Origin of the sequence: Mesorhizobium sp. CO1-1-11, from assembly GCF_020164995.1 — a bacterium.
Lineage (GTDB): Bacteria > Pseudomonadota > Alphaproteobacteria > Rhizobiales > Rhizobiaceae > Mesorhizobium > Mesorhizobium australicum.
On sequence record NZ_JAIUHE010000005.1, the window covers coordinates 110,844 to 278,112 of the forward strand.

The 167,269-nt window shown below is 64.4% G+C and carries 171 protein-coding genes and 5 pseudogenes (1 of these 176 running past the window's edge); 78 read left to right on the top strand and 98 right to left on the bottom strand.

Annotated features, from left to right (window positions below; translation table 11 throughout):
* On the top strand, positions 1 to 1,054 hold the 3' portion of the coding sequence (locus tag LB554_RS07225; RefSeq protein ID WP_224583826.1) for an ATP-binding protein. The gene continues 188 nt to the left of window position 1, outside the view; 1,054 of the gene's 1,242 nt are visible here — the last part of the coding sequence; its start codon lies off the left edge, out of view; it ends in the stop codon at positions 1,052 to 1,054.
* A gap of 75 nt (positions 1,055 to 1,129) precedes the next feature.
* On the opposite strand, the gene LB554_RS07230 is transcribed toward LB554_RS07225, so the two are convergent.
* Positions 1,130 to 2,590 carry a hypothetical protein gene (locus LB554_RS07230; protein WP_224583827.1) on the bottom strand — a complete coding sequence of 487 codons (1,461 nt, stop codon included), beginning with the start codon at positions 2,588 to 2,590 and terminating at the stop codon, positions 1,130 to 1,132.
* 271 nt (positions 2,591 to 2,861) lie between these two features.
* Here LB554_RS07230 and LB554_RS07235 point away from each other — a divergent pair, with 271 nt between their 5' ends.
* Positions 2,862 to 3,464 (top strand): sulfotransferase family protein, encoded by a 603-nt coding sequence (locus LB554_RS07235; RefSeq protein ID WP_015316924.1) that lies wholly within the window; start codon positions 2,862 to 2,864, stop codon positions 3,462 to 3,464.
* 84 nt (positions 3,465 to 3,548) lie between these two features.
* Here LB554_RS07235 and minE read toward each other — a convergent pair whose 3' ends face one another.
* From minE to LB554_RS07300, 13 genes are all read right to left on the bottom strand, one after another.
* Positions 3,549 to 3,821 (bottom strand): cell division topological specificity factor MinE, encoded by a 273-nt coding sequence (minE, locus tag LB554_RS07240; RefSeq protein ID WP_023774842.1) that lies wholly within the window; start codon positions 3,819 to 3,821, stop codon positions 3,549 to 3,551.
* On the bottom strand, positions 3,818 to 4,633 hold the full coding sequence (gene minD / locus LB554_RS07245; protein WP_015316922.1) for a septum site-determining protein MinD: 816 nt from the start codon (positions 4,631 to 4,633) through the stop codon (positions 3,818 to 3,820). Before minD ends, minE begins: the two co-directional genes overlap by 4 nt.
* 167 nt (positions 4,634 to 4,800) lie before the next feature.
* Positions 4,801 to 5,679, bottom strand: a complete 879-nt coding sequence (gene minC, locus LB554_RS07250; protein ID WP_224583828.1) for a septum site-determining protein MinC — start codon at positions 5,677 to 5,679, stop codon at positions 4,801 to 4,803.
* A gap of 158 nt (positions 5,680 to 5,837) precedes the next feature.
* Positions 5,838 to 7,895, bottom strand: coding sequence for a response regulator (locus LB554_RS07255; protein ID WP_224583830.1), 2,058 nt, complete (start codon positions 7,893 to 7,895; stop codon positions 5,838 to 5,840).
* 3 nt (positions 7,896 to 7,898) lie between these two features.
* Entirely contained in the window at positions 7,899 to 13,649 is a 5,751-nt protein-coding gene (locus LB554_RS07260) for a HAMP domain-containing protein (protein WP_411962612.1), read from the bottom strand.
* A 171-nt stretch (positions 13,650 to 13,820) separates the two neighbouring features.
* Positions 13,821 to 13,970: a hypothetical protein gene (locus tag LB554_RS07265; protein ID WP_127204769.1), complete on the bottom strand. Its 150-nt coding sequence runs from the start codon at positions 13,968 to 13,970 to the stop codon at positions 13,821 to 13,823.
* Between the two features lie 56 nt (positions 13,971 to 14,026).
* Positions 14,027 to 14,314, bottom strand: a complete 288-nt coding sequence (locus LB554_RS07270) for a hypothetical protein (protein WP_015316916.1) — start codon at positions 14,312 to 14,314, stop codon at positions 14,027 to 14,029.
* 194 nt (positions 14,315 to 14,508) lie between these two features.
* A complete protein-coding gene (locus tag LB554_RS07275) occupies positions 14,509 to 14,832 on the bottom strand; it encodes a DUF2934 domain-containing protein (RefSeq protein ID WP_140716357.1) in 324 nt (107 codons plus the stop codon).
* A gap of 120 nt (positions 14,833 to 14,952) precedes the next feature.
* Positions 14,953 to 15,552, bottom strand: coding sequence for a BA14K family protein (locus tag LB554_RS07280; RefSeq protein ID WP_224583834.1), 600 nt, complete (start codon positions 15,550 to 15,552; stop codon positions 14,953 to 14,955).
* 95 nt (positions 15,553 to 15,647) lie between these two features.
* Positions 15,648 to 16,181 carry a DoxX family protein gene (locus tag LB554_RS07285; protein ID WP_224583836.1) on the bottom strand — a complete coding sequence of 178 codons (534 nt, stop codon included), beginning with the start codon at positions 16,179 to 16,181 and terminating at the stop codon, positions 15,648 to 15,650.
* A 266-nt stretch (positions 16,182 to 16,447) separates the two neighbouring features.
* Positions 16,448 to 16,927 (bottom strand): tetratricopeptide repeat protein, encoded by a 480-nt coding sequence (locus tag LB554_RS07290; protein WP_224583838.1) that lies wholly within the window; start codon positions 16,925 to 16,927, stop codon positions 16,448 to 16,450.
* A gap of 31 nt (positions 16,928 to 16,958) precedes the next feature.
* Entirely contained in the window at positions 16,959 to 17,930 is a 972-nt protein-coding gene (locus LB554_RS07295) for an MBL fold metallo-hydrolase (protein ID WP_140663398.1), read from the bottom strand.
* Positions 17,931 to 18,060: 130 nt separating this feature from the next.
* A complete protein-coding gene (locus tag LB554_RS07300; protein WP_140663400.1) occupies positions 18,061 to 18,306 on the bottom strand; it encodes a DUF680 domain-containing protein in 246 nt (81 codons plus the stop codon).
* Between the two features lie 628 nt (positions 18,307 to 18,934).
* Between LB554_RS07300 and LB554_RS07305 the strand changes: the two genes are divergently transcribed.
* The 3 genes from LB554_RS07305 to LB554_RS07315 are packed head-to-tail and all read left to right on the top strand — an operon-like array spanning position 18,935 to position 24,201.
* Positions 18,935 to 23,053, top strand: coding sequence for a Pls/PosA family non-ribosomal peptide synthetase (locus tag LB554_RS07305; protein WP_224583849.1), 4,119 nt, complete (start codon positions 18,935 to 18,937; stop codon positions 23,051 to 23,053).
* Positions 23,054 to 23,083: 30 nt separating this feature from the next.
* Positions 23,084 to 23,560, top strand: a complete 477-nt coding sequence (locus LB554_RS07310; RefSeq protein WP_224583851.1) for a GNAT family N-acetyltransferase — start codon at positions 23,084 to 23,086, stop codon at positions 23,558 to 23,560.
* Positions 23,557 to 24,201 carry a 4'-phosphopantetheinyl transferase gene (locus LB554_RS07315; RefSeq protein ID WP_224583853.1) on the top strand — a complete coding sequence of 215 codons (645 nt, stop codon included), beginning with the start codon at positions 23,557 to 23,559 and terminating at the stop codon, positions 24,199 to 24,201. The genes LB554_RS07310 and LB554_RS07315 overlap by 4 nt, the downstream gene beginning before the upstream one ends.
* Positions 24,202 to 24,209: 8 nt before the next feature.
* Here LB554_RS07315 and LB554_RS07320 read toward each other — a convergent pair whose 3' ends face one another.
* From LB554_RS07320 to LB554_RS07330, 3 genes are all read right to left on the bottom strand, one after another.
* The gene (locus LB554_RS07320; protein ID WP_224583855.1) at positions 24,210 to 25,310 is read right to left on the bottom strand and encodes a KamA family radical SAM protein; all 1,101 of its coding nucleotides are present in this window, start codon (positions 25,308 to 25,310) and stop codon (positions 24,210 to 24,212) included.
* An 86-nt stretch (positions 25,311 to 25,396) separates the two neighbouring features.
* Positions 25,397 to 26,293 (bottom strand): NmrA family NAD(P)-binding protein, encoded by an 897-nt coding sequence (locus LB554_RS07325; protein WP_224583857.1) that lies wholly within the window; start codon positions 26,291 to 26,293, stop codon positions 25,397 to 25,399.
* Positions 26,290 to 26,487: a DUF1127 domain-containing protein gene (locus tag LB554_RS07330; RefSeq protein ID WP_140663408.1), complete on the bottom strand. Its 198-nt coding sequence runs from the start codon at positions 26,485 to 26,487 to the stop codon at positions 26,290 to 26,292. The genes LB554_RS07325 and LB554_RS07330 overlap by 4 nt, the downstream gene beginning before the upstream one ends.
* 216 nt (positions 26,488 to 26,703) lie before the next feature.
* Here LB554_RS07330 and LB554_RS07335 point away from each other — a divergent pair, with 216 nt between their 5' ends.
* Positions 26,704 to 27,615 carry a transcriptional regulator GcvA gene (locus LB554_RS07335; protein ID WP_015316903.1) on the top strand — a complete coding sequence of 304 codons (912 nt, stop codon included), beginning with the start codon at positions 26,704 to 26,706 and terminating at the stop codon, positions 27,613 to 27,615.
* A gap of 69 nt (positions 27,616 to 27,684) precedes the next feature.
* Here the strand turns inward: LB554_RS07335 and LB554_RS07340 are convergent, their stop codons facing one another.
* Complete coding sequence (locus LB554_RS07340; RefSeq protein ID WP_140663412.1) at positions 27,685 to 28,137, bottom strand: winged helix-turn-helix transcriptional regulator; 453 nt, start codon at positions 28,135 to 28,137, stop codon at positions 27,685 to 27,687.
* A 167-nt stretch (positions 28,138 to 28,304) separates the two neighbouring features.
* Between LB554_RS07340 and LB554_RS07345 the strand changes: the two genes are divergently transcribed.
* A complete protein-coding gene (locus LB554_RS07345; protein WP_224583859.1) occupies positions 28,305 to 28,547 on the top strand; it encodes a YciI family protein in 243 nt (80 codons plus the stop codon).
* 51 nt (positions 28,548 to 28,598) lie between these two features.
* Positions 28,599 to 29,414 (top strand): oxidoreductase, encoded by an 816-nt coding sequence (locus LB554_RS07350; RefSeq protein WP_140716380.1) that lies wholly within the window; start codon positions 28,599 to 28,601, stop codon positions 29,412 to 29,414.
* Positions 29,415 to 29,576: 162 nt separating this feature from the next.
* Here the strand turns inward: LB554_RS07350 and arsK are convergent, their stop codons facing one another.
* Genes arsK through LB554_RS07370 form a run of 4 tightly spaced genes read right to left on the bottom strand, consistent with a single transcriptional unit; the run spans position 29,577 to position 32,275 of the window.
* Positions 29,577 to 30,803: an arsenite efflux MFS transporter ArsK gene (arsK, locus tag LB554_RS07355; protein WP_224583861.1), complete on the bottom strand. Its 1,227-nt coding sequence runs from the start codon at positions 30,801 to 30,803 to the stop codon at positions 29,577 to 29,579.
* Positions 30,784 to 31,197 (bottom strand): arsenate reductase (glutaredoxin), encoded by a 414-nt coding sequence (arsC, locus tag LB554_RS07360; protein ID WP_224583878.1) that lies wholly within the window; start codon positions 31,195 to 31,197, stop codon positions 30,784 to 30,786. The genes arsK and arsC overlap by 20 nt, the downstream gene beginning before the upstream one ends.
* Positions 31,137 to 31,925: an aquaporin gene (locus LB554_RS07365; RefSeq protein WP_224583880.1), complete on the bottom strand. Its 789-nt coding sequence runs from the start codon at positions 31,923 to 31,925 to the stop codon at positions 31,137 to 31,139. The genes arsC and LB554_RS07365 overlap by 61 nt, the downstream gene beginning before the upstream one ends.
* Positions 31,922 to 32,275: an ArsR/SmtB family transcription factor gene (locus LB554_RS07370; RefSeq protein WP_140663420.1), complete on the bottom strand. Its 354-nt coding sequence runs from the start codon at positions 32,273 to 32,275 to the stop codon at positions 31,922 to 31,924. Before LB554_RS07370 ends, LB554_RS07365 begins: the two co-directional genes overlap by 4 nt.
* A gap of 42 nt (positions 32,276 to 32,317) precedes the next feature.
* On the opposite strand from LB554_RS07370, the gene LB554_RS07375 reads away from it, so the two are divergent.
* Positions 32,318 to 32,848, top strand: coding sequence for a DUF6428 family protein (locus LB554_RS07375; RefSeq protein WP_411962613.1), 531 nt, complete (start codon positions 32,318 to 32,320; stop codon positions 32,846 to 32,848).
* Between the two features lie 77 nt (positions 32,849 to 32,925).
* Here the strand turns inward: LB554_RS07375 and LB554_RS07380 are convergent, their stop codons facing one another.
* A complete protein-coding gene (locus LB554_RS07380; RefSeq protein ID WP_015316894.1) occupies positions 32,926 to 33,138 on the bottom strand; it encodes a tautomerase family protein in 213 nt (70 codons plus the stop codon).
* An 87-nt stretch (positions 33,139 to 33,225) separates the two neighbouring features.
* The gene (locus LB554_RS07385; RefSeq protein WP_224583882.1) at positions 33,226 to 33,981 is read right to left on the bottom strand and encodes an SDR family oxidoreductase; all 756 of its coding nucleotides are present in this window, start codon (positions 33,979 to 33,981) and stop codon (positions 33,226 to 33,228) included.
* Positions 33,982 to 34,084: 103 nt separating this feature from the next.
* On the opposite strand from LB554_RS07385, the gene LB554_RS07390 reads away from it, so the two are divergent.
* From LB554_RS07390 to LB554_RS07400, 3 genes and pseudogenes are all read left to right on the top strand, one after another.
* Positions 34,085 to 34,978, top strand: coding sequence for a LysR family transcriptional regulator (locus LB554_RS07390; RefSeq protein ID WP_224583885.1), 894 nt, complete (start codon positions 34,085 to 34,087; stop codon positions 34,976 to 34,978).
* A 155-nt stretch (positions 34,979 to 35,133) separates the two neighbouring features.
* Complete coding sequence (locus tag LB554_RS07395; protein ID WP_224583887.1) at positions 35,134 to 36,792, top strand: acyl-CoA synthetase; 1,659 nt, start codon at positions 35,134 to 35,136, stop codon at positions 36,790 to 36,792.
* A gap of 104 nt (positions 36,793 to 36,896) precedes the next feature.
* Positions 36,897 to 37,242, top strand: a pseudogene (locus LB554_RS07400) (DUF2200 domain-containing protein).
* Positions 37,243 to 37,308: 66 nt separating this feature from the next.
* Here LB554_RS07400 and LB554_RS07405 read toward each other — a convergent pair.
* Entirely contained in the window at positions 37,309 to 38,199 is an 891-nt protein-coding gene (locus LB554_RS07405) for a LysR family transcriptional regulator (RefSeq protein ID WP_140725165.1), read from the bottom strand.
* Positions 38,200 to 38,402: 203 nt separating this feature from the next.
* Between LB554_RS07405 and LB554_RS07410 the strand changes: the two genes are divergently transcribed.
* Positions 38,403 to 39,338, top strand: coding sequence for a DMT family transporter (locus LB554_RS07410; protein WP_224583888.1), 936 nt, complete (start codon positions 38,403 to 38,405; stop codon positions 39,336 to 39,338).
* A gap of 50 nt (positions 39,339 to 39,388) precedes the next feature.
* The gene (locus LB554_RS07415) at positions 39,389 to 40,111 is read left to right on the top strand and encodes a haloacid dehalogenase type II (RefSeq protein ID WP_224583890.1); all 723 of its coding nucleotides are present in this window, start codon (positions 39,389 to 39,391) and stop codon (positions 40,109 to 40,111) included.
* 46 nt (positions 40,112 to 40,157) lie between these two features.
* Here LB554_RS07415 and LB554_RS07420 read toward each other — a convergent pair whose 3' ends face one another.
* Positions 40,158 to 42,206 (bottom strand): ABC transporter ATP-binding protein/permease, encoded by a 2,049-nt coding sequence (locus LB554_RS07420; protein WP_224583892.1) that lies wholly within the window; start codon positions 42,204 to 42,206, stop codon positions 40,158 to 40,160.
* A 124-nt stretch (positions 42,207 to 42,330) separates the two neighbouring features.
* On the opposite strand from LB554_RS07420, the gene LB554_RS07425 reads away from it, so the two are divergent.
* The 6 genes from LB554_RS07425 to LB554_RS07450 all read left to right on the top strand — a co-directional run bounded on the left by LB554_RS07425 (position 42,331) and on the right by LB554_RS07450 (position 49,573).
* Positions 42,331 to 43,215: a hypothetical protein gene (locus LB554_RS07425; RefSeq protein ID WP_224583894.1), complete on the top strand. Its 885-nt coding sequence runs from the start codon at positions 42,331 to 42,333 to the stop codon at positions 43,213 to 43,215.
* Positions 43,216 to 43,447: 232 nt separating this feature from the next.
* Positions 43,448 to 45,340, top strand: a complete 1,893-nt coding sequence (htpG, locus tag LB554_RS07430; protein WP_224583896.1) for a molecular chaperone HtpG — start codon at positions 43,448 to 43,450, stop codon at positions 45,338 to 45,340.
* Between the two features lie 203 nt (positions 45,341 to 45,543).
* Entirely contained in the window at positions 45,544 to 46,422 is an 879-nt protein-coding gene (locus LB554_RS07435; RefSeq protein WP_411962614.1) for an ABC transporter permease, read from the top strand.
* Positions 46,423 to 46,435: 13 nt separating this feature from the next.
* Positions 46,436 to 47,278: an ABC transporter permease gene (locus tag LB554_RS07440; protein ID WP_224583899.1), complete on the top strand. Its 843-nt coding sequence runs from the start codon at positions 46,436 to 46,438 to the stop codon at positions 47,276 to 47,278.
* Positions 47,275 to 48,417: an ABC transporter substrate-binding protein gene (locus LB554_RS07445; RefSeq protein WP_140617953.1), complete on the top strand. Its 1,143-nt coding sequence runs from the start codon at positions 47,275 to 47,277 to the stop codon at positions 48,415 to 48,417. Before LB554_RS07440 ends, LB554_RS07445 begins: the two co-directional genes overlap by 4 nt.
* Positions 48,410 to 49,573: an ABC transporter ATP-binding protein gene (locus LB554_RS07450; protein WP_224583901.1), complete on the top strand. Its 1,164-nt coding sequence runs from the start codon at positions 48,410 to 48,412 to the stop codon at positions 49,571 to 49,573. The genes LB554_RS07445 and LB554_RS07450 overlap by 8 nt, the downstream gene beginning before the upstream one ends.
* 171 nt (positions 49,574 to 49,744) lie before the next feature.
* On the opposite strand, the gene LB554_RS07455 is transcribed toward LB554_RS07450, so the two are convergent.
* The 3 genes from LB554_RS07455 to LB554_RS07465 form a co-directional block, all read right to left on the bottom strand.
* Positions 49,745 to 50,902 (bottom strand): NAD(P)/FAD-dependent oxidoreductase, encoded by a 1,158-nt coding sequence (locus LB554_RS07455; protein WP_224583903.1) that lies wholly within the window; start codon positions 50,900 to 50,902, stop codon positions 49,745 to 49,747.
* Between the two features lie 86 nt (positions 50,903 to 50,988).
* Complete coding sequence (locus LB554_RS07460; protein ID WP_224583906.1) at positions 50,989 to 52,317, bottom strand: aspartate aminotransferase family protein; 1,329 nt, start codon at positions 52,315 to 52,317, stop codon at positions 50,989 to 50,991.
* A gap of 130 nt (positions 52,318 to 52,447) precedes the next feature.
* Entirely contained in the window at positions 52,448 to 53,422 is a 975-nt protein-coding gene (locus tag LB554_RS07465) for a GlxA family transcriptional regulator (RefSeq protein WP_224583908.1), read from the bottom strand.
* A gap of 614 nt (positions 53,423 to 54,036) precedes the next feature.
* On the opposite strand from LB554_RS07465, the gene LB554_RS07470 reads away from it, so the two are divergent.
* The gene (locus LB554_RS07470; RefSeq protein WP_224583909.1) at positions 54,037 to 54,747 is read left to right on the top strand and encodes a hypothetical protein; all 711 of its coding nucleotides are present in this window, start codon (positions 54,037 to 54,039) and stop codon (positions 54,745 to 54,747) included.
* A gap of 56 nt (positions 54,748 to 54,803) precedes the next feature.
* On the opposite strand, the gene LB554_RS07475 is transcribed toward LB554_RS07470, so the two are convergent.
* Positions 54,804 to 55,169 (bottom strand): hypothetical protein, encoded by a 366-nt coding sequence (locus tag LB554_RS07475; RefSeq protein ID WP_140876434.1) that lies wholly within the window; start codon positions 55,167 to 55,169, stop codon positions 54,804 to 54,806.
* Between the two features lie 224 nt (positions 55,170 to 55,393).
* On the opposite strand from LB554_RS07475, the gene LB554_RS07480 reads away from it, so the two are divergent.
* Positions 55,394 to 55,834, top strand: a complete 441-nt coding sequence (locus tag LB554_RS07480; protein WP_140663452.1) for a hypothetical protein — start codon at positions 55,394 to 55,396, stop codon at positions 55,832 to 55,834.
* A 68-nt stretch (positions 55,835 to 55,902) separates the two neighbouring features.
* On the opposite strand, the gene LB554_RS07485 is transcribed toward LB554_RS07480, so the two are convergent.
* Positions 55,903 to 57,525 carry an ABC-F family ATP-binding cassette domain-containing protein gene (locus LB554_RS07485; RefSeq protein WP_140663454.1) on the bottom strand — a complete coding sequence of 541 codons (1,623 nt, stop codon included), beginning with the start codon at positions 57,523 to 57,525 and terminating at the stop codon, positions 55,903 to 55,905.
* A 276-nt stretch (positions 57,526 to 57,801) separates the two neighbouring features.
* Here LB554_RS07485 and LB554_RS07490 point away from each other — a divergent pair, with 276 nt between their 5' ends.
* Positions 57,802 to 58,116, top strand: coding sequence for an EthD family reductase (locus tag LB554_RS07490; protein ID WP_140617946.1), 315 nt, complete (start codon positions 57,802 to 57,804; stop codon positions 58,114 to 58,116).
* 155 nt (positions 58,117 to 58,271) lie between these two features.
* Positions 58,272 to 58,559, top strand: coding sequence for a hypothetical protein (locus tag LB554_RS07495; protein WP_140617945.1), 288 nt, complete (start codon positions 58,272 to 58,274; stop codon positions 58,557 to 58,559).
* 217 nt (positions 58,560 to 58,776) lie between these two features.
* On the opposite strand, the gene LB554_RS07500 is transcribed toward LB554_RS07495, so the two are convergent.
* Positions 58,777 to 59,475, bottom strand: coding sequence for an SDR family NAD(P)-dependent oxidoreductase (locus LB554_RS07500; RefSeq protein ID WP_224583911.1), 699 nt, complete (start codon positions 59,473 to 59,475; stop codon positions 58,777 to 58,779).
* A 177-nt stretch (positions 59,476 to 59,652) separates the two neighbouring features.
* Here LB554_RS07500 and LB554_RS07505 point away from each other — a divergent pair, with 177 nt between their 5' ends.
* Positions 59,653 to 60,282 carry a glutathione S-transferase family protein gene (locus tag LB554_RS07505; RefSeq protein WP_224583913.1) on the top strand — a complete coding sequence of 210 codons (630 nt, stop codon included), beginning with the start codon at positions 59,653 to 59,655 and terminating at the stop codon, positions 60,280 to 60,282.
* Positions 60,283 to 60,398: 116 nt separating this feature from the next.
* A complete protein-coding gene (locus tag LB554_RS07510; protein WP_015316869.1) occupies positions 60,399 to 60,887 on the top strand; it encodes an RrF2 family transcriptional regulator in 489 nt (162 codons plus the stop codon).
* 82 nt (positions 60,888 to 60,969) lie between these two features.
* On the opposite strand, the pseudogene LB554_RS07515 reads toward LB554_RS07510, so the two are convergent.
* The 4 genes and pseudogenes from LB554_RS07515 to LB554_RS07530 form a co-directional block, all read right to left on the bottom strand.
* Positions 60,970 to 61,154, bottom strand: a pseudogene (locus LB554_RS07515) (hypothetical protein); the annotation flags it as partial.
* Between the two features lie 68 nt (positions 61,155 to 61,222).
* On the bottom strand, positions 61,223 to 61,651 hold the full coding sequence (locus LB554_RS07520; protein ID WP_140663463.1) for a cupin domain-containing protein: 429 nt from the start codon (positions 61,649 to 61,651) through the stop codon (positions 61,223 to 61,225).
* Positions 61,652 to 61,694: 43 nt separating this feature from the next.
* Positions 61,695 to 62,447, bottom strand: coding sequence for an SDR family oxidoreductase (locus LB554_RS07525; RefSeq protein WP_140663464.1), 753 nt, complete (start codon positions 62,445 to 62,447; stop codon positions 61,695 to 61,697).
* A gap of 55 nt (positions 62,448 to 62,502) precedes the next feature.
* Positions 62,503 to 62,982, bottom strand: a complete 480-nt coding sequence (locus LB554_RS07530) for a carboxymuconolactone decarboxylase family protein (RefSeq protein ID WP_015316865.1) — start codon at positions 62,980 to 62,982, stop codon at positions 62,503 to 62,505.
* A 125-nt stretch (positions 62,983 to 63,107) separates the two neighbouring features.
* Between LB554_RS07530 and LB554_RS07535 the strand changes: the two genes are divergently transcribed.
* A complete protein-coding gene (locus LB554_RS07535) occupies positions 63,108 to 64,085 on the top strand; it encodes a LysR family transcriptional regulator (RefSeq protein ID WP_140617940.1) in 978 nt (325 codons plus the stop codon).
* Here the strand turns inward: LB554_RS07535 and LB554_RS07540 are convergent.
* Entirely contained in the window at positions 64,064 to 64,663 is a 600-nt protein-coding gene (locus LB554_RS07540) for a YdeI/OmpD-associated family protein (RefSeq protein ID WP_140788446.1), read from the bottom strand. The two genes, LB554_RS07535 and LB554_RS07540, sit on opposite strands and share 22 nt — an antisense overlap.
* Positions 64,664 to 64,920: 257 nt before the next feature.
* On the opposite strand from LB554_RS07540, the gene LB554_RS07545 reads away from it, so the two are divergent.
* Positions 64,921 to 65,532, top strand: a complete 612-nt coding sequence (locus LB554_RS07545) for a hypothetical protein (protein WP_140716435.1) — start codon at positions 64,921 to 64,923, stop codon at positions 65,530 to 65,532.
* A 24-nt stretch (positions 65,533 to 65,556) separates the two neighbouring features.
* Here the strand turns inward: LB554_RS07545 and LB554_RS07550 are convergent, their stop codons facing one another.
* Complete coding sequence (locus LB554_RS07550; protein WP_224583915.1) at positions 65,557 to 66,030, bottom strand: cupin domain-containing protein; 474 nt, start codon at positions 66,028 to 66,030, stop codon at positions 65,557 to 65,559.
* A 65-nt stretch (positions 66,031 to 66,095) separates the two neighbouring features.
* Here LB554_RS07550 and LB554_RS07555 point away from each other — a divergent pair, with 65 nt between their 5' ends.
* Together LB554_RS07555 and LB554_RS07560 are read left to right on the top strand one after the other, a co-directional pair.
* On the top strand, positions 66,096 to 66,551 hold the full coding sequence (locus LB554_RS07555; RefSeq protein WP_015316860.1) for a MarR family winged helix-turn-helix transcriptional regulator: 456 nt from the start codon (positions 66,096 to 66,098) through the stop codon (positions 66,549 to 66,551).
* 154 nt (positions 66,552 to 66,705) lie between these two features.
* The gene (locus LB554_RS07560; protein ID WP_140663468.1) at positions 66,706 to 67,434 is read left to right on the top strand and encodes an SDR family oxidoreductase; all 729 of its coding nucleotides are present in this window, start codon (positions 66,706 to 66,708) and stop codon (positions 67,432 to 67,434) included.
* A gap of 24 nt (positions 67,435 to 67,458) precedes the next feature.
* Here the strand turns inward: LB554_RS07560 and LB554_RS07565 are convergent, their stop codons facing one another.
* Both LB554_RS07565 and LB554_RS07570 read right to left on the bottom strand, forming a co-directional pair.
* A complete protein-coding gene (locus tag LB554_RS07565) occupies positions 67,459 to 68,415 on the bottom strand; it encodes a LysR family transcriptional regulator (protein WP_140617935.1) in 957 nt (318 codons plus the stop codon).
* Positions 68,416 to 68,437: 22 nt separating this feature from the next.
* Positions 68,438 to 69,343, bottom strand: a complete 906-nt coding sequence (locus tag LB554_RS07570; RefSeq protein WP_023775064.1) for a S1C family serine protease — start codon at positions 69,341 to 69,343, stop codon at positions 68,438 to 68,440.
* Positions 69,344 to 69,589: 246 nt separating this feature from the next.
* Here LB554_RS07570 and yghU point away from each other — a divergent pair, with 246 nt between their 5' ends.
* Positions 69,590 to 70,456, top strand: a complete 867-nt coding sequence (gene yghU / locus LB554_RS07575) for a glutathione-dependent disulfide-bond oxidoreductase (RefSeq protein ID WP_015316856.1) — start codon at positions 69,590 to 69,592, stop codon at positions 70,454 to 70,456.
* Positions 70,457 to 70,541: 85 nt separating this feature from the next.
* Here the strand turns inward: yghU and LB554_RS07580 are convergent, their stop codons facing one another.
* Together LB554_RS07580 and LB554_RS07585 are read right to left on the bottom strand one after the other, a co-directional pair.
* On the bottom strand, positions 70,542 to 70,841 hold the full coding sequence (locus LB554_RS07580) for a DUF1236 domain-containing protein (RefSeq protein WP_015316855.1): 300 nt from the start codon (positions 70,839 to 70,841) through the stop codon (positions 70,542 to 70,544).
* Between the two features lie 477 nt (positions 70,842 to 71,318).
* Positions 71,319 to 71,564, bottom strand: coding sequence for a hypothetical protein (locus LB554_RS07585; protein ID WP_015316854.1), 246 nt, complete (start codon positions 71,562 to 71,564; stop codon positions 71,319 to 71,321).
* Between the two features lie 210 nt (positions 71,565 to 71,774).
* On the opposite strand from LB554_RS07585, the gene LB554_RS07590 reads away from it, so the two are divergent.
* On the top strand, positions 71,775 to 72,515 hold the full coding sequence (locus LB554_RS07590) for a sulfotransferase family protein (RefSeq protein WP_224583917.1): 741 nt from the start codon (positions 71,775 to 71,777) through the stop codon (positions 72,513 to 72,515).
* A 689-nt stretch (positions 72,516 to 73,204) separates the two neighbouring features.
* On the opposite strand, the gene LB554_RS29420 is transcribed toward LB554_RS07590, so the two are convergent.
* A complete protein-coding gene (locus tag LB554_RS29420; RefSeq protein WP_263485750.1) occupies positions 73,205 to 74,698 on the bottom strand; it encodes a WD40 repeat domain-containing protein in 1,494 nt (497 codons plus the stop codon).
* A gap of 245 nt (positions 74,699 to 74,943) precedes the next feature.
* Here LB554_RS29420 and LB554_RS07600 point away from each other — a divergent pair, with 245 nt between their 5' ends.
* Positions 74,944 to 75,036 (top strand): lasso RiPP family leader peptide-containing protein, encoded by a 93-nt coding sequence (locus tag LB554_RS07600; protein ID WP_140617931.1) that lies wholly within the window; start codon positions 74,944 to 74,946, stop codon positions 75,034 to 75,036.
* A 134-nt stretch (positions 75,037 to 75,170) separates the two neighbouring features.
* Here the strand turns inward: LB554_RS07600 and LB554_RS07605 are convergent, their stop codons facing one another.
* The 11 genes from LB554_RS07605 to LB554_RS07655 all read right to left on the bottom strand — a co-directional run bounded on the left by LB554_RS07605 (position 75,171) and on the right by LB554_RS07655 (position 87,347).
* Positions 75,171 to 75,941 carry an exodeoxyribonuclease III gene (locus LB554_RS07605; RefSeq protein WP_224583925.1) on the bottom strand — a complete coding sequence of 257 codons (771 nt, stop codon included), beginning with the start codon at positions 75,939 to 75,941 and terminating at the stop codon, positions 75,171 to 75,173.
* 5 nt (positions 75,942 to 75,946) lie between these two features.
* Entirely contained in the window at positions 75,947 to 76,591 is a 645-nt protein-coding gene (locus LB554_RS07610; RefSeq protein ID WP_224583926.1) for an alpha/beta family hydrolase, read from the bottom strand.
* 88 nt (positions 76,592 to 76,679) lie between these two features.
* Entirely contained in the window at positions 76,680 to 77,813 is a 1,134-nt protein-coding gene (locus LB554_RS07615) for a tetratricopeptide repeat protein (RefSeq protein WP_224583927.1), read from the bottom strand.
* Entirely contained in the window at positions 77,810 to 78,715 is a 906-nt protein-coding gene (locus LB554_RS07620) for a Ku protein (protein WP_015316846.1), read from the bottom strand. The genes LB554_RS07615 and LB554_RS07620 overlap by 4 nt, the downstream gene beginning before the upstream one ends.
* 312 nt (positions 78,716 to 79,027) lie before the next feature.
* Positions 79,028 to 79,315 carry a GIY-YIG nuclease family protein gene (locus tag LB554_RS07625; protein WP_224584045.1) on the bottom strand — a complete coding sequence of 96 codons (288 nt, stop codon included), beginning with the start codon at positions 79,313 to 79,315 and terminating at the stop codon, positions 79,028 to 79,030.
* Positions 79,316 to 79,455: 140 nt separating this feature from the next.
* Positions 79,456 to 81,963 (bottom strand): DNA ligase D, encoded by a 2,508-nt coding sequence (ligD, locus tag LB554_RS07630; protein WP_224583928.1) that lies wholly within the window; start codon positions 81,961 to 81,963, stop codon positions 79,456 to 79,458.
* Positions 81,964 to 82,057: 94 nt separating this feature from the next.
* The gene (locus LB554_RS07635; protein WP_015316844.1) at positions 82,058 to 82,282 is read right to left on the bottom strand and encodes a hypothetical protein; all 225 of its coding nucleotides are present in this window, start codon (positions 82,280 to 82,282) and stop codon (positions 82,058 to 82,060) included.
* 112 nt (positions 82,283 to 82,394) lie between these two features.
* Positions 82,395 to 83,618, bottom strand: coding sequence for a GNAT family N-acetyltransferase (locus LB554_RS07640; RefSeq protein WP_411962615.1), 1,224 nt, complete (start codon positions 83,616 to 83,618; stop codon positions 82,395 to 82,397).
* A 34-nt stretch (positions 83,619 to 83,652) separates the two neighbouring features.
* Positions 83,653 to 84,870, bottom strand: coding sequence for a GNAT family N-acetyltransferase (locus LB554_RS07645; protein WP_224583932.1), 1,218 nt, complete (start codon positions 84,868 to 84,870; stop codon positions 83,653 to 83,655).
* 9 nt (positions 84,871 to 84,879) lie between these two features.
* Positions 84,880 to 86,181, bottom strand: a complete 1,302-nt coding sequence (locus LB554_RS07650; RefSeq protein WP_015316841.1) for a hypothetical protein — start codon at positions 86,179 to 86,181, stop codon at positions 84,880 to 84,882.
* A complete protein-coding gene (locus LB554_RS07655) occupies positions 86,178 to 87,347 on the bottom strand; it encodes a glycosyltransferase family 4 protein (protein ID WP_083883006.1) in 1,170 nt (389 codons plus the stop codon). Before LB554_RS07655 ends, LB554_RS07650 begins: the two co-directional genes overlap by 4 nt.
* Positions 87,348 to 87,787: 440 nt before the next feature.
* Here LB554_RS07655 and LB554_RS07660 point away from each other — a divergent pair, with 440 nt between their 5' ends.
* Positions 87,788 to 88,957 (top strand): DUF1972 domain-containing protein, encoded by a 1,170-nt coding sequence (locus LB554_RS07660; RefSeq protein ID WP_224583934.1) that lies wholly within the window; start codon positions 87,788 to 87,790, stop codon positions 88,955 to 88,957.
* Positions 88,954 to 90,222, top strand: coding sequence for a glycoside hydrolase family 5 protein (locus LB554_RS07665; RefSeq protein ID WP_224583936.1), 1,269 nt, complete (start codon positions 88,954 to 88,956; stop codon positions 90,220 to 90,222). Before LB554_RS07660 ends, LB554_RS07665 begins: the two co-directional genes overlap by 4 nt.
* A 42-nt stretch (positions 90,223 to 90,264) precedes the next feature.
* Here LB554_RS07665 and LB554_RS07670 read toward each other — a convergent pair whose 3' ends face one another.
* Both LB554_RS07670 and LB554_RS07675 read right to left on the bottom strand, forming a co-directional pair.
* A complete protein-coding gene (locus tag LB554_RS07670; RefSeq protein ID WP_181171322.1) occupies positions 90,265 to 91,620 on the bottom strand; it encodes a VpsF family polysaccharide biosynthesis protein in 1,356 nt (451 codons plus the stop codon).
* 1 nt (position 91,621) lies between these two features.
* Positions 91,622 to 93,754, bottom strand: a complete 2,133-nt coding sequence (locus LB554_RS07675) for a GumC family protein (protein WP_224583938.1) — start codon at positions 93,752 to 93,754, stop codon at positions 91,622 to 91,624.
* A gap of 283 nt (positions 93,755 to 94,037) precedes the next feature.
* Between LB554_RS07675 and LB554_RS07680 the strand changes: the two genes are divergently transcribed.
* The 8 genes from LB554_RS07680 (at position 94,038) to LB554_RS07715 (ending at position 100,533) form a co-directional block, all read left to right on the top strand.
* Complete coding sequence (locus tag LB554_RS07680) at positions 94,038 to 95,561, top strand: formyl transferase (protein WP_224583940.1); 1,524 nt, start codon at positions 94,038 to 94,040, stop codon at positions 95,559 to 95,561.
* A 95-nt stretch (positions 95,562 to 95,656) separates the two neighbouring features.
* Positions 95,657 to 96,865 (top strand): FAD-dependent oxidoreductase, encoded by a 1,209-nt coding sequence (locus LB554_RS07685; protein ID WP_015316834.1) that lies wholly within the window; start codon positions 95,657 to 95,659, stop codon positions 96,863 to 96,865.
* Positions 96,866 to 97,062: 197 nt separating this feature from the next.
* Complete coding sequence (locus LB554_RS07690; protein WP_015316833.1) at positions 97,063 to 97,266, top strand: hypothetical protein; 204 nt, start codon at positions 97,063 to 97,065, stop codon at positions 97,264 to 97,266.
* 52 nt (positions 97,267 to 97,318) lie between these two features.
* Positions 97,319 to 97,525 (top strand): hypothetical protein, encoded by a 207-nt coding sequence (locus tag LB554_RS07695; RefSeq protein ID WP_041163398.1) that lies wholly within the window; start codon positions 97,319 to 97,321, stop codon positions 97,523 to 97,525.
* Positions 97,526 to 97,893: 368 nt separating this feature from the next.
* On the top strand, positions 97,894 to 98,925 hold the full coding sequence (locus LB554_RS07700; RefSeq protein ID WP_224527266.1) for a hydroxyacid dehydrogenase: 1,032 nt from the start codon (positions 97,894 to 97,896) through the stop codon (positions 98,923 to 98,925).
* Between the two features lie 113 nt (positions 98,926 to 99,038).
* Complete coding sequence (locus LB554_RS07705) at positions 99,039 to 99,422, top strand: hypothetical protein (protein WP_224583942.1); 384 nt, start codon at positions 99,039 to 99,041, stop codon at positions 99,420 to 99,422.
* 190 nt (positions 99,423 to 99,612) lie between these two features.
* The gene (locus tag LB554_RS07710) at positions 99,613 to 99,807 is read left to right on the top strand and encodes a hypothetical protein (protein ID WP_041163396.1); all 195 of its coding nucleotides are present in this window, start codon (positions 99,613 to 99,615) and stop codon (positions 99,805 to 99,807) included.
* A gap of 48 nt (positions 99,808 to 99,855) precedes the next feature.
* Positions 99,856 to 100,533, top strand: a complete 678-nt coding sequence (locus LB554_RS07715) for a GntR family transcriptional regulator (protein WP_015316829.1) — start codon at positions 99,856 to 99,858, stop codon at positions 100,531 to 100,533.
* Positions 100,534 to 100,586: 53 nt separating this feature from the next.
* Here the strand turns inward: LB554_RS07715 and LB554_RS07720 are convergent, their stop codons facing one another.
* Both LB554_RS07720 and LB554_RS07725 read right to left on the bottom strand, forming a co-directional pair.
* Positions 100,587 to 101,588 carry an NADP-dependent oxidoreductase gene (locus tag LB554_RS07720; RefSeq protein ID WP_224584048.1) on the bottom strand — a complete coding sequence of 334 codons (1,002 nt, stop codon included), beginning with the start codon at positions 101,586 to 101,588 and terminating at the stop codon, positions 100,587 to 100,589.
* Between the two features lie 27 nt (positions 101,589 to 101,615).
* Positions 101,616 to 102,414: pseudogene (locus tag LB554_RS07725) on the bottom strand (oxidoreductase).
* Positions 102,415 to 102,517: 103 nt separating this feature from the next.
* Here LB554_RS07725 and LB554_RS07730 point away from each other — a divergent pair.
* From LB554_RS07730 to LB554_RS07745, 4 genes are all read left to right on the top strand, one after another.
* A complete protein-coding gene (locus LB554_RS07730; protein ID WP_140663505.1) occupies positions 102,518 to 103,102 on the top strand; it encodes a TetR/AcrR family transcriptional regulator in 585 nt (194 codons plus the stop codon).
* A gap of 505 nt (positions 103,103 to 103,607) precedes the next feature.
* Entirely contained in the window at positions 103,608 to 103,910 is a 303-nt protein-coding gene (locus tag LB554_RS07735) for a hypothetical protein (protein WP_015316825.1), read from the top strand.
* Between the two features lie 268 nt (positions 103,911 to 104,178).
* Complete coding sequence (locus LB554_RS07740) at positions 104,179 to 106,206, top strand: acyltransferase family protein (protein WP_224583944.1); 2,028 nt, start codon at positions 104,179 to 104,181, stop codon at positions 106,204 to 106,206.
* 252 nt (positions 106,207 to 106,458) lie between these two features.
* Complete coding sequence (locus LB554_RS07745; protein ID WP_224583946.1) at positions 106,459 to 106,812, top strand: hypothetical protein; 354 nt, start codon at positions 106,459 to 106,461, stop codon at positions 106,810 to 106,812.
* A gap of 110 nt (positions 106,813 to 106,922) precedes the next feature.
* Here LB554_RS07745 and LB554_RS07750 read toward each other — a convergent pair whose 3' ends face one another.
* The 3 genes from LB554_RS07750 to LB554_RS07760 all read right to left on the bottom strand — a co-directional run bounded on the left by LB554_RS07750 (position 106,923) and on the right by LB554_RS07760 (position 108,580).
* Positions 106,923 to 107,516, bottom strand: a complete 594-nt coding sequence (locus LB554_RS07750; RefSeq protein WP_224583948.1) for a DUF6456 domain-containing protein — start codon at positions 107,514 to 107,516, stop codon at positions 106,923 to 106,925.
* Between the two features lie 157 nt (positions 107,517 to 107,673).
* Positions 107,674 to 108,045: a hypothetical protein gene (locus LB554_RS07755; protein WP_224583950.1), complete on the bottom strand. Its 372-nt coding sequence runs from the start codon at positions 108,043 to 108,045 to the stop codon at positions 107,674 to 107,676.
* On the bottom strand, positions 107,966 to 108,580 hold the full coding sequence (locus LB554_RS07760; protein ID WP_140716485.1) for a YdaU family protein: 615 nt from the start codon (positions 108,578 to 108,580) through the stop codon (positions 107,966 to 107,968). The genes LB554_RS07755 and LB554_RS07760 overlap by 80 nt, the downstream gene beginning before the upstream one ends.
* A gap of 92 nt (positions 108,581 to 108,672) precedes the next feature.
* Here LB554_RS07760 and LB554_RS07765 point away from each other — a divergent pair, with 92 nt between their 5' ends.
* Both LB554_RS07765 and LB554_RS07770 read left to right on the top strand, forming a co-directional pair.
* Positions 108,673 to 108,954 (top strand): DUF982 domain-containing protein, encoded by a 282-nt coding sequence (locus LB554_RS07765; RefSeq protein WP_140617911.1) that lies wholly within the window; start codon positions 108,673 to 108,675, stop codon positions 108,952 to 108,954.
* A gap of 93 nt (positions 108,955 to 109,047) precedes the next feature.
* Complete coding sequence (locus tag LB554_RS07770; protein ID WP_041163778.1) at positions 109,048 to 109,350, top strand: DUF982 domain-containing protein; 303 nt, start codon at positions 109,048 to 109,050, stop codon at positions 109,348 to 109,350.
* A 117-nt stretch (positions 109,351 to 109,467) separates the two neighbouring features.
* Here LB554_RS07770 and LB554_RS07775 read toward each other — a convergent pair.
* Positions 109,468 to 110,084: pseudogene (locus LB554_RS07775) on the bottom strand (GcrA family cell cycle regulator).
* A gap of 579 nt (positions 110,085 to 110,663) precedes the next feature.
* Here LB554_RS07775 and LB554_RS07780 point away from each other — a divergent pair.
* Complete coding sequence (locus LB554_RS07780; protein WP_181166485.1) at positions 110,664 to 111,359, top strand: XRE family transcriptional regulator; 696 nt, start codon at positions 110,664 to 110,666, stop codon at positions 111,357 to 111,359.
* A 157-nt stretch (positions 111,360 to 111,516) separates the two neighbouring features.
* Here LB554_RS07780 and LB554_RS07785 read toward each other — a convergent pair whose 3' ends face one another.
* Positions 111,517 to 111,819 (bottom strand): hypothetical protein, encoded by a 303-nt coding sequence (locus LB554_RS07785; RefSeq protein WP_015316815.1) that lies wholly within the window; start codon positions 111,817 to 111,819, stop codon positions 111,517 to 111,519.
* 182 nt (positions 111,820 to 112,001) lie between these two features.
* Between LB554_RS07785 and LB554_RS07790 the strand changes: the two genes are divergently transcribed.
* From LB554_RS07790 to LB554_RS07805, 4 genes are all read left to right on the top strand, one after another.
* On the top strand, positions 112,002 to 112,364 hold the full coding sequence (locus tag LB554_RS07790) for a hypothetical protein (protein ID WP_140663517.1): 363 nt from the start codon (positions 112,002 to 112,004) through the stop codon (positions 112,362 to 112,364).
* 102 nt (positions 112,365 to 112,466) lie between these two features.
* Complete coding sequence (locus LB554_RS07795) at positions 112,467 to 113,093, top strand: hypothetical protein (protein ID WP_140824353.1); 627 nt, start codon at positions 112,467 to 112,469, stop codon at positions 113,091 to 113,093.
* The gene (locus LB554_RS07800) at positions 113,090 to 113,710 is read left to right on the top strand and encodes a hypothetical protein (protein WP_140824352.1); all 621 of its coding nucleotides are present in this window, start codon (positions 113,090 to 113,092) and stop codon (positions 113,708 to 113,710) included. Before LB554_RS07795 ends, LB554_RS07800 begins: the two co-directional genes overlap by 4 nt.
* Entirely contained in the window at positions 113,707 to 114,264 is a 558-nt protein-coding gene (locus LB554_RS07805) for a hypothetical protein (protein WP_224583955.1), read from the top strand. Before LB554_RS07800 ends, LB554_RS07805 begins: the two co-directional genes overlap by 4 nt.
* 60 nt (positions 114,265 to 114,324) lie before the next feature.
* Here the strand turns inward: LB554_RS07805 and LB554_RS07810 are convergent, their stop codons facing one another.
* The 5 genes from LB554_RS07810 to LB554_RS07830 form a co-directional block, all read right to left on the bottom strand.
* Positions 114,325 to 115,662: a hypothetical protein gene (locus tag LB554_RS07810; RefSeq protein WP_140824350.1), complete on the bottom strand. Its 1,338-nt coding sequence runs from the start codon at positions 115,660 to 115,662 to the stop codon at positions 114,325 to 114,327.
* A gap of 148 nt (positions 115,663 to 115,810) precedes the next feature.
* Complete coding sequence (locus LB554_RS07815; RefSeq protein WP_015316810.1) at positions 115,811 to 116,827, bottom strand: ABC transporter permease; 1,017 nt, start codon at positions 116,825 to 116,827, stop codon at positions 115,811 to 115,813.
* Positions 116,824 to 118,410 (bottom strand): sugar ABC transporter ATP-binding protein, encoded by a 1,587-nt coding sequence (locus LB554_RS07820; protein ID WP_224583957.1) that lies wholly within the window; start codon positions 118,408 to 118,410, stop codon positions 116,824 to 116,826. Before LB554_RS07820 ends, LB554_RS07815 begins: the two co-directional genes overlap by 4 nt.
* A 112-nt stretch (positions 118,411 to 118,522) precedes the next feature.
* Entirely contained in the window at positions 118,523 to 119,470 is a 948-nt protein-coding gene (locus LB554_RS07825; RefSeq protein WP_140663528.1) for a substrate-binding domain-containing protein, read from the bottom strand.
* Positions 119,471 to 119,733: 263 nt separating this feature from the next.
* Positions 119,734 to 120,294, bottom strand: a complete 561-nt coding sequence (locus tag LB554_RS07830) for a dienelactone hydrolase family protein (RefSeq protein WP_224527301.1) — start codon at positions 120,292 to 120,294, stop codon at positions 119,734 to 119,736.
* 140 nt (positions 120,295 to 120,434) lie between these two features.
* Between LB554_RS07830 and LB554_RS07835 the strand changes: the two genes are divergently transcribed.
* Complete coding sequence (locus LB554_RS07835) at positions 120,435 to 121,133, top strand: RibD family protein (RefSeq protein ID WP_140725018.1); 699 nt, start codon at positions 120,435 to 120,437, stop codon at positions 121,131 to 121,133.
* Positions 121,134 to 121,151: 18 nt separating this feature from the next.
* Here LB554_RS07835 and LB554_RS07840 read toward each other — a convergent pair whose 3' ends face one another.
* Positions 121,152 to 122,036 (bottom strand): SDR family oxidoreductase, encoded by an 885-nt coding sequence (locus LB554_RS07840; RefSeq protein ID WP_224583959.1) that lies wholly within the window; start codon positions 122,034 to 122,036, stop codon positions 121,152 to 121,154.
* Between the two features lie 90 nt (positions 122,037 to 122,126).
* Here LB554_RS07840 and LB554_RS07845 point away from each other — a divergent pair, with 90 nt between their 5' ends.
* Positions 122,127 to 122,975 (top strand): helix-turn-helix transcriptional regulator, encoded by an 849-nt coding sequence (locus LB554_RS07845; RefSeq protein ID WP_224583961.1) that lies wholly within the window; start codon positions 122,127 to 122,129, stop codon positions 122,973 to 122,975.
* 136 nt (positions 122,976 to 123,111) lie between these two features.
* On the opposite strand, the gene LB554_RS07850 is transcribed toward LB554_RS07845, so the two are convergent.
* Entirely contained in the window at positions 123,112 to 123,408 is a 297-nt protein-coding gene (locus LB554_RS07850) for a DUF1236 domain-containing protein (RefSeq protein WP_015316803.1), read from the bottom strand.
* Between the two features lie 968 nt (positions 123,409 to 124,376).
* On the opposite strand from LB554_RS07850, the gene LB554_RS07855 reads away from it, so the two are divergent.
* Positions 124,377 to 124,604: a hypothetical protein gene (locus LB554_RS07855; RefSeq protein WP_015316800.1), complete on the top strand. Its 228-nt coding sequence runs from the start codon at positions 124,377 to 124,379 to the stop codon at positions 124,602 to 124,604.
* 61 nt (positions 124,605 to 124,665) lie between these two features.
* On the opposite strand, the gene LB554_RS07860 is transcribed toward LB554_RS07855, so the two are convergent.
* Complete coding sequence (locus tag LB554_RS07860; protein ID WP_015316799.1) at positions 124,666 to 124,905, bottom strand: hypothetical protein; 240 nt, start codon at positions 124,903 to 124,905, stop codon at positions 124,666 to 124,668.
* Positions 124,906 to 125,185: 280 nt separating this feature from the next.
* On the opposite strand from LB554_RS07860, the gene LB554_RS07865 reads away from it, so the two are divergent.
* Positions 125,186 to 125,407: a hypothetical protein gene (locus LB554_RS07865; RefSeq protein ID WP_015316798.1), complete on the top strand. Its 222-nt coding sequence runs from the start codon at positions 125,186 to 125,188 to the stop codon at positions 125,405 to 125,407.
* A gap of 99 nt (positions 125,408 to 125,506) precedes the next feature.
* On the opposite strand, the gene LB554_RS07870 is transcribed toward LB554_RS07865, so the two are convergent.
* Positions 125,507 to 127,423, bottom strand: a complete 1,917-nt coding sequence (locus LB554_RS07870; RefSeq protein WP_140788380.1) for a diguanylate cyclase — start codon at positions 127,421 to 127,423, stop codon at positions 125,507 to 125,509.
* A gap of 120 nt (positions 127,424 to 127,543) precedes the next feature.
* Entirely contained in the window at positions 127,544 to 128,446 is a 903-nt protein-coding gene (locus tag LB554_RS07875) for a LysR family transcriptional regulator (RefSeq protein ID WP_015316796.1), read from the bottom strand.
* Between the two features lie 95 nt (positions 128,447 to 128,541).
* On the opposite strand from LB554_RS07875, the gene LB554_RS07880 reads away from it, so the two are divergent.
* Both LB554_RS07880 and LB554_RS07885 read left to right on the top strand, forming a co-directional pair.
* Positions 128,542 to 129,426: an aldo/keto reductase family oxidoreductase gene (locus tag LB554_RS07880; protein ID WP_224583964.1), complete on the top strand. Its 885-nt coding sequence runs from the start codon at positions 128,542 to 128,544 to the stop codon at positions 129,424 to 129,426.
* Positions 129,427 to 129,547: 121 nt separating this feature from the next.
* Entirely contained in the window at positions 129,548 to 130,321 is a 774-nt protein-coding gene (locus LB554_RS07885; protein WP_224583966.1) for a pseudouridine synthase, read from the top strand.
* 16 nt (positions 130,322 to 130,337) lie between these two features.
* Here the strand turns inward: LB554_RS07885 and LB554_RS07890 are convergent, their stop codons facing one another.
* Both LB554_RS07890 and LB554_RS07895 read right to left on the bottom strand, forming a co-directional pair.
* Complete coding sequence (locus LB554_RS07890) at positions 130,338 to 130,841, bottom strand: hypothetical protein (RefSeq protein ID WP_224583969.1); 504 nt, start codon at positions 130,839 to 130,841, stop codon at positions 130,338 to 130,340.
* A complete protein-coding gene (locus LB554_RS07895; RefSeq protein ID WP_015316792.1) occupies positions 130,841 to 131,254 on the bottom strand; it encodes a hypothetical protein in 414 nt (137 codons plus the stop codon). Before LB554_RS07895 ends, LB554_RS07890 begins: the two co-directional genes overlap by 1 nt.
* 399 nt (positions 131,255 to 131,653) lie before the next feature.
* Here LB554_RS07895 and LB554_RS07900 point away from each other — a divergent pair, with 399 nt between their 5' ends.
* Positions 131,654 to 132,055, top strand: coding sequence for a VOC family protein (locus tag LB554_RS07900; protein ID WP_224583970.1), 402 nt, complete (start codon positions 131,654 to 131,656; stop codon positions 132,053 to 132,055).
* 269 nt (positions 132,056 to 132,324) lie between these two features.
* Here LB554_RS07900 and LB554_RS07905 read toward each other — a convergent pair whose 3' ends face one another.
* Entirely contained in the window at positions 132,325 to 132,906 is a 582-nt protein-coding gene (locus LB554_RS07905; RefSeq protein ID WP_224583972.1) for a histidine phosphatase family protein, read from the bottom strand.
* A gap of 171 nt (positions 132,907 to 133,077) precedes the next feature.
* On the opposite strand from LB554_RS07905, the gene LB554_RS07910 reads away from it, so the two are divergent.
* Positions 133,078 to 133,527 (top strand): universal stress protein, encoded by a 450-nt coding sequence (locus tag LB554_RS07910; RefSeq protein ID WP_141906939.1) that lies wholly within the window; start codon positions 133,078 to 133,080, stop codon positions 133,525 to 133,527.
* Positions 133,528 to 133,564: 37 nt separating this feature from the next.
* Here the strand turns inward: LB554_RS07910 and LB554_RS07915 are convergent, their stop codons facing one another.
* Positions 133,565 to 134,476 (bottom strand): AraC family transcriptional regulator, encoded by a 912-nt coding sequence (locus LB554_RS07915; protein ID WP_224583974.1) that lies wholly within the window; start codon positions 134,474 to 134,476, stop codon positions 133,565 to 133,567.
* A gap of 205 nt (positions 134,477 to 134,681) precedes the next feature.
* Between LB554_RS07915 and LB554_RS07920 the strand changes: the two genes are divergently transcribed.
* A complete protein-coding gene (locus LB554_RS07920) occupies positions 134,682 to 135,248 on the top strand; it encodes a DUF308 domain-containing protein (protein WP_140824340.1) in 567 nt (188 codons plus the stop codon).
* Positions 135,249 to 135,281: 33 nt separating this feature from the next.
* Here the strand turns inward: LB554_RS07920 and LB554_RS07925 are convergent, their stop codons facing one another.
* Together LB554_RS07925 and LB554_RS07930 are read right to left on the bottom strand one after the other, a co-directional pair.
* A complete protein-coding gene (locus tag LB554_RS07925; protein ID WP_140663555.1) occupies positions 135,282 to 135,980 on the bottom strand; it encodes an RES family NAD+ phosphorylase in 699 nt (232 codons plus the stop codon).
* Positions 135,974 to 136,384 carry an MbcA/ParS/Xre antitoxin family protein gene (locus LB554_RS07930; RefSeq protein WP_015316785.1) on the bottom strand — a complete coding sequence of 137 codons (411 nt, stop codon included), beginning with the start codon at positions 136,382 to 136,384 and terminating at the stop codon, positions 135,974 to 135,976. Before LB554_RS07930 ends, LB554_RS07925 begins: the two co-directional genes overlap by 7 nt.
* A gap of 273 nt (positions 136,385 to 136,657) precedes the next feature.
* Here LB554_RS07930 and LB554_RS07935 point away from each other — a divergent pair, with 273 nt between their 5' ends.
* Entirely contained in the window at positions 136,658 to 137,542 is an 885-nt protein-coding gene (locus LB554_RS07935; protein ID WP_224584050.1) for a GyrI-like domain-containing protein, read from the top strand.
* A 64-nt stretch (positions 137,543 to 137,606) separates the two neighbouring features.
* On the opposite strand, the gene LB554_RS07940 is transcribed toward LB554_RS07935, so the two are convergent.
* The 6 genes from LB554_RS07940 to LB554_RS07965 form a co-directional block, all read right to left on the bottom strand.
* Positions 137,607 to 139,040 (bottom strand): aldehyde dehydrogenase family protein, encoded by a 1,434-nt coding sequence (locus tag LB554_RS07940; protein ID WP_224583976.1) that lies wholly within the window; start codon positions 139,038 to 139,040, stop codon positions 137,607 to 137,609.
* 147 nt (positions 139,041 to 139,187) lie between these two features.
* Complete coding sequence (locus LB554_RS07945) at positions 139,188 to 139,571, bottom strand: ACT domain-containing protein (protein WP_140824338.1); 384 nt, start codon at positions 139,569 to 139,571, stop codon at positions 139,188 to 139,190.
* A gap of 16 nt (positions 139,572 to 139,587) precedes the next feature.
* Positions 139,588 to 140,052: a GNAT family N-acetyltransferase gene (locus LB554_RS07950; RefSeq protein WP_140617885.1), complete on the bottom strand. Its 465-nt coding sequence runs from the start codon at positions 140,050 to 140,052 to the stop codon at positions 139,588 to 139,590.
* A 269-nt stretch (positions 140,053 to 140,321) separates the two neighbouring features.
* Complete coding sequence (locus LB554_RS07955) at positions 140,322 to 141,311, bottom strand: aldo/keto reductase (protein WP_224583977.1); 990 nt, start codon at positions 141,309 to 141,311, stop codon at positions 140,322 to 140,324.
* Positions 141,312 to 141,313: 2 nt separating this feature from the next.
* Positions 141,314 to 141,655 (bottom strand): carboxymuconolactone decarboxylase family protein, encoded by a 342-nt coding sequence (locus LB554_RS07960; RefSeq protein WP_015316779.1) that lies wholly within the window; start codon positions 141,653 to 141,655, stop codon positions 141,314 to 141,316.
* A 43-nt stretch (positions 141,656 to 141,698) separates the two neighbouring features.
* Positions 141,699 to 142,094: a cupin domain-containing protein gene (locus LB554_RS07965; protein ID WP_140876516.1), complete on the bottom strand. Its 396-nt coding sequence runs from the start codon at positions 142,092 to 142,094 to the stop codon at positions 141,699 to 141,701.
* A 145-nt stretch (positions 142,095 to 142,239) separates the two neighbouring features.
* Here LB554_RS07965 and LB554_RS07970 point away from each other — a divergent pair, with 145 nt between their 5' ends.
* The 4 genes from LB554_RS07970 to LB554_RS07985 all read left to right on the top strand — a co-directional run bounded on the left by LB554_RS07970 (position 142,240) and on the right by LB554_RS07985 (position 146,339).
* Positions 142,240 to 143,133 (top strand): LysR family transcriptional regulator, encoded by an 894-nt coding sequence (locus LB554_RS07970; RefSeq protein ID WP_224583979.1) that lies wholly within the window; start codon positions 142,240 to 142,242, stop codon positions 143,131 to 143,133.
* Between the two features lie 63 nt (positions 143,134 to 143,196).
* Positions 143,197 to 144,636: a PAS domain S-box protein gene (locus LB554_RS07975; protein WP_224583980.1), complete on the top strand. Its 1,440-nt coding sequence runs from the start codon at positions 143,197 to 143,199 to the stop codon at positions 144,634 to 144,636.
* 111 nt (positions 144,637 to 144,747) lie between these two features.
* Positions 144,748 to 145,134, top strand: a complete 387-nt coding sequence (locus LB554_RS07980; RefSeq protein WP_224583982.1) for an ester cyclase — start codon at positions 144,748 to 144,750, stop codon at positions 145,132 to 145,134.
* 140 nt (positions 145,135 to 145,274) lie between these two features.
* Positions 145,275 to 146,339 carry a YeiH family protein gene (locus tag LB554_RS07985; protein WP_224583984.1) on the top strand — a complete coding sequence of 355 codons (1,065 nt, stop codon included), beginning with the start codon at positions 145,275 to 145,277 and terminating at the stop codon, positions 146,337 to 146,339.
* On the opposite strand, the gene LB554_RS07990 is transcribed toward LB554_RS07985, so the two are convergent.
* Positions 146,340 to 146,837 (bottom strand): GAF domain-containing protein, encoded by a 498-nt coding sequence (locus tag LB554_RS07990; protein ID WP_015316771.1) that lies wholly within the window; start codon positions 146,835 to 146,837, stop codon positions 146,340 to 146,342.
* 323 nt (positions 146,838 to 147,160) lie between these two features.
* Here LB554_RS07990 and LB554_RS07995 point away from each other — a divergent pair, with 323 nt between their 5' ends.
* The 6 genes from LB554_RS07995 to LB554_RS08020 all read left to right on the top strand — a co-directional run bounded on the left by LB554_RS07995 (position 147,161) and on the right by LB554_RS08020 (position 154,216).
* Positions 147,161 to 147,394, top strand: coding sequence for a hypothetical protein (locus tag LB554_RS07995; RefSeq protein ID WP_015316770.1), 234 nt, complete (start codon positions 147,161 to 147,163; stop codon positions 147,392 to 147,394).
* 383 nt (positions 147,395 to 147,777) lie between these two features.
* Positions 147,778 to 148,821 carry a LacI family DNA-binding transcriptional regulator gene (locus LB554_RS08000; RefSeq protein ID WP_224583986.1) on the top strand — a complete coding sequence of 348 codons (1,044 nt, stop codon included), beginning with the start codon at positions 147,778 to 147,780 and terminating at the stop codon, positions 148,819 to 148,821.
* A 74-nt stretch (positions 148,822 to 148,895) separates the two neighbouring features.
* The gene (locus LB554_RS08005) at positions 148,896 to 150,173 is read left to right on the top strand and encodes an ABC transporter substrate-binding protein (RefSeq protein WP_140663573.1); all 1,278 of its coding nucleotides are present in this window, start codon (positions 148,896 to 148,898) and stop codon (positions 150,171 to 150,173) included.
* Positions 150,174 to 150,345: 172 nt separating this feature from the next.
* Positions 150,346 to 151,272, top strand: a complete 927-nt coding sequence (locus tag LB554_RS08010) for a carbohydrate ABC transporter permease (RefSeq protein WP_140724950.1) — start codon at positions 150,346 to 150,348, stop codon at positions 151,270 to 151,272.
* A complete protein-coding gene (locus LB554_RS08015) occupies positions 151,272 to 152,129 on the top strand; it encodes a carbohydrate ABC transporter permease (RefSeq protein WP_224583988.1) in 858 nt (285 codons plus the stop codon). The genes LB554_RS08010 and LB554_RS08015 overlap by 1 nt, the downstream gene beginning before the upstream one ends.
* Before the next feature lie 86 nt (positions 152,130 to 152,215).
* Entirely contained in the window at positions 152,216 to 154,216 is a 2,001-nt protein-coding gene (locus tag LB554_RS08020; RefSeq protein WP_224583990.1) for a glycoside hydrolase family 127 protein, read from the top strand.
* Positions 154,217 to 154,245: 29 nt separating this feature from the next.
* Here LB554_RS08020 and LB554_RS08025 read toward each other — a convergent pair whose 3' ends face one another.
* The 9 genes and pseudogenes from LB554_RS08025 to LB554_RS08065 all read right to left on the bottom strand — a co-directional run bounded on the left by LB554_RS08025 (position 154,246) and on the right by LB554_RS08065 (position 159,935).
* Entirely contained in the window at positions 154,246 to 155,340 is a 1,095-nt protein-coding gene (locus LB554_RS08025) for an acyltransferase family protein (RefSeq protein WP_224583992.1), read from the bottom strand.
* Between the two features lie 357 nt (positions 155,341 to 155,697).
* Complete coding sequence (locus LB554_RS08030; RefSeq protein ID WP_140824325.1) at positions 155,698 to 156,090, bottom strand: DUF1801 domain-containing protein; 393 nt, start codon at positions 156,088 to 156,090, stop codon at positions 155,698 to 155,700.
* A gap of 32 nt (positions 156,091 to 156,122) precedes the next feature.
* Positions 156,123 to 156,568: pseudogene (locus LB554_RS08035) on the bottom strand (DUF1801 domain-containing protein).
* Positions 156,561 to 156,782 (bottom strand): hypothetical protein, encoded by a 222-nt coding sequence (locus LB554_RS08040; protein WP_015316761.1) that lies wholly within the window; start codon positions 156,780 to 156,782, stop codon positions 156,561 to 156,563. Before LB554_RS08040 ends, LB554_RS08035 begins: the two are co-directional and overlap by 8 nt.
* Positions 156,783 to 156,821: 39 nt before the next feature.
* Complete coding sequence (locus LB554_RS08045) at positions 156,822 to 157,214, bottom strand: VOC family protein (RefSeq protein ID WP_224583994.1); 393 nt, start codon at positions 157,212 to 157,214, stop codon at positions 156,822 to 156,824.
* An 87-nt stretch (positions 157,215 to 157,301) separates the two neighbouring features.
* Positions 157,302 to 157,733 carry an SRPBCC family protein gene (locus tag LB554_RS08050; protein WP_140788326.1) on the bottom strand — a complete coding sequence of 144 codons (432 nt, stop codon included), beginning with the start codon at positions 157,731 to 157,733 and terminating at the stop codon, positions 157,302 to 157,304.
* On the bottom strand, positions 157,730 to 158,053 hold the full coding sequence (locus LB554_RS08055; protein ID WP_015316758.1) for an ArsR/SmtB family transcription factor: 324 nt from the start codon (positions 158,051 to 158,053) through the stop codon (positions 157,730 to 157,732). Before LB554_RS08055 ends, LB554_RS08050 begins: the two co-directional genes overlap by 4 nt.
* 95 nt (positions 158,054 to 158,148) lie before the next feature.
* Positions 158,149 to 158,880 carry a gamma-glutamylcyclotransferase gene (locus tag LB554_RS08060; protein WP_224583996.1) on the bottom strand — a complete coding sequence of 244 codons (732 nt, stop codon included), beginning with the start codon at positions 158,878 to 158,880 and terminating at the stop codon, positions 158,149 to 158,151.
* A gap of 146 nt (positions 158,881 to 159,026) precedes the next feature.
* A complete protein-coding gene (locus tag LB554_RS08065; protein ID WP_141906920.1) occupies positions 159,027 to 159,935 on the bottom strand; it encodes a LysR family transcriptional regulator in 909 nt (302 codons plus the stop codon).
* A 98-nt stretch (positions 159,936 to 160,033) separates the two neighbouring features.
* Between LB554_RS08065 and LB554_RS08070 the strand changes: the two genes are divergently transcribed.
* From LB554_RS08070 to LB554_RS08080, 3 genes are all read left to right on the top strand, one after another.
* Positions 160,034 to 161,257, top strand: coding sequence for an MFS transporter (locus LB554_RS08070; protein ID WP_224583998.1), 1,224 nt, complete (start codon positions 160,034 to 160,036; stop codon positions 161,255 to 161,257).
* 52 nt (positions 161,258 to 161,309) lie between these two features.
* A complete protein-coding gene (locus LB554_RS08075; RefSeq protein ID WP_140617867.1) occupies positions 161,310 to 162,002 on the top strand; it encodes a DUF2270 domain-containing protein in 693 nt (230 codons plus the stop codon).
* A 243-nt stretch (positions 162,003 to 162,245) separates the two neighbouring features.
* Positions 162,246 to 164,456 carry a cation:proton antiporter gene (locus LB554_RS08080; RefSeq protein ID WP_411962617.1) on the top strand — a complete coding sequence of 737 codons (2,211 nt, stop codon included), beginning with the start codon at positions 162,246 to 162,248 and terminating at the stop codon, positions 164,454 to 164,456.
* A gap of 69 nt (positions 164,457 to 164,525) precedes the next feature.
* Here LB554_RS08080 and LB554_RS08085 read toward each other — a convergent pair whose 3' ends face one another.
* The 3 genes from LB554_RS08085 to LB554_RS08095 all read right to left on the bottom strand — a co-directional run bounded on the left by LB554_RS08085 (position 164,526) and on the right by LB554_RS08095 (position 166,202).
* Complete coding sequence (locus LB554_RS08085; RefSeq protein ID WP_181171316.1) at positions 164,526 to 164,669, bottom strand: hypothetical protein; 144 nt, start codon at positions 164,667 to 164,669, stop codon at positions 164,526 to 164,528.
* Between the two features lie 199 nt (positions 164,670 to 164,868).
* Entirely contained in the window at positions 164,869 to 165,702 is an 834-nt protein-coding gene (locus tag LB554_RS08090; RefSeq protein ID WP_224584027.1) for a methyltransferase domain-containing protein, read from the bottom strand.
* Between the two features lie 86 nt (positions 165,703 to 165,788).
* A complete protein-coding gene (locus tag LB554_RS08095) occupies positions 165,789 to 166,202 on the bottom strand; it encodes a DOPA 4,5-dioxygenase family protein (RefSeq protein ID WP_224584029.1) in 414 nt (137 codons plus the stop codon).
* A gap of 208 nt (positions 166,203 to 166,410) precedes the next feature.
* Here LB554_RS08095 and LB554_RS08100 point away from each other — a divergent pair.
* Positions 166,411 to 167,269: ornithine cyclodeaminase family protein (locus LB554_RS08100; RefSeq protein ID WP_224584031.1), on the top strand; the 859-nt coding region annotated here is incomplete at its 3' end.

The following is a 167,269-nucleotide window of genomic DNA, read 5'->3' on the forward strand; positions in this document are numbered from 1 at the left end:
GCGAGTGCAATTCAGCGACCGGCCGGCGGATGGCAAGGTGGACCGGCAGGAGACGGCGATGCTCAATGATCTGCTGCGCCGCCGCGGCTTCGACGTGCTGGCCATTGTCAGCGACAAACCGGGTGAACCCAGCCAACGTGCCTCGATGCGCCTGCCCGACAGCCGGTGGGCGATCCTCGAAATAGCACATATCGATCCGCCCAGGCGCGAATGGCTGGTTCTTGCCGGCTGGATCTCGCTGATCGTGGCCGGCGCCACCGCCGTCTCTGTCTATTTCACCTCGGTGCTGATCCGGCCGCTCGAAATGCTGGAGGCCACCGTCTCCAAGATCGGCAGCGACGGCGTGCTGGCGCCGGTGCCGGAGGTGGGCTCGGCCGAGGTCAAGGCCACGGCGCACGCACTGAACCAGCTCTCGTCCAGGCTGAAGACCGCCATGGAAAGCCGCATGCGGCTGGTGGCCGCCGCCGGCCACGACCTGCGCACGCCGATGACGCGCATGCGGCTGCGCGCCGAATTCCTCGACGAGGAGCGCGACAAGTGGCTGCACGACCTCGACGAGCTCGACCGCATCGCCGACAGCGCCATCCGCCTGGTGCGCGAGGAGGTGAACCAGGATGCCGTCGAGCCGCTCGACCTGGAAAAGATGGTGCGCGACATATCTGCCGAGATGGTCACGCTCGGCCATTCCGTCTCGATCGGGCATCTGGACAGGGTTGCGGTCCGCGCCGGCGCGCTCGGCCTGCGCCGCGCCCTGCGCAATCTGGTCGTCAACGCCGCCACCCACGGCAAGGCCTGCACGATCGCGCTCGACCTCGCCGACAGGCGCGCCGTGCTCTCCATATCGGACGTCGGCCCGGGCATTCCGCCCGACCTCATCCACAAGGCCTTCGAGCCCTTCTTCCGCGTCGACCCCGGCCGCCAGCAATCCATTCCAGGCGCCGGCCTCGGCCTCGCCATCGCCAAGGAGATCATCGAGCGCTACGGCGGCACCGTGACGCTGGAGAACCGCCAGGGCGGCGGGCTGGCGCAGACGGTGGTGTTCGCGGCGGTGTGATTGGGTCAGGCCCGTCCACATCGCGAAAGGCAGCCCAATGCGGGGACTGCCAAGCAACGAGGCCTGCGAAGCGCGCTACGACGTGGCGCGCAGATTCCTGCGGATGGGACGCCTGCCCGTTGCACGGGCTTTCTCAGCCACCACGGCAGCGATCTCCACCACCTCGCCCTCGCGCGATTTGCCGTTGGTCGCCTTGTGGAGCCGCTCGTAGGGCAGCAATTCCTTGATCCGGGCATTGAGCGACGCGATTTCGGCCCGCAGATCCTCGCATTCCTGCCGCTGGACGTCCCGTTGTATGTCCTCCGATGCCTGTTGCAGCGCAAGTTGCGAAAGATTGGCGTTCGCTTTCGAAAGACTCAGCTTGTCGGCTTCGTTCTCGTCGGTGAGCGCGGACAATCTTTCATCGGCGATTTTCTTTTCGGCCACTGCGTCGTCCAGATCGGTCTTGAGCCTGGCGATTTCGGCGGCGGCCGCACTGTTCTCGTTCGAGGCCCGTTCCAGCCGCGATTCCAGGTCTTGGATCTCGGACCGCAATCCGCGCATCTCCGTCTGGCCGCGAGCCCGTTCGGCTTCCCAGTCGCCTTCCATCAGGCTGGCCGTTTCGGTCTTTTCCGCCAGCTTCGCCTGTGTGGCCTCGAGCGCCTTCTGCAGCCGGATCTCCTCTTTCTCGCTCTTGCCGAGCGCCGCCATCAGTTCGGCAAGGCGCGCCGCTTCGCTGGCGTGGACTGCCGAAAGCTCGTCCAGCCTGTGGCGCGCCTGGCTCTCCCGCTTCAGCACCTTGTCGAGTTCGACCGACAGGCTGACATGTTTTTCCCGCAGCATCTTGCTCTCGCGCAAGCGCCTGTTGGCCTCGACCGTCCTGGCGGTCAGCCGGTTGGCGATGTCGCCGAATTCCGCGTCGCGTTTGGCGCTGGCATTGCCCATCTCGGCGAGCTCGAGCCTTGCCGCCGCGAGCGCTGTGCGAAGCGCATCCCGGTCCTGGACCAGGTCTGTCTCGCGCTGCTGCAGCACTTCGCACGTGCTGTCACGCTCGCGCAGCTTGGCCGCCGTGTCGTGCAGCTTTTCCGACAGCGCTCTTTGCTCGGCGATCAGGCCGGCGTTTGCGAGCTCCAGCTCGTTGGCGCGAAGAATGTCGGTGTGGAGGATGTTGAGGAATTCGCGCGTCAGATGGTGCGAGGTCGAGATTTCCGACAATTTGCCGTTGATCTCATCCAGATAATCCCTGGCGTCGTGGAACATTCCTTCGAAGGCGTTCAACGCCGCGAGCCGGGTCTGGGCATGGGGCGTCAGTCGTGGCGTGGTTTCGGCGGTGTCGGCGTTGCCCGCATCGTCGGGATTGTCCGCGCCCTCCGCTTGCGCCGCATCGGCCTGGGGTGGCGAGACGGTCGGCGCGTCATCGGGGACATCGTCGCCCTGCGGCGGTGCCTCGAATTCGCTGTCGAGGCTGGCATCCAGGGCGTCCGCCAGATCGTCCTGCAACTCCTGGAGTGCGTCGTCTACGTCTTCAGCACGCTTGATCAGGCTCTTGAAGTTCATACGGAACTCCCTCTTACGCAAAGAAAACCAGATATTTAACAAACTGCTAATATGTATCCTTACATCCGCTTATTCCGCAGGGGAAGCCCCCCTAGGGAAATGTAAATTTCAGACATTTGGGGATTTGCACCGCCGCGACAGCCAGTGCCGGGTCCCGGGCTGGCACAGACCGTAGCGTTCGCGGCGATGTCAACGCTTCTCGTGCATATTCGGTGTGCAGCCTGATATGCTGCCAGCAAACGGCTTGCAGGTCGAACGGGAGGGGATGGAGATGTCGATCAAGGTGATCGGAACCGGCTTTGGCCGAACGGGCACGGATTCGATGCGCGAGGCGCTGGCCATTCTCGGCTACGGCCCCTGTCACCACATGCATGAAGTGATCGGCAACGAGGAGCAGAAACGGATGTGGCGTGCGCTGGCCCAAGGTGCCGCGCCGGACTGGAACCAGCTGCTGTCGGGCTATGTCTCCTGCCTGGACTGGCCTTCGGCGTACTACTGGCGCGAACTGATCGAATTCTATCCGAATGCCAGGGTGATCCTGACCTACCGCTCGGCCGAAAGCTGGTGGGAAAGTTTTGAAAAAACGATCGCGGCGGGACTTGAGCAAAGCGTCGATCAAGAATCGCTGGGCCTCGCCCTGATCGCCAGGCAGGTGTTCGGCGGCCGGTCCGGCGATCGAGCGCATGCCATTGCCTGCTACGAGGCCAATGTCCGTGCGGTGTACGCCGAAGTGCCACCGGAGCGGCTGCTGGTCCACGCTCTTGGCGATGGCTGGGAACCGCTGTGCACTCATCTGGGCGTTGCGATACCGGATCAGGATTATCCCAATCGCAACAGCGCCGCGGGCTTCAGGTCGAGATTTTCGCTGAACTGATCTGGACGAAAACCGGCGGTGCCGGCCCGGCAATCCGGGTTCCTCGCCCCCTGTGGAGCGGGGCGAGGAAAAGGCGCACCGTTTTTACCCCGCCATGGCCAGCGGCACGGCGCTCTTGTTGGGGATCTGGATGTCGATTTCCAGCGTCGACATGGTCTCGCCCCGATCCATCGACACCTGGAGATAGTCCTGGTCGATCTGCACATGCTTGGCGATCACAGCCATGATTTCCTCGCGCAGAATGGAGACGAGGTCGGGCTGGCCACGGCTGCGGCGCTCATAGGCGAGCAGCACCTGCAGCCGCTCGCGCGCCACCGGCGCGCTGGTGCGCCGCTTGAAGAGGTCGAGGATGCTCATGCGGCCCTCCTTCCGAGCAGACGGTCGAGGAAACCCTTGCGTTCGAAGGGAACCACCACCGGTAAGTCTTCGCCTTCAAGCCGCCGTGCCGCTTCGAGATAGGCCTTGGCGGCGTTGTTGAGCGGTTCCGACAGCGTCACCGGCGAACCGAGGTTGGAGGCGCGCAGCACATCCTGGCTTTCCGGGATGATGCCGAGCAGCGGCACCGACAGGATTTCCAGCACGTCGTCGATCGAGAGCATTTCTCCCCGCGCGGCGCGCGCCGCGTCATAGCGCGTGACCAGCACATGCTTGGCGATCTGCTCGCCCTGTTCGGCGCGCATGGTGCGGGCGTCGAGCAGACCGATGATGCGGTCGGAATCGCGCACCGACGACACTTCCGGATTGGTGACGATGACGGCCTCGTCGGCAAAGCGCATGGCGAGCTGCGCGCCGCGCTCGATGCCGGCCGGGCTGTCGCAGAAGACATAGTCGAAGACCGAGCGCAGCTTGTCGATCACCTCGCCGACGCCGTCCTCGGTCAGCGCGTCCTTGTCCCGCGTCTGCGACGCCGGCAGCAGGAACAGCGTGTCGACGCGCTTGTCGCGGATCAGCGCCTGCGACAGCTTGGCCTGGCCCTGGATGACGTTGACGAGGTCGAACACGACGCGCCGCTCGGCGCCCATGATCAGGTCGAGATTGCGCAGGCCGACGTCGAAATCGACCAGCGCCACCTTCTTGCCGGTCTTGGCGACCGCGGCACCCAGCGCGGCCGTCGAGGTGGTCTTGCCGACGCCCCCCTTGCCCGATGTGACGACCACTACCTTGCCCATGGAAAAAGCCTCCGTTGCCTGTTGTCGTTTGTTGTGCCATGCGCCGCACGGCTGTTGTCAGAGCCTGCCATCATGCCATCCCAAACCGGTCCGAGGCTTGCGCGCGGCGATGCCTCAGCGCTTGTCCGGGCCGGAACCGTGAAGCCGGGCGTCAGCATCGCGCCGCCCTAGTTCAGCGGCACGACGGCGAGCATGTCGCCTTCGAGGAAGGCCTGCACGGCCTTGCCGCGCGAGACGCCTTCCATCTCTTCGGCGGTGGTGTACCAGCCGTCGATCGAAATCAGCTCCGCCTCGTTCTTGCGGCAGAAGATGCGTGCCGAGCGATTGCCCTGCGAGCCGGCGATGGCGCGGCCGCGTAAGGTGCCATAGACATGGATAGAGCCCGCCGCGATGATTTCGGAGCCGGACGCGACCGAGCCCAAAACGATGACATCGCCATGTGGATGGAAGATCGACTGACCCGAGCGGATCGGCGACTTGACCATAAGCGTGCCGGCCTGGACAGTTTCGATCGCGCCTGCTTCCGCGGCCTTGGCCGCCTTGCCCTTGCCCACCTCGGCCCTGGCTTCGCCGGCCTTGCCCTCGCCTGCCTTGACTTCGCCGGCCTTTACTTCGCCGGCCTTGCCGGCATCCTTGCCGCGATCCGAAAACACCGTTTCCAGCTGGCCGGCTTCATCAGCCGCCTCCGCCTTGCCCTTGCGGCCGGGCTGCGACAGCAGGCCATCCGTGGTGGCCTCCTTGGCGCCGCTAAGCAACGGCGGCAGGTCAAGCCCGAGCGAGGCGCCTTCAAGCTCTATCGCATAGACCCGGATGCCTCGCGCACCGAGCGAAGCAACCAGCAGCCCGATGTCGGCGATTTCGGGCTTCAGCACGTTCAGATCGAGCACCACCGGCCGTCCCGCAAAATACCCCGGCGAATTGCCGATCCAGTGATCCAGCCCCTCCAGCCAGGCGGAAATCGGCGCCTCCGGCGTGAGCGTAAAGGCCACGAAAGAACGGGCGCGAAAACGAATGGATTTTGTTTCGACGGGGGCGGCAAAGGTCACGGCCAGCGAATCCTTACTGAGAGGTAAACGCTAGGGGGTTAATGGTTAACGAATGGTTAACGGCAAGGGGCAACTCGGCAGCTGGTGCGAGAAATTGGGAGGTCGGCTAAGCGCCTGCGGAGACCGACGACAAGCGCGGCTCCCCCGAACCACGGCCTTCAGCGGCGGCGCGAAGCTGATCGAATGGCTGCTACCAAATGGGCATCTTCGAAGGGCTTGCTGATCAACGCCACGTCGTGAGGGCGGTCCGAGATCTTCTCGGCATCGGCGTAGCCCGTGACGATGAGTGCCGGCCAATCCGCGCGCAGGCTTCGGGCGAAGCGGATGACGTCGATGCCCGAAATGAGCGGCATGGCGAAGTCGGTTACGATGACGTCGAAACGGTCCGGTTCCTTTTCGATGGCGGCCAGTGCCTGGGCGCCGCCGGAAAACGCCGTCACGTCGAAACCCGATTGCCGCAGCGACATCGCCGTCAACTCCCGCAGGGATTGACTGTCGTCGACGAGCAGAACAGTCGGCAACTGATCCTCAACCGCCGTCGGGAGGTCCGTGCCGGCATTGTTGGCGGCACTGGCTTCGAAAACGAGCTCATCCCTGGCGGTAACGTCTTGCGCCTCGCGTGAACGGGGCAGCCAGAGCTCCATGGTGGTGCCGTGGCCAAGCTCGCTGTCAATCCTGAGCGTGCCACCCGACTGCTTGGCGAAACCATAGACAGTGCTGAGGCCCAGACCCGTGCCCTTCCCGATCGGCTTTGTCGTGAAGAACGGCTCGATCACCTTGCTGATGACATCCGCGGCGATACCTGTCCCGGTGTCCTCGACCGCAAGCCTGACATAGTCGCCCGCGGCAAGCCCCTGGCCGGAATGGCCGACGCTGCGATTGTGGGCCCTGACGCAGATTGTCCCGCCGGAAGGCATCGCGTCGCGGGCATTGAAGACCAGGTTCATCAAAGCAAGCTCAAGCTGCGCCGGGTCCGCATGCACCGGCCATATGTCGTCACCGACATGCCAGTCGAAGCGCACCAGGCCGCCCAGGATCGGCGCCACAAGGCCGGTCATCGTGTCTCCCAGGCTCGACATCCGCACGGCAACCGGTTTCAGATCCTGGCGCCTTGAAAAGGCGAGCATGCGCTGGATGAGGTCCTTGCCCTGGGAAGCGGAGCGGCGCGTCATGTCGAGAACCTGGGCCGCCTTGCCGTCGAGGCTCACTTGCCTTTCCAGCAGGCTCAGCCCGGAGAGGATCGCCGCAAGCAGATTGTTGAAATCGTGGGCAAGTCCGCCGGTCAGCTTGCCGATCGCATCGAGCCGCTGCGATTGCAGCAATTGGCTTTCCAGATGGCGCTGCTCGGTGATGTCCTGCATGGTGCCCAGCAGTTCGAGCCCGGCGCCATCCCTGGCGACCACTCCCTGGTCGAGGAATATCCGGTATTCCTCATTGGCGCATCGCCAGCGGAACTCGCACGCATAAGAGCCGGTCTCGTGGGCGGCCGAAAGCGATCTTGTCACCGCGTCCCGATCAGCCGGATGGACCCGGCTGATGCCGAAATCTGGATCCGACATGAACCGCTCCGGAGAAAATCCCGTCAACCGCTCGACCCCCTTGGAAACGTAGCTTGCGGCGAATGGCGCCTCGGCCGCGCGGGCGTGAAAACAGATCGGCAGCGAAGCCAGGATCGTCTCCTGCCGGGCCTCGGAATGCCGCAGCGCCCGCTCGGCGTCGAGCTTGTCGGAGGTCGCCTTCAGCGCTCGCTCAAGCAGCAACTGCTCCCTGGCCGCATTCCGTTCGATTTCCCTCGTCTTTTCATAGAGATCGACGAAGACCATGACCTTGGACCGCAGCATCGACGGGTCGAATGGCTTGAACAGATAATCCACCGCGCCGGCGTCATAGCCGCGCAACATATGTGCTTCTTCCTTGTTGATGGCGGTCAGAAAGATGATCGGCGTGGCGTTCGAACGTTCGCGCCTCCGGATCAGCGAAGCGGTTTCGTAGCCGTCGAGACCGGGCATCAGCACATCCAGCAGAATGACGGCGAAGTCGTCCTTGAGCAGAAAGCGCAGCGCCTCGTCGCCCGACTGGGCGCAAATCACCTGCCCGACCCCGTCAAGTGCCTCCTCAATGGCAAGGAGATTTCGCGCGTCGTCGTCGACAGCCAGAACGCGAACCGGCCCCAGCTTTTCGAACGGTTCGCTGCTTTCTGCTTCCATAGCGGCCATAGGCTAAATCCGCCGGGGCGCGATCAGATTGCGGTCGTCGCCGTCTGCCCGCGATGTCCCCGCTCGCGAGCGCGAGCCCCCGACCCAAACCCGCAGCAGGGCGAGGAGCAGGTCGAGGTCGACGGGCTTGGCGATGTAGTCGGACGCGCCGGCGTCCAGACATTTCTGGCGATCTCCTTTCATCGCCTTGGCCGTGACGGAAATCAGCGGAATGTGCGCGATTTCCGGCTGGGAGCGGATCCGGCGCATTGTCTCGTACCCGTCCATCTCGGGCATCATGATGTCGATCAGGGCGACATCGACGTCCGGTGCCTCTTCAAGCATGGCTATGCCGTCCCGCCCCCGCTCGGCATGCTGCACCTCGATACCGTAAGTCTCCAGCACGCTGGTCAGCGAATAGATGTTGCGAATGTCGTCGTCGACGATCAGAACCTTGGCCCCGGCCAGATCGGCGTTGTCGAGTTGTTCGGAAGCCAGGATCTCCTTGTCCGGCCTATCGCCTGGAAGGGCCGCGGACATCAACAAGCCAAGCTGGGCAAAGTTGTCGGCACGTGGAACATCGCTGAGCGGCGGATGCAAGGCGATCTGCTGTTGAAAGGCGTCCGGATGGGGCGTGAAGAAGAGCAGGCGCGGGACAAAATCGCCGAACTGGGACATGATCTCATCGAGCATCTGGGCGTTGTCCTTGGCCGAACGGCCAAAACCGAACACGACGGCGTCATATCCGGCAATACCACCCCCGTCAGCATTAGCCGCGACGCGGCCGATGGCGGTGACCGACGTGACGCCGTCGCGAATGGCTTCCACCAGCGCCAGGCGACGCTCGGGATCCGGATCCGCGACCAGCACATTGCGTTGTGTCCTGAGTGTCCTCGACTGAATGTCGTCGAAGACACGCGAAAGTTCGCCGGCGGACACCGGCTTGCTGGAAACGCTTGCGGCGCCTCGGCGTGTGAGAAGCTCGATGTCTTCGGCGCCCGAGATAACGTGGATGGGTATGTTCCTGGTCTTCGGATCGTGCCGTAAAAGGTCGAAAAGGACCCAGCCATCAATGTCCGAAAGGCCGAGATCCAGCGTGATCGCATCGGGCATGAGCTTGCGTGTAAGCGCCAGCGTTCCCGAGCCGGCGGTGGAGAGCACACCTTTCAACCCGGCCGATCGCGCAAGACCAAGCAGCAGCCCGCCAAAAGTGGGGTCGTCCTCCACGATCAGCACCACCCTGTCCGATGGATCGATCGCATCACGGTCGTCGGCGAGTTCCGGCGTTCCTGTCGTGCTGCTGGCCGCAACGGAAACGGCAGCCGGCGAAAGCTCGATCTGCGGTGCAAGACTGCTGCTGCGCGGGCCGTCGAAGGGAATGACAAGCGTGAAGGTCGATCCCGTTCCAGGCTGGCTTTCGACACGCAACTCGCCGCCGAGCAGGCGGGCGATTTCCCGGCTGATCGAGAGGCCGAGACCAGTGCCGCCATATTTGCGGCTGGTCGTGCCGTCGGCTTGTTGGAACGCCTCGAAGATCAGCTTTTGCTTGTCCTCCGGAATGCCGATGCCCGTGTCGGTGACGGCGATGGCCAGCGCTTGCGGCAGTGCCGCCGCGCCGTTTCCGCGGCCGGTCCGCTCCGCATGGATGCTGAGCGTCACGTCGCCTTGGGAGGTAAACTTGAAGGCGTTGGACAAAAGATTGAGGACGATCTGCTGCAGCCGTTTTTCGTCCGTACGGATCGTCTCGGGCAGGATCTGATCGATCTTGATCGTAAACCCAAGCCCCTTGTCGGCCGCAAGCTGCCGGAAGGTCCGCTCCATATGCTGGCGCAGATGTGCGAGCGGCATGTCGTTGAGCTCGATCGAAACCGTGCCGGATTCGATTTTCGAAAGATCCAGTATGTCGTTGATGAGACTGAGCAGGTCCGTGCCCGCCGAGTTGATCGTGCGAGCGAACTCGATCTGCTTGTCGTTCAGGTTGCCCTGCTGGTTGGTCGCGAGCAGGTTGGACAGGATCAGCAGCGAGTTCAGCGGCGTTCTCAGCTCGTGGCTCATATTGGCCAGGAATTCGGACTTGTACTTGGACGTCAGCGCCAGCTGTTCCGCTTTCTCCTCGAGTGCGCGTCTGGCCATTTCGATCTCGAGATTCTTGTTCTCGACCTGCTTTTTCTCGTTCTCGAGAAGCTGCGCCTTCTCCTGCAATTCCTCGTTGGTGGCGTGAAGCTCTTCCTGTTTTTTGGTGAGCTCGGTCTGGCGCGACTGCAGTTCGGACGTCAGAAGCTGGGACTGCTTGAGAAGCCCTTCCGTGCGCATGGTCGCGGCGATCGTGTTGAGCACGATGCCGACCGACTCCATCAATTGCTCGAGGAACAGGCGATGCGTGTCGCTGAAGCGGCTGAACGAAGCGAGTTCGATGACCGCCTTAACCTCTTCCTCGAACAATGCCGGCAGAACGATGGCGCTGGCCGGCGGCGCTTCACCGAGGCCCGAGCTGATGCGCAGGAAGCTCGAGGGAACCTCGTCGAGCATGATCGCCCGTTTGTCGGCCGCGCTTTGACCGATCAGGCCTTCCCGGAAGTCCACACGCTGGCGGATCTTGGCTTTGCCCTCGGCGGCGTAGGACGCGGCCAGTTCCAGATAAGATTCTTCCTCGTCGCGATTGGTCACGTAGAAAACACCATACTGCGCGTTCACCAGCGGCGCGAGTTCCGATATGATCATGCGCGACACCGTGGCCAGATCGCGCTCGCCCTGCAGCATGCGCGAGAACCGCGCGAGGTTGGTCTTCAGCCAATCCTGCTCGGCATTCTTGAGCGTCTGATCCTTCAGGTTGCGGATCATCTCGTTGATGTTGTCCTTGAGCGCCGCGACCTCCCCGGAAGCCTGGACGCTGATGGAACGCGTAAGATCGCCCTTGGTGACCGCGGTCGACACCTCGGCGATGGCCCGCACCTGGGTGGTCAGGTTCGCCGCCAGCTGATTGACGTTGTCGGTCAGGTCGCGCCACAGGCCGGCGGCGCCAGGCACCCTCGCCTGGCCGCCGAGCTTGCCCTCGATGCCGACCTCGCGGGCGACGTTGGTCACCTGATCGGCGAAGGTCGCCAGCGTTTCGATCATGCCGTTGATGGTGTCCGCCAGGGACGCGATCTCGCCCTTGGCATCGACGGCGAGTTTGCGCCTGAGATTGCCCTGCGCCACGGCGGTGACGACATCGGCGATGCCGCGCACCTGGTTGGTCAGGTTGGTCGCCATGAGGTTGACGTTGTCGGTCAGGTCCTTCCAGGTGCCCGCCACGCCCTCGACCTGTGCCTGGCCGCCGAGCTTGCCCTCGGTGCCGACTTCGCGCGCCACACGCGTCACCTCGCCCGCGAATGAGTTGAGCTGGTCTACCATGGTGTTGATGGTGGACTTCAGCTCCAGGATCTCGCCCTTGACGTCGACGGTGATCTTCTTCGACAGATCGCCTCGCGCCACCGCGGTCGTCACATCGGCGATGTTGCGCACCTGGCCGGTCAGATTCTCGGCCATCGAATTGACGTTGTCGGTCAGGTCCTTCCAGGTGCCGGCGACGCCGCGCACCTGTGCCTGGCCGCCAAGCTTCCCCTCGGTGCCGACTTCGCGCGCGACACGCGTCACTTCCGAGGCGAAAGAGTTGAGCTGATCCACCATCGTGTTGATGGTGTCCTTGAGCTCGAGAATTTCGCCGCGAACGTCGACAGTGATCTTTTTCGACAGGTCGCCCAGCGCAACGGCGGTCGTCACTTCCGCGATGTTGCGGACCTGGCCCGTCAGATTGGCGGCCATGGCGTTGACGTTATCCGTCAGGTCCTTCCACGTGCCGGCGACACCGCGGACCTGTGCCTGGCCGCCAAGCTTGCCGTCCGATCCCACTTCGCGGGCAACGCGCGTCACCTCGGATGCGAAGGAGTTCAGCTGGTCCACCATCGTGTTGATGACGTCCTTGATCTGCAGAATCTCTCCCAGCGCATCGACGGTGATTTTCTGGGTGAGATCGCCGGTCGCGATCGCGGTCGCGACCTTGGAGACATCGCGCAACTGCACGGTCAGGTTGCCGGCCATGGCGTTGACGTTGTCGGTCAGGTCCTTCCAGGTGCCGCCGACCCCCTCGACATGGGCCTGGCCGCCGAGTTTTCCCTCCGAGCCCACTTCGCGGGCAACGCGCGTGACTTCGGAGGCGAATGAGTTGAGCTGGTCCACCATCGTGTTGACGGTGTTCTTGAGCTCGAGGATTTCGCCCTTCACGTCGACCGTGATCTTCTTGGAGAGATCACCCCGCGCGACGGCCGTCGTCACATCGGCGATGTTGCGCACCTGGCCGGTGAGATTGGCGGCCATCAGATTGACGTTGTCGGTCAGGTCTTTCCAGGTGCCTCCGACGCCACGGACTTCCGCCTGACCGCCGAGCTTTCCCTCGGTGCCGACTTCGCGCGCGACGCGCGTCACTTCCGAGGCGAAGGAATTCAGCTGGTCCACCATCGTGTTGATGGTGTTCTTGAGCTCCAGGATCTCGCCCTTCACGTCGACCGTGATCTTCTTCGACAGATCGCCAAGAGCCACCGCGGTGGTCACTTCGGCGATGTTGCGCACCTGGCCGGTCAGGTTGGCCGCCATTGAATTGACGTTATCGGTCAAATCTTTCCAGGTTCCGGCGACACCCCGCACCTGCGCCTGCCCGCCGAGCTTTCCCTCCGTGCCGACCTCGCGTGCAACGCGCGTCACCTCGCCGGCAAATGAGTTGAGCTGGTCGACCATCGTATTGATGGTGGACTTCAGCTCCAAAATCTCTCCCTTCACGTCGACGGTGATCTTCTTCGACAGGTCGCCGAGCGCGACCGCGGTCGTCACATCGGCGATATTGCGGACCTGGCCGGTCAAATTGGCGGCCATCAGGTTCACGCTGTCCGTCAGGTCCTTCCAGGTGCCACCGACGCCCTCGACGCGGGCTTGGCCGCCGAGCTTTCCCTCGGTGCCGACTTCGCGCGCGACGCGCGTCACCTCGCCGGCAAACGAGTTGAGCTGGTCGACCATGGTGTTGATGGTCGACTTCAGCTCCAGGATCTCGCCCTTCACGTCGACGGTGATCTTCTTCGACAAATCGCCCGAAGCGACTGCGGTGGTCACCTCCGCGATGTTGCGCACCTGGCTCGTCAGGTTGGTCGCCATCGCGTTCACATTGTCGGTCAGATCCTTCCAGGTGCCCGCCACCCCCTTGACCCGGGCCTGACCGCCTAGCTTGCCCTCGGTGCCGACCTCGCGCGCCACGCGCGTCACCTCCGAAGTGAACGAGGCGAGTTGCTCGACCATTGTGTTGACGATCTTGCCGATCCGCAGGAATTCGCCGCGCAGCGGCCTGCCGTCGATCTCCACCATCATGGTCTGGGACAGATCGCCCTTGGCGACGGCGCCGATGACCCGGGCCACCTCGGCGGTCGGTTGCACCATGTCCTCGATCAGGTCGTTGACCGATCGGACGCTCGATTCCCAGCTACCTTTGGCGTTCCTGACATGGCCGCGCTCGCTGATGCGCCCGTCCTTGCCGACCACCCGGCTGAGCCGCGCGAATTCCCGCGTCACCTGGTCATTGAGTTCGACGATTTGATTGAACGTGTCTGCAATCTCGCCACTCAGCCCATCATAGACGTTTTCGATGCGGACGGAGAAATCGCCGTTTCGAAAAGCTTTGAGAGCGCTAAGGATTTGTCGAGAGTCCAGTTGTTCTTTTGGTAACCGAGATGCGCCCAAAAACCCCTCCACGCGAACCCCCGGCCGGATCAGGCCGAAGCCCTCAACGCGTGGCTGCGTATTTGGTTCCATATGGCTTGCAAGCGCGGCTGAAAGGTCCGCCGCGCTTTGCTGGCCCCCTAGGAGGCCGACAGGCCTACAGCGGCCTCGGTCTCTGTGTACCGCTATGCAACAGCGATCCCTTCAATGCCGCTTGAAATACTGCACTTCCCTTTCGTGCTTCTCCGCCGCTTCGCGGCTGTCGAACGTGCCCAGATTCCGCCGCTTGCCCGTCTTCTCGTCCTTTTTCCTTGAATAAAGCCGATATTTTCCGTCTTTCAGCTTCCTGATCATCGGTCTCTCCTCAGGAAAGGACGAAGGGCCCGACGATCGCCGAGCCCTTCCTATTGTCAGTCGCGGTGTTCGGGCATGGCTTTCAGCTGGTCCTTGGTCCAGCTGGTCACGGCGTGAACGTCGCCGTCCTCGTCGCGCATGAAATCGAGTTCGTTGGCGGCGACGGCGACCGGCTTGGCGCCGATGCCGAGGAAGCCGCCGACGTCGATGACGACCTGGCTGCTGCCATGCATATGGTCGACGGAGCCGATCTTCTCGTCGTTGGGGCCGTAGATGGTCGCGCCTTCAAGCGTATCCGGGGTCAGTTCGGCGCGGCTGAGCCTTACGTGATTGGCGTGGTCCATGAGTGCATCTCCTTTGCGGTGGGACAGGGTGAACCTCCGAGGCGGCCAAGGGTTCCGACATTGTCGGAGATGACCAGGGATAGCGCTCCAAGAGAGCGCCGGCTTCGGGGCGATCATGGTTTTGCGCTCGGTGGCTCGATGAATCATCTTGTCATCGAGTTGCACCAACGCGTTGTTTCGAAAGGCTCGCGCGTTCAGCGCCCGCGCTTTGGCTTGAGGCTGCGCGCGGCTTGCTCGATCGCGGCGCGGTCGGTGCCGAGACGGTCGATCAGCTCCTGCGCCTCCTCGCCCGATATGCCCGCGCGGATCGCCAGTTCCTCCACCGTCAGAACGTCGGAGCTCGCGATCTCGCCGGTTTGTGGCAGCGCGTCATCCGCCGTCAGCGGCAGGGCGGCTTCCCTGTCGATCTCCATCTCGGCCCGGCTCCAGTGCCGCTCATGGTCACCATCGCCGCCACCTTCGCGTTGCCAGATCTCGTAGGCGCGGTTCCTGATCTTGTCGTCGCGGTCGTCGCTCATGTCATTCCTCCACTCATGTGAGGCATGAACGCCGCGCCGGAGCGAACGATCCAAAAAATCTGCGTGACCGTCGGGATGACAAGATGCAACCCTTCAGCCAGACCTGCACGGCACCGGCGGCTACTCGCACTGGCGCCTGGGTCCGCCGGAATATGGCTGATAGCTGTTGTCCTCGGGCCGGTAGGAGCGGTATCGGCTGAAGCAGGAATCGACATGGTCGGCGGAAAGCGCCATCGTGGCGACCGCAGGGGCGACACTCCCCTCGACATAGCTGACGGCTGCCGATGGCTGCGCGCCCTGGTAGTCGCCGGCGTCGAGATAGGGCGAGACGCAGGGGCGCTGCTGCCCGCTATAAGACATGTAGCTGTTGTCGTCCGGATTGTAGGAGCGGTAGCGGTTCGCGCACCAACTGACATGGGACGCCGGCAGCGCGTCGGCTCCAGCCGCCGGCGCGATGGATCCGGTCGCGGCCGGATCGGGTGTCCGCGCCTTGACGGCGACGTCGGGCGGCGCGGGCTGGTCGGCCGGCAAGCGTTGCAGATTTTGCGCCGCCTTGTTCACCGGCCGCGCGTCCCTGGTCCACAGTTCCGCCACGCTGACAGTCGGCCTTGCCTCATGCGCGGGCTTGGCGGCGAGCAACCAGGCGGCAAAGCCCAGCCCGCTGCCGAAGACCGCAAGGGTCAAGACAAAGCCGCCGACCAATGCCAAAATCGCTTTCACGTCACGCTCCTTCAGCCCCTGCTTATAGAATGCGGAGCATCAAGGCTGGTTCCAGCAAAGTACGTGTCGCAGGCGCTTGAACGGGTCGCGCGGGCTCAGCTCCTCCTCAGACCGGCACGCCTCACCTCTGGGGAAAACGGGTTCTCGACCGCCAGCAGCGACGCCACCGTTTCCCGATCGCGCTGGCGCTGCTGCAGAGTGCAGGCCAGCAGCCAATCCAGCGAGATCCGGCCGGCGCCGGCTACGGCCAGAACGAACATGCCGCCGGCGATCGCCAGATCCTTTTCGAAATTCAGCAGCTCGCTCTGGCTGGCGAAGTTGGTGTGGAACAGTGTGGCCGTTGCCAGGCAGAAGAGGCCGAGGCCAATCGCCCCCAGCCGCGTCAGCACGCCCGTTGCCACCGAGAGCCCTGCCCCCAGTTGCAACGCGATGGTGGCGACAAACAGCGGCAGACCGACGCCTTGCGCGGCCATCGCCTTGGCGGCGCCGTCGAAATGGGTGGCCAGTGTCACCCCCTCATGCAGGAAGATGAAGGACATGAGCAGGCGCCCGACAAGCAGGGTCAGATCCCTGACATAGAGTTTGGTGGCGAGGGCGTGCAGCTTCGCGGCGCGTTCGTTCAGGGTCATGGTCAGCCTCCGATATTTTGACACCGTGCATGCGCCGCGCGAGGACAGCGCCTGCCGAATGTGACGCTTGAAAGGGCCGGAGCCGGCTCGAGGGAGAGGCGCCGGCTCCGGCAATGGGCGCCAGCCACGAGCGCCCGAACTTTGCGATCCATCGGGGTTGGCGCAAGCCCCCCTCATCCGGCCGCTTCGTGTCCACCCTCCCCTCGGGGAGAGGTCGGATGCCCTGAATTGCCCTTCGCAAGTGGGGGCAATCCGGGGGGGAGAACTTACTTCGTCACCTTGGTATCGATGGCTTTCCGCAGGTCGGAAAGCTCGTCGCAGCCGGTCGGGCACAGTTTCTGCAGCGAGGCCAGTTGCTCATCGGCCTTGGCCATGTCGCCGGTTTCGACATAGAGCTCGCCCAGATATTCGCGGGCGGCCTTGTGGTCGGGTTTCAGCTCCAGCGCCTTGTTGTAGTAGGTCAGCGCGGTGGTGAAGTCGCCGGTCTTGCGCAGCGTGAAGCCGAGCAAATTGTAGACGTCGGCCTGCTGGTTGTCCTGCGCGAGGTCGCGCAGGTCCGCCAGCGCGCCCTTGTAATCCTTTACGTCGATCTTGGCCTTGACGGCGGTGAGGTCGGGCGCGTCGGCGCCCTCGATGTCGTCGACCGCATAGGCCGGGATGATGGTTGCGACGGGAACCACGGTCAGCACGGCAATGGCGCCGAGCAGGCCGAACAGGGCGTGCTTGCCCAAAAAGGATTGTTTCATTGTCTGTCTCGCTTGGGTTGGGAGCTCGCGCTCAGATTTCGACAGGCGTGAAGCCGTAGGCATTGCCGTCCTTGACGAAGACGCCGGTGCCCGGGAACGGGAAGTGCGAACCGGAAATGCGGATGTTGTCCGCGATCACCCGGTCGATGATCTTGTGGCGCGTGGCGATCGCCGTCGGCCCGTCCTGGTCATAGGCGCCCTGCCATTCCGGATGCGGTGCGAGAAGCGCCGGCACATACATGGTGTCGGCCGAGATCATCAGTTGTTCCTTGCCGGAATTGGCGAGGTACACCGAATGGCCGGGCGTGTGGCCGGGGGCGGCGATGATCTGGATGCCGGGCGCGACCTCGGCGCCGTCCTCGACCAGCTTCCAGTTCTTCCATTTCGGGAAGTTTTCGGCGATGCGCTTGCCCGCCGGCTTGCGGCCCTCGGGCAGCTTCGCCAGCCTGCTCGGGTCGGTCCACCAATTGTATTCGGTGGCGTTGACGATGAGCTCGGCATTGGGGAACACCGGCGTGTTGGTGCCCTTCTCCATGAGGCCCCAGACATGGTCGGGGTGGAAATGCGAGATCATGATGGTGTCGATCGCCTTGTAGTCGATTCCGGCGGCGGCCATGTTGGCCGGCAGGTGCGTGGCGTTGGCCTGCCACTGGCCGACGCCCGAGCCGGCATCCATCATGATCAGCCTGCCGCCCATCTTGAGCACGGCTACGGTGAGCGGAATGGGCATGAAGTCGGTCGTCAGCCCCGCCTTGGCGAGCGCTGCCTTGGTATCGTCGACCGAAACATCCTTGATGAAGGCCGGGTCGTGCGGCTTCTTCCAGATGCCGTCATAGACGGCGGTCACCTCGATATCGCCGACCGTGTATTTGTAGAAACCGACGGTGGGTTCCACCGGCGTCTGCGCGAAAGCGGGACGGGTGAATTCCAGCTTGCCGGCAAGGCCGAAGGCGGCAGCGGCGGCGGCGGATTGAAGCACTGTGCGGCGTGACATGCTGAACATGGTGATCTCCTCTGTTGAGTGGTGGCTAAGGCGAAAGGTCGAAGGGAATGACGGAGCGCCAAGCCCTGGCCCTCCGTCGCTGGTCGCGGATCGGATTGGCGCCGCCGGGATCGGGTGTCGACCCGTGAACTCAGTTGCCCCAGATGCCCTGGCCGGGTTCGTCCGCATCGGATTTGGTCGCCGGCCGGCTCGGCTTGGTCGTCACCTTGGTGTCGACGCCGTGAGGACGTGCCGTGTAGGGGATCGAGGCGGTGGCATTGGTGTCGACGGCGACGCCCGGCTGGTTGGGGGCATTGGCGTTGAAATGGTCGCTGCCGGCAAAGGCAGAAGTCGAGGCAAGCAACATCGCAGCCACGCTGAGAGCGAGCTTGGTCATTTCGGTAAATCCTTGTTTCGTTTTCTATGGGTCGCGGACCGCAAGATTGCCCCGCTTGCAGAGAAGACCCGCAAGGGCCGCGCTTTATTCCCGGGCGCTATGAGATTTTTCTGGAAGGGCTGAAACCGCAGAAAGCGGCCCTACGGAAAGCTGCCCAGACACAATTCAGAAACAAGATTCAACAGTTCGGAAAAACTGGCGAAAAGATCGGATGGCATAAGCATCCCTCAATGGCCGGAAATCTGGCCGCCGCACAAGCGCACGGACACAGGCGCACCGAATTGGGTAAGGGCAAATGCAACGAGGTTCGAACGGATCGATGGGTGGCCTGCCCGGCATGTCGCTCGCCGCCGGCAGCGCCCAGGCAATGCGCGCTCTCGCCCCACGCCCATGCTCCCGAAACTGTGAAGACAGGACGGTCGATTCCGTGATAACCGCCCGGCCAAAGTGGGTGCGGCCGGCGATCGCCGGTCTGAATTCCGGAATCTTCCGTTCTGGAAGCTTCAGTCATTCCCCCTCCATGAACAACGATCAAATTGCAGCGACGGCACAGCCGGCAATGCCCGCCGGCGCGGCGGCGTGACCGAGATGTGCCTGTAACGGCTTGCCAGGACGAGAAAGTTTGGAAATGGACCACGGTATCGATATCGCCGAACTGGACAGGGAAGCGGCACGATTGGGCGCAGGGCCCGAGACCAGCTCCGACAGCGTCGATGCACTTGCGGGAATTGCCTCCGGAGCGCACGGCCAGGTCCTGGCGGGCGCCGATTTTGCCCGGGCAGGCCAACCGGACGAGCGGCTCGACAAAGTCTTCGAGCAACTCGCCGGAACATTCGCCACGCTGCCGGCGGTGATCTCCGAGGGCCGCGCCTGGACCTATCGGGAGCTGGACAAGCGCGCCAATCAGTTCGCCCGTCTGCTGGTCAAGCGCGGCGTACGGCCGGGTCACCGTGTCGGGCTCATCCTCGACCGGTCCGCGGAAACCTATGTGGCCCTGCTCGCCGTGGTGAAGGCGGGTGCCGCCTTCGTGCCGCTGGCCACCGCCTTTCCGCAAGAGCGCATGGCGCTCATCATCGAAGACGCCAGCGTCAGCCTGGTCGTCACCATCGCCACCTACGCTTCGCGGGCCGACCAGCTGCCGGTTCCGCACCTGTTGATCGACAGCGCCGCCGCCGAAATATCAGCCCAGTCCGACGCGCCGCTGAAGCCGCACAAGACGCCGGCCCCCACTGCGGCAGAAGACATCTGTTACATCCTCTATACGTCCGGCACGACCGGCAGGCCGAAGGGCGTGGCCATCCGCCACCAGAGCTTCGTCAACTTCATCCGCGTCGCCGCCGCATCCTACGGCTACCGGCCGGGCGATCGCGTCTATCAGGGCATGACCATCGCCTTCGACTTTTCCTCCGAGGAAATCTGGGTGCCGTTCGTCGCCGGCGCGACGGTCGTGCCGGCACCAGGCCAGATGCCTCTCGTGGGCGAAGAGCTCGCCGATTTCCTGCGCCATCACGACATCACCTGCATGGCCTGCAGCCCGACGCTTCTGTCGTCCATGACATCGGACGTGCCCAGCCTGCGCACGCTGCTGGTCGGCGGCGAGGCCTGCCCGCACAATCTGGTGGTGCGCTGGTCGAAGCCCGGCCGGCAGATCCTCAACACCTATGGCCCGACCGAGGCGACCGTCACGGCAACCATGGGTGCATTGACGCCGGACCGGCCGGTGACGATCGGCGCGCCGCTGCCCACCTACTCGATCGTCATTCTCGACCCTTCGCTGCCGCGGCTCGCCAAACCTGGCGAACTGGGCGAGATCGGCATTGCCGGCATCGGGCTGGCGGTCGGCTATCTCAACCGGCCGGACCTGACCGAACAGAAATTCATCGCCGATTTCCTCGGCCTGCCGAACAACCCGTCGAAGCGCATCTACCGCACCGGCGACGTTGGCCGGATCAGTGACGCCGGCGAGATCGAGTATGCTGGGCGCATCGATACCCAGGTGAAGATCCGCGGCTATCGCATTGAACTCGGCGAGATCGAGGCCGTGCTGCTCGACCAGCCCGAGATCGCGCAGGCCGCCGTCACCACCTGGGAGATCGAGCCCGGCCGCGTCGAACTCGTTGCCTATTACGCGCCCAAGGTCGGCCAGCCGGCGCTCTCGCGCGCCGACATTGCCCAGACGATGAAGCGGCGGCTGCCCGACTACATGGTGCCCTCCTATCTGGAGGAACTGCCGGCAATCCCGATGACGGTCTCCAACAAGGTCGACCTTCGCCAGTTGCCCAAACCAACCAGCGTCCGGCTCTCGGCCGATCGCGCCATGGTGCCGCCCGGCAATGACGGCGAGCGTTTCCTGGCCGACGCGCTATGCGCCGTGCTGAAGTTCGACGACGTGTCCGTCGAGGACAATTTCTTCGACGATCTCGGCGCCAACTCGTTGCTGATGGCGCATTTTTGCGCGCGTGTGCGCACCCGCAAGGAATGGGCGACGACGTCGATGCGCGACATCTATCTCTATCCGACGGTGGCGCGCCTGGCCAAGCACCTGAGCGTGGCGGAAGAGATGACGACGGCCACCAACGAGCCCGTTCTCACCCGCCAGGCGTCCAATTTCGTCTACTGGACCTGCGGCGCGGCGCAGTTGCTGTTTTACGCGCTCTACAGCTACGTGGCGCTGTGGGCGATCAATGACGGCCTCAACTGGGTCTATGACACGCTCGACGACCCGCTGCAGCTTTACGTCAGGTGCGTGGTGCTCTCTGCCGGCGTGTTCTTCGGCATGTCGGGCTTCGCCATTGCCGCCAAATGGCTGCTGGTGGGCCGCTGGAAGGCGGAAGCGTTCCCGATCTGGGGCCTGCGCTACTATCGCTTCTGGGTGGTCAAAACCTTGATCCGCACGGCACCCGTCGTGCTGTTCCGCGGAAGCCCGCTCTACAGCCTCTACCTGCAGCTTCTGGGAACCAGGATCGGCAAGAACGTGGTCATCGAATCCCGGGCGGTGCCGGTGTGCACGGACCTGATTTCGATCGGCGACCGAACGATCCTGCGCAAGGAATCGCTGATCCTCGGCTATCGCGCCCAGGCCGGCTATATCCACACCGGGCCGCTGACCATCGGCCGCGACGCCTTCGTCGGCGTCGGCTGCACGCTCGACATCGACACCGCGATCGGCGACGGCGGCCAGCTCGGTCATTCCTCCTCGCTGCAGCACGGGCAAAGCATCCCCGACGGCGAACACTGGCATGGATCGCCCGCGGTGCCGACCACGGCGGACTATTGCAAGGTGCGCAACGTCAATCCTCCCCGCATCCGGCGCTTCCTCTACGAGGCCGTGCAGCTGATAGGCCTGTTTGCCATCGTCACCCCGCTGCCGCTTTTGTTCCACAGCTATTGGGAGAATGTCGGCGACGACTATCAGGAGACGATCGGCATTGTGGCGATCGGCACCACGGTCACGCTGTTCGGCTACATCGCCGCGGCCTTTTTCGCCGCCACGGTGGTGCCGCGCCTGTTCAGCCTGATCCTGAAACCCGGCCGTACCTACACGCTTTATGGCTTCCGCTACTGGCTGCAGACGGTTGCCGAGTTCTCGAGCAACTCCCGCGTGCTCGGGCTGCTGTTCGGTGACAGCTCGGCCATCGTCCATTACATGAGCGCCATCGGCTGGAACCTCAACAAGGTGGTGCAGACGGGCTCCAATTTCGGCTCCAACCAGCAGCACGAAAACCCGCTCCTGTGCGAGATCGGCACCCAGACCATGGTGTCGGACGGGCTTTTCATGATCAACATGCACAAGTCCGCTTCCGCGTTCCGGCTCGAGCCGACCCGGATCGGCGAGCGCAACTATCTCGGCAACAACATCTACTATCCGCCGGATGGACGCACGGGCGACAACGTCCTGCTCGGCACCAAGGTGATGGTCCCCATCGACGGGCCATTGCGCGAGAATGTCGGCCTTCTGGGCTCGCCGCCCTTTGAAATCCCGCGCATGGTGAACCGCGACAAGGAACTCATCGCCGGCATCGACGAGCAAGACCGGCGCCAGCGCATCCCGCTCAAGAACCGTCACAATCTGGTGACGATCCTCCTGTTCATGGCGACGCAATGGATCATGCTGTTCGCCACGCTGGCGATCTGGGACCGGGCACTGAACTACTACACCGAATGGGCTGAGATCGCCCTCTTCGTGGCGGTGCTTTTGACCTCGGCGATCACGATTCCGTTCTACATCTTCGTCGAGCGGGCAAGCCTCGGTTTTCGCAAGCTGAAGCCGCAGATAACGACGATCTACGACGTCACCTTCTGGCGCCACGAGCGCCACTGGAAGCTGGCCGATTCGCCTGTTGTGCGCCTGTTCGCCGGCACGCCGTTCCGGCCGATGATCCTGCGCATGCTTGGGGTCAAGGTGGGCAAGCGCGTCTATGACGGCGGCGCCAACCTGACCGAGCGTTCCCTCGTGGTGATCGGCGACGACGTCACGCTCAATGAAGGCTGCGTCATCCAGGCCCACTCGCTGGAAGAAGGTGCGTTCAAGTCCGACTTCATCCGTATCGGCGATGGCTGCACGCTCGGACCGTCCGCCTTCGTCCATTACGGCGTGGTGATGGGCAAGGGATCGATGGTCGATGCCGATTCCTTCGTGATGAAGGGCGAGGAGTTGGAGCCCAACTCGATCTGGCGCGGCAACCCGGCCAAGCTGCACCGGTTCGTCGAGCCGGTCATGGAAGACGGCTCCAAGGCGTCGTCCTGACGCTCGATCCCGAAATCGTCGGAGGACCACATGGCAGAGCGATCCGGAAGCACCGTGGACATCCGGATCGGCCCGGTGACCCCAGCCAATCGCGCTTTGGTCACCGCATTGCAGCTGGCGCCGGAGCAGATCGATTTCGTCGCCAGCAACGCAGCCTCCCTGCGTGAGGCCAGATCCGATCGGGACGCGCGGCCACGCGCCGTCAAGGCAGGCGACCAGATCGTGGGATTCCTTATGTACGAGGCACCACGGGACGATGACGAGGCGCGCATCTACCGCTTCATGATCGACCGCGCCTGGCAAGACCGGGGCTACGGCAAGGCCGCGTTGCGTGAAGTGCTGGAGGAAATCGGCGGGCTCGGCCACATCAGGCACGTGTCGATCTGCTACGAACCGGAGAACGAGGCGGCGCGGCAGCTCTATCGCAGTGCCGGTTTCGTCGAACAGGGGCTCGACGAGGACGGCGAAATGATCGCGGATCTCATTCTGCCCACCGGCGACCGATGACGCCGCCCGCCGATCCGTCCGAGGAAATCGCCATGGCGCGCGCCATGGCCGCCATGGCTCCTGCCGGGGTCCGCACCGGTTGCCGGATCATCCGCGAAGGCGACGAGACCCATCTGTTGCCGGCGGAAGCACGCTCCATCCCCGCTCGCCAGCCGTCCATGCGGCGGGCCAGCGGCGCGGCGCGATTGCTCGCGCACCGACTGCTGACGGATGCCGGCTTCGACGGTTTCGCCCTCTTGCGCACGCCGTCCGGTGCACCCGCATGGCCGGACGGGATAACGGGCTCGCTCGCGCATGACGACGACATGGCCGTGGCGGCGGTCGCGCCTGTTGGCCGCATCGCCTCGCTCGGCATCGACGTCGAGCCGGCGCTGCCCCTGCCCGATGAGATTTTCTCGCTCGTGGCAATTCCCGAAGACCGGATCGACGCCGCCGACCGGCAGCTTGCCGGCCGCATCCTTTTCGCCGCCAAGGAAGCGGTCTACAAGGCCGCCTATCCGCTGGATCGCGAGGTGCTGGGCTATGAGGATATCGCCGTGGACCTCGAAACCGGCCACGCGACAACGAGGACCGGTCGCAAGGTCAGCCTCGCACACTGCATGGCCCCGCGCGTGGTCGTGCTGGCGTTTGTTGCCAGATAGGCGTTGGCCTATTCGCCAACCACCTCTCGATAGGCCCTCACCGCGCCATCCAGCCCACGTATGCGCCAGCTTTGCCCGTCCTGTTCCTCGACATGGCAAGGTCCGAGCGGCACTTTCCCTCCCCCGTCGGGCAGGTCGAGGACATAGACAGGGTTGCAGATGCCCGACAGGCGCGCGCGCAGCGCTTCCACCAGCGCCTGGCCTTGCGCGATCGTGGTGCGCCTGTGTGCCATGCCGCGTGCGAGATCGCCATGGTGGAGGTAGTAGGGTTTTATCCCCAGCCGGTACATCAGCTCGCGGCAGAGCTCTTCCAGCGCTTCGACCGTATCGTTGACGCCCTTCAGCAGAACGCTCTGGTTGAGCATCACGAAGCCGGCCTGTCGCAAGGCGCGGCAGGCCACTTCGGTGGCGTCGGTGATCTCGCGCGCGTGGTTGAAGTGGGTGACCACCGTCACCATAAGCCGGCCCTGCAGCGCCGCGACCAGCCCTGGCGTGATGCGCGACGGCAGTGCCACCGGCACGCGCGTGTGGAGGCGCAGCAATCGCACATGGGCGATGTCCTCGATGCGCGCTCGGATCTCGGCCAGTGCCTTGTCGGGCAGCGACAGCGGATCGCCGCCGGTCAGGATCACTTCGCGGATTTCGGGATGCTCCGATATATAGGCCAGCGCCGGCTCCAGCGCCTCGCGCGTATAACCACGACCGATCGACGTCAGCGATTCCTTGCGGAAGCAGAACCGGCAATAGACCGCGCATTGATAGGTCGGGAACAAAAGCACCCTATCGGCATGGCGATGCGTCAGCCGCGGCACCGGGCTGAATTCGTGATCGGCGATCGGGTCGCCAAGCTCACCCTCAGTCTTGTCCAATTCCCCAGGCGACGGGATCACCTGCGCCCGGATCGGATCGGCGGGATCGTTCCAGTCGATCAAGTCGAGATAGGCCTTTGGCGCCCGCACCTTGTGAAGCGCCGCGGCGGCGTGCGCGGCTTCGCGCTCGGCCGGCGAGAGCGGCAGGGAAGCGAGGTCACGCGCATGGCGCACGCCGGCGCGGACATCCTCCTGCCAGGCGCTGTCGGCGGCGCGGGTCGCATCTTTGAGATTGGGCATCGGCGTCTCGGCTGTTTGCGCGGACCTATCGGCCGGATGGACAGCGCGGTCAACCGCTGTCGCAACGCCAACCATGTCCGCCGCCTTCACAACCTATGTCCATCCGCGCCAGCCATCGCCACAAAAGCGCTTTCAATCGTCTCGAACCTCAACTCCGGATAAAGCGTCCCGGCTTCCGGGGTGGCCGTCTCGAGCGCGGTCTCGCCGCGGATCCAGAATGCGCGCAGCAATCCAAGGCCGGGAACCGCCGCGATCAGCGCCTCCAGCTCCTCGGCGCTCATCTGCTTGACGCGGGGCGAACGGCCGCTCACTTGCCGCCACAGCTCGATCATTTCACCTTGGGTGATCTTGTTTTGCGCGATCCGTATCTCGCTGCGAACAGCATTGGCATCCTCCAGTGCGCGCATGGTGACCGCAGCGATATCCTTCTCGCTGACGAAGGTCGCCGGAACGTTGCCCTCGCCATAGAGCGTCACCTCGGCGGGGGGCAGCGGCGACGAGCCGAAGCGCGTCAGGTCGCCCAGCGTCGCCACCCAGGTCGAGAAGAAGCCGTTGGTGTAGATCACCGTATAGGGCAGGTCGGCCTCCCGGACCGCGTCGAAGACGGCCCGCTTGATGTCGAGCGGTTCGATCGAGCCGGGTGCGGCGGCGGCAAAGTCGAGGCCGAAACCGGCGGACGGCACATAGCGGGAGATACCGGCATCCCTGATGGCGCGCACCAGCGTCATCTCGCTGGCCGACCCCACATGCACCGAGCTGATGACGCGGTCGACCTTGCCGACGGCGCGCACGAGGCTGTCATAGTCGTCGAGATCGCCGACATGCACCGTGGCGCCGAGATCCTTCAGCGGGCGCATCCGCGCTTCATTGGCCGACGTTGCCTGCCGGACCAGAACATGGAGGCTGTCGCCATTGCGCGCGCTGGCCTTGGCCATCTCGCTGCCGAGCAGTCCGGTCGCGCCGATGATCAGGGTGCTGGTCATATCGTCCTCCCATTGGCCAGAATTCCGTTAGCAAGGATGGAACCGTCCCAGTCGCGTTCGAGGCCGATGTCATGCAAACGGCGATCGGAAAGCCGGGAGATCCGGCGCAATGTGCGGCGGCGCTCGAACGCTGCCGCGCTTCGCATGGCAAGGCCGCTCATCGCGGCGCCGATGGGTCGAAGGGTCAAGGTCATAATCCGTCTCCTGTGTTTCACTGGGCGCAAGCCTGCCTATGTCGCCCGAGTGGGGCGAGCATGACGATTGCTCACATTTGTCTGGTCAATTCAGCGCATCGATGAACCGGGAAGCCGGTGTGGATGCTTGGTACGCCTGAATATTGGGCCATTAAGGGCTGGACGACAAACGACTCTTTGTGCAGGATTTGTGAGTAACACTCACAGGTCGATCCGATGCCGCGCAGACTGCCGCCCCTCACCGCTTTGCCCGCCTTCGACGCGGCGGCCAGGCATTTGAGTTTCTCCAAGGCCGCGGAGGAGCTCAACCTCACCCATGGCGCGGTCAGCCGCGCCATCCGCAACATCGAGGACAGGCTGGGCATCCAGCTCTTCGATCGCGGCACACGCTCCGTGCGCCTTACGGGCGTCGGCGCGGCCTATGCGGCGGAGGTCGGCAAGGCGCTCGACCAGATCGCCGCCGCCACCATCGCCGCCACACCCGACCGCTCGACGCGCATCCTCAATGTCAGCACGTCCGATGGTTTCGCCGGCCGCTGGCTGGTGCCGAGGCTGCATCGTTTCCATCGCGCCAATCCCGACATCGACGTGCGGCTGGCGACTTCGGGCGTGCTGGCCGATTTCGTCAGCGACGGCATCGACATATCCATCCGCTACGGCCGCGGCGGCTATAGCGGGGTGACGGCGGAATTCCTCGCCGACGAGGAGGTTTTCCCCGTCTGCAGCCCGGAACTGCTGCAAGGCGAGCATCCGCTGCATCTGCCAGCGGACCTCAGGCACCACAAACTGATCCACGACGCCTTTCGCATCGACTGGGCGACATGGCTTGAGCAGGCCGGTGTCGAAGGCATCGACCCCACACGCGGCGTGCGCTTCGATTCCGCCACCTTCGCCGTCGAGGCCGCCGTGCATGGCGAAGGCGTGCTGCTCGGCCGCAGCGCGCTGGTCTCGGCCGACCTCGCGGCAGGCCGGCTGGTCCGGCCCTTCGATCTCGCGCTAAAATCGGCGGCCAGCTACTACGTCGTCTATCCCGAAGGCGCGCTGCGCCAGAAAAAGATCAGGGCGTTCCGCGACTGGCTGTTCGCCGAAGTGGCCGCCGACTGGATTGGTGCGAAGAAGAGCGGCTGATCCGAGGAAGGCCCACCTGAATTCCCTCTCTTGCCGGCCAGATATCGCCGTTCGCTCCGGCGCATCCAGTCAGTCCGACGGGCCGTCAGACAGCTTGGGCGTCACGATCTGTATGGGACGACTGCCGATCGGCGCCCCGGTCCCGCGATCGATGCTGACTGGGTCGATTTCGGTTCCTGTCTCGGCGTCGAAGAACCGGGTGAAATTGCCACCGCCCCGGTGCTTGCTGCCCCAGGCGGCGAGCGAGAACAGCACCGGAAGCAAATCCCGACCGGCCTCGGTCAGCACATATTCATCCCGTGGCGGCCGCTCCGAATATCGCCGTTTCTCCAGCAGCCCTTCCTGCGTCAAGGTCGCCAACCGGCTGGTCAGCATCGTCGGAGCGATGCCGAGGTTCTTGCGGAATTCGTCGAAGCGGCTGAGCCCCGCATGGGCATCGCGCATGATCAGCATGCTCCACGTGTCGCCCACCGTGCCGAGGCTGCGGGCGATCAAACAGGGCTGGTTGGAAAGATTCTTCACGTCGATACCATTTTGATAGTGACTTACTATTAATTTGATAGTATCTGATCTCGCGAGGCCGTTCCACCGAAAAATGATGGTGACGGCCGGTCATCGCGCCGCTGGGAGTCCCAAATGAAATTCTATCTGTGCAAGTACATCCCGCCCCGTGCCGACTTCTTGCATCCATGACCGGCGACGAGCGGGAATGGATGAGGCAGCATGGCGCCTTCTTGGACGAGTTGCTCGACCGCGGACTGATCGTCGCCCACGGTCCGGTGATGGATCCAGGCGGCGGCTATGGCTTGTCACTATACCGGATCGCCGACGACCAGGACATCCAGGCGATAACCTCACAAGACCCCATCGTGAGAAATGGCGCCGGCCATTACGAACATCACCCCATGCTTCATCTGAGCGTACACGGCTGACAAGTCCGTCGGCACAAACCGTCATGATCATGCATCTCGAAGGATATTGAAATGAACAACAAAAATCGCGGCGTCGCCGTCGTCACCGGAGCAGCGGGCGGCATCGGGCTTGCGACAGCCAAAGCCCTTCAATCGGCCGGCTACCGCGTCTTCGGCACGAGCCGGAAAGCCGCGACCGGGTCACCGCCCGGGATCACGATGCTGAGCTGCGACGTGACCGACGCGGACTCCGTCGCAAGCATGGTGTCGCAAGTGATAAGCCAGGTCGGGCGCATCGACCTGCTGGTCAACAATGCTGGCAATGCACTGATCGCGGGTGCGGAAGAATCGTCCGTTGAACAGGCAAAGACCCTTTTCGACGTCAACGTCTTCGGTCTCATCCGCGTCACAAACGAGGTGCTGCCGATCATGCGACGTCAGGGCGGCGGCCGGATCGTCAACATCAGCTCGGTTGTCGGCTTTGTCCCCAGCCCGTTCAGCGCGCTCTACACATCCACGAAACATGCCGTCGAGGGCTACTCCGAGTCGCTGGACCATGAGGTCCGCCCCTTCGGTATTCGCGTCCTGCTGGTCGAACCGGCCTTCACCCGTACGGCTCTCGATCACAATGCGACGAAGCCGGACAGGATGATGAGTGTCTATGACCAGGCGCGGGCAACGGCAACCGCGGTCTGGAACAGGGCGATCGAAACCGGCGATGCTCCCGAGGTCGTCGGCCAGGCGGTCGTCACCGCGGCCACCGCGACATCGCCGAAGCTGCGCTATCCCGCCAGCAAGCAGGCGCGTCGCCTATACCTGCTGCGACGGTTTGTTCCCGCGCATGCTTTCGACAAAAGCCTCCGAAAGCAGATGAACCTGCCGTCGTGACAAAGGCGCGTAGCCACTGTTCGGCGAGCCGGTTTTGAAACGCCAGACATCCGCTGCTGCGGCCGGACGATTTGAGGCATCACAAGCCGATCCACGACGGTTCCGAGAGGGGTTGAGCCGGCGGAGTGGCGCCAAACCGCCTCTGGGCATTCCTGCCCGGTTTCAGATGGCGCTCGACACTTTCGCGATCGCCGCCAGCACCAGCAGAGCCAGACAGCCAACAAGTGCCATCAGGCCCAGCGACCAGGAAATGCCGATATGGGCCATCGCCAATGCCAGGGCGAACGGCGCGACCGCCGAGACGATCAGGCGGGCGGACATGGCGCGTCCCTGCAGCCGGCCATAGCCTTCGCTGCCGAACAGCATCAGCGGCAGTGCCCCGGTGACGATGCTGAACAGCCCGTTGCCCATTCCGAAGACGACGGCGAACGCCATCGCGCCGGCGATCGAAGGCGCGGTGCCAAGCAGGATGACCACGCCCGCCGTCATCAGCACGGCTGAGATGATGGCGAGCCGCAGCGGCGGCAGGTTGATCCCGAAGACCATATTGATGAAACGGCTGAGCACCTGCGACGGCCCGAACAGCGTTCCAACGATGGCGGCGGCGGCACCCAGACCGAGCCCGGACAGCAGCGGCACCATATGGACCAGCACGGCGGCGCTGACCAGGTTCTGGAGCGAGAAAGCGACAACCATCAAGGCAAAGCCGAGCGGCCGCGCGGGGGCCGGCAGCGATCCCGCGACGTGCCGTGGCGGCTCGATCGCCGCGCGCCTGCTCCTGGCCAGCCCCTGCGAGAGCCAGGCGTGCAGCGGCAGGCAGACCAGCAGGTTCAGCCCGGCAAAGACGAGGTAGATGTCTCGCCAAGGCAAATGCCCATGCAGCGCCGATGTGATCGGCCAGAAGACGGTCGATGCGAAACCGGCGATGAGGGTGAGATAGGTTATGCTGCGCTGCGCGGCACGCGGCCGGATCTGGACCAGCAGCGCGAAGGCCGCGCCGTATTGGACAAGGTTCGATGCTGCCTCCAGGGCAATCAGCGCGGCGACGAAGGCTGGACCGTTGGGCGCATAGGCACAGGCGGCAAGCGCAGCGGCAGCAACGGCCGAGCCGGCGGTCATGATCCGTCCCGCGCCAAAACGGTCGATCCAGCCGCCGAGCAAGGGTGCGGTCAGCCCGCCGGCCAGCAGCGCGGCCGATAGCGCGCCAAATATCCATTCGGTTGGCCAGCCCATATCCTTCGCCATGTCGCCGGCAAGGATGCTGAAACTGTAATAGAGCGTGCCGTAGCCGATAATCTGGGTGATCCCGAGCGCGGCGACAGCCGCTATCGGCGCACGCTCCGCGGTTTCGGCTTTTGCAAGGCTTCCATCATTGCCCACCGCGGTCATGGCTCACCACCTCGCCGTCTTCCTTGGTGAACCGGCTCACCGGGTGGTCGAGCAGATCCAGCACAAGCTCGGACGGACGGCACAGCCGTGTCCCTCTCGGCGTTTCGACGATCGGCCGGTTAATCAGGATCGGATGCTCGAGCATGGCATCGAGCAGTTGGCTGTCCGACCATTTTGGATCGGCCAGGCCCAGTTCGGTATAGGGGGTGCCCTTTTCACGCAGCAAGGCGCGCACGGGAATTTCCAGCGTCGCTATCAATTGCTCCAGCCGCGCACGTGGCGGCGGGTGTTTCAGATATTCGACGATGGTCGGCTCCTCGCCGCTCGCCCTGATCATGGCAAGCGTGTTGCGCGAGGTGCCGCAGTCCGGATTGTGGTAGATGGTGATCGGCATGGGCTGGCCTCGTTGGGGAACGGTTGAACGTGCGGCTGCAGCAGCCATGTCGTCAGCGCCAGGGCAATGCCCGCGCCGGCCAGTTCGGCGGCGATGAAGCCCGGCAGGCTTGCCGGACTGATTCCGGAAAAACTGTCCGTCAGTGACCGTGCGGCCGCGACCGCCGGGTTGGCGAACGATGTCGATGCGGTGAACCAGTAGGCGGCGGTGATATAGAGGCCGACCAGCCAGGGGATGGCCGAGCGCTCGAAACGCAGGCCGGCGAGAATGACCGCCAGCAACCCGAAGGTCGCGATCCCTTCCGAAAGCCAGAGCGCGGGTCCCGTTCGGTCATGCGTCGACAGGGCGAGCGGCGAAAGCCCGAACATCAGGTGCGCGCCGACCGTGCCGGCGACGCCGCCCGAGAATTGGGCGAGCACATACCAGGCGCAGTCGCTCGCCGGCAGCCGGCGCGACAGCGCCATTGAAACGGCCGGATTGAAATGGGCGCCCGAGACCGGCCCCAGTATCGTGATGAGCACCACGAGGATCGCGCCAGTCGGCAAGGTGTTGCCAAGCAGCGCCAGTGCGCGATCGGGCGTCAGCGACTGCGCCATGATGCCGGAGCCGACCACCGTGGCCACCAGCAAGCCGGTGCCGAGAGCTTCCGCCGTGAGCCGGCGCGGCAAATCAAAACCGGCCGTGTCCCTGATGGAGGACGCGCCAGACACAGGGTGGTCGCCAGTCATCGGGCAGGCTCCCGCGTGTCGGCCGCACAGCAGCCCGGCAACACCGCCGGCGCGCAGATTTCCGGCCGGCCGGAGCAACAATCCTCCATCAGGAAGCGGATAAGACCGCTCAGCATGTCATACTCGGCGCTGTAGACCATGGAGCGGGAATCGCGGCGCACGCTCACCAGCCCCGCGCGTTCAAGCTCCTTAAGGTGGAAGCTGACGTTGGACGCCGAAACTTCGACCTTTTCGGCGATCGCCCCGGCGGCGATGCCGTCGGGGCCGGCGATCACCAGATGGCGCAGCACGCGCAGCCGTGTTTCCTGCGACAGCGCCGCGAAGGCCGACAGGGCTTGACGTTCATTCATATTTCAACAATCCTATGAATATTGAAGCAAGGATTATCGCACATGCTCGCCTCTGACAATCGGGAATTTGATCCCGTGATCACGGCCGACCCGCGGGACATCACCATGGCCGGCTTGCTGGGCTTTCTGGCGGATCACAGGGAAAAGCCACTGGTGTTTTTCCATGAAGGCGGGCCAGTGTTGCCGGGCTACCATGTCACCGAGGTCAAGGCCGGCCGCTTCGACGCGCTCGACTGCGGCGGGAATCCGGAATCATGGTCGGAGATCTTCGTGCAGCTATGGGACGTCAATGAGGACCGCACCCATATGCCGGCTGGAAAATTCGCGGCGATCATCCGGAAAGTGACCGAGCATGTCGGTCTCGACCAGGCGGCCAAGCTGACCTTCGAGGTCAGCGACGGCGTGCGCCCGATGCAGCTCTACCGGGGCGCCCTGCCCCGGCTGGCCGACGGCGCCGTGCATGTCGCGCTTGCGCCACGGCCAGCGAGTTGCAAGCCGCGCGACCGCTGGCTGGAGGAGGAAAAGAAGGCCAAGGCCTGCTGTGGCCCCTCCGCCGGGCCATGCTGCGGCTAACGGAGGGTGCTTTTGAGCATGTGAGTACCGGAAGCGCGGGCGTGAGCCATGTGCAGGCCGGCCGGACATCGGCAACCTTAGTCCTTGGCGCGAAAAGCGTCCGGCACCACGAACACTTCGTCGGCGCGGCCATAGCCGCCATCGGCGACTTCCTCCACAAGCACCATCGTGTAGGGCCGCACGCCCTCGCCGAAAAAGTCGACGAACATGGCGGTCGTGCGATGGATGAGGTCTTCTTTCTGTGCCTTGGAGAGCGCCGCCTGCGGCATCTTGATGTTGGCGAATGGCATGGTGTTTTCCTTGTCTTCTCAATCATTTGGGCTAGGTTTCGAATGGAACGGGAGGCAGACCGCCACAGCAGCAGCGGCCAGCCTCCTTCAGATCACGCCGCCATTGGCGCGGATGATTTGCCCGTTGACCCAGCCACTGTCCGGCCCTGCCAGGAACGAGACCACGCCGGCAATGTCGTCGGGCTGGCCGAGCCTGCCGAGCGGGATCATCTTGGCCGTGGCCTCGATCTGCGCCGCGCTCTTGCCATCGGTGAACAGCGCCGTCTCGACCGGTCCGGGCGCCACCGCGTTGACGGTGATGCCGCGCGCGCCAAGCTCCTTGGCCAAGATGTGCGTCATCGCCTCGACCGCCGCCTTGGTGGCGGCATAGACGCCGTAACCCGGCTGGTAGAGGCCGACCACGCTGCTCGAAAAATTGACGATGCGGCCGCCATCGCGAATGCGTTTTGCGCCTTCGCGCATGCCACGGAACACGCCGCCGAAATTGATCGCGACCTGGGTGTCGAAGAAGGCATCATCGGCCTGTACGATCGGCGAAAGCTTCATGATGCCGGCATTGTTGACCAGTATATCGATGCCTCCGAGCGCCTTCTCGCCGGCGTCGAAGAGGCTGGCGATACCGGCCGGAACCGCGATATCGGCTTGCACGGCGATCGCCTTGCCGCCATCGGCTTCGATGGCGCGCACCAGCGCCTCGGCCTCGGCCTGTCCCCGCGCGTAATTGACGACGACGGCGATGCCGTCGCGGGCCAGCCTCCGCGCGATCGCCGCGCCGATGCCCTTGGAGGCGCCGGTCACGATCGCCGCTTTGGTTTGGCCCGTGCTCGTTTGGCCTGAAGTCATGGAAGTCTCTCCTTCTTGTTGGTGAGACGGATATAGGCGGAGCCAGCTTCCGGACAATCAGCCTTGTCTTGACATCACTATTCGGAAATTGCGAACAAAGAGCATGGATCGCCTGGACACGATGCGACTCTTCGTTCGCGTGCTGGAGCGGCGCAGCTTCACCGCTGCCGCCGCCGATCTCGGCCTGCCGCGCTCGACCGCGACGGAAGCGGTCCGGCGGCTGGAAGAACATCTCGGCGCAAGGCTGCTCGAGCGCACCACGCGCCAGGTGAACGCCACGCAGGATGGCGAGGCCTATTACCGGCGCTGCCTGTCCATCCTGGCCGAGATCGAGGATGCCGAGGCCGCCTTCCGCAATGCCGAACCCTTCGGCCTGCTGCGCATCGACGCCAGCTCGCTGCTCACACGCACCTTCCTGTTGCCGCGCCTGCCGGAATTCCTTGCCCGCTTTCCGCGCGTCGACCTGCAGATCGGCCAGGGCGACCGGCTGGTCGACTTGGTGCGCGAGGGTGTCGACTGCGTCATCCGCGTCGGTGAGCCGCCTGACAGCGGCATGATCATGCGCCGGCTTGGCGTGATCCGCGAGATGACCTGCGCCAGCCCCGCCTATCTCTCCCGCCACGGCACGCCGGCCTCCCCCGATGCGCTGGACGGCCATCAGGCGGTCGGCTTCGTCTCCTCCCGCACCGGCGAAGTGCTGCCCTTCGAATTCACCGTCGGCGGCAAGACGCGCGAGGTCAGGCTGCCCGGCCGCGTCGCCGCCAACAATTCCGACACCGCCGCCGACCTCGCCCGGCTTGGCCTCGGCCTCATCCAGGCGCCGCGCTATCGCTTCGAGAAGGATTTGGCAGAGGGAAAACTGGTCGAGGTGCTGGCCGGGTATCCGCCCTCGCCGACGCCGCTGTCGGCGCTCTACCCGCAGAACCGGCAGCTCTCGCCGCGTCTGCGCGTCTTTCTCGACTGGGCGGCACGCATCTTCGCCGAGGCGAACCTGTAAGAGCAATTCCGGGAAAAGTGTGTAGCGGTTTTCCGTCCGGAATTGCGTCAACACAGGGAACAGGCACTCGCCATTGCCCATCGGCGCCATCTGATGTCAATGTCAAGGGGCAGCGCGTGCCATGGGGAGATGGCGCACCGCCAGGGAGGGTTTTCATGACCAAGACGCAAGCCGGCTTGCCGCGCTATGACGATGCCGTTGCAAGCTTTCGTATCGAGGATGAGATTGCGAGACTGCAGGGCGACCCCGCGACCGGCATCAACGCCTATGTCGAATGCTGCGGCCGGCACACCGGCGGAAACCGCCTGGCCCTGCGCGCCATCTCTGCCGGGGGCGAACTCAGCGAATTCAGCTTCGAGGATCTCGCCGACATGTCGGGCCGCGTCGGCACTCTGCTGAAGGAGTTGGGCGTCGGCCCCGGCGATGTCGTGGCCGGCATGCTGCCGCGCATCCCCGAACTGGTGGCGCTGATCCTCGGCGCCTGGCGCATCGGCGCGGTCTACCAGCCGCTGTTCACGGCCTTCGGCCCGAAGGCGATCGAACACCGGCTCGGCTACAGCGGCGCCAGGCTGGTGGTGACCAATCCGGCCAATCGCGGCAAGCTCGACGAGGTCGCGAACCCTCCGCAAATCGCCACCATCCTCGGTGCTGGCGACGCCCTGTCCCCGGGCGACATCGATTTCCGTGCCGCGCTTGCCGCCGCCTCACCCAACTGCGACCCGGTGATGCGCAAGGGCGAAGACCTGTTCATGATGATGTCGACCTCGGGCACCACCGGCCTGCCGAAGGGCGTGCCGGTGCCGCTCAACGCGCTGCTCGCCTTCGGCGCCTATATGCGCGACGCGATCGGCCTGCGCCCAGACGACATCTTCTGGAACATCGCCGATCCGGGCTGGGCCTATGGCCTCTACTACGCCATCACGGGACCCCTGCTGCTCGGCATCGCCACGACCTTCAACGAAGGCGCCTTCACCGCCAAAAACACCTATGATGTCATCGAGCGGCTTGGCGTCACCAGCCTTGCCGGCTCGCCCACCGCCTTCCGCCTGCTGCTCGCCGAAGGTCCCGACGCCGCCGCGCGTGCAAAAGGCCGGCTGCGTGTGGTGAGCAGCGCCGGCGAGCCGCTCAACCCGGAAGTGATCCGCTGGTTCGACGCCCATCTCGCCGCGCCCATCCACGACCATTACGGCCAGACCGAGAACGGCATGATGGTCAACAACCATCACGGCCTGGCGCACCCTGTCCGCGCCGGCTCGGCGGGCTTTGCCATGCCGGGCTATCGCATGGTGGTGCTGGACGAGGCCGGCAACGAGCTCGGCCCCAACCAGCCCGGCATCCTCGCCGTCGACATCGCCAACTCGCCGTTGCGCTGGTTCGACGGCTACCACCAGGCCGAAACGCCGGCCATATCGGGCGGCTACTACCGCACCGGCGACACGGTGGAATACGAGCCGGACGGCTCGGTGTCCTTCATCGGTCGCGCCGACGACGTCATCACCTCGTCAGGCTACCGCATCGGCCCCTTCGACGTCGAAAGCGCGCTGATCGAACATCCCGCCGTCAACGAGGCGGCGGTGGTCGGCGTACCCGACCCGCAGCGCACCGAGATCGTCAAGGCCTTCGTCATCCTGGCGCCCGCCTACGAGGGCAGCCCGGAACTCGCCGAAGAATTGGCGCAGCATGTCCGCAAACGCCTCTCGGCCCATGCCTATCCGCGCGAGATCGACTTCGTCGGGGAATTGCCGAAGACCCCTAGCGGCAAGATCCAACGGTTCTTGTTGCGCAAGGCCGAGGTGGAGAAAAGGAACGGGTGAAGGGCGGCGGGAAGATTGGAGTCGGTCCTGCGCCAATTGCTGAGACCTGCGCATTGGAGGCAAAGTCGAGTGCGGGCGATAGGCGCCACCGGTAAGGGCACGTCATGACGGAGCATCGAATCTATTCCACAAGCTTTGCCAGCGTCTATCCGCACTATGTCGCCAAGGCGCAAAGGAAAGGACGCACCAGAGCAGAGGTCGATGAGATCATCTGCTGGCTGACGGGCTACACCGAGAATCGAGGCCGAACTGGAGAAGAAAACCAGCTTCGAGGATTTCTTTGGTCAGGCCTCCCGACTGAATCCTTTGCGGAATTTGATTACAGGGGTGGTCTGCGGCGTCCGCGTGGAAGATATTGAGGATCCACTGATGAAGGAAATTCGCTACCTCGATAAGCTGATCGACGAGCTTGCGAAGGGGAAAGCGATGGAGAAGATACTCCGGAAATGAGGCGAGAGGCTCGAGCGCGCGATATCATCGACCGGGCGCACGGGCGCCAACGCTAATCACGCCTCCTCACACCGCGATCTGCAGGGTCCCGTGGCGCTTCACCTCAGCCTCTATCTCCCGCACCAGCGTCTCCAGCGCGGGATTGCGGACGTTGCGGGCGCGGCGAATGACGTAGGCGAGGTCCGGAGGCTTGGGGAACGACTTGTCGACGATCTCCATGCCGGGCCGCAGATGCCGCTGGCTGAGCAGCGCGACGCCGAGGCCGGAGGTCACGCCGGCGATGATGCCGGCCGCGCTCGAACATTCGAACACGATCTCGAACACCGTTCCCTCGTCCTGACCGAGATCGAGGCCCCAACGGCGATAGAAGCAGTTCTCGTCGAAGGACAGGAACGGCACCGGGTCGCCTTTCCCAAGGGTCAGCTCGGGCGACTTCACCCAATGCAGGGTCTCGCGGAACAGCAGGACATCGGTGGGGCGGACGTCGTGCTGGAACACCTGGATGATGGCAGCGTCGAGCGCGCCCTCGCCCAACAGCTTCTGCAAGGCAAGGCTCATGCGCACCTGCGTGCGCACGCTCACCTCGGGGTACAGCCGGCGAAACCGGCCAAGGATGCGCGAAAGGTCCGTGCAGGTCGTATCCTCGGTCATCCCCAAAGCGATCTTGCCTTGCAGCGTGCTCTTCGACAGGCTCAGGATCGCCTCGTCATGGATGCCCAGGATCCGCCTGGCATAGCCCAGCAGATCCTGCCCTGAACTGGTGAACATCGGCGCATTCGCCTTGCGGCTGAGGATTTCGCAGTCGAGACTTGCTTCCAGCCGCCTGATCTTGTGGCTGACGGCCGATTGCGACAGGCCGAGCATCTCGGCAGCCCGGGTAACACCGCCATGTTTCTCGATCGCCACCATCGCCCGCAAGGCATCGACATCCAGGCGGCGGCTCATCACTCCAGCCATGACAATCTCGTTTGAAACGAAAGCAGCGCTCCAGGGTCTCGGCAGAGAACGGGCTTTGAGGCAATCAGATATGCCACATCTCGCGCCTATTTCATGAATACATCGAAATTTGTCATGTGCAAAGGCGCCTGCGCGCCGCCATAAATCCCGCATCCGAGATCGGCCGTAATCCGCTGGCGAACCCGCTTCGACGAAGAGACCGCATGACGCTCCCGAAACCTCCGTACCGTCGCCTGGCCTGGCCGCTTCTGGCGGCAGCCCTGGTCGTAAGCTGGAGCTCGGGCTTTGTCGGCATCCGTTACGCCAGCGAGAGCGCCGACGTCATGCTCGTGCTGTTCTGGCGAACCTTGATGTCAGGGCTGGTCCTTCTGCCCTTCGCGCTCATGGTCGGGCCGCGCATCGGCGTCCGGGCGCTGCTCCAGCAGATGGCGTTCGGCGTGGCGATGATGTTCCTCTATCTCGGCGGCTTCGCGCTTGCCATCGGCCAGCGCGTGCCGACCGGCCTTGTCGCGCTGATCTCGGACCTCGTCCCCCTCGCCATCGCGGCACTATCGCAGCCCGTTCTCGGCCACCGGCTGCCATCGAGGCAGTGGACCGGAACGGCTCTCGGCGTGCTCGGCGTGCTGATCGTTTCGCTGAACAGCCTCAGTCTCGGCACCGCGCCGGCCTGGGCGTACGTGGTCACGATCGCTTCCATGATGGTCTTCGCGCTGGCGACCGTGCTGCAGAAGCGGATGGGGACGATCAACATGCCCATCCACCAGAGCCTGTGCATCCAATGCCTGACGGCGGCGCTGTTTTTTGCCGCTTGCGCCGAATGGAAAGGCGGGCTGATGCCGCCCCTTGATGGCCGGTTCGAGTTCGGCATCGCCTGGCTGGTGCTGTTTTCGACCTTCTTCTGCTACGGCGTCTATTATGCGAGCCTGCGCCTCCACAGCGCCGCGCGGGTCAGCAGCGTGATCTATCTCAGCCCGCCGGTGACGATGCTTTGGGCCTGGCTGCTCTTCGGCGAGCCGCTTTCGGCGGCGATGGTCCTCGGCCTCGCGGTTACGCTGTTCGGCGTCTGGCTGACATCGTCGCGTGGCACCACATCGAAGGGCGAGGCAGGTTTGCGCCCAGCCGGGCAGCCGGCCGATTGATCGCGATCCACGCAAACGCTAGCCAATTATCCAACTCAAGGGAGTGAACCATGAAGCTGACTGATTTCAAGGCCTTGACCTTCGATTGCTACGGCACGCTAATCGATTGGGAATCCGGCATGATCGACGCCCTGAAGCCGCTGACCGGGCGGGTTGGCCGCGGCCTCGGTCGCGACGAGATCCTGCAGGCGCATGCCAGGCACGAATCCAGCCAGCAGGACTGGACGCCGCAAAAGCGCTACTGCGACCTTCTGGCTGTCGTCTACAAGCGGCTCGCCGAGGAATGGGGCGTCGTGACCACGCCGGAGGAATGCATCGCCTATGGCCAAAGCGTGAAGGACTGGCCGGCCTTTGCCGATACCGCCGCCGCCCTGCAATACCTCAAGCAGCACTACAAGCTCGTCATCCTCTCCAACGTCGACAATACGAGCTTCTCCTTCAGCAACAGGAAGCTCGGCGTCGATTTCGATGCGATCTACACGGCGGAGGACATCGGCTCCTACAAGCCGTCGCCCCGGAATTTCGACTATATGCTGGAAAAACTGGCGACGCTCGGGATCGGCGGCAAGCAAGTCCTGCACACGGCCGAAAGCCTGTTTCATGACCATGCCGTGACCAACCGCCTGGGCCTGAAATCGTGCTGGATCCACCGCCGGCATGCCGATCAGGGTTTCGGCGCCACGATGCATCCCGGCGAGATGCCGAAGGTGGACTTCCGCTTCGACAGCATGGCCGACCTCGCCAAGGCGCATCAGGAGGAATTGGGCGGCTGATAGAAGGCCATCCCTTGAGCTGAAACCAGAACTCGCCTGAGCGTCATCAACTCTTTTTACGGGCGGCGCCGCGCTTTTCGGCGGAAGTGCCGGAACCCCACAGGGCGCGGCCGAGCAAGCCCCTGCGTTTGCGCGGGGCGAGGTCGATATCGCTGACCAGCTTGGCGCCACCCTTGCGCCGCTCGAGCGTGATCTTGCGGCTGTGGAAGGCCTCCAGCTCGGCGCGGTGCGCCACGCTCAAGATGGTCACATTAGGCAATTCGTGGATGATGGTCTCCATCATCCTGTCCTGGCTCTTCTCGTCGAGTGCCGCCGTCGCCTCGTCCAGCACGATGATATCGGGCGCGTGCAGGAGCAGCCGCGCGAAGGCCAGGCGCTGCTTCTCGCCGCCCGACAGGGTCTGGTCCCACGGCGCGTCTTCCTCGATCCGGTCGCCAAGATGACCGAGCCCAACCTTGTCGAGGGCAGCCCTGATCTGCGGGATCGTCCAATCCTCGGCGGCGCCTGGATAGGCAGCGGCCCGGCGCAGCGTGCCCGAGGGGATGTAGGGGCGCTGCGGCAGCATGAACATGCGCTTGCCCGGGTGGAAATCGACGCTGCCGCCGCCCCACGGCCACAAGCCCGCTATCGCCCGCACGAGCGTGCTCTTGCCCGAACCGGATTCGCCGGCCACCAGCAGCCGCTCGCCCGGCTGGATCACCACCTCGGTTTCCTTGACCACGGCGGTGCCGTCATCGAGCGACACGGACAGATTGTTGAGGTTGAGCATCGTGTCGTCCTTGGTCTCGCCGCGATTGATGCGTCCGAGCGCGTCGCTCTCTTCCGCGCGCTCGAGCCCATCCAGCGACATCATCAGCGAGGCGATGCGCCGTGCCGAGGCGTTCCAGTCGGCCAGGCGCGGGTAATTGTCGACCAGCCATCCGAACGCGCCCTGCACGATGGCAAAGGCGGAGGCCGCCTGCATGACCTGCCCAAGCGACATCGAGCCGTCGAGGAATTTTGGCGCGCACAAAAGCACCGGCACCACCGGCGCGAACAGGCTCGATCCCTGCGAGACCAGCGCCGTGCGCATGTGCTGGCCAGCAAGCATCGCCCACTTCCCCAGCACGCCGGCGAAGGTCCTGTCGATGCCGCTGCGCTCCTCCTCCTCGCCGCCGAGCAGGGCGATGCTCTCGCCGTTTTCGCGCACGCGCATCAGCGTGTAGCGAAATTCCGCTTCCGCCTGGTTCTTCTGCTCGGAGAGTTCGACGAAATGCCGGCCGATGACCACCATCGAGGTGGAGGTGATGCCGGCATAGATGACCGCGGTGATGACGAGAAAGCCCGGAATGGTGACGGTCGAGGAGCCGATCGGCAGCGTCAGCGCGCCGCCGATGGTCCACAAGACGACGATGAAGGTCGAGGCCGCCAGGAACGCGTTGAGCACGCCGGAGACGAAATCAACAGGCGATTCGGTGGCGATCCGCAAATCGTCGGCGATGCGGGCTTCCGGGTTCTGGTGATCGCCGCTGACGAGATTGAGCTGGTAGTAGCGGCCGTTGGTGAGCCAGCGGCCGATGACGGATGTGGTGAGCCAGGAGCGCCAGCGGCGCTGGATCGTCATACGCAGATAGACCTGCGCAACGACGAGGCTGACGCTTCCAAGCACCAGCGGCACGAACACGGCGCTCAGGAAATACACGGTCGGTGCATTGCGCTGTTCGATGGCGTCGAAGATCGAGCGGTTCCAGACATTGATCCCGTACTGAAAGCCGACATTGACGCAGATCAGGATCAGGAGCGCGATCGTGCATGGCCAGGCGAGCTTGTCGCCCCGCCGGCTCCAATAGCCGCGCGCGCTGATCCAGAAGCGCTTCAGCAGGTATTTCTTGCGCGCCTGTTCGGCCTGTTCGGGGCTCAGCTGCGGATCGGGTTCCACCGCCGCTGGCGGCGGCGCCGCCTCGCCGACGACCTCGGATGCGGCCTCGACATCGGGTACCTTCTCCCGGCGGGGCTTCCTGGCACCGTTTGGCTTGGCGCCGCCGGCCGGCCTCTGTTTGGGTTTGATGTCTGCCACAACGGCCATAACGGCCTGGGTATCGGAAGGTTTCATCATGAGGGCTTGCGACCTTGCCAGGGCTGTCCTGGTGCCCCGATATCCGCCACGTCTCGCCATGACTTCACCGCCGCACAATCGCCACCAAGCCACGCGAAGAGCTTGTAAAACGGAGGTTTTCACGATGCGTCTGGTCTGGACTTTGGTGTTCGCGCTGGCGAGCGGTGCGGCGTATGCGGCTTCGCCGGAGGACGACTACATCGCCGCGCGCGACAAGGCGATCGCGGCCATCGCCGCGATGGAAAGCGCGAACGCTCCCGTGGAAACGCTCGATGCGGCCAATGAGAAGGCCCGCGCCGATCTCGAACAACGCCTTTCGACGCTTCTTGGACCTTTCACGGTCAAGGGTTTTCCGGCGGCCGGCAGGATCAATATCGAAAGCCTCAGTTCCTCCGATGTCGGCTTCGGCATGCTGGACGGGCTGCGTCACGGCACCGAGGACGGCCCCAGCATCGTCGCGTCGACACGCGGGCTGGTCGAGCGCTGGCTGCAATCGCGTGCGGCGGAGACGGACGCCGATCTCAAACTGCCCACCAGCTTCGACGCGGCGCTGAAGCTCGATGCGTTCTACACCCAGGCCATCGGCAGCGACGCCGCTTTCACAGGCACGCTCGACTTCACCCTGAAGACGCCCGACGGCGCCGACACGGCGATCGCCCGCCTTGGCGGCTGGGCACAGGATGTCGGACCTAACTACGACCAGGAAATCGTCGTCACGCTGGTCAAGGGCAACAGTGTCATGATCGCCGAGGCGCCCGCGACACCGCCCGTCCCAAGGATCGCGGCCTGCGACGCGGTGTGGACCGCGGCTGACGCCGCCGCCCAGAAACTGGTCAAGCAGGCCACCGACGACAGCGACGAAAATACATCCGATGCCGCCGACGCCGCCTGGGCAAAAGGCGACAGCGACTTCCGCGCCTGCATGGGCAAGAACCTGCGCGACAACCCGGCCTTCCCCACGCTGCTTGCCCAGGCGCAGGCGCTTGCCGACCAGATGGCGGGGAAGTAGGGCGCGCAGGACCGGCGCGGCGCCGACGCTGCCAATCTCCCCCTTCGCGGGGGGAGATTGGCTGTTTCGTCGTCAGCACCGTTTCCACCCCCTTGCGGCCCCAGCATCCCATCACGATATTGTCGGCGCGTTGGCCTTGCTGACGGCAGTTGCCAGCACAGTTGAAAATTGGTGAAAGGAAGTCCTGATCGCGCATGGCGCGGCGGGCGGAGGAAAGCGTGGGAAACCCGGAATGACGACAGACACGAAAGCGACGGAAACCAAGGCATTCGAGGCGGATGTTTCGCGGCTGCTGCACATGATGGTGCATTCGGTCTATTCCGATAAGGACGTCTTCCTGCGCGAACTGATTTCCAACGCCGCCGACGCCTGCGAGAAGCTGCGCTTCGAGGCCGTCAGTCGCCCCGAATTGCTGGCCGACGATCCGAAGCCCCGCATCTCGATTTCAGCCGATCCCGACGGCAAGCTGATCACCGTCGAGGACAACGGCATCGGCATGAGCCGCGACGACATGACGGAGGCGCTGGGCACGATCGCGCGCTCGGGCACGCGCGCTTTCATCGAGCGCGTCGGCGCCGGCAATTCGAGCGAGGACACGCAGCTCATCGGCCAGTTCGGCGTCGGCTTCTACTCCGCCTTCATGGTCGCGACCCGCGTCGACGTCATCAGCCGCCTGGCGGGAAGCGAAGAAGCCTGGCGCTGGTCGCCCGACGGCAAGGGTTCCTACGAGATCGCGCCCGCCCCGCTCGAAGCCGCCCCCAAGCGCGGCACCCGCGTCGTGCTGCATCTGATGGACGACGCCGCGTCCTACACCGGATCCTATCGGCTCGAGCAACTGGCCAAGTCGCAGTCGGGCCATGTGCCGGTGCCGATCACGCTCATCGAGAAGCCGGGTGCCGAGGCGCGCGACATTGCCGACGGCACGGCCCTTTGGGTCAGGCCGAAAAGCGAGATCAAGCCCGAGGAATACACCGACTTCTACCGCGGCGTCTCCGGCCAGTATGACGAGCCGGCCGCCACCGTCCATTTCCGCGCCGAGGGCCGGCAGGAATATAGCGTGCTGGCCTTCGTGCCCGGCTCGCGTCCCTTCGATCTGTTCGACCAGGACCGCAAGGGCCGCATGAAGCTCTATGTGCGCCGCGTCTTCATCACCGACGATGCCGATCTATTGCCGCGCTACCTGCGCTTCATGCGCGGGCTGGTCGATTCCGCCGACCTGCCGCTCAACGTCTCGCGCGAGATGATCCAGGAAAGCCCGCTGCTGGCCGCGATCCGCAAGGGCCTGACCAACCGCGTGCTTGGCGATCTCGCCAAGCTGGCGGAGAACGAGACCGAGGCCTATGCGAAAATCTGGGAAAACTTCGGCGTCGTCCTCAAGGAAGGACTCTACGAGGACCATGAGCGGCGCGAGCAGCTCTTGAAGCTCGCCCGCTTCCGCTCAACCGCCTCCGGCGAAGGCTGGCGCGGCCTTGCCGACTACGTCTCGGCGATGAAGGAAGGCCAGAAGGCGATCTTCTTCATGGCCGGCGACGACCGTGCACGGCTCGAAGCCTCGCCGCAGCTCGAAGGTTTCAAGGCACGCGGCATCGAGGTGCTGCTGCTCACCGACCCGGTCGACAGTTTCTGGACGTCGATGGCGCCCGAATTCGACGGCAAACCGTTCAGGTCGGTGACGCAGGGCGTGGCTGAACTTTCCGAGATCCCGCTGCTCGACGAGGCGAACAAGCCGGATGCGGCGGCGGCGCCCGAGGTCGATGGCTTCCTGGCCTTCGTCAAGGCGGCGCTTGGCGATGCCGTGTCGGACGTGAAGGCCTCCGACCGGCTGACGGAAAGCGCGGTCTGCCTGGTGGCGCCCGAACACGGTCCCGACCGGCAGTTCGAGCGGCTGCTCAACGCCGCCGGCCGCCTCGACAAGACGGCCAAACCGATCCTCGAGATCAACCCCCGCCACCAGCGCGTCCTGGCGCTCGCCAGCCTCGGCGACGACGAACAGGCCTTCAAGGACGACGCCGCCCACCTCCTCTACGACGAGGCGCGCGTGCTCGACGGCGACAAGCCGGCCGACGCCAGGGCGTTTTCGGAGCGCCTCGCCCGGCTGATCGCGCGCGGTATTTCGAAGGGCTGAGGAGACGCCGGCCAGCCGTTCCCGACGTGTGGTCGAACGGGGTTGCGTGGCGACCCCGTCTCCCGACAAATTTCGGCATCTCTCGCACCCGGCGACACTGAAGTCCGCTGGCTCAATCGCCGACTGTGGACATCGCGCCTCCAATCCCTCAATCTTGGCCCGGGAACAAAACAGGCGCTTCAAAGAGAGCGCACCGGGTGCTCATGGAACGACGATGGACATTGTATGATCCACGGCTGGCCTGGATGCTGGTCGCGCCGGTGCTCTTGCTGCTGACCTTTTTCCTGGTGCTGCCGATCGCCGTGATGGCCGGCTATACCTTCTTCACCTTTGTCACCGCCGGCGTGGAAACGAGCGCGCTGACGACCGCGAACTGGCACGAATTCCTCACCGACAGCTACTATCACGGCTTCCTCCTGAAGACGCTGAGGGTCGGAGCCATGACGGCGCTGCTGTGCGGCGTGCTCGGCTACTTCCCCGCCTATTTCATCTGGGCCACGACCTTCAAGCACAAATGGCTGTTGCTGCTTTTGCTAATCGTGCCGTTCTGGATCAGTTTCACCATCCGCACCTTCTCCTGGATCAACATCCTGGGGGAACAGGGCGTCATCAACGTCGCGCTGCTCAAAATGGGCATCATCCATGAGCCGCTGCAGATGCTCTACAATGAAGGCGCGGTCATTCTGGGCATGCTGCACTTCCTGCTGCCCTACATGATCCTCAACGTCTATGTCAGCCTGGAGAGCATTGACCGCACGTTGATTTCGGCGGCCCGATCGATGGGCTGCACGAGCGCGCAGGCGTTCCGCGAGGTCACGCTGCCGCTGTCGCTTCCCGGCCTGGCTGCGGGCCTGCTGCTCTGTTTCGTGCTGGCCGCCGGCAGCTATGTCACCCCGCAGCTTCTCGGCTCGGGCCGCGACGCGCTGTTCGGCAACCTGATCTACGACACCATCATGGGCGAGCTGAACTGGCCGATGGGGGCCACGCTTTCGATCGTGCTGTTCATCGTGCTCGGCTGCTTCGCCGCCGTCTACACGCGCTACATGGGCATGTCGCAGATCGTCAAAGGGCTTGGCGGATGACGGGGTTTGGAGGATGAGAGGAACACGGCGCAGGCAGGAAGGCAGATGGGCCTGGCGGCTGACCGGCTTCGTCACGGTCTGCGTCTACATCTTCATGTTCGCTCCGATCGTGGCGACAGTGGTCCTGTCGTTCAACGCCTCGATGTTCGGCGGCTTCCCGATGACCGGCTTCAGCCTGCAATGGTACGGCAAGCTGATGGCCAACGAGGCGGTGCTGGCTGCCTTTCGAACATCCTTGTGGATCGCATTGGTCACCGCCATCGTCACCACCGCCATCGGCGTCACCACGGCGTTTGCCTTGGTCCGCTTCGAATTTCGCGGCAAGCAGGCGCTGAGCACGCTGGTGATCCTGCCGGCGCTGGTGCCGGAAACCATCCTCGGCGTCGGCCTGCTGGTGCTGATCAAGGCCGTCGACCAGCCGAGGACAATGCTGCTCCTGGTGCTCGGCCATATCCTGCTCGCCGTGCCCTATGTGGTGCTGATCGCCCAGGCGCGCATGATCGGCATCCGGCGCGTCTACGAGGAGGCCGCACTGTCGCTTGGCGCCTCTCGCTTCTCGTCCTTCCGCGAGATCACGCTGCCGCTGCTCATCCCGGCCGTTGTCGGCGGCGCCCTGCTCGCCTTCACCATTTCGTTCGACAACACCTCGGCCAGCCTGTTCTGGCGGCCGGCCGGCGTCGAGACCATGCCGACCCAGATCCTTTCCATGCTCAAGATTTCGATCAGCCCGGAGATCAACGCGCTCGGCACCGTGATGATCCTGGTGACCGTCGGCATCCCGCTGATCGGCGGCCTGATCCTGCAAAGCCTGACAAAACTGAAAAGACGTGGCGAACCAAAGGAGGAAATACAATGAAACTCACCACCACCAAGCGGCTGGAACGGCTGCACGATCGATACGCCAATGGCGACCTGAGCCGCCGCACGTTCCTGACGCTGACCGCAGCCGCGGCAGCATCGGCGGGCCTTTCGATGCCTTGGATGGGCCGGGCGCTCGCCGCGGTCCAGGAGGTTCGCTTCGACGGCTGGGGCGGCACGGTGCAGGATGCGATCGACAAGTTCGCCTTCCAGCCCTACACGACCAAGACCAAGATCAAGGTGGTCCAGGGCACGTTCGGCGACGAGGACGAGATCATCACCAAGATCAAGACCGCCAAGCCCGGCGACTACCAGGTCATCCATTCCTCCGGCGTGAACTACTACATCAAATACGTGAACGCCGGCCTGACCTCGGAAATCAACGAGGCCAACATTCCCAACATGGCGAACGTGCTGCAGCCGATGATCGAGCCGTTCCGCAAGCTGACGCCAAAGCTATCGGCCGTGCCCTACGACTACGGCACCACCGGCATCGCCTACAACACCAAGGTGATCTCGCCGGAGGAAGCCAAGGAGAAGGGCGCCGGGCTCCTGCTCGACAAGAAATATGCCGGCAAGGTCGGCGGCTATTCCGACATGACGACGCGCGTCTGGTATGCGGCGCTCGCCACCGGGCAGGACCCCAACAACCTCAAGGACATGGACGCCATCTGGGCCAAGGTGCGCGAAACGCGCGACCTCGCCAAGAAGTTCTGGAGTTCCGGCGCGGAGCTGATGGACCTGCTTTCCAAGGGTGAGATCGTGGTGACCGATGCCTGGTCGGGCCGCGTCGCCGCGCTGCAGGACCAGGGCCATCCGATCGGCTATCTCGATCCGGCCGGCTCCTACGCCTGGATGGAGGACATGCTGATCCTCAAGGGCTCGCCCATGGCCGAGTGCGAGGAGCTCATCAACTTCATGCTCGACCCGGCGACCTCGATCGCGGTGGCCGAGGGCCAGAGCTATCCGCCGTCGCTCGATCCGAACAAGGTCAAGCTGACCGAGAAGATCGAGAAGCTGCCGGCATTCGACAAGACGGGCACGATGAAGTCGCTGACCTTCGCCGATCCGACCTATTGGGCGACCAACGAGGACGCCTGGACCAAGCAGTGGAACAGGATCTCGAAGGGTGCCTGACAGCCAGGACACGACACTCCATCCCCGGCCTGTCCAGGCCGGGGCGGCCGGCGCGAGCGCGGCCGCCGAGGCGAACAGCCCGGCGGTCGAGTTCCGCGACATCGACATCGCCTACGGCAAGTTCGTCGCGGTGCGCGATTTCTCGCTGTCGATCCGCAAGGGCAGCTTCGTCACCCTGCTCGGGCCCTCGGGTTGCGGCAAGACCACGATCCTGCGCTCCATCGCCGGCCTGGTCGATATTTCGGGCGGCCAGATCATGATCGACGGGCGGCGGGTCGACGACGTCCCGATCTACAAGCGCAACATCGGGCTGGTCTTCCAGAGCTACGCGCTCTTCCCGCACAAGAACGTATTCGACAACGTCGCCTTCGGCCTGAAGTACCGCAACGTGCCGAAGCCCGAGATCGTGCGCAAGGTCGGCAAGGCGCTCGAGATGGTACGGCTGCCGGGCAGCGAGAAGAAGCTGCCGTCGCAACTGTCGGGCGGGCAGCAGCAGCGCATCGCGCTCGCCCGCGCCATCGTCTTCGAGCCGCAGGTGCTGCTGCTGGATGAGCCGTTGTCGGCGCTGGACGCCAACATGCGCGAGGAGATGCGCGTCGAGATCAAGAAGATCCAGAAGGAAACCGGCATCACCGCCATCTTCGTCACGCACGACCAGGAAGAAGCCCTTTCCATGTCGGATCGTATCGTGGTGATGAACGCGGGCGCGGTGGAGCAGATCGGCACTCCGGAGGAGGTCTACGAGGCGCCGGCGACAGCCTTCGTCGCCGACTTCCTCGGCAAGGCCAACATGCTTGCAGGGACCGTGAGCCGGTCCGGCCAAGGAACGGTAACGGTGGTGCTTGGCACCAGCCAGACGGTCAGCGTGGCTTGTCCAAGGCCGCTTGCCGACGGCAGCAAGGTCACCGTCGTGGTGCGGCCGCAGAAATTTTCGGTCGGTGCTGGAACGAGCGCCAATCGGCTGTCCGGCCGCGTGATCTCGGCCTCCTATCTGGGCGGCAGCGCGATCTACGAGATCGACATCGGCGGCAAGACCAGCCTCCGCGCCAATACACCGATCACTGGCCGCGTGCTTCGCGAAGGCGAGACGATCGAGTTGGGTTTTGCCCCGGACGGCTGCGTGCTGCTGGACGGGGCCGGGAAGCGGATTTCCTGAAGGTCGCGGGCGCTTGGTGCGGTTCAGCCACCATTTGACGCGCCCGTGCCGTCTCGCGCAACAGCCCAGATCCCAGCCGCCTGAAGGCGTGGGGTCTGCAGATCCCCATCGGGGCTCTAAACGCTTGTTCCGCAATTCCGGCAGCGCCGGTCTGGTTTCAACTCGCACCGGTCAGTGATCGACTTTGCGGATGTTGCGCTCGGCCGTGGGTGCAAGGCTCCCGGCTCCGGGCACTGAAGCCGGCGCGCCTTGAAGAACCCAATCCGCCGCGATCTGCCCGATCACCGGCGCCAGCTGGATGCCATAGCCGCCGGCGCCGGCGGCGGTGACCAATGCCGGTTCCGAGGCATCGATCGGTCCGACGAGCGGCCGATGATCGGCCGTGACAGGATAAAGGCCGGCCCAGCCACGGCCAAGCCGCGCGCCCGGCAGATCGGGCAGCCGTTCCAGCAGCAGTTCGGCCAGGTGGACCTTCGATTGCTCCTCGCACTGGTCGTTGTAATTGTCCGGATCCTCGGGAGCGATGGACGTCACCTTGTGGATCTCGGCAATCAGCGCGCCTGGCTTGTCGTGGCGGAAATTAAGGCCGCTGCCCTCGCCGTCCACGAGGTCCATGACCATCGGCATCGTATAGTCGAGCGGCCTGTCCAGATGGATGACGACCGCCTCATGGCGCTCGGGCCATATGTGCAGGCGCTGGCCGAAGAGCTCGGCGACCCGCGGCGCCCAGGCGCCGCCTGCGTTGACCACGGCATCGCATTCGACCGGATCGCCATTGGTCTCCAGCCTGTAGCCGCCTGGCCGCCTTCCCACCCCGAGCACCTTGCGGTACTGGTGGATGTCGCCGGCCTTTTCGCGGACGATCCGCGCCAGGAAATTGCACATGTCATAGGGATCGAGAAAGCCGTTGTCGGGTCCGAACAAACCGCCTTCGAGCCCGTCGGGGCTGAGGTGGGGAACAAGGTCCCTGAGTTCGTTCGCACGGATCAGGCGCGACTTCAGGCCGGCCCCGCCCTGAATCTCGACTGATTTCGCGAACAGCTCCATCTGCGCGGGCGTGCGCGCGAGCCGAAGATAACCGATGTGGTTGAATTGAAGCCCCTGCCCCTCCCACTGGCGAAACCGGCGGAACGATTGAACGCGAAGCATGATCTCGAACGGATCGGTAAATTGCGACCCGACAACGCCGACCGACCTGCCGCTCGAGCCTGAAGCGATCGACTGCGCTTCCAGCACCGTCACGCGCGCGCCCTGTTCGAGGAGGGTGAGCGCCGTGCATAGGCCCAGCGTGCCCGCACCGATCACCACGACATGGAAGGAAGCTGTCATATAGGGTCACCTGCTTTCAGGCATGATCCCCGATGTTCCAGAGCTCATGCTTCGACAAAGAGATAGAGAGGCGAATCGACCAAACGTCATCCTGATCCACGCTGCGCGGCGATCTCGCCCAGGGTGTCGTCGATCGCATGCAGAATGCTGCGCGCGTCCGCCTGTGTCATGGGCGTCGAGAGCGCGAACAGGCCGTAGCTGGCAGACAGGACGCCGCGGCCGAGCAAGCCCTTGTGGAATGTATCGAACCTCCGGTGCTCGGCATGGCCCGGATAGACGGATCTATAGTCCGTAACCGGATGCGAGGTAAAATGAACCTTGAACAGCGAACCGAGGCCCACGCATTGGCCGGCAAGGCCATGCCTGTCGAACGAGGCGGACACCCCTTCGCGCAGGAATGCGCCCAGTGTATCGAGATGGGCAAAGCTCTCCTTCGTCAGCGCCCGCATCGAGGCGAGCCCGGCCCGCATGGTCACCGGATTGGCGGTGAACGTGCCGCCATGGGGAAGAGCGGGCTTGCCCCTGGTCGGATCGAACACCGCCATGACATCGGCGCGCCCGCCAACGGCGCCCACGGGGAAGCCGCCGCCGATGATCTTTCCGAGCGCGGTCAGGTCGGGCTCGATGCCCCACAACCCCTGCGCGCCCGACCAGCCAAGGCGAAACGAGATGACTTCGTCGAAGACAATCAGGGCCCCGGCCGCCCGGGCGATCTCGACCATTGCGTGCAGATAGTCCCGGCGTGCCGGGATGAGGCCGGCACGATTGGGTATAGGATCGATCAGCACGCCTGCTATGCTGTCGCCCTGGGCGGCGAAGACGGCGCGAAGCGCCTCGATATCGTTGAAGGGCACGGCAATCACATCGTCCAGCACCCCGCGCGGCGTTCCCTTTGCGTAAGGCGTCGAGCTTGGCATGTCGCCCCAATTGGACGGGGAACTGTCCAGGCTCACCTCGGCGAAATCATACGACCCATGGTAGGCGCCTTCGATCTTGACGATCTTCGGCCGCCCGGTGAAGGCGCGCGCGGCCTTGATGGCCATCATCACCCCCTCCGTGCCGGAGTTGGTGAAGCGAATCCGGTCGACGGAGGGCAGCCGGTCGACGAGAAGCTCGGCAAGCTCGATCTCGCTGAGCGTCGGGGCGCCGAAGGCCGTGCCGAACGGCAGTTGCTCGACCACGGCGGCAGCGACATCGGGATGCGTGTAGCCATGGATCATCGACGTGAAATTGTTGATGCAGTCATAGTAGACGTTGCCGTCGACATCCCAGACCCTGCACCCCTCGCCTCGCGCGGCATAGATCGGAAACGGATCGACAAAGACGGTGGTGCGCGTATTGCCGCCCGGCATCACCTTCTTGGCGCGCTCGAAGAGGCTCTTTGATCCAGGCATGGCGTCGGGATAATGCGGCATGGCTCTCGCTGGCGAATTTGACCGTCAATGCGGCGGCGGCACCGCCGCTCGTCGCAATGCTATGGCCAGCTTCTGCACCGACGCAATCGGCCAGGCGGAGTATGCGACACGACCAGGCCGTCACTGACCATTATCCTCCCGCCGCCACTGCCCGGTTCGGATGCCTGAGGTGGGTTGGCGTGATGCCGGTCTGCTGGCGGAACACACGGCTGAAATGGCCGGCATTGGTGAAGCCGCAGCGGTAGGCGATGTCGCCGATCTGCAAGTCGCTGCCTTCCAGCAGCGACTTCGCATGATGCACCCTGAGCGTCAGATATGCCGCCATCGGGCCTATGCCCAGTTCCAACCCGAAGAGCCGTTCGAGCTGGCGCCGCGAGCAGTTCAGGCGGCTTGCGATCTCGGCCACCGACAGCGTCTCCTGCAGGTTGCTCTCCATCAACAGCAAGGCCCGCTTCACCGCCCGGCTCGACGCCGCCGGAAACAGGTCGCCGACGGGCTGCACGTCGCGGCTGCTCCTGATCCGGTCGAGCACCAGGATCTTGGCGGCCTTCTCGGCCGCCTTCTGGCCGATGAACTGGGACACGAAATGGCCCGCGAGGTCGGCGGCACCCGTGCCGCCCGCGCATGTCGCGCGGCCCCGGTCGACGGTAAAAAGGCTGTCGGCATGGGCGTTGACCTCCGGGAACCGGCTGCGGAAATCCTTGATGTGGAACCAACTGACGGCGGCGCTGTAGCCATCGAGCAACCCGTAGCGCGCCAGCACGAAGCTTCCCGTGCAGAGCGCCGTCAGCGGCACTCCCTTGCCGGCGGCACGCAAAAGAAACGCCTCCTTCTCGGAACTCAGGCTGCGGTTTGTGTCGAGCAGGCCGCCGACCACGACCACGTTATCGAAATCCTCGGGGTTGCCGATCCCCCCGGTCGGCAGCAATTCGACGCCGCAACTTGCCCGGATCGGCAGGCCGCGTTCGCCGACGATCTCCCAGTCGAACTCTATCCTGCGGCTGCGGTCGCCCTCATCGCCCGCCAGCCGCAGCGTGTCGATGAACAACGATAGCGGCGACAGCGTGAAGTCGCGAACGAGGAGAAACGCAAAACGCCTGGCCATTGTTGTTCGGAACCGTCCTCGTGCCCTCTGATTGCACCCTGCTGCGCATCAATCGCCACCCCCTTATATAGCCCGTGTCGGAAAAGGCAGAGTTGGTTTGGCAAGCCCAACTCCTTTCGCCAGCGAATTCCTTTCGCCGGGAAAGTTCTGGTCTTCGGCTTCGTGCACGAGATCCCCGCGACGAACATCGGACGCTGCTCAAGCGCCCGTCGCGTCCGACATGAAGGCGATCGCAACCCTTCTCGCCGCGCGGGCAAGCGCGATCAGCGCCGAGATCAGGCGCGGCCTCGGAGTCGAGGACTTCGAGCAGTCGGATGAGCACGACCGTCCGCGCCGGCGGCGAGACACTTCGCGCGCGCTGGCTTATTGGCTGCGGTGGCGGCCCCAGGGCCACCGACGCTGATCCGGACCTGGAGGGAGTTGCCAAGGCCGCGGCGCGGTGGTTTGGCGAACCCGAATGAAGCGTGTCCATCGGGCGGCGAATCCAACTGCCCCGCCGATGAAGCCGAACACCCGCCGGGTCCCATGCTAGGGGAACTGATCGAGCCTGATTTCGGTTGTCTGTTGTGCGAACGATCGTTGCACGGTAGGCACCTGACGAGCGAAGATGAGAGATGAAATCTGCAGCCAAGCGGCGCGGTTCCCTGCGGAAGGTCCTAGGTGGCATCGCAGCGGCGATTGCGACCACCCCTGACCGGAGGGCCGAGCAAGGCGCGAGCACCGCGTCAATGGTTGCCGAATGGCCGCTGCCGCCGTCGGCGACGCTTGGCTCCTCCTTGCGCCTGAAAGGGATCGAACGCGAAGTACGGGCCAGGCTGCCCTGGACAGTGAGGAAATTTGCCAAGGCGGAGACCGGCCGCATCGTCTTGCGCATGCTGCAAGCCGACGCGGATGCGTTCCGGGCCGCCTCGGCGACCATCTCCAGGACGCTGGAGGGAATCGAAGCGCTGGCCGTGCTTCCGCGAGAAGCGGAGGACATTCTCACCATCTCGTCGCGCGAGCGGCACAAGTGGCTCAGGGACGGTCGCCTGAAAAGCATCGGCACGCGCACCGTGAAGATGCGCGGGCGATCCAAGGCCGTGACCTTCCATGTCTTCGATCCACGCCACATCGAGGACCTTCTTGATCGTGACCTGGCGACCGCCTGGCGGGAGGAGGACGCGCGGGAAACATCCGAAAACAGGAGGCGCGGAGCCGGCAAGGCCGCGCTGACGCGAGCAGGCAAGCGGACGGGCAACGCCCGCAAGACCAGGAATTCGGGAAAAGACGATGCGCCAAAGCTCGAAGGCTGGGACACGTTCGAGGCGGAAGGATTGCTGCGGTAGAGCAACCCCAGGAAAACGATTTTCCGGCGAGGATCGCGCTCGCGCCCCATTCCCGTCTAGGGATATTGCGCCTTACCGGGGCCGGAAGCGCCGAGATCGCCCTGCAATTCCTTGGGCAGGGGAAGGCTCGAACATTGCAGATGGACGTCGCGGGCGAGCAGCTTTCGCTGCTTCTGCTCGTGCTCCTTGGTGGCCGCTATGATCCCCAATCCATACGGGCCAAGTGCAACGAATTCCCAACCCGGATGCGTTTTTTCGCGGACCGCGTAGTCCGAAGCCGCCGCTCGAGCTTGCTGGCATTGCGGCGACGCCCATTTCTGGTCCTGCTGCGAAAGAGAGGCTCCGTAATCGACTGGAGAGGTCGCGCAGCCGGCCATCGTCGCGGCCAATGCGGACATTGCAAGCCCCACCGCAATTTTCATCCAGAAGCCCTTTGCCAACCACCGTGGAGAGTACATGGACGCCTTCATCTCACAAGGGAAGCGTTGCGACCAGAGAGCCCGGCCTCGTTCCTGGGGCCCCGCCCGTCGCCAGATTTGGACTGCGGCTTGGAACCAATGATGGGCGAGACTGTTCATTTGTAACTTGATACGACGCTGACATTCTTGCCGGCGGGCAAGGCGGCCATCTTCAGGAGTTCCCCATCATGACTATTTCGTCCGGATTTCGTTCAATCGCCATTGCCGCGATCGCCGCTGCGGGCGTCAGCCTGGCCAGCGCCGCGCATGCCGACAGCGGTAAAATCCGCTTCTCCGTCTACAAGGCGGCCTTCTTTGTCGGAGGCTCCGGTGGCGAGGGCACGCTGACTTTTCATGGCCGCAAATACCCGATCTCGATCGGCGGCGTCTCGGGCGGCCTCGCCTTCGGCGTCTCCAAGACTTATTTCCAGGGCACCGTGCGCCACATCAAGCGCGTCCGGGACGTGACTGGCGTGTACGGCGCCGCCGGCGGCGGCGGCACGCTCGGCAAAGGCGCCCAGGTGATCGTGATGACCAACGACAAGGGCGCCCAGCTTGAACTCACGGGCCGACAGGTTGGCCTGCAGGTCAACGCCGATCTGAGCGGGCTCGCCATCTCGCTGAGATAAGCCTCGTGGCGTGAAGCGCGTCGCCATGACCGTGCGACGCGCTCCGGCGCACATTTTGAAACTGGAAATCAGCTCCTCAACCCCGGCGCTTCCTGTCCAGTGCGCTCGACATATTCCGTATAGCCGCCACCATAGGTGTGGATGCCTTCCGGCGTCAGTTCGAGCACGCGGTTCGACAGCGCGGCCAGGAAATGCCGGTCGTGCGAGACGAACAGCATCGTGCCTTCATACTGCGACAGCGCCTCGATCAGCATCTGCTTGGTGGTGATGTCCAGATGGTTGGTCGGTTCGTCCAGCACCAGGAGGTTGGGCGGGTCGAACAGCATCAGCGCCATCACCAGCCGCGCCTTCTCGCCGCCTGACAGCACCCGGCATTTCTTCTCGATCTCGTCGCCGGAAAAGCCGAAACAGCCGGCAAGTGCCCGAAGCGGCGCCTGGCCGGCCTGCGGAAAATTATCCTCCAGCGTCTGGAACACGGTGCGCTCGCCTTCGAGCAACTCCATGGCGTGCTGGGCGAAATAGCCCATTTTCACACTCGGTCCCCGCGCCACCGTGCCGGTATCGGGATCGGAAGCGCCGGCCACCAGCTTCAGCAGCGTCGATTTTCCCGCGCCATTGACGCCCATGATGCACCAACGCTCGCGGCGGCGGACCTGGAAGTCGAGCCCTTCATAGATGGTGCGGCTGCCATAGGCCTTGTGCACGTTCTTCAAGGTGACGACGTCCTCGCCGCAGCGCGGCGCCGGCTGGAACTCGAAATTCACCACCTGGCGGCGCTTTGGCGGCTCGACGCGGTCGATTTTGTCTAGCTTCTTCACCCGGCTCTGCACCTGCGCGGCATGCGAGGCACGCGCCTTGAAGCGCTCGATGAAGGCGATCTCCTTGGCCAGCATCGCCTGCTGACGTTCGAACTGAGCCTGCTGCTGCTTGTCGGCGATCGCCCGCTGCTGCTGGTAGAATTCGTAATTGCCGGAATAGGCGGTGAGCGATCCCGCATCGATCTCGACGATCTTGTTGACGATGCGGTTCATGAACTCGCGGTCGTGCGAGGTCATCAGCAGCGCGCCGTCATAGCCTTTCAGGAACTGCTCCAGCCAGATCAGGCTTTCCAGGTCGAGATGGTTCGACGGTTCGTCGAGCAGCATGGCGTCGGGCCGCATCAGCAGGATGCGGGCCAGCGCCACGCGCATCTTCCAGCCGCCCGAGAGTTTGCCGACGTCGCCGTCCATCATCTCCTGGCTGAAGCCCAGACCGTCCAGCACCTCGCGGGCACGCCCGTCCAGCGCATAACCGTCGAGTTCCTCGAAGCGATGCTGCGCCTCGCCATACTTTTCGATGATCTCATCCATCCGGTCGGCCTGGTCGGGGTCGGCCATCGCAGCCTCGAGTTCCGCCATTTCGGCCGCTACGTCGCTCACCGGCCCAGCGCCGTTCATCACTTCCGCGACCGCGCTGTGGCCCGCCATGTCGCCGACATCCTGGCTGAAATAGCCAATGGTGACGCCACGATCGACCTGCACCTGGCCCTCGTCAGGCTGCTCCTGGCCCGTGATCATGCGAAACAAGGTCGTCTTGCCGGCGCCGTTCGGCCCGACGAGGCCGATCTTCTCGCCCTTCTGCAGCGTGGCCGACGCCTCGATGAAGACAAGCTGACGGCCGTTCTGCTTGCCGATGTTTTCAAGTCTGATCATGGTGGTCCGGGGAGGCTCAAAGGAGATTGGAGGATTTGCCCGCGCCCTTACGCGAATGAAGATGCCAGGGGAAGAGGCAGAAGCGCCGCAGATGCCTGGCGGAGCACGAGGCGCCGATTTCCTCAGCCAGGGGAAATCGGCGGTTTGCATGGCTTCTCCTGCCTGCCGGCGTCCATGAAAAATCGGCGGGCGGTCGAAATCCGCCCTTGTCGAACGACTTTGGCGCGGTGGCCTGCACGGCCAGACCAGAAACGCCAACAGGACAGGACCATGGCAATGGCCAAGATGCTCGTGATCTACAAAACCCCGGCCGATCCGGCCGCCTTCGACCGCCACTATTTCGACGTTCACATACCGCTTGCCAAGAAGCTTCCCGGGCTGAGGCGCTATGATGTCAGCAGGCGGCCCATCGTCAAGCTCTCGGCGGGCGAGATGCCTTATCTGGTCGGAACATTGTATTTCGACAGCCTCGAAGACATCCGCGCCGCCTTCGCCTCCGAAGTCGGCGTCGCCTGCGCCGCCGACCGGCGGATACTGGCTCCGGGCAACGACGATCTGACGATGCTGTTGTTCGACGCCGACGAGGTGTGATCCCGACCGCCAGAAACACTCCAGAAACAAGATTCAACATCCGGGAAAAACTGAGGAAAACATCGTCGGGCATAACATGCTCGTGGCAACCGGACAGCGGTCGCCACCAATGCAAAGGGATGCTGCCTGCGATGCAACGACATTCGACCGGATGGATGAGTGCCCTCGCAGGCATTTCGCTGGCCATGCTCGCGGTCGCACAGTCGGGTGCGGAGGCGGCGGTCACCCGAAGCGAATATTGCAGCCGGCTCGGTCTTCAACTCGACGGCGCCATCCAGACCAAGCCCAGGCCCGGTGCCAGTGCGAGCCAGATCGCGCAGGCAACGGCACTGCAGGACAAGGCGAACCGGTTCTGTGCCGAAAGCAAGCAGGCGCAAGGCATCCGGACCTACGCCAACGCCCTGAAGCTCCTCGGTGTGACACCGGTCGACCTCAACCAGTGACGAGCAGTCATCACCCTTGAAGACCCGTCGCGAAAAGGGCGGCCTTTTCCTGCGGGCAATGCCGCGAGCGGTCCGCCCTCGCGCAGCATGTCTTGCCCTTGCTGGATGGCGGCAAAGTTCTGATGACGGATCTGGGTGGAATCCGGGTAGAACGCGGTCGAGGAATTCTGCACGCCATCACCACGGCAGTCCCGCCGTCACCACGGCAGTCCTGCCGTCACCACGGCAATCTCTCGCCATCGCGAAAAAAGCCGCCGGTCGGGCCGTCGTCCGGCAAGGTCGCGGCCCAGACGATGCCGGCCGCCCCTTGCGCGACCGGGCGTCCGCCCGGTCCTCCCATGTCGGTGGCGACCCAGCCAGGGCAGACGGCATTGACCAGCACGCCGGAGCCGCGCAGCTCCGCCGCCAGCACGCGCGTCAGCGCGTTGAGCGTCGCCTTCGAGGTCGAATAGGCCGGCGTCCCCGCCCCCATCGAGGCTAGCGAACCGCCTTCGGACGACACATTGACCAGTCGGCCATGGCCGCCCGCCCCGAGCAGCGGCGCGAAGGCGGCGGCCGCCCGCCAGGCGCCGAAGACGTTGGTCTCGAACGCCTCGCGGATGACGGTCCAGTCGGGCCGCGAGGCGCGCGAGCCGGTGTCGTAATGGAGGGCGGCATTGTTGATCAGCACGTCGAGCCGGCCGAACCGCCGCTGCACCTCTTCGGCTGCCGTCTGAGCCGCGTCAGGCGCGGCGACATCGAGCGCGATGACCTCGACATGGCCATCGAGCGCCTTGGCCGCCGCCTCGCCCTTGGCGATATCGCGCACGCCGAGCAGTACGGTGAAGCCGAGCTTGGCCAATTGCCGGCCGGTTTCCTGACCGATGCCGCGATTGGCACCTGTGACGAGGGCGACTTTGTCGGAATGGGTGTTCATCTGTCATGCCTTTGTGGCTGCCGATCATCGAAGCGAAGATGGCACGGAGGGAATTGATTTATTAGGCGGCGGAGATCGCAGTCATTGTGCGATCGATTGCATGGATTGGTTTGCGCAGGAATCGGGTGTCGGCCGGCGCTGCGCCATGCGATCGTTGATCCATCATGAGGACCGGTCATGCTCACGCTCCACGATTATCTGCCATCGCAGAACGGCTGGAAGGTCCGGGTCCTGCTCGGATTGCTTGAGATTCCCTACGACAGTCATCCCGTCTCGATTTTCGAGGGCGAGAGCCATACCGACGCCTTCCTGGCGCTCAACCCGGCAGGCGCTGTTCCCGTACTTCAACTCCGAGACGGCAGCGCCATTGCTGAATCCAATGCGATCCTCACCTACCTCGCCGAAGGCACGTCCTTCCTGCCGTCGGACCGCTATCGGCGTGCCAAGGTCATGCAATGGCTGTTCTTCGAACAGTACAATATCGAGCCCGTCATCGGCTCGCTGCGCTTCTGGACCTTGACCGGACGGCTCGAGCGCAACCAGGCCATGGTTGCCGGAAAACGCGAAGCCGCAGCCCGGACGCTCGCCGCCCTGGACCGCAGCCTTGGCGAGACGCCGTTCCTCGCCGGCAGCGACTTCACCGTCGCCGACATCGCCGTCTATGCCTACAGCCATCGCGCCGGGGATTGCGGCTTTTCGCTGCCTGAGTATCCGGCGTTTGCCGCATGGGCGGAGCGCGTGCGCGATGCCATCGGACCCGGCTACCCCGTCCATCCCTACGGCATCGATCCGCATTCCGGAGCCTGAGCGCATGCGCTGACGGATCTGGCTCCCGCCAGAATCCGTCTCTGTTTACACCACGGTGGAATAGGGATACTTTTTATCCTTAATAAGTCGGTCGGTACCGACCCGGGAACCCGTGGATGATCCTGAAAAGCCAAGTCGAATGGGCACTGCACTGCTGCGCCATTCTCGCCGGTCTGCCCGAGGGGCGGTATCTCTCCACAAAAGCGCTTGCCGAGTTCCACGGCCTTCCCAAGGAATATCTCTCCAAGGCACTGCAAAGCCTGTCGCAGGCGGGACTGGTGCACACGACGCTGGGGCCGTCGGGTGGATACCGGTTGGCGCGGACGCCGGCAGAGCTGACCTTCCTCGACATCGTGGAGGCGGTTGAGGGCAAGGCGCGGACGTTTGTCTGCAACAATATCCGCGAGAACAATCCGTGTCGTCCCCAGGGCTATTGCGAAAGCAATCCTTGCCCGGTGGCGCGCATCATGTGGGAGGCCGATGAGGCCTGGCGCGCAAAATTGCGCGCCGTCAGGCTTTCCGACCTCACCGAAGCGTTGGCGCTCGACATCCCCGCGGAGCTTTGGAAAAACAGCTTCGAATGGGTGCTAGAGCGCGCCGGATGAACGTGGCCGCATGACCGTCGCGGGCGGCCGGTCTCCCGTCGCCGGCATGCAGGCGGCTAGCCATGCCCGCATCGTTCCGGGCGCCCGTTATCGACAGCGCCACGCCGAGATAGATGGCGGCGACCACCAGGTCCTGGAGCAGGCGCGCTTCTCGCGGCCTCAGGCGTGCCATGGGACGCCCACGGCCCTGGAAATACCAGACACGATGCCGGCAAGCCCGAGAAGGTTGATCGAGACCAGGGCCAGGAAATGGTGATCGCCGAACATGGGCTCACCGACAGTATTTTGGCTGGCGGCAGGGCCGGACGCGAGGAAGGGCGACCGGCCTTGCGCCCCTATTTCTTGGCCGGATAGGTCAATTCCTTCTGGGCGCTATCGACCACGAACACCGCCAGCAGCTTCGCGGGCTTCGTCTCGCTGCCGTTTTCGCTAACGCTGTGGCGATCACCCGGCATCTCCGAAAAGCTCTCGCCGGCCTTGTAGACCTTGACCGGATCGTCGTTGACCTGGCTGCGGATGGAGCCTTCCAGAACGGTGGCATAGATGAAAGCGGAGCTTGGATGCGTATGCGCCTCCGAATAGCCGCCCGGGCCATATTCGACGAGGATGCCCTTGATGCTCTTGCCGGGGGCATTCGGCAGTTCATGCTCATAGACGAGGGTGACCTTGGCGGCCTTCTCGCCGGCGCGATGGGCCTCCTTGGCTCCAACCGGGCCGGCCAGTGCCGCCGTCAGGGCGAGCGCGATGGCGATTGACTTGATCATTCGAAAACTCCTTTGTGTGTTGAGCTACGGCGCATCCTGGCAGTCATTTCCGCGCCGCGGTGGCGAACCATTGCTCGAAGGTGATGCGGCCAAGGCGCGGATTGTTGTCGGAGACGAGCGAAGTGTCGTTCAGCCTCGCGCCGAAGTAGAGCGCCTCCGGATCAGCCACGACCTCGCGGGGATCGCCGACAGCCTTGAGGTAGCGGGCGACGAGTTCGCTCATGCGCGCACGCTCCGGACCGGAAATCTCGATCATGCCGTTGATCGGCGCGCCGAGCGCGATCCCGGCCATCGCATCGGCGACGTCGTCCGATGCGATAGGCTGCACATAGGCCGGCGACAGGTGCACGGCCTCGCCGACCGTGCCGGACTTGGCGATGCTGGCCACGAATTCCATGAACTGCGTCGAATGAACGATGGTGTAGGGGATGCCGGAGGCCTTGATCAGCTCTTCCTGGACGAGCTTGGCGCGAAAATAGCCGCAGTCCTGCAGGCGTTCGGTCCCGACAACCGAGAGCGCGATGTGGTGCCTGACCCCGGCAACTTTGCCCGCGGCGAGCAGGTTGCGGCCTGAAGTGGTGAAGAAATCCATGGCGGGCTGGTCCTCGAACGAAGGTGAATTGGCGAGGTCGATGACGACCTCGGCGCCAGCCAGCGCCGCCTCCAGGCCTTCGCCCGTGATGGTGTTGACGCCGGTATTCGGGGCGGCGGCAACCACCTCGCAGCCCTGCTTGCGCAGCCGTTCGACCGTCTTGGAGCCGATAAGCCCGGTGCCCCCGATGATGACGATTTTCATGATAGTCTCCGTTCGCGGCCGCGCCGCGTCGTTGCTGGTTTCGTTGAGGGAGAGGTCAGTTCAGGCCGGCCTTGTCGAGGCCATAGAGCTTGTCCGCGGAGCCGGGCACGGTCTTGAAGGCGACGCTGACACGGTTCCAGGCGTTGATGGCCATGATCGAGAAGGTGAGGTCGGAGATTTCCTTCTCCGAAAGCTGCCCGCGCACGCGTTCATAGAGCTCGTCCGGGATACCGCCTTCGGGGAGTTTGGTGACGGCTTCGGTCCAGGCAAGGGCGGCACGTTCTCGGGGAATGAATAGGATCGATTCGCGCCAGACGGCGAGATGGTACAGCCGCAGCTCGCTCTCGCCGTGGATCTTTGCTTCCTTGACGTGCATGTCGAGGCAGAAGGCGCAGCCATTGATCTGGGATGCCCTGACGTGGACCAGATCGCGGAGCTTCTCTTCGATCGCGCCATGTGTCTCGGCCATGCTGAAATCGAGGAGCTTCTTGAAGAGTTCAGGCGATTGCTGGGCGGCGTTCAGGCGCTGCGTCATGGCTTTTCCTTTTTTGGATATCTTGTGTCCTTAAGGATAATTAATATCCATAATGACTGGACAGTAAAGCGCCACCCGCCTACGATGCGAACATAAGGCTTATGTCGAAAAGTATGAGGGCGAGGATGGACGTCGTATCGGCGTTGCGAACGTTCCTGCGGGTGGCGCAGACAAAATCCTTCTCAGCGGCCGCCATCGACCTCAATCTGACGCAGCCGGCTGTATCCCGGCAGGTCTCCGCGCTGGAATCGCATCTCAAGACGCGCCTCCTGCATCGCACGACGAGCGCGCTCGCCTTGACGGCGGAGGGTGAACGGATGCTGCCGATGGCGCTGCGCGTCATCGAAGCGGTCGAAGCGCTCGGCGAAGCCAGCGGCGCCGAAGCGGCAGCCATATCCGGAAAGGTTAGGCTCAGCCTGCCGACGCCCCTCGGCTTCTTCCTCAGCGACCGCCTGGCAGGGCTGTTGGAGCGCCATCCGGCACTTCAGGTCGAACTGCTCCTTCGGGATGAACCGTCGGACGTGGTCGCGAATGCGATCGATCTCGAGGTACGCCTCGGGCCGGTCTGTGACAGCAGCCTGATCTGCCGCCGGATCGGCTGGACAACAGCCTTTCTCGTGGCCTCGCCAGCCTACATCGAGGGGCGCGACACACCGCGAACGCCGCAAGACATCAAGGATCACTCCTGCATTTGCTACAGCCGTGGCGGGGACGGCCGGTCGTGGTCGTTCTCCAGTGGAGCGGAGGAAGTGGTTCTGCGGATTGAGCCCCGCCTCGTCGCCAACAATTCGATGGCCGTCCATCGCGCGACCCTGGCGGGAGCCGGGCTTGCGGTGCTTTCCCACATCCTCGCCGGATCGGACATCGAAGCGGGCAGGCTGGTCAAGCTGATGCCGGATTTTCCGCCGACGCGCCTGCCGATCAATGTCGTCTACCCGTCCCGCCGGAATATCCCGCTGCGTGTGACAACGGTGCTCGACTTTCTTATCCAGGCCGTCCGCGGCGATGTCTTGATGGCGTCGTCGGCGCCCGTGCGGACAATTCCCGGACCCTTGACCCACACTACCGCGTCTGAAGGCTGCTATTTCTTTCCCTGTGGATAGATCGTCTCGCCGCGCTTCAGCATCGCCACGAAGGCTTCGATCTTCTTCTTGCGCCCGGCTTCGGTCTTCATGTTGTGGGTGCGGAAGGCGAGCGAGAAGCGGTTCTGCGCGCTGAGCTTTTCCAACGTCGCCTTGGCCGCCGGCTCGGCATCGATCGCCGCTTGCAAATCATCGGGGATTTTCATCTCCTTGCCGCTGCCGTAGGCACGTGCCCAGCGCCCGTCGGCCTTGGCCGCCTCGACCTGTTTCAGCCCGTGCTCGGTCATGCGGCCCTCCTCGATGAGCCGCGCGACATTGTCGATGTTGATCTTGCTCCAGATGCTTTTTTTGCCGCGCGGCGTGTAGCGCTGCAGGAAACTGTTCTCGTCCAGCCCCTTGCGCACGGCGTCGATCCAGCCGAAGCACAGCGCGACGTCGATGGCTTCCTTCGGTGTGATCGACTTCAGTCCCGAGCCTACCTTGTGAACCTTGATCCACACTTCGGTTTCCGTGGCGTGGTGCTGGCCGAGCCAGGTATGGAAACTGGCCGCGTCGGGAAATTCCCTGACCTTTTCGGGATCGACCTTGACCGGAGCCATCAGCGGGCCTGCCGGTTCAGAATTGTTGTGGCTGGGGCCCCTGTCATCTTGCCTCCGTCATCTTGCCTCCGTCATCCTGCGGCCCGGCATCATGGCATCACACCCAATTCCCGTCAGCAGTGGAGACGCTGTCATGAAGTTGGAAACACACCATGGATTGCCGCGTTGCGGCTGAAGCGCGCCCGACCAGATGGAGGAGCACGACGCTTCCCCACCGTGCTATAGGACCACAAATGCCACGCGGGGGATATGCCGCAATGAAATCTCTGCTCTTCGGCCTTGCCTTGTTGCTGCCGGGCGTGGCGCTGGCCGAACCGATCGAAACCCGCAAGATCATCACCGCGCTGACCGGCGACTTCAACGGCGACGGCGCTCCCGACCTTGCCATGGTGGTCGAGACCGGCCCGACCGACCCGATGGACATCCATTTCTTCCTCGGGGACAAGGAGCACAATTACCTCAAGCCTGTCGAGATCGTGCGCGAACAGATCGGTGGCGAGTGGAACGGCTACGACCGACCGGGCTACGAGAACTCCAACGCCGAGCCGGAGCTGACAATGCTGCCCAACGGGTCGATCAAATTCCATCTGCCGGCGCCGGAGATCGGCAGCGAGCGCACCAACCAGACTCTGACCGTCGCCTACCGCAACGGCGCCTTCATCGTTGCCGGCTTCGCCTACGATTCCGATGATTACCTGCAGGAGAATGCCGCCAGCGCCTGTGACTACAATGTGCTGACCGGCAAGGGCACCAGCTCGAAGCAGCAGCCGGACGGCAGCACGAAGCACAAGACCGTGTCGGCGGAAGGCAAGACCATCGCATTCCGGGACTGGAACTCGGGCGACGCCTTCGCTGCTTGCCAGGAATAATGGCTCGCTGGGCTTCGGCCGGCATCAGGCCGGTGGCGGCATTGCCGGCGTCAGGCCGTGACGGCGCATGATCTCCATCATCGCAGCTTTGTCGGGCGGCCCGCCGGCAGCGGCGTTAAGCAGACCGAATGCCTCGCGGAAATAGTCCGGGCCAATTGCCGCCGGCGTGATGACGCACAGCGTCTTGGCATCCCGGGTGCCGTTATTGTCGAAGCGGTGGACGGCGCCGCGTGGAATGCACAGCGCCTCCCCCGGCCCAACCTCGATCGGCTTGCCGTTCACGGTCCAGGTCAAAACCCCGTCAATGCCGTAGATCGTTTCCTCGTAATGGTCGTGGCTGTGCGCCGGCGCGGGCAAGCGCTGCGCGCTTGGCACCATCAGTTCGAAAGCGGCGACGCTGCCGTTCGAATTTTCGCCCGACACCAGGAAACGGACCGACAGCCCCTTGGTGCCGACGGTTTCATCGGCTGGGTTGACCCCAGGATTCATGGATGACATTGCGCAAACCCCTCCGGTAAATTACATTTACTAGCTATCAGTAAATTCAATTTACCGGATCGTCAATGGCCACCTCCACCGAAGTTCTGCAGACCAAGACCGAGGATCTTTTGATCGGCGCCCTGCTGCGCGTGCCAGCCCAGGCGATCCAGCGCCGGCTGATCAGGGAGCTCAATGCCGCCGGCTTCGACGAACTGCGTCTGCCGCATATGGCCGTGCTGCAGTTTCCCGGCCCGGACGGCGCGCGGCCCGGCACGATCGCCGAGCGTGCCGGCATGAGCAAGCAGGCCATCAACCAGCTGCTCACCAGTCTGGAAGGCTACGGTTATCTCGTCCGCTCCGACGGCGAAGGCAGCGCGCGCGTGGTGCGGTCCACCGAGCGCGGCCACGCCGCTTTCTGGAAAATGGTCGACATATTGCGCGACATCGAGGAGGACTGGCGCACCGAACTTGGGCCGAAGCGCTTCGCCGAACTTAAAGCGCTCTTGTTCGCAGTCTGGGATAGCCCGCTGGCCCGTTGAGCAAGCTCCGGCCATCGAGGCAATCGGGTTTCCAAACCGCACCGCGTCGGGACCAATCGGCATCTCCGATAGCACCATCGGTTTCTTCCGTTTCCCCTCACCGCATCGAGCTGCCAATTCCCTGCCCTTGTCCAACCAACGAAGGCAGAGCGGAATGAGCATTTCGAACCAGAGAATCCTGATCGTCGGCGGCGGATCCGGCATGGGCCTCGCGCTTGCAAGGCGCTGCCTGGCAGCCGGGGCCGAAGTCATCATCGCCGGGCGCGGCGAGAACAGGCTGCGGCAGGCGCGTGAGGCGCTGGGCAATCCCGCAGGGCTGGGGATGGCCACTGTCGACATTACGCGGGAAGACCAGGTCGGGGCGTTGTTCGCCGGGATCGGCGGCCTCGACCATATCGTCAGCACCGCCGCCGACATCGAAGGCGCCTACCGGCTGCTGCCGGAGCTCGGTCTCGAGGCGGCGCAACGCGTGGTCGACAGCAAGCTCTTCGGCCCGCTGCTGCTTGCCAAGCATGGTGCGCCACGGTTGGCAGTGGCTGGATCGATGACCTTCGTCTCCGGCATCGCCGCCTACCGGCCGGCCGCGCGCGGCTCGGTCGTCGCCGCCGTCAATGCCGCGCTCGAAGGGCTGGTGCGGGCGTTGGCCATAGAACTCGCGCCGCTCCGCGTCAACGCGGTGTCGCCCGGCTGGGTCGATACCGAAATTTGGGCGCAAGTGGCGGGCGACAGGAAGGCAGACACGCTTGCGGCGATGGCCGAGCGGCTGCCGGTCGGCAGGATCGGCCAGCCCGAGGACATCGCCGACGCGATCGCCTTCCTCATCGGCAATGGCTTTGCCACCGGCACGACGCTCCACGTCGAGGGCGGACATCGTCTCGTCTAAAACGGACGGCTCTGCGAAATGCTGTTAAAGCAGGGCCTTGGAGCGGCTTGAGGATTCAGCGTCTGAACTGGCTTTCGAGGATGCCGGCGCCTGCATGTCGCGCGCGGCGGCGAGCAGTCGGCGCAATGCCGGCGGCTGGACGCGCCGACGCCGCCAGATCATCGTCAGCGGCGCCGCCTGTTCCGGGCCAGGCCAAGGCAGTTCGATCAGCTCACGACGCTTGAGCGCGTCGCTGACCGCCAGACGTGGAATGAGGCCCAGCCCCGCGCCGGCCGCCACCAGCCGGGCAATGGCACCGATGCTGCCGACTTCGGCGGCAAGTTCGGGCGTACCAGTGCCCGCCTCGGCAAAGGCGGTGTCGAACATGTGCCGGTAGATGCATCCAGGCTCCGTTGCCACGAAGCGCAGCGCGGCAAGGGCGGCCAGGTCGCACGGAACCGGCTTCTGCCCCGGCGCGGTGACCAGCGCCAGCGGTTCGGCCAAAATCGTGCGCCTGGCGAAGCGCTGATCGGCGCCGCCGTTGGACATATCGCGGCGCTCGAAACAGAAGGCGACATCGATGTCGCCCTCCTCCAGCAGGCGCAGCAGCGCGCCGCTATCAGTCACTTTCATGCGCACGGCGATATCAGGATAACTGGCCTGGAACCCCGGCAGCCAGGGCGCCAGCCGGGCCGAGGCGATCGTCTCCAGCGCGCCGATGGTCAGCGCTCCGCTGGTCTGTCCCGCCACAGCGAGCACCGCCGCCCGCGCTTCGGCATCGAGCCGCAGCAATTCCTCGGCGACAGGCTTCAACACCAGTCCCGCCGGCGTCAGTTCCAGGCCCGACTTCGAGCGCGTGAACAAGACAGCGCCAAGCTCGGCCTCCAGCGACTGGACCTGGTCGCTCACACTCGACTGGGCGAGATGAACCGTCTCGGCGGCGCGCGTAACGGTACGGCAGCGCGCCACCGCGAGGAAGGTCTTGAGCAGTCTTGGATGCATCGACTGGCCGAAATCGCCCGGCCTACTGCAGCTGCGGCTTTTTCAGGAAACTGCCGCGGTCGGCGGATTTCACACGCAGCCACGTTTCGCGGCCGTCGCGCACCACCCGCATCGGGATCTCGGCACCGGCCGAACCGCTTTCCCACAGCTTGCGATAGAAATCGGCGAGCCCGTCGACCGCGCCGTCACGGACCTCGGAGATGACGTCCCCTTCGCGCAGGCCGGCCTTGGCGGCCGGGCCGCCCTCGGTCACGCTCATCACCACCACCTTGCCGTCGCTTTCGGCCGACAGCGCCCCGAGCCACGGGCGCGGCGGCTTAGCGACCTGGCCACGCGTCAGCAGGTCGTCGAGGATCGGCGGCAACAGGTCGATCGGCACCACCATGTTGATATCGGCCACCTCGCCGGCGCGGCTCATCTGCAGGCGCAGCGAACCGATGCCGAGCAGTGCGCCCTCGGCGCTGAACAAGGGCGCGCCGCCCCAGGACGGATGCGCCGGCGCGATGAAGATCGCCTCGTCCAGCAGATACTCCCAATAGCCGGCGAATTCCTGCTTGGTGACGATCTTGGCCTCGACTGCCCGGCCGATGCCGTCGGCAAGCACCACCGCGTCGCCGATCCTGGCCTTGCCGGCATCGCCCAGCGCCACGGCCGGCAGGCCGGTCGGTGCCAGCGCCTGGACGAGGCCAAAGCCTGATTCCTGGTCGTAGGCCAGCGCATGCGCGGGAATAACACGGCCGTCATGCGAGGTCAGCCAGACCTCTTCCGCCTCGGTGATGAGATAGCCGATGGTCAGCACCAGCCCGTCATCGCGGATGACGACGCCGCTGCCTTCCCTGAGCGTGCCGAGGGCCCCGGCCGTGAAGGCATCCTCCGGAACGGTCGCCCGCACGGCAACCACGGAGCGCGGATTGGGATTGATGGTCATGATTTTGTCCTGCGGTGCGAATGCCTGGCGGCTTGTTGTATAGGTATGCCACGCGGGAGAAGGCGCAAGGGGTGAGAACGGTGGGCATGGACCACGAAGCCAATCACTTGGCCTTTCGAGTTTCGAACGCCCGGCAGGGCAATGCGGCGGCCCAAGATTAACATAGTTCAACACAAGTTGAACTTCCCCCTCCACGGCCCTACCTATAAACGCCTATCCATCCTTCCCACGACAAGAGGCCGTGCAATGACTGAATACACCCCGCCGAAAGTATGGACCTGGAACAAGGCCAATGGCGGCACCTTTGCCAGCATCAACCGGCCGATCGCCGGTCCGACGCATGACAAGGACCTGCCCGTCGGCAAGCACCCGCTGCAGCTTTATTCGCTGGCGACGCCGAACGGCGTCAAGGTGACGGTGATGCTGGAGGAGCTTCTGGCGCTTGGCCACAAGGGCGCCGAATACGACGCCTGGCTGATCCGGATCAACGATGGCGACCAGTTCGGCAGCGGCTTTGTCGAGGTCAATCCCAATTCCAAGATCCCCGCCCTGATGGATCGAAGCGGCAAGACCCCGTTGCGCGTCTTCGAATCCGGCTCGATCCTGGTCTATCTCGCCGAAAAATTCGGTGAATTCCTGCCCACTGAACAGCCGGCCCGGGCGGAAGTGCTGTCCTGGCTGTTTTGGCAGATGGGTTCTGCGCCTTATCTCGGCGGCGGTTTTGGCCATTTCTACGCCTATGCGCCGGAGAAGTTCGAATACGCCATCGACCGCTTCTCGATGGAGGTGAAGCGGCAGATGGACGTACTCGACCGCCGGCTGGCCGAGGTCGAGTATCTCGGTGGCAAGGATTATTCGGTCGCCGACATGGCGGTCTGGCCCTGGTATGGCGGGCTGGCGCTCGGCCGGATGTACAATGATTCCGCCGAATTCCTGTCGGTTCAGGATTACAAGCACGTTCAGCGCTGGGCAAAGGCGATCGACGAACGGCCCGCTGTCCAGCGTGGCCGCATGGTCAACCGCGCCTTTGGCGAACCGTCCATGCAACTGCACGAACGCCATGACGCCAGCGACTTCGACACCAGGACGCAGGACAAGCTGGCCGCCGAGTAAATTCTGGAGAACTGGCGGGCGACAAACAAAAGCCCATCACCGGATCAAATCGGTGATGGGCTTTTTGCTTGATGCATGAGACGGATCAGTGAAGAACTTCCACGATCTGACGGGTGTCCGGGTCGACCAGCACGGTCTGATCGTTGATCACCGCGACGCGATACTTGACATTGGGGACTTCGCGCAGTTCGACTTTGTCCGGCACGGACGAGCCGAGCTTGAGCTCGACGCCCAGCAGGTTCACCGACGCCAGCGGCTCCTTCTTGATGTATTCGCGAACCACCGTCTCCTGTTCCGGCTGGACCACGATCGTGTCCGCCAGGGCCGCTCCGACGCCGCCCAGCAGGACGATGGCAGCCGCGGCGCTCGTAAGATAATGCTTCATAACAACCTCCATGATTGGGTATTTCGCTCCGCCTCAGGGGAAACTCTCACGCAACTGGGAGGTTCCATCCTTGTTTGTGAAATAAATGTGGCGCGCAACCAGAAACATGCCACATTTTATTATGCACACATGTGAAGATAAGCAATGGTATGCTTTGCTTTTCTGAAGAAACTTCTTCTAATTTGCGGAAATAGCAAAAGCATCGCGCGTTGCAGCGCAAGCAATGTCGCCTCTTTCTCGGATTACCCGCTCCTTAGGAACAACTAACGTATAGCGAAGAGTGTCGTTCCAAATGCTCTACCGGGCCTCCAAAAAAGGCCCGCCCTGCCGGGAGCAGAACGGGCCTTCAACGGACCGGTGGAGGTGGCGCCTCACCGATCGAGGCAGGAAAAACGCACGCATCACAGCTTCGTTCCACCGGCCGCCGCGATTTGGCGGAAGGTGCGCAACGCTCGATACCGGAGCGGGAGCTCTTCGTCAGAATCGGACGCCGTCCCGATGGAGCGGCGGCACCGGGTTGACTGCATCCGGGCTCATCGCGACGTTTTGCGCGCGCCTGTAGATCAGCCCCACGACGAGCACGAAATAGCCGACCTGCAGGACGACCAGGACCACCACTGTCCAGCCAAGCGCCACCCAGAACGAACCGGTAGCAATATAGGTCCACACTGCGACAACGATCGTGGTCGCCGACATCCCGACGAGAAAAGACCCAAAATACATCGACCATCAAGATCGCCGAACCGATTCCGGTCCGGCGACTCCCTGCCCATCTCCACACCCGCGCACAGGCTTTCATTATTTTAGCAACTACGCAAGTATGGCGTCCGCCTAGGCATCCATGTAGAAGTTTGTTGCGGGGCGGCCCCGGCAGGAGCAGTTTGATGCTCACGGACCGCGATATCAGGGAAAAAAGTCCGGTGGGGATTGGAAATGACGCTCAAGCTTATCGGCGCCGGTTTCGGCCGCACCGGCACATGGTCGACCTTTGCAGCGCTTAACAGGCTCGGCCTGCCCTGCTATCACATGCAGGAAGTGATCATGAACAAGGCCAATAAGGGCCATCTTGATTTCTGGCGCGCGGTGGCCAACAGCCCGCCCGGCACCCAGCACGACTGGAACCGCGTGTTCGCAAACTATACGGCCACCGTCGACAATCCAGGCTGCTGCGTCTGGAAGGAATTGATGGCTGCCTACCCCGACGCCAAGGTGCTCCTGACACTACACCCACGCGGCGCCGAGGCCTGGTATGAAAGCACCATCGACACGATCTACTTCACCGAGAACCTGTGGCAGTTCAAGATCCTGGAATGGCTCACACCGTTCGGCCGCAAGTTCGGCGACATGTCGCGCAAGCTCATCTGGGGCCGCACATTGGCCGGCGTCATGGGTGACCGCGACAAGGCGGTTGCCCGCTACGCCAGCTATGTCGACGAAGTGAAAGCAGCCGTGCCGCCGGAAAAGCTGCTGGTGTTCAACGTCAGCGAAGGCTGGGGGCCGCTCTGCCATTTCCTCGACGTCGCCCAGCCAAACGAAACTTTCCCCAATCTGAACGACCGCGAAACGATCAGGAAGATCATCCGCGACATCATCAAAGGCTCCTACATCATGCTGGGGCTGACGATGGCCGCCATCGCGGCGGTGATCGCGGCATTGTGGTGGTGGCTGGGGTAACGGCAAGCCCAGGCAGTTCGATCCCTTGCCTGCATGGAGCGGTCAAGTTTTTCGCTCCGAAACAAACGACCTCAAGAGCTACCCGCTTTCACGCGGGCAGGCTGGCTGGCAGCGGCTCTCGCCGGAATTTTGCGCTTGTCTTTGCCTGCCGGGCAGCCACCAGCCCATGCCTGTCCGAGCAGGCTACCGTTCTTGAACCTGGCGGCGAGGCCGGGTGATCATATCTCGATTGGATAAAATAGCGGAACGTCCAATGGACATTGCCGGAACCGAACGGGGCCTCTCGGACTTTCGGGCGCACGAAACAAGACCTTGGTCCTACAAGGAAAACCGATCAGTTCGATCCGCAGGCGCGCAGCCTATCGAGTCAGATAGCGACGCAACGTCCCCGGTCAATCCATGGACCAGCACTTTGCCATACTGCGTTGCCGCCTCGCCAAGCCGTCTGGCGGTTGGCCGATCATGCCGGCTAGAATGCCGGGTCTTGCAGCCCCTGCCTATTCCGCTTTCGCGGAAGTTTCCGACGTGTGGGCGATGTGCGATGGTGTTGTTGCGGCGGTACGAGCCGCCCTGGTTGGCGCGGGCGCCGAGCACACCCCAACAATGCGCCCCCCCCGTCCGCGTCGACCATGGCAAGCGCCCCGATTACTTGACCAGCGTCCATGCCCCGGCCCAGCCTCTCCAGGCACTCACCCCGGCGCCCCTGCAAACAGCACGACGCCGTCACCACCGGCCGCCGGCCAATCCCTGATGGTGCGGTCGGAGCCGCCGGTCAGCACCGTGCCATCGGCGGCGAAGGCGACTGCGTAGATCGGTCCGGTCTGGCTGTCGAACATGGCGATCTGGTTGCCGCTTGCCATGTCCCACAGCCTTGCAGTGCCGTCGAGCGATCCGGACAGCAGGTGTTTGCCGTCGGCCGATAGCACCAGCGCGTAAACCGTGCCCTCGTGGCCCTCGAAGCGCTTCACCTCGCGGCCGCTGTCGACGTCCCAGACCTTGATCGTCAGGTCGCCGCTACCGGTGATCAGATGATGCCCGTCGGCGGTGAAGACGGCGCCATAGGTGCCTTGCTCATGGCCGTGCCAGCTGCGCAACTGCTTGCCGCTGTCGATGTCCCAGAGTTTCAGCGTCCCGTCGATGCTGCCCGAGAGGGCCTGCTTGCCATCGGGCGAGACGGCGACCGCGCTGATCGACCAGTCGTGGCCGGTCAGCACATGCAGCACGGACCCGTTGACGAGGTCCCAGATAATGACGTTGCCGGTGTCGTGCCCGCTGACGGCGCGCCTGCCGTCCGGGCTGATCGCCAGCTTGTTGACGCCACCATTCTGGCCGGATTGGAAGACGTGCAGCACCGCCCCGTCGGCGAGTTTTCGCTGCACGATCTCACCGTCGTCGCCGGCCGTCAGCGCGCTGGTGCCGTCGGGCATGTAGAGCGCGGTGCGCGCCATGTCCTTGTGAACGCCGAGATTGCGCATCAGGTGCTTGCCGCCCATGTCCCAGAGCTTGATCGTGTGGTCGGTGCTGGCGCTCATGATCGAACGCCCATCCGGCGACGGCGGCAACGGCGCCACCGTCGGCGGCGGAATGACCGCGACCTCCGGCGGCATCGGGGCCGTAGACGCCGGCGGAACAGCAGGCTCGGCCACCGGCGGAGCTGGTTGTACCGGCAAAGCCGGCGGGTTTGCAGCGGCTGGCGGCGTGGCCGCCTGCTCGGACGGCAGGGCCGGCGGCAAGGGCGGTGTCCGAGCAACCGGCGACGGCGATTCCGGCTTTGGCACGGAACCCATGGGCGGCGCGCTGGCGACATGCTCGCCACCCTCATGCGGCCGCCACGAGCCGAACCCGTCGCCAAGCAGCGCCAGCAAGACAACCACTGGCAGCACCAGGAAAGTCCGGCGCAGGCGTGGGCGGCCCGCCGGCTCCAATTCGGCGTCCCTGCCGAACAGCAGCACCCCGGCCGCGTGCACGGGCCGGCCGGGCAATTGGCCCGCCAGGAACAGCAACGCACCGATGAAACAGGCAAGTGCCGCCGCCGAATATGCCGCCGGCCGCAGCATGGCAACGTCGAGCCCGGCAAGGCCACGCCCGGCCAGGATGTCGATCAGCGGATAGACCTGGGCCAGACAGGCAGCCGCGACCACGGCCAGGACAAGCGCCAGCACCTTGTCAGCCAACCTGTTCATCGCGCCCTCCGCCCGCCGATCTGGACAAGATTATCAGCGTCGGTGGATGCCGCAAAGCGCCGCTCTTGTTTCCTGCCCTGATGTATACCGATCGCAGGATTCGGATTTGCGCCAGGGCACCCGGCCTCCTGGAGCCCAGAGTCCGCGATGCTTCGGTGGGATAACCTCGACTATCGCCCTCACAACATTGACAGATGACCGTAATGTGTCACTATCGCGACGGGATATAGTGGAGAGCTTGCACTATGAAGAAGATTTATGAACGACCCGTCCTGGTCAAGAAGGGTAATCTGAAGTCGGTCACGGCCGGGCCCTCGGCGCCGATACTGCCGGGCTGATTTCAGTACCCGGAACATATCCGCCAATAATGTTGGGGGCACTGTCCGATCGGCAGGCAGGGATGCTCTGTCTTTCTTGAGGCCGTGACAGCGTTGCCGTCGCGTGGTTTACGCGACGACTGTCGCGACGGCCTTCACCCCAATTCCACCCAGACCGGCGCGTGGTCGCTGGCGCCATCTTGCCCGCGCACGTCACGATCGATGCCGGCGGCCCTGAGCTTGCGCACCAGCGTCTTCGACAACAGGATGTGGTCGAGCCGCAGGCCCGCGTTGCGTGGCCAGCGGTTCCGGCGGTAATCCCAGAAGGTGTAGAGCGTTTCCTTCGGGTATTTCTTGCGCAACGCATCGGTCCAGCCTTGTTCGAGCAGCGCGGCGAAGGCGGCGCGGCTTTCCGGCTGCACCAGCGCGTTGTCGTCATAGGAGTGTGTGGCGTAGATGTCGCGCGGCTCGGGCACGATGTTGTAGTCGCCGGCCAGCACCACGGGCAGGCCGGTGTCGATGAGTTGTTCGGCATGCGCTTCCAGCCTTGCGTGCCAGGCGAGCTTGTAGGTGAATTTCGGTCCCGGCCGCGGGTTGCCGTTCGGTGCATAAAGGCAGGCGATGACGATGCCGTTGACCGCAGCCTCGATGTAGCGGCTCTGCCGGTCGGCATCGTCGCCGGGCAACACATCGCGGGTCAGCACCGGCTCGGCACCGCGCGCGAGTATGGCGACGCCGTTCCAAGTCGGCTCGCCTTTCCACACCGCGCCATAGCCGGCATCGGCAAGCGCGGTACGCGGAAACTGCGTGTCGCGCGCCTTCAGTTCCTGCAGGCAGACCACATCGGGTTTTGCGGAGCCGAGCCACGACAGCAGGTTGTCCAGCCTGCTGTTGATGTTGTTGATGTTGAAGCTGGCGATCTTCATTGGGATCAGGGCGCGATCCTGCCCATCCAAGCCCTCACCGTCTCCGCCAGCGTCGTCAGATGATCCGCGGTAGAGAAACCCGAAATACTCTTGCGCGGCTTCAAATCATGGTCGCCGTCCTCCAGCCAGATCACTTCGATGGCATCGGAAAGGTTGTAGGTCGCGACCTCGTCCTTGGTGCCGAACTCGTCGCGTGTGCCTTGGAAGACCAGCGTCGGCGTCTTCAGCCCGGCGAGATGTTTTGTCCGCAATTGCTCGGGCTTGCCAGGCGGATGGAAGGGATAGCCGAGGCAGACCAGTCCTAATATTTCGCCCTTGGAAAACATCTCGTCGGCGATCATCGACGCGACCCGCCCGCCCATCGACTTGCCGCCGATGATGAGCTTGCCCGTCACGCCCTTCGCCCTGAGGTCGGCGATCGCCTTGATGTATTCCGGGTTCACCGTCTCGGCACGCGGTGGCGGCTTGCGCTGGCCGTAGCGGCGCGCGGCCATATAGTGGAACTCGAAGCGCGCGACCTGGAAGCCCGCGGCGGCGAGCGCCTTGGCGGTGGCGGTCATTGAGGGAGAGTCCATTGAAGCGCCGGCGCCATGGGCAAGCAGGATGGTGACGGGAGCGGTCTCGTGGCCGTCGAAGAGGAAGCTGGTCATGATGTGACACCCCGCGCGACGGCGAAGCTGCCAATCTCCCCCCAGGAAGGGGGCGATCGGGCGTCATCGCGGCCTTCGCCCACCATCGTCACCCCGCCGACTTCGCCAGCTGCATGTCCACGAACTGCACACCCCTCGCAGCCACCCCTGCCCATTCCGAGCCAGCGTCGAGCTCGAGGTACCGCATCCACAGCCGCCGCGCCTCAAGCAGATTGCCGGCGTCAAACTCCAGCCGCGCCAGATTGAACACCGGGTCGGCATAAGTCTTGTCGAGCGCGATCGCCTTCTGCAAATGCCTTCGCGCCGAAGCGTCGCGCCCTTGCTCGCTCATCAGCCCGGCCAGGTTGAACCAGGCTTCGACGAAGACCGGATCGAGCTTGATCGCCCTGGCATAATCATGCGCGGCTTCCGCCACGCGCCCGGACCCGCGCAAACAGTTGGCGCGGTTGAAGGCGGCGATGGCGTCGGTGGGATCGATGGCGAGGCAGCGCTGGTAGAGTGCGGCGGCCCCGTCATGGTCGCCGCCCTCCTCGGCGGCTTCCGCCTCGGCGAACAAATCTTCCAGCGTGTCGTCGCCTTGTGCCGCGGCGCCGAGATCGAACAGCAGCTGCCCGTCGAGCTCGCTCTGGCCGCCTTCGAGGTAGATCGCGTCGGGGCGGCCGTGCTGCGAGCCGACATTGAGCGACTTGGCGGTCAGCGAAGCCACCGGGCCGGAGCGGTGGACGGAGCGCGCGATCGCGCCCCATGTCGCGCCCCCGGCGATCAGCCCCGCATATTTGCGCGCCAGGATCAGGTCGCGGAAGGAAAAGGGCTCGCCATCATGCTCGAAGGCGTCGAACAGGCTGAGCCTGTCGAGATCGGCGCCGGACAGCTTTGACTGATCGATCAGCGATTGGCGCGACAGCGAAGAGGCCTCGGGCGCCTTCATCAGCCCGAGCAGCCGCAGGAAACCGTTCTCGCTCATGAGAATGCGCCCGGCCGCGCGCTCGGCGCCGAGGCGGCGTTCGATCTCGCTATCGCTATTTTTGGTGAGTCCGGCCTTGGTTAGTCCCGCCTTGACCAACAATGCGCGTCCGAACACGACATGCGTGGTGCGCCGGGTGACGCCGCGCCTGAGCTGGCCGTGCTGGCGCTCCACCTCGCGGGCGGCAAGCCTGAGCGGAAACGCCGCCAGTGCGCCGATCGTGCCGAAGACAGCGCCCGGAACGGCCGGAGCCGTCATTTCTTGCTCTTGCCGACCGCCTTGAGCAGGTTGGCCTTGAGCGGATTTTCAGGCGCACCACCCGCGGCCGCCTTCTTCGCGGCGGGCTTGGCGGGCTCGTCGGCCTTGCTCTTCGACTTGGCCGGCGGCTTCGACTGAGACAGGCTGGCCTTCAGCGCATCCATCAGGTTGATGACGTTGCCGCGCTCCGGTGCCGCCGCGATGATCGGCTTGTGGCCCTTCAGCTTCTCGCGGATCATCGTCATCAGCGCGACCTCGTAGCGGTCCTCGTAATTCTTCGGATCGAAGGTGGTTTCCTTCTGCTTGATCAGCGCTTCGGCAAGCTGCAGCATTTCCGGGTCAGGCTTGCCGGCTGGAATGTTGCCGAAATATTCAGCCGTGCCACGCACTTCGTTCGGGTTCCTCAACGTGCACACGAACATCCCGTTCTCGCGCGCGCCGATCGTCACCACGCGCTCGCGGCTGGACAGCACCAGCCTGGCGATGGCGAGCTTGCCGGATTTGCGCATCGCTTCGCGCAGCACGGCGAAAGTCTCTTCCGCCATCGCCCCGTCCGGCGCCATGTAATAGGGCGCGTCCTGGTAGATGACGTCGACCTCGTCCTCATCGACGAAGGCTTCGATGTTCATCGTGTGGTTGGATTCGATGCGCACCGCGTCGAGGTCGGCATCGTCGATGATGATGTACTGCTTGTCCTCGTACTCGTAGCCCTTGACCAGATCCGCCCGCTCGACGAGCCCCAGTTCAGGGTCGACCGGCTTCATGTTGATGCGGTTGTGGGTCTTCTTGTGCAGCTGGTTGAACGAGATGCGCTCGCTGGCGCTGGTGGCGGGGTATAGCCGCACCGGACAGCTGACGAGACTGAGTTTGAGGTAACCCTTCCAACTTGCCCTGGGCGCCATGATGAACTCCTACGCGGCCATGCACTGACTGTTGCTTCGCAGCGCTTCGTCCGAAGGACGAACAAGGCTGCGCAAATCCTACACCGACCCCGCACAATACCGACAAATCCCTGACGAAATCTTCCCGCCGGTTTTCGGGGTCGTTGGGGGAGAATAATTCAAATTGTCGGAAGCGTCGATGGCGTACGGGACGCCGGTGATTGGCCGACCCACTCATCCCTTCGTCATCCTAGGGCGAAGCAAGGAGCAAAGCGACGCGCGCAGACCCTAGGATCCATGCCGTGACATTGGTGTTGCGACGACGCAAAACCTTCACCACCCCGTTCCGCGAAAAAGTTCGAACCAGTCCGGATTGGTCTTCTCAATCAGGTCTATCTTCCACTGGCGCGACCATCGTTTCAGCGATTTCTCGCGCTGAATCGCGTCCGTGATGTCGAAATGTTCCTCGTACCAGACCAGACGTTGCACGCCGTAACGGCTGGTGAAGCCTGAACCTTGTCCAGACTTGTGCTCAGGCATTCGACGGCCAAGATCGTTGGTGACGCCGATATAGATGGTTCCGCCCTTTTGGCTTGCGGTCATGTACACATAGCCTGTCATGCAACGACGATAGCGGGCAGCGCTCTCGGCAGCCACTCTGTTCTGCTGCATTTTTCGATTGATGACACGGCATGGATCCTAGGGTCTGCGCCGCGTCGCTTCGCTCCTTGCTTCGCCCTAGGATGACGAAGCTCAATTGGCTAAGTCTTCGACCTCCCGGCCCCCAACACCGGCAGATCCCTGGCGAAGTCGTCGATCTCAGCCCACGGATCGCCCGACGTCTCCAGCAACCCCGGCAGCGACGCATAATTTAAATCCTGCGGTGCATCGATCGCCTCCAGATCGGCCCAGCTCACCGGTGTCGAGGCCGGCAGGTTGGTTCGGGCGCGCAGCGAATAGGGCGCGGCCGAGGTGTGGCCGCGCGCGTTGCGGTGATAGTCGATGAAGATGCGCCGCTTGCGGTTTTCCTTGCCCATTGTGGTGGTGAAGGTGTCGGGCGCGGTGGCCGCTAGATGCGTTGATATGGCGCTGGTTGCCTGATGCAGCTTCTTCCAGTTCTGCTTTTGCGTCACCGGCACGGTGATGTGGATACCGCTGCCGCCGGAGGTCTTTGCGAACGGCACCAGACCAAGCCCCTCCAGCTCGCCCTTGATGTGCACGGCGGCCTCCACCACCTCGCGCCAGGAAATCCCCTCGCCCGGGTCGAGGTCGAGGACGATCTGGTCGGGCTTGTCGAGGCTCGAGCGATGCGTGCCCCAGGTGTGGAACTCGACGACGCCGAACTGCGCCAGCGCCAGGTATCCTTTCGCGCCCTCGACCGAGAGATAGGACTTGGTCTCGCCCTCGGAATTGGTCGCCTGGAATGTCACCACCGAAGGCGGCATGCCGGTGAACGCATGACGCTGGAAGAAGCAGTCCTTGGGCAGGCCGGTCGGGCAGCGCACCAGCGACACCGGGCGGCCAAGGATGTGCGGCAGCATGAAGTCGCCGACCAGCGCGTAATAGACGGCGATGTCGAGCTTGGTCGGGCCGGTCTTGCCGAACAGCCGCCGCGTCGGGTTTGTCACCCAGATGGTGGCGAGATCGGCTTCGGCGATCAGGCGCTTGCGCGTCGAGGAGACCGGCGTCGACAGGCCGACATCCCTGAGGCCCCGGAACACACCGTGGCGCAACGAATTGTCCGCGGTTCGATTGGCGTAGTGGATGCGCGCCGAAAACAGCGGCTTGACCCAATGCATCTCGCGCATGATTTCACGCGGCACGCCTTCCGGCGGCGTGGCGCCGGATGTGAGCGGCCCAAGCCGGGCCAGCAGGTCGGCCGCGGTCCCGGCATCGAAGCCGGTGCCGACCTTGCCGCGATAGTGCAGTTCGCCGTCCACCCACTCGGCCATGCCGAGCGCGGCCAGCCCCTCGGCCGCGTCCGAAATGGTGTAGCCGGCGATGACGAAATCGTCCTTTTCGAGTGCCTTGGTCTTGGTCCAGCTCTTGGTGCGGCCGCTCTGATAGATCGCGGTGGCGCGCTTGGAGACCACGCCCTCCAGGCCGAGTTCCGTCACGTGGTCGTAAAGCGCTTGCCCAGAACCTTCGACATGGTCGGAGAACTGGATCGCGGAGTTGGCGCCAAGCCCGCCAAGCAGTTCGGCCAACAGCGCCTTGCGGCGGATGAGCGGCACTTTCATCAGGTCCCAGCCGTCGAGATGCAGCAGGTCGAAGGCGTAGAAATGCAGCTTGCTGCCGGCGCCCGCTGCCAGCGCGTCCTGCAACAGCGCAAAGCGGGAAATGCCCTTGGCATCGAGCACGACGATCTCACCGTCGATGATCGTCTCGCGGCACGGCAGCTTGGCGAACGCATCTGGCAAGTCGCCATAGCGTCTCGTCCAGTCGATGCCACCGCGCGTGATCAGCCGCACCTGCCCGTCGGAGATATGCGCCATGGTGCGGTAGCCGTCGAATTTGATCTCGTGCAGCCAGGGCTCGTTCGTATTCTCGGCAAGGCCTTCGCCGCCCGGCGGCTTCGGCACCTGGCTCGCCAATTGCGGCTCGATGCGGCTCAGCGCCGGCGCCTTGGCCGCGCCCGGCAGGTCGCCCGGCTTCAGCGAACCGGGCTTTGGCGCGGACTTCACGGCCGGCTTAGGCGGCGCCACCAGCTCCTCGATGCGCAAGCCGGATTTCACGCTTTCCGGCCGCGCTTCGAGGATATTCAGCCCCGTGTCGGCGGCGAGGTCGCGCTCCTTGAACAGCAGCCAGTTCTTCTTGTTCTCGTCTTCGCCGGGCTTTGGCTTCAGCCGGGTCAACATCCAGCCGCCATTGAGCTTTTCGCCGGCCAGCCGGAATTTGAAGGCGCCGGTGCGCAGGCTTTTGTCGACGTCGTCCATCGGCGCCCAGCTGCCGGTGTCCCAGACGATCATCGGCCCGCCGCCATATTCGCCTTCGGGAATGACGCCCTCGAAATCGATGTATTCGAGCGGATGGTCCTCGGTCTCCACCGCCAGCCTTTTGTCGGCTGGGTTGAGCGATGGCCCGCGCGGCACCGCCCAGCTTTTCAAGACATCGCCAACCTGCAGGCGCAGATCGTAGTGGTCCGCCGTGGCGTGATGCTTATGGATGACGAAGCGGTTGCCGCCCCCCGTCATCAGCCCGCCGGCCGGCTCCGGCGTCTTCGAGAATTCGCGCTTGGCGCGATAGGATCCGAGCTTGGCGGGCGGCATGTCAAAAGCCGAGCCTGGCGGAAACCAACAACCGCCTCGTTCCTTCGCGCCGTGGGGCGCTACCTTGGCACCGCTCGCGATTTATCACGTGGTCTCAGTCGTCCGTCGCCGGCGTCAGCTCCAGCTCGGCCGGCGACAAACCCTGCTGCAACTGGCTCAGCCGGAACTCATCCACCCAGTAGGCCTCGCCGTCGACCAGCACGCGCGCACTGTAGGTGCCGCCTGAGAAACGCTGCGCGGTGACGTAGACCTTGTGGCGGTCAAGTGCCTTGCGCACCGCGGCGCGCTTGGAGTTCTGGCCGTTCACGGCAGTGGACATGCGCTTCGCCCTCGGTCGCCTGACACGGAACTCGGCCGCTTTTGGCGGCCCGGCGACTGGCCCCAAGGATGGCGGAGACACGCGCGCCTGTCAATTTCGCGGGCGGCGTCCTTCAGGTCTTCAACCGCCGCAAACGGCGCATCACGCCCTGCACGGCCTTGTAAAGCCGCGGCTCGGAGCGCACAAACAGCTCGGCCTTGCAGCGCAGCCTGATATAGGTGGTCGAGCCCCTGCCCTTCAGCGTCATCGCCTCGCACAGTTCGGCCAGCACCGAGTTCGAGGCGCCGATATGCTGCTTGTATCCCTGTCCGCCGACCGAGAGGTCGAAATAGCCGAGCCCTTGCGCCCGTGCCCACACCATCAGCTTGCCGATCATCGTCAGGCCCGGCGCGACGTTGGCCACCGCGTCCTGGTCGATCCCGAGCAGCAGGGCGTGCAGGGTGCCCTTCATGACCAGCACGTACATGACAGCGAGATAGGCCTGGCCGACGCGCAGCCCGAACAGCCGCACCGAGCCGTCGGAAAGCCCCTGCAGCGCGGCGTTGCGGTAGAACTCCACGATCGGCGCCTGCGTCAAAAGGTCGAAGCGCCCGAGTTCGCGAAAGCGGTTGAGCCTGAGGTCGAGCAGCCTGCCGAACTGCTCCTCAATCATCTCAGGCGTCTCGGCTTCGACCAGTGCGAGGCCTCCGAGTTGTTCGAAGCGGCGGCAGTGCTTGTTGAAATTCTTGGTGAAGGAGGATTTGCAGATACGCTTGACCAGCGTCTCCGGCTCGCCATCCATGACCAGACCCGAGGCGATCTGAATGGAGTCGCGCGCCGCCGAAAGCAGCGCCAGCGGATTGGCCACGCCGTGGATTTCCCGCGGAATCCCCGCAATATGGATGCGGTCGGCCGGCGGCAGCACGGCGCGGACCGCGGCCCAGGCGGCGTCGGCGTTTTGCCTGGTCCAAGGCCTGGCATCGGCCAGCAGCGGCGCCGAATAATCGCACACGCCGCAGCTCAGCCATTCGATCACGGAGTGGCCGAGCGCCCGGCGCCGCATCAGCGGCAGCAGCATGACATGCGCGCCCGTGGCGGCATCATTGACCTCGACGACGAGCAGCTCGGCGCTTTTGGGCATCAGCCGCCCGGCGATCCCTTCCACCCAGGCAAGGCCCTGGTGACCGGTGCACAAACCGGTCTCCTCAAGACGCTGCCAGAGCTGCCTTACGGTGTCGAAGCTCGTGTGCAGCCGCGCCGTATAGCGCGCGGTGGAGCCCATGCCTGCTCTAACCGGAGAAATCGGTTGAACCGGTGCATCCGCTGTCGCGACCAACCGCACGGCCTGGCTTGCCACATGCCTCTCCCATTCGTTCTGGGGCGCATGGGCATTATCCACGCAAGCGCCGAAAACCCCGCATTGTTCCCTGGACCGCGTTGAGCAGCCTTGGGCTGGAGCGTACGAAAGCCTCGGCCCGCCTGCGGAACTCGATGGCGGTGGTCGCCACACTGCCCCGCATCGTGAACCCATGGCAGAGTTCGACCAATACCGAACCCTTGGCGCCCATATGTTCCTTGTAGCTCTGGTTGCCGACCGACAGGTCGAAATATCCAAAGCCTCGTTCGCGCGCCCAGCCGATCAACCTGCCCATGATTGCAAGCCCCGGCGAGACATTGGGCACGACGCCCTGGTCCATTGCTATCAGCAGAGCATGAACAGTCCCTTGATGCACGAGCAGATATTGAACCGCGATCAGAGCCTCGCCGACGAGCAGCCCGAAAAGCCGCACCGAACCGTCCAACAGGCCCTGAACAGCCGCGTTCCGGTAAAATTCGACGATGTTCTCCTGGGTCAGCAGATCGAAGCGACCAAGCTCGCGAAAGCGGTCGAGCCGCATCCGCACCAGTTCGCCGAAGATACGGTCAACCTCGGCCGGCGCCCCGGCCTCGACCAGTTCCACGCTGCCAAGCCGTTCGAGGCGGCGCCAGTCCTTGCCGAATTCCTTGACGAAGGATGGCCTGCAGAGACGCTTGAGCACTGTTTCGGGATCGCCGTCGATGGCGAGGCCGAAAGTGGTTTGGATGGAATCGCGTGTGGCCGACAGCAAGGCCAGCGGATTGGCGACGCCCTGAATCTGTCGGGGAATCCCCACGATGTGGACGCGGTCCGCCGGCGGCAGCGCCGAGCGCACCGCCGCCCACGCAGCCTGCGCGGATTGTCGCGTCCACGGGCTGGCATCGGCCAGCAGCGGTGCCGAATAGTCGCAGACGCCACAGCTCAACCATTCGACCACCCAATGCTGGAAGGCCCTGCGCCGCATCAGCGGCACCAGCATCCTGGGTTCGCCAGTCGTGGCGTCGCCCACCTCGACGATGAGGAGTTCGGCGCCTTCCGGCAGCAGCCGCGTGGCGATCCCTTCCGCCCAGGCGTAATTCTGGTGGCCGGTGCACACACCGCTTTCCTGGAGGCGCAGCCAGAGTGGCCTGACCGCCTCGAGGCTGGTGTGCAGTTTTGCCGTATAGGCGTCGTTCGCCGCGACGGAGGTGGGATGCGAGACCTGCCCGCCAGGCAAGTCGGTCGCGGCAATTTGCACTGCGTGGCCTGTCACATCCTTCTCCTATCGCTTGACCGCGGCGAACGAAACCGCCCGTCGCCAGGAGCCCAGGCGGCTGTCGCGCTGCTGGTCCGGGTGTTCGATGTTCCACATGCGGTGATGCACGAAATACCATGATGCCACGAGCACGAAGATCTCGGACACCGCCGAACCCAGCAGCGCCCATGGCGGGGAGGCGATCGACAGCAGGATGGCGATCAACGCCAGCCCGACGATGGCGCCGCCCAGGGTGATGAAGGCGACGATGCGGAAGTCACCCATTATCTCGAGCACGATGCGGGGCATGATGTAGAGCATGATCGGAACGAAATTCGCGATCACGAAAAACCCGATGAATCCCACCGACGCGTCCTGGAGAGCCTGGGACTTTATCATCGGCAGGACGAACAGGATGGCGCATCCATAGACAACCGCGCCAAGGCCCATGACAACGGCCCACAGCTTTGCCTGCGCCCAGACACGGCGCGTTTCGTTGTTGCGCATCAGCTTGGCGAGTTCGGGCTGCGTCATGTTCACGAAGGCAAGACTGCTGATGCGCAGCGGCGCGAACAGCACCAGCACCGCCGCCAGCGGCGCATAGGCGGCCGGCCCGGCAATGCCCGCGACCAGCAGCGCCAGGCATTGCCCCTGGATGTTGGTGGTGGTGGCGCTGAATGCCGACCAGCAGAGCTGGGACCACAGCCTCGCATAGCGCCGCCGTGTCGGCATGCGAAAGCTGATGCGCATCGTGCGGCGCGCCAGCCTGACCAGGACGAAGATGCCAAACACATTGGCCGCCGCAAGCGCATAGAACACGGTCTGCAGCGCGTCCTTGGCCAGCCAGATCGCCAAGCCGGCCATGACCGTGCCGGCGATCGTGAAGGCGGCATCGCTGACGGAAACGATCACCTGCTGGCGGCGCGCGAAGAAGGCCGTGCGCATGTGGCTGCGCAGCGACCATGCGCCGACGAAACAGCCCGCGGCAATTCCGCTGGGGTCGCCCAAGAGACGCATCACGATCGCCGTGCCGACGGCCATCAGCAAGGCAACAACCAGCGCCGCCGTCCCGAAGGCAACGTCATAGGCATCGACGCCGGCGCTGTTGGTGCTCTTGCCCATCCATATCGAGGCCGGAACGGCGGTGAGCGACCTGATGTAGGACAGGCCGACGCCGCCCATCACCATGCCGATGGCAAAGAGGCCGTAGCCTTGCGCCGAAAGCATATGCAGCAGCGCGATGTTGAGGGCGAAGTGGAAGCCGCTCTGCATCGCCTCGCCGCCGATCATCAGCACGAGACGCCGCACCAGATGGCCAGGAAGTTTCACGGCCGTGTCTCCGCCTGGCGGGTGGTTGCCGTCCGCCCCGGCCTGGCGATGGCTGTCTTCAGCTTGTCGGCGGCTATCGCCGCGATCGCCGCCGCCGCGACCGGTTCGCTGAAGACCGCCTCGTAGCGCGCCCGCCCGGCAGCGACAAAGGAGCGCCAGGCCTCGGGCCGCAGGATGATCTCCTCGAGTTTGGCTGCAAGGGCGGCGGCATCGCCGGGCGGAACATGCCAGCCGGTCTCACCGTCGCTCACCACCTCGACCAGCCCGCCGATCGCCGACACCAGCGGCGGCCGGCCGTAGGCCATCGCCTCGATGGCGACGCGGCCGAGCGATTCGGGACGCCGCGAGGGCACGGTGACGATATCGGCCCAGCGATAATGCTCGGAGGGATCGGGGATGAAGGGCAGCACGCTGACGCGTCCGCCGAGCCCCATGCTGCCGACCAGTTCGGCGAGCGCGCGTTCGCGCTCGGTACTTTCGAAGGCGCCGCCGACCAGCCGCACCTCGATCCTCGACTTGAGTTCCGCCGGCAACGAGGCGATCGCCTCCAAAAGCACTTCCTGGCCCTTGATCCTGTTGATGCGGCCAAGCAGCAGCACCTTGAGCGGCCGCTTGCCGTCATAGGTCGTCGCTTCGGCCGCGGCCGGGCCGGCAACGCCGTTATAGACCACATGGGAGCGCGCGTATCTGGGCTCGCCGAACGCGGCGCGTGTGGCGCGCGAGTTGAAGATGAGATCGGCATGGCTCCAGTGCATCAGGCCGACTAGGATCCTGCGCATGGCGCCTTCGGGAATTTCGTGGATGTGCAGCACGGCCTTGTGCGGCAGCAGGCGCGCGGCAAGCGCATAGTCGGCCACGATCGAGGTGTTGACATAGGTGAGATCGCAATCCCGGAGCCGCCGCCAGGCCCTCAGCACCGCGACCGGCAGCCGCGCCATCTCGATGGTGGCAAGGCGCGCAATCGCCTGGCGCCTCAGCACCCAGAGCGGCTCGAAGACGATCCGGGTCGCATGCGGTTCGAGGATCCGCACGATCGGTCCGCTGCGCGGCAGGACGACCTCGATATCGGCTGAAGGAAACGCGGCGCGCAACGCGGCGACGCTCTCCGCGAAACTGCGATCGGAACCATAGAGTTCATAGCCCTGATGGACGCATGCAATCCGCATATTCCCATGCATCTTTCTGCCAGGGGTAGTTTGACGATCCCGCCGCCTGACAGAACAGGCGACTGGAGACTTCAAGCCCAACACCCCTTCGGACTTCACTTGTTGCCGGCATGGTGACGAGCGGATGTAGAACCCGGATCACCATACCAAATGCTGCACGTCCTCCGCCGGTGTGGCGCACAAAAGTCCATGAGCAAGGATCATGCCTGCCCTGATTTCTCCGTCTGCAGGTCGCCCGGTCGCGGCATTGCCTTGTTTCGATACACATACGCTGGGATAGTTGACCGATAGTGAAACAACTCCGGCCGCTGGAAGAAATATTTTACACCCCGGTGCGATGATGGCTGGAACTGAGTCTGGCACGGATATTCGCTGGGCTGTGTTTCCAGAGGGACGGCCGCGCATTGCGGAATCGAGCGGACTTGAAAGCGCCAGCAGCCATGAAACCTGAAATGCCCACCATCCTGATCCTCGGGACGCGCGGCATTCCAGCGGCCCATGGTGGCTTTGAAACCTTCGCCGAGAGGCTGGCGCTGTTTCTTGCCGGGCGCGGCTGGAAGGTCGGCGTCTATTGCCAGGAGGAGGTCGAGCGGGTCGACCAAAGGGTGCGTGTCGACACCTGGAACGGCATCGATCTCATCCATGTCCAGGTCGCCTCGAAAGGTCCCCGCGCGACGCTGGAATTCGACTGGCAATGCGTGCTCGACGCCGCCCGGCGGCCCGGCATCTGCCTGGTGCTCGGCTATAATGGCGCGGTCTTCCTGACCTGGCTGAGGCTGATGCGGCGCAAGATCATCACCAACATGGACGGCATCGAGTGGCGCCGGCCCAAATGGGGTGTGGCTGCGCGCACATGGTTCTGGCTAAACGAATGGATCGGCGCCTGGGCCTCGCACCGCCTGGTCGCCGACCATCCGGTGATCGCGGATCACCTGGCGACGCGCCGGCCGCGCAGCGCCATCGCCACCATCACCTATGGCGCCGACCCGGTGACATCGGCCCCGGAGGCGCCGGTGCGCGCGCTCGGCCTTGAGCTTGGCAACTACCTGATCTCGATCGCGCGCATCGAGCCCGACAACAACATCCTGCCCATGGTCGAGGCCTTCTGCAGCCAGAAGCGCGACATGAAGCTGGTGGTGCTGGGCACGCTTTCCCCCGATATCCCTTACCATGTCGCCGTGCGCAAGGCGGCGAACGCCTCGGTGGTGCTGCCCGGCGCCATCTACGACCAGGCGGCGGTGAAGGCGCTGCGTTTTCACGCGCGCGCCTATCTGCATGGCCACACCGTCGGCGGCACCAACCCGTCGCTGGTCGAGGCCCTGGCCGCCGGCAACATGGTGATCGCCCACGACAACCCCTATAACAGATGGACCGCCGGCGCGGCCGCCATCTATTTCACCGACCGGCAGAGTTGCGCCGAGCGGATGCGGCAGGCGATGGAGGATGACGCGCTGGTCAGGACCTGCGGCGCGGCCGCGAGAGCCCGCGCCAACGAAGCTTTCCGCTGGGACGATGTCCTGCTTGCCTATGAAACCGAAGCCTACCGGCTTCTGGGCGTGAGCGCCGCCGCAGCCCAGCCGGTCGACCGTCCCTCGCCCGGCGCCGTATGACGGGCTGGTCGCGACGGCGGCTGCTGAGGACCGCGCTGTCGACGGCGCTGGTGCCCGCAACGGCAGCACTCTCGTCCGCATCGCCCGCGCTGGCCGCCACCGGCGAATGGCGTTTTCGCCGCGGCGTCAACGCCTGGCCCTGGTTCGCGCTGACGCGTGAGTTTCCCGCGCCGCGCACCGACTATGACTGGCCGCCCTTCCAGTCGCAGCGGCCGGTGCCGACACCGGACGACCTTCGCCGGCTGCGCCGGACCGGGCTCGACTTCGTCCGCCTGCCGGTCGATCCCGGCCCGTTCCTGGCCGCCGATGCCGCCACGCGCGCAAAATTGCTGGCGATGCTGGACGATGCCGTCGCGGCAGTCATCGATGCGGATCTCGGCATCATCGTCAACGTGCAGGCCAACGGCGCCACTCATTACTGGAATCCCGACCGCATGGTCTCCAGCACAGCCGCGCCCGAATTCGAAGCCTATCGCGCGCTGGTCGGCACGCTTGCCAACAGGCTGCAGCGGTTCCCGTCGGGCGTGGTGGCGCTGGAACCGGTCAACGAACCGCCGCAATCCTGCTCCTCCAACGTCTGGTCGAACGTCCAGGCGGCCCTCCTGACGGCGGCCAGGGCGTCATCCCAGACGTTGCCGTTGGTCGTCACCGGCGGCTGCGGCTCGATGGTGAGCGGGCTTGCCGCGCTCGATCCGGAACCGCTGGCGGCCTTCGAGCCGATCCTGTTCACCTTCCATTTCTACGAACCCTATCTGTTCAGCCATCAGGGCGCACCCTGGATGCGCGAGCCGGTCTACCGCGCGCTCAACAACGTGCCATGGCCAGCCTCCGCCGGTTCGCTCGAACGGACGCTGGCCTCGGTCAGGGCCCGCATGGCCGGGGACACCGAAACCTCGGAAGCGGACAAGCAGGCCGCCTATGCCGAAACCGAACGCGTGCTGAAGGTCTATTTCGACGCCAGGCCAGATCGCTGGTTCGTCGACAAATATATCGGCCAGGCGCGCGATTGGGCCGACAGCCACGGCATCGCCCCGACGCGCGTCATCATGGGCGAATTCGGCGCGCTGCGCACCGACGCCCGCTACGTCGCCGCCCCCAATCCCGACCGCGCCCGCTACATCGCCGATGTCAGGCAGAGCGCCGAGGCATCCGGCTTCCCCTGGGCCTTCTGGGACCTGTTCGACGGCATGGGCATGATGGACGACAAAACCCGCTCGCTCGACCCGGCGATGGTGGATGCACTCGGGTTGAGGATGCCGGAATAACCGCCTTCCAAATGCGGCCGAGTTCCTTGTCGCCGTAGAGCGCTACCTCGGCACCCCTTGTGCGCCCGGACGCCCCGCCGTCCGCGCTGGCCGCACCGGCCTGTAAAGCGCCAGCGCGATCACCACGAACTTGGTCATCAGCGTCGTCTTGGACGCCAGGCTTTCGGAGGTGTTGAGCAGGATCAGCCAGCCCAGCATCGGCAGCCAGATGCCGGGATGGCAGCGGCGTGCCACTTCGTGCATGAACAGCGCGAAGCCGAAAAACAACAGCAGGGTGAAGAAGGCGCCCTGATAGAGGAGCAGGCGGATGATCGGGTTCTCGATACCCTGTTCGAGGCCGTTGATGCGGCGCAGGCTTTCGATGAGATCGATGTCGGGCCCCACGATCAAGTCGCGCAGTTCGAAATGCTTGAACAACTCGAACATTTCGACGCGGGCATTGGCGCTGCCGCTGTCCGACACGAAGCGCTCCAGCAGCGCGTCGAAGAAGCCGTAGGAGAACAGCATGACCACCACGACCGGCAGCAGCGAGGCGAGCATGACGGCAAGGGCGGCACCCGGCAGGCTGATGCGTCCTCGCCGCAGATAAGCCACGCCACTGAAAAGCAGATAGATGCCGCCGAGCGCGATCGTCGTCACCATCGCCGAGCGCCCGCCAAATACCACCAGCGCCGCGCATTGCAGGCCGATCAGCCCGAGCCGCAGCGGCATGGACAGGGATTTCGAACCGGAGAGCAGCGCCAGCACATAGATCGAGGTGATCGTGGCGTTAGACAGAGGATGGCCCTGGAGCGCCGTCGAGCGCAGGTCGTTCATGAACACCTCGCCGTCGAGCCGGTAGGGAAAGACCAGCGTCTTGGTGGCGAACTCGAACAGCGCCAGCAGCGCGTTGACCGTCATCACCGCGTGCACCACGGTTTGCATGCGGGCGAACGTCTTTTCGTCGGCCTCGGCCAGCATCATCACCAGCAGCGCCGCCGCCACGAACGTGTCGATCATGCCGGCCATGCCGGGGCGCTGCCTGACGATGACGACGACCAGCAGCATGATCGACATGACGGCCAGCAGCGCGCTGGCAGGCCGCCTGTCGGCGATGGCCAGCGTATAGCCGACCGGGTTGCCGAACGTGCAGGCGCGCCAGGCAAACATCAGCACGAGCAGATAGGTGGAAGGATGGATCTTGGTCGCCGGATTGCCGGTCAGGCCGTCGTAATTGTAGCCCACCAGCCACAGCATGCCGCCCGAAATGCTGAACAGCAGCGCCACCACCGCGACGAGGCCGTAGCCGGTCACCCAGTCGACGGAATTGCCGGTGCGGGGCGCGGTCGGGGCTTGACCCTGGCCAGCCCAGCCGGCCGCCGGGGTGGCGGACCGGGCGGCGCCCCGGATGGCAGCCATGTCAGGCCGCCTCGTCGACCAGCAAGGCGCCGGTCGGCAACCGCCCCATGACCGAAATGGCTTGCGAGGCCGCCGTGACGTCGCGCATCGGCGTCGCGTTCAGCGTGGCGACGAGCACTATCTCGTCGACCATGGCGACCAGCGGTGAGGCGTTGAGATTGTCGGCCAGCGCGCCGCCATCGACGACGACGAGTTCGAAATTGCGGCTCGCCTGGGCCAGCATATGCTGTGTGAAATAGACGCCCTGCGCCTCGGAAAAAGCAGCCTTCGGCCGACCCTTGCCGAGAAGCGCGACGTTGCTGCCGGGCGCGTATTGGCTGAGCGCTTCGAAGGCGTATTCGCCGCGCAGCACGTCGAGGAGACCTGGCTGCGGCTCCTTCTGGCTGCCGCCGGCATTGTTGGTGTCGATGAACAGGACACGGCTGCCCCTGGCCGCCGCCGCGTTGGCCAGCAGGCGCGCCACCCGGCCCCGCTGCGCGGCGTCCTCTGGCGCCGACGTCACCAGGATCGACGGTACCAGTGGCCAGTTCGGCGGACGCCGGCTGGAGGAGAACAGGCGTCTCAACGCCAGGCCGGCGACGGCGTCCATCTTCTGTCCGGCCGGCGCGGCGGCGCCGCCGAAAGGCCACCAGCGGCGGCGCGCTGATTTTGCCGGCAGCACGCCCACCACGGGCGCGTCGATGGCCGATTGCATCTGCGCGCTGGAAAGCACCGTCGGCGATGAATATTCCGCGATCAGCGCCATGCCGGTGCCGAGCCCCAGCCCGCCGAAGAACGCGCCGAACACCAGCAGCAACAGCGGCGGCCAGCTCTTCTTCAGGGCCGGCATGGCGTCGGAGATGATGCGCGCATTGGTGCTGTCGACATTGACCTGCTCGCGCGTTTCCTGCGCCCGTTGCAGATAGGTGGCATAGACGGAGCGCACCGCCTCGAGATCGCGTTGCAGTTCGCGCAGCTTGACCGAGGCCTGGTCGGTGTCGAGCGACTTGCTCTTCATGCCCGCGACCTTCGCTTCCAGCGCCTGCTGGTTGGCCAGCGCGCGCTCGTAGTCGGTTTCGGCGGCGGCGGCGATACGACCGAGTTCGCGCGCGATGAGCGCGCGCGTGTCGCGCAATTGCTGCTGGGCCGCCATCATCGAAGGATGGCGCGGCCCGAGCTCCGTGCCGAGCTGCGAAACCTGGTCGACAAGTGTCGCCTCCTGCGCCCGCAGGCTCGAAATCACCGCCGAGCGCATCGCTTCCGAGGTCGCGTCCGGCGCGCCGCCGGACCGGCGCAACTGGTCGACCTGCGCCTTCAGCGTCGCGGTGCGGCTCTGCGCGGCGGCGAGCTGCGTGTTGATCTCGGTCAGTTCCTGGTCACTGACCAGATTGCCGGCGGCCATCACCATGTTGTTGGCCGACCTGTAGGCCTCGACCGCATTCTCGGCCCGCTGGACGCGCTTGCGCTGCTCGTCCAGCCGCGCCGTGATCGAGTCGGAAGCATCCGTGGCCATCTTCGCGCGCGCGCTCGCCTGATCCGCCAGGTAGGCCTGCGCGATGGCATTGGCGAGCTTCGCCGCCTTGTCGGCGCTCTTGGCAGTAACGATCACGTCGAGGACCAGCACCTTGTCGGCCCGCTTGACCGCAAGCCGCCGGCGCAGCGCATCGAGCGTCTTGCCCGCCTTGTCGGTTTCGGCCGAGCCCGAGCCCAGCACGCCGCCGAGCAGGCGGCTCAACAACCCGCCCTGCCCGTTGAATTCCGGGTCCTCGGTCAGGTTGGTCGCCGCGATTGCCCTGAGCAGCACGCCGCTCGACTGGACGACGGCAACCTGGCTTTCCACCATGGTGATGCCGCCATCAGGCGGAACGCGGCTCGGATTGACGTCGTTGGTGACCACCTGCAGATCCTGCGGATCGACGATGATCTCCGCCACCGAGCTGTAAAGCGCCGGCGTGAACAGTCCATAGAGCAGCGCCCCGAGGGTCAGCAGCGCGGCGGTGGCGAGGATCAGGAAACGGCGGCGCACCAGAATGCGCTTCAGGTCACCCAGCTCGACGGTCGAGGACGGATAGGACGCGGCCAGCGGTGGCTCCGGCGCATATTGCATCACCTCTGGAGCGTGTTGTTGCGGCAACGAGAGCAGGGATGATTGCAAAGGTCGCTCCGACAACACTCCATGTGCCCCAAAAGCTTAAATTGCGGCTTAAGCTTAGCTATTACTCCAACTGTTAAAACACTGTTAATTATGTTGGGAGCTCTTCTGATTTTTGGCACGGAGTTTGCGTAGCAGAGGCATGGGCCGTGTTGACAGGGCGCAAGCGAGTGGGAAACGAATGGAAATGGAGCAACATCTTCCTCCAGTCCGACCGTCGCCCACCGATCGTGCCTAAAAATCGAACACCGGCCAATACCGAACATCAGAATTCTAGGGGTGCGACATGCAGGTGAGCCTGCGCCTGGACAGCGACTGCCTCCGTGCCTTTCACCTGCTGCTGCTGCAGCGCCTGGCCGCGCTCGCCGAGGTCGCGGTCAGCGTCGACGCACGCCCAGCCGGGAGCGGCATTCCAGGCAGCGTCGCGGCACTGTTCCAGCTTGAAACGGTCATCCATGGCTTGCCCGCGGACGGACTGGCCAAGCGCCTGCCGTTGTCGGCGCTGGCACCCTACCACACGCAGCCCGCCGCCGCGCCCGACCTCGTGCTCGACCTCTGCGGCGATGTGCGAATGGAAGGAACACGCGTCTGGCATGTGACCTATGACGGCGCCGGCGGCGAAGCGGCCCTGCTGGCGTCGATCCTCGATGGCCGGACCCCGCGGGCCTGCATCGAGGAGAACGGCGCCGTCGTCGCCGAAGGACGCCTGGGCACCGAATATGGCGGCATCGCGCTCGCCTCGTTCCAAGACATGCTGGCGCGCACGGCAAGCCTGATCCTGGCGGCGGTGACGGGCGCGGCGCGGGGCGCCCTGCCCGCCCTGCCCGAGCCGGAGGACGGCAGGGGGCCGCCATCGCTGCCCTCGGCCGGCAAGCTCGGCGTCAGGGCGGGCAAGGCATTGGCGCGCCGCGTCGTCCAGAAGATCTACCATCTCTGCTACAACGCCCCGCACTGGAAGGTCGGCTGGCGCCAGACCGGCGGGCGGGATCTGTTCGACCTGCGCGCGCATCCGGCCTCTGGCTGGCGAGAATTGCCCGACGACGGCAGCCGCTTCTACGCCGATCCGTTCCCGATCCTTCATCAGGGACAGGTAACCCTGTTCGTCGAGGACTATATCCACCGCCTGGGCCGAGCCATCATTTCCGCCGTGCCCTTTGGTCCGTCGGGGCCAATCGGCAGTCCGGAGCCGGTGCTCGATCTGCCCTACCATCTCTCCTACCCCTTCGTCTTCGAGCGTGACGGCGAGGTTTGGATGGTTCCCGAAAGCTGCGCCAACCGGACGGTGGATCTCTACCGCGCCACGGCCTTCCCGGGCGGATGGGTCAAGGAAGCGACGCTGCTGTTCGACATCGTCGCCAGCGACGCCACCTTGGTCGAGCATGGCGGCTCGTGGTGGCTGTTCGCCACCGTCCGGGACGGTGAAGGCAGCGCCCGGGGCGGCGGCGGCGCCTTCTCGGACGCGCTGCATCTGTGGTCGGCGCCGGACTTTCGCGGCCCCTGGACGCCGCATCCCAGGAATCCGGTGCTGATCGACATCGCCTCGGCGCGGCCGGCCGGACGCATGGTCGAACGTGACGGCCAGTTGCTGCGTCCGGTACAGGACTGCCGCAGGAGCTACGGCGGCGCCCTTGGCATCGCACGCGTCACTCACCTTGATTTGAACGGCATGGAGCAGCGTGTCGAGACGATCTTAACCCCCGGCGCGCTATGGAGTGGGCGTAAGCTGCACACGCTCAACGAGGCGGGCGGCCTGGAGTTCATCGACGGCTCGGCGATCGCGCCGCGATGGAAAAGAGGTGGCCGTGGTTAACCTAAACGTTTGTTACTACCGGCCACCCGCGTTGGTTGCTTGAGGTTGATTATGGTCCGGAAGATATTTTCCACCACGGATTGTGGAGACAGAAGATGACCAGCATGAAGGGCAGCGATATCACCCCCGCCGACGCTGACCCCATCGAGGTCGACGTGGCGATCGTTGGCGCCGGAATGGCCGGCACCACGCTGGCAACCGTGTTGGCAAAAGCCGGCCGCAAGGTGGCACTGATCGATCCGCACCGCGTTCATCACGACGAGTTCCGGGCCGAAAAAATCGGTACCGATCAGATACGGCTGTTCGAGAAGCTCGGCCTCGACAAAACGATCATGCGGCTCGTCACGCCGTTTGACGACATTCATGTCTTCCGCCTTGGCCAGTTGTTCGCGCGTGAGCGCAGGCCCGAATACGCATTTTCCTATGGAGCGTTGATCAACGGGCTGCGCGATGCCCTTCCCCCGCAAGTGCCGATAACGGTCGGCAAGGTCGCCGAGGTCTCGACCGGACCGGACCGGCAGCGCCTTGTGCTGAACGACGGCAGGGTCATCACGGCTCGCCTGCTGGTGGTCGCCACCGGTCACAGCGAAGCGGTGCGGCGCGCCATCGGCGTCGAGCGGGTCGAGCAATCGAAAGCTCATTCGCTGTCGATGGGTTTCGACCTCGCCATTCCGCCGCGCGAATGCGGCTACCAGGCCGTCACCTGCTACGGCAGGCGGGCCAGCGACCGCGTCGCCTACATCACCGTCTTTCCTCTCGGCGACAAGATGCGGGCCAACATGTTCGTCTATCGCACCGTGGCCGAACAATGGACGAGGGACTTTCGGGCCAATCCGCAGAAAATGCTTTGCGAATTGATGCCTGAAATATCGGCGCAATGCGGCAACTTCGCTGTCTCAAGTCCCGTCGAGGTCCGGCAGATCAACCTGACCACGACGCAAGGCCATCGCCGCGACGGGGTCGTCTTCATCGGTGACGCGTTCTGGACGACATGCCCGACGCCGGGCGTCGGCATAGGGCGGGTCATGATCGACGTCGATCAGCTCCATTCCGTTCACATTCCACGCTGGCTGGAAACGCCAGGCATGGCGGCGGACAAGATTGCCGCTTTCTATGACGATCCGGTCAAGCTGGCCTCCGATGAGGCCGGCATGCGTGTGAGTGTCTACGCCAGGCGGATCACCACCGAAACCGGGCTGGAATGGCGCGCGCGGCGCCTGCGCAACAATACGGCACGCAGGCTGATGATCATCGGCCGCAAGGTGCGCCATTTGGGAATGCGGCGGGAGCCGGGCATGGCGTGAGGGGGCTTTCCACCCTTTATCGTCATCGTGGTTCTGTCCTGAGGGCCTTACCTCTAACCTGGCTCCACCCCTCCCGGAGAAGGAAACCGCTGGAGCGCTTCACCGGGACAGCGACATCGCGCTCAAAAAGCAGATCCAGTGCCGTTCGGTGGGAACAAGCGGCTTGCCGACAGGTTATTCCCGCAGGAGATCCTGTCATGGTCAAGAATATCGACCGCGCGTTGCAGGATGCTATTCTGGCAATGCGCATTCTTCGCAAATCCATCATTGATCATGGGCATATGGAAGCCATGGCCGAATTTGACGGCTTGATGAGCGTGACCATATCGGAGGCCGAGCGCCAACTCACCAGTTGGCAGGCCGGTCATCGCGCCGAGCGATCGGACCACGCAGAATCCTGACGCGATCTCAAAGCTCGGACCCAACGGAACCTTGCCGAACGGCGTTGGTTTCATGGAATGCGACACGCTGCCGGAGGACAAAGTGGCCCGATTGGTCGACAAGCATAAGCTTGAGAGAGCCGATCGCGAGTCGCGGCTCATCCTCGACGCCGAACGGCAGGCCCGCGACGCAAAGACCGAGCGCCTTCGCAAGCAGCGGCTGTCCGCCGAGCCAAGCGGCGAGCGACAGAAGCCCGCACCGCCGAAGCGGCGCGGGTGACGGCCTGCTCGTTCGCAAAGGCAAAAGGCGCGATCGGTCGATCGCGCCTTTGTTCGACCGGCGAATGCACTAGCCCATTCAAAGCGTGGTCGGTAACCCTGAAGGTCCAGCGAGAGCAGTGACGGCCGAAAGCCGTTCGCGCTTCTGCCAGGTTGGCTTCTCGTATTTCTTCACCAGCCATCTCCCCTTGTTGGAAACCGTAGAGAAGACCGGCTTCGCCGCCAATGTCAATCGTACCAGGACGGCCGTGGTGATTGTTCGAAACGCCCCGCGCCGGGCGAATCGGTCCACCGTACTTTCAAATCCGCCGGCACGGGATAGATTTAGGATCGAGAAAGCGCCACAAGGCGCGTGGGAGGACCTTGCCAATGTCAGACACCGCCTTGCCGCTGGTGATCAGCGCGCCCGAGCCGCGCACGCTCGAACTGATCTTCACGCCGCCGCAGCTGGCGCGCCTCAAGGCGCATTATCGCATCGTCGAGACGACGCCCGACGGCGTGGCGCGGCTGCCGGCCCAGGTGCTGGCCGAGGCCCGCTACATCGTCGGCCAGCCGCCGATCTCCCCGCGGACGCTTGAGGCGATGAAGGCGCTGCGCTGCGTCTTCAATGTCGAGAGCAACCTCCTCGACAACATGCCCTACGAAACACTGTTCGCACGGGGTATCCATGTCGTCACGACGGGCCTGGTCTTCGCCGAGCCGGTAGCCGAGCTCGGCCTGGCCATGGCGCTCAACCTTGCCCGCGGCATCGTCGATGCCGACCTTGCTTTCCGCAAAGGCGAGGAACTGTGGGGCGGCGACGGCAACCAGACGGCGCGGCTGCTTTCAGGAGCCGATGTCGGCATCATCGGCTTCGGCGATCTCGGCCGCGCCCTCAACCGCCTGCTGTCGGGCTTCCGCACCCACACGAAGGTGTTCGACCCCTGGCTGCCGCCGTCGATCCTGAGGGAAAACGGCGTCGAGCCGGCCTCGCTGGACGAGGTGCTGTCATCAAGCGACTTCGTCTTCGTCGTCGCCTCAGTAACCTCCGAGAACCAGGGGTTTCTGGGCGCCGATGCTTTTGGCAGGATGCGCAAGGGAGCCGCCTTCATCCTGCTCAGCCGTGCCGGCGTGGTCGATTTCCCCGCCTTGATGGCGGCTGTGAAGAGCGGCCACATCCTTGCCGCCAGCGATGTCTTTCCCGAGGAGCCGCTGGCAGTCGACCATCCCGTGCGCGCGCTGCCCGGCTTCCTGCGCTCCGCCCATCGCGCCGGCGCCCTCGACATCGCCTTCAAACGCATGGGCGACATGGTGCTGGAGGACATGGACCTGATCGACCGTGGCCTGCCGCCGCTGCGCTCCAAACGCGCCGAGCGCGAGACGGTGTCGAGGATGCGTTCGAAGCCGTCCGACAGGAATTGAGCAACCGCGCGGGTGTGCTCAACCGCATAGGCGGGTTTTGTACCAAACCGTACGCTGAATCCCCTTTGAGATGCACCTTCGGAGGCGTAAAAAACAACCTCAGGGAGGTAGCGATGGTTGGAAGCCATATAGACGTGGCGCGGGCAGCTATCGAAGCCAGCTTCCTGCTACGACATCGTTCCATTGCTGGAAACATCGCCTTTCGCCGCGAAATGGACCATTCCAGGCGCGCGATCGCGCAATCGCGCGAGCTTCTGAAACGCCTTCGCCAACGCCAGCGCGATGGCAACAGTCGAGCTTGGGAAGCTACAGACCCGGTTCCCTTTGCCGTCTCAGCGTTCGATGCCGACATTCTGCGCGATGTGTTTCGAGATCTGGTCTCCGAAGCGAACGTGCCCGAGTGTCAATGGCGCGATCTGGCCAAAAGCCTGGTTCACGAGTTTACCGGCTGCGAGCTGGTCGAGACCGGCTTGATAGAATGGCTCATCCACAAATAGTGACCCGCAAAGGTCCGTGAGCCCGTCTCCCAGAGACGCCCGCGCTTCCTGATGGAACGATCGCGCCGCCGGCTGGTTTTGCAAATGGCCGGGCGGTGGGAAGCCCGGCGTACTCGGAAGGCCCGTCACGAGTCGCGTCGGTGGCGGGCCTTTCCATGTCCAGCAGCGATATTGGCCGAAGGTCCCATTCGTGGCCGTGCAGTGGGCGCCCTTCTCCGAACCGGTCCTGGTCGGCCAGGCCTTCGTGCTGACCGGAGCGGGGCCGGCCTGCCTGCCGGTCATCATGCGCCAGCAAGTCGGCAGGATCAGCCTGCGCCACGCGATGCGGATGTGCGGCGACGTCAGCCTCGACCAGCTTGTGGCCAGCCTCGCGCGCGAACGCTAGAGTGGTCGGGGCCAATGACGATTTGGCCGGGCCAGCAAGAGGATCGCGATGCTCAACACGGTCGACTATGGCGGCAAGGAAGCCGATATCGTCCATGCGCTGGAGGAAGACATCATCTTTGGCCGGCTGGCGCCCGGCACGCGGCTGGTCGAGGACGTGCTGCTGGCCCGCTTCCCGGTCTCGCGCCACACCATCCGCCAGGCCCTCTACCAGCTGGAAAGGCTTGGCGTCGCCACGCGCGAGCGCAACAAGGGCGCCACGGTGCGCCGGCTCGCCCCCGAGGAAGTCCGCCAGATATATGAGGTGCGCGAGATGCTGCAGCGCCAGGCCGCGCTGATGATCCGGCTGCCGGCGAGCGAGGCGCTGATCGCCGAGCTGATCGAGATCCACCGCGTCTACAGCACCCATGTCGACGCCGGCTACCTCAGAGGCATCCATGAGGCCAACGACCGCTTCCACCTCACCATGTTCTCGGCCTGCGGCAACGCCTATCTCGTGTCCTCGATCGAGCACTATATGCGCCTCAGCCTGCCGGTACGGGCGAATTCGCTGGCCGACCGGGACAAGCTCGAAATCTCGCGCCAGCATCATCTGATGATGATCGAGGCGCTGAAACGCAGCGACAATTGGGTGCTGGCGCAGCTCTGCGTCGACCACCTGCAGCCGAGCAAGGCGTTTTATCTCAGGGAGGTCGAGATGGGACCGGTGGGCCGCGACGCCGGCTAAGGATGATGACGGACAGCGCCGGGGTACAGGTGACGCGCCGCTGCCGCGCCATTCTATCTGACCTTGATGACGACCTTGCCTTTTGCCCGTCCGGTCCCGACATAGGTCAATGCTTCGTTGGTCTGTTCGAATGGGAAGACCCGATCGACGACGGGGCGTACGGCGCCGGATTCGATGAGCGACGTGATTTTGCCCAGCTGGTCGCCCTGCGCCCACATGAACAGGAACGAATAGTCGACACCGGCGCGTTTTGCCTTGCGGCGTATGCCACGGCTCAGCAGGCCCACGATCAGCCTCAGGACGACGTTGAGGCCTTGTTTCCTGGCAAAGTCGGAATCCGGGGGGCCGGAGATGGAGATCAGCTTGCCGCCCGGCTTCAGAACGCGCAGCGATTTTTCGAGCGTCTTGGCGTCCTGGCTGTTCAGGACAACGTCGTAGCCCTGCAGGACGTTTTCGAAATCGTCCTTCTTGTAATCGACGACGATATCGGCGCCGAGACTTTTGACCAGATCGGTGCTCGCCGCGCTCGCTGTTGTCGCGACCGTCGCGCCGAGATGCTTCGCCAGCTGGATGGCGAAGGTCCCCACCCCGCCGGAACCGGCCTGGATGAAGACTTTCTGGCCCTTCCTCAGTTTGGCTTTCTCGACCAGCACCTGCCAGGCAGTCAGGCCGACGAGCGGGATCGAGGCGGCCTCTTCCATGCTGAGGTTTTTTGGCTTCAGGGCCACGTCGGCTTCGTTCATGGCTATGGATTGCGCGAATGTCCCGATCCGGCCATCGCGCGGCCGGGCATAGACTTCGTCGTTTGGCTTGAAGCCGCGGACTTTCGATCCGACCCGCACGACGATCCCTGCCACGTCGTGGCCCAGAATGAAGGGCGGGCGATAGGGCAGGATGGGTTTGAACTCTCCGTCCCGGACTTTGGCATCCAGGAGGTTCACGGCGGCGGCATGAATCTCGACCAGGACATCATCGTCCCGCGGATCCGGCTCTGGCATTTCGGCCAGCCGCAGGGCGCCCTTCTTCTGATATTTGTCGACGACAAAGGCTTTCATCATGGTCACTTTCTGAAAATCGTTTGCTCAGGCAGGCAAGCGGAACTGCTTGCGCAAGGTCTTGTCGAACATCCCGGCGGGCGCGAAGCGACGCAGCAGGCTGACCTGCCGGGCCGCCTTGCCCGCGGTGCGCGGCTGGCTGGCGGTCGCCGCTTTGACGACCACATCCGCCACCACTTCCGGCCGATCGGCTTTGGGCATCACATCGGCAAGCAACGCCTTGAAGCCGGCTCGCGCCCGATCGTATTCCTTCAGCACGGAATCCGGTTCTATTCCATTCTGGTCGAAGACGGTGCGCACGAATGCCGGCTCGATGACCGAGACGCGAATATTGAAGGCACGAATCTCATGATCGAGCGATTCCGAATAACCTTCGAGCGCGTGCTTGACCGCGGAGTAATGCGCCGAATATGGCGCGGGTACCAATCCCAGGATCGAGCCGATATTTATGATGCGTCCTACGCCCTGCCGCCGCATCGACGGCAACACCGCATTGGTCACGCGCATGACGCCGAACAGATTGACGTCGAACAGCGCCTCCACCTGCGAGATCGAGGATTCTTCGGCTCCTCCAAACATGCCGACGCCGGCATTGTTGACCAGCAGATCGATGCGGCCGGTCCGCGCGTGTATGGTTGAAACGAGTGCATCGATGGCCTTGTCGTCGGTCACATCGCAAACCAGCATGGTTACTCCGTTCGGGCTGTCGCCGAGCTTGCGGCGGCTTGTACCGAACACGGTAAATCCCGCTCGCGGCCCCCCCCCCCCGGCCGATGCCCGAGGAGGCTCCCGTGACGAGCGCGGTCTTTCCCGAATTCCTGTTCATTTGGTGCTCCAAAATCATGAGGGCTAGCTTTTTCGCCTCGTTAGAATTATGCTCGTAATATCATATTACACTCATAATGCAATAGAAGAAAGGAATCGCAGCCATGCGCTATGAAAAAGGCCGGAAGGACGCCTCGCGCAGCCGGATCATGGAGGTTGCCGCCAACCGTTTTCGCGGTGACGGTATCGCCGCGTCCGGGCTCGCAACCATCATGAAAGACGCCGGCCTGACCAACGGGGCCTTCTATCCGCACTTTCAATCCAAGGCGGCGCTTGTCCGTGAAACCGTGGCAGCGGCCTTGGAGGATCAGTCGGACCAGATCCGCGAAGCTTTGGCTGCCGGCGGCCTGGATATGGCCATCGACGCTTATCTGTCGACGGCACACCGAGACAATCCGGGACAGGGCTGCGCGTCCGCCGCATTGCTGCCGGAGATCGCACGCGAGCCTTCCGAAACACGTCAACTCTATACCGAGCGCTTGCTGACCCAGGTGCGCCAAGTGGCGGCGGAACTGCCGCCGCGGACCCGGAATCGGGAAAGCGTTGCGCTGGGCATCTTTGCGACCCTTATCGGCGCCCTTCAGATGGCCCGCGCCGTGGACGGAACGGAACTCTCGGAACGCATCCTCGCGGCAGGGGCAGACGCGGCGCGCACGCTGATCCAGCGGGATAGCGAGGCTTCCTCCTAGGTTCGAGCGAAGCTGTAGCTCAGACGAAGTCTGCAAGGTGCCGGCAAGCTGATCTCGGCTCTCGTAGCAGAGGCGCTTGGCGGTCGCTGGGCGCTGAAACTTTCCGCAAGCCGGCCTCGTTGCTGCGCAATCGCTTCCTGAGGCGATGACAAGTCCCTCCAATCAATGCCTCGCTGGCTGCGCCCGCGAGGCCTTTTTGTGCGGCGACAAGGCCGTCCTGCCGGAACCCGGAACCATCCGCGAGCCGCGAAGTTGTCCAGACGACCTGAAGCCTGGTCGTCCAGCGTCAGCGGAGCAGCAGCGGGGAAGATCGCTCAAAACCAAGCAGTCGCCTGGAGCCGTGGCTCGCGTTCCAAATATAGAAGATATTCAAAGGTTAGACAGAACACATTTTGGCGGAATTAGGGAATCTTGGTCTGATAAACCGGAACTTTCGGGCAAACTGTTTCGTTATAACCTTGATCGTTGCTTCGACGATCACAAAACAACAGGGAAGGATCCAGTCATGAACATCAAGATGATCTGTCTTGGCGCGATGGCGCTTTCGATGGCCACCGGTTCGGCTCTCGCGGGAGGCAGCACGGGAACATCCGCTCTCGACGATCCTGCCAAGATGAAGCCGTTCTACACGGACTCAGGCATGAAGAAGATGGTCGGCAATGATGACTTCGTCAAAGCCTGGAAGGCCCTCACGCCCGAGGACCAGACCGCCATGAAGACCGCCTGCGCCGACGAGGCCAAGAACGCCAACCCGACCAACACGCATCCGGAGTTCTGCAGCAGCGTGAAATTGAACGGCGGCAGTTGATAACGCGCCGCAGCCGTGAAAACAGCCCCGTTCGCGGGGCTGTTTTCGTGACCGCCGTGCTTTGCCCTGCCGCTACTCATTCGGCCCCCACTCCAAGTGCCTGACCCCACGAGTTTTTGCCTCGATCAACACATTTCCCGCTTTTTTCAAGAAGAGGAAAAAACAGCGTCCTTGCTCTGGCCATGTTGCACTGCGAAATATATGCTGCATTGCAATATCGGCTACCCGGCCGGACAGGTGACGGCTGGGCGCAAACGAAGGAGCTGTCGTGGCGGCATCGTTTCGGCCTGACATACAGGGCTTGCGCGCGCTGGCGGTTGGCGGCGTCGTCGCCTACCATTTCGGCCTCACGGCGCTGCCTGGCGGCTTTGCCGGGGTCGACATCTTCTTTGTCATTTCCGGCTGGCTGATCACCACGCATCTGATGCAGGAGATCACCGAGACCGGCCGGCTCGACCTCTGGCGCTTCTATGCCAGGCGCGCACGGCGCCTTCTGCCGGCCGCCATCTTCGTCATCCTGGTCACGCTCGCCGTCGGCACCTTCATCATGGCGCCGCAGGAACAGGCGCTCTATTCGCGCGGCGCCATGTATGCCGCGGCCTATACCATCAATCTGTGGCTGCTGCGCTGGTCGTTCGACTATTTCGCCGCCGATGCCTTGAGCAACCCCTTCATCCACTTCTGGTCGCTGTCGGTGGAGGAGCAGTTCTATCTCGTCTGGCCGGCACTGCTTGTCTTCGCCGCCTGGCTGCATCGGGGCCGGCGCATGACGGTGGTCGTGATCGGTACCGTCGGCCTCGCCTCCTTCGCGGCTTGTCTCTGGCTCACCAGTCTCTCGCCGGCCTGGGCTTTCTATTTCTCGCCGCTGCGGGCCTGGGAATTCGCCGCCGGCGGCATGGCGACCTTTGCCGCGCCAATCTTGTGGCGGCATCAGTCCTGGCTGCGGGCGGCACAGGAATGGCTGGGCTTGGCGCTGATCGCCGTCGCCTATCTCTGTTTGAGCGAAGACCTGCCCTTCCCCGGCTGGTACGCGCTGCTGCCGGTTGCCGGCTCCGTGCTGGTGCTGTTGAACGGCGCCGGCGAGCAGGGCGATGCCCCGGCCAGGACTCGCTGGCGAGCCTCGGCGCCCGCCGCCATGCTCTCGCTGCCGCCCTTGCAGTGGGTCGGCACGCTCTCCTATTCGCTCTATCTCTGGCATTGGCCCGTGATCGTCTATGCCACCATGCTGCAGCCCGACCTCGGCGTGGCGCAGCGCATCGGCTGCGCCGTGCTGGCGCTGGCGCTGTCGGCGGCCACCTACCGGCTGATCGAAAACCCCGCGCGGCGCGGCGACTGGCTGGCGGCGACAGCCAGAGCCTTTCGCTTCGACGCCAGCCCGGCCGCAGGACCGCTTCGGCTTTTCCCCGGGCTTGCCCTCGCCCCGGCCCTCGTGCTGACCGCCGCCGGCGTGGCTGCGGCCTACGCCAACGCGCATCTGGCCACGCGCAACATCGATCCCACCCAGCGCGGCATCGAAGAGGCCGCCGAACAGCCGTCCATCGCGCGCGCCGTCGACAAGGACTGCCTGCTCGATTTTCACACGGTGGAGCCGAAACCTTGCACCTTCGGGCCGGCCGACGCCGCCCACACCATCGTGCTGTTCGGCGATTCGCATGCCGACCACTGGTCGACGCCGCTGGTCGAGGCAGCAAAACGCAACGACACCAAAGTGGTCACCTACCTCAAATCCTCGTGCCGTGCTTCACGGCTGTCGACCTTCAACGCCGTGCTCAAGCGCGACTACATCGAATGCGACGCCTGGCGCGAACAGGCGATTTCAGACATTATCCGCAGCAAGCCGCGCCTGGTGGTGATCTCGGAATTCTCGATCGGCAATCTGACACGCGACATGTCCGCCGCCAGCCGCAAGGCCGAGATAGCTCGCTGGCAGGCTGGCCTGCGCTCCACCTTGGAGGCCTTCAGCCAGGCCGGCGTCGAGGCCGCCGTCATCCGCGACACGCCGATCGGCGACAGCTTCGCGAACGCCTGCGTCGCCCGCGCGCTGTGGTGGCGCGAGGCGCCGTCGCTGTGCGACACGCCGAGGGCCGAGGCCGCCAATGACGACGTGGCCGCCGCCGAGCGCGCGGTGGTGAAAAGCATCCCCGACACGCTCTATGTCGACCTCACCGACCGCTTCTGCGGCCCGACCGAATGCCACGTCTTCATCGACGGCAAACTCGCCTTCCGCGACAGGCATCATCTGGCGACGGCCTTTGCCGAGACACTGGCAGCACCGCTGGAAAAGGCGCTGTTCTAGAGGGTTTCCTTTCTCCTGCGGAAGAAAGAAGAGGCGCCCGCTTACTCGGCCCCCGTTGCATCCAGGGGAAATGGACAGCGGCGGCCAAGGTTCAAAACGCGCCCCACCATGTTGACAGGTATGGCCAGGGCGGCATCGCCGGACAGGTCCTTTCGCGTCCCGGCAAACAGCTCGAACGATCGATCCACCGATTTATGGGAACAGGGCCGCGGCTGCAGCGTTTATTAGGCACACCTTAAGAAGGAGGTTGTCATGAAAAAGCTCTTGCTTGCATCCGTGATCGCGGTCGCTTCGGCGATGGCGGTGGTCGCTCCGGCAAATTCCGCCAGTATCACGCTCGGCATCGGGAACGGCTATGATGACGACTACTACGTTCCCAGACATCGCGACTATTACCGTCACTACTCCGACGATAGCGACTATTACGGTGGCTACTCCGACGATGGAGCCTATTACCGCCGTCACCACTATCGTTATGGCGTGTACGACGACGGCTACCGGCCGCGCTATTACGGCATGTACCATCGCCGCTGCCACACCGAGCTGGTGAAGCATTGGCGCCACCACCACCGTGTAATCGAGAGAGTGCGGGTCTGCGGCTACTGACCTTGGGATTTGATCCGGCCGGCGTTAGCCGGCCGGATCAATATTGCCGTCCGGCTTGCGTAAAACACCAGCATCTGCCGGCGCGCCCGCATCGTCGGGGTTGAACAACCCTAACGTCCCATCATCATCCCATAGTGCACGGCCAGCAGGTCGAGCCCTACCTTCAACAGCCTTGTCACCACGTCGCGGCCTTCGCCATCCTGTTCGGCCACGGTCTTCACCGGCTGTTCCAGGCACACGACCTTATGCACGATTGCCGCCACATCCCAATGCCCGAGGGCCGGTGTCGCGGCGGCGTGCGTGCGGCCGGCGTTGAGCACGCTGTCGGCGATGCCGCCGCCGATGCGGCCGCCGTCGACGCGCTCCGTCCAGCGCATCGGCTTGATATCGGCCTGCTGGCTGCACCGGAAGTGCTCGCGGTAGCGCATGCCGGCCTCGCGCTGTTGGCGGGTCAGCGAGGTGATGCCCAGCAGCGGGTCGACATTGCGCACCCGCACGATGCCGCCGGTGGAAGTGTGGCCGTCATTCGACACCTCATAGACGCGCCGCGCCTCGGCCGTGCCCGGTGTCAGCCGCTTGCGGCCGAAGGCATCGTCCTTCAGCGCGAAATCATGGCCGACCTCGCGACGGATGCGCACCTGCTCGGCCTCGCCTCTCGGCAGTTTCGGCGCTTGCGGCCTGGCGGCCTTGGTTTTTTTGGGCATGGGTGGCTCCTTGGTTGTCTTCGAGTGATGGCCTTGCAGAAGCTGGGTTCCTCGCCCACGCAAAGCGTGGGGAGAGGTGGGCTGCGAAGCGGACGGAGGGGGCAGCGCCGACAGTCGAAAGTTGCTCTTCAGGGGGGCGCATTGCGATGCTCAATTCTCAGTCGGCTCTGGCGTGGCCGACGGCGTCCCCCTCTCCGTGCCGGCTTCGCCGGGCCGCCTCTCCCCCGCTTCGCACAGGCGAGGAAACCAGGCCGGCGCCCCTCCGCGCCAGCAACTCCCGCATCACCCGCCGCTCGCGCACTTCGATGCAGAGCTGCGCGCTCGAAGGACAGAACTGCGCGTTGCCGCTCCTCACCTCGCCGCGCACGAAGCGCTGGATGGCGGCCTGCAGGTCGCCCAGCTCGGCATCCCTGATCGCGCCGAGGTAGCCGCGCAGTTGCATCTCGACGTCAGTCAGGGCGGATTGCGGGAAGCAGGAGAACATTGCCGCCAGCGCCTTCGTTGCCTGCTGCAGTTCGGCCGTGGTCATATCCGCGGATCTCCTCGATGATGGCGTTGGCGGCGTCCCCGTGGGTTTTCGGCCTGGTCCAGCCCGGCGGCTTTTTGAGCCGGCCCGGTCTTTCGCGCCCTTCGCGCGCTGAAAAAGCCGAAGCTTTTTCCATCTGGTTTCTGGACTCTGGAGAATGCCGCGTCAAAACATCGGCATTTGCTTGGGTATGCGCCTTTGTTTTCAAGGCGGTGGCGGCTCCGCCGCGCGCGCCGGCGGCCGCTCTCGCCTCGCTCTTGAGCCGCGCCTTGCGCAGCTCCTTCGTCAGTCTCTTGTGTCCGATCTCGTCGCCCTCGCGCTCGAAGAAGGCGAGCAGCTCGGCGCTGATCGCCCGCCATCGCTTCAACGGCAGGCGCGCCACGCGCGCCAGCCTGGCGTCATCATCGGGCAGGCTTCCCCCGGCATTCCACATCGCCATCAGCAGCAGCATGTAGGCGCCGATCTGCTCGGTCGAGAGTTGCAGCGTGTCGCCGACGAAATCGGAGACGTAGAGCTGCATGAAGGGCCGTTCGCTCATGCCGTGCACCACCTCGTTCTTACAGCCGCGCTAATGGAACCCGCCGCCGGTCCGGACGTTGTGACGCGTCCATGCCCAAGGGAGGATTGCCCATGACGGCTTTCATGCCGGTGACCCTGCGTTTCTGCGACAACAAGACCATGCTGGTCGGCTCGGTGGCCGATGCGGCGACAGCGCTTCGTCACCAATGGCCCGACAAAACCGCGCCGGGCTATCTCGAGGCGGCACGGCTCGTCCGGCTCGCGGTCGAGGGTACTTGCTGTCCGCGGCCCGCCTTCGAGGCCTTCCGCGAGGCGGCCAGGCAACAAGGCATATTGGTGGCCAAGCCAAGAAGCCGCGCACATGAGTGGCTCGACGCGGCAGCGAGCCCCTGAGACGGCCGCGATGCAACCGGCGGCAGGCCTTGTGCGTTTATGAGCGTCGGCTCGAAAGCCGCGCCCGCACCGAAGGTGAATGCCGTGGGTACGATGAAGACCGGAGTGCCGCTCAAAGTCTGCCTGGACGGCCATGTCGAGGAGATCGAGACTGTCAGCGAGGCCGCCGATTTCCTGCAGCGCTGGCCGATCGAGCGGCGGGGCCACGTCTATCGCAGCGCCCTCAACGCCTGCAGCGCCGCCATCGCGGCGCAGATCTCGCAATCCGATGCGATGAAAGTGTTCACCGGCTTTGCCCGGGTTGCCGGCATTCTGGTTGCCGGCGGCGGCCCGGCGACGATGCTGGAGCGACGGGCGGTGCAGCCGCCCAAACAAGGGCGCCAGATGCCGAAATAGCGGTGCGGCGCGATAGGCGTTCACGGTAATTCTCCCGGTATTGGCGGCGATCGAAACTGGTGACGGCGGCGTGAGAAGCGCCTTTTCCTCCATTCAACGGGGAGAAGGGACCGAGCTTCACCCGGCTTCGCAAACAGGGCGGTGAAAGCGCGCCTGATGATAGCTGCAGTAGCTTTTCAACGCCGTGGTGCGCATGCCGCAGCACAGCATGTCCTGGCCGGGCCGTCCGCGGGGCTGACCATTTTTAGCATCTTCCTCCAGCGCCAGGTCGAGCGGTGCGCGGCAGCGGGTGAACAGGCAATCGATGAAGCGCATGGCCACGCCATGCGGCTGCCGGCCGATAGGACCGCGCGGCGACGCCGGCACCTTGAAGCGGTAGGTTTGCCCATCAGCGATCAGCACGCCCGCCTCGCGTTGGAAAAGCCGTGGCCGGACGGGCGAAGGGGCCTGCTTCGGCCGCACGGCCGGTGTGCTCCCCGGCTGCGGGATGGCGCCGGCACGGCTCGTTAGAGGTTCCGCCTTGGCGGCTCGGCTCGCCGCCTTGGCCATCGCCGTGCCGGCTGCGAAGCCGATCGCGCCCAGCATGGCATTGCGATGGACGATGCCGATAATGGCGTTGCGCGATACTGGGCTGCCGCGCTGTACGCTGACGCCGCCGCGATCCTAGAGGCCGAAAGCCCATCCCCGAGCCAGGCGGCAATCGCCTGCAATTCGCTGTCACTGTAGCTTGCCATGTCCGTCTCCATTGCGCGGCCAGCGGCCGCCGTGGACGGCGCCGTCAGGCAAGCGTCGGTTTGCCCGCGGCCGTCATGGGCGCTGTCGGGCCTGGTCGGCCTGTCGGCCGCTGGGATTGCTGTGGACGAGCCGGCTCTCAGCCTCGCCGGGCGACCTGCGGCGAGGCGCGCAAGCCGCGCCCGCGCCAGGTCTCTATCGGGGGGCCGAACCAGCCCTGCGCGTCATCGGCTCGTACAGGATCTACGGTGCCGTTCTGCGTGCGACAGGCAACACCCGCGGCCGGGTCGAATGGGGGGCCGGAGCCGCGGGGAGCGGCGGCTCCGGCCGTTCCGGCCGCCGGGAACGGGCGGACCGGACGCAAGGCCGATGCACCAAGGCAATCGGCTTCGCGCTTCGCCCCGGCCGGGGAGGAGGCGGCCGGGGCGGAAGGGAGAGCGCAGGCCGGCAAGGCCGGTCTGGAGGTGCTGTCGACTCTGAGAGGGTTGAGCTTTTGCATGAGTTGATATAAGCATAACTCAAAAAATGATGCAAGCCATTCTTTCATGGACGAAAGCGGGACTTGCCGGTCACATGAGGCCATGGTGAAAACGCAACTGTCGATCAGGGTCGGGGCCGCGATCCGCCAGGCACGCAAGCAGCGTGGCCTGGTCATGCGCCACATCGCCGAGCACAACGACACCGATGTCGCCGCCGTCGGCAACTGGGAAACCGGGCGCAACCTGCCCAAGACCGAAAACTTGCTGAAGACCGCCGCCTTCCTGCGCGTCGACCCCGTGGCGCTGGGCCAAGGGCAGGTCGTCTTCCTCGACGATGCCGGCCCGGTGGCGGACGCCGAGATCGTCACCGACGCCGGCCCGCTGCCGGCCGGAGCGATGGACATTCCGGTGCTGGGCGCCGCCGTCGGCGGCGACGACGGCGACTTCACCTTCAACGGCGAGCCGGCAGGATACGTGCAGCGTCCGCCAGGGGTCCGCAACCTGCCGAGAGTATTCGCGCTCCATGTCCTCTCGGATTCCATGGTGCCGCGCTACGAACCCGGCGACATGATCTATTGCGGCGGCCGCGACGCGGTGCCGGGCGACCATGTGGTGATCGAGACCTTTCCCGACGAGAACGAGAAGAACGGCAAGGCCTTCATCAAGAAACTGGTCCGGCGCACGGCGGGTGAGCTGGTGGTCGAGCAGTACAATCCGCCCAAGACGCTGACCTTCAATCGCTACGCCATCAAGCACGTCTGGCGGGTGATTCCGCTGAAGGAACTGCTGGGATACTAGGCCGGGCCTGCGTACCGCGGGCTATCGCCCGCGAGCCACGATAGCATTCAGCGTCAAGGACAACACCGTGACGGTCTTGCAAGCCTTTCACGCAGGGCGAGACGTTGCCCTCTTCGACGAAGACGACGTCTGCTGACGACTTGGCCAGCCGGCGCCCTCAAGCCCGCCTCGACCCCTCCAGCGGCACGTCGCGGCCGCTCAGCATGCGCGCTTCCGAGCGCACGCGCTGGCGCTCGTCGATGAAAGCGGCCTGGATCGAGATCGCCGTGCCAGGCAGCCCGTCGGCCCGGCAGGCCGAGCAGACAATGCGGCCCGACAGCGCGGCCAGCGGCGTGCTCCCATTCACACCGAAGCGCTTCAACTGATCGGGCCGCCACCACCTGTTGCGGCCGCAATCGGCGCACTCGACCGACAGCGAGGCGACCTGCGCGATCACTGCTTCCCTGCCTGGCAACGCCATCACTTCTCCGTCCTTTTGTTCGTGCTTTGTTCCTATCTTCCCGTGTTTCGAAGCAGGAGTCGAGTCGCAGTTTCCAAACTCCTCCAAAAGTCTCCCTTCTATGTACGTTTGAGTTATGCTTATATCACACTTGCAAATGTGAGTCGGCGCGGGATCACCTCGCGCCAGATCCGGGAGCAAGAATGGATGCCGCCGATTTCGCCCGCGCCTGCGGCTACACCGGCGACAGTCCCGCCTTGCTCGAAGCCTTCGAGGCGATCCGCCGCACCGGCATCGCGCAGGCCCGCCTGGATCATTTCAGGCGCAAGGCCGTCATCGACGAGTTGAAGCGCGCCGAGCCGCTGTTCCTGGCCGCGATCGACCCGGCGCTGTCGGCGCACGAAGCCGTCGAGGATGCAGCCCGTTTCATCGCCGGCTGGCGCAACATGCCGCGCTGGCGCCAGGAACGGCGCCTGGCCGATCTTGCCAGGGCGAAGCAGCAGCGGCTCGTGGCGCGCTTCTTCCGCCGTTTCGGCCATCGTCTTTGGGCACTTGAAGCAGCCTGAGGCCCGAGCACGGCTGGACCGAGCCATTTGCGGTTTCAATCCCTGATTTTTCTTTCTAGATTGCGCCTGGGGTGCCTGTTCGTTCGACGCACATAATTTGGAATGTTCAAGACTGCCCGCTCAAAAGTTCAGACCTGGATAACGGCCGGCGCGGGAACCATTGCCGCCTTGTTCGTCGCCGGCCTGATGGGGGCATTCGGCGCCCTGCCCGCCCATGATCCACCACAATTGCCGCCAGACGCCGTCATCGAGGCCGGCCGCTGGCGCCTGCAGCCGGTGCGCGCCTATGTCGGCCATGCCGGGGTCCACGGCGTGCCGCTGAAGCCGGGCCAGAAGGCACTGGTGCTGGAAGTCGACATGACCAACCGCACCGCGCAATCCGACAAGGGCTATTTCAACGTCTTCGCGCCGGACGGCGTGATCCTGTCCGATCCCGTGCCGATGATCGTGTTGACACGCGATTCCACGATGACGCCGGAACTGCATCCCGGCATGACCGAGCGCATGGCCTATGTCTGGCCGCTTGCCGGGGACGCCGCCGTGCCGGCAAGCCTCGCCTTCGGCGTCACCGCCGAGATCTTCAAGCCGCGCGACAATCTCTATGGCACACCAGGCTGGTACAACCCCTACCGGCTCGGCACCGTCACCTTGCCGGTCGCCGACCTGCCGGCGGCCGGGCAGTCGCAGAGTGGGCAGTCTCAGAGTGGGCAGCCGGAAAGCGGCCCATGAGGATACGCGTGCTTGGCAATCTCGCGATCCTTTGCGCCACCGTGGTGCTGAGCTACGGCATGCAGATGACGAAGCCGCATTATGCCGACCTCACCGCACCTATTCCCATCAATGGTTCGATGCATGACACGGTGCGCGCGCGCAGCTTCGCTGTCAGCTTGGACAAGGTGATCTTCGCGCGCCGGCTCAAGACCAATCAGTTCGGCCAGGAGAAGCTTTTGACGACCAGCGGCCTATGGGCGGTGGTAACAACAAACCTCACCGCGACCAGCACCTCCACCGCGGTCGCCGACGGCTTCTGGCAAGGCCCGACCGGGCTGCGTTATCACCAGACGGAGCGGCTGGGCTACCGCCCCGACATGCCGCCGCACGGGGTCGATCCGGGCCTGGACAAGCGTAGCCTGTTCGTTTTCGAGGTACCACCGGACCAGATCCGCGGCGCCAGGCTGCTGATATCGGCGCGCCAGTTCGGCCCGCTCGACGGGCAGGCCCGCATCAGCCTCGACGCGCTGCCGACCGGCGCTGACGGCCAGCCGGCCGACATCCTGCCGGAATTCGACCTCGACGCGGCGCCGGGCCTGACACCGCAGGACAAGACACCGCAGGGCAAGACATGAGCGCCGTTTCGACAGACACCCCGACCGTGGACCGGCAATCCGAGCGACGATGGCGCCGGCGCGGCTTGATGGCGCTCGCCATCCTGCTGCCGCTGACACTGGCCGAGACCAGCCATGACAGCGTCCGCGAATGGCTGCATGGCGAGGACCTTATCGCCAGGGATGTCGAGTTCGGCCAATCCGTGCCGTTCGGCGGCAGCGGCTGGAAACTGGCCGATTTGCGCGGCGGCAAGGCCGGCCGCCTGCCCAACCACGCCTTCGCCGTCATCGCTACCTTCACCGTGACCATTGGCGACCCAGACCTGCAGAAACAATGGCTGGGCTGCAAACTGATGCTGACCGATGCCGCCGGGCGCCGATGGCTGCCCGATTTCATCAGCGGCGTCAGCCTGCCCGACGGCGTGATGAATTGCGCTTCGGCCATCTTCTCCGGCGCCAAAAAAGGCGATGTCATCACCGTCGGCGACACCTTCATCGTGCCCGAGGACGCGGTGAAAACCATTCGCCCCGCCGTCGGGCTGGGCAGCGAACGGCCGTGGTATCTGCGTTTCTAGCGGCCGCCGAAGTGACAGCGCCCCAGGCTCGGCTCTGCAAGGCCGGCGCCAACAAATCCTCTACTTCCGCGCTTCGACAGTCTCGGTCACCCGCTTGGGCAGCGAGAACGCCGTCTCCAGCACGGCGGCGAGAAAACATATCCTGATCGGCTCGATCAAAATGCCGGTGGAGGAATCCTGGAACGGGCTGCCGAACAGCAGCGTCAGTCCATGGGAGAAAATCTGCCAGACATCGAGCTCGTGCGGGCCAATCAGCCGCGTCGCGCCAAGCCACAGCCAGGCCGCGCCCCAGTCGAGCAGGCGGTAGCCGACGATCAGCGTGCACAAAAGCACCAGGCTGGAACTCACCGTCAGCCGCACGCCATTGGCGATCGGCAGGTAGCGCGAACGGTAGCCGGCGATGAAATGCTCGACGAAATCGCGCAGGAATTTCGGCAGTCCGGCATAGCGCCGGCCGAACCGCTCGACGCGGCTGTCGACCCGCATCAACGCCGCGTCGTCGCGCACGTCATAGCCATAGATCAGCGCCGCCATCACCAGCCAGATCAGCGGCAAAAGCATGTAGAAAAACAGATTGACCGCTACCGTCGAGGGCGTGATCGAGGTGATCTCGACCGGCACCACAGATGCCGCGCTCGTCGCCGTTACAGATGCGGCGCTCGTCGCCGTCACCGGGCTCGCCAGCCCGTCGATGGACGCCTGCAGCACGGACCAGAGATTGCGGCTCATCAGCCATTGCAGCGCGCTGTCCTTCCAGCGGCTGATGACGTAGAGACCGACGAAGATCCAGTTGGTCTCGCAGATCACGACCACGATCTGCCAGAACGACGTTGCCGTCGTCTTCGTCTGCATGAACTTGGCCAACCGGCGGATCAGCCATGACACGGCGACCGAAATCAGCAGCCAGCGCGAATCGAGCACGTCGAGCACATTGCCGCTCTGGCCGAAATCGGCCTGTTCGAGCGAGGCGCGCGAATATTGGCGCACGATATCGCCGAGGAACCCCCAGGCGGCGTAATAGGCAAAGAACGGCAGCAGCGCGATGGTGATCATGCGCACCAGCCGCGAGCCGCGCCGGTCAGTACCTCTCGCCTCCTTGCCAGCGACTTCGCTCTCGGAGGCCGCGGCCTTGTCCGCGCCGCGCTGCGCGGCCAGCACATTGGGCAGGCCCGGCCGCAGCACATGGAACATCGCAACCGTCACCACCAGCTGCGCCAGCGCCACCAGCGTCAGCATGGCAAGCCCGGCGAAATGGTTGGCGAGCGCCACCCTGGCAGCCAGCTGCAGCAGGAGATCGCCGGCCAGCACCCCGGCCAGCACCAGCGCCACGAGCTGCGGCCAGAAGCGCCGCAGCAGCGAAAAACTCAAGCTGATCGGCCTGATGATGTCGGCAACCATGAGATTCTTTCACGCTGCCCCGCGCGAAGCCTTTCTAGCAAGGCGCGGATGATTTGCAAGAAATGGGGCAGCTTCCTGGCAAATGGCTAGGGTGAGGCGCCTCCCTCTGTTCTGCCGGCAGAGGCGGGTGAGCGCAGACCTCTCGCTCCTATCGCCTCACCCGCGACTTCAGCCAGCGGTCGAACGCCACCGCCAGGATCAGGATCAGCCCGATGACGATGCTTTGCGTGTAGGACGAGACGTTGTTGAACTGCAGGCCGTTCTGCAGCACCCCGATCAGGGCAGCCCCCACCACCGTGCCGCCGACCGAGCCGATGCCGCCGAACAGCGAGGTGCCGCCGATGACGACGGCGGAGATCACGGTCAATTCGTAGCCGATGCCGGCGACCGCTTCGGAAGAATTCAGCCTGGCCGACAGCACGAAGGCGGCGAGCCCGGCGAAGAAGCCGACGATGACATAGACCGAGACCAGGATACGGTCGACGCGCAGGCCCGACAGCCGCGCGGCCTCGGCATTGCCGCCGACGGCATAGACGGCGCGGCCATAGCGGGTGTAGCGCAGCACGATATGGCACAGGATGGCGGCGATGGCGAAGATGATCGCCGGCACCGGCACCGGACCGATCAGCCCCGTACCGAACCAGCGCATCGAGGCGTCGAAGCCGGAGATCGGGCCACCATTGGAAATGGTCAGCGTCAGCCCGCGGAACACCGTCAGCCCACCCAGCGTGACGACGAAGGGCGGCACTTTCAGCCTTGTGATGGCGAACCCCTGCACGCCGCCGGCGAGCGCACCGACCACGACAGCGGCCAGCAGGGCGGCGAACCAGCCAAAACCCTGCGTGCCTGACGTCGACAGCGACAGCGTGTTGGCGGTGCCGCCCTTGGCGACCACGGCCGCCACCATGCCACAGAAGGCGAGCAGCGAGCCGACCGAAAGATCGATGCCGGCGGTGAGGATGACGAAGGTCATGCCGAGCGCGATCAGCCCGGTGATCGAGATCTGCCTGGTGATGTTGAACAGGTTGATCGGGTCGATGAAGCTCGGCTTCAGCACGGTGAAGACGATGACCAGCGCCGCCAGGAACAGCAGCGGCCCAAAGCTCATCAAAAGCCGCGCGATCGTCACGCCGCCGCGCTGGCTCTGTTCCTCCGCGATGCTCATCGTGCCTGCCCCTCCGCATCCTGTGCCGGCGTATCCTGCCTGTCGAGCGCCATCAGTTCCATCAATCTTTCCTCGTTTGCCTCGACGCCCGGCATTTCGCCGGTGATGCGCCCCTTGCGCATGGTGACGATGCGGTCCGACACCGCCAGCACCTCGGGCAATTCGGACGAGATCATCATCACCGCGATGCCGCGCGCCGCCAGTTGCACAAGGATCTGGTGCACCTCCGCCTTGGCGCCGACATCGACGCCGCGCGTCGGCTCGTCGACGATCAGCACTTTCGGGTCGCGCGCCAGCCAGCGCGCCAGGATCACCTTCTGCTGGTTGCCGCCCGACAGGCCCTCGATCGCCTGCTCGGCCGAAGCCATGCGGATCGACAGCATCTTCCTGAACCCCGACAGCGCGTCGCGCTCGCGCCGCTCGGCCATGAAGCCGAAGCCGTTGCTGAAGCGCCCGAGGGACGCGACGGAGAAATTCGGCAGGATACCAAGTGCCGCGAAGATCGCCTGGTGCTTGCGGTCTTCCGGCACCAGCCCAATGCCGAGCGCGATGGCGTCGGCCGGCGATGCGGGCGCGATCTGCTTGCCGTCGAGCGTGATCGTTCCCGCCGCGATGCGGTCGGCGCCGAAAATGGCGCGCGCCAGCTCCGTGCGGCCAGAGCCGACGAGGCCGGCGACGCCGAGGATCTCTCCCGCCTTGAGGTCGATATCGACACCGTCGAGCACGATGGCGTGCGGCGCTTCGGGATCGCGCACGGTGCGCAAGCCCCGAACCGACAGCACCACATCGCCGGCCGCCGCGCGTTGCGCCGGACGGGCGTAAAGTTCGGAAGCGGCGCGGCCGACCATCTTTTCGATGATGGCGGGCAATTTGACCGGCCCACCCTGACGCTCGAGATGTCCCGCCAGCCTGCCGTCGCGCAGCACCGTCATGCGGTCGCAGATGGCGGATGCCTCTTCCAGCCGGTGGGTGACGAACATGATCGCGACATGGTCCTTGCGCAGGCGGTCCATGATTGACAGCAGCCTCTGCACCTCGGTCTCGGTGAGCGCCGAGGTCGGCTCGTCCATGATGATCAGCCGGCTTTTCAAGGACAACGCGCGGGCGATCTCGACCAGCTGCTGCTCGGCCACCGACAGTGCCGACACCGGCGTCATCGGATCGATGGTAAGGCCGACACGGGCAATGATGGCGCGGGAATCCTGTTCCATCTTGCGCCAGCTCACCAGCCCAAGCCGGCCGATCGGCGCGCGGCCGATGAAAATGTTCTCGGCCACGGTCAGCGTCGGGATCAGGCTGAGTTCCTGGTAGATGGTGACGATGCCCAGCCGCTTGGCCTCCTGCGGGCTCGCCGGCTGGTAGTCGGCGCCGTCGAAGGTGATGCGGCCGCCGGACGGTGGCATGACGCCCGACAGGATTTTCAGAAGCGTCGATTTCCCCGCGCCGTTTTCGCCAAGCAGGCCAAGGATTTCGCCGGCGCGGACATCGAGCGAGACATCGCTCAGCGCGGTGACGCCGGCAAAATGCTTGGTGACGCCCTCGACGGCAAGCAGGATCGGCGATGCGGCTTCAGACGGAGACAAGGGTGGCTCCTTGATGCGGTTCAGGCTGTGCTTGAACACCCCCCTCTGGCCGGCAGGACAGAGGGGGGTGCTGTCCTGCCCGCCTCGCCAATCGGCCGATGTCCACCCGCCCCTACTTCGTCTCGTTCAGCCTCTCCGCCTTGTCGAGATTGTCCTTGCCGATGACGATAGGCGTGAGCAGCACCAGCTTCTCCTTCGGCTCGGTCTTGTCCTTGGCGTAGGCGACCGCGATCTGCACGGCGGTGCGCGACTGCTTGCCTGGGAACTGTTCGACCGTGCCGGCGAGCTTGCCGTCACGCACGGCGACCAGCGCTTCCGGCAGCGCGTCGAAGCCGTAGATCTTGACGTCGCTGAAATTGCGCGCGGCACACGCTTCGAGCGCGCCCAGCGCCATGTCGTCATTGGCGCAGATGATGGCGTCCGGCTTGCCGTTGGCGGCAAGGCCGGCTTCCGTCACCGTCAGCGCCTCGGCGCGGGCGAAGTTGGCGGTCTGCTCGTAGACGATCTGGTACTTGTCCTTCAGCGGATCGAGCACATTGTGCACGCCCTTGTTGCGGTCGATCGCGGGACCCGCGCCCGGCTGGCCCTGCAGGTGGAACAGCTTGGCGCCATTGGGGAACGCCGCCACCACGGCCTGGGCTTCCGCCTCGCCGCCCTTGACATTATCGGCGCCGACATGGGCCAGAATGCCCTGGACACCGTCGACGCGGCGGTCGATCGTCACCACGGGAACGCCGGCCTTGACCGCTTCCTCGATGGCTGGCGCCAGCGCGTTCACGTCGAGCGGCGAGATGACGATGGCGTTGACCTTCTGCACCAGCGCCGCCTCGATGTCGGCGGTCTGCTTGGTGGCCGAGTTCTGGCCGTCGCTCTCGGTCAGGTTGACGCCTTGCGCCTGCGCTTCGGCCTTGATCTCGTTCAGCATGTGCACGAAGAACGGAAAGCCGAGACTGGGCACCGAGCCCAGTATGGTGAGTTTGTCCTCGGCGAAAGCCGAGCGTGCGGCGAGCATCATGGCGCCCGCGGCCACGGACGTCATCAGGAATTCGCGTCTGTTCATGGGTTCCTCCTCCACAGAAGCGCACGGCCCCTAAAAACCGGGACCGGTTTCAGGAAGGATCATGCGCCGGTTAAAGTGTTGGAGCATCCTCCTTGCGCCAAGAACGCATGCCGCTCCAGCTGACCGCCGCCTAAATTCCTCCGATCGGCGTCAACAAGAGGATGCTAACCCAGGGTCAACCATTTGTGCAACATCGATATAACAGCCAGGACAGCAACTTGTCGGAATTGTCTGAATTTTGGACTCTTCGGTCCGAAGGCCTTCTACGTCAGGAACGCCAAGGAGCGACTCCAGAGCTGCGCGGCCGCCGTTGCATTGTAATCGGACAGTGCCGGGTCGGAAACATAATGTCCCGCGTTTGGATAGCGGAAAACCTGCACATCCGCTCTCGCTGCCTCCGCGCTTTCCTGCCAGGCAGTGACGTCGGGCTCGGGGAACAGTGGATCGGTGTCCGCGACATGCAGTTGGATGGGCAAGCCGGGTCGTGTGTTGGCAGGCACGGTCGCCAAACCATGCAACAGCAGAACACCCGCTGCCAGCGGCCGCGACTCCCAGAATTCCGCCACCACGCCGGCTCCCATCGAGATACCCGCCAGCACCGCATCCCCCGGCGTCGAGGCCAGAGCCTCTCGCGCCTTCAGGCAGATGGCACCCCAGCCGATCCGCGCCTTGATCGCGAAACCTTCATCCAGATCATCCGTCGCCGCACCCTGATAAAGATCTGGCAGTGCGACCGCATGGCCGCAGACGCGAAGGCATTCCGCAAGATGACGCTCGACCGGGCGAAGGCCAAGAACCGAGTGAAACAGGATGATGTCCGTCATGCACCGGCCCCTAGGTCGCGCAGATCCAGTCATTTTTTACCTGCCGGGGCGTGCAGCCTCAAGGCACACCGCATCGGCTTCCATTTTCCCGGTGCGCCACTACCTTTGGGACGGCCAGGCCGACGAAATGGAGACACCATATGAAGCCGCGCATCATCTGCCACATGCTTGCCTCGCTCGACGGCAGCCTTCATCCAAGCCGCTATACTGAAAGCCCCGACGGCAGCCGGGCGGAGTGGTCGGGCCTCTATGAAAAGATCCACAACGACCTCGAAGGTGACGCCTGGATCGTCGGCCGCGTCACCATGGCCGAGATGAGCAAGGCCGCCGCGCATCCGCCCGAGCATGTGGGCAAGGTCGATCGGCCGCATCATTTCGCGCGGCGCGACGCGGGCAGCTTTGCCGTGGCGCTCGATGCCTCGGGCAAGCTGCACTTCGCCAAACCCGATATCGGCGGCGACCATGTCGTGGTGCTGCTCGGGTATGATGTGGCCGACAGCCATCTGGCCGAGCTCGCCACTGACGGCGTGTCTTATATCGTGTCGCAAACGCCCGGCATCGATCTCGCCGCCATGCTGGACGTGCTTGCCCGTGAGCTCGGCATCCGCCGCCTGCTGCTCGAAGGCGGCGCCGGCATCAACGGCTCCTTCCTGGCGGCGGGGCTGGTCGATGAACTCAGCCTTCTCATTGCTCCCGCGCTCGATGCGCGGGCGGCAAACCAGGGCTTTGTCGAGTTCGGTGAAAGCGGCCTTGCCGACAAGGTGCGGTTGTCGCTCAAGGATTGCAAAGCCCTCGCGCACGGGCTCGTCCATTTGCGCTACGCCGTCACCCCGGGCTAAGGCCGCCTCTTACGCGCCTCAGTATCGCATCGCGTCCAGATCGGCGATCAGCGTCGGGCCGGTCGGACGCCAGCCGAGCCGTGCCTGGGTCAGCGCGCTGGACGCCGGCAGGTCCATGGGGGCGAACATCGCCATCCAGCCGAAATGCTCCGCCGCCCTTTCCGGCGCGATCGAAACCACCGGCAGGTTCAGTCCCCGGCCAAGCGCCTCGGCGATCGCGCGCACCTCGACGCCTTCCTCGCCGACGGCGTGATAGCGCGCGCCGGGCTGTCGCTTTTCCACCGCGAGCCGGTAGAGACGCGCGGCGTCCGCGACATGGCCGGCCGAATAGCGGTTGCGGCCCTCGCCGACATAGGCCGAGATGCCCTTCTGGCGCGCGATCTCGATGAGCGGTGAAATGAGGCCTTGCTTGAGCGTGTTGTGGACCTGCGGCAGGCGCATCACCGACAGGTTGATGCCGGCCTCCAGCAACGCATTCCCGGCGAGTTCCGAGGCGATGCGCGGATTGGGGTGATCGGGGTTGAAGACATCCTCGACGGCCAGTTGGCCGTGGCCGGGACTGCCCATGCCGACGCCCGAGGTGATCACCAGCGGCCGGTCGGAGCCGGCGAGTGCCTGGCCGAGCGCGGCGATGACACGGCTGTCCTTTTCGCAATTCTCGGCGAACCGCGAAAAATCATGGTCGAACGCGGTGTGGATCACGGCTTCCGCCTCCGCCGCGCCGTCGCGCAGGCCTTGGGGATCCTCGAGGGTTCCCCGATACACCTCGGCGCCGGCGGCGGCCAACGCCTCGGCACCGGCATCGGAACGGGTGACGCCGACGACCTGATGGCCGGCCTGAAGAAGTTCGGGAACGATGGCCGAGCCGATGAAACCGGTCGCGCCGGTTAAAAAGGTACGCATGCAAAATCTCCTGCACAGTTGCCTGCGTACTATCGCTGCTCTATTATTCCATTAAAGTAGTGATCTTATCATGGTATAATGGCTAACAGGATGTCCAACACTTCCGCCGGTTCGCTCGCGGCATTCCTGAAAGACAGACGCACCCGGCTCGACCCCTCATCGTTCGGCTTTTCCGGGCGCAGGCGCACGCCGGGACTGCGCCGGGAAGAGGTCGCGCAACGCGCCAACATCAGCCCGACCTGGTACACATGGCTGGAACAGGGACGCGGCGGCGCGCCTTCGGCCGACGTGCTGAACCGGATCGCCAAGGGCCTGCTGCTGACCGAGGCCGAGCGCGAACATCTTTTCATGCTGGGGCTCGGGCGCCCGCCCGAGGTCCGCTACATCGGCGCCGACGGCGTCAGCCCCAGGCTGCAGCGCCTTATCGACACGCTCGAGGCAAGCCCGGCCCTGATCAAGACGGCGACCTGGGATGTCGTCGCCTGGAACCGCGCCGCGCAAGTCGTGATGACCGATTACAGCACCTTGCCCGCTGGCCAGCGCAACATCCTGCGGTTTATGTTCCTGAGCCCCACCATCCGCGCCAAGCAGCACGATTGGGAGAACCTCGCCCGTTTCGTGGTCGGCGCGTTCCGGGCCGATGCGGCGCGCGCCGGCGCGGTGTCAGAGGTCGCCCAACTGGTGGAGGAGCTTTGCAGCGCCAGCCCGGAATTCGACGCGCTGTGGCGGGAAAACGACGTGCTCAGCCATGGCGACGGGACAAAGCGCCTGAAGCATCCCGAACTCGGCGACATCGAGCTGGAATATTCAGCCTTCGCGGTGGATGGGCGGCCGGATCTGAGCCTGACCGTCTACAACCCGGTGGACAGCAAGGTCGCCGACCGGATCCGCGATCTCGCCCGGCGGCACAAGGAGCGAGAGGCGGACCTGTCGCGTTGACTCTGGATCCGATTCAAGGCGGCGTTCGCACACCCGTTCAGCTTGCGCAAGGTCGGCATCCACCCACGCAAATCTGATTGTCAGGCAACGCATTTGCACGGTGGCCCGCCGCCAGCCGGCAGCGGGCCAGGCGCCGCTACTGGATGATCTTGACGATCTTGCGGGTGCTTGGATCGACGATCACGGTCCGGTCGTCGACGACGGTGTAGCGATACTTGACGTTGGGGACTTCGTGAAGCTCGACGGTATCGGGCAAGGCCGTGCCGACGTTGAGTTCCACGCCGGGAACCTTGACCGAAGCCAGCGGCTGCTTATGCACATACTCCTTGATCACTGTTTCCTGCTCGGGCTGGATGACGACGTCCTCGGCAGCGGCTGCGCCGACACCTGCGAGCAAGAGAACGGCGGCTACGGCGGCAAGATCTTTTTTCATGAGTACCTCCATCTGAAACCTGCACAGCACAACATTGTCACCGCGCTGCCGGATCGAACTTCAGGCATGATTGAATGTTCCGGGCTTGGGCTTCGGTCCGGCCAGCACCGGACTTAGGTCCCATCGAAAAACGCAATAGTCCTGCCGGCGCCGCCGCCGGGAACGGCCGTCTTTCGCGCTCGTTGTTCGCTGCAAGTTCATCGCGGATACCTGACGGATGTCGGGCAGTACTGCGGGTGTGTTTTTTGCGAATTGGCGCAGCTACGTCCCTTCCTGCGCCAATAGGGTTCGCTCACTGCTTCAGGCGGTGAGCGAACCCTAAACCTCGGCGTCAGCCGATAAGTGAGGAGGTTTAATGTTCAGCGACAAGGAAACCCGCCTTATGGAGGCGGCGCTGGTGATGGCGGTCCCGTTGTCGGCCTTGATCGCCGTCCTGCTCGTCAGCCTTACTTTGAACTGGTAGCAGCCCTTGCTGCCTTTATCGCCAATCGTGGGGTCGAGTTGAGGCTGTGGGACAACAGATCCGTCCATGCAATCCCAACCTGACCATGCTGGCCCGATCTGACCATGCTGGCTAGCCGCCAAAGGGAGGAGAATCGCGCCTTTGTCGCCGTGGAGCAAGGCGGACGGTACCGGCGCGCTTTCCGCCACCCCGCTGATCGGGCCTTGCCCTCGCTGCACAACCAGCGCTTACCGCTGCCCGTGGAAATCGCGGTCCGTTTGTGACCCTTTCAGAAAGGAGCCCGGCCTGCTTTGGCGGAGGGCTCGGCACGTTGCGAGCAGGCCGGGCTATGCTCCGGCTGCCACACTTGGCGGAGGCTCGGGCCGGTGCAAAGGCAGGTTGTGCGTTTATCGCTCGACCCGCAACTCGGACTGAAGTCCTGCGAACCAGGCGCATTGGTCCCAAACATTGAACATAGTTTGCTGGCGCTCGTTGCCGAGAGGGACGCGTGAATTGGAGAAGAGCAATGCAGCTTGGTGAGATCATCGCCAACACCTTGGCCATCCTCTTGCTGGTCTGTTTTCTCGCCAGCACATTCTTCCTTTTCGGAAAGCCATTGTGGCCGGAGCAGCATGCCCGCATGATCATCATCGTGCCGGTTGACGCGATGGCGACAGCCTCGACCAGCCGCAGTGGCCCACCTGTGTTGCCAGGCACCTTCGACACCGGCCTTGCCCATCCAAGGCCGTCCTGATGGGCATCGGCGATGGTGAGCCGACCCTGGCCGGCGCTATCGAGCGCTGCTCGCGGCAAGCCTAGTCGAGCTTCTGGATGCGCCCTTTGTCGAGACGGAACACGCCATCGTTGCCGCCTTGTTGCTCGAAGTCGGTCTGCAGCTCATCCCAGATACCAAGATATCTGCCGCACTCGGCGCAACTGATCCGCGTCGATGGTGTCGCATCGGCCGGGATTTGCAGGCGGATGGTGCCGCAAAAAGGGCACTCCAATCGGTGATCGAGATATTCGCCAGGGCGCGTCTGTAATAGCCTGCGCACAGCTTCCTCCTGGATTTGGGTGGAAGCAGGATGATCGCTCCCAAGCGCCCACGTGTCTTCGCGTCGCGGACGGCCTTTGACAAGTTACGCCAGCCATTGGCGGGGTCAATAAACAAAGACATGACTGTCAATCACCAGCCCAATCCTGGAAGCGTGGCGGCCGCGCATCTCCAGGCAGACGCCTGACCCCGGCAGCGAATACAGCTTCACGAACGGCCCGGAACCAAACCACCCGGCAGCGGTTTCCCAATGGAAGGGACCGCAAACCACGGAAGCAGCAATGGAACTTTTGACCTTGGAACTTGCCAGGGCGAGGCAGCGACTTAACCGGGCGGAACTCGCCCTTGAACGCGCAAACGCGATGCTGGACGAAGACTGTGGCGTCGGTATCAATCTGCGGCTTTGTGACAGGATAAGATCCGCGCAACAACGCGTCGGCGAAGCGAAGGCTCGTCTTGTGAAGCTCGACCGCGCCAGCACGGATTCAGTTCACTCCGGCTGAAGCTTACGCGCCACCGAGAGAGCTTCCCGCCCGGACCCTCGTTCAGGCAATCGCAAGCTCAGCCTTGATCCAAATCCACCGGCAGTGGCCTCGCAAGTCTCATATCTTGCGCCGGGAACCGGTCGAGCGTTGGTCGCTGAGATGCGGGCGCCAGCCATGCACCCGGTCCCGCCCGGCGGCCTTGGCGCCGTAAAGCGCCTCGTCGGCGCGTCTCAGAAGATCGGCAATCTCCATCGCGGCGCCATCCGCATCGAGGGTGCTCACCCCAATGCTGACCGTGACGATACCCTTTTCGCTGCCGGCATGCGCCATGGCAAGGTCGCGCACCTTGCTCCTGAGGGTCTCGGCGATGACGAAGGCGCCCCGGGCGTCGGTCTCCGGCAGGATGAGCGCGAACTCCTCGCCGCCGTAGCGGGCCGCCGCGTCGGCCGGACGGCGGGCAGTCGCCTGGATGCAGCGGCTCACGGCGCGCAGGCAATCATCGCCCGCCGGATGGCCGTAATGGTCGTTGAACCGCTTAAACCAGTCGACATCGATGATCACCAGGCTGAGCGGCGCCGCATTGCGTCTGGCGCGCGAGAATTCGCGCGCCAGCGCTTCATCGAAGGCGCGGCGCGTCCACAGTTCGGTCAGCCCGTCGCGGTGCGCCAGAAGGTTCAGCTTCTCGTTGACGGCCAGCAGTTCGGCCTCGACCTGCTTGGCCTCGGTGATGTCGGAAAACACGCTGAGGCTGCCGCCGTCGCCTGTCGGCCGGGTGCGTACGTCGAGCCAGCGGCCGTCGGCGAGCCGGACCTGGCGGTGGCTGACAAGCTTCTGCGAGGCCATGATGCCGTCGATCCAGCCCTCGACCGCGTCTGGCGGTGTGGTCCCCTCGCCGCGCGCCGCCGAGGCGCGCAGGATGTCGCGATAGTCGGCGCCGGGCACCCTCATCTCAGCCGTCTTAGGAAACATGGCGCGATACTGGTCGTTGCACAGCACCAGCCTGCCGTCCGGGTCGAACATCACCAGACCGTCGGCCATGTGTGTCAAGGCGTCTCCGAGCCGGACCCGACTTTCCGCCAGCTCGGTCTCGAGCTGCTTGCGCGCCGTGATGTCGCGATTGTGCGTGATCAGGCCGACGACGGCCCCGCTCCTGTCGCGAAAGGGCGCCTTCAAGGTCGCCAGCCAGCCTTCGGTTCCATCCTCGTGATGAAGGTGCTGTTCGATGGTGGACGAGACGCCCGACGCCAGCACGGCAAGCTCGTCCTCGCGGAAACCTTTCGCCGTCTCGCGCGGATAGAAGTCGAAGTCCGTCTTGCCGATCAGCGCCTTGGCGTCTGGCGCCTGCATCAGTTCGGCCGTTGCCGGATTGGCCGCGATGAACCGCCCGTCGAGGTCCTTGACGTTCAGGCAATCCGGCAGCGTCTCCACCACGGCCTTGTAGATGCGCCGCGACTGCAGCGCCTCGAGGCGCCGCCGCTCCTGGTAAAGCGTAAGCCCCGACAGCACCACCGAGACGAAGATGAGCAGGGAGGAAGGCAGCGCAACCTTCGGCAGGACTGTTTGCAGCACATCCCGCGGCAGGACGCTGAGGCCAAGCAGCGACGCCGCCGCTGCCGCCGCGCCGAGGGTCATGATGTCGACCATGGTGGGCCGGCGGCCCCTAAGGGCAAGGTTTCCGGCAACACCGACCAGCATGGCGGCCGCGATCCCCACCGCGCCGGCGAAGGCGCCGATGCCACCCTCGAAAGTCCGGAACGCACCGGCCATAACCCCGGCGACGACGCCGGCGACGGGACCGCCGAAGAAGCCGGCAACGGCAATCATCGTCGCCCTGAGATCGGCGAGCACGCCAGGCTGCAGCTGCATTGGTGTGAGCATCAGGATGATGGCTCCGGCGCCCATCAGCAGGCCGAAGGTCGCCGCCTTTACGGCGGGCGCCCAGCGGTCCAGCCACACATGGGTGTGGATCCAGACCGACACGAACATCGCCACGACCGCCAGATTGGCCAGCAATTCGGACCAGGGCGAACCCATTGGGCGCCTTTCCTGTTACCGGGCTTTCGCCGTACCGCCTCCTCGATAGACCCTCAATGACAACAAAGTGTTACATCAGGGATTGCCTTTGGTCGAAGGAGCCAGGCCGTCGCGCCCCCCTCACCACCGCATCCCGTCGACAAAATCGATGAATGCCCGCAGCGGCGCTGGCGTCAGGCGGCGGCCGGGGTAGTAAAGGAACGGACCCGAGAATTCCTGCCACCAGGGCTCCAGCACGGGCTCGAGCCTGCCATCGTCGAAATAGGGGCGCAGCCAGTCCTCGAACAATGAGACGATACCGCCGCCGTCGACCGCCACGCTGACAGCGAGGTCCATCGCCGTGCCGGTGCTGACCAGCAGCGGGCCGGTCGGGTCGACGCTCACCGTCTCGCCGTTGCGTTCGAAGTCCCAGGGCGGCATGGAGCCGCTGGCGAAGCGGCCGCGCAGGCAGGCGTGATCGAGCAGGTCGCGTGGATGGCCGGGCCGGCCGCGCCGATCGAGATAGGCCGGTGCGGCGGCGGTGGCGAAGCGCTGCCGGCGCGGGCCGATCGGCACCGCGATCATGTCCTGCTCCAGCCGTTCGTCATAGCGGATGCCGGCATCGCAACCGCTCGCCAGTATGTCGACGAAACTGTCCTCGGCCGTCACTTCGACGCGGATGTCGGGATAGGCCGCGAGGAAGGGCGGCAAGAGGCGAGGTAGCACCAGTTTCGCGGCCACCACCGGCACGTTGAGCCGTAGCGTGCCCGCCGGACGGCCGCGAAAACCGTTGACCACGTCGAGCGCGGCCTCGACCTCGCCGAGCGCGGGGCCGAGCCGCTCCAGCAGGCGCGCGCCGGCTTCGGTGGGCGCGACGCTGCGCGTGGTGCGGTTGAGGAGCCGCACGCCGAGCCCGCTCTCCAGCCGTCGCACCGTCTCGCTCAGGCTGGAGGCGCTGAAGCCGGTCGTCCGCGCCGCCTGCCGAAACCCGCCGGCGCGCGCCACCGCCATGAATGCCTGGAGGTCACCCAGATCGGATGCCATTGTTCACCTTTCCGCACAGCCTGTGCCGATTGCGCCATATTATCGCGCGGACGGGGACTGTCTATATCGGGCCGATCCAAAGGAGATCGAGACCCATGACCGACATCAGCAAAGCCGGAACTTTCAAGCTCGGCGACCGCACCGTGAAGCGCCTGGGCTATGGCGCCATGCAACTGGCCGGACCCGGCGTCTTCGGCCCGCCGAAGGACCGCGACGGGGCGATAGCCGTGCTGCGCGAGGCCGTTGCCAGCGGCGTCGACCATATCGACACGTCGGATTTCTATGGTCCGCACGTCACCAACCAGATCATCCGCGAGGCGCTGCACCCCTATCCCGCGGACCTCACCATCGTCACCAAGATCAGTGCGCGGCGCGGCGAGGATGCCTCGTGGATCCCGGCGATGTCGCCACAGGAACTGACGCAGGCCGTGCACGACAATCTGCGCAATCTCGGGCTGGACGTGATCGAGGTCGTGAACCTGCGCTCCATGCATGGCATCCACGGGCCCGCCGAAGGCTCGCTCGAGCCGCAACTCGAAACGCTCGCCGAACTGCAGCGCCAGGGGCTTGTGCGCCATATTGGCTTGAGCAATGTCACCCGCAAGCAGATCGCGCAGGGACGCGGCATGGCCGACATCGTCTGCGTGCAGAACCAATACAACATCGCGCATCGCCAGGACGACGCGCTGATCGACGAGCTTGCCGCCGACGGCATCGCCTATGTGCCGTTCTTCCCGCTCGGCGGCTTCACGCCGCTGCAGTCGAGCACGCTTGCCGACGTCGCGCAAAAACTCGGCGCCACCCCCATGCAGGTGGCGCTCGCCTGGCTGTTGCAGCGCTCGCCCAACATCCTGCTTATCCCCGGCACCTCGTCAGTCGGGCATCTCAGGGAGAACCTGGCGGCCGCAGAGCTTAAGCTGCCGGCGGATGCCGTCCAGGTCTTGAACGGCATAGCAGGCGAGACCGAGCAGGCCGCGTGACGCGTCGAAAGGCCCCGTTTGGCCGGCTTGCCGCCGGGGCCTCGATGCGGCCTCGGCGGCAGCTTGCTAAGCTGACGCTGCCCATGGCATCTGTCCAATACCACGGATCGACCCAAGCAGCATGGCTTCACGACCACCACCGCCCGGCAGGCCGCCACCCGGCAAGCCACGCAGCGCCGGCCCTCCTGGCGTCAGCCTGAACCGAGCGCTCTCAAAACTCGGCCTGTGCTCGCGCACGCAGGGCGAGGCGCTGATCGCGCAAGGCCGCGTGCGCGTCGGCGGCAAGGTGGTGCGCGATGCCGCGCTGCGCGTCGACATGAACCGCGACAGGATCGTCGTCGATGGCGTCGAGGTGGTTGCCGAGCGCAAGGTCTATCTCATGGTGAACAAGCCGCGCGGGCTGGTCACCACGCGCGACGACCCGCTCGAGCGCGACACCGTCTATGCCTGTCTCGAAGGGCTCGACCTGCCCTTCGTTTCGCCGGTCGGCCGGCTGGACAAGGCCAGCGAAGGCCTGCTTCTGATGACCAACGACACACGCTTCGCCAACCGGCTGATGGACCCGGCCTCGCACCTGCCCAAGACCTATCACGTGCAGGTCGCCACGGTGCCGGATGAAACGATGCTGGACAAACTCCGCGCGGGCGCCACCATCGACGGCGAGGCCTTGGCGGCCAATTCGATCGAATTCCTGCGCAGCGGCGGTCGCACGGCCTGGCTGGAGATCGTGCTCGACGAAGGCAAGAACCGCCACATCCGCCGCCTGCTCGCCGCTCATGGCATCGAGGTCAAGCGCCTGACCCGCGTCGCCATCGGCAGCCTGCCGCTCGGCGACCTCGCCAAGGGCGTGGCGCGGCACCTCACGCCGGAGGAACTGGCGCTGCTGGCGCAGTGAGTGGGCGGCGAAGCCACTATTCGACGTTGATGCTGACGGCGGTCTGATGGGCATTGCCCATATAGGTGTGGACCGAAAACGTGACCTGGTCGCGCCCCTTGTATCCGGGGTTCGACCGGTAAAACCCCTTGATGCCGTCCACTTTGTGGGCATTGCATTTCCAGCGCTCGTTCGATTTGCTGAAACCGGTATAGAGCTTGGCATGCACGAGCCTGATCTTCCCGTGGCTTGGGCCCGCGACGATCCTGACATCGTTCGCGCCGGCGCTGGAACAGTCGGCATTCAGGCTGGCATCCCTGAAAATATAGATCTCCTGTCCGGAGAGCGCCGCCTTTCCATAGCTTTCCGCCGCCGCCGGCCAGGCGGCACATCCCAGAACCGCCAATGCCGTTATCACACCTGTCGTCCGACGCTTCATTTCAACGATCCTCCTGCTTGTACGATTTAGGGGCAATTCCAGGAAAAGTGCGTAATGGTTTTCCGTCCGGAATTGCGTAAAACAAAGCGTTCGGGCGAGCACTACTCCACCTTGATGTTGGTGACGTATTTGAACGCGTCGCCGTCATAGGTGTGAACCGAGATCGTCACCTGATCCCAGCCCTTGAAGCCAGGGCTCGACCTGTAAAGCGCCTTGATGCCATTCACCTTGTGGGAATTGCATTTTGCACGGTCGTTCGACTTGTTGTAATGCGTAAACACCCCGTCATGGACGAGTTTTACATTTCCGTGGCTTGGACCCGAGACCACCCTCACATCGTCCCTGCCCGCGCTGGAACAATCCACGTTCAGGCTCGCTCCGCCGAAGAAATAGACATCGCGGCCCGAAAGCGCTGTCTTTTGGGAGGTGAACATGCGGTTGGAAGCAGCCGCCGGACTGACCGCAAAAGCCAGAAGCGCCAGGCCGGCCATGATGCTTGTCGCGCGGTGAGACATTTTTTTCCCCCGTTTCAGAAATTTCCCACCGGCGATTTTATGACGGCACAAATCCAGGCTCAAATCACGGAAACAGCCATACCAATCAATTCATGGTTATCAGAACAAAATCGAGTAAAGGCCCGGCGATCGCCTTTATCAACACTCTGCCGAATGAAATGGAGTATTCCTGTCGAAACAACGCCATGAAAATCGTGAAGCCATAAACTTTGCCAAGAACAGATTGCCGATTGCGCTGTTTGACACCTGCCGATGATTTCTCCCTCGCGCCGTCCAGGAGTCGGTCAGGCCCGAATAGACAATCGCACCCCCTCTCCTGACAGAAAGCTGGCAGGAGACTTGGGCTATGCATCGGCTGGGAAGCCCGGCCCGGGCTTCAGTGACCAAGGAACCTAAGCGATGAATTTCGTCTCAGTCCGCATCATCACATCGGATGTCCAGCGCCTCGTGCGCTTCTACGGTGAGGTCACCGGCATGCCGGTGACGGTCTATACCGAAGACTTCGCCGAACTGACGACGCCAGCCTGCACGCTGGCGATCGGCAGCACGCGCACCTTGATGCTGTTCGGCGGCGACATCGCCCGCCCCGCCGACAACCACACGGCCATCCTCGAATTCCGCGTCGGCGACGTCGATGCCGAATTCGCCCGGCTGTCCAACCTCATCAAGAACACGACCGTGCAGCAGCCGACCACCATGCCCTGGGGAAACCGCTCGCTGCTGTTTCGCGACCCCGACGGCAATCTGGTGAATTTCTTCCAGCCCGTCACCGCCGAGGCGATCCGGAAGTTTGACAGATAGAGACGGTCGGGATTGGCTAGGGTTTGGGAATTGCCGAAGCCTCCCCGCGTTCGTCATCCCAGGGCGGAGCAGCCGCGAAAGCGGCGTCGCGGAGACCCTGGGATCCATGCCGCGATGCTGGCCGTGGAGTGCAGCGGAGCAGATTCCGCACCGTGGCCGCGCTCGGAGGTCGCGGCATGGATCCTCGGGTCTGCGCGGCGTCGCTACGCTCCTTGCTCCGCCCGTGGATGACGAAAAGACGGCGCTTCCGCGCCGAGCCGGTGCCCGCACTACTTCCCGTTCCACTTGCGTACGACCGGCTCACCGAAATCATGTTCGTAGCCGAGCACGCTGATGCTGGCCGTGTCGAGCACGAACAGCGCCCCGCCTTCCGGCGGCAGACCCAGCCAGCGGGCGGCCAGCACGCGCAGGAAATGCGCGCTGGAAAAGATCAGTATGTCGGCATTGGCCTTGCGCAGGCGCTCGATGATCCTGTCGGCGCGGGTGCCGACATCGGCCGCCAGCTCGCCTTGCGGACAGCCGTCGCGAAACACGTTCCAGCCCGGCCGCTCGGCCAGGATCTCTTTCGTCGTGCGCCCTTCATAGGCGCCGTAGTCCCACTCCTGCAGATCGTCCATCTTGACGCTTGCCGCGCCAAAGCCGGCAAGCACGCTGGTGTTGTAGGCGCGCTGCGAGGGGCTCGACCAGACGGCTGAGAAAGGTAGGCCTTTCAACCGCTCCGCAACACCCCGCGCGGCCGCCTCGCCGGCCGGCGTCAGCGGCATGTCGGTGCGCCCGGTATGCTGCCCCGAAAGGCTCCATGCCGTCTCGCCATGCCGGACCAGATGGATTTGGGGGAACGCACTGCTCATGGGGTACCTTTCGATGTCGGCGGCACCTTAGAGGACGATGCGGCAAAGGGGAATCCGGGGTACTGGCGAAACCTCGCCTGGCCCTGATTCCCGCCGCATTGGCACAATGATTGAGCGTGCGGCATAACTATCTCTGCTGGATAGTCATCAGGCACGACAGGCAACACCATCATGTACAAACATCTGCTCATCGCCACCGACGGTTCTGACCTGGCCGGCAAGGGTGTCGCCCAGGGCCTCACACTGGCCAAGGGCATCGGCGCCGCCGTCACCTTCGTTACCGTCTCGGAACAATTCCCGATCTTCGCCTGGGGCGGCGCCATGGCCGGCTATGCCGCCGGCGACGAACTGGTCACCTATCAGGAGGAAGCGCGCCGCTATGGCAAGGAAGTGCTCGACAAATGCAAGGCATCCGCCGATGCCGCCGGCGTGTCCGCCACGCTGGTCCATGTCGAGGACAAAAGGCCGGCCGAAGCGATCCTGGAACTGTCGCGGGCGCAAGGCTGCGACCTGATCGTCATGGCCTCGCACGGCCGCCGTGGCCTCGGCAGGCTGCTTCTGGGCAGCCAGACGGCGGAAGTGCTGTCCTACACCGAGATCCCGGTGCTGGTGGTGCGGTAACGGCCGCAACCCGATATTTTCAAGCTGGCGCCATCGGTCAGCGCGGTTTCACCGGTGCGGCTTCATTCGCCAGGGCATATTCAACCCGTGGCGGATGCCCGAAGAGCTGTTTGTAGGCGCGGCTGAAGGCGGCTTCGGACTCGTAGCCGATGCGCAAGCCGATCTCACCCACGCGTGCGTCTCGCCTGGCCAGCAGATCGCGGGCCAGGCCCAGCCGCCATTCATTCTGGTAGCGCAGCGGCGAGCGCCCGACGAGCGCGGCGAAGCGCTCGCAGAAGCTGGACCGGGACATGCCGGCCTTGTCGGCCAGTTCATTGATGCTCCACCGCTGCAGCGGCCTTTCGTGAATGGCTTTCAAGGAACGGGCGATGCGTGCATCCGAAAGCCCGCCGAGCCAGCCCGTGGCGCGTCCTTCGTGGACCCAACTGCGCAAGGTGCGGATGACCATGAGATCGATGATGCGGGAAATCATCAAAGCCGCCCCGGGCTGGGCGTCGCTGGTTTCGACCATCAGGAAAGGCAGCATTCCATCGACCCACCCTGCCCCCTGGGCACGCTCGATATGGATGCATCGTGGCAAGGCGAAGATCATTCCCCGCAGGCTGTCAGGATCGAACCAGAAGCGGCAGGCGACGATCGCCACCCGCGGATGCGACGCCACCAGCCGCAACGCGCCGGGACCACGAGGCAGGAGCACGAGGTCGCCGGCCTCTATGACGACAGGGGCCTGATCCCCACTCTCCATGCGCAGCGCGCCGACGGTCACCACGACGATATGGGCTTGGCCCTCGTCGAGATCGAGTTGCTCCGCCTCTGTCAGCGTGCGTGAAAAAACCTCGTCGCCGGTAAGCCTGATCTGCGCCAGCACATGCGAGAGAAGGTCCCCGGAGACACCGGCACGCGGCCCTCCATCCGGAAGAATGGTCAAATTTTCAGGCAATTCCATCATGGATGCGACCGGCCGGCTCCGCTACATTCCTTACGACGATAGCGCATTTTCGTGCTGATTATGCGCCGTTTTTTCCTTGGATCAAAACCAATCCCGCAGCCAAGGCTGCGAGAACGGGCTGTTCCAATCATCCAACTCGGCGAACGTGGTTCCAAATCGATCAAACGGATCAATCGCCATCCAACCAACGAGACAGGAAATTCCAATGAGCACTCAAACCATCCAGGCGCCCGGCGCCGCATCGCAGTGGCTGAAATCCTATTATTTCCTCCGGGCCGGCTTTTCGGTCGCCTGGGTGGCGGCGGCCTTCACCCTTGGCAAAAGCGCGCCGCCGGTCTCCGCGCTACTCCTGGTCGCCTACCCCTTGTGGGACGCTATCGCCAATATTCTGGACGCGCAGCGTAGCGGCGGCCTGAAAGCCAATCCCAGCCAGGCGCTCAACGCGGTGGTCAGCACGATCACGGCCATTGCCGTCGTCATCGCACTCGGACAGGGCCCGCACGCGGTTCTGGCGGTGTTCGGTGCGTGGGCGGTTCTCTCTGGCCTGTTCCAGCTTGCGACCGGTGTGCGCCGTTGGCGGGCAGGCGCGCAGTGGGCGATGGTGCTGAGCGGTGCGCAGTCGGCGCTGGCCGGTGGCTTCTTCATCAAACAGGCAATCGGCACCGCGACGCCTGGCATCACCGACATCGCGCCCTATGCCGCGTTCGGCGCCTTCTATTTCCTCGTCTCGGCCGTATGGCTGGCCGTCACGCAGGCACGCAAGCCCACGTAAAGGCCTGGGACTGGTTGCCGCGGCGGCCTTCGCTCAAACCACTTCCAGCACCTTGCCCGTGTCGTGCTGGCGCACGAAATCGACGCGGCCGCCGTCCCAGTGGTAGCTGTAGTGGCGGCCCTGAACCGGGACACCGATGGCGTCGGGCCAGAAGATGCCGATGCACTCCCCATCGGGCATGCGCACGCTGTTCCACACCAGCCCGTCGCTGCCGGCGGCCCGCAGCGCCCGCCCTTCCGCCTGCGACGCCGTGTAGTCGTCGGGATCGAGCACGCCGGGCACGGCGTTGACGTCGTCGAGGTCGCGATCGACGCTGCCGATCAGCACGCGGAAATCGGCCGTCCAGCCGGGCGCCTCGTTGGTGGCGCGCATGAATTTCTGGTGATGGTGGATGGTTTCGGCCAGCGCCACGTCCTCGCTGTCGCCGGCATAGTAGATGCCGTAGCTGCCGTCCGAAAAACGGCCGGGCCGAAGGACGGAACAATGCACGAAAGGCGCCATGACGAAACTGGCGCCAGGACCGGAAACCCGCCTTGCGGCCGGCACCTTGCCGAGATCGCCAAGCTCCAGCCGGATGCGCGGGTTGGTCTTCTCCTCGACGGCGGCGAGCGCCTCCCAGTCGCGCGGATCGGCGATGTCCTCGAAGAGATCGATCGGCGGATGGATGGAGCGGATGATGCGATAGGTCTGGGGCCAGTGGACGCGGCGCCGGACCGCGAGCCCACTCACCATGCACCACGCTCCGCGTCGAGCCATTCGCGCATCGCCGCGAGATCGGAAATGTCGCCGCGCAGCATCACGTCGAGCGCCGACTGCCCGCCGAAGGTGGCATTGGGCTTGCGTATCCAGGCATAGCCGCGCGCCGGCTCGGTGAAGAGGTAACGCAGCCCCTTGTGGATGCCCATCAGATGCGCCATGCGGGTGCGCAGGTCGCGGTCGATCCGGCCGATGCCGCCCTCCTTCCAGCGCGCCCAGGTGCGCGCCGAAATGCCGCCAAGCAGGACGCAGGCCTCGAAGTCGGTGAGGTTCCAGGCCTTGAACAGGTTGACAGTGGTGCGCGCCAAGGCGCCTGCCTCTTCATCCGAAATGGCTGAGCCGACCGTGGCCGGTGTGGCGGTGATGGCTTGAAGCTGCATATTTGGACCTCGCGAATTGGCAGATATATAGCATGTATATGCCAATTGGCAAGGCGGGGAGCCATTGCTGGTGAGGACCGCGCTGATGGCGATTAGATGGTCCGAACAATATAAGCACAGTCGAATTTCCCGGTAGTTGGATTTCCAACTAAGGTCGCGCGTGCCCCTAAACGGTCCTTGGCGCGGTTCCGCGACCCGTGACAAACCGCAAGATCGGTCGAGCGCGTCATGTCCGCATACGCTTTAGCTGGTGCTGCCACGGAGAACGGAATGATGAAGGCGGCGCTTCAAAACTACCATGCCCGGATGCAGAGAGTGTTGGATCATATCGACCAGCATTTGAACGGCAATCTGGACCTGGATGCTTTGAGCGGCATCGCGGCATTTTCCAAATACCATTTCCACCGGCAGTTCACGGCGACCTTCGGGCTGTCCGTGCATCGCTATGTCCAGCTTGCCCGCATGAAGCGCGCTTCATACCGGCTGGCCTTCAGGGATGCCGAAAGCGTCACGGACATAGCGATGGATGCCGGTTACGATGCACCGGACGCCTTCGCCCGCGCCTTTCGGCAACGGTTCGGGCAGTCTCCTTCATCGTTCCGGAAGTCGCCCGACTGGGCACCGTGGCTTGCAGCCTTCGGGCCTATGGACAATGCAAGGAGCAAGCTCATGCACATTACCTATGACCACGACGACGTGACGATCCGCGATGTGCCCCCGACGCCGGTGGCGATCATGGAACATCGAGGCGACCGGGCGACACTCGGCGACACCATCCAGCGGTTCATCGCCTGGCGCAAGGCCGCCGGCCTGTCGCCGGTGACGAGCCCGACGTTCAACGTCTTCCGTTCCGAGAGGATCCCCGCCAACCCAGCCGACTACAGCATGGACCTGTGTGTCGGGACTGACCTGCCGATCGACGCTGATGACGGGCAAATGATGGCTGGCGTGATCCCCGGCGGACGCTGCGCCGTGTTGCGCGTCGTCCACAATACCAACAATCTGGAGCCAGCCGCGCTCTACCTTTATCGCGACTGGCTTCCTGCCAGCGGCGAGGAAGCGCGTGACTTCCCGATCTATTGCCAACGGCACTTTTCGATGTTCCCGAATGTGCCGGTGCCTGATGTGGTCTGCGAATTGTTTCTGCCGCTGAAATAGAGCCTTCTGACGGGACCTGTCCCTTCTGACCGGGCCGGCGTTGCGCCGGCCCGAAAGTCCTGCACTACTCCGCCGCCTCGTACCCCGCGATGCCCTTGATCTCGAGGAAATCCTCGAGCCCGTATTCGGCGTATTCGCGGCCGTTGCCCGACTGCTTGTAGCCGCCGAAGGGCAGGCCGGCGTCCCATTGGGGATAGTTGATGTAGACATTGCCCGAGCGCATGCGGGCCGCGACCTCGCGCGCCTTCTGCAGGTCCTTGGCCTGGATGTAGGAGGCAAGGCCGTAGACGGTGTCGTTGGCCTGCTCGACAGCCTGCTCGACCGTGTCGTAGGGCAGGATCGCCAACACCGGCCCGAAAACCTCCTCGCGCGCGATGCGCATGTCGTGGGTGACGTCGGCGAACACGGTCGGCCTGACATAGTAGCCGCGATTGAGTTCGGCAGGGCGGCCGGGGCCGCCGGCGACCAGCGTGGCACCCTCGTCGATGCCGCTCTGGATCAGGTCCTGGATCTTGTCGAACTGGACCTGGCTGACGACGGGGCCGAGCTTGGTGTTGGCGCCGTCGGCTGGACCGACCGTGAACTTTTCCGCCGCCGTCTTGGCATATCCCGCGGCCTCGTCGTGGCGGTCGCGCGGCACGAACATGCGCGTCGGCGCGTTGCAGGACTGGCCGCTGTTGCTGAAGCAGCCGGCGACGCCCTTGCTGACGGCGGTGGCGAGGTCGACATCCGGGAACAGGATGTTGGCCGACTTGCCGCCAAGCTCCTGATGCACGCGCTTGACGGTGTCGGCGGCAGCCTTGGCCACCAATATGCCTGCCCGGGTCGAACCGGTGAACGACATCATGTCGATGTCGGGATGGCTGGACAGCGCCTGGCCGACGCCAGGGCCGTCGCCGTTGACGAGGTTGAACACGCCCTTCGGCACGCCGGCCTCGTCGATGATTTCGGCGAAGATGATGGCGTTGAGCGGCGCGATTTCCGAGGGCTTCAGCACCATGGTGCAGCCGGCGGCGAGTGCCGGACCGACCTTGCAGGTGATCTGGTTCAGCGGCCAGTTCCAGGGCGTGATCAGGCCGACGACGCCGATCGGCTCCTTGACCACGAGATGGTTGCCCTTGACGTGGCGGAACTGGAAATTCTTCAGCGTCTCGGCCATTTTGGCCAGATGCGCCAGGCCGATGCCGACCTGGCTGTCGAGCGCCATCTGGCGCGGCGCGCCCATCTCGCGCGACACGGCGATCGCCAGATCCTTGCTGCGCTTCTTGTAGACCTCGATGACGCGGTTGAGGATGTCGAGGCGTTCCTCGACCGAGGTGAAGCCGTAAGTGTTGAAGGCGCGCTTGGCGGCGGCCACCGCCTTGTTGACATCGGCCCTGGAGCCGAGCGAAATCCGCGCGAAAGCATCCTCGTTCGATGGATCGATAACGTCGAGCGTGTTGGGCACGACAGGATCGACCCACGCGCCATCGATGTAGAACTGCAGATCGTGTGACATAGTCTCTCCTTGGGGTGCCGCATGGCCAGGCCGTGATATCTGGCTAGAAATAACGATGCGCAAACGGCGCTGTCAAACGCAACCCCCGAACTGGTTGAGCCAACGCGGCAGTGGTTGAGCCAGAGGGCTGGACCAGCGATGAGCGGACTATAGCAGCGTATGCCCGGCTTCGCCCAGCAAACCTCTTGCCGCAGGCTCGTCAGCCGCTTTCACCAGCAGGTGGTCGCCATCGAAGGTCGATACCAGGAAGATGCCTAGCCCGTTTTCCGACAGCGGCCTGATGACGGACAGCACGATGCCGGTTTCGTCGAACGCGAACGGCCCCTGCAATTTGAAGGCGACCCAGTCGCGGTCATGCTTGACGGCATCGGGCACGCGATCCTGAAGGCAGGTGATCGAGAGCTCGTCGTCGGTCCTGGTGATGCTGACGAAACCTGGTCCGTCCGCCCAGCCGGGGATGCCGTCAGCGGCTTGAAGCCGCGAAATCGCGTAGAGCCCGGACAGTTGCTTCAGCGTTATCCTCGCAGCCATCGTCGCGCTCTGATCGTCATGCCAACCTCTTGCTCATATAGACCGTCACCCCATTCATGAACGGCTCTTCCCGGTCGACCGTATAGCCGTGCCGCTTGTAGAGCGACACGTTGGCTTCGAAGGCGCCGTTGGTCAACAGGCGAAGCTCGTTGCGGCCCGCCTCGCGCGCCTTGATTTCCGCACGCTCCAGCAGGAGGCGGCCGATACCCCTGCCCTGCGCTTCCGGCGCGACGCAGACGTTCTCGATCCACAGGTGATCGTCGGCCAGCGTGGTCTCGATCATGCCGACGATGCGGCCGTCCTCGACGGCGAGGTCGAACGGATGCTCGGCGACGGCCTTTTCGTAGTCGGCGCGCATCGGCAGCGGCTCGCGGCCGATCACCGGCACCCATTTGGCATAGGCGGCACGCACAATGTCGCGGATGGCGGCGGCATCGGCGGGTTCGGCCGGCCGAAACCGGATGGCAGACTCGATGATCATGACAGTGCTCCAGGCATGAAAAACCCCGCCGGCTGTTGTCGCGGGCGGGGCTGGAAACGAGCGAAGCGGATTTATCCTGCCGGCCTTTGTCGTCGCGCAATCAGCGTGCCGCTCCACGCTGGGCGGAAGCGGCGTCGCTTGGCGATGACGGGCGCGGGAACGAACATCGCGGCAAGCTGGAGCAGCAACGGTCCCGCGTCAAGACAACGCCTCGGCCTGTCATTGGGCCAAACCGTCGGCAACGCCTTGGCCTGATACAGCTGGGACCCTCAGCGATCGATCCTCGCCGCCTGTTGCGGGGAGTATCGTTCTCCCTGGACGGCAATCGCCGAGACCGCGTTCTCGATATCGCGAAGATCGTCCGCGGTCAGGGCAACGGCGAGAGATCCGATGTTTTCCTCAAGGCGGTTTAGCTTGGTCGTGCCTGGGATGGGAACGATCCAGGGCTTGCGCGCCAGCAGCCAGGCAAGCGCGACCTGTGCCGATGTCGCGTTCTTGTCAGCCGCGATCGCGACGATGGCGTCGACCAGTGCCTGGTTTGCCTGGCGGGCTTCCTCCGTGAACCGCGGAACGCTGTTGCGGAAATCGTTGGCGTCGAACGTCGTCCCGGCGTTGATGGCGCCGGTGAGGAAACCCTTGCCCAGCGGACTGAAAGGCACAAAGCCGATTCCCAGTTCCTCGAGGACCGGCAGGATCGCCTCCTCGGGTTCACGCCACCAGAGTGAATATTCGCTCTGAAGCGCGGCGACCGGCTGCACCGCATGAGCGCGGCGGATGGTGCGCACGCCCGCTTCCGAGAGGCCGAAATACTTCACCTTGCCTTGGCTGATCAAGTCCTTCACCACGCCAGCCACCTCTTCGATCGGCACGACCGGATCGACCCGATGCTGGTAGAGAAGATCGATGTAGTCCGTCCTCAGCCGCTTGAGAGAGGCCTCGACGACGTCGCGAATATGCTGCGGCCGGCTGTCCATGCCCTGATGTCCGGCCGCACCGGCGATGTCGATGCCGAATTTGGTGGCGATCACCACCTGGTCGCGGATTGGCTGCAACGCCTCGCCGACGACCTCTTCGTTCCTGAACGGTCCGTAGACCTCCGCCGTGTCGAAGAAGGTGACACCGCGCTCGAATGCCGCCCGGATCAGACGGACCGCATCCGGCGTCTCCATCGGCTGCCCATATGACTGGCTCATGCCCATGCAGCCAAGGCCGATGGCCGAGACTTCGAGGCCGCTGTTTCCAAGTGTGCGCTTTTGCATCGTCAGTGTCCCTTCTTCTCGGCGTCGGCCTGTTCGAAGACCTTGCGGGCGATGCCGATCGCGGTGCTTGCCGGCGGCCATCCAGCATAGAAGGCAAGATGCGTGATGGCCTCGATGAGCTCGTCATGGGTTACGCCATTCTCGAGCGCCCGCTTCATGTGGAACGGCATCTCGTTGATCCGGTATCCCGAGACCAGGCTGGCGACGGTGACGAGGCTGCGGTCGCGCGGCGAGAGGCCGGGGCGTTTCCAGACGTCGCCGAAAAGCACCTCGTCGGTATAGGTGCCGAGTGCTGGAGCGATGTCGGAAAACGGGCTTTTGGGAGGCGCTGGGGCATGGGTCATGAGGATCTCCTTCTTGTGTCGTCGGTGGGCGAGGTCTGGTCGGTCAAATCCCGTATTGTTCGTCGGTGACATGCTCCATCCAGTCGACGACCTTGCCGTCGAGCGCTTCGGCAATGGCGATATGGCTCATCGCCGTTGTCGGCGACGCCCCATGCCAATGCTTTTCGCCCGGCGCGAACCAGATGATGTCGCCGGAACGGATCTGTTGGATCGGCCCACCTTCGCATTGCACCAGACCGGCGCCCGACAGAACGATAAGCGTCTGGCCGAGCGGGTGCGTGTGCCAGGCCGTGCGCGCGCCGGGCTCGAAGGTCACGGTGGCCCCGCCGACGCGCGCGAGGTCGCTGCCCTTGAAGGGTGCATCGATGCGCACCGCCCCGGTGAAATATTCGGCGGGCCCCTTCGCCGAGGGCTGCGAGCCGCTTCGTGTGATCTCCACGTTTTCCGTCCTTTCGTCATGCCGGGAGGACATTGCCGCCAGGCCAGGAGCGCCGGCTTGTTGGGCCGATTGCGTTCTATTTAGGGGCTGCGATGGTCATGAGTAGCTGCTATATCCGGCATGTACTTATGAGAGAAATTCATCAATGCCACGCGACAATCTGAATGAGTTGACCGCCTTCCTCGCCGTCGCGCGCGAGAAGAGCTTCACCAGGGCGGCGGCCAAGCTTGGCGTATCCCAATCGGCGCTCAGCCATGCCTTGCGCACGTTGGAAGAGCGGCTGGGCGTCCGGCTTTTGACCCGCACCACGCGCAGTGTCTCGCCGACCGAAGCCGGCGAACGCCTGGCCCGCACCGTCGGACCGAGGCTCGACGAGATCGAAAGTGAGCTCGCCGCCTTGAGCGCATTGCGAGAAAAGCCCGCGGGGACCATCCGCATCACCGCCGGCGAACATTCGGCCAACACGGTCCTATGGCCGGCCATTGCCCGGCTGTTGCCGCAATATCCCGACATCCGGATCGAGATCGTCGTCGACTACGGCCTGACCGACATCGTCGCCGGGGGTTACGACGCCGGCGTACGGCTGGGCGAACAGGTGGCGCGAGACATGATCGCGGTGCGCATCGGGCCGGACATGCGCATGGCGGTGGTCGGATCTCCGGCCTATTTCGCAAGCCGGCCGAAGCCGCGCACGCCGCAGGACCTGACCGATCACAATTGCATCAACCTGCGCCTGCCGACCCATGGCGGGCTCTATGCCTGGGAATTCGAGAAGGCCGGACGCGAGCTGAAGGTGCGCGTCGACGGCCAGTTGATCTTCAACACGGCGGGGCTGCGCATGAATGCCGTGTTGGCCGGCGTCGGCCTCGCCTATCTCCCGGAGGATCAAGTGACGGCGCATCTCGCCGATGGCCGTTTGTTGCGGCTCATGGCCGACTGGTGCCCGCCGTTTCCCGGCTACCACCTCTACTATCCCAGCCGCCGCCAGGCGACGCCCGCCTTTACGCTGCTGGTCGATGCGCTGCGTTATCGCGGCTAGCTTACGGGTCCAGGAACCAATTCAGCCGGACAGCGTTCACGGTGGTTAAATGGAACCTTGCGCATGACGGACCTGTCGAACAGTTCGACACTCGATCTATCCCATCAAATCCTCGATAATCTTCCTGTCGCCATCTACACGACCGATAGCGAAGGCAGGATCACCTATTTCAACCGGGCCGCGGCCGATTTTGCCGAGCGCGAGCCCGAGCTCGGAAAAGACCAGTGGTGCGTAACGCACAAGCTGTTCACGACCGACGGGCAGGTGTTGCCGCACGACCAATGCCCGATGGCCGTTGCGTTGCGGGAGAACCGGCCGGTCAGAAACCAGTCGGCCATCTCGCAGCGTCCCGACGGCACGCGCGTGCCCTTCCTTCCCTATCCCACGCCGCTCCATGACGACCAAGGCAGGCTGGTCGGGGCCGTCAACATGCTGTTCGACCTCACCGACCGGCATCTTGCCGACGAGGCCAGGCATCATCTGTCGGCCATCGTGGAATCCTCCTTCGATGCAATCGTCAGCAAGGATTTGAACGGCGTCATCAAGAGCTGGAACTCAGGCGCCCAGCGCCTGTTCGGCTACACCGCCGACGAAGCGGTCGGCAGGTCCGTGACGATGCTGATACCCGATGACCACCTGGACGAGGAGCCGCGCATATTGGAGCGCATCCGCAAAGGCGAGCGGGTCGAGACCTACGAGACCATCCGCCGCCGCAAGGACGGCAGCCTAGTGCCCGTATCCCTGACGATCTCGCCCGTACGCAATGCCGTCGGCCGGATCATCGGCGCCTCCAAGATCGCCCGCGACATCTCGATAGCCAAGGAGAGCGAATATCGCATCCGCATGCTGATGCGCGAGGTCAACCATCGGGTCAAGAACCAGTATTCCGTCATCATCTCTATGATCCGCGAGACCAGCAAGAGGTCCTCGACACCGGCGGAGTTCGAACGCCAGGTGCGCGAGCGCATCATGGCGCTGTCGCTCTCGCACGACCTGCTGGTGTCCGGCGACTGGCGAGGCGCGACGATTTTCGAGCTGCTCCTGGCACAAGCCAAACCGTTCGGCAACGAGGAACGGATTTCCATGGCTGGCCCTTCCCTGACGCTGAACCCCAATGCCGTCCAGTATCTCGGCATCGCCTTTCATGAACTGGCGACCAACTCCGCCAAATATGGCGTGCTTTCGGCCGCCGAGGGAACGATATCGGTGCAATGGAAGGTGAGCCAGGCAGGCGCCCTGAAACGGTTCCAGCTGATCTGGAAAGAGCGCGATGGTCCTCAGGTGCAGAACATCGGCCATGGCGGTTTCGGCACCGTCGTGCTCCAGCGCGTCGCTCCAGCAGCTGTAAGTGGCACCGGCGTTCTCGAATATGACAGCCACGGCGTCACCTGGACCCTTGAAGCCCCCTTGTCGCAGCTCGAAGCCTCGGTCGACAGCGAGCACGTCGACCCACAGGCGATCGACGAGGTGATCGGCGGACCGGAATTCGAAGTCCTTCCCTGATGCCGCACTCGCATTCCGGCATCGCCGCTCTATGTCTTCCCCGAACAAGCATTTCTCGCCGTCCGGAACAGTCGTGGAAGACATGCGGTTGGCAAAGCACCGGAGCATGCTATGACCGATGAAGATCTTGCCAATAGCTATCGTGGCTACATCGCCTGCCTCAAAGCCCAGGACTGGCGGAGCCTAGACCGCTTCGTACACCAGGAGGTGCACTACAATGGCGACCGGGTCGGCCTGTCGGGTTACCACGACATGCTGGAGCGGGATTTTCGCGAAATTCCCGATCTCTATTTCGACATCCAGCTGCTGATCGCCGATACGCCTTTCATAGCGAGCCGCCTTCAATTCAACTGCACGCCGAAGGAAACTTTTCTCGGCCTGCCGGTCAACGGCAGGAAAGTGTCCTTCAGCGAGAACGTCTTCTACGAGTTTCTCGACGGCAGGATCAGGCACGTCTGGTCGGTGATCGACAAGGCGGCGATCGAAGCGCAGCTGTAGGCCGGCCCTTCACCGCTCGTCTGCTTTTCGAAGCGCGCCTAAGACCGTTCATAAAAATCGATCATTCTAACGAAAATAATTCGTTGGAAAGATTAGTCTTGGAATGACATTTCTCCGGCATGTCTGCACGGAGAATTGCATTGTCGTCCCTGATCCACATCGCGAACGGTATTCCGAAAGGCCTGATTTCCGCCGATCTGGCCCAAGGTCGCAAGCGCCTCGATTCCCTGGGAAACGGCATCATTCCCGGCATCGTGCTGGTGGCGATGATCACGGCCGTCGCCTTCTCGGCCCGCAATGTCTCCGGTTTTGCCCTGTTCAGCCCGATGATCCTGGCCGTCGTCGCCGGCATGGTCTATTCCAACGTGCTCGGCACACCGGTGCACGCCAAGGCGGGCATCGCCTTTTCGCAAAAGCGCCTGCTGCGCTTCGCCATCGTGCTGCTCGGCTTCCAGCTGACGCTTGGCCAGGTCGTCTCGATCGGCGCCGGCGGCGTCGGCATCGTCGCACTGACCCTTGGCGCCACCTTCGTCTTCACCATCACGCTCGGCCGGCTGATCGGCGTCGACGCCAAGCTCACCCAGTTGATCGCCGCCGGCACCTCGATCTGCGGTGCCTCGGCGATCGTCGCCACCAACATCGTCACCGATGCGCGCGACGAGGACGTCACCTATGCCGTCGCCTCGATCACCTTGTTCGGCACCATCGCCATGCTCGGCTTCCCGCTGCTGGCGCCGCTGCTCGGCCTCGACCAGCACGCCTTCGGACTGTGGGCCGGGGCCTCCATCCATGAGGTGGCGCAAGTCATCGGCGCCGGTTTCCAGAACGGCACCCAATCCGGCGAGATCGCCACCGTCGCCAAGCTGACCCGCGTCGCCATGCTTGCGCCGATGATCATCGCGCTCGGCCTGATGGCGCGCCGCAAAAGTGACGACCAGTCGGCTGCACGCCCGCCCATGCCGTGGTTCGTCGCCGCCTTTGTCGCCGTCGTGGCATTGAACAGCCTGGTTAGGATACCAGCCGAAGTGAAGCAGGCGGTAGTGCTGGCCACCACCATCATGCTCACCATGGGGCTGGCCGCCATGGGCCTGCAGGCGGACATTTCGCAACTGCGCTCGCGCGGCCTGCGCCCGCTGGCGCTCGCCTTCTGCGCCTTCCTGTTCATCGGCGGCTTCAGCCTGATGCTGGTGAAGGTCTCAGGGTAACTAATCCTGGAACGAACTCGCCGCGACATAGATCGCCGCCAGCGCCTCGATGCCGGCCTGGTCGGCACTGTCGAAGCGGCCGGGCAGCGGGCTGTCGAGATCGAGCACGCCGAAAACGCCCTCCTCGTCCTCAAGCAGCACGACCAGCTCGGAGCGCGAGGCGGCGTCGCAGGCGATGTGGCCGGGGAAATCATGCACGTCCTTGATCAGCATCGAGGTGCCGAGCTCGACCGCCGTTCCGCATACGCCTTGGCCGACGGCAATGCGCACGCAGGCCGGCTTGCCCTGGAAGGGTCCCAGCACCAACTCTTCGTCCGACGCCAGGAAATAGAAGCCGGCCCAGTTGAGGTCGGGCACCATCTGGAAGATCAGCGCCGCGGTGTTGGCGGCGTTGGCGATCGAATCGTGCTCGCCCTCGAGCAGCGCCTTCAATTGCTTGGCAAGGTCGCGGTAGAACGCGGCCTTGTCTGAGATATCGATGGCCTGGGCCGCGAACATGATTTGTCTCCAAACTGGGAATCGCGGTTCCGTTTCCGCAAACCCTGCACCAAACGACCACCGGACCATCCTAGGCAATTCCAGGAAAATGCGAAACGGTTTTCCGTTCGAAATTCTGTCCGTTGGCGCCTTGGCGCTATCTCCATTCCCGGCGCAAGATTTGATTCCGGCGGGAGAAAAATTTCAAAAGTATTATTTCGAAGCGCGGTCTCCTGACGCCGACAAGGAGGCCAAATTATTCGAAAGATTGAATTTTTCCTTCCGGGCGCCTATTTATCGAGAAGTTCATTTTCACGATTTCACGCGCGAAGGAGATTTCTTCAATGGCCGACGGCAATCAGACGATCATGCAAAAAGCTGAAGCCCGCTTTGTCGACAAGCAGAAGAAAACCGCGGAGCGCAACAAGGCAACCGCCGAATACATGTCCGAGGCGAGGGCCAGGGAGATCAAGACGGCAAGGCTGAGGGAATTGCGCCTGGCCAAGGAAGAAGCCGATCGCGTGGCGGAAGCGCTGAACCCGGCGCCGAAAAAGAAGCGTGTGGCCAAGAAGGCATAGAGTCACTCCAAGGACGTGAGCGGTCTCCCGCTGGGCTTGCACCGAGTCAAGGAATGCGGCGGCTCAAGCCACGTCTGACGTTCCAGCCATGCAATGATCCTGCCGACCAAGGGCAAGAGCGTCCAGCTCCACACCGCGGCGCGTTCCCTTTCACCTGCCTTTCGGCCTCGAAGATGCGAAACGTCGCGGCCGCGCGCGAAATAGCGGATGGTACCGAGGAACCCTGATCTGGCCATTTTCCTCTTGATCGGTCCCCCGATCTGGCCTAGCCTTCAAGTTGAGAAAAGGTTTTTCCAGACAGTCCCGATTGGGTTCGGCCGTTAGCCGGGCTTTATTCCGGCCGGTAAGGGAAAACCTTTTTCCAACCAAGGATTTCTGCCGCGATGGCATCGGACGACCAGCCAGTTCCGGTCTTTCCCAAACCCGTCACCTTGCGCGACGTGGCCGCGCAGGCCGGCGTCAGCGTTGCCACTGCATCCAAGGCGCTCAACGATCAGGGGCGCATGACCGCCGAGACCCGCGAGCGCATTCGCAAGACGGCGCGCAACCTGGGCTTCCGGCCTAACAGCCTGGCGCAGAGCCTGCTGAGGCGCCGCTCCTTTACTGTCGGCCTGCTCACCAACGACACCTATGGCCGTTTCTCGCTGCCGCTGATGTCGGGCATTTCGGATGCGCTGGTCGATGCCGGCGTCTCGGTATTCCTGTGCAATGTCGAGGAGGATCCCCGCCTCGGCCAGCTCCATGTCGAGGCCATGCTCGACAAGCGCGTCGACGGCATCATCGCCACCGGCAAGCGCATCGACCGCCATCTGCCGATCGATCTCGCCAATTTGCGCATCCCCGTGATCTACGCCTTCACCCAGCCCGATCCCGACGCCGTCGCCTTCGTTTCCGACGATGCCGGGGGGGCGCGGCTGGCCGTCGACCATTTCTGCCGGCTCGGCCGCAAGCGCATCGCCCATGTCACCGGCCCGGCCAGTTTTGCCGTGGTGCATGAACGGGCGCAGGCCTATCGCGCCGCGCTGATCGAGAACGGCCTGTCCGTCATCGAACCCCTGCTCGGCGCCTGGTCGGAAGCCTGGGGGCATGAGGCGGTGACGATCCTTTTCGATGGCGGGGGAGAAAAGCCGGACGCCGTCTTCTGCGGCAACGACCAGATCGCGCGCGGCGTCATCGATGCTCTGCGCGAGCGTGGCTTGAGCGTTCCCGGCGATGTCGGCGTCATCGGCTTCGACAATTGGGAGATCGTGGCCGAGGCGACCCGCCCGCCGCTGACCTCGGTCGACATGAACCTGACAGCGCTCGGCCGCGAGGCCGGGCTGACCCTGCTTTCCCTGGTCGGCGGCAAGCCCGCCGCGCCGGGCATCAGAAAACTGCCGTGCCGGCTGGTGGTGCGGCAGTCCTGCGGCCGCCTGCCCGACGGCTGAAAAGACGCCTGAGAAACGAAGCGCCGCGATCGGCGGCAAGCCGCGCATCGCGGCCAAATGAGGAGGAGGAGAACATGAGGACTTTGATTGCCAAACTGGCCCCGACCAAATTGGCGTTGACCAAATTGACGTTGACGGCTGCCGTTCTGGGTTGCGGCCTGCAATTTGCCGCCGCCGAAACCGCCAACATCTGGGTACGCGCCGACGGCTCGAACTTCATGCCGAGGATCGTCGACGCCTTCAACAAGGCGAACAAGGACCAGGTCAAGCTCGACATCATCCCCAATGCCGAGATCATCCCGAAATATGGCGCGGCCGCCGCCGGCGGCACGGCGCCCGACGCGCTGTCGCTCGACCTGATCTACACGCCCTCCTTCGCCGCCGCCGGCCAGTTGGAGGACATCACCGACTGGGCGAAATCGCTCCCCTATTTCGCCAGCCTGTCGCCCGCGCATGTGAAGACCGGCACCTACAAGGACCGCATTTACGGCCTGCCCTTCTCGGCCGACGCCTCGGTGCTGATCTGGAACAAGAAGCTGTTCAAGCAGGCAGGCCTCGACCCTGAAAAAGGCCCGGCCAACTGGGCCGAGATCGAAGCCGACGCCGAGAAGGTCAACGCTCTTGGCGGCAACATCAAGGGCTTCTACTTCTCCGGCAATTGCGGTGGCTGCAACATCTTCACCTTCACGCCGCTGATCTGGGCCTCGGGCGGCGACATCCTGTCGGAGGACGGCTCCAAGGCGACGCTGGACAGCCCACAATTGCGCGGCGCCATCGATCTCTACCGCTCGATGGTCAAGAAGGATTTGGTGCCGGCGGGCGCGCAGACCGACACCGGCGCCAATTTCTTTGCCGCCTTCGCCGCCGGCAATATCGGCATCTCGCCCTCCGGCGCCTTCGCCATCGGCGCGCTCAACACGCAATATCCTGATGTCGACTACGGCATCACCTTCCTGCCGGGCAAGGATGGCAACTGGTCGTCCTTTGCCGGCGGCGACAATTTCGTCGTCACCAAGGGCACCAAGAAACTCGCCGTGGTGAAGGAGTTCCTGGACTTCGCCTATTCGCTCGAAGGCCAGACGATCCTGGCCAAATACGGCAGCCTGCCGGTGCGCGGCGACATCGCCAAGGACGCGCTGAAGGAGCTCGACCCGCGCTACCAGATTGCCGCCGAGGCGATGGCCAAGGGCAAGACGCCGTATTCGGTGGTGTTCAACGACCTGATCAACTCCGCCAACGGCCCGTGGACACAGATGATCAACGAGGTGTTCTTCGGCGACGACGTCGATGGCGCCATAGCAAACGCCCAGGAGACCATGCAGTCGATCATCGACCAGGCGCCGCAGAAGTAGCGCCGCCTCCACCTCCCCCTTGAGGGGAGGTCGGACCGCAGGTCCGGGTGGGGTCGTCTCGGCAGTGCTCGACGTTCCTTGATGTCGGCGCGCTTGGCGGAGGACCCCACCCCCGGCCTTCGGCCGGACCCTCCCCTCGAGGAGGAGGGGACGCAGCGCCAGGGAAACAGCCATGACCACCATCACCGCAACCACCGCCCCACCCCGCGTCCGCAAACGCGTTGGCGCCGGGCGCCGGCAATGGATTGGCCTGCTCTATGTCGCGCCGGCGGTGGCGCTGGTCATGCTGTTCTTCGTCATTCCGCTCGGCATGACGGCCTGGATGTCGCTGCACAACTGGCCCTTGATGGGCGAGCACTCCTTCATCGGCCTCGGCAATTACTGGGCAATCCTGCGCGACACCAGGTTCTGGAACGCGCTGAGATTCACCGGCTACTACACGCTGATCGTCACCATCGCGATCTTCGCCGTCGCCTTTCCGCTGGCGATCTTCATCGAGCGGCCGCGCCCGTTCACCAACCTCTACCGCACCATGTTCTTCATGCCGGCGGTGGTCGGCTTTGCCTCGGCGAGCCTTTTGTGGTCGTGGCTGCTCAACGTCGATTCCGGCCTGTTCAGCCCCGCCGCTTACGATCTCGGCCTGATCGACAAGAAGTTCAACCTGCTCGCCACCTTCCAACCGGCTTTCTGGTCGATCATCGCCATGGTGGTGTGGAAGGTCGCCGGCTTCACCATGATCATCCTGATGACCGGCCTGCAGTCGATCCCGCAGGACCTGCAGGAGGCCGCCGTCATCGACGGCGCCGGGCCGTTCGCCAGGTTCCGGGCGATCACCTTGCCGCTGATGCGCCGCACCCTGGCGCTGGCGCTGATCCTGTCGGTCGCGGGCTCCATCCTTGCCTTCGACCAGTTCTACATCATCCTGCGCGGCGGCCCGCGCAACCAGACGCTGACGGCGGTGTACTGGATCTTCAACCAGTCCTTCGTGTCGTTCAAGCTCGGCTATGGCGCGGCACTCTCGATGGTGCTGCTGGTCATCCTGGTGGCGCTCAGCCTCGTCCAGCTCTGGTTGCTGCGCAAACCCGAGGGGCTCGACTGATGGCGCAGGCGATATCGGGCACAGGCAAGCTTGCCGCGCGCTTGGCCAGGCATTCCACCGGCATCGTCGCCTCGGTGCTGTTCGTCGCGCCGATCGTGTGGACGGTGCTGTCGGCCTTCAAGCCGGCGCAGGAGGCGCGCCTGCCGCCGCTGCCGCCCTGGCCGACGACAGGCTTCTCGCTGGAGAACTATCAAACGCTGAACAGTTTCGGCGACGGCCTGTGGGCCTCGGCGCAGAACAGCATCTACGTCTCGGTGATGACGGTCCTACTGTCGGTCATCGTCAGCGTGCTCGCCGGCTACGGTTTTTCGCGGTTTCGGTTCCCGTTCAAGGACCTGTTCTTCGTCCTCATCCTGTCGACGATCATGATCCCGTTCCAGTCGATCCTGACGCCGATCTTCCTGGTGCTGACCAAGCTTGGCCTGCACAACACACTGACCGGCCTGGTCGGCGTCTATGTGACGCTGCAGCTGCCGTTCTCGATCTTCATGATGCGCAACGCCTTCGATGCGGTGCCGCGCGAGATCGAGGAGGCCGCGCGCATGGACGGCGCCGGCAACGCCACCATGCTCATAAAGGTCATGCTGCCGCTGGTCTGGCCTGGTGTCGTCACCATCGCGCTGTTTGCCTTCCTCGGCGCCTGGAACGAATTCCTCGCTGCCCTGGTGCTGATGACCGACCAGTCCAAGTTCACGCTGCCGGTGATGATGACCGCACTTCAGTCCGGCCGCTTCGGCGCCATCGACTGGGGCGCGGTGCAGGCGGGCGTCACCGTGATGATGGTGCCGTGCCTGATCCTGTTCCTGGCTTTGCAGCGCTTCTACATCCGCGGCCTGATGGCCGGGGCCGTCAAATAGAGCATGATCCCGAAAAGTGGGAACCGGTTTTCGGAAAGATCAGGCTCCAACAAAGAGATAGACGTCAGATCGAATGGAGTGAGTTCATGACCGCATCGCCATCCCCCCGGCACGCCACCCCAAATAAATCGCAGGAGACGGGCAAGCCGAAGCTCGCCTTCCGCCCGCTGCCGGTGCCGCAGGTCGACGTGCGCGGCTTCTGGGGCGACCGCGCCGAGGCGGTTGCCACGCGCACCGCCGACATCCTTTACGACCGCTGCGTGGCGGCGCGCATGCTGGAGCAGATCGATCCGGACCAGCCCTCGCCGGGCGTCGTCATTCCGTTCCACTCGCCCTCGCCCGACGAGGCGGCCTCCGCCGGCTTCACCGGCTCGACGGTGACCACGCAGATGTTCTGGGATTCCGATCTCGGCAAGACGATCGAGACCGCGGCCTATTCGCTCTACCGGCGTAAGAATCCCGAACTGGAGAAGAAGATCGACGCCGTCATCGACATGTATGGCAGGCTGCAGCAGGAGGACGGCTATCTCTCCAGCTGGTACCAGCGCATCCAGCCGGGCAAGCGCTGGACCAATCTGCGCGACTGCCATGAGCTTTATTGCGCCGGCCACCTCATCGAGGGCGCGGTCGCCTACTACCAGGCGACGGGCAAGCGCAAGCTGCTCGAGATCATGTGCCGCTATGCCGACCACATCGCTTCGGTGCTGGGGCCCGAGCCCGGCAAGAAAAAGGGCTATTGCGGCCATGAGGAGATCGAGCTGGCGCTGGTCAAGCTGGCGCGGGTGACGGGCGAACAAAAGTACATGGAATTGGCCAAATACTTCATCGACCAGCGCGGGCAGCAGCCGCACTATTTCGACGAGGAGGCGCGCGCCCGTGGCGCCGACCCGAAGGCTTATCATTTCAAGACCTACGAATACAGCCAGTCGCACATACCGGTGCGCGAGCAGGACAAGGTCGTCGGCCACGCGGTGCGGGCCATGTACCTTTATTCGGGGATGGCCGACATCGCGACCGAATATGGCGACGACACGTTGCGGGTGGCGCTCGACCGGCTGTGGGACGACCTCACCACCAAGAACCTCTACATCACCGGCGGGCTCGGCCCGTCGGCGCACAATGAGGGCTTCACCAGCGACTACGACCTGCCCAACGAAACCGCCTATGCCGAGACCTGTGCGTCGGTCGGGCTGGTGTTCTGGGCGACCCGCATGCTCGGCATGGGGCCGAACGCCCGCTACGCCGACATGATGGAGCGCGCGCTCTACAATGGCTCCATTTCCGGCCTGTCGCTCGACGGCTCGCTGTTCTTCTACGAGAACCCGCTGGAAAGCCGGGGCAAGCATAACAGATGGAAATGGCACCGCTGCCCTTGCTGCCCGCCAAATATCGGGCGCATGGTCGCCTCGATCGGCAGCTATTTCTACAGCCTGGCGGACGACGCGCTGGCAGTTCATCTCTATGGCGATTCCACCGCCCGCTTCGACATTGCAGACACACCGGTCACGCTGACGCAGGCGAGCCGCTATCCCTGGGATGGTGCCGTCGAGATCACCGTTGAGCCGCAGGCGCCGGTAGAGTTCACGCTGCACCTGCGTGTGCCGGCTTGGAGCTCCAAGGCCAAGCTCGAGATCAATGGCGAGGCGATCGACCTCGCAGAAGTGACCAGTGACGGCTACGCCGCGATCCGGCGCCAATGGAAGAAGGGCGACCGTGTCAGGCTCGATCTCGAAATGCCGATCGAGCGGCTCTATGCCAATCCCGAGGTGAGGCAGGACGCCGGCCGCGTCGCGCTGTCGCGCGGGCCGCTGATCTACTGCGTCGAGGCGACCGACAATGACAGCCGCCTGCATCGCCTGACCCTGCCGCGCACGGCCGGCATCGAGGCGCATGACGAACCGGACCTGCTCGGCGGCGTGGTGACGCTTTCAGCCACGGCACAAGCCGATGCCGGGGATGGCTGGCAGGACGGCCTTTATCGCTCCGAGCCGCCGGCCAAGGTCGAGACCCGCCTGACCGCCATCCCCTATTTCGCCTGGGACAACCGCGAGCCGGGCGAGATGCTGGTCTGGCTGCGCGATGGTTGAGGTCGGCCGTAACGCCATGGGGCGGCCGGTTATGTCCGGCTCGACTGGGCGGCGGCGGTCAGCGGCTTTTTGGGCGCTGTTTTCGCGGCGCTGCCGTCAATATGCGCCCAGGCCGGCCGCTCGAACAAGAACATGCCGAAGCCGATGCGCTGGACAATGAAGTAAAGCACGACGGGGCTGACGATCGAGACCAGCAGCACCGCCAGGCTGAGCAAGCCCGTGTCGGTCAGCAGGCCGCTTGCCAGTGCGGCGCCGCGGAACAGCGACATCGGAATGGTGAAGGCGACATAGACGACCAGCGAGTGTTCGCCGAGCCAGCGCAGCCATTCCATGGCGGGAAATTTCGACAGGAAACCGCCAAGCACGCAAAGCGCCACGGCACCGGCGACGGCCAGGACGAGATGCAGCGGCGGCCATGCCGCCAGACCCATCTGCATGCCGACCGGCTGCATGGCATAACCTGGCGAATAGACCAGCAGGCCATTGACGACAGCCCACAGGAAGAGCCCGGCGACAGCCACAGCCGGGCGGGCCTGCGTCCATTCGACGAGCCGGAACACCAGCGGGGCCATGACGAAGCCGACGTAGAAAAAGACGAAATAGGCGGCGAATTGTTCGACCGCGTAGCTGTCGGGATGCGGCGCCCACATCTGCAGGCCGGCCGCGATCGGGATGACGATCCAGGCGGGCACGGCAAGCTGCCGCAGCAGTTTCGCGGCAAGACCGAACACCGCCAGCATGTAGATGAACCACAGGACGCCATAGGGCTGGACGACGGCCATTGCCAGGTCGTGCAGCATGCCGGCGGGATCCCGGCTGAAGATGCCGATCTTCAGCCCGATCGAGATGATCGCCCACAGCACGTAGAAATAGAGGTAATGGACGACGCGCCGGTCGATATAGCGCAGCCACGGCCGGTCGATCACCTGCGACAGGAACAGCCCCGAGATCAGGAAGAATTCCGGCATCCGGAACGGCGTCGCGAAGCCGATGACATAGTGGAGAAAGCCGACGCCGCCTGTATACTCGCCGGTGTTGTAGGCCGCGTACATCATGACCACGAGGATGATCGAGAGACCTTTGGCCGTGTCCACCCACGGCATGCGCATCGGGCTGCTGTTCATGGCGGCGAATCCAAACCGGCCGGCCCGGCTGGCCAGCCATCATCCCGCGATGTCTAGCACCATCAAGCTTCCCAGATCGTAAACGCGGCTGTCTTGCGGTGAGGCTGGCAGCGTCCGTGGGCCGCCGTGTTGAAGCCGTTGGCAATCATCTGCCGTCAGCGCTGCCCCTCGCCTGCCTGCCGGCATCATCTCCCCGTAAACGGGGCGAGGGACGCCGTTCTCGCCGATTTCGCCAATCGCCGGCGTTGCGGAAAGAGCGTCGGCCTCGCGGGCAGCCCTCTCGCCCCGTTTACGGGGAGATGTCCGGCAGGACAGTGAGGGGCAGCGCCGACCGTGACCTTTATGCGCAATGAACGATTACTTTCGGGACTTGGATTTGTTCAAAGCCACCGCCGCGCGTACCAGCGCCTTGAAGGCCTCCTGGTCGACCTCCTCGCCTTTCTGGAAATCGATGGCGCGCCGTGTGTTGCCTTCGAGGCTGGAATTGAACAGGCGCGCGGGATCGGGCAGCGCGGCACCTTTGGCGAAGGTCAGCTTGACGACCGCCTTGTAGGTCTCGCCGGTGCAGATCATGCCGGCATCCTCCCACACCGGCACGCCGCGCCATTTCCACGTCTCGACCACGTCGGGATCGGCTTGATGGATCAGCGTGCGCAGCCGCCCCAGCATCTCGCCGCGCCAGTCGCCCAAGTCCTTGATCCTGCCGTCGATCAGCTCGGAGGGAGATTTGCTGTCCTGGGTGGTCGTCATGCCGTTTCTCCTTCGAATGCTAGATAGGGCACTCACATGCGCTCGCCAGGCAAGAGGCTCGCCTGCTTCACCCAGGCGCTGAACTGCGCTTCGTCGAACGCGTCGTCCTCATGAATGTCGAGGTAGCGCGTGTCCTGGCTCCTGGATTCGCCCGGCGGCACCGGATCCAGCGACATGCCGCGGAAGAAGGCCACCTTGATGTATCTGGTGAAGCAATGGAAGCTGAGGAACCAGCCCTCACTCTCGACGCCGTAGAAGGGCGAGTTCCATTTCACCGCCTTGTTTACGCCGGGTACGCGCGCTCGATGAGCGCGTCGAGGCGTTGGCCGACCTCGCGCTTCCAGCCCGGCATCGCCGCGATATAGGCCTGCACCGGAGCGTCGCCATAATCCTTGGCGATCTGCGGGTTGCCGCCGGAAAGCAGCTTCGGCTCAGCCTTGGCCGGGTCGCCTTGGCCATGCGCTTTCCTCCTATCCATTGGCCCGCTGTGCGCTGCGTCCTTTCGCGACATAGGGCAGCACGAACATATAGAGGCCGCTGAACAGCATAAGGAAGAGCGGCGGCAGTGGCGAATAGACCACCCAGGCCGGCGGCTGTCCAAACGCCATGGTGACGAAATTGGCGACGACGGTCGCCGTGAAGATGATCGACAGCCAGCGATGCGCTTGCCGCATCCATTTGCTCCAGTCCAATTCTGCCTCCTCTTGCGCTATGCGTTGAAACCCGGCGCCCTACCAGCGCGCCAGTTCGGTGATCTGGATGAGATTGCCGCAGCCATCCTCCAACTTGGCGATGGTCGAGCCGGTCACGTCGGTAGGCGCCATGGCAAAGGCACCGCCCTTCGCCCTGATGCGCTCATGGTCGCCCTTGATGTTGTCGGTGAAGAGCATCAGCGCCGGCTGGCCCTGCTTGAAGATCGCCTGCTGGTAGGCCTTTGCCGCCGGGTTGTCGTTCAGCGCCAGCTGCAATTCGGTCCCGTCGGGCTCTTCGGCCGAGACGACCGTCAGCCAACGGAACGGCCCATTGCTGAAATCGGCTTTTTTGGTGAAGCCCAGCACGCCGGTGTAGAAGGCAAGCGCCTTTTCCTGATCGTCGACATAGATGCTGGTCAGTTTGATCTTCATCGCTTTTTCTCCATGGTTTTGCCGGCGGGAAACCCGCCCTCTATTTTTTCTGTGTGGCTTTGTGGCTTTCAGTTCGGCCGAGAGGCCTCAGTCCGTCCGCGCCAGAAGCTCTTCCAGCTTTTCCAGGAATTGCGGCCAACCCACCTTGGCGCCGCCATAGGCCCGCTTCTGGTCGGGCCGGAAACCGGCCTGCTCCATGCGCAAATGGGTTCCCGTTGGCGTCGGGGTGAGCGTGAAAGTCACCACGCTCCTGAGATCGAACGCTGGGTCCTGATGCGCGAGATTCCAGCTGTAGGACAACCTCTTGTGCGGCTCCACGGCAAGCACCTCGCAGTCCAGCACGCCGCCCCAGTCGGCGCTGATGTTGAAGCGATGGCCGACGGAGGGTTTGAAATCGTTCTTCATCAGCCACTCCTCGATCAGATGCGGTTGCGTCAACGCGCGCCAGAGTTTTTCGGGCGGATGGGAGATCTCCCGCTCGACGACGACAGTGCGGGTTTGCTGTGCACTATCGTTCACTGGTCCATCCTTTTGAGCAAATCCTCGAGGTCGTCGAACCGGCTTTCCCAGAACCCCGCCATATGGCGCGTCCAGTCCATCAGCGGCGCCAGCGCGGCAAGCTGCGCGCTGTAATGCGTCTGGCGGCCTTCGTGGCGGTCGCGCACCAGCCCGGCCTGCTTCAGAACGCCGAGATGCTTCGACACCGCCGGCTGCGAGACGCCGGACTGGCTGGTCAACGCCCCGACCGTCTGCTCGCCCTGGCGGCACAGCCGCTCGAAGATCGCCCGCCGTGTCGGGTCGGCGAGCGTCCTGAAGAGCGTGTCATGAGCGTCTGGCACGGCTAATCGATAACCCCTTGGCTATTGGTTGACGTATAACCGCAGGGATATATGTTCGTCAAGCGGAAGATTGGAGCGTCGTGACACGGTGGTGGCTAAATGGGGCCGTGGCTCCGATCGATCTCCTGTGCCACCAGTTCCTGCAACTGCCACAGATTGCGGTCGCGGATGCCGCAGGCGTCGAGATGGCGGATGGTCTCGAACAGATATTGCGCGCCCGAGCCCCAATGGCCGACGGCGTTCGCCAGCGTCGCCGCGACCGCGGGCTTGTCCAGTTTGCCGGCGTAGCGCGGGTTGGCGGGATCGACGACGAAGCCGAGCGCCAGGCATGGCCCGCTTTCGGTGCTGACTCGCAGCCAGCGCGGCACGTTGACGGCGGGCAGGATGGTCATCTCGCGGCGCAGCAGCGCTTCCAGATTGGCGGCTACCGGTTCGGCGATCTCGAACACCATGCCCTGGCACTGGCCGCCACGGTCGAGCGCCATCATCAGGCCGGGCTGCTCGAGCGTGCCGCGAAAGCGCTGCACCGTGAAGCAGAACGACCGGTGCCAGCCGCGCGCCACCGCCCGCTCGCCGCCCCTCACCTCGCCCGCCGGCTTCCACAACAGCGAGCCATAGGCGAACAGCCTCAGCGGCCCGGCCGGTGCCGAAGCCAGGATCTCGTCGCGAAACCGCGCATAGTCGTCATCGGTCATCGGGATCATGCCCGGCACCGGCCCGGCATCCTCGACCACGCGCAAGGTGCGCGCCACCAGCGCCTCGGTCAGCGCCATCGGCGCCTTGCGTGGCGCTGATTTGCGCGGTGCGGCGGAAATCGGCTTGCTCATTGTCGTGCCTCGGCCATGGCAGCCATGTTGCTGAAGGCTAGGGGATTCTCAAGAGCCAGAACCGTTCGAAACCTGGAATCCATACCTGAGCCATCCCGTGCAGCAGCTTGATCAGATTCAACAAAATCGGGCGACGTTCGGCGTGCCTATGACACCAGCGGCATCGGCAGCTTGAGCCCGTCGATCAGCGCATCGCGGAACAGCGCGATGGGGCGCCCCAGCCGCCCGGCAGGCGGGCGGTGCAGCAGCCAGGCGCGCACTTGCGGCTTGAAGTCGGGGCAGTCGATCACCTCGACGGCATCGCGCCAGCGACTGTCGGCGAAGGCGCCCGGCGTGACGATGCCGATGCCATGGCCGCGCGCCACCAGCGACATTCTGAGATCGACGCTGAGCGCTTCGACGCCGACCTGGAAAGGCAGCCTCGCGGCCTCGAAGCTCTGACGGATGAAGGCGCGAAAACCGCAGCCGTTTTCGTTCATCACCCAGGCAAAGCGCGATAGATCGGCAAGCTTCGCCTGCTTCGGCACGCCAAGGCCGGGAGACGCGACCAGCAGCACCGATTGTACGCCGAGATCGTCGCAGACCAGTTCGTCCGGTGGCGCCAGGCCTTCGGCGAGGCACACCGCCACCGCGTCGACCTCGCTGCGCGCCACCTGCTCGACCAGCCTTGGCGACCAGCCCGACGTAATGCGCAGCGTCAATTGCGGGAAGGCGGCGCGCAGGCCATCGAGCGGCAGCGCCAGCGCCGCATCCGAGAGATAGGGCATGATGCCCAGGCGGAATTCGCCCCTGACCTCGCCTTGCGGCGACACGCCTGCCTTCAGGTCCTCCAGCGAACGCAGCACGCGCCGGCCATGCTCATAAGCCTCGCGTCCCGAGGCGGTCGGCTTCAGCGGCTTCGACTGGCGGTCGAGCAATGCTGTCGCCAACCCATCCTCGAGGTTCTGGATGCGGCGCGTGACCCCCGGCTGGGTGAGATTGAGCCTGGCCGAGGCGCCGACGATCGAGCCAGTTTCCACCACGGCGACGAAAGCTTCGAGATCGTGGATGTTCATGCATATCTCGCATAATCATTATCGATTAGATTGAATTGTAGCATGATAAAGCTTCGGCATAAAGTCCTTACAGGATATGCCACTTCATTGAGGACTTCATGCTCGATACCAATGACGGCCAACTGGCCGGACGGCTGCCGGCTCGAACCATCACCGGCCCGCAGACGCTGCTTTTTGCAGCCTCTACCGGCATTATCGTCACCAATCTGTTCGCGCCGCAGACACTGGTCGGCCTGATCGGCCCGTCGCTCGGCGCCGGCACAGCGAGCGTCGGTCTGGTCGCCATGGCGACGCTGCTCGGCTATGCCGCCGGCCTGTTCTTCTTGGTGCCGATGGCCGATCTCGGCGAAAACCGCACCCTGATCCTGCGCATGCTGGGCGCGGCGGCTCTTGCGGCCGGCATCGCCGCGCTGGCGCCCACCATCGCCTCGCTGCTGATCGTCCTGTTCGTGCTCGGCGCCGCCTGTTCGGCGATCCAGATACTGGTGCCAATCGCCGCCTCGATGGCGCCGCCCGGCTCGGCCGGCCGCGTCATCGGCGATGTGATGAGCGGACTGATGATCGGCATCCTGCTCGCACGGCCGCTGGCCAGCCTCATCGCCGATGCCTGGGGCTGGCGCGCCTTCTATGGCCTCAGCGCCGCCGCCCTGACGCTGCTCGCCATCGTGCTCGCCTTCACCCTGCCGAGACGGCGGCCGGAGGTGAAATCGTCCTATGGCGCGCTGATTGCTTCACTGTTCCATCTGCTGCGCCAAGAGCCGGTGCTGCGGCGCCGCGCCTTGACCGCGGCGTTGGTGATGGCGGCGTTCAGTCTGTTCTGGACGGCGGTGGCCCTGCGCCTGGCGCAGCCGCCTTTCGGCCTCGGGCAGCGCGGCATCGCGCTTTTCGCGCTCGTCGGCGCCGGCGGTGCCGTGGTTACGCCGCTGTTCGGTCGCGCCGGCGACCGTGGCTGGACGCGGGCGGCGACGATCTTCTGCCATCTCGTGCTGATCGGCGCGCTGGTGCTCGCGGCCTGGGCCGGCTCCTTTCAGTCCGGCGCGTCATGGACACCGCTCGCGCTGATGGGCGTCAGCGCCGTGCTGCTCGACATCGGCGTCACCGGCGACCAGACGCTCGGCCGCCGCGCCATCAACCTGCTGCGTCCCGAGGCGCGCGGCCGCCTCAACGGCCTGTTCGTCGGCATCTTCTTCATCGGCGGCGCCATCGGCTCCTTGCTGGCCGGCATCGGCTGGACCCTGGGCGGCTGGCCCTGTCTCTGCGCCATCGGCGCCGCCTTTGGTCTCGCTGCCCTGCTGGCCGACTGGACCGGCGGGCCCGAATGACCGCTGGCCGGAACGACATTGCCTCATAAGCGTTGTCGGCGGGGAGGAAGTCATGAACGATGCGCCGGCAACGCCCGTCGGCAGGCCGCTCTCGCCTGGCGAGCTGGTCACCGTGATGTCCCATTTTCATCGCGCCGAGATCGCCCGCATGGCGGGCTGGCGCGACCGTCTCGACCGCACCAGCAATTGGGCGATCACCGTTGTCGCGGCGATGCTGTCGGTGTCGCTGTCGACGGCCAGCGCCCATCACGGCGTGCTGCTGTTCGCCATGCTGCTGGTGCTGCTCTTGTTGTGGATCGAGGCGCGCCGCTACCGCTTCTTCGATGTCTACCGCGCCCGCGTGCGCCAGTTCGAGCGCCATTATTTCGCGCAGATCTTCTCGCCGCAGCCCGACTTTGCCTCCGACTGGCTGCTGATCCTCGGCGAGAGCCTGCGCACGCCAAAATTCCTGGTCTCGCAGCGCGTGGCGCTGGCGCGCCGCCTGCGCCGCAACTACCTGCACATGATGCTGATCCTGCTGCTCGCCTGGATCCTCAAACTGTCGACCCCGAGCCTGATCGACCAAGGCGTGCCGGTCGGCTTTGTCGGCACGATGCGCGAAGCTGTCGGCGCCGCGGCCCTCGGTCCCATTCCGGGCGTGGCCATCGTCGCCGTGGTTGCCCTCCTCTATGCCGTCCTGCTGGCAGCCGCCTTCCTGACACCGGGCGACGACGGCGAACTCTCCTTCGGCGACGTCCACGTCTGAGTTCGATACCTCGTGATGGATGGCTGCAACGCAAACCCCGGCCGCGCGTTGTGATGGTCAGTCCGCGGCGGCGTCTTGAAGGGACCCATGATCCACCCACTGGCAACAAGGTCGCACGGCACCGCGGCCGCCCTTTCGCTGGCCACCGCCCTTTCGCTGGCCGCCGCCCTTTCGCTGGCCATTGTCGCCCTCGCCCCGGCAAGCCAGGCGCTGGCCGCGCAGCCGGCCGGCCACGCCTCGGGCATGGGCGGCTCGGCGGAGGGCCTGTTCGTCGCCGAGATCGTGCTTCTGCTTCTGGTCGGCCGCGGCCTTGGCGAGATCTTCCAGCGCTACCGGCAGCCGGCGATCATGGGCCAGCTGATCGGCGGCATCCTGCTCGGGCCGTCGCTGTTCGGCTGGCTCTGGCCCGGCGCCCAGCATCTTATCTTCTCCACCGATCCGGCGCAGAAAGGCATGATCGATGCCGTCTCGCAGCTCGGCATCCTGCTGCTCCTGCTGCTGACCGGCATGGAGACGGATCTGCGGCTCGTGCGGCGGGTGGGTGCGGCCTGTTTTTCGATCTCGATCGCCGGCGTCGTCCTGCCCTTTGCCTGCGGTTTCGCGCTGGCGCAGGTCTTGCCGGATACGCTTCTGCCCGAGCCGAGCGAGCGCATCGTCGCCGGGCTGTTCCTCGGCACGGCGCTGTCGATCTCCTCGGTCAAGATCGTCGCCATGGTGGTGCGCGAAATGAATTTCATGCGCCGCAATCTCGGCCAGGTCATCGTCTCCTCGGCAATCATCGAGGACACGATCGGCTGGCTGATCATCGCCGTCACTTTCGGCATCGCCACCAATGGCAGCCTGCAGGTGCTGCCACTGGTCCTGACGGTCGCCGAAGTGGCGCTGTTCATGGTGTTCTCCTTCACCATCGGCCGCCGCCTGGTGTTCACCCTGATCCGCTGGAGCAACGATTCCTTCCGCAGCGAATACGCCGTCATCACCGTTATCCTCATCATCATGGGCGTGATGGCGCTGATCACCAACCTGATCGGCGTCCACACCGTGCTCGGCGCCTTCGTCGCGGGCATACTGGTCGGGGAATCGCCGATCCTGTCGGACCACATCGAGGGCCAGTTGCGCGGCGTCATCACGGCGCTGTTCATGCCGGTGTTCTTCGGCATGGCCGGCCTGTCCGCGGACCTTACCGTGCTTGCCGACCCGACGCTGGCGCTGCTGACGCTGGCGCTGGTGGCGATCGCCAGCATCGGCAAATTCTCGGGCGCCTTCCTCGGCGGCCGGCTGGCCGGCATGTCGCTGAAGGAGTCCACCGCCGTCGGCAGCGCCATGAACGCGCGTGGCTCGACCGAGGTCATCGTCGCTTCGATCGGCCTCTCGATGAACATCCTCTCCCATAATCTGTTCACCATGATCGTCACCATGGCCGTCATCACCACGCTGGCCATGCCGCCAATGCTGCGCTGGGCGCTCGGCCGGCTGCCGGTAGGCGACACCGAAAAGCAGCGCGTCGACCGCGAACTGCTCGACGAGCGCGGCTTCGTCTCCAAGCTGGAGCGGCTGCTGCTGCTCGTCGACGACAGCCCGGTCGGCAAGTTCACCGCCTACCTCGCCGGTCTCGTCGGCGGCGGCAGCGGCATGCCGACCACGCTGCTCCACCTCGAGGATGGCAAATTGCCAGGCCCTGCCCGCGACAAAGGTCCCGAGCGGGCCTCCAAGCAGGTCAAGAGGGGGGCGGCCAGAAGCGCCAAGGCTGTCAGGAAGGCCGAGGATACGCCCGTCGACAAGGTCCACCTCACGGCCCGCACCGAGCTTGAAGCCACCACAGAGACGATCGCCGCGGAAGCCCGCAAGGGCTACGGCCTGCTGCTGGTCGGGCTGGACAACGCGCTGGCCGAAGGCACCTTCAGCGGCACGCTGAACGCCATCACCAGCGGCTTCGACGGCCCGCTCTGCCTGGTGCTGAATGGCGCCAAGGCCGATGGCAAGATGCCGATGCTGCGCGCCGGCGCGACCATTCTGGTTCCCGTCAACGGCACCGAGGTGGCGCGGCGCGCGGCCGATTTCGCGCTCGCCTTGGCGCGGCCGCACCGGGCGCGCGTGAAAGTCCTTTATGTCTCGCAGGCCCGCAAGGGCAGCCGGCCGAGCTCGGTTTCGCACCGCCGCGAGGAGGCCGTGCTCAAGGATGTCGCCGATCTCGCCGACCGCTATGGCGTCGCCGTCGACACAGCGATCAGGACGCGCGCCACGCCCGACAGGGCGATCGCCAGGGAAGCAGCCAAGGGCGCCGCCATGGTGGTGATGGGCGTCACGCAGCGGCCAGGCGACGAGCTGTTCTTCGGCGACACGGCGAGCGCGGTTCTGGCCGCCGCCGCCTGCCCGGTCGTGCTTCTGGCCAGCGACCGCGTGCGGCGAACCGAAGCCACCGCCGAGGAGACGGCAGCCGAGACTGGGGCTTGATGCCTGTCGGCCTTGCCGGAGGACGCGATTCCCCCGGGGAAGCGCTACGCGCTGTTCCTGGAATTGCGCCTACAGGCCGAGGAATTGCCGCCCGATCATGTAGCCCAGCGCCGCCGCGACGAGCGGAAACAGCGCCGGCGCGACCTTGCCGAACAAGGAGACGCTTGTGTCCTTGGGCGGCACATAGCGTCCATTGCCAAGATTCTTGGTCATTGCGTACCCCACGCCACCGGATAATTAGCAGATGCTTATTGACGCATGGCCGCATTAACGGGTTGCAAAGAAATTCGATCGAAAGCCGGCCATTTGAGTGGATGACTGGCGAATGCGCCTTGGCTTGGCCTGGATCTCGGAAGCGGGTTTGCCCGCGGCCTCGCGCAGCCGCCGGGGCACCGGTCGTCGCGGCTGAGCCCTAGGTCCGGCAGACCGCCATGACGAAGAACTCGCGGTAGCAGAAATCGGGATCGTCGAGCAGGCGATCCGGCCGCTGCTTCAGCTCACGCCAATAGGCCTGGTCGGCGTCAGGCAGGGCGTAGCCCGGCGCGACGCTGGCAAAATAGGCAAGCAGGTCGCGAACATAGTCGCGCGTGAAGCGAGGCGCCGGCGCCCAGCGCTCGACCAGCCAGCCCTTGCGGCTGACAACCTCCAGGCCCGCCTGCCGCAGGCGCGCCGGAAGCGTCGAACCGCAGTCGGTGCCGAGCACGCCCCGGTCGCGGAACCCCTGCAGCCTGGCGGCCATGAAGCGCGCCAGCAGGGCCCGATCCATGGGCAGGATTTGCAGGATGGTCGAATCGAAATCCTTGACGGCGAAGATACCGCCCGGCTTCAGCACGCGCCTGGCCTCGCCGACGGCAAGCTCGAACTCGGCCGGCGTCAGATACTGCATGACATTGCCGGACCAGACGCAATCGAACGATGCCTCGGCGAAGGGCAGCGACAGGATGCTGCCGACATGCGTGGCAAGTTCCGGCGGCTCGGGCAGCGTGCCCGCGAGCGCCTCGACCCGGCCGATGTTTTCGGGCGCGAGGTCGAGCGCGGCGATGAAGCCGGAGGAGCCGACGGCCCTGGCGATGAGCGGCAGGAAGCCGCCGCTGCCGCACCCGGCATCGAGCACGCGCCAGCCCGGGCGGATGCCGGCGTCGAGCAAGGCCGCCTCGTATTCGGGCCGCGACGATTCGAAATGAAGATCGAGCCAGCCGGCCTCGCTCGCTTCGTGACCGGTGGACGTTTGGTTCCTGCCAGACAAATGATGACCCCCCATGGCGCGGCAGGGATAGAAGCGCACGGAGCGGCATCGCGCAATGCCCTGCGCGGCGTGGAACCGGCCCCGGCCTACGCCGGCAGGGACGGCTCGGTGTTGGGTTCCAGCGCCTCTTCCGCCTCATGGTCGTCCGGAAGCACGTCGCCATGCACCGCCAGCGGCCGGCCGATCCAGATGGGATCGACCAGATGGTCGCGCTTGGGATTGCTCGTGTTCGGGTGGACGAGGATGCTCAGGCCGCCATGGTTCAGCATCAGCCACGGAACCAGCGCGCCGAAGATCCCGGTCGCGAAGGAGACCTGGTACATGGGCTTATCATGCGGCCCGATCTGTCGCTCGTGCCAATTGCCCAGGCGCACGCGGAATCGTTCCGCGATGCGCAGCCGCAGCCATTCGGCATGCTGCCGCTCGGCCTGCCCGTCGAAATAGACATGTGCGTGATAGCTGGCGATCTCGGCAAGTGGCCGTGGACTGTCTTGGCTCATCTCGATGCCCTCCTCGCGGCATGTCTAGCCATTCAGCCCGAGAGCGCGGTCTTAAGCAAGGTCACCGACTGCCGCTCGACCCGCTGGAAAGATCGGCACCGATGGACGCCGTTCCCGCCTCCCAGGCATGCCGTCACGCCGCCGGCGCCGCGAGGCTTTCGGCCCCGCCCACATCGTGTAGTCTGATCGTCCCCATGGAAATGACAAAATGAACAATCCCGCCGCCGAAACCTTGCCCTATCTGTCATCCCGGCTGCTCGACCGCCTGTCGATCTCGACCGTCGACATGGTCGACGAGATCGAACGCCAGATCGTCGGCCAGCGGCGCGGCGAGGTCTGGTGCGCGCCGAAGGCGGTCGTGCTGCCGGGCGACGACCGCTACATCATGGCGACGCTGGGCGTCGCCTCCACGCCGCCCGTGCTGGCGACGAAATCGCTGGTCGTCAATCCGCGCAATGCCGGGCGCGGACTGCCGACGCTCAATTCGCTGATCACGCTGCTCGACGCCGAAACCGGCCTGCCGCTTGCCCTGGTCGACGGCAATTGGGTGACGGAGAAGCGCACGGCCGCCTTGAGCGCCGTCGCCGCCAGGCGCATGGAGCGCGGCGATGCGTCATCCCTGGCCTTCATCGGCTGCGGGGTGCAAGCGCGTGGACATTTAGAGGCATTCGCCGACCTCTTCCCCTTGCGCGAAATCCGCGCCTTCGGCCGCGGCACCGCCAACCGCGACGCGCTGTGCCAAATGGCCCACTCGCGGGGTCTGGACGCCGTGCCCTGCGACACGGCAAGGAAAGCGATTGAAGGCGCCGACATGGTGGTGACGACGGTGACCCTGGTGCCCAAGCCCGCGCCCTTCCTCGACGCCAACTGGCTGAAGCCGGGCAGCTTCGCCGTGATGACCGACCAGGCCCTGCCCTGGCTGCGAGAGACCATGCCCCGCTTCGACCGCATCATCGTCGACGATCTGGAGCAGGAGAGAAACATGGTCAAGCCGATGGTCGACCCGGCGCTGGTTGCGGGAGATTTGACGGGGTTGGTTTGTGGGGACTTTGCGGGGCGGGAGGAGC

What these genes read in the sequence shown, in the direction of transcription:
- LB554_RS07230 (WP_224583827.1), bottom strand. Translation starts at nt 2,590, where the DNA reads ATGAACTTCAAGAGCCTGATCAAGCGTGCTGAAGACGTAGACGACGCA.
- LB554_RS07235 (WP_015316924.1), top strand. Translation starts at nt 2,862, where the DNA reads ATGTCGATCAAGGTGATCGGAACCGGCTTTGGCCGAACGGGCACGGAT.
- minE (WP_023774842.1), bottom strand. Translation starts at nt 3,821, where the DNA reads ATGAGCATCCTCGACCTCTTCAAGCGGCGCACCAGCGCGCCGGTGGCG.
- minD (WP_015316922.1), bottom strand. Translation starts at nt 4,633, where the DNA reads ATGGGCAAGGTAGTGGTCGTCACATCGGGCAAGGGGGGCGTCGGCAAG.
- LB554_RS07255 (WP_224583830.1), bottom strand. Translation starts at nt 7,895, where the DNA reads ATGGCCGCTATGGAAGCAGAAAGCAGCGAACCGTTCGAAAAGCTGGGG.
- LB554_RS07265 (WP_127204769.1), bottom strand. Translation starts at nt 13,970, where the DNA reads ATGATCAGGAAGCTGAAAGACGGAAAATATCGGCTTTATTCAAGGAAA.
- LB554_RS07270 (WP_015316916.1), bottom strand. Translation starts at nt 14,314, where the DNA reads ATGGACCACGCCAATCACGTAAGGCTCAGCCGCGCCGAACTGACCCCG.
- LB554_RS07275 (WP_140716357.1), bottom strand. Translation starts at nt 14,832, where the DNA reads ATGAGCGACGACCGCGACGACAAGATCAGGAACCGCGCCTACGAGATC.
- LB554_RS07285 (WP_224583836.1), bottom strand. Translation starts at nt 16,181, where the DNA reads ATGACCCTGAACGAACGCGCCGCGAAGCTGCACGCCCTCGCCACCAAA.
- LB554_RS07290 (WP_224583838.1), bottom strand. Translation starts at nt 16,927, where the DNA reads ATGAAACAATCCTTTTTGGGCAAGCACGCCCTGTTCGGCCTGCTCGGC.
- LB554_RS07295 (WP_140663398.1), bottom strand. Translation starts at nt 17,930, where the DNA reads ATGTTCAGCATGTCACGCCGCACAGTGCTTCAATCCGCCGCCGCCGCT.
- LB554_RS07300 (WP_140663400.1), bottom strand. Translation starts at nt 18,306, where the DNA reads ATGACCAAGCTCGCTCTCAGCGTGGCTGCGATGTTGCTTGCCTCGACT.
- LB554_RS07305 (WP_224583849.1), top strand. Translation starts at nt 18,935, where the DNA reads ATGGACCACGGTATCGATATCGCCGAACTGGACAGGGAAGCGGCACGA.
- LB554_RS07310 (WP_224583851.1), top strand. Translation starts at nt 23,084, where the DNA reads ATGGCAGAGCGATCCGGAAGCACCGTGGACATCCGGATCGGCCCGGTG.
- LB554_RS07315 (WP_224583853.1), top strand. Translation starts at nt 23,557, where the DNA reads ATGACGCCGCCCGCCGATCCGTCCGAGGAAATCGCCATGGCGCGCGCC.
- LB554_RS07320 (WP_224583855.1), bottom strand. Translation starts at nt 25,310, where the DNA reads ATGCCCAATCTCAAAGATGCGACCCGCGCCGCCGACAGCGCCTGGCAG.
- LB554_RS07325 (WP_224583857.1), bottom strand. Translation starts at nt 26,293, where the DNA reads ATGACCAGCACCCTGATCATCGGCGCGACCGGACTGCTCGGCAGCGAG.
- LB554_RS07330 (WP_140663408.1), bottom strand. Translation starts at nt 26,487, where the DNA reads ATGACCTTGACCCTTCGACCCATCGGCGCCGCGATGAGCGGCCTTGCC.
- LB554_RS07335 (WP_015316903.1), top strand. Translation starts at nt 26,704, where the DNA reads ATGCCGCGCAGACTGCCGCCCCTCACCGCTTTGCCCGCCTTCGACGCG.
- LB554_RS07345 (WP_224583859.1), top strand. Translation starts at nt 28,305, where the DNA reads ATGACCGGCGACGAGCGGGAATGGATGAGGCAGCATGGCGCCTTCTTG.
- LB554_RS07350 (WP_140716380.1), top strand. Translation starts at nt 28,599, where the DNA reads ATGAACAACAAAAATCGCGGCGTCGCCGTCGTCACCGGAGCAGCGGGC.
- arsK (WP_224583861.1), bottom strand. Translation starts at nt 30,803, where the DNA reads ATGACCGCGGTGGGCAATGATGGAAGCCTTGCAAAAGCCGAAACCGCG.
- arsC (WP_224583878.1), bottom strand. Translation starts at nt 31,197, where the DNA reads ATGCCGATCACCATCTACCACAATCCGGACTGCGGCACCTCGCGCAAC.
- LB554_RS07365 (WP_224583880.1), bottom strand. Translation starts at nt 31,925, where the DNA reads ATGACTGGCGACCACCCTGTGTCTGGCGCGTCCTCCATCAGGGACACG.
- LB554_RS07370 (WP_140663420.1), bottom strand. Translation starts at nt 32,275, where the DNA reads ATGAATGAACGTCAAGCCCTGTCGGCCTTCGCGGCGCTGTCGCAGGAA.
- LB554_RS07375 (WP_411962613.1), top strand. Translation starts at nt 32,318, where the DNA reads ATGCTCGCCTCTGACAATCGGGAATTTGATCCCGTGATCACGGCCGAC.
- LB554_RS07380 (WP_015316894.1), bottom strand. Translation starts at nt 33,138, where the DNA reads ATGCCATTCGCCAACATCAAGATGCCGCAGGCGGCGCTCTCCAAGGCA.
- LB554_RS07385 (WP_224583882.1), bottom strand. Translation starts at nt 33,981, where the DNA reads ATGACTTCAGGCCAAACGAGCACGGGCCAAACCAAAGCGGCGATCGTG.
- LB554_RS07390 (WP_224583885.1), top strand. Translation starts at nt 34,085, where the DNA reads ATGGATCGCCTGGACACGATGCGACTCTTCGTTCGCGTGCTGGAGCGG.
- LB554_RS07395 (WP_224583887.1), top strand. Translation starts at nt 35,134, where the DNA reads ATGACCAAGACGCAAGCCGGCTTGCCGCGCTATGACGATGCCGTTGCA.
- LB554_RS07405 (WP_140725165.1), bottom strand. Translation starts at nt 38,199, where the DNA reads ATGGCTGGAGTGATGAGCCGCCGCCTGGATGTCGATGCCTTGCGGGCG.
- LB554_RS07410 (WP_224583888.1), top strand. Translation starts at nt 38,403, where the DNA reads ATGACGCTCCCGAAACCTCCGTACCGTCGCCTGGCCTGGCCGCTTCTG.
- LB554_RS07415 (WP_224583890.1), top strand. Translation starts at nt 39,389, where the DNA reads ATGAAGCTGACTGATTTCAAGGCCTTGACCTTCGATTGCTACGGCACG.
- LB554_RS07420 (WP_224583892.1), bottom strand. Translation starts at nt 42,206, where the DNA reads ATGATGAAACCTTCCGATACCCAGGCCGTTATGGCCGTTGTGGCAGAC.
- LB554_RS07425 (WP_224583894.1), top strand. Translation starts at nt 42,331, where the DNA reads ATGCGTCTGGTCTGGACTTTGGTGTTCGCGCTGGCGAGCGGTGCGGCG.
- htpG (WP_224583896.1), top strand. Translation starts at nt 43,448, where the DNA reads ATGACGACAGACACGAAAGCGACGGAAACCAAGGCATTCGAGGCGGAT.
- LB554_RS07435 (WP_411962614.1), top strand. Translation starts at nt 45,544, where the DNA reads ATGGAACGACGATGGACATTGTATGATCCACGGCTGGCCTGGATGCTG.
- LB554_RS07440 (WP_224583899.1), top strand. Translation starts at nt 46,436, where the DNA reads ATGAGAGGAACACGGCGCAGGCAGGAAGGCAGATGGGCCTGGCGGCTG.
- LB554_RS07445 (WP_140617953.1), top strand. Translation starts at nt 47,275, where the DNA reads ATGAAACTCACCACCACCAAGCGGCTGGAACGGCTGCACGATCGATAC.
- LB554_RS07455 (WP_224583903.1), bottom strand. Translation starts at nt 50,902, where the DNA reads ATGACAGCTTCCTTCCATGTCGTGGTGATCGGTGCGGGCACGCTGGGC.
- LB554_RS07460 (WP_224583906.1), bottom strand. Translation starts at nt 52,317, where the DNA reads ATGCCGCATTATCCCGACGCCATGCCTGGATCAAAGAGCCTCTTCGAG.
- LB554_RS07465 (WP_224583908.1), bottom strand. Translation starts at nt 53,422, where the DNA reads ATGGCCAGGCGTTTTGCGTTTCTCCTCGTTCGCGACTTCACGCTGTCG.
- LB554_RS07470 (WP_224583909.1), top strand. Translation starts at nt 54,037, where the DNA reads ATGAAATCTGCAGCCAAGCGGCGCGGTTCCCTGCGGAAGGTCCTAGGT.
- LB554_RS07475 (WP_140876434.1), bottom strand. Translation starts at nt 55,169, where the DNA reads ATGAAAATTGCGGTGGGGCTTGCAATGTCCGCATTGGCCGCGACGATG.
- LB554_RS07480 (WP_140663452.1), top strand. Translation starts at nt 55,394, where the DNA reads ATGACTATTTCGTCCGGATTTCGTTCAATCGCCATTGCCGCGATCGCC.
- LB554_RS07485 (WP_140663454.1), bottom strand. Translation starts at nt 57,525, where the DNA reads ATGATCAGACTTGAAAACATCGGCAAGCAGAACGGCCGTCAGCTTGTC.
- LB554_RS07490 (WP_140617946.1), top strand. Translation starts at nt 57,802, where the DNA reads ATGGCCAAGATGCTCGTGATCTACAAAACCCCGGCCGATCCGGCCGCC.
- LB554_RS07495 (WP_140617945.1), top strand. Translation starts at nt 58,272, where the DNA reads ATGAGTGCCCTCGCAGGCATTTCGCTGGCCATGCTCGCGGTCGCACAG.
- LB554_RS07500 (WP_224583911.1), bottom strand. Translation starts at nt 59,475, where the DNA reads ATGAACACCCATTCCGACAAAGTCGCCCTCGTCACAGGTGCCAATCGC.
- LB554_RS07505 (WP_224583913.1), top strand. Translation starts at nt 59,653, where the DNA reads ATGCTCACGCTCCACGATTATCTGCCATCGCAGAACGGCTGGAAGGTC.
- LB554_RS07510 (WP_015316869.1), top strand. Translation starts at nt 60,399, where the DNA reads ATGATCCTGAAAAGCCAAGTCGAATGGGCACTGCACTGCTGCGCCATT.
- LB554_RS07520 (WP_140663463.1), bottom strand. Translation starts at nt 61,651, where the DNA reads ATGATCAAGTCAATCGCCATCGCGCTCGCCCTGACGGCGGCACTGGCC.
- LB554_RS07525 (WP_140663464.1), bottom strand. Translation starts at nt 62,447, where the DNA reads ATGAAAATCGTCATCATCGGGGGCACCGGGCTTATCGGCTCCAAGACG.
- LB554_RS07530 (WP_015316865.1), bottom strand. Translation starts at nt 62,982, where the DNA reads ATGACGCAGCGCCTGAACGCCGCCCAGCAATCGCCTGAACTCTTCAAG.
- LB554_RS07535 (WP_140617940.1), top strand. Translation starts at nt 63,108, where the DNA reads ATGGACGTCGTATCGGCGTTGCGAACGTTCCTGCGGGTGGCGCAGACA.
- LB554_RS07540 (WP_140788446.1), bottom strand. Translation starts at nt 64,663, where the DNA reads ATGGCTCCGGTCAAGGTCGATCCCGAAAAGGTCAGGGAATTTCCCGAC.
- LB554_RS07545 (WP_140716435.1), top strand. Translation starts at nt 64,921, where the DNA reads ATGAAATCTCTGCTCTTCGGCCTTGCCTTGTTGCTGCCGGGCGTGGCG.
- LB554_RS07550 (WP_224583915.1), bottom strand. Translation starts at nt 66,030, where the DNA reads ATGTCATCCATGAATCCTGGGGTCAACCCAGCCGATGAAACCGTCGGC.
- LB554_RS07555 (WP_015316860.1), top strand. Translation starts at nt 66,096, where the DNA reads ATGGCCACCTCCACCGAAGTTCTGCAGACCAAGACCGAGGATCTTTTG.
- LB554_RS07560 (WP_140663468.1), top strand. Translation starts at nt 66,706, where the DNA reads ATGAGCATTTCGAACCAGAGAATCCTGATCGTCGGCGGCGGATCCGGC.
- LB554_RS07565 (WP_140617935.1), bottom strand. Translation starts at nt 68,415, where the DNA reads ATGCATCCAAGACTGCTCAAGACCTTCCTCGCGGTGGCGCGCTGCCGT.
- LB554_RS07570 (WP_023775064.1), bottom strand. Translation starts at nt 69,343, where the DNA reads ATGACCATCAATCCCAATCCGCGCTCCGTGGTTGCCGTGCGGGCGACC.
- yghU (WP_015316856.1), top strand. Translation starts at nt 69,590, where the DNA reads ATGACTGAATACACCCCGCCGAAAGTATGGACCTGGAACAAGGCCAAT.
- LB554_RS07580 (WP_015316855.1), bottom strand. Translation starts at nt 70,841, where the DNA reads ATGAAGCATTATCTTACGAGCGCCGCGGCTGCCATCGTCCTGCTGGGC.
- LB554_RS07585 (WP_015316854.1), bottom strand. Translation starts at nt 71,564, where the DNA reads ATGTATTTTGGGTCTTTTCTCGTCGGGATGTCGGCGACCACGATCGTT.
- LB554_RS07590 (WP_224583917.1), top strand. Translation starts at nt 71,775, where the DNA reads ATGACGCTCAAGCTTATCGGCGCCGGTTTCGGCCGCACCGGCACATGG.
- LB554_RS29420 (WP_263485750.1), bottom strand. Translation starts at nt 74,698, where the DNA reads ATGAACAGGTTGGCTGACAAGGTGCTGGCGCTTGTCCTGGCCGTGGTC.
- LB554_RS07600 (WP_140617931.1), top strand. Translation starts at nt 74,944, where the DNA reads ATGAAGAAGATTTATGAACGACCCGTCCTGGTCAAGAAGGGTAATCTG.
- LB554_RS07605 (WP_224583925.1), bottom strand. Translation starts at nt 75,941, where the DNA reads ATGAAGATCGCCAGCTTCAACATCAACAACATCAACAGCAGGCTGGAC.
- LB554_RS07610 (WP_224583926.1), bottom strand. Translation starts at nt 76,591, where the DNA reads ATGACCAGCTTCCTCTTCGACGGCCACGAGACCGCTCCCGTCACCATC.
- LB554_RS07615 (WP_224583927.1), bottom strand. Translation starts at nt 77,813, where the DNA reads ATGACGGCTCCGGCCGTTCCGGGCGCTGTCTTCGGCACGATCGGCGCA.
- LB554_RS07620 (WP_015316846.1), bottom strand. Translation starts at nt 78,715, where the DNA reads ATGGCGCCCAGGGCAAGTTGGAAGGGTTACCTCAAACTCAGTCTCGTC.
- LB554_RS07625 (WP_224584045.1), bottom strand. Translation starts at nt 79,315, where the DNA reads ATGACAGGCTATGTGTACATGACCGCAAGCCAAAAGGGCGGAACCATC.
- ligD (WP_224583928.1), bottom strand. Translation starts at nt 81,963, where the DNA reads ATGCCGCCCGCCAAGCTCGGATCCTATCGCGCCAAGCGCGAATTCTCG.
- LB554_RS07635 (WP_015316844.1), bottom strand. Translation starts at nt 82,282, where the DNA reads ATGTCCACTGCCGTGAACGGCCAGAACTCCAAGCGCGCCGCGGTGCGC.
- LB554_RS07655 (WP_083883006.1), bottom strand. Translation starts at nt 87,347, where the DNA reads ATGCGGATTGCATGCGTCCATCAGGGCTATGAACTCTATGGTTCCGAT.
- LB554_RS07660 (WP_224583934.1), top strand. Translation starts at nt 87,788, where the DNA reads ATGAAACCTGAAATGCCCACCATCCTGATCCTCGGGACGCGCGGCATT.
- LB554_RS07665 (WP_224583936.1), top strand. Translation starts at nt 88,954, where the DNA reads ATGACGGGCTGGTCGCGACGGCGGCTGCTGAGGACCGCGCTGTCGACG.
- LB554_RS07670 (WP_181171322.1), bottom strand. Translation starts at nt 91,620, where the DNA reads ATGGCTGCCATCCGGGGCGCCGCCCGGTCCGCCACCCCGGCGGCCGGC.
- LB554_RS07680 (WP_224583940.1), top strand. Translation starts at nt 94,038, where the DNA reads ATGCAGGTGAGCCTGCGCCTGGACAGCGACTGCCTCCGTGCCTTTCAC.
- LB554_RS07685 (WP_015316834.1), top strand. Translation starts at nt 95,657, where the DNA reads ATGACCAGCATGAAGGGCAGCGATATCACCCCCGCCGACGCTGACCCC.
- LB554_RS07690 (WP_015316833.1), top strand. Translation starts at nt 97,063, where the DNA reads ATGGTCAAGAATATCGACCGCGCGTTGCAGGATGCTATTCTGGCAATG.
- LB554_RS07695 (WP_041163398.1), top strand. Translation starts at nt 97,319, where the DNA reads ATGGAATGCGACACGCTGCCGGAGGACAAAGTGGCCCGATTGGTCGAC.
- LB554_RS07700 (WP_224527266.1), top strand. Translation starts at nt 97,894, where the DNA reads ATGTCAGACACCGCCTTGCCGCTGGTGATCAGCGCGCCCGAGCCGCGC.
- LB554_RS07705 (WP_224583942.1), top strand. Translation starts at nt 99,039, where the DNA reads ATGGTTGGAAGCCATATAGACGTGGCGCGGGCAGCTATCGAAGCCAGC.
- LB554_RS07715 (WP_015316829.1), top strand. Translation starts at nt 99,856, where the DNA reads ATGCTCAACACGGTCGACTATGGCGGCAAGGAAGCCGATATCGTCCAT.
- LB554_RS07720 (WP_224584048.1), bottom strand. Translation starts at nt 101,588, where the DNA reads ATGAAAGCCTTTGTCGTCGACAAATATCAGAAGAAGGGCGCCCTGCGG.
- LB554_RS07730 (WP_140663505.1), top strand. Translation starts at nt 102,518, where the DNA reads ATGCGCTATGAAAAAGGCCGGAAGGACGCCTCGCGCAGCCGGATCATG.
- LB554_RS07735 (WP_015316825.1), top strand. Translation starts at nt 103,608, where the DNA reads ATGAACATCAAGATGATCTGTCTTGGCGCGATGGCGCTTTCGATGGCC.
- LB554_RS07745 (WP_224583946.1), top strand. Translation starts at nt 106,459, where the DNA reads ATGAAAAAGCTCTTGCTTGCATCCGTGATCGCGGTCGCTTCGGCGATG.
- LB554_RS07750 (WP_224583948.1), bottom strand. Translation starts at nt 107,516, where the DNA reads ATGCCCAAAAAAACCAAGGCCGCCAGGCCGCAAGCGCCGAAACTGCCG.
- LB554_RS07755 (WP_224583950.1), bottom strand. Translation starts at nt 108,045, where the DNA reads ATGACCACGGCCGAACTGCAGCAGGCAACGAAGGCGCTGGCGGCAATG.
- LB554_RS07760 (WP_140716485.1), bottom strand. Translation starts at nt 108,580, where the DNA reads ATGAGCGAACGGCCCTTCATGCAGCTCTACGTCTCCGATTTCGTCGGC.
- LB554_RS07765 (WP_140617911.1), top strand. Translation starts at nt 108,673, where the DNA reads ATGACGGCTTTCATGCCGGTGACCCTGCGTTTCTGCGACAACAAGACC.
- LB554_RS07770 (WP_041163778.1), top strand. Translation starts at nt 109,048, where the DNA reads ATGAAGACCGGAGTGCCGCTCAAAGTCTGCCTGGACGGCCATGTCGAG.
- LB554_RS07780 (WP_181166485.1), top strand. Translation starts at nt 110,664, where the DNA reads ATGGTGAAAACGCAACTGTCGATCAGGGTCGGGGCCGCGATCCGCCAG.
- LB554_RS07785 (WP_015316815.1), bottom strand. Translation starts at nt 111,819, where the DNA reads ATGGCGTTGCCAGGCAGGGAAGCAGTGATCGCGCAGGTCGCCTCGCTG.
- LB554_RS07790 (WP_140663517.1), top strand. Translation starts at nt 112,002, where the DNA reads ATGGATGCCGCCGATTTCGCCCGCGCCTGCGGCTACACCGGCGACAGT.
- LB554_RS07795 (WP_140824353.1), top strand. Translation starts at nt 112,467, where the DNA reads ATGTTCAAGACTGCCCGCTCAAAAGTTCAGACCTGGATAACGGCCGGC.
- LB554_RS07800 (WP_140824352.1), top strand. Translation starts at nt 113,090, where the DNA reads ATGAGGATACGCGTGCTTGGCAATCTCGCGATCCTTTGCGCCACCGTG.
- LB554_RS07805 (WP_224583955.1), top strand. Translation starts at nt 113,707, where the DNA reads ATGAGCGCCGTTTCGACAGACACCCCGACCGTGGACCGGCAATCCGAG.
- LB554_RS07810 (WP_140824350.1), bottom strand. Translation starts at nt 115,662, where the DNA reads ATGGTTGCCGACATCATCAGGCCGATCAGCTTGAGTTTTTCGCTGCTG.
- LB554_RS07815 (WP_015316810.1), bottom strand. Translation starts at nt 116,827, where the DNA reads ATGAGCATCGCGGAGGAACAGAGCCAGCGCGGCGGCGTGACGATCGCG.
- LB554_RS07825 (WP_140663528.1), bottom strand. Translation starts at nt 119,470, where the DNA reads ATGAACAGACGCGAATTCCTGATGACGTCCGTGGCCGCGGGCGCCATG.
- LB554_RS07830 (WP_224527301.1), bottom strand. Translation starts at nt 120,294, where the DNA reads ATGACGGACATCATCCTGTTTCACTCGGTTCTTGGCCTTCGCCCGGTC.
- LB554_RS07835 (WP_140725018.1), top strand. Translation starts at nt 120,435, where the DNA reads ATGAAGCCGCGCATCATCTGCCACATGCTTGCCTCGCTCGACGGCAGC.
- LB554_RS07840 (WP_224583959.1), bottom strand. Translation starts at nt 122,036, where the DNA reads ATGCGTACCTTTTTAACCGGCGCGACCGGTTTCATCGGCTCGGCCATC.
- LB554_RS07845 (WP_224583961.1), top strand. Translation starts at nt 122,127, where the DNA reads ATGTCCAACACTTCCGCCGGTTCGCTCGCGGCATTCCTGAAAGACAGA.
- LB554_RS07850 (WP_015316803.1), bottom strand. Translation starts at nt 123,408, where the DNA reads ATGAAAAAAGATCTTGCCGCCGTAGCCGCCGTTCTCTTGCTCGCAGGT.
- LB554_RS07855 (WP_015316800.1), top strand. Translation starts at nt 124,377, where the DNA reads ATGCAGCTTGGTGAGATCATCGCCAACACCTTGGCCATCCTCTTGCTG.
- LB554_RS07865 (WP_015316798.1), top strand. Translation starts at nt 125,186, where the DNA reads ATGGAACTTTTGACCTTGGAACTTGCCAGGGCGAGGCAGCGACTTAAC.
- LB554_RS07870 (WP_140788380.1), bottom strand. Translation starts at nt 127,423, where the DNA reads ATGGGTTCGCCCTGGTCCGAATTGCTGGCCAATCTGGCGGTCGTGGCG.
- LB554_RS07875 (WP_015316796.1), bottom strand. Translation starts at nt 128,446, where the DNA reads ATGGCATCCGATCTGGGTGACCTCCAGGCATTCATGGCGGTGGCGCGC.
- LB554_RS07880 (WP_224583964.1), top strand. Translation starts at nt 128,542, where the DNA reads ATGACCGACATCAGCAAAGCCGGAACTTTCAAGCTCGGCGACCGCACC.
- LB554_RS07885 (WP_224583966.1), top strand. Translation starts at nt 129,548, where the DNA reads ATGGCTTCACGACCACCACCGCCCGGCAGGCCGCCACCCGGCAAGCCA.
- LB554_RS07895 (WP_015316792.1), bottom strand. Translation starts at nt 131,254, where the DNA reads ATGTCTCACCGCGCGACAAGCATCATGGCCGGCCTGGCGCTTCTGGCT.
- LB554_RS07900 (WP_224583970.1), top strand. Translation starts at nt 131,654, where the DNA reads ATGAATTTCGTCTCAGTCCGCATCATCACATCGGATGTCCAGCGCCTC.
- LB554_RS07905 (WP_224583972.1), bottom strand. Translation starts at nt 132,906, where the DNA reads ATGAGCAGTGCGTTCCCCCAAATCCATCTGGTCCGGCATGGCGAGACG.
- LB554_RS07910 (WP_141906939.1), top strand. Translation starts at nt 133,078, where the DNA reads ATGTACAAACATCTGCTCATCGCCACCGACGGTTCTGACCTGGCCGGC.
- LB554_RS07915 (WP_224583974.1), bottom strand. Translation starts at nt 134,476, where the DNA reads ATGATGGAATTGCCTGAAAATTTGACCATTCTTCCGGATGGAGGGCCG.
- LB554_RS07920 (WP_140824340.1), top strand. Translation starts at nt 134,682, where the DNA reads ATGAGCACTCAAACCATCCAGGCGCCCGGCGCCGCATCGCAGTGGCTG.
- LB554_RS07925 (WP_140663555.1), bottom strand. Translation starts at nt 135,980, where the DNA reads ATGGTGAGTGGGCTCGCGGTCCGGCGCCGCGTCCACTGGCCCCAGACC.
- LB554_RS07930 (WP_015316785.1), bottom strand. Translation starts at nt 136,384, where the DNA reads ATGCAGCTTCAAGCCATCACCGCCACACCGGCCACGGTCGGCTCAGCC.
- LB554_RS07935 (WP_224584050.1), top strand. Translation starts at nt 136,658, where the DNA reads ATGAAGGCGGCGCTTCAAAACTACCATGCCCGGATGCAGAGAGTGTTG.
- LB554_RS07940 (WP_224583976.1), bottom strand. Translation starts at nt 139,040, where the DNA reads ATGTCACACGATCTGCAGTTCTACATCGATGGCGCGTGGGTCGATCCT.
- LB554_RS07945 (WP_140824338.1), bottom strand. Translation starts at nt 139,571, where the DNA reads ATGGCTGCGAGGATAACGCTGAAGCAACTGTCCGGGCTCTACGCGATT.
- LB554_RS07950 (WP_140617885.1), bottom strand. Translation starts at nt 140,052, where the DNA reads ATGATCATCGAGTCTGCCATCCGGTTTCGGCCGGCCGAACCCGCCGAT.
- LB554_RS07955 (WP_224583977.1), bottom strand. Translation starts at nt 141,311, where the DNA reads ATGCAAAAGCGCACACTTGGAAACAGCGGCCTCGAAGTCTCGGCCATC.
- LB554_RS07960 (WP_015316779.1), bottom strand. Translation starts at nt 141,655, where the DNA reads ATGACCCATGCCCCAGCGCCTCCCAAAAGCCCGTTTTCCGACATCGCT.
- LB554_RS07970 (WP_224583979.1), top strand. Translation starts at nt 142,240, where the DNA reads ATGCCACGCGACAATCTGAATGAGTTGACCGCCTTCCTCGCCGTCGCG.
- LB554_RS07975 (WP_224583980.1), top strand. Translation starts at nt 143,197, where the DNA reads ATGACGGACCTGTCGAACAGTTCGACACTCGATCTATCCCATCAAATC.
- LB554_RS07980 (WP_224583982.1), top strand. Translation starts at nt 144,748, where the DNA reads ATGACCGATGAAGATCTTGCCAATAGCTATCGTGGCTACATCGCCTGC.
- LB554_RS07990 (WP_015316771.1), bottom strand. Translation starts at nt 146,837, where the DNA reads ATGTTCGCGGCCCAGGCCATCGATATCTCAGACAAGGCCGCGTTCTAC.
- LB554_RS07995 (WP_015316770.1), top strand. Translation starts at nt 147,161, where the DNA reads ATGGCCGACGGCAATCAGACGATCATGCAAAAAGCTGAAGCCCGCTTT.
- LB554_RS08000 (WP_224583986.1), top strand. Translation starts at nt 147,778, where the DNA reads ATGGCATCGGACGACCAGCCAGTTCCGGTCTTTCCCAAACCCGTCACC.
- LB554_RS08005 (WP_140663573.1), top strand. Translation starts at nt 148,896, where the DNA reads ATGAGGACTTTGATTGCCAAACTGGCCCCGACCAAATTGGCGTTGACC.
- LB554_RS08010 (WP_140724950.1), top strand. Translation starts at nt 150,346, where the DNA reads ATGACCACCATCACCGCAACCACCGCCCCACCCCGCGTCCGCAAACGC.
- LB554_RS08015 (WP_224583988.1), top strand. Translation starts at nt 151,272, where the DNA reads ATGGCGCAGGCGATATCGGGCACAGGCAAGCTTGCCGCGCGCTTGGCC.
- LB554_RS08020 (WP_224583990.1), top strand. Translation starts at nt 152,216, where the DNA reads ATGACCGCATCGCCATCCCCCCGGCACGCCACCCCAAATAAATCGCAG.
- LB554_RS08025 (WP_224583992.1), bottom strand. Translation starts at nt 155,340, where the DNA reads ATGAACAGCAGCCCGATGCGCATGCCGTGGGTGGACACGGCCAAAGGT.
- LB554_RS08030 (WP_140824325.1), bottom strand. Translation starts at nt 156,090, where the DNA reads ATGACGACCACCCAGGACAGCAAATCTCCCTCCGAGCTGATCGACGGC.
- LB554_RS08045 (WP_224583994.1), bottom strand. Translation starts at nt 157,214, where the DNA reads ATGAAGATCAAACTGACCAGCATCTATGTCGACGATCAGGAAAAGGCG.
- LB554_RS08060 (WP_224583996.1), bottom strand. Translation starts at nt 158,880, where the DNA reads ATGAGCAAGCCGATTTCCGCCGCACCGCGCAAATCAGCGCCACGCAAG.
- LB554_RS08065 (WP_141906920.1), bottom strand. Translation starts at nt 159,935, where the DNA reads ATGAACATCCACGATCTCGAAGCTTTCGTCGCCGTGGTGGAAACTGGC.
- LB554_RS08070 (WP_224583998.1), top strand. Translation starts at nt 160,034, where the DNA reads ATGCTCGATACCAATGACGGCCAACTGGCCGGACGGCTGCCGGCTCGA.
- LB554_RS08075 (WP_140617867.1), top strand. Translation starts at nt 161,310, where the DNA reads ATGAACGATGCGCCGGCAACGCCCGTCGGCAGGCCGCTCTCGCCTGGC.
- LB554_RS08080 (WP_411962617.1), top strand. Translation starts at nt 162,246, where the DNA reads ATGGGCGGCTCGGCGGAGGGCCTGTTCGTCGCCGAGATCGTGCTTCTG.
- LB554_RS08085 (WP_181171316.1), bottom strand. Translation starts at nt 164,669, where the DNA reads ATGACCAAGAATCTTGGCAATGGACGCTATGTGCCGCCCAAGGACACA.
- LB554_RS08095 (WP_224584029.1), bottom strand. Translation starts at nt 166,202, where the DNA reads ATGAGCCAAGACAGTCCACGGCCACTTGCCGAGATCGCCAGCTATCAC.